Here is a 230,686-nt window from a genome sequence, read left to right as displayed (position 1 = left end):
GAGGGTGATGAGGTCGGGAGAAGTCGACACTGCCATCTCAAGAGCTTGGGCTCCATTAGCCGCCTCGCCAACTACTTCGTAGCCAGCATCGGTGAGCATGTTCTTGAGCATCGTGCGCATATAAAAAGAGTCGTCGACGATGAGGATGCGCTTATTCATGGTATTGGATGACATGAGGAAAATCTAGAATATGGTCGAGCCCCGTGGCCCAGCCCCGGTTGTACGGGCTGGGGCTTACGAAGATGCCACTTTGCCTGGCAAACGCATCACCTCACTCGGAGTGAGGAGCTTGCGCATATCCAAAACGATTATGATGCCGCCTTCGGGTAACTTGGCAATGCCTTCGAGGTACTTGTCGCGCGTGCTGGAATCCTGCACAAACTCCGGCGGCGGCTCAATCTGACTCAGCGGGAGGGTGAAAGGCCGGGGTACCTCGCGCACCATCAGCCCGAGGGTGTAATCGGCCGCTTCAACTGCCACCGTGTAAGAACGTTCGGGCAAGGGGCGCCCGGCTGGGCGGAGACGGAACCGTTCCTCTAAGTCAATAATGGCAATGATATCGCCGCGCAGGTTAGCAATTCCTTTGATGAAAGGAGGAGTTTTGGGCATGCGCGCCACTTCGGGCGTCACCGTTACCTCTTTCACCTGTTCGATACGAATGCCGTAGTCCTCGTCGCCCAACCGAAACACAATGAGTTGAACCAACTCAGCAGGTTTGGCGCGTTCGGCTTTGGGTGCAGGACTAGCTATTTCTATTTCAGCCATGTACTTGGTAATCAGTATTGCGTAGGCAGTAAATTGTAGCGGGCAATCGACAATCAGGGGAAGTCAGACTATCCGTCCCTGACTATCGATTACTCACTTTCCGGCCTACTTGGCTTTAGCTTTTGCTTTTGGTTTTGAGGCAGACTCCTTTTCTTTTACCTCCTGGCCGTTAGTCTGGCTTTTGCCATTCTTCGGCTCGGCTTTGGCTGCCAACCGGTTGACGGCAGGCCGAGGTGCTGGTGCTACGGGCGCTGGCGCCGCTTGCTCGGCCGGGCGGGAAGGACGAACGCGCCGTTCGGGCCGGGTGGCTACTGGAGCCGGAACGGCGGCGTTAGCAGCTTCTATTCGAGCGTTGCGACGCGCGATGCCATTGCGACGAGCGTTGTCGGCCGGGTCAGGAGCTGGTTCGTTGCGGTTTTGGGCACGGCGGGCGGCCATTCCCGTTTGGGGAGTAGCAGCCGAGTACGAATCGCGAGCCCGGTAAATTTCGCGGGCACTGGGTCCGCGACGCATGGGCTGAGGCTCGGGCTCCGGCTCGTAGTAAGAGCTGAGCTGGAAGGTTTCCAGGCCGGCCTGCAAGTCGTCGGCAATGTCGGTGAGGCGCTGCGAGCTAGTAGTCAGTTCTTGCATAGCCGTCGACAGTTGCTTGGCCGTGCCAGCCACTTGCTGAGTACCGGTTGCCGTTTGCTCGGCAATGGCTACCACGTCCTCCACGTACTTCACTACGTCGCCAATCGAGGTTTTCTGTACTTCGGTAGCCGTGAGAATGTCGCGTGAGGTGCGGAGCGTTTCACCGCTACTGGTGGCAATGTTCTTAAAGGCCGAGCTGGCTTCGAACGTAGCGTTCTTGCCTTTCAGTACTCGGCCTTCCATAGTCGAAATAGCGGTTGCGGCCGAGGTTGTGTCCTTGCGAACGTCCTCTACCAGCGTGGCAATTTCGTTGGCTGACTTGCGCGAGCCTTCGGCCAGCTTCCGAATTTCTTCGGCTACTACCGCGAAACCACGGCCGGCTTCCCCAGCGCGGGCTGCTTCGATGGCAGCGTTCAGAGCAAGCAGGTTAGTTTGCGAGGCAATGTCGGTAATCACGCCCAGCGATTTGCTGATTTCACCCGACCGGGTGCTTAGCACTTCGATGGTGCGTGACGTCTGCATAGCGGCGCTGGAAATCTCTTCCATGTTTTTCACCACTTCTGCCACCGTTTTCAGACCGAGCTGCGAGGTTTGCTCACCCAGGATAGCCGCTTTGTTCACCACGTCGGCCTTGTTGGCCGTTTCCTTGGTGGCCTGCATAATCTCCTCGATGAGTTTGAAGGCCTGGTCGGTTTTCAAAGCTTGGTTCTGAGCGCCTTCTGCCATTTGCTGCATGGCCAAGGCCACATCGACAGTTACACGGCTCATCTCCTGACCTTTGCCGGCCATTTCCTCCGAAGAAGTCCCCACTACCTGCGACGAATCGTTGATTTCGCCAAGCAGCTCGTTCAGGTTTTCAACGGCGAGGTTAAGGGCGCTGGACATGGCCAGGATGTCACCCGTAGTGGGCACTTCCACGCGCTGGGTCAGGTCGCCTTCCGAGATGGCCCGTACCACGCGGCTCACTTCCAGTACTGGCGAGGCAATGGATTCGAGCAGGGCATTGAGCGTGTCCACCAATTCTTTCCAGGAGCCCGACACGCCACCTACCGTGGCCCGCTCGGTGAGCTTACCTTCCACACCGGCCACTTTCGCCACGCGGCTAACTTCGACGGCGAGGCGGTTAAGGTCGTCCACCATCCGGTTGATGGTGTCGGCCAGCTCGGCTACTTCGCCTTTGGCTTGCAGCGTGAGCTTTTGGGTCAAGTCACCTTTCGATACCGCAGTTACAACTTTCACCAGGCCCCGCACCTGGGTGGTGAGGTTGGCGGCCATGGTATTTACGTTGTCGGTGAGGTCTTTCCAGACGCCAGCCACGTTCGGTACGCTGGCCTGGCCACCGAGTTTACCTTCGGTACCCACTTCCTGGGCCACGCGGGTTACCTCGCCAGCGAACAGGTTCAGCGAGTCCACCATCTGGTTCAGGTTTTCCTTCAGCTGGAGGAACTCCCCTTTTACATCTACCGTGATTTTTTGCGACAAGTCACCTTTGGCTACGGCCGTGGCTACGTTGGCAATGTCTCGCACCTGACTGGTCAGGTTGAGCGCCATGGTATTCACGTTGTCGGTGAGGTCTTTCCAGGTGCCGCGCACGTTGGGCACGCTGGCTTGGCCGCCTAGCTTACCTTCCGTACCCACTTCGCGGGCCACGCGGGTTACTTCGCCGGCAAAGATGTTCAGTGAGTCCACCATTTCGTTGAGGTTTTCCTTCAACTGCAGTAGCTCACCCCGCACGTTCACCGTGATTTTCTGGCTCAAGTCGCCCTTCGCAACCGCGGTTGCCACGTTGGCAATGTCGCGCATTTGCGAGGTCAAGTTCGAGGCCATCGTGTTTACGTTGTCCGTGAGGTCCTTCCAGGTACCGCTTACCTTCGGTACGTTGGCCTGTCCGCCCAGAATACCTTCGGTGCCCACTTCGCGCGCCACACGAGTTACCTCGCCGGCGAAGATGTTCAGTGAGTCCACCATCTGGTTCAAGTTGTCCTTGAGGTCCAGCAGCTCGCCTTTTACGTCAACTGTAATCTTCTGCGAAAGGTCACCTTTCGATACGGCCGTGGCTACGTTGGCAATGTCTCGTACCTGCGAGGTCAGGTTGCTGGCCATCGTGTTTACGTTGTCCGTCAGCTCCTTCCAGGTACCGCCAACGCGGGGCACTACGGCTTGGCCGCCTAGTTTACCCTCGGTGCCCACTTCGCGGGCCACGCGGGTTACTTCGTCACCGAAGATGTTCAGCGAGTCCACCATCTGGTTGAGGATGTTCTTCAGTTCCAGGATTTCGCCCTTCACATTCACCGTCATCTTCTGGCTCAAGTCACCGCGGGCTACGGCCGTTGCCACGTTGGCAATGTCTCGTACCTGCGAGGTAAGAGCCGCGGCCATGTCGTTTACGTTATCGGTAAGGGCTTTCCACACACCCGCCACGTTCGGCACCGAGGCTTGGCCACCGAGTTTACCCTCCGTGCCTACCTCTTGGGCCACACGGGTTACCTCACCAGCGAACAGGTTCAGCGACGCCACCATCTGGTTCAGGTTCTGCTTCAGTTGCAGGAATTCACCCTTTACATCCACGGTAACCGTCTGCGTCAAGTCGCCTTTAGCTACGGCCGTGGCCACATTAGCAATGTCCCGCACCTGAGAAGTCAGGTTACTTGCCATGTAATTTACGTTGTCGGTCAGGTCCTTCCACACACCAGCTACGTTGGGTACGACGGCTTGGCCGCCGAGGCGGCCTTCGGTGCCTACTTCCTGCGCCACGCGGGTTACTTCGCCGGCAAACAGGTTCAGCGAGTCCACCATTTGGTTTAGGTTCTGCTTCAGCTGGAGCAGCTCGCCTTTTACATCTACTGTCACCTTCTGGCTGAGGTCACCTTTCGCTACCGCGGTGGCCACGTTGGCAATGTCACGAACCTGAGAGGTCAAGTTCGAGGCCATGTTATTTACGTTGTCGGTCAGGTCCTTCCATACGCCAGCGACGTTGGGCACCAGAGCTTGACCACCCAGCTTACCCTCGGTGCCCACTTCCTGGGCCACGCGGGTTACCTCGCCGGCAAACAGGTTCAGCGAGTCCACCATCTGGTTGAGGTTCTGCTTCAGCTGCAGGAATTCCCCTTTTACATCAACAGTAACCTTTTGCGTCAAGTCACCTTTAGCTACCGCGGTTGCCACGTTGGCAATGTCTCGTACCTGAGAAGTCAGATTCGAGGCCATGTTGTTTACGTTGTCCGTCAGGTCCTTCCAGATGCCGCCTACATTAGGTACGCTGGCTTGGCCACCGAGCTTGCCTTCGGTGCCCACTTCCTGCGCCACGCGGGTTACCTCGCCGGCGAAGATGTTTAGGTTATCAATCGTTTTGTTGATGGTTTCGGCCATCAGCTTGAAGTCGCCCGAAACCGGAATCTGGAAGCTTTCGTCCAAGTTGCCGCGGCTGATGTTCTTCAATACCTTGCCTACTTCCAATACCGGAACGGCAATGCTGTCTACCAGGCCGTTGATATTATTTATCATGTCGCGCCAGAAACCGGCGGCGCCGTCGGCCGAGGCCCGCGCCTTTAGGTTTCCTTCTACCCCGGCCACTTTCGAGATGCGCGATACCTCGCCGCCTACCCCGCCTATCATTTCCACCATGGAATTGTAGGCTTCGGCGATTTCAGCAAAAATGTCGTCGTTTTGCTTGGTCAGGCGCACGGAAACGTCCCCTTTTTTAAAGGCGTCCAACGCGTAGAGCACGCGGTTAAGCTGGTCGTTCACGTAGCCCGGGTCCTGGGTGTCGATAGAACCCCGCGAGCCGCCTCTTTTGCGGGTCAGGTCGTTGTTGGTACGCACCACGTCAAGAGCCGAAACTGCCCCGGAATCCGGCATTTCATTCGTGACATCATCCATTGTAGCCACCGCGGGGGCCCGACGAGGCTTAGATTGCGGAGTCTTGGGAGAAGCCATATAATTAATATATCAAGCGGGGGGAAGGAGGACAAAATTGGAAAGGCGAAGTACGGGTAATATCCCGGAATAAGCAAAGATACAACTCCGCCTAAGGCAATGAACTCTGACCTAATGTTGGCCTGTTAAAGAAGCACGAAGACGGCGGGATAATTGCTAGGTGCGTTGGTGCTGGGAATATTCCGGCATCTTTGCGGCCAATTTTAACATTTCTCCACGGCTGGCCGTTTTAATTCCCACTGCCCTCCCATTCGTCTGCCGTTTCCTCTCACCCGCTCACATGGTCAAGAATTTAGTTATCGTCGAGTCGCCGGCCAAGGCCAAAACCATTGAAGGCTACCTCGGCCAGGATTTCGTGGTGCGCTCCAGTTATGGGCACGTTCGCGACCTGCCTAAGGACAATAATGCCATTGACATTGCCAATGGATTTAAGCCTACTTACGTGGTGTCGGCCGACAAGCGCGAGCTAATTGCACAGCTGAAAAAACTTTCGAAGGAGGCCGAAATGGTTTGGTTGGCAAGTGACGATGACCGCGAAGGCGAGGCCATTAGCTGGCACCTGGCCGAAACCCTGAACCTGCCCGATGCCAAGACCAAGCGCATTGTGTTCCGCGAAATCACCAAAAGTGCAATTCTTGGTGCCATTGCCAACCCCCGCATCGTTGACCAGAACCTAGTTAATGCGCAGCAGGCCCGCCGCGTTCTCGACCGCCTCGTGGGCTTTGAGCTGAGCCCCGTGCTGTGGAAGAAAGTGAAGCCCGGCCTTTCGGCTGGGCGGGTGCAGTCGGTGGCTGTGCGCTTGGTAGTAGAGCGCGAACGTGAAGTAGCTAGTCACTTATCGGCCAGCGCCTACCGCGTAGTAGCGCGCTTCGATGCGGGCCGCGGAGCGGTGCTCGAAGCGGAGCTACCCACCCGGTTTAAAGTGCGGGACGAAGCAGAAGCTTTTCTGCAGCGCTGCGTGGGGGCAGCTTATCAAATTGAGAGCCTCGACAAGAAGCCAGGCAAGCGCAGCCCCGCGGCTCCGTTCACCACTTCTACGCTGCAACAGGAAGCTTCGCGCAAACTGGGCTTCTCCGTAGCGCAGACCATGAGCGTGGCGCAGAAACTGTACGAAGCTGGTAAAATCAGCTACATGCGGACGGACTCCGTGAACCTGTCGCAGGAAGCAATGGCGGGCGCTCAGGCGGCCATCACGGCCGCTTACGGGGCCGATTACCATCATACCCGCACCTTCAAAACCAAGTCGGCTTCGGCCCAGGAAGCGCACGAAGCCATTCGCCCTACTGATTTTAGCGCGGTGAAAGCTGGCGCTGATGCATCGGAGCAGCGGCTGTACGACCTTATCCGTAAGCGCGCTATGGCCTCGCAAATGGCGGAGGCCGTGATTGAGCGCACCACGGCGGTTATTGGCATCAGCACGCAGCCCGGCACCACGTTCACAGCTACGGGCGAGGTTATTACCTTCGAAGGCTTCCTGAAAGTGTATGCCGAGAGCAAGGACGACGAGGACGAAGACGATGCCAAAGACGGCGAGTCGAGCTTCTCGCGGGGCTTGCCTCCGCTGAGCGTGGGCCAAGTGCTGCCGTTGCAGCGACTGAGTGCGACCGAGCGGTTTTCGTCGCCCCCGGCGCGCTATACGGAAGCTTCGCTGGTTAAGAAACTAGAGGAGATGGGCATTGGCCGTCCTTCCACCTACGCCCCTACCATCAGCACGGTGCAGAAGCGCGGCTATGTAGAAAAAGACACCCGTGAGGGCAAGGAACGCAAGTTTCACGTGCTCACGCTTGACGGAGAAGCGGTTAACACCGAAGTGAAAACCGAGAACTATGGCGCCGAAAAAGCCAAGCTATTTCCCACTGATACGGCCATGGTGGTGAACGACTTTTTGGTGGAGCACTTCCCCGTGATTGTGGACTATCAGTTCACGGCCAAGGTAGAAGACGAGTTCGACCAGATTGCCAATGGCCGCGAAGATTGGACCCAAATGCTGACCGGCTTCTATGGCAAGTTCCACGCTACCATTGAGGCTGGCCAGGACATTGAGCGCAGCACTCTGGGCAGCACCCGCGAAATTGGCGTGCACCCCGAAACGGGCGAGAAAATCACGGCCCGGCTGGGTCGCTACGGCCCCTACGTGGCGCTGGGTGACACTGAAGGCGAAACCAAACCCGCTTACGCCAACCTGCGCAAAGGCCAGTTTATTGAAAGCATCACGCTGGAAGAGGCCCTGGACCTTTTCAAATTACCCCGCGTAGTGGGCGAGTTTGAGGGCAAGGACATGACCGCCAACCTCGGCCGCTTTGGTCCTTATGTTCGCCACGACAGCAAGTTTTTCTCCCTTACCAAGGAGCAAGACCCGCATACCATTACGGCCGAAGAAGCGGTGACATTGATTGAGCTGAAGCGCAAAACCGATGCCGAGCGCCTCATCAAGTCGTTCCCCGAAAACCCGGACATTCAGGTGCTGAATGGCCGTTTCGGGCCTTACATCGTGGCGGGCAAAAAGAACGTAAAAATTCCCAAGGGCGAAGAGCCTACCGAACTGACCCTGGAGCGCTGCCAGGAGCTGGCCGATGCCACGCCCGACAAGCCCGCCAAAGGTGGCCGCTTCGGCAAAAAGGCTGCCCCGGCTGCCAAGGAGGAAAAAGCCGACACCCCCGCCAAGAAAAAGCCTACTGCCAAAAAAGCTCCGGCCAAGAAAAAACCAGCAGCTAAAACCGCCGCCAAGCCGGCTGCTAAAAAGACGGCAGCCAAAGCAAAATAAACCGCTCCTGGCGCCGTTCTTTGCGCTCCGGTTTTATCATCAAAAACCCGCCTTGGTGCGGGTTTTTGTTTGCGCCCTTGCCAGCGATGCGTACCTCTCTCCTCTTGATGACGCTGGCGCTGTGGGCCGGCGGACCATGCCTACCGGCTATTGCTCAGGTTCGGCCAGCTGGTCTGGTTTATCCTTGGCTGGCGCAACCGGGCAGTGCCGCTGCTACGGTAGCAGCTCGGTTTCCGGCTCCGGCAGGCTGCCAGCGGGTGGCAGTAGCGGCGGGCTCCTGGGGCGAGTGGCTGCGCTACCTGCCTTTGAGCCCGGCGGGTACGCCGGCCCGCACCTTTTCGGGAGGCCTCAAAAACCGACAGGACGTGGTGGCCGCGGTGGTGAAGATTGATGTGGGCACCCAGGACCTGCAACAGTGCGCCGATGCCGTTATCCGCTTGCGGGCCGAATATGGCTTCAGCCGCAACCTGAATAAAATTCACTTTCACCTGACCACGGGCTACGATTTCTGGTTTTCCGACTTTGTGGCGGGGCGCACCTTTCGTGTGGTGAACGAAGAAGTGCTGCCTGCGAGCCGGCCAGCCGAAGCGCCTACCCACGGGGCCTTGGCGCGCTACCTGGTGCCCACATTTGGGTATGCGGGCACCCTGTCATTGAGCCGTGAGCTGCGGCCGGTGCCCCTGGCGCATGTGCAGCCGGGCGATGTGCTCATTCATGGCGGGCGGCCCGGCCACGCGGTGCTGGTAGTAGATGTGGCCGAGCACACCGTTACGCGCCAGAAATTTCTGCTGCTGGCCCAAAGCTATATGCCGGCCCAAAGCATTCATGTATTACGCAATGTAGAAGAGCCGCGCTTGGGTGCTTGGTTTGCGCTGCCCGGCCCCGATGAAGACGAGTTTAGTACCCCGGAATGGGTGTTTGGCCGCCAGGAACTGGGCCATTTCGAGTAGCGACTGTAGGTGCTTAGGCGGGCGTAATTGCCACGATGCCTGCAGCCGTCAGTTCGGCGAAATCCTGAATGATGCGGTCGGCTTGGTGGAGGTTTTGTCCTGCTGAATGCATACTAGCGTAACCAATGCAGTATATGCCCGCTGCCTTAGCTGCCGCTACGCCATTGCCCGAGTCTTCGATGACAATGCACTGCGCCAGCGGCGTTTCGGACAGCTCTGCGGCGTGTAGGAAGATGGCTGGGTCGGGTTTAGAGCGTTCGAAATCTTCGCCGCTCACCACGTGGGAGAAATAAGGCGTGAGTTCAAACCGCTGAAACACCCTGGCAATGGTGCCTTTGGAAGCTGAGGAAGCCAGGACCAGTTGCACGTCGTGTGCCTGAAGGTCGTCGAGTAGGTTTCGGACGCCGGGCAGCAGGTCCAGACCGGCGTCTTCATCGAATGACTTGTTGAACAAGGCCCGCTTCCGGGCAAGCAGGTCTTCCACGTCTTGCTGAAGGTGGTACTGCTGCTTCAGGGTTTGAAACACGTTCCGGGTAGACTTGCCTAGAAAGGTGTTGTACTCTTCCGGAGTGACAAGAATGCCTAGTTCTTCAAACAGGGTAAAAAAAGCAGCGCGGTGCGTAGGCTCGGTGTCGATGATGACGCCATCCATGTCAAAAATTACAGTGCGTATCATTGAGGCAACGGTATAAAATCAGAGCTGACAAAGGTAGGCGGCCAGCCTGCTTGGCAATTCCACGACCCACTCCTGCCTTGGATAGGAACCATTGTGGCAGAAGTTTAATTTTTAGCTTGGTTTACAGTGCATTTAGTCCATCTCGTGTCGCCGAGCATAGCTGTCATAACTGAGGATTATTGCTCTCCAATCACTATGCACGATACCACTAATCGCCCCTGAAACAGCCCACACAATTTTACAACTATTGCAGTTCTTCCCAAACAAAGCAGCGATGAATTAGTATAGTGTCAAAATTAAGTGTTATTATTATAAAAATTGGGCTTTTCCTTGCGTAATGCTCCCACCCAAATCCTGAAGCGTATGCCTGCTAAAACGTTGAAAGATATTGCCGCCAAATTGGCCAATTTGGACATCGCCATTTTAACTACACACACTAGTAAAGGGCAGTTGAGCAGTCTTCCAATTAGCAACAACGGGGAAACGGAATACGATGGCAACTCTTATTATTTCACCCACGAGGGCTCGCGGGCGGTGCAGGACATTCTGGAAAATCCACGCGTACACCTGAACTTTGAAGGACCGCGGCGGCTGTACATTTCCATTGTTGGCACCGCGCATCTCATCCGCCAAAAGGCGACTATGCGAAAGCATTGGGTACGCGACCTGGAGGCGTGGTTTAAGGATGGTATCGATACGCCGGGGGTAGTGCTGGTGCGCGTACAGGCGAACCGCATCAAGTACTGGGAAGGCGAGGAAAGAGGGGAACTACGGCTGCAGTACGCGGAGAACTCGGCTGCTTACAACAATTCCAATAGGGCCATTGATTGAACCATTGGATAGGGCATATTCACAGGCTGGCCTACGTTGATTGAGAAGAGCGAAGCCTGATGCGGTGATATACTCGCCTGCGACTGCGCTCGTTAATTGCGCTCTGAGGCTCATTCATGACAAGGCAGCGATTGGCATACATTGGCCTGCCGTGGCACGGGCACTGCGGGCTTCTACCTTTGGAGAGATTAGGAGCCTGCCCAAGCACAAATCGTATAACTTTCATCTCAGTTTTCGTGAAACACCTTGTCGTTCTCACCGGTGCCGGCGTTTCGGCCGAGTCGGGCATCCGCACGTTCCGCGACTCCAATGGCCTGTGGGAGAACCACCGCGTGGAGGACGTTGCCTCGCCCGAAGGCTTTGCCCGCAATCCTGCCCTGGTGCTTGAATTTTACAACCAACGCCGTCGGCAAGCTCGCGAAGTGGAGCCCAACGCTGCCCACCTGGCCCTGGCGGGCTTCGAGGAAGCACCCGGCTGGCGCGTCACCATCATCACCCAAAACGTGGACGACCTCCACGAACGGGCCGGGTCGAGTGAGGTCATACACCTCCACGGCATGCTGAACAAAATGCGCTCGGTGAAGAGCGAGACGGTGGTATATGACTGCCCCGGCGACATTAACGTGGGCGACCTGGCTCCCGATGGCGGGCAGCTGCGCCCCCACATTGTGTGGTTTGGCGAGATGGTCCCGCTGATTGAAGACGCCGCGGCCGTTACGGCCACCGCCGACGTGCTGCTTGTGGTCGGCACTTCGCTGCAAGTTTACCCAGCGGCCGGTTTGTTGCACTATGCGCCGGTGGGCTGTCCGGTCTACGTCATCGACCCGCACCAGCCGCCGGCGGGCCGCCGCAGTGTCCGCTACGTGGCCGAGCCCGCCAGCACAGGAGTGCCTAAGGTGTTGCGTGAGCTAACCTGAGGAGATAGTGCCCGGAGGCAGGCCCGCCAGCCGCGCCTGTTGCTCCCATTTAAATTTCTCTCAACTCTTTTTCACAGTTTATGGCTTCCGCATTTGGCCACGCGGCCCTTGGAGCCACGTTGGGCACATTACTGCTTCCAAACCGGTTGCACAGGCGCTACTGGCTGGCTGTGGCCTGCTGTGCCGCACTGCCCGACATTGATGCGCTGGGCTACAAGCTGGGGGTACCCTACGCCAGCCTATGGGGCCATCGGGGCATTACCCATTCGCTGCTGGCCGCCGCGGTGGTTGCGGCAATTGGCCTGGCTATTCGGCTACTTTCGCAGCCCAACCAGCGCCCGCCAGCTGGCCGGCTGGCCCTGCTCCTATTCCTGGCCACGGCCTCGCACGGCCTGCTCGACGCCATGACCACGGGTGGGCTGGGCGTGGCCTTTTTCAGTCCGTGGGACCAGGAACGGTATTTTTTTGGCTTGCGGCCCATTCAGGTATCGCCCATCGGCATCAAAGCTTTTTTTAGTGGCCGCGGGCTCCGGGTGATTGCCAGCGAATGTTTGTGGATTGGCGTGCCCTGCTTGCTGGCTCTGGCCCTGCGGCAGCTAGCGTACCCGAAGGCCGCCCGCGTTCGGCCTTCTGCGTAGGCCTGGCCCTACTTTTTAGCTGAACTGCCGTAAGAGAGTCTATACACAGACTTTATGCATCGAATTTTAACCCTCCTACTGGCAACCTCGCTGTTGCTGGGCGGCAGCTCGCACGGGCAAACCATTTCTCCAGCCCATACCGTTTTTCTCCTGGGCAACACCGCTCAAAACAACCTACCCGCTGCACGACTCAAGCTGCTCCGCCAAACCCTGGAGCAGCAAACGGGCCCTTTTACCGTGGTTCACCTCGGCGACATTGTGAGCAACACCGGCCTCGCGGCTAAGGGCGATACTGCGTTGGCTCAGGCCGACCGCAGCCGCGCCGATGCCCTGATTGCGCTGGTGCAGGGACTGCCTCAGGGAAAAATCTACTTCCTGCCCGGCGATAAGGACTGGGCCAACTCCGGCCGCGACGGCCTGAAAGCCGTGCGTCGCCTCGAGAAATACATTGAAAAGCAGCTTCCCGGTCAGAATGCTTTCTTGCCCAGCAATGGCTGCCCCGGCCCGGAAGTGGTAGACGTAGCCCCGCTGGTGCGGCTGGTTGCCCTGAATACGCCTTGGTTCACCCACCCCTTCAACCGCCCCGAAGCGCCTGATACGGACTGCAAAACCTTGACAAAAGAAGAGTTTCGCGAGCAATTGCAGGACCTGCTCGACGACACCAAAGACAAGAACGTGCTCTTGGTAGGACACCACCCCGTGCTGAGCAACGGCGTGTACGGCGGCGCGCAGCCCCTTTCGCGACACCTGAGCCCGCCCGTGTTTGGCAGCATCTACGCGGCGTATCGCCAGAACGTGGGCAGCCCGCGCGACCTTGCCAACCCGCGCTACCAAGAGCTACGCCAAGAGATGCTGAACACCCTGCAAAGCAACCCCGGCGTAGTGTATGCGGCTGCTCACGACTACAGCCTACAGCTTACACCCTTTCAGGGCAACTACCACTTGGTGAGCGGCAGCTTTGCCGAAAGCCAGCACGTGGGCCCCAAGGGCGACTCACAGTATAGCGAGAGCAAAGAGGGCTATTCCACCCTCGAATATTTCGCCGATGGCACCGTAAAAACCCATTTCTACACCTTCGGTGAAAGCACTGCCCCCGTTAAGGAAAGCTACAGCGCTACGCTGTTCCGCTCGGCTTGTAGCGCGGCACCCGCCAGTGATGCACAGGGGCAGAAGGGCCAAGCGCCCATCAACCCCTTCCTGCCAGACTGCCCCGGCGTGGCCAAAACCGCTGCCGAAGCCAAGCCCGATGCCCCGTTTCAGGCAACCACCGTAGTTGCAGCCGGCCCCCAATACGGCGGCACTATTGGCAAGCGGTTCTTCCTTGGCACCAACTACCGCACCTCCTGGCTGCAGCCCGTGACGGTGCCCACGCTAGACCTGGCCACTGAAAAAGGCGGCCTGCGTCCCTTCGGTAAAGGCGGCGGACGCCAAACAACCTCGCTCAAGCTCATTGCCGCCGATAGTTCGGAATACGTATTCCGGTCGGTAGACAAGGACGTTACCAAGATTCTACCCCCAGAGCTTCGCAACTCGGTGGCCGGCAACGTGCTGCGCGACATCACGGCCACGGCCCACCCGTACTCGGCCCTCGTTATCGGCTCGCTGCTTGACCAGACTGACATTCTGCACGCCCGGCCCCGCCTATTCCGGCTGCCCGACAACCAGCAGCTTGGGCCCTACCGTGAGGAGTACGCCGGGCTGCTCGGTACCATGGAAGACCGGCCGAAAGACCCCAAGCCCAACCTCGCCGGCTTTGGCGATGCCGACGATGTAGCGCGCAGCTTCAAGCTTTTCAGCAAGCTCTACAAAGACAATGACAACCGGGTCGATGCGCCCGCCCTGGCCCGTGCCCGCGCCTTTGACATGTTGGTGGCTGACTTTGGCAAGCACGAAGACAACTGGAAATGGGCCGGCTACAAGCAGCCCGGTGGTGGCACCCTCTACCGCCCCATTCCCCGCGACCGCGACCAGGCCTTTACCCTCTGGAATGGCCTGCTCACCTACATCGCAAACCGCGAATGGGCCGTGCCCAGCATCGAAGACTTCCAGTCCGATTTCAACGACATGCGAAGCCTAAATTGGCCTGCCCGCCACCTCGACCGGCTCTTGCTTCAGGGGCTCACCCGCGAGCAATGGCAAGAGGCTGGCCAATACCTGCAGGCCCGCCTGACGCCAGCCGTAATTGACGATGCTACCCGTACACTGCCAACTGAAATTCAAGGTATATCTGGCAAAGACCTCAACCGCAAGTTGAAGTCCCGCATTCAAACCTTACCTAAGGCTTTGGACAAATATTACCTGTTGCTGGCGAAGCGAGTAGACGTGGTAGGCAGCAACAAAGGCGAAGTTTTCATGGTGAACCGGCTCCCCAACGGCGAGGTGCGCGTGCAGATGTTCGACAAGACCAAAGAGGGCGACGCCCCAAATGGACCCGCGCTGTTTGACCGAACTTTCAAGCCTAAGGAAACCAAAGAAATTGTTCTCTATGGCCTGGATGGCAAAGACGTGTTCACCGTAACCGGTGATGGCGGCAGCAAGAGCATTCTGGTGCGCGTTGTAGGCGGCGCAGGCAAAGACCGCATTGCCGATGACTCCCGAGCCAGCGGCCTGCGAACCCTCACCAAGGTTTACGACGTGCCGGATACCGACCTGCAGCTGGGCCCCGAATCGGATAACCGCACCAGCAACAGGTTTGGCGTGAATGCCTACGACCGCGAAGAATTTGAGTACAACTCTTACCGGCCCACCATTGGGCTCGGGTATAACCGCAACGACGGCTTCACGGCCAGTGCGGGCGCCACGTTCCAAACCCAGGGCTTTCGGAAACCCGGATTTAAAAACCAGTATTCCTTCCTGGGCGAAGTAAGTACGGAAGGGCAGCGCCAGCTCACGCTCAGCAGCCGCCACCGCTACGCCATTGGCAAGGTCGATGCCGGCGGAGCGGTCAGTTACGGCAACTTCTTCCCCTTTTACAACTTCTTCGGGCTGGGCAACGATACGCCCTTCAGCGAGGAGCAGCGCCAAAATAACTTTTACCGCGCTCGCTACCGCGGCGTCTACCTGAACGGCTTTCTCGAAAGAGTCTTCCTGCAGCGCAGCGTGCTGCGCGTGGGCCCCACCTTCGAGTACTACGTCACAGATTTTGCTCCCGACAGCTACATAGGAGTCCTCAATCAAACGCCCGGCACCGACCAGATTCGCCCCAACACCAGCACCCAGCGCCTGCTGGGACTGAACGCCGTTTTTGACCTCGACCTGCGCGACCGACAGTCCTTTGCCCGTCGGGGCGTGCGCCTGCGGGCTCAGCACGATACGTACCGCCAACTCTCTGGCTCGGAAAGCACGTTTGGCCTCACCCAGGGGTTTGCTGAGTACTACGGCACGGTTCGGCTGGGCATCCCCGTCACGCTGGTAGTGAAGGGAGGTGGCGCCAAAAACTACGGCCCCGATAGCGAAATCCCGTTCTATAAGTTCACTTCTTTGGGTCTGCGCGAAGGCCTACGCGGCTATTACCGCAACCGCTTCAGCGGCGATGCCAGCCTGTACTACAATACCGAACTGCGTTTGGCGCTCGGTCAAGTCAGGAACGGCTTCCTGCCCTTTTACTACGGCGTCTTCGGCTTTTACGACCAAGGCCGGGTATACTACCAGGGCAGTTCGCCCGGGGGGTGGAATTCGGGCTATGGTGCCGGCTTCTACATTGCGCCGGTAGTCGAGACACTGGCTTTGTCGCTTTCCTATCAGAAATCAGTGGAAAGTACCCTCATTCAATTTGGGGTCGGGTTCCGCATCGACAAGTAGGCAGCAGGTAGAAAGCTGGCCTGCATACCAAGACCATCAGTTTCTCGCCTTAACCAAAGCCTCAAGCTTACTACCCTGCCTGCTGCAAAAGTTGCCTCAAGCCAAGTGCTAGCGGCGCCCCGCTCCGCCCAACAGCGCTGGCGTAAAAGTCGTACTAGCACCAAGTTCGCCACACGTCCTTCCCGGAAATGGCGTGTTTCAGAATACCCCCGTTGCACCTCGCGCTAAGCAAGGTGCTACCTCAGAATTGTTGCCTGCAGCTATTGCACTGTAATTTCGTGCCTATGAACTATCCGCTTCGCAAACTCGCCGCCATTGATATTGGGTCTAACGCTGTTCGGTGCCAGATATCGGCGGTTCTCTATTACGAAGGCCGTTACCGACTTAAGCGCGTAGAGTACGTCCGTTTTCCCATGCGCCTGGGCGAAGACGTGTTTGCCTCCGGCGAGATTTCTCCGGCCAAGGAAGAGAAATTTGTCAAGTTCCTGCACTCTCTGAAGCTGCTCATGGAGGTGCACGAGGTCTGTCATTACCTCATTTGTGCCACTTCGGCCATGCGCTCGGCCGCTAACGGTGTCGCCATCGCGGCCCGGGTGCAAGCCGAGCTAGGCATGGAAATCAAAGTGATTGACGGCCAGGATGAGGCCTTCTACATCAACCGCGTCATCGAGCACCTGCTTGAAGACAACAAGCACTACCTGCACATCGACGTAGGCGGCGGCAGCACTGAGTTCAACATCTACCACGACCGCCGTAAAGTAGCCGCGCAGTCGTTTGAAATTGGCTCCATCCGCCGCATGCAGCAGGAAGAGAGCGGCAACGCCAACACCGATGCCCAGACCGAACTCTGGACCCGCATGGAGGCCTGGGTGCGCGAGCATGCGCGCAAGCACCACGTCACCCGCGCCATCGGTACGGGCGGCAACATCAACAAAATCTACAGCCTCTCGCCCGCTGCGCCCAATAAGCCGATTACCAAGCGCAGCATCGATAGCATTCTCAAGCGCCTCTCGGGCCTGAGCATGGAGGAGCGGGTGAACGTAGCCATGCTCAACCCCGACCGGGCCGACGTCATCGTGCCCGCTGGTCACATCTACCTATCGGCCATGGAGTGGGCCGGCGTCAATAACATGTTGGTGCCCGACATCGGCCTGAAAGATGGCATGCTGCAATCTCTGTTTGAAGACTTTTTCGACGAGCTAAACTCAAACCCAGCGGCTGGCCACCCTGCGCACTTACCCGTGCCCGACATGCAAAACCAGCCGGCGGAAATGGAATAACTCTAACCTTGGCCTTCGCCACCTTTTAAGTCATTGCTCCGGTCGGGCTGCTTTAGGCGGTCCGACCGGAGCAATGCTAGAACAGTACCGATTCCAACGACAACCGGTCGGACCGCCTAGAGCAGTCCGACCGGTTGTCGTTAGTGCGGTCGCCAAGGACCACCTTTAAAGTGCCGCTAAGGTTACACCCGAGCCGCATCGGCGCTCACGCTCTCCTCGTCGATATGGCCTACCGGCGTGGCATCGTCCTCGCAGGCCTCTTCTGGCTCCCCTTCGCCAAAGGCATCGTCGGCCGCCAGTTCGCTGGCCTGACGGGCAGCCGTGGCCGCAATTTCATCGGCTACTCCCAGCGCAGCTGCCACGTCAATGCGGCGCTGTGCCTGCACATCAAGCAGGGCCAGCAAGCCCTCGGGCGAGGCCGTAGCCAGCTGCGCTTCGTCGCGTTTAAAGAAGGCCTTGTGCACGTTTACCACGGGTTCGCCCGGAGCAGGGTGCTGGCGAATATAGGCGCCATCTTCCCGCATTACATAGCTGTTTTGATTGTCCATCATATTCATCATCAGAATATTGATAGCCTCACGCTTAAGCTGCGGATTAACAATTAAAAACAGTGCTTCGATGCGACGGTCGAAGGAACGCACCATGATATCGGCCGAGCCGGCGTATACTCGAGCCTCGCCGCCGTGGTGGAAATAGAACAGCCGCGTGTGTTCCAAATACTCGCCCACGATGCTGCGAACTTCAATGTTTTCGCTCAGCCCAGGACGCCCAGGCCGCAAGCAGCAGATGCCCCGCACAATAAATCGGATGGGCACGCCAGCTTTGGCCGCCTTGTAAAACTCATCGATAATTTCCTTGTCCTCGAGCGAATTCATCTTCATTACGATGCCGCTCGGCTGGCCTTTTTTGGCATGCTTCACTTCCTCTCGGATGAGGTGAATGAGCTGCTGGCGCATGTCTTTGGGTGCCGTGATGAGGTACTCGTAGTCGTCGGGCTGCGAGTGCCCGGTTATTACGTTGAAGAATTCCGACACGTCGTGCCCGTACACATCGTTCGTGGTAAGCAAGCTCACATCGGTGTACAAGCGCGAGGTCTGCTCGTTGTAGTTGCCCGAGCCGATGTGTACGTAGCGCGTCACCTTCTCCCCTTCCTTGCGGATAATCATTAGCAGCTTGGTGTGCGTCTTGTACTTGCTCACCCCGTAAATCACGAAGCAGCCAGCCTTCTCCAGACGCGCGCCTTCGCGGATGTTCTTCTCCTCATCAAACCTTGCCTTCACTTCAAATAGCACTGAAACGTGCTTGCCGTTCTCAGCCGCCTTGAGCAGCGCCGCCGACACGCGGGAATCATCGGCCAGGCGGTAGATGGTTTGCTTGATGCCCAGCACGTGCGGGTCCACGGCGGCCTGCTCCAGCAGGCGGACCATGGGCTCGATGCTGTTGTAGGGGTGATGCAGCAGCACATCGTGGTGCTTCAGGTACTCAAACATGTTTTCCTCGGCCCCTTCCGGCAAGCTCAGGGGCGCCACCGGCGAGGGCAGTTTGGGCGTCTTGCCGCGGAAAGCCGGGTGCTTCACAATCTGCCACAGCCCTTTGAGGTCAATCAGCGAATTGATGACAAAGACGTTGCCATTGTCGATGTTCCACCGCTCGCGGAGCACGTTCATCAGCACTGGCGAGGCGTTGGGCTCCACTTCCACACGCACCACACGGCCGCGCTTGCGGGTTTTCAAGCCTACCTGAATTTCCTTAATAAAGTCGTTATCGATGTCATCAGACTCTTCCAGCGTGAAGTCGCCGTTGCGGGTGATGCGGAAGAGGTTGGCCGCCACAATCTCCACGTTGCGAAAAAGCCGCGGCAGAAACTCCCGCACTACTTCCTCAATCGGCACGAAGATGACTTTGTCCTTGCGCGTAAGTTCAAAAAACCGGGTCAGGTTTTGCGGAATCTGCACGAAGGTGAGCCGCTCCTGCCCTTTCTCAGCTTCCCCGTCCAAACCCACGTTCATGCCGTTACCTATCCGGGTGACCACTCCGAAGATGAGCATCTGATTCATCATCAGCGGAAAACCGTGGTAGGCGTCGTACACCATGGGCGTAAGCAGCGGAAACACGGTGTTCTTGAAGTAGCCATCGGCCTTCTTCACTTCCAGCTCCGTGAGGTCCGACATCTTCAGGATGTTGAAGCCGTTTTTCTCAAAATTGGGCTTGAGCTCATTGAGATAAGTCAAGCTCTGGTCGTTTACGAAGCGGTGCGCGAAGTCCAGCAGCTTGCGCCGAAAGGGCAGCTCCCGCAGGCCCGAGTAGTCAATCCGCTCCTTGCCATAGTCCAGGTAGTTGTACAGCGACCCCACGCGAATCATGAAGAATTCGTCGAGGTTAGAGCTGGTGATGGCCAAGAACTTGAGCTTATCAAACAAGGCCCGGCTGGGGTCCTGCACCTGGTCGAGCACGCGGTAGTTAAAACGCAGCCAACTCAGGTCACGGCTGATGTACTTGCTTTTGCGGATAAGGTCGGCAGACTTGAAGAGCTTCATATTGGATAGGAAAGACAGGGCAAAATACGGCCAAAGCACCCTGTTTAGGCTTTTTTACGTGGAAATAATGGCCATGGCTTCAATTTCAATCAGCAACCGCGGGGCAATCAGGGCCTTAACTTCAGTTGTAGTAGGTGTCGAGCTAATACTTCCGAAAGCCCTTCCGAAGGCCCGCCCGATGGCCTCTCATTTAAAAATATTTAGTCACAAAATTTGAATGCGTACTACTTCCTTTTAGTACGTCCCGGTCAGGCTTAAGGCCACCACAATCTTTCATCATCCTCATGAATGCAGCGCTCAACATGCTTATCGGCACTTTGCCCGAATACACAGGAAAAAGAAAAGGCCCGCTTTGCAGCGGGCCTTTCTTGTTGAAGCTGGCTAAACGTCCAGCTTGGCGTATTTCGCATTTCGTTCGATAAAATCGCGGCGGGGAGCTACTTCGTCGCCCATCAGCATGGAGAACAGGTGGTCGGCTTCGGCGGCCGACTCTACCGTTACCTGCTTCAAGGTGCGGGTCATGGGCTGCATGGTGGTGGTCCAGAGCTGCTCGGCGTTCATCTCGCCCAGTCCTTTGTAGCGCTGCACGTTCACCGTTTCGGGCTTGCCGCGGCCGAGGTCTTCCTGCGCTTGCATGCGCTCGTCTTCGGTCCAGCAGTAGCGCTCTTCCTTGCCGCGCTTCACGAGGTAGAGCGGCGGTAGGGCGATGTAGATAAAGCCCCGGTCGACCAGCTCGCGCATGTAGCGGAAGAAGAAGGTCAGAATCAGGGTCCGGATGTGCGAGCCGTCGATGTCGGCGTCGGTCATGATGATGACCTTATGGTAGCGAAGCTTGCTGAAGTTCAGCGGACCCGATTCGGTGCCATCGTCCTCCGTGGTGAACGCCAGGGATTTCCGCTCGTTGAAGCTCACGCCCAACGCGGTAATCATGTTCTTGATTTCCTCGTTCTCCAGAATGCGGTGCTCCTGGGCTTTCTCCACGTTCAGGATTTTACCGCGCAGCGGCAGAATGGCTTGGAACGCCCGGTTGCGGCCTTGCTTGGCGGTGCCACCGGCCGAGTCACCTTCGACCAGGTAGAGCTCGCAGATTTCGGGGTCCGATTCCGAGCAATCGGCCAGCTTGCCTGGCAGGCTGTTGCTCGACAGCACGCCCTTGCGCTGCACCATGTCCTTCGCCTTGCGAGCAGCGATGCGGGCCTTGGCGGCCAGAATCACCTTCTCCATGATGCGGTTGGCCTGGTTCGGGTTCTCGTCCAGGTACTGGGTCAGGATTTCGCCTACCACCGAGTTCACAGCGCCGCTCACTTCCGAGTTGCCGAGCTTGGTTTTGGTCTGGCCCTCGAATTGGGGCTCCATCACCTTCACCGAGATAACGGCCGTAAGGCCCTCGCGGAAGTCGTCGCCGGTAATATCAACCTTGGCTTTTTCGAACAGCTTGTTCTTATCGCCGTAGGTTTTCAGCACCCGCGTCACCGCCGAGCGGAAACCCGCTACGTGCGTGCCGCCCTCAATGGTGTTGATGTTGTTGACGTAAGAGTAGACGTTTTCCTGGTACGAGGTATTGTACTGCAGGGCCACCTCTACCGGCGTGCCACCTTTCTCGCTTTCCACATAAATCGGCTCCGACAGCAGCGAGGGGCGCTGCTCGCCGTCGAGGTACTGCACGAAGTCACGCAGGCCGCCCGTCGAGTAAAACTCTTCGGAACGGAACTCGCCGCCTTCCAGCTTTTCGCGACGGTCGGTGAGGGTGATGCGGATGCCTTTGTTCAGGTAGGACAAGTCGCGCAGACGCCCGGCCACTGTGTCGTAGCGGTATTCGGTTTCGGTGAAGATGCTGGCATCGGGTAAGAACTGCACTTCCGTGCCGTGCTCGTCGGTGTCGCCCACTTGCTTCACGTCGTACTGCGGGAAGCCGATTTTGTATTCCTGCTCGTACATGTGGCCATTGCGGCGCACGGTCACTTTCAGGTCGGTGCTGAGCGCATTCACGCAGCTCACGCCCACGCCGTGCAGGCCACCGGATACTTTGTAGGAACCCTTGTCGAATTTACCACCGGCGTGCAGCACGGTGAGCACCACTTCCAGGGCCGACTTGCCTTCTTTGGCATGCCAGTCCACGGGGATGCCGCGGCCGTTGTCTCGGACGGTGATAGAGTTATTCTCGTTGATGGTAACGTTAATCAGGTCGCAGTGCCCGGCGAGGGCTTCGTCAATCGAGTTGTCAACCACTTCCCACACCAAGTGGTGCAGGCCTTTCATGCCGGTATCGCCGATGTACATGCTGGGCCGCTTGCGCACGGCCTCCAATCCTTCTAGTACTTGAATGCTGTCGGCGGAATAGTCCGACTGCGCCATCTTTTCTTTCGTTTCGCTCATGTGGGCGGGATTAAATCAGGTCGTAAAACAGCCCTTCGGGTTGCTAGGTACTGAACAATCAAAAGTACTTATTTAATCCCATTTTTGAGAATTTCTGCGGTTTTTATCCTTGCATTTTTTTATTCTCTGCGTTCTTACTGACGCCCTGAAAGTCCTGATTTCGACAAACAAAACCGCGCATAAAAAAAGACCTCTGGATAAGGCTCTAACAAGTCAATAGCGCTCAATGCTTGTGAATGTATTTGGTGGCCGAAGGCATCTAGCGTGGGGTATTGGGCCTAGCCGTTGACTTCCGCATCGAGTGCCTCTTTCAACGCGCCCAAATGGTTGGGGCAGGGTAAGATTGCCCGAGCCGGAGTTAATAAACCTTGCTAAACCGCCACATTTTCAATGTTCAGTCCTTCGGGTTGATATTCCTTTGAGCACAGTCCAAAAACAAAAAAAGACCCTTCCCGGACGGGGAAGGGTCTTAATAGAATGGCCCCGTTTGGGCCCGCACCCCCTGACCCCGCCAGATGAATACAGCCATTAAAAGACCCTCTATGACACCGTGAGCAAGCTTTTATAAAAACGCCTCTCGGCATTCATCTAGGCAGTGTCCCTATTAATCGGGTAGTTTGTCCCCCGGCTGTCCCCTGAACGGGGGACAGCGTGTAGTTTTAGGGCGGCAACTTTCCCCCTACTCCATGGCTTCTGTCTCGTTCCTGCTGAAGGAACCCAACGCCGTCAAGGCGACTCCCATTTTTGCCTTTCTCAGTTTCGACGGACAACGCGCCAAGATTTACACTGGCCTGAGCATCCTGCCCAAGCAGTGGCTCAAAGCCGACCAACGCGCCCAGGTGCGGGGTTATCCAGAGAACGGTTCTCTCAACGACACCCTAGAACTGGCCGAAAAGCAATTACTCGCTTGCTACGGTGACCACCGGGCCCAAGGCTTACTGCCCACAACGGAAGCTCTGCGGGAGGCCATCGTGCCCGTGCCTGCCGAAGCACAAGTAGCCACCGCTGCAATAAGCTTCTGGCAGCACATGGAGGAATGGCTCAGCCTCAAGCGGGCTTCTGGCCTGCTCGGCACAGCCAAAACCTACGCCACCGCCGCTCGTCACTTGCGCGATTTTGCTAGGGTCAATAAATACGCCGTCGATTTTGATACCATCACCCCGGCTTTCGGCGACAGATTTACAGCCTACCTAATGGGACCCGCGAACCTAACGGACAATACAATTAGCAAGGTCCTTTCGCGGATTAAGGTGTTCATGAAGTGGGCGGCTGCCCGTGGGCTGCACACCAACGTGTATTATCTAAAATTGAACTGGGCTCGCCGCGAGCCCGACGTGATGACCCTTACGGCCGACGAGCTCGCGCACCTAGCGGCGTTACCATTGCCGGCCGGCAGTTACCTCGACAACGCTCGCGGGCTATTTCTGCTCAGCTGCTACACGGGCCTGCGCTACTCAGACCTGGTGAGCATCCGTCCGGAGCACGTACGAGGCACGATGCTGCGACTCGTAATGCATAAAACGAAGGACGTGGTAGCGGTGCCGTTACGACCCGAGGCGGCCGCCCTCGTGGCCCAAATGGCAACTGGTGAGTTGCGACCGGTGGCTAACCAAGTACTTAACCGATTTTTAAAAGAGCTTGGACAACGTGCCGAATTGGCAACTCCCGTGGAGGTCGTGCGTTACCGCGGCGGCAAACGCGAGAGCGAGACGCTTCCGAAGTGGCAGCGCCTGACGTGCCACACCGGCCGGCGCACCTTTGCCACGCTGGCCTTAGAGCAGGGCCTACGACCTGAGCTGGTGATGAAAATAACCGGGCACAAGAGCTGGGCTAGCTTTAAGCGCTACGTCAACATCACAGCCGATGTGGTGAGCCGGGAGTTTCATCGGGTGTACGGCGGTGCCTGAGCATGTGACTAGTGCAGCATGCGCCGTGGACAGCACGACAAGGGGTTTTGCAAGCAGTACGCGCACACGCGAAGCCCCAACTGTCTTCAGCCTGGCGAACCATTGATTTGGCTACACGCAACACAATGCAACACCCCAATGCGGGCGCACAAGTCCCAGCCTCAGAATACGCCCGCGCTACCCGCTTCCTCCCCCTTGCCGAATTTTGCGAGCAGTACGCGTGCACGCGACCTCATTCGTTGTCGCCCTGACGAATCATTCGCTGGGTATCTACCTAACACCATACTACCCCTTGCGTGCGTGCGCCATGCCCTAACGCTGCTCCATGTGGCAGCCGCCTGTTAACAATTGATGACATGTTTGGGCCTTCCTCGCTATTCGTCCATCAGCCATCGGCGCACGTCGCTACGCACAAGAACAATGAAAAAAGAAAAACCCTGACCAAGAGGCCAGGGCTTTTCGGATTACTTACTCTTTACTTGGAAGGAGTCGCAAAGTGGGAAAGAAGGGTATAGAGTCCGCCTGCAATGGTTACAAACAGTCCAACCGGTATTGTGACGGTTGGTGCGAAAATGAATAGCGCGAGGGTAAACAACACGCATAGGCACAGTAGCTTTTTCTGGCTGAGTTGGGGGTTAAAAAAGTTAAACATAGTACAACCCACGGCAAGACTTTTTTGCCTTGCTCGAGGGTAGGGTTATTTATAAAAAACTCACCCTCCCCATCGCTGGCACTAGAGAACATGGGTACACTCACCAACCCCTTGCTACTGCTTTATACGCCATGCACGCTTATAAGCAAGACACGAAGCACGGGAATAAGATATGCTTCGGCCGTGGCTCGAGTAGCGAAGCAGCGTTTCGGGGCGATTGCGCTCCGCAATCAACGTGGTCCGGGACTTGATGCCAGTCAGCCTAAGGGCGGTGCTAGTGTTTACTTCGTCATCTAAAGAATCAAGTAAGTCGGCAACTAGGAGCCGCAGGTAAGCCACTTCCTCGACGAGTTTCTGGTGTTCGGTTGGCGTGACAAATTCAATAATAGCGGGCATAGCAAGTTGTCTACAGGTTATCGCCGAACCACTCGCGCACGGCAGCTTCGCTCACAATGTATTTACGGCCTACCCGCTGGTGGCGCAGCCCGCCACGGCGGGGGCTTAAGGCCAGCAACCCACGGATTTTTGTTCTACCGCAGCCCATGCGCATTGTTAAGCGGTCGTCGTAGCCGCGGCCCGGGGTAGGTCTGGTGCCCAAATGGTATGTGCGGATGCCGACCTCGGCAGTGGCACGCGCGGCCCCAATGGCGGCGGCAACGTCGGCAAGCACCCGCGCTTCAGATGGGTTGCTTAGTGTGACAGCCAGCACCTGGCCACTGACGAGAGTGAGCGTAATCGGGACGTTATCCATGGCCAGGGAAATTGGTGTAGCTTATATAAGTGAAAGTTTTATCAAACACGAAAGAGCCCCGACCGCAGCCCCGGTGTATTGCGGCAGTGGGCAGTAGTCCACGGCGGCTCGACTCGTGATGGCAGCACTATGTTTGGGGTAATTGTTCTTTCTCCACCTGGCTATCATCGAAAATAGGCAGTGGGGAAGAGAGCATGTTCCACACTCAAAGGCATCTACCTACCCCAACTATGACTCATGCTGAATTCCAGACCAGATGGCAAGGTGCTGGCGGAGCGGAGCGAGCCAACTATGGTTTGTTCCTAACGGAATTGTGCGACCTGCTTGAAGTACCGCGGCCTGAGGCGACAACGGACAAACCCACACAGGATGCCTACGTTTTTGAGCGCGCTGTGACCTTCAACAACGGACCTAGCAGCAAGGCCAGCACTGGCCGCATCGACCTCTACAAAAGAGGGTGCTTTGTATTGGAAACGAAGCAAGGGGTAGGTAGTTTTGAAGATTTTTCTCTTACCGATGATTTAAAACGCGGGAACGCGGGAACGCGGGAACGCGGGAACGCGGGAACGCGGGAGAACTGACTCTGAACGTGAGCGAAAAGAGTTAGGCCTACCCGTTGAGAAAACACGCCGCGGGCATGCTGTGCGGGGCTCCGCGAAGTGGCGCCAGGTGATGGAGGCAGCCCGCCAGCAGGCGTTGGGTTACGTACGGGCGCTGCCGGCCAGCGAGCCCCGCCCACCCTTCATCGTGGTCGTCGACGTGGGCTACTGCCTTGACCTGTACAGCAACTTTGCCGGCGTCGGCGATAACTATGTCCCTTTCCCGGACTCGCAGACCTTCCGGCTGCAGCTCAGCGAATTGGCCGAAGAGCCCGTGCAGCAGCGGCTGCGCCTGTTGTTCACCGCTCCTCAGCAACTGGACCCGAGCCGCCGGGCCGCTCAGGTCACGCGGCAACTGGCCGGGCAACTGGCCATCCTCTCCACCCAGCTCGAAGCGGCCGGCCACAGCTCGGAGGTCGTTGCGCATTTTCTCATGCGCTGCCTCTTCACCATGTTTGCCGAGGACGCGGCCCTGATTCCCAAAGACTCATTTTCCGGACTGCTTACTGCCTACGCCGCCACCGAGGAGCTACGCCAGTTGCTGCCCGACGCATTGGAAAGCCTCTGGCACACGATGGACACCGGCGGATTTGCCCCCGACCTGCGCGCTCGCCTGCGGCGCTTCAACGGGCAGCTCTTCCACGAGGCGCGCGCCCTGCTCCTATCTGAGCCGCAGCTCACGCTGCTGCAGGAAGCCGCTAAAGCCGACTGGACGCAGGTAGAGCCCGCCATCTTTGGTACGCTGCTCGAACGGGCGCTGGACCCGGGCGAGCGCCACCGCCTCGGGGCGCACTACACGCCGCGCCGCTACGTTGAGCGCCTGGTGGTGCCGACTGTGCTCGACCCGCTGCGCCAGGAATGGGCAGCCGCTCAGGCAGCCAGCGCCCGACGACTCGACGACGACAACCCGAAGGAAGCCCGGGCGGAGCTCGTCCGGTTTCTACGCCGGCTCACGTCGGTCCGCATCCTGGACCCGGCCTGCGGCACCGGGAATTTCCTGTACGTCACGCTCGAGCACCTCAAACGGCTCGAAGGGGAAGTGCTTGCGGCCATCAACGGCTTCGGGCAGACCGGCCTGCTCGACCTGGGGGAAGGCACCACCGTGAGCCCGCGCCAGCTGCTGGGCCTGGAGCTCAACCCCCGGGCAGCCGCAATTGCTGATGTGGTACTGCGCATCGGCTACCTGCAGTGGCACCTGCGTACCCATGGCCTGACGCAACTGGCCGAGCCCCTGCTTGACAGCCACCGAAACATCCGGCAGCAGGACGCCGTGCTCCAGCACGGTACACCGGTACCGCGGCTCGATGCGCAGGGGCGCCCGGTCACGCGCTGGGACGGCCTCTCCACCAGACCCCACCCGGCCACCGGCAAGCCTATCCCCGACGAAACCGCCCAGGTGCCCGTCGTCGACTACCCCGACGCCCAGCCGGCCGAGTGGCCCGCCGCGGACTTCATCGTGGGCAACCCGCCGTTTCTTGGCGACAAGGCCATGCGTGGGGCCCTGGGGGATGGGTATGTCGAGGCTTTACGCCAGGCCTATCGCGGTCGGGTGCCCGAGTCGGCCGACCTGGTGATGTACTGGTGGGACAATGCGGCCCGTGCGGTGCAGACGGGGCTGGCCGACCGCTTCGGCTTCATCACCACCAACTCCATTACTCAGACATTCAACCGCCGGGTCATTCAGGAGCACCTGGCAGCTGGTCCGCAGTCGTTGTCGGTGACCTTTGCTATCCCCGACCACCCGTGGGTAGAGGCCGGCAACGGAGCAGCGGTGCGGGTTGCGCTCACGGTGGCAGTTGCTGGCGCAGGCCAGCCCGGAGTACTGGCCGAAGTGGTGCACGAACTCACGGTACCGGGCGAAGACGCGCCGGCGGTCGAACTACGGGAAGTGCAGGGCATAATCAATGCGGACCTGACAGTGGGCGCGGATGTGGCCGCGGCACAAGCACTCCGGGCGAATTCTGGCATATCGAGCAACGGCATGATGCTGGCTGGGTCAGGCTTCATCGTCACGGCCACAGAAGCGGCGCAGCTTGGACTGGGCACCGTCGCGGGCCTGGAGCAGCGCATCCGCCCCTATCGCAACGGGAAGGACCTGACGTCCCGGCCCCGGGGAGTGTACCTGTTGGATATGTTCGGGCTGACGGAAGTGCAACTGCTGGCTGATTACCCCGAGCTTTATCAGTGGCTGCTGGAACGCGTGAAGCCCGAACGCGACCACAATAACCGCAAGCGCCTCAAAGAGGTCTGGTGGCAATTTGGAGAAACCCGAAAAGGACTCAGGGCAGCCGTACACGGACTTCCTCGCTACATCGCCACGCCGGAAACAGCCAAGCACCGAGTATTTCAGTTCCTGGAGAGTGAGGTAGCGCCCGACCACATGCTCGTTGCCATTGCCACCGCGGATGCTTATCACCTGGGCGTGCTTTCGAGCCGGCTGCATACCTGGTGGGCAGCCTCAGCGGGCGGGCGAATGGGCGTGGGCAATGACTTACGGTACAATAGCAGCCGTTGCTTTCAGGCATTTCCTTTCCCCACAGCCACGCCCAGCCAGCAAGACCAGATACGTGAGTTGGCCGAGCAGCTGGATGCCCATCGAAAACGACAGCAGGCCCAGCACACATCTCTCACGCTGACGGACCTCTACAACGTCGTCGAAAAGCTACGAGCAGGGACGGCACTCTCTCCTAAAGAGCAACTGACCAATCAGCAGGGCCTGGCCTCGGTGCTGCTCAGTCTACATCAACGGTTGGATGCGGTGGTAGTGCAGGCTTATGGGTGGGCCGCTGACCTATCGGAAGCCGAACTATTGGGGAAGCTGGTGCAACTCAATCAGGTCAGGGCAGCAGAGGAGGCGGCCGGTGTGGTACAGCATCTGCGACCTGCTTATCAGGCCCCCAAACAACTGGAGCAACAAGCCGGATTGGGGCTGACAGCGACACTGGCAAATGGTGCTGCGACGGGAACAGCTCAGGCTTGGCCAGCGGAGTTGGCGGAGCAGATGCGAGCTATTCGGATGGTAGTGCAGCAATCAGAAAAGCCCCTCACCACTGGTCAGGTAGCTGCTTATTTTATTCGTACCCGCCCGGAAAAAGTACGCCCACTGCTGGATACCCTGACTGCTTTGGCGTTGGTCCGGCCTACTCTGGAGGGGACTTATGCTGGGTAAGACAGCTCTTTTGCTTGTTGCTGACGAAGTACAGACTTAACCCCAGGGAAACTATTTCGGGCCAGTAAGCGGGGAATGTTGCAACAATGACGATTAGGCACTTAGCTTACGGTTGACCTAGGGTTTTTCACCGAACAGCCAAGTTGGATGTGTAACCCATTACGCATCGCCCGGGCCTGGAAACTACCCTGGTTTTCATAATCAGACCCGATGTGTAACCCATTACGCATCCGACCTTCTACCCCTTCCTGTCATGCCGTACGCCATTCTTCTCGTCAGCAAGCTCAAAACTCCGGGCATGGCCACCAGCGCCACCCAGCACAACTACCGGCTGGAGGAGACGCCCAACGCGGACCCAGCCCAGACCTGGCGCAATATGGAGTACGTGAACTTCGAACGCCGCCCCTACCTGCAGCTGGCCAACGAGCGCCTGGCGGAACTCAACCTAGTGCCGCGGCGACGGGACGCGGTGCGCCTAGTGGAGCTGGTGCTAACGGCCAGCGCCGACGGCTTCCCCCGCGGCGCCGACGGGCGGACGGCCGACCTGATAAACGCGCCCTGGGTAAAGGACAATCTCAAGTTTGTGCAGCAGCAGTTTGGGGCGAAGAACGTAATCGGCTTCATGCTGCACCAGGACGAAATCACCCCGCACCTGCACGTGCTCGTGGTGCCCCTCACCCCGGACGGCCGGCTCAGCTGCCGGGACGTGTTCAGCCCGGCCCGCCTGCACCAGCTGCAAACCGACTACGGCCTAGCGATGGCGCCCCACGGGCTGGAGCGGGGCATCAAGTACAGCACGGCCAATCACGAAGACGTGCGCCGCTACCACGGGGCCCAGCTGATGAGCAAGGAGCAGCTGATGGAATTAGCTCGCCCCTTGGCCATCGCGCCGTATCGGCTGCCGGTCCCGCACGAGCGCACGAGCACCGAGCAGTACCGCCAAGAATCACAAGCCGCGTTCAACTCTCAATTCGCCCGGCTGCAGGAACAAGCTAATAAGAAGATTGAGGAGCTGGCCACCGTGGCTACGGCCAACGCCCACGAGCGGGAGCGGGCCCGGGTGCTGGAGAAGCGCTTGGCCAGCAGCCAGAGCTTGGTGGTGGAAATCCGCGCGGAACTGACGACTCAAACGGGCGCCCTCACCACACAGGTGCAGCAGGTGCAAAAGGAGCTGGCTACTCGTACCACTGAGCTGGCAGAGCAGAAAGCCCGGGCTGACAAGACGAATCTCAATCATCTAAGCGCAGTCATGAAGCACCTGCAGCGAGAACCGTTATCGGAGAAGCTAACGGCCTGGGGGCAAGAGATGCGCCAAAAGCACCAGCGCGATATTGAGGGCGCGCTGGTCAAGCAGTTGCTTAAGCCACTCCAGCAGGTAATGGACATGGCCCCCATGTTCCTCAAAAACAGCTACGTGCTGGAAGTCCTCAGCCCCACCAGCTTCACCTTGACGCACGAGAAAAACGGGATGCGCTTCAGCAGTGCCGAGCTACGTCCCAATGGCCGGGACTTTGTGGAGCAGTTTCGGGAGGCAGTAGAGAAAAGACGAGGGCGTGACCAGGCGGGGCTGGGTCTGCCTGATGGTGGAATTGAGATGTAACCCAGCATTACGAAAAAGCCCGTCGACGTCCCAGCAACATCCTTCTACTACTTCAATGCCTCAGGTGACTGATAATAAACAGCCTAACTACGAGTTGATAATTAGCATGTACTATTTGGTCGGGTAGCCCACCATATCCCTTAGCGAAAGCCTCGCCCTTCGCTTCTGAGGAGCGGGGTTTTTATTCCTCTGGCGGTAAATGAATGGCTTGCCCGAGCTTGAACATAAGACACTGACGACGGTCTATCATTTCTTTTAGCCAATTCAGCTCTAATGTTAGTTCTTCGCCTGTCGCATCAGCTTTAAGGGTAAGCCCACTTGCGTCATTAGAAATGACTCGGCGCACCATAATTGGAAAATCATTTATAATGAAAAGATAGACGCCAGTTGCGCTTCTCAATTCAGAATTTTCAAGACTAGAGCCATTCACAACGTACCGGGACCGATGCGGGTAACGGGGGGCCATGCTATTGCCTTTGACCTCAAATGCCCAAGCAAAGTGGTAATCGACATTTTCTAGGGTCAAGACAGGCACTTCATTGTACGTCATAAAGCGAGGCAAATTTACTTCCGTGAGTTCGGTCCACCCTGCCATTATTGGGTAGGCCGCAATAGGATACAAGGGTATTGTCTGAAAGGTGTCGTCTAACTTATCTGGGCTAGGCGCTTCAAGCCACAATGGCTTCAGGTCGCATTCTAAAATAACGATTAGTCTATTTAGAGTTTCCTCTGACGGCTTACTAAGCCCCTTTTCGAATTGGGATATGGCTCCTCCGGATACACCAACTTTCATCCCAAGTTGATTTTGAGTCAATTTCAGGAGTTTGCGCACCTTTAAGATTTCTGCGCCCAGAGCATTTTTAGTCATATGAAAAAAATATTATGCATTGGCAACCAATAACATACAGTGTTGCCACTTCAAATTATAGTATATCTACTAAAAATTGAAGTGGCAACACTGTATATTTGCTTCCGCAGTGACAATACTACGCAACTGAAAGCAATAACACTACGATGAACGCAAAAACTAGCATAACCTCATTGCTCCCTTATGGTAGCGTGGGGGCCATTGCAAAGAAGGTCGGCCTCTCCACTTCTTGCGTTAGTCGGGCGCTTAAACGTGGGGCCCCCGGACACAAAGCCGTTCAGGAAGCTATTCGGATGGCTGAAGCATCAGGCGGCTTGGCTACCTCGCAAAAGCTGGCCAGCATCTCAGCCGCTTAGCAGCCCCATACCATGCAAGCCATCATCACCCAGGGCGTGGAGTATCAGCAGCTGCTCGAGGACATGCGCGCCCTCATTCGCTTCGAGCTGGCTAAGGCCCAGCCCGTCGGAACGACCTCACTGGCTGCCGACGAGTTGCTGACCGTGCCCCAAGCCGCCGCCCTGCTGGATGTGTGCGTGGCTACCGTGCACGAATGGAAAAGGCGCGGGGTGATGAAATACACCAAGATCGGCGGTCGCGCCTACCTCAAGCGCGCCGATGTGCTAAGCGCGGGCACTCAGCAGCAGCGCACCTCCAAGCCGGCTAGGCCAAAGGGCAAACCGCCAGCTTAATACATACTTCATTTTGTGGAATTTATCTCATGCCGCCCAGCCCGGCCCGGCCCCCTATTGCCTTTTCTTACCCTTTCACTCTCCACACAGCCCATTTACTACGACGACTTCGAGCACTACGCGGCTGCCTAGTGCCTCTACTCTAATTCAAGTCAGGGGCAGATGTTTCGGCCGTCTGCTTCAGCATCCAAATGCCTTACTAAATGAGTATCCTTGTTTACTCCTCCGCCAAAGGCAATCCCGTTACCGACTCACGGCGCGTGGCCCAGGCCTTTGGCAAAACGCACAAGGCGGTGCTCCGTGCCTTGAGTAATCTCTATTGCGACGCTGAATTTTCACGGCTCAATTTTGCGCCGATTACTTACCTCGACCAGCGCAAGCGGCAGCAACGGGCCGTCGTGATGACCCGCTCAGGTTTCACGTTTTTGGCCATGGGCTTTACGGGCCATAAAGCTGCCGAGTTCAAGCAGGGGTACATCGCTCAATTCGAACGGATGGAGGCCCAGTTGCAGGCCCCGCAACGGGAGGCTACGCCTCTGACTGATTTCACCCGGCCCGATGTGCAGGTGCAACGCGTGAAGGCTACTGCCTCGCGACTGCTACGGCTCAACAACGACCCCAACGACATCATGAACCACCATCGGGGCGTGATGAAATACTTAACAGCCCGCACTCCTAGCCAGTACGTGCGCGATGCAGTGGCTCGCGGGCTACGCGTACGAGCGCTGTCGGGCCGGCAGGTGCTGCGCCGTTTGGAGCCGGCGAAGGCTGCTGCCGCTGCCTTCATGGATGAGCAAGTAGAACGCGGCCGCACGCTGGAGCAATTGGCTGCCGCCGGGATTCCGCAAGCCCTACCCGCTGCTTTTGCTGCCATGCTGCGCGCGGGTATTACCCCGGCCGAACTCCCACCCGCTTAGCCTAGATGCCAGCTCCTCTTCCTGATTATTCGTTTGTCCCCGCCAGCAAATCGGAGGGTCTGACCATTCCCGGTGCGGTGCTGGCTTTGCCCGTGTCGCCGGCTGCCAAGTTCGTGCTTGCCGAATTGCTCGCTTTGCACAGTCGCCAGCCCACGCCCGGCCCACTCGCCGTGGGCAATGACTACCTCGCCCGGCGCCTTCAGCTGACCCTGCGCACCGTGGGCCTGGCCTTGCGCGAACTGTTTACGGCTGGTCACCTCGCTCATGCCTCCCACCCCACCGACCGCCGCTTCCGGCTGCTCACAGCCCGCCCACCGATTTCCGTACGCTAATGTCCGCCCCCTCACTCAACGGCTACGCCCTCACCAACCAGTTCCGAAAACTGCGCCTACGCTGGGACTTTACCCCGTTGGAGGCTTACTTATTTTTCGAGCTGGTGGCCATGTGCAATGACGAGGGCTGGCCCGCCGAATTCAGCGCCAAAAACTCTGTGCTTACCAGTGCGTTGGGCTGCTCAGAAAAAGCGATTATCAAATGCCGCTTGACTCTCAAAAAGGCGGGGCTTATCGATTACACCGAAGGACAGAACCGCCGCCCTACTGCCTACCGCTTCTGCCTTGCCAAAGGCTTACCTGAGGTAAGTGTTCCAAATACGAAACACTTACCAGAAGGCTTACCTCAGGTAAGTGTTCAGGCTGAAGAACACAGCAAACACTTACCGGAAGGCTTACCAGAAGGCTTACCTGAGGTAAGCCCCTATATAGAACAAACTAAAACTAAAACAAACACTGCGCGTCGCGCGGTGAGTGCTGAAAATTCAGCCTCAAAGAATGACGTTGAAAACGACGTGCCGTTCGAACCGTTTTGGGATGCCTTCGCCAAGAAAGTTGACACGGTGAAATCAAGAAAAGCGTGGGACAAGCTCACGCCGGCGCAGCGCCTGGAAGCTTTCGCCAAAGTACCGGCCTACGTGGCGGCCACGCCTGAGCGGCGCTACCGAAAGAATCCGCTCACTTGGCTCAATGGCGAGTGCTGGCGTGATGAAGGGAACGCTACCACCCCAACATGCGCGCCCGGCTTCTCGGCTGCGCCAGCTCCTGCTCCGTGTCCTGTGGCTGCTGATTCCGTGCTCGACCCCGGTGCTATGGCCGCCAAGGAAGCCGCGGCCCAGGCCGCGCTTCAGCAGCGCATTGCCAACCGCCAACAACGCCAAGCCGCTACCGCATGAAACCCGATACCACTGCCCTGCTGGCCGCCGTGGAGCCCATTGCGGCCTATGTAAACCGCACTCCGTCGCCCAATAAGCACGCTGACCGCTGCGCTGCCCTAGTGGATGCCGTGGCCGATTACGTGGAGGATGTGGAGCAAGCCGAAGAAGCCCGCGCGGCCCAGCCGGATTGGGAGGCGCTGGCCTATCGCATGATTCAGTACGTCCAACCCACTCCTTTCACGCCCCTCATGCAGCGCAACTGGGCCTTCCTCACCGGCCCCTGCGCCGAGGCACGGGCCGCCTTGCCACTTGCTCAGCGCATGGCTCTCGCATCAATCACCTCCCATCACCTCGGCCGGCCGGCCTACCTATGAGCTCAGCCCCACGCTTCCCCCGCAGCCAGCGCCCGCCGGCCGACGCCACCACCAAAGCTACCGGCACCCCCGGGCAGCTGCCCCGCATCGATAACCCACTCGATGCCCTGTTCCCCGTCACGGACGCCATGTGGGCCAGCATGAAACACGAGTACACCAACGGCCGCGAGAAAGGCCAGACCACCCACGTCCCGTTCATCGACAAGCACTTCACCTGGATGCCGGGCTACACCAACGTGATTACCGGCTGGCCTGGGCACGGCAAAACCGAGCTCTATTACCAGCTGCTGCTCTACCGGGCCGTGTTCGCCGGCAAGAAAACGGCCATTTACTCGCCCGAGAACGGCCGACCCCAGGACATTTACGACGGCTTGATTCACTCGCTGACCGGCCGTAACCCCGACCGCGACTGGGCCCGGAAGCTCTCGCTGAAAGACTACGCGCTGGCCAAGGACTTCATTCGCGAGCACTTTGTGGTGGTGAGCCCGCCGCGGGGCATGGGCAAAACCCCGGGCCACATCCTGGCCTACTTCGAGGCCGCTATTGCCCACTTCGGTGTCGACCATTCCCTCTTCGACCCGTGGAATAAGGCGGACCATTCGGCCCAGGTCGGCATGGGCGGCATCGAAGCCTATCTGATTGGCGTGCTGGACATGTGCACCTCGTGGGCCGCCGACACGCGGCAACACTTGGTTATCACGGCCCACCCGAAACGTTTGGAGGGCATGGCTTTTGGTAACTCCCGGGCTGTGCCGGATGGAGCAGCCATCAGCGGCGGGCAGACGTGGGAAAACATGGCCCTCGTGATTGGAGCGGTGCACCGGCCCAATAAGCACATCGAAGGTGACACGTCGGTGGAGCTCTACTGGCACAAAGTCAAAAGCCACAAGCTCGTTGGCCATCCCGGCTCGGTGGGCACGATTGCTCCTGGCGAATCAATGCCCGCTGTGCTTGTCACCTTCGATTGGAAAACCAACCGCTACTACTTCAACGGCTGGACACCCTTCAACGACCCACTGGCTTATGAAGTGTGGGGAGGAACATTCGAAGAGGACCGCCCGGCCCAACGGCTGCTCAGCGAGCCAGTGGCCGATAGTACGCCGGCACCGGCCCCCACCTGGCGCAGCGGCAGCCAACTACCCCAAGGCGAAGAATCCCCGCATCAGCTCGCGGCAGAGTTCACCGGACGGGGCCGCATTGTCACAGTTGCTCGATGAGCACCGACCACTTATATAACCGATATTCTGATGCCCAATTTGACCAAACTTGACATCCAAATGCGTGTGCGCGGGCCACCTCAACCGCGCGGGCTCAAAAACAGCCCGCACGCCTGCTAGCGGCAGCTTTTTGAGCCTGCTCCACACCTGTTTTTTGGGCGGACCCTGTTGACAATAGTTGACATGTTTTGGGGCTTTTCACTCCTGCGTCTCGCTTCGATTTAGCGACTTCGCTGCCAGGGACTCTATAGCCCGCCAACTCACTCTTTGCGCCCCTGCTTTTCCTTATGCCCCGCCCCTATCAGTTTCACACCACTGCCACCCTGCGCTACCTGCAGGTCCACTGGCCACGGCAACCTCTGACCGAAATCGCAGCCACGCTAGGTATTCCGGTGCGCAAGTTGTCCGGCCTCGCCCATCGCCATGGCCTACGCAAGCGCGAACTGGTGCGGGCCATACAGCCCCCTGGTTGACCTAGCCATCCGGCCTCGTCAGCTTGACAAAACTTGACACTTCAACGCGAGCGCACGAAGTGTCCCTCTTAACAATACTTAACATCAGACTGACGGTTTGCCCTGGCCTCTGTGCCGCCAAAATCGCCCCTGGTCTCACTCATTCTCACTTTATATGAAGAACATTACCCTTACCGACAGCGACGGCGTTGTCATAACCGGTCGCTTGCCTCGCAGCTGGTCTGAAGTGGGCTTAGCCCACTATGCTGCCCTTGCAGTCGCCACCAATTGGCCCGACCGCTGCCGCGCCCTCGCGGCCCTGTGCGAGTTACCCGCGCAACCATTTTTAGATGATGTGAGCTTATGCTTGCCTATCCTGCGTGGTGCACCCTTTTTGTTGGATGGGCCACTGCCGATGCCCGGCACCCCGCCCAACTCCTTCCGCCACCTGGGCATTACCTACGTGCCTGCCCCCGCCAACTTGGAGCAGATTCGCGCCGGTCAGCTAGAGGGGCTAACCGCTTTTCTACGCGAGTACGAAGGCAATGCTCTGGCCGCGGCCCCGCACCTGCTGGCCGTGCTCTACAAGCCCGAAGGCAGCGAGCTAACCTCGGCTGTGGTGGAAGCCTCGGCTGCCGCCTTTACCTCGCTGCCCATGGCCATTGGCTATGCCCTGCTGCTGGATTTTTGGCAGCGTTCCGCGTCTTGGGCTCTACCTATCCAGAGGTACTTGGCCGTTCGTCCCGTGGTCGAACAGACGCTGAACGCACTGGAAACGCTCTCGCGGCCTTCGGCTTCACCGGGGCGCTCCTGGAATATAGTGCGGTGGCTTATTGCAATCTGGACACGGCACGTGAAAAAAGCGCTGAAGACGTCCTAACCACCCTGTGTTTTCACCGCGTCGCCGCTGCCGAACAGGAGCGCCGCACTAAGCAATAACTCCCGTGGCCAATACCCAGAAGACATACACGATTTCCATTTTGATGGACGATGCCCGCAACCAACTCGCGGACGCAACGAAAAAATTAAAGGAGCTAGACGCCCAGCTCGAGGGGCTCGGCCAAGACAGTGACGCCGGTAAGAAAATCGTCGCGCAAATGGCCGCTGCTGCCAAGCAGGTGCAATCCCTAACAGCCGAAATCGACGGCCTATCCGAATCGCTGGATGACATCAAGCCTGGCACTGTACCCGCGCTGCGGGCCGAAGTCGAGGCGCTGGAGAAAGCCTTTAACCTCACCGTTATCGGCACCAAAGAGTACGATGCGGCCCTGCTGGCGCTTGGTCGGCGCAAAGGCGACCTCAAATCGTTAGAAGATTCGTTGGATGCACTAGCACCCAAGGAGCGTGCAGCCGCCTTTGTGGACATGGCCAACGGCCTAGCCGGCGTAGTGGGCGTCAGCGTGGCCGCAGGCGAGGCCCTCGGCTTATCGGCTAACTCCGCAGCAGAGTACGAGAAAAAGATGCAAACCGTGGTGGCCGTGACTTCGGCCTTTGAGGCCATTAGCAAGGCCGTCAATTCCGAATCACGGGCCAACATCAAAAACCTGTTGGCCACTGCTAGGGCCTACCTAACTGGTGGCGAGGCGGCCACCAGCAGCGGCAAAGCGGCGCGCCTGGCCATCGCGGGCACTGGCATTGGCTTGCTCATCATTGCCCTTGCCTTTGTGGTTACGAACTGGGAAAAGCTAACCAAGACCGTCGTGGGCAGCGAGGCCGGTTTTGCTCGGGTGAAAGCCACGGCCAGCGGCTTATTTGACGGGTTGATTGCATCAGTCAAAGCGGGCGCGGAAGCCCTTACCAAGTTTGTGACCGGGGACTTTAGCGGCGCAGCAGCCACCATGCGCGGGGCCGGCAAGAAAATTGGCGACGCTTACAATGCCGGCTTTCAGGAGTCTATGTTCGAAGGGTATAAGGTACAGCTCGCTTTACAGGTAGAGCACAACGCCCGGTTGATTGAGATTGCCAAAGCCAAGGGCAAAGACACGTTTGCGGCCGAAGAAAAGCAGCTCAAAGACCGTTATGTATTACTGGACCGCAACAACAAAGACGAGTTGAAGCAGTCGGAAGACGTGCTCAAAGAGTTGGTTTTGTTGCGGGTTAATCACCGAAAGAAACTGTATGACGCAGAAGTGGCGGCCACTCAGGCCCGCTTAGATGGCGTGGCCGCCATTGAGGCCGCCAAAGGGGAAGATGCGTTTCGAGAATTGCTAAAGGCCAAGAAAAACCAATTAAAGGTTTTGCAGGCAGCCGCCCAGCCTGACCAAGCGGCTATTATTGCCAAGCAAGATGAGATTAGCGCCCTAACCATTCAGTACGAGCAACAGGTAGCCGAAAAGCGCCGGGCCGCCTTGGTGCTAGCGCAGCAGGAAGAGGTGGCCCTGCTGGAAAAGCAAGGCAAAGACTCGCTGGATTTGCGCCTCAAATTTGCGGAACAGCTATTGGCCGGGGACAGGGACGGCACCGAAAAGCAGCGAGCCCAACGCGAGGCCGATTACCAGGCCCTGTTGCTGCTGCAAATCGAGTACAACAACCGCGAACAAGCCATTCGGGACGCCAACCGCGCCCAGCAGCAGGGCTTGGACGAGGCCGATGCCGACATTAAGAACCGCTTCATGGCAGCGGCCGGGGAAAAGGCCATCGACCTCTACACCGAAGGGTTAGGCAAGGGAGCGAAGAAAGGCGCTGATTTGGGCCGGTCCATTCTAATCGGGCTGTTCGGGGTGAAACCCGAAGACGTGGAAGCGGTCAAAGCCTCGCTCAATGCCGCCTTTGCTGACATTGCCCAGAGCGTCAGCGGCGCGGTCAGTGCCATGCTTACCGAGGGCCTGAACGCGGCGGATGCCAAAATTCAGGAAGCCCAGACGCGGCTCGGTGAATTAGACTCCCAGCTCAGTGCGGTTACCAGCAAGCGACAGGCCGACGAACAGGCATTGGCGGAAAGTTCGGGCGCAAAAAGAGACTTTTTGCTGGGCAAGCTGGAAAAAGAACGGGCCGAAGAACAGCGCCTGACCAGCGAAAAAGCCAAGGCCGCCAAACAAGAGCAGGCCGCCGCTAAAGAGAAAGCTCGTTTGCAGAAAGAGCAAAACCAACTCTCGGCCGCCAGCACCGCCGTCGAAGCGCTACTGTTGGGCATCAAGGCCGCACAAACGTTGGTAGACATTGCCAGCAAGGGCAAGTTCGGCATTGACAACATTGCCCTTGCAGTAGCCGCCGCAGCCACGCTGGGCACCGGTATCTTTGCCATGAAGAGCGCCGCAGCCACGTTTCAGGATGGTACCGGCGCCCTAGGTAGCAACGGCGTTTTGCGCGGCCCTAGCCACCAAGGCGGGGGCATTGCCTTGTTCAGCCGCTACGGCCACTTCTACGGCGAAGCCGAAGGCGGTGAAGCCATCACGCCCACCGACGCCACGCTGCGCAATGCCGGGGCGCTGGAGTTGATTCGCACGGCCGGCCGCACCCGCACGCTCACGCCCAACGATTTTGCGGCGTCGTTCCAAAACCTGCCGTATCATGTTATTCCGCCCCCAGCCGGATACTACCCAGGCCACTACGCCAGTGGCGGCACTTTGCCCTCGGTGGGCGGGCTGGCTAGCGGGGGCGGTGCGTCAGCAGTTAGCGTAGACGCTTTGCGGGCCGATGTGCAGCAGACCAATGCGTTGCTTCAGCAGATGCTAAGACATACGGCTAGCACGGCTGATTCAAATAAGGCCATTGCCGAAAAGCCGCCCATAGTACCAGACCATGAAACAGCGCTTCGCTATCGCTATTTAGCTAGCGAGGTTGACGATGCCCAAGCAATGGCAGAACTCTAATTCCATCCCTTGACCGCAGTAACAAGCCGCTTTCGCAATGTTGCGAGGGCGGCTTGTTCGCTTTTAGCAGCAGAACTCAGGAATGGTTCTAATGGGGTAGCCTCGTAGTCGCCCTGGCTTAGCTCAAAGGAATCAAGTCGAATTCTTGCGCCTGCTTTGATGCTGGTAATAGCTGCATGATACACAAGGAACCGCGCCGAATCGCCTGTACCAACCCGCAGAACAGCGACTTTGGGCAGCCCTGCGTAGGTTAACAGGCCGTTAGTTTTATTGGTGGCTGCATCCGCGTCTACGCTAGCGACTGATGCCGTCGTCAGCTTAGCCAGATACCAGCGCCGCACCAGCGCTTGCCGCTGCGCTTCGGTTTTGACGGCAGCGGGCCACGGCAGTACGCCAGAAAATTCCACCTTGTTGGTTTTGGGATTGCGCGGCCAGTCCTGGGCATTGGCAGTGAGCGAATGTAAGCAGAGACAGAGCGCGAGTAGAATTTTCATGCTACCAAACTACGCTACAGGCTGCTACCGGACACAATTCCGGAAAAGAGGCCGTTTTTTCTCCGGAAATTTAGGATAAGTGTTAATACGGATATCTGGTATCAACTAGGAAAAGGCCCCCTTACCTTTGGCCCACTCGCGTTAGGTATGTCCCCCAGCCCAACGGCTACTCCGTAAAAAGAGAAGCCCGGCTGCGCTAACAGACCGGGCTTCGAGAAGTGTGGGGGTATTGTGCACCCTTTACTTCTTGACGGATGAAAAAGGACAGCGCGAAAACGGCTTTTGAAGTAAAATTCAAAGTCCGAATGCCTCCCGAGCTAGTGAAGTGGCTCGTGGGGTTTCTTGTGAGTGGTAGCGCCCTGTCGGCAGCCGCTCATTGGATTAAGTAAGGCAAGGGGCTGCGCCGTGAGGCTCGGCCCCTTGTTTGGTTTTTGTGCCTCTACAAGCACCAAAACTTGTACAAACATACGGGTTTGTTGTAGACCTGTGTGGTGAAATTGACGCTAGGACGGCGACTCTTGTACGCAAGTAATTGAATTTTAGGTCATTACTTTTTGTGTCAACATTGTAGACATTGTCAACATTGTGGAAATAGTCACCATAGTCATCACAGTTGAAAATAACGTTATTATTAGTGGTCCGCCCTTGCCAGGCCTTACCCATGGCGAACGCTGCCTGACATGGTGGAGGCGTTGCCGCCCACCGGGCCGCAGGAAATATTGCCTGACATCGAGCTGACCGAGCCAGCCACGTGTCCGGCAACTTCCACCCCACCCGAAGTCGTTTGAATAGTGCCACAGTTGCCAGCAACGTTAACGGTGTGGCAGGTATCGGCTTCAAGAGCGCCTAGGTTGCCGTTCACCGTAATGGTGATATGCTTGCCGTCGGGCGTCACCTCTTGGCCGTCAATAAACACCCGGCCGTTGGTGATGACAATCTGTTGCCCGGTGTGCACGCTGCCGTTGATGTTAATGCTGTTCATGAGGGTAGAAAAAGATAGATGAACTGGCAAGCTAACAAAGCCCTACCGATTGCTCCGAGCAAACAGGAGCCTATGTCGACTGCGGTTAAGGTATGGGTTGTACGGCTGCGCAAGTGGCTTACCGTAGGTAGCCTATTTTTTCTAAAAGCAGGAAGGCTTGGTGTAGCAGGGTAAAGAAATTTAAGTGCAGATTCACACTTTGGACATTAGCGAAACCTGTCCCGTGTAGCTCTTGCAGCATGGCGTAGTACATGCTGTTATTATGACCAACCTTAATTAGATTATAGGACCAGGATTGTTCTCTTTCATCAGGGTTTCTATAGACGTGCTTTGATGTGGGGTTTTCTCCAAAGCGGTGCTGACTCCAGCCCACTATGGGTAACACCATGCCAACTAACCAGTCTTCGTGCTGCCTAGCGAATCGTATGTACTCGGGACTGCGCTCGTATTTTATCAACCGGCGCAGTGCTTTATCCATGGGCTCGCTTCCTCCTAGGATTTTGAACAAAATGCGGAGCGCAATAGCCGCGGGCAGCTGATAGTCCATGACTTGCCGCTCTACAGAACCCGCAAACCCTAGCTCTTTGTCTAGCTGGCTCGGGGATTTATAGGACGTAACAATCCGGCGCACCATGAGTGCCTCGGCATACACCAACTCGGTCAACACTACCTCAAGAAAACTGCGGCCGTTGTCGCGGTCGCCTTGCAAGATGTACTGTTGATAATACCAAGCACTTTCCTCCTTGTACTGAATTGCTTGCACAAGTTCGACTACTGCCTTTCTTACTTCTTCTGTATTAGTAAAAAAATAGACATCCTTGCTGTAAAACTTGTCGATGTAGCCCGAAAAGTCTGTGTCCGCTCCGTAGCGGGTTAGGAAAATGTTTTTGATGTTTTTAATGTCGCACACGAACACCACCTTGTCGAAGCCAAACTTGTTGCGGTTGGTTTTGTGGTAGTCTAGGTGCGCGCTAAAAATGTTAAACAACCGAAAAATGTGTTCTGGGTCGATGCGGTCCAGGTCATCGATAATCAGCACCTTGGCTTTGGCCTGCTTGTCGGCGGCGAGGCGGGTCAAACTTTCTTCTAAAAACGCCGTGACGTGGTCGGCCTCCAAGGAAAAGATGTTGCCAACGCTTTCAGCAAATTTCTCGATATCGCTGTCGGCGCCGGGAACGGTCCGTTCTGTTTCGACTGCTCGCGCCGCCGTAAACCACGCGTGCAACGCGGCCACCACGGCAGGGATGTCTTCGGCTGATTTGTTGAGGAGCGGCAGCACCTTCATAAGCCCTTCGGCGATGCTTTGCACCTTACCTGGGAGCGCCAAGCCATAAGCCACGTCCCACTTTATTAACACCGAGTCGGTATCGAGCTTAAGGCCGTGATGCAGCAGCAACTCAAACAAGATGTCATACTTGATGAGCTTGAAAATATCTTCGTTGGCTGAAACTGAGTAGTTCACCGGAGCCAGCTTCACGGCTAGGTAATCCCTGTTAGCCGAAGCAAAAAACTTATCTAGGAAGTAGGTTTTCCCAATGCCAAAAGCCCCGGAGAAAATGATGCGGTCGTTGTTTTCTTCCTCAAAGTGCTGCCGAAAAAGTTGACTCTGACGTTCGATAGAAATCTGGATAGACATTTGGCAAGGTACAAGTACACGGCCACCAAGCTACAAAAAGCCCAGAGGGATAAGAGAGAAATGATTGCCCCGCGCAAATGGTGGCCTATGTCGGCTACGCCGCACATGGAAACAGCTTTCAGGGATTAGCTTTAGCTACTTTGATTTCGCGCCATGCTTCCGCTACCCCATAGCCATCATTCGGACCGCCCTGCTCGGGCGATTTGGGTTGAAGATTTTCGAGGTGTATCAGCACCCATAATGCGCCAATAATGCCTTGCGTCCAATTCCAGAAAAAAAGTATCCATCCGATTGCAAACAGGGCGCCGCAAAGGGGTCCGGCAAGGTTCATGCAGAAGCGAGCCCGTGGCGTAGCGCGCTTCAACCGGTACTCATTCACCGGGGCAAAAGAAACGAGCGATGATATGCCAATATAGAACGCCACCCCGAATAATGAAAAGGTGGGCTGGGCGGGCTGGCTTCTGGCCGGCGATAACGCAATAAAGACCTTGTGCATGGGTAACCCAAACAGGCGACCTGTAACCAAGTGCCCCATTTCATGCACCAGATTATTGGCGTAGTAGGAAAGGAAAACCAGCAAGCCGTTCCATAAAATGCTGCGCATGGATTAAGAAATTCCCAAGCGCCGGGCTTCGTCAAGAATAAGCATCCGAACTAAGGAGGCCGTAGCTACGCCCCGCTCTTTCGCTACGCGGTCAAAAAGCTCTTTTTGCTCCTTGGATTCGCACTCAACACTAAGTATCGGCTTGCGGGCGGCGCGACGAGCGGCCCTATCTTCTTCGGTGGCTGGTGTTTTCATAGGGTAAAGGTAATGGATTGTTCGTATTTATTCACAAGGTTTTTCCAATTAATTTGTTTGGAAAATAAACTGTAAATACCTTGTGTTTTCCAAAATAGCTATTACCTTTACATCAGTCAAACGGACTACCAGTAATGACAAAGAGGCCAGCCGCGTCAACGACTAGCCTCTCGACAAAAGCCGCGTCAACGGCCCGTCTAGCTGGGATTTTTTCAAACCCCATTTCACACCTCAAATGTACACCCCCAACTCGGCTGCGTCAATAGCCCAATCCGAAGCCACCCGCCTGGCTGAACTCAAGTTCATGGTACTCGACACCGTGAACTACTCTCCCTACACTACGGCCGAAGAGCAGGCCAAAACCGCCGTTAGCGTCGCCAACTGCCAAAGCCCCGAGGTGCTGGTGAAGTGGTACTGCAACCTGCTGACCTTGCTCTCAGGGCGTGAGCTAGCCCCGGTGGCATGGGCCACGGGCACGCAGAAAGAGGAAATCATTCGACTATGCAACCACATGTTGATAAGCCGCCCGGTGAAAACGCGGGTGCTGCTGAACATCAACAAATACACGGTTTCGGAAGCGAAACAACTTATTGCCGAACTCACCTCGCAAACCCAGCCCACGCCCCCCGCCGCCCGCTCGGGGGCGGCGGTTACGGCCTACGGCCGCTGCCCGCGCACGAATCGCTTGCACCCCGCCATTGCCGGGGAACTGGCTGCCCTGTCCATTTTCAACAATTAGTAGGAAGGCATTTCATGAACTACGCACAGAAAGCAGTACGCAAGGCGCTCAAGGGGCTGAAAAAAGCCACCAAATGCCGCAAGGCCGCCGATAAGGCGCTCGACACGGGCATTGTGTCGGTAGCGGTCACCAGTGCCACCGGCAAGGTCTTTACGGTGCCCTTGTTCGGCTCGGAAATGGCGAGGATTATGCAGGAGCTGAACGATGATATTTGCTCGGCCGCCTTTGCCCGGCAACTGGAAGCCGAACGAAATCTGGCCTACTGGACAGAGGAAGCCGCTTTGCTTGACAAGCAAGCCGAAGCCACCGCCGCTAACGAGGGAGAGGGCCGCACGGTATGAAAACGCGGGTATCGATTCTGTTTCTATTCCGAAAAAAGAGCCGCCTCACCGAGCCGGAAAAATTGCCCACTACGCCCGGCACGGTGTATTGCCGCTTAACCGTGCGGGGCGCGACGGCGGTCTTTACGACCGGCATTGCCACTACCTACGGGGACTGGGACGCCGGGGCAGGGCGGCTGCGCGGCCGGTCGGAAGCCGCCAAAACCGCCAACGAGCAACTGGTGAAGCTCCGCGACCGCCTAACGGACTTGGCCGCCGATTTCGACCGCCAAGGCAAGCCGGTAACGGCCAAGCGGCTGCTGAGCCGCTACCAGACCAACGGGTGCGGCCTGAGCCTGCTGGGCTTGTTTGAGCAGTTTTTAGCCGAACAAACCCGCTTGGTCGGGCTGGAAATTAGCCCGGCTACGCTGGTGCAGCACCAAAGCCGCCGCAGCAACCTGCGTGCCTTTCTAGCCGCACAGGGCCTGACCGACCTGCGGCCGGAAGAGTTCACCCACAACATGGCCGACCGGCTGCTGCACTGGCTGATGGGCCACAAGGGCCACGCCCGCAACACGGCGCTCAAGAACCTGCAGAACGTGAGTCAGGTGCTGACCTGGGGCGTCCGGCGGGACTTGTTGGAGCAGAACCCGATGGAGCTGTACCGCTACAAACTGGCTGCCCCCAAACCGCTGCTTTACTTGACCGAACTAGAGCTAGAGGTCTTGACCGATAACGGCATGCCGGTGGCGTGTTTGGAGCGGGTGCGCGACTGCTTTGTGTTTCAGTGCTGGACCGGGCTGGCCTACGCCGATTTGGCGGCGCTGAACGTGGCTCGTGATACCGAAGCGGGCGCCCACGGGCGGCAAGTGCTGCGGGTAATTCGCCAAAAAAGCACCCTGCAAAAAGGCTACGAATGCGTGATTCCGCTTTTGCCGGAGGCCGAACGGCTGCTGCACAAGTACCAGGGCCGCTTGCCGGTGCCCAGCAACCAAGTGTACAACCGCTACTTAAAGCAGGTGGGCGAACTCTGCGGCATTGCCCCCGAGAAAATGACGAGCCACGTCGGGCGCAAAACGGCCGGGGTGCTGATGCTCAACCGGGGCATTCGCATGGAAGTGGTGAGCAAGTTTTTGGGGCACAGCTCGGTGACCATGACCGAAAAGGTGTACGCCAAGATTCTGGATACCACGCTCGTTAATGAGTTCGACCGGGTGTTTGGCCCGGCTACGCCGCGCCCCGCTCCTGCCCCGCTACGGGCCTTGCCCGAAGCACCGGCCACGTGGGCCGAATGGGACGTGCCCGCCCCGGCGCCTTCGGCCCGCCCGGCTGAGGTGCGCCGCCCAGCGCGCCGGTTCGTGCCGGCCTTGACTACTAGCCAACTTGTCAAAGCCGTTCCTTAAGTTGGGGTGTCAGCTGCGCCATCTCATCTCTGAGCGAGTTGAGGATTGAGCCGAGTGCCTCAACCTGTAGCAATGATTCGCTGCAGGTCGAGGTGCAACAGGCCAGTACATCTTACAGAGGAGACGACACTAGTTTCTGCAATAGTTCTGGTGAAGGCGTGAGGGTTGCGGATGTGTTCATTATCCGGTGCCGAGTTTTGATGTAGATTTTTAACAGATTGCTGCTATGCGGCGAGCCAACAGCAATCTGTTGTTAAGCTATTAACTCTGGAATGGCGGCCTTAATATCATAAGGCTAACGAGAGTTACAGCTTGGAATGAGAAAATGAGATTTTGTGTATTTCGTGCACATACGCCTTCTTACACTCAAACTTCTCTGGATTAAAAATAGCAACATTATAACCGCTTGGGTTAAGAGAGCTTCTATACTCCACACCGTCATAACCCAACGACTTAATGAACTCAGATAAGTACTGAGTAGGCAAATAGTCCAACTCGTTGTCACTCCGCCTCACAGGCTTGGAAAGTTCTTTTTCTAAAATTTGAAGAAAAGGCAAATGCAGTAAGAAGTCCTTTAACCTTTCTGCTTCCGCTAATTGCAAAGGGTCATAAATCTGAGGCTCTCTTAGATTGATTACTCTGATTTCCTGATTGGCAGTGAATTCCCCAATACTTACATAATCAAAGAGAGCTGCTCTTGTCTCATACAAGGTAGTGGCAATGCCCTCGGCAAGATATAGATAGGATATACCAGCGGGGTTTGCCCGTCCTGGTCTTGCTGATGCAGAAGGAGGATTCCCCATTTCCTCTTTTACGTACCCATTGCTTTCAGATATTCGGCCCCTATAAAATATTTTGCCTGCCGGGTAGTGTTTTACATGGTTGCCAAGTAATCGCTCAATTGCCTTTAGATTTACTTGACTGGACAGGTGAAACCTATTTTGATTTTTGATTTCGTTAACAAAGTTTTCCCACTCTGTTGCGAGTTTATGGTAATCTTCATAAGCCGAAAAATCGCAAAGGTGCTCAAACAACACCACCTCTGAGAAAACCACACGGTAATCGGCAAGCTCTTCCTCAAAAATAGCTTCAAGCAACTTTTGCACTTTGATTGGGTCCTCGGTATTAAACAATAAAGGACCAAAATCAATCAGCAGTCTTTCACTTAGGGGCCCAATTGACCCGCCCAATCCATCCAAACTGTACCCTGCCGACGCAGCTGCTTCAGCGGGCACATACAGGTCCACCAAGCTTCTAAACTGCGGTATTATTTCTCGAGGGTCACACAAATAAACGTTTTGGCTCAAACAGAAATCACACGACCCCAACCCTGTAGAGAAAGCGTGAATAATGGGCTTTATGTATAAGCTCGAAAAACAATCACCACAACACCGCATAATTTATAACAACCTCAACAGTAATTGCAGGTGATTTTGTATTGATAGCTTCTTGATTATACCTAGACCAGGGAAGTGCTCATTTAAGTGCAACTGTTTAAATTCTTCAACTGCTGCAGTTGAATGATGATTATCGTAAAGCCAAGTAATCAATTTATGCAGCGCCTCTTTGAATTTTCCAGCAGTGTCGGTGTTGTCTTCGGTCGAATCACAGACGAAATGCCTCACTTTTATCACTTCCTCAGGCCCGAGGTAAGTTAAGTGTATGGCAACCGCATAGGGTAGAAAACCAGCATCCGAATAAACCGAACCAAGGGTTAAATAGTCAGAGAAGCCATTAAATCCCTCATCTGAAAAGAATTTGTATTCATCCGAGAAAATCTCGTCTTCTACTTTACTGTATTCAGAATTTCTGGCTTTGGATTTGAAATAATCATCTAAGGAAATCTTCGTGCTATCCGAAAAGTTGCGATGATATCTTCTGCTCGTGGCCCCGTAATTGATTAGATTAAATTTAACATTCCTGACATTTTTTAGTCTGTCCTTTACGTCCTTAAATTCAAGATTATGAATCAGCGTAATTCCGCCAAAAGGAAAGTCTACAACTTGCATTATGTATGCAAGGCGTTGCCAGGAAGCTTCAGAATCGATTAGAAACGCTAACTGGAAGTTCTCATATCCATATATTGACGACTTTATAGCGTTAAGAATGACATGATAATCCTTTTGTAGCTCCCCTACCGCTGGATTTAAAATGATGCTAAAGTTGATATTAGCGTTAGCTAAATCTGCCATGCACCGCTCCAAAGAAGCGGATACTTTTTTTACTGGCTCGATGATGGGCGAAATTTTGTCCGATTTTCGCGCCATAAGGTTAATGGACTCGCGCAAGGCCAGCAACTCAAATTGTTTGCCGCGTAGGTAGGGTAGATACATGCTATAGAGTCTGACTTAGCAAATTAAACAGTACGCGATACTGGCTGGGCTTTAAGTCCATTGAATGACAAAGAAATCTAAGCTCTTCAGGGGTGTTGGAGCTAAGGAGCAAATCAGGCTCGCTTACTTTTCGTTTTTTTAGTTCTTTAAAAACAAGGCGTTGAAACTCGGTCGTCTCGATGTCTTTCAAAAGCTCAAGACAGGCAGCGAAACGTCCGGTATTTGGGACTTGAGGAACAGTGCCAAAGGCCTCCTCAATGATAGATTCATACTCTTTCTTTCGCAGTAACTTAAACAATACCGTGTGGTCAAAACCGGATTTATCAGTCTCTGCTTCCTTGTGAATTCCCAATTCCAGTTCTTTGGTTAATTCTATAATTCCAAATGAAGTGTCTTTGTATCGATTTTTAATTGAATCTATATGCTTGTAACTAACAACGATATACACTTTTTCTACTACTTTTCTGTAGTCTTCCAGCTGTGCTTCCAGACGTAAAAGCGTGTCTAACTCTGTTTTCAATTCGAAAAGCTTGACCTCGCCATTAATTAAAATAAGGTCGGCAATAGACTTACCTATCTTAAATTCATTCAGCAGTGTGGTCGTATGTAAGCGATAGTGCTTTAGAATTAATTTATTTAAAATCGAATTCTTATATACGTACTCGTTGCAGTAGCTCGTGCTCATTGTGTTGTACAGAGCTGACATTAGGAAGCCGAAGCTAATAGCGTCTTCAGAGTCAGTTAAAACACCTTTATGTTTGCTAACCCTAGCCTTGATGGAGCACAAGCTTCCCTCACTTAGAATTCCTCTGAGTGTTGCGTTGCTGTAAAGCGCTGAGAGGCTTCGTAGGCCCTGCTTTTCTGGGATGCTGCCCATTTTACCTATCGTGTGTACTTGCTGCTGTGCACCTAGGCTAATCCTTTTGAGACGTAAACCAGACACCCATGGCTGAACCCGTCGAAACTACGCATGTTTTCGGCAAATAAGCCCTAGCTAAATTGTGCAATTAGTGTGAACAGAGTGCGTATAAGAGTTTTAACGGCGTACGGGAAAATGCTAGGCATAGGCATAGACCAAGAATAGATTAGGATTTAGGCATCTCAAATCATAGTCGACGCCCCTCGTCTAGCGAGAACAAGCGCAGCATTGCAAGACGGTTGACCAAGATTCAAAGCGTGTTTACAAGCCTCTTTCGATGGGCATACCTTGTCAAAAGTTAGCCCTCAACCAACACCATTACTCCTAATGGGTTGTCTTCGTCTATTATTATCGGAATATTCCTTCCGGCTCCAAAACCAGCACTTTGCAGCGTCATGGGCTTTGTGTTACGTTCGGTTAAAAAAGCTTCAATGCTTGCTAAAATTTCACTACCTATCAATAGCGCCCTGGGTTGTTGATGATTGTAGCGCAAAGCCTCACATTTATTGATTAGTTCTTCATACTGACGTTCGCCAGGTTGGGCGCCCGAAAATCGGTTCAAGTGGTCGGTTAGGATGCTCATATATAAAGTGAAAGGCGACGAATGAATTACTTGGCCCGTGGGGCTGGGTCTATTTGCTCTAAGATGGAAACGGGTCCCTGCATGAGTATTTCCCAAAAAGGATTAGGGCCGGCCTCACCGCGCCAGTACCGCTCCGATAGCACAAAAGCACTGGGGATTCCCGCCCCTAAAGACAGGGAATTCATATCAGCACGGAAGTATTGCTCACAGGAAACCAAGCATATGATGCCTTGTCCATTACAACGCTCTGCCCGAAATCGCTGCGCATCTTCCAGCGTTTCACAACCAAAGAATGCGGCAAAGCGGGACCGGCGCTCAGGAAATTGAGCAAGCCGCGTTAGTTCGAAGACCAGTTCCACAAGGGGGATGTGACTAGTGTAGTTTTCTCCCCATTGGTCATTTATACTGTAAAATCGATTAAAGAGGTATTGCCTGCCGTGATTCGACAAGCCCTCCGGGTAGCGCTGGGCAAGCACGGCAGCAGCATCTTCTCTGGTATGCCAATTGGCCGGTAGGTAAATCGGTTCTGTACCTTCGGGAAGCGCAAGGGTCAGCGACAGATCTTCACCGGGCGGGTGTCGAAAAACACGGTAGAAGAAGGGCATAAAAAATTCAATCCGTCGGTAAGAGGTAGCAAGCGATTTGAGGAGTACCTAAACTACGCGCTTCGTCATTCATGAGGCTTCGCGCTACCTTCAGAAAACGCTCTCGCAACGGCATCTTGGGCGATGCTATGGTTTATCCGCTCAATTATCCGCTTGCGACTCCGCTCCCAATCGTCGTTCACCGAATGACTTGCTAGGCCGAACAAGGATTCTATCTTTCTAGCTAGCTCATTTACTTGTAATTCATCATTAATTATCATTCCTTGCGTGTTAGGCAACACACCCTTTATATCTCCGAACCCAAAGGGAGGCACTACAATCGGCACATGTTCCTTCGACAGGACCCAGGCAGCTCCCAGTTCGGCTAAGCATACGTGGCTGGCATAGAAGTTTGAAGTGAACACAAACAGGACTAGGACCTCGTTGCTTATTTGGTCCTTAATCTCCGAAAGAAAGTTTGCGCCTAGGGGAATGCCATAGCCAGGAACAGACGTGCAAAAAATCTGATTTTTCTGTAATCCAATCAGTTTAAGCAAGTCGATTAGCTCCTCCACATACTTTACGTCTTTGGAGGCATGGCTAATAAAGACTCTTTTTATTTTGGTATTCACGGGAGCGACCTGGAGAGTTGCCTCTGTATTCGTTTTGCTGTCAACCTCGCTCTTCTTTAGCTCTGGCCGTTCCTGTTTAAATTCACCGGGCTTGCCTTCTTGAATCATTGCGTAGGATTGTGCAAACTGGTCAAGCGCTTTGCTTTCCACCTGTAATGCTTCAAGACGTAGCAGAACAGATGTATAATCAACTTTTGTTGGCGTCCATTCCGCAAACCTGGTCAGTATTGGCAGTATTAAGTGGTGAAATGTATCTGGCCGTTTGGTGTACCACACACTCATCGCATACATAAGCCCTTCCTCATGGTCTTCTATCTCAACACCGAACCCTAGTGCTATAAACTTCTTTTTACTGTACACCTCCTTCATGCAGACTTTCCACAGGTCATCCAGCCCTTCTTCAAGCGCGTGAAGCTCAAAATCTTTTGTATGAAGGTATTCACCAATATGAAGCCTTTTCAAGCTAGCAAAAAGCGGCTTTAACGCGGCTTCTATGGGTATCGACATTGGGAGTAGATAAATTAGGGAGTAAGGTTAAGGGGATTTTTGGTGCTACAATAGCAATCCATGCAGCTTAGTTAATTGAGAGAATTAATTCATTGTCCCCTAGACCGTCCCCCCAGAAGCAAAAAAGAGCCTTGACATTATGCCAAGGCTCTTTTTTGTGGCCCCGTTTGGATTCGAACCAAAGACCGACTACTTAGAAGGTAGTTGCTCTATCCAGCTGAGCTACGGGGTCGAAACGGGGTAAACAAATGTCGGGGTGGCAGGATTCGAACCTACGACCTCCTGCTCCCAAAGCAGGCGCGATACCGGGCTACGCTACACCCCGAAAAAAATAATGTTGAGCTTAGAGTGCTACCTACTGGGTGGAGCCCCAGCGGGAAGCTTTCGCAACCCAACATTATAGTGGAGAGGGGGGGATTCGAACCCCCGGTAACCTTTAGAGCTACGGCAGTTTAGCAAACTACTGGTTTCAGCCACTCACCCACCTCTCCAGGTCGGTTCCGCTTCCGTCCGAAGCGGGTGCAAATATACGGGCGGAACTCAAAAACCCACCCTTTGGCCAAAAAAATTATCTTTGAGACTTCGAATTCGAAGAAACCAACGGCCGGGCGAGTTCTTTGTGTTTTGCTATTTACTTGTTCCTCTATTGTTAACCTGGGCATATCCTAATTTCGTCGCCGTCGGGCTGGTCGTACTAATTGGCCTGTTGCTGCTGGCGAGCCATTGGCGGCGCGTGGTACGCCTGGGCCGGGCCCTGGGCAGCCGCCCCCGGCACCGGGGCTGGAAGCTGGTGCTGCGGGTGCTGGCAGGCGCGCTGCTACTGGTGGCCGCGCTGGGGCCGGCGCTGGGCGTAAGCCAGCAGCCCGTGCGAACGGCTGGCAAAGATTTGTGGCTGCTGGTGGACGTGTCGCGCTCTATGGATGCAACCGACGTAGCCCCCAGCCGCTTGCTGCGCGCGCAGGCCGAACTGCAGCAACTTGTAGCCCAGTTCCCGGCCGACCGGCTGGGGCTGGTAGTGTTTGGGGCTGAAGCGGTGGTGCAATGCCCCCTTACGTATGACCAGGAAGCAGTGCAGGTCTTTCTCAGCACGCTGCGTACCAACTTGCTGCCGAGTGGCCCCACTACCCTGCGTGCTCCGCTGGAGCTGGTGCTAAGCCGCCTGGCGCCTGCCCCTCCCCCTCCGGCTCCAAATGCAGTGGCAGCCGGACCAGTACCACGCGCCACAGCCCTGGTGGTGGTGAGCGACGGCGAGGACTTTGGCGAGAACCTAGACCCAGTACTACAAGGGCTGGCGCGTTTGGGCGCACGGGTCTACACTGTAGGGGTAGGCACAGCCGAAGGTGCAGCCATTCCCAAAAAAGGGGGTGGGTTTGTAAAAGATGCCCAAGGGCAAGTGGTGCAAAGCCAGCTGCAGGAAGCCCTATTGCTCCAGCTTTCGGCCCAAACCGGTGGGCAATACGTAGAGCTGAACAACCAGCAAAACGGGGTTGGGCGGCTGTTGCAGTCGCTGCAAACCATGCAAGGCGCGGCCGAACAGGTGCGTACCGTGGCCGTGGCCGACAACCGCTACCGCTACCCCCTGGCCGCAGCGCTACTGTTGTTGGCCCTCGATATTGCGCTCACCGTTACTATCATTCGGCCATGAAGTACCTCGTGCTTTTTTTACTGGCCGCAGGGGCGCCTTCGTGGCAGCTACTGACTTGGGTGCACGACCGTAATTCGGCCGTGGCAACCGGTACCGCTGCCTATCAACAGGGCGATGCCCCCCGTGCTGCTGCGGCTTTTGAGGCGGCCCTGCTGGCCAAGGCGCGCGCTGACGCCGACCCACGCCTAGTATTGAATTTGGCGCATGCCCAAACCCGGGCCGGGCAGCTTGCCCCCGCCCAGACTGCCTACGGCCGGCTGCTGACTGAAAGCCCTGCACCGCTGAGCAGCGTAGCGCATCAGCAATTGGCCGTGCTAGCGGCTCAGCAGGGCGAAATAGCGGAGGCCCTTACGCTGCTACGGCGGGCCTTGCTGCTTGACCCCAAAAACAGCGGAGCCCGCTACGATTATGAAGTATTGAGCGATTACTTGGCTCGCAAACCCAACAGCCCCAAGATTCCGGCCCCGGCCCCTCCCCCTGCATCTCAGCCCAACGCCACTAAACCGGCTTCACCTGAAAAAAACGGAAGCGAGCCGAACCAACCTGCTGAAAAACCCGGCTCCAACCGCCAGGGCGAAATCAACGACCCCAAACCGGCACCGCCTTCGCCCACCACGCCGCCCGAACGCCGACCCGATGCGGGTGGCCAACCCGACAACCAGCAGGCCGATGGGGCACCCGGCACGGCAGCGCGGAGTGGCCGGGCGCCGGGCACTGGCACGCCACAGCCCATAGCCAGCGGCGATGCCCCGGGCAGTCAGCGAGGCCTTGACCGCAGCAGCGCGGCGGCTGGGGCGGCTGGTAATGGCCGCAACAACCGCGCCGGCACCGACGCCGCTACCGGAGACGATGCCAGCCTCCAAACCCAGCGTGAGCGGCTGGAAGCCATGAACCTTACCCCGGCCCAGGCTCGCCAGCTACTGGAAACCTTACGGGCCCAGGAGCAGCAATACCTGCAGCAGCTGACGCGGCCCGCGGCTCAAAAGCCCGACCCCAGCAAACCCACTTGGTAGCTTGGCTTTGGTAATAAGCGAGTTGCGGAGTCAACTAAACTTTCCGAACGACTGTTAGGCAGAGAACCGTTTCGGGGGTTGTAAATCCGTACTTTTGCGGCCTGGTTCAACCTCCCACTCAACACCATTACCATACCTCGTATGCAAACCAAAGAAGTTGTCATCATATCTGCCGTCCGCACGCCGATTGGCTCGTTTGGCGGGGCGTTGTCGTCACTGTCGGCCACGGAGCTTGGCGCCATTGCCTTAAAAGGAGCCCTCGAAAGAGGCGGCGTAGACCCCTCGGAAGTAGAGCAGGTGATTATGGGCAACGTTATTTCGGCCAACCTGGGTCAGGCTCCGGCCCGCCAGGCCGCCAAGAAAGCCGGCCTCCCCGACACCGTGGAGTGCACCACCGTGAACAAAGTATGTGCTTCGGGCACCAAGGCCATCATGTTTGCTGCCCAAGCCATCATGCTAGGGCAATCGGACGTGGTACTGGCCGGTGGCATGGAAAGCATGAGCAACGTGCCTTACTACCTCGACAAAGCCCGTTTCGGCGCGAAATACGGCCACGGTCAAATGATTGACGGCCTGGTGCGCGACGGCCTCTGGGACCCGTACCACGACTACGCCATGGGCAACGCCGCCGAGAACACGGCCAAAGAAATGGGCTTCACTCGCGAGCAGCAGGACGCTTTCGCCATCGAGAGCTACACCCGCAGTGCCGCAGCCGCCAAGGCTGGCAAGAAGAAGGACGAAATTATCCCCGTAACCATCGAAAGCCGCGGCAAAATCACAGTGATTGAGGACGACGAGGAGTACCTCAAAGTTGACTTCACGAAGGTGCCCGGCCTGAAGCCGGCCTTCATCAAGGAAGGCGGCACCGTGACGGCAGCCAATGCCTCTACCCTGAACGATGGTGCAGCCGCTATTCTGCTGATGAGCCGCGAGAAGGCTGATGCCCTGGGCCTCACTCCTATTGGCCGCATTCTAGGCTTCGCCGATGCCGAGCAGGCGCCGGAGTGGTTCACCACTTCGCCCGCCCTGGCCATCCCGAAGGCGTTGAAAAACGCTGGCAAGACGGCCGCTGACGTAGACTTCTACGAAATCAACGAAGCTTTTTCGGTAGTAAGCCTGGCTAACAACCAGCTGCTGAACCTGGAAGGCTCGAAGGTGAACCTGTACGGCGGTGCCGTGAGCCTGGGCCACCCGCTGGGCGCTTCCGGTGCGCGCATTGTGACCACACTGATGAACGTGCTGAAAAACGAAGGCGGCAAAATCGGCGTGAGCGGCATTTGCAACGGCGGCGGCGGTGCCAGCGCCATTGTAGTAGAGCGGCTGTAAGCGGACTTCTGGACGCCCATTAGCTAGAGAAGCCCCATCGGTAAACGGTGGGGCTTTTTTTGGCTTGATTTTTCATACTACCCTCCCATCGCACGGAAAACCCATTTTCTGCGTTCTTGCGCCTATGAAATACCTAGTGCCTTTTTTTCTGTTGATGCTTGCGCTGCCTTCGCACGGCCAAAAGCTGCGCCGGTTTGTGACGTTTTACGATTCTACTAAAGTGAACAAGCGCGAGGTGTACACCGCGCTGGTGGCGGCCGACACAGTGCCGCAGGGTACCTACCGCCGGTTCTATCGCTCGGGCAAGCTGGAGCAGCAGACTAGTTTCCGGCAGGGCAAGCGCGACTCGGCCTACGTGGAGTTTCACCCGACCGGCAACCGGCGGCTGGAAACCACTTACCGCGACGGCATCCGTCAGGGACCCTTCAAAACGTATTACGACAACGGCAAGGTGGCCCAGGAAGGGATGTTCGAAGACGACGAGCCCAACGGCGAACTGACGTTTTACCACCCCAGCGGGGAAGTGAAGCTGCGCACCACCCTAGCCAAAGGCCAGCCCAACGGCGCGCTCAAAGCCCTGTACCCCGACGGCAAGACCCAGGCCGAAGTCAACTACGTGGACGGGCAGCCCAACGGCGCGGTGAAGTTTTACTACCCCAATGGCGTGGTGCAAAGCGAAGGCAGCTTCACGCGCGGGCTGCTGTCGGGACCGTACAAAACGTACTATCCCAACAGCCAGATAGAAGTGGAAGTGCTGGCCGATAAGAACGGCCGCGGGCGCTACCGCAGCTACTACCAAAGCGGCAAGCTGCAAACCGAAAGCACCTACGTGCCCGCTCCGCTGGTGCAGCGCCCAGTGAAAAACACCCTCGGCGACGACCTGACCAAGCGCGTGGCCCCAATCACGGGCACCAACAACCTCGACGGCCCTGCCACCAGCTACTACGAAAGCGGCCAGATTAAAACCAAGATGACCTATCGCAACGGGGTGCCCACCGGCCACGCCCTCGAATACTTTGAGAACGGTAACCTGCACGAGGACATCGAATACAGCAACAGCGGCCGCGACCGCAAAATCACGCGCTACTTCGACGCCACCGGGCAGTTGGCCCAGGCCGAAGAAACCTATAAAAATAACCGGCCCGCCGGCACGTGGAAGGAGTTTTACCCCGATGGCAAAACCCCGCGCAAAACTGAAGTGTACGGCCCCAGCGGGCGCTTACTTGGCGACCGGATTACGTACTATGAAAATGGCCAGGTGCACAGCCGACAGCCTTACCTAAATGGATTTTCTTCGGGTGTCGCGCAGGAATATTATCCTTCGGGCAAGCTGCAGAAGGAGACTACTTACGTGCGCAACGTGCTCCTGGGCCCCTTCCGTGAGTTTCGGGAAGATGGCACCGCGGCCGTGAGCGGCCAGTACCGCAACGGTAAGCAAAGCGGCGTCTGGACTTACTTCAGAGAAGATGGCACAACCGAGGCGCGGTCTGTGACTTATCGCAACGGCTTGGCCGTGGATGGCGCCAGCGAGAAACCCAAAGCAAAGCCCCGTCCGCCCCTCAAGCGGAAGTAGCAACCGGCTCACGTGCGCTGGCCGCATGTCCAATGGCACAGAGAAAAAAGCCCCAGCCTAACCGCTGGGGCTTTTTCTATTTGTGACTAAAAAACTTGTCGGCTCAGGCAACCGGTATAATTATCGGCGCATCTGAATAACCGAGCACCAAGGCCGGAATCGATGCGACTAGGCTGCCTGGACAAATTCCAGAAAATTTTTCATCAGCTCTACTCACTCATAATCAATTGTTTAAAGAATTAATCGTTCAGATAGGTGAAAATATTTTGAAACAGTACCTTGTTTTACAAAGTACCTGCTTTACTTTTGTTCTGTACTTCACCCAGTAGCTGAGCTTAGCGTGTACCAGAGATGGCCCGCTACCCAGCTACAAAAAACTTCACTCACCGGAGTTAGGGCGATGGCAAGCTTACCTCCCCAGCGGAACCGCGGCCGCTGGACTGCCTAAGCCAACCCTCGCCCGCCCCACACCTTACCTCTGCACCATGAAAGTCTCATTCACCTCCTTCACACTCAACCGCTTTGGTCGCGCCCTGCGTGGATGGGCCATTGCCACAGTGCTTCTACCCTTGGGTGCCGCTGCCCAAACCGCCGGCCCCGGCATCGTGCGGGGCAGCCTGGTCGAAGAAAGCACCGGCCAGCCCGTTCCTTTCTCCGATGTTCTGCTGCTCCGCGCCGCCGATTCAAGCTTTGTGGCCGTGGCTCAAACCACCGAGCAGGGCACTTTTAAAGCGGTTTCCCTCCCGGTGGGCACCTACTTGATGCGGGTACAGGACTTGAACTACAAGCCCTTGCGCCGCCGCTTCACCCTCACGGAGGCCGCGCCTTCGGTAGAATTGATGGGGCTGAAGATGACCGCCGCCTCGGCCACCAAGCTTAGCGAAGTGGTGGTGACGGGCGAGAAAGCCACGGTGGTAGAAGAGCTCGGCAAGCGGGTCATCAACGTGGAAAAAGACCTGGGCAGCGTGGGCGGCACCGCGGCCAATGTGCTGCAAAATGTGCCCTCGGTGAGCGTGGACGTGAACGGCGCCGTGAGCATGCGCGGCTCGTCGAACATCACCATCCTGATTGATGGCAAGCCCGCTGGCGTAGGCAATGGCGGGGCGGGCGGCCCCCGGCTCGACCAGATTCCGGCTTCGCGCATTGCCCAAGTGGAGGTAATCACCAACCCCTCGGCCAAGTACGACGCTTCGGGCGGCGGCGGAGTTATCAACCTCATCACTAAGAAAGAAACCAAAAACGGCACCAACGGCACCGCGGCCTTCAACATTGGCACCCGCGACAAGTACAGCGGCAACCTCAACCTAAGCCGCAAGCAAGGCAAAGCCACCTGGACGGCGGGCTACAATGGCCGCGACGTGACCTATTGGAGCAACAGCCGCTCGGCCCAAACCGCGCTGATAGGCGAAGGCTCGGCCCGCGAAACCGTGCGCACCACCCAGGCCGGCACCGGCAACGAGGTGCACCGCAACCACTCGCTGCGAGTGGGCGTGGCGCTGGACCTGCCCAAGGAGCAGAGCCTCAGCTTTAACGTATCGCCCGGTACGGAGCAGAACCTGGAAGGCGAAAGCCAAATTCTAACCCAGCAGACGGGCAATGGCGCGGTGCAGCGGGCCCGGGGCCGCCAGGACCTCGACGTGAAAGTGAATATCCTGAACTACGACGGCAACTACCGCCGCACGTTTGCCGAGCACAAAGGCCGCGAGCTGACCGCCAACTTTGGCGGGGTGGTGATTGATGCCAATGTGCCGGTGGTGCAGCGGCAGTTTGCCGAGGCCGGCTCGCCGCAGGTAGCCCAGCCCGGCACCCGCCAGCAGCTTAATCTACTGGGCAACATCCAGTTTGGTCAGGTTGACTACACGCACCCCTTCGCGGGCAAAGGCCGCATGGAAATGGGCGTGAAAGTGGAGCGCCAGGACAACCGCGGCTCCAACAGGTTTGGGTACACCACCAGCGAAACCCGCCCCGATGATTTCCAGAGCGACCCCAATCGCTCCCTCGACTACACGTTTGAGCAAGTGGTACCCGCTGCCTACGTGACCGTGCAACGCCCCCTCAATGAAAAGTGGAGTGCCCAAGCCGGCCTCCGCACCGAATATACCATCGTGAACGGCACCATTCAGGGCGGCGCGGGCATAGAGCAGCGCGGCAGCCTGAACCAAGACTACCTGAACTTCTTCCCCTCGGCCACGCTGAACCGCGAGTTTGGCAAGGAGCCCGGCCAGAACCGCCTGCAGCTGAGCTACGCCCGGCGCCTAAACCGGCCCAACTTTATGCAGCAGCTGCCCCTGGCCATCTACCAGGACCCGCGCAGCTACCGCCTCGGCAATGCCCGCCTCCGGGCCGAGTTCAGCCATAACATGGAGCTGGGCCACCAGCTGAACCTGGGCCAGGGCACTCTGACCAGCACGGTGTTTGCCCGCATCACCACCGACGCCATCCAGCGCATCCGCAACGTTGACACCCTGGCTACCCGTTTGGCGGGCCCCAACGCCGGCCTGGTTACGGCCGAGACCTACGAAAACCTGGGCCGCACCACCAACCTAGGCGTCGAGTTCAGCCTCAACCAGCCCCTGGCCAAGTGGTGGCGCATGAATGCCAGCACCTCGCTATACCGGGCCGAGATTGCCAACAACAGCTTCGGCAACAACCGCCAGGCCCTGGTCGGCAACGTGCGCCTCACCAACAACTTCACCATCCGCCCCACGCTGGATGTGCAGGTGAGCGGCAATCTCCGCTCGGCCCAGCTCACGGTGCAAGGCCGGCAGCTAGCCCAGGGGCAGATGGACGTGGCCCTGCGCCAGCGCTTGTTCTCCGACCGCGCCGCCCTTACTCTGCGCGTATCCGACCTCCTCAATACCCAGCGCTACCGCGGCGAAGTGGAGACCGACGTGCTCCGCAGCTCCCGCTACAACAAAGACGAAACCCGTGTGGGCTGGATGGGCTTCACCTGGTACATCGGCGCCAGCAAGGCCAAGCCCGGCCGCATCGAAGCTGCTCCCCAGGGCGGCGGCGGGTTCGGCGGCTAAGCTAGCTCACTCCTGAAATAAAACTACACCGCGCTTTTCTCATCTCCTTTCTGCAAAAACATCCTTCCTTTCTTTTTTCTGCAAGAAGCCCCGCTGCCTACTCTAAGGCAGCGGGGCTTATCCTTTTATGAGTCAATTACCGGTTGATAATCAAAGTTTTACCTATATAAATTCGCCTAATTGCTCAAGTACACCTGTATGGCTTGGTTTAAGCTGAAGCCAAGAAGTGCTAGTTATATTGTATAATATTAATTTTTTAAATAAAAATTTCTTTAATTTATAGCTCTGATTATCTGCGTGAAGTTTAAATCATTATTGAGCATCCGTGGCGCAGACCACTCCAAAACGAATTTATCACTCACTGTTTTCATAACGCTTTTGAATGAATAAACTCTCCTCATTAACCGCCGTGCTGCTGCTGGCGGCTGGGGCCGTGGCCGCTCAAACGCCCACTCCCAGTAAAGTAAAAATCAAAACCAAAAAAGGCCGGCAGATTGAAGCTGCAGCAGTTCCGGACGTAGCCACCGATTGGTCGGTGCCCTACGCCGCCACCATCACAGCCGAGGGGTTGAAGAAAGACCTCGACATCCTGGCTTCGGATGAGTATGAGGGCCGCGAAACTGGCAAGAAAGGTCAAAAGATGGCTGCCGATTACTTGGCCAAAGCCTTTACAGAATATGGCCTGACCGGGCCAGTGCCCAGCTCTGACAATGCTTACCTGCAGCATTTCGACATGAACCGGAGTTTGCTGGATGCGGGGGCTTCCACGGTCAAAGTGGGCGGCAAAACCTACCAGGCCAACAAAGATTTTTACCCCATCCTCGTCGACGGCACCTTTGCTGCGCCCACTGCGGTGAAGCCCGTTTTCATTGGCTACGGCATCAAGGATGACAAGTACTCGGACTTTACCAGCGCTGCTGACTACAAAGGGAAGGACGTGGTGCTGCTGCTGGGCGAGCCGCTGGATGCCAAAGGAAAATCGTTGCTCGGCGCCGATGGCAAGCCCAGCCGCTACGCCAGTCTGGAGATAGGAGCCCTGACAGCGCGCACAGCCAGCATTGTCCCAATGGGGGCTCGTTCGGTGACCATGATATTGCCCACGGCCGAGGCGTTTGCCAAAGTGCCGACCGGCTTCGCACCCGTCCTTAGCGGAGAACAACTGACTTTTGTGGGCAAGAAAAAACGGCCGGGTCTCAACTTTGTGCTGGCCTCGCCGGAATATGGCGCCAAGCTGCTGGGCACCACTCCGGCCGGGCTTGAGCAGTACCGGAAAGCCGTGGCGAAAGCCGGCAAAGCCATCCCTTCCACTTTCAAGCCCGCCGCGGCTACCGTGCAACTGGTGATGAAAGACGAAGTATTCACCACCGAAAATGTGCTGGGCTACCTCGAAGGCACCGACAAAAAGGACGAGGTGCTGGTGGTATCGGCCCATTATGACCACTTGGGCGTGAAAAACGGTGTGGCGTTCAACGGCGCCGACGACGATGGCTCGGGCACGGTGAGCGTGCTGGCCATGGCCCGTGCTTTCAGCCAGGCCAAGAAAGATGGCCACGGCCCGCGCCGCAGCATTCTGTTTCTGGCCAATACCGGCGAGGAAGAGGGCTTGCTGGGCTCGCAGTACTACACTGAAAACCCCATTTTCCCGATTGCCAACACGGTCACCAACCTCAATATTGATATGGTAGGCCGGGTGGATTCACTGCACATGGGCAAGGGCGACTACGTGTACGTGGTGGGCGACGACCGGCTCTCGCAGGAGCTGCACACCCTGAGCGAAGCCACCAACCAGCAGTACAACCCTATTGCGCTGGACTATAAATACAACGACCCCAAAGACCCCGAGCGCATCTACTACCGCTCCGACCACTACAACTTCGCCCGGCGCAACGTGCCCATCATCTTCTACACGAGCGGCCAACACCCCGAGTACCACAAAGAGACGGACGATGTCGAGAAAATTGATTTTCCGGCCATGGTACGCCGCGACCAGCTTATTTTCCACACGGCCTGGGCCCTGGCCAACCGCGACACCCGGGTGGCCCTGAAACCCGAGCTCCAGGCCACTGGCTACACGCCCGCCGCCGCCGACCTGGACCGCTACGTAGGCAACTACTCCAGCCCACAAAACCGACTTAAAATTGCCTTAACCAAAGAGGGCACGACCCTCAAGAGCCAGGGCAGCGGCCAAGACGCCTTCCCGCTTGAGGCGGTAAGCAAAGACGTATTTAGGCACGTCCAGTACGATATCAGCATGGAGTTTGACCCAGCCAAGCCTGTTTTTACGATGAAGCAGCGCGGCACCACCTTCACGTTTACGAAGGAATAAGTGCCGGCCCTCCGACTGGCGGTGCCAGTTGAACAAGGCCAAGGCAATTGAAAAAGGCCAGGCAGCAGTAGGCTGCCTGGCCTTTTTTCGGTACTGCTCCCGACTCACTTGCATAGAATGCATTCCCGCAATTGAACCACGCAAGGTTCCTGTCGAATGCAAAACTACCTTTGCGCCGTCATGCAAAAACCTAGTATTCCCAAGGGCACCCGCGACTTCGGGCCGGCCCAGGTGGCGCGCCGCCAGCACATTTTCAACGTTATCCGCCGCACGTTTGAGTCGTTTGGCTACGCCCCGCTTGAAACGCCGACGCTCGAGAACCTGTCGGTGCTCACTGGCAAGTACGGCGACGAGGGCGACCAGCTGCTGTTTAAAGTCCTTAACTCCGGCGACTTCGCCAAGGACGTTACTGCCGCCGACCTCGAAGTAGGCAGCAAGGCGCTGCTGCCCAAAGTAGCCGAAAAAGGCCTGCGCTACGACCTCACCGTGCCTTTTGCCCGCTATGTGGCCATGAACCGTGGCACGCTCACCTTCCCCTTCAAGCGCTACCAGATGCAGCCCGTGTGGCGCGCCGACCGCCCCCAACGCGGTCGCTACCGCGAGTTTTACCAGTGTGACGCCGACGTGGTGGGCACCGACTCGCTGCTCTGCGAAGCCGAAATTGTGCTCATGATGGCGCAGGTGCTCAACGGCCTGGGGCTCGACGACTTCACCATCAAAATCAACCACCGCGGGGTGCTGCGCAACATCTACCAGGCGCTGGGCGGCGAAGGCCGCGAGTCGGACCTGTTCGTGGCCATCGACAAGCTAGACAAGATTGGGCGCGAGGGCGTGACCAACGAGCTGCTGGGCCGAGGTTTTTCCCAACCCACCATCGAAACCTTGTTTGAGCTGCTGACCGTGGACGGCGACTACGAGGAGAAGCTGGTGCGCCTGCTGGCGGGTTTCGTCACGGCCGGGGTGGAACCCGATGGCCCCCGCCCCAGTGGTGCCGAGGATGCCATCGAGCCCCTGACCTCTTACCGCGGCCTCACCGAGCTGGCCATGGTGCGCGACCTGCTCACGGCTTCTGGCTTCAAGCAGTTCGACCGCCTGGAGTTCGACCCCACGCTGGCGCGGGGTCTCTCCTATTATACAGGCTGCATTTTCGAAGTAAAAATCAACAACGTGCTGATGGGCAGCGTGAGCGGCGGCGGCCGCTACGACAACCTCACCGGCAGCTTCGGCCTGCCGGGCGTGTCGGGCGTGGGCTTTTCCTTCGGCGTCGACCGGCTGTACGACTGCCTCGAAACGCTCGACCTCTTCACCGGCACGGCCGAGACTCCCACCCGCTGCCTGCTCACGCATTTCGACTTGGCCAGCGGCCGGGCGGCGCTGCCGCTGCTGGCGCAGCTGCGGGCCGCGGGCATCCCCAGCGAACTGTACCCGGATGCCAGCAAGCTGCAAAAGCAGTTTAAGTACGCCGATGCCAAGGGCATTCCGCTGGTTATTGTGCTGGGGCCGGAAGAGCTGGCCGCGGGCGTGGCCAAAATCAAAATTATGAAAACCGGCGAGGAAAAGGTGCTGCCGCTAACCGAAGTGGTAACGGCGCTGACCCTGGAATAGCTTCGGCGCATTTCAACTTGACAAGCCAAAGCCCCACGGGTAGCCAACGCAACGTTGGCCGCCCGTGGGGCTTTTGAGAACAAGGTGCGGTACACGCACCCGTGGCTAATACTTCAGCTTCTGAATGGTACCCTCGGCGGTGCTGAGCACGTAATAGAAATTGGGGTTGATGCGCTCGATGTCGGTGATTTCGTTGAGGCCGCCCAAGACTGTAGTTCCCGCTGCATTGGCGACACGCCCGGTGGAAGGCTGCCAGCCCACTACCGGCGGGCTGAATACAAACCGGGCATATTCCGTCACCAGCAGGTCGTCGCCTTTGGCGGGGGCCAGGTTGGTGAGCGCCGTGAAGCCGCTGCGGTAGTCGCTCACGACGCCACTCGTGCTAATCTGCAGGACTTTAGCCAGACCAGTAACAAATGGGAAACCCGTGAGGGTGCTCACTAGGAATTTGCTGCCGTCGTAGATGATGCCCGTCGGTACTGCTTGAATGGTAGGCGTGGCATTGGGAATGCGAGCGAACACGCTCAGCGCCTTGGTGGCCAGGTTCACGCTAATGATGGCGTTTGCACCGGCATCGGCGATGTAGAGCCGGCCATCGGGACCAAATGTCAGGTCGTAGAGGTTGGAGTCGAGAGGGTTAGAAAGATTTTGCGAAAGCACAAAGGGCTTGATGGCGATGAAATTGAGCGAGCTGGCTGGTACCGGGGCATCTTTGGCTTTGTAGGAGGAGACATCTATTATGTACAGCCGGCCGTTCAGGCCATCGAGCACGTAAAGCATACCGTCTTGGTACAGTACATGGCCCAGGCCGCCGAGCTCATTATTGGGCAAAACCTGGGAGCCAAAACCGGTGAAGGCCGTTTGTACCCTTCCGTTAGGAGTCACTACCACCACCGAGCCGTCGTTTTTGCCGGTGCCGCTTTGGCTTACCCAAATTTGGTTTTTCTGGTCGATGCTCATGCCGATGGGCTTCGAGAGCTCGCTGGTTAAGATGCCATCCTTACTCGATTGGGAGGCCTCCGCCGACAGGCTGGGTGCGATTTGCTCAGCGTCCTTGTTGTTGGTGCAACTCACTGCCAGGAAGAGCGAAAGAGCTAGTGCGAAAGAAGTGTGGGCTTTTTGCATGATTAAAGTGTTTGGTGATTAGGAAAAAATGAGTGCGGCGATGAAGGCTGTCAAACCAAGTGTGCTTTCTTAAATTTATTAAATAGATTACATATTTCCTATTAATGTTGATAATTTATGAATATAAGATTTCACCTTAGGCACCTTAAGCAGAGCCATTAACTCCTTTGGGTGCAAGACACTACGAATCGTTCGGGGTGGTTTTCAGCACCAGATGCTTTGCTGAGTACAGATTGAGCACATCGTGCCCAACGCGGCAACGCTTTGCACGGCCTCGTGCTATTACTTAAGTGTTGACGAATGAGAAGCGGCGACCGCAAATGCGTCTATTTTTGCAGTCACCCCACCCATCTTCTCAATGCCCACCCACTCCATTTCGCCCACTCAGCCCCTCACCCTGGCTGAGTTGGCCACCCTGCTGGCCGATGGCCGGCCCATTGCCCTGAGCGACGAAGCCAAAGCTCGTATTGGCGACTGCCACGACTATTTGCACCAGCGCCTGGCCCACGACAACTCGCCGATTTATGGCATCAACACCGGGTTTGGCTCGCTCTATAATGTGAGCATAGCCCCCGAGGCCCGCGCCCAACTGCAAGTAAACCTGATGATGTCGCACGCCTGCGGCACCGGCGCCGAGGTGCCAGGCAACCTGGTGCGCCTCATGCTGCTCCTGAAAGTGCAGAGCCTGAGCTACGGCCACAGCGGCGTGCAGGTAGCCACCGCCCAGCGCCTGCTCGATATGTACAACCGCGAAATGCTGCCCGTGGTGTACGAGCAAGGCTCCCTGGGTGCCAGCGGCGACCTTGCGCCCCTGGCGCATCTCTGCCTGCCGCTTTTGGCGCTGGGTGAGGTGAACTACCAAGGCTACCGCCTTAGCGCGGCCGATGCCATGAGCCTGTTTAGCTGGGCGCCACTTGCCCTGCAAGCCAAGGAAGGGCTGGCCCTGCTAAACGGCACCCAGTTTATGCTGGCCTACGCCGTGGATGGTGTGCTGCGGGCCCAGCGCCTGGCAGCCGCTGCTGATGTAATCGGGGCCTTGTCGACGGAAGCCTTTGGCGCCGGCACCGACCCGTTTCATGAAAACCTGCACCGCATCCGACCGCACGCCGGGCAGGTGCTGGTAGCCCGGCGGCTGCGCGAGCTGCTGGCCGGCTCGGAGCTGCAAACCCAGCCCCGCCTGGCCGTGCAGGACCCGTATTCGTTCCGCTGCCAGCCCCAGGTGCACGGCGCCAGCCGCGATGCCCTGGCCTACGTGGCCCAAGTAGTGGAAACCGAGTGCAACTCCGTGACCGACAACCCCAATATCTTCCCCGACGACGACCAGATTCTTAGCGGCGGCAATTTCCACGGCCAGCCGCTGGCCCTGGCTCTCGACCACTTAGCCGTGGCCGTGGCCGAGCTGGGCAGCATTTCGGAACGCCGCACCTACCAGCTGATTTCGGGCCAGCGCGGCCTACCCACTTACCTGGTGGCCGAGCCAGGCCTGAACTCCGGACTCATGATTCCGCAGTACACCGCGGCTGGCATCGTGAGCCAGAACAAGCAGCTGTGCACGCCCGCTTCCGTCGACAGCATTGTGAGCAGCAACGGCCAGGAAGACCACGTGAGCATGGGCGCCAACGCCGCTACCAAGGCCCGCCGCGTTATCGAAAACGTGGAGCAGGTGCTGGCCATCGAGCTGGTTACGGCCGTGCAGGCCTTAGCCTTCCGCCGGCCCGCCCGCTCCTCTGAAGCCCTGGAGCGCGTGGTGACTGCCTTCCGCGAAGAAGTGAAATTTGTGGGCCAGGACCGGGTGCTCTACCCCGACCTGCACCGGGCGGCGGCCTTCGTCCGTAAGTTTGACTGGCAATAAGAATGGTGTAGCCGCAGAGCTTGCTCGTAGCTTCTGGCCGCCCTGTTGTTGCCAAAGTGGTACAGTATGGCCGGGGTTATGTTCGCGGCCAAGGGCCAAAAGCCCGCAGGCATCAAAACACTGACCCAGATTTTACGCTTTTTTGGACGCGATAGCGCCCTTGTCAGCGTTAGGAGTGCTGCTTATGAAGTTGATTAACTGCTGCTTTTCATTACTGGTGCTAGCCCTGTGGCTAGGCCTCGGCACCGCACAGGCCCAAACTACGTGCGCTGACCCCAATCCACCGGCCTGCACGTTTACGGCCATCGACGTGGCTACTGGCCAACCGGTTGAAGCATTTTGCGTGGGTCGCCGCGTGCGCTTTGAGCAGTGTGCGGGCCGCAACATTCCCAACTCACTCCTTTTCTACGGGGTGCTTCCGGGCACTGGCACCACGTTCCTGCCCTCGTGCAGTCCCCCCAACCCATTCAACTACGAGTACACACCTACAGCTGCAGATGTGGGCATGGTCACGGTGTCAGAGCTGGCGAATGCGCAAGGGACCGGGGGCCCACCTTCCACGTATTACGTTCGCACTTTTCGAGTATTTAACCCTGCCCCTCCAGCTTTCTCAGTAGCCCCCTGCCCCAGTGCCTCCGCGCTGGTTACCGTTACGGATGCGGCTTACGACAGCTACACCGTGCAAGTAGGCGGTGGCCCGGTTCAAAGCATCGTTCGCAACCAGCCTACGGTAGTGAATGTGCCCGCTGGCGCCACGGCCGTCACAGTGACGGGGCGCTATGCAGCCACCAGTGTGTGCAATGGTTCGGCCACGCAACCCATTGCCCCGCTTGCGCCGGCTCAGGTGCCGGCCCTCACCCGCCTCACGCTGCAAGCGCCCCTGCCCGGCGGTGCCGCCACCCTGGACATTGGCCAGCTGCCCGCTGGCTACAACTACACCCTGCAGCGGGCCGATGCCAACCTGCCGGGCGGCTACCGCACCGTGGCCAGCATTCCCGCTGGCAGCACCAGCTTCAGCCTTCCCGCCGCGGTGGCGGGCTGCTACCGGCTGCGCCGCACCGACCCTTGCCGCCGCGACTCCGCCTTTTCGCCGCTCGCCTGCACCCTGAGTTTGACGGGCGCTTCTGCCCAAAACCGCAACCAGCTTTTGCTGAACGATGCCGCCGGTGGCAGCACATACAGCGTAACCCGCAACGGAGTGCCACTAGCGGGCTTCACCACCATTAATGGCGGCCTGGAAGACGCCAACGTGGAATGCGGCACCACCTACACCTACCGCGTAACCGCCTCCCAGCCCGGAGGAGCCGTGTCGGTTTCCAATCCGGTTTCCATTACCACGCAATCGGCCCTGCCACCCGCGCAGCCACGGTTGATTGCCAGCTTTAATCTACGCAACGCGGTGGAGCTGACCCCGCTGCTGGCCAATGGCCCAACCCTGACTACGGGCAGCACCCTGCGCTACCGCCGCACGGCCAGCGGTGGCAATGCCGAAGATTTTCGGACGGCAACCAGCACCCGACCGCAGCGTGATTCCATCAGCATTGCCGAGCTTCTGGCGCAGCGCCCCTGCTACTCGGTGCGCCTGGCCGACGTGTGCGGCAACGTTTCGCCTGAGAGTTCGGCAGCCTGCCCAGCCCTGCTCACGGCCAGCGCCGCCGATCCCAGCGGCGCCACCGCGGCCCTCGCCTGGACGCCCTTCACCGGCCCCGACCCCAGCTCCCCGGCCACCTACGTGCTCCAGCGGCTCGGCCCCGATGGCTCGGTGCTGAGCACCGTTTCCGTGAGTGGCAGCAGCTACACCGACGCCACCCCGCCCACCGATTTTCAAACCCTTCGCTACCGCCTCCAGATTAGTGGCGCCGGCCTGCCCGCGGGCGTTTTCAGCTACTCCAACTTGGCCACCGTGACGCGGCAGCTCTTTGTAAACATTCCCACGGCCTTCACGCCCAACGGCGACGGGCTGAACGACGTACTGGAGGTGAAGGGCCGCTACCTGCAGAAATACACCTTTGTAGTAGTGGACCGCAATGGACAGGAAGTATTTCGGGGCACGGAACGCAGTACTAGTTGGGACGGCACCATCAAAGGGCGCCCCCCCGTGCTTGGGGCCTACGTGTGGCGGTTTCAGCAAGCCAGCGAAGACGGCAAGCCGTTTATCGCTACGGGCGCAGTTACAATCTTAAAATAAATGAGCAGCACCGCTGGAACTACGAGGAGTTTGGCGAAACACAAGTGTCTTTGACCTCCGGCCTTATGCAAGGTTGAACGGCGTGAACCGATGCGGGCGCAGCTCAGGATTCCAAGAAAAGAAGCCTGAAAACACCTTCCGTCTAATCAAGTCTAGCTTCATTTCTCATTTATCAGCCGGTTTAAGCACTTTCCGCCCGTTCTCTTGTTCATAGCACACTGACTACCTATAAATAACAACCGACACCTGACTATTATGGCATTCGACCTAACCGGTATGATGGGCAAAGTGAAAGAGCTGCAAGACAAAATGCAGCAAGCCCAGCAAGAAATTCAGCACATTACCGCTACTGGCGAAGCGGGCGGCGGCCTGGTGCGCGCCACGGCCAACGGCCACCGCAAAATCCTCAAGCTTGAAATCGACGAAACCTTGCTCACGCCCCAAGACCGCGACATGCTGGCCGACCTGGTAGTGGCCGCCGTGAATAAGGCCCTGGACGAAGCCGCCGAGCTGGCCCGCCAGGAACTGCAGCGCAAAACCAGTGGCCTGATGCCCAACGTGCCGGGCCTCGACCTGAGTGGTTTTGGAGCCTAGCGCTAGCAAAGTCGGTGCTTGCGCCGACGTCGCCATTGTCATTCTGAACTGGAACGGGGCCAATTTCCTGCGCCGTTTTCTGCCCGGCGTGCTCACCCACGCCGATGGCGCCCGCGTAATTGTGGCCGACAACGCTTCCACTGATGACTCGGTTGAGCTGATGGCCCGCGACTTTCCCTTAGTAGAGCTGCTGCTGCTCGACCGCAACCTGGGGTTTTGCGAGGGCTACAACCAAGCGCTGGCGCAGATAGATAGTGCCTTTTACGTCCTGCTCAATTCCGATGTAGAGGTGACCCTGGGCTGGCTGCGCCCCTTACGCGGCTTGCTGGAAGCCAGCCCCCGCATCGCGGCCGTGCAGCCCAAAATCCTCGCCCACGCCGACCCCACCTACTTCGAGTATGCTGGCGCGGGCGGCGGCTACCTCGACCGGCTGGCCTACCCCTTCTGCCGCGGGCGTCTCTTCGACACGCTGGAAAAAGACCAGGGCCAATACGATGACTCCCGCCCCGTGGCCTGGGCCAGCGGCGCCTGCCTGCTCGTGCGCCGTTCGGCCTGGCAGGCTTTGGGTGGTTTGGAGCCAGCATTTTTTGCGCACATGGAGGAAATCGACCTCTGCTGGCGCTTCTGGAACGCCGGCCACGAGGTGTGGTACCACGGCGGCAGTGCAGTCAACCACGTGGGCGGAGGTACTTTGCCGAAAACCAGCCCCCGCAAAACCTACCTCAATTTCCGCAACGGCTTGGCCCTGCTTTACAAAAACGCCGCCCCCAGCGAATTATTCAGCGCCATGCTGCAGCGTCTGCTGCTCGACGGCGTGGCCGGGCTGAAGTTTCTGGCAGCCGGGCAGTTTCGTAATTTCCTGGCGGTTATTCGGGCCCACTTTAGCTTTTATGGCAAGCTGAGCTACTGGCGCAAGCAGCGCCAGGCGGCCAAGCCCCGCTTGCGGGTTAGCGAGCGGCCGGGCGTATACAATGGCAGTGTGGTGTGGGCTTATTTTGCCAAGGGCAAGCGCAAGTTTAGCGAGTTGCGCTTGCTGAGAACAGTTATGCCTTAAGCGATAGGCGAATGATACCGAGTATTCTTTTGTCGCTTAGCGCGTGCAGATAGTGAGGCAACAGCACCAGTTGATAATTGATATGGCTCCAGTCGCTGAGCAAGACCAAGCACAGAGGCGCTCCCACCAAGAAAGGCAACAGTACAAACGCAACCAGTGCTTTTAGACCAAACCTCGAAATAAAATTCAGGTAAGAAGCCAGCTCCAGGTGCGCCGGGAAGGTGCCCATTATTCGGTCGAATGCTGCCGGTACGCGCTGGATGTAGAGGTAGCGGAAGGCAAGCATCACCACGGTGTGGATGACCAAGGCCGCCGCTGCAGTAACGACAGGATTGTTCATGGCAAGGTTGGGCTAATGGTGAAGCAAGCTGTCTACAAATCCCACACAGTGCTGCGCTGCTGGCGCATAGCCCGGCGCACGTTCATCCAAAAGGCCCCGGCGAAGTAGAGCACCACAGGCGAGCCGAACGTAAAAAAGGAGGCGTACACGAACGAAAGGCGCACGCTGCGTGTGCTAAACCCCCACTTCTGCGCCAGGGCCGAGCACAAACCAAAAGACTGCGTTTCCAGGTAGTCGGTGAAGCGTTTCATGGGCGGTAGCGGCTAGGAAAAACAGATTGTCTGGGCTAAGATAAGGCTTTGAGTAAGCTACGGCAAGCGTGGCAACGTAATTTTGCTGCCCCAAGTCCGACTAATTCAGGGACTTTTACGTTTGTAGGGATGGTTTTCGTTTTCCTGCGTTACGCTTTTTGATGATTAATTTTTTGCGGCCACTGGCCAACGGGCTCCTCGTAGCCACCTTGTCTCTGACGGCTTGTACCCTGCCGCGCGTCTTGAAACAGGCCGAAACCGGGCGCACCGTAGTGGCCCGGCCCACTCCACTCATGGCCTCGGGCGAGTCGGTCCCGTTTGAAGTTACCGCCAAAGTCCCCGCCAAACACCTGCGCAAGGGGGTAGCTTACGAGGTGCTCCTAAGCTACCGTTATGAGCACGGCCTGCGCGAAGACACCGTCGGACGGCTCACCTTCGTGCTGGGCAACTACGTGTATGACGATGAGAAAAAAGGCTTCCTGGTAGCCACCCAAAAGTTTAGCCTGCCCAACACCCCCGGGCGCAACCCCGGCGAGCTGCTGGCCCACCCCCAAGTGCGCGAATTGAAAAAGAACGGCCGCGTCCTCCGCGGCCCCGCCGACGTGTACGTGGCCCGCGGCATTGCTGACCCGGGCCGTCTCGTCACCCGCGAAGACACCGTGTTGAACCTGCTGCCCGAGCGCGCCAACAACAACATGAGCGGCACCCGCGTGCTGCCCTTTTACTTTGATGAAGGTCAATGGTTTATTCGGGGGTATTTGGGCACCAATGTATCCGCCCTTGAAGACCTGATTGATGCCAACCAGCAAACCAAGCAGGTGCTCATCGTGGCCGGCCACTCACCGGACTCCGTCGATGCCCACAACCGGGCCCTGGCCAGCAAGCGGGTGCGCATGCTGCTCTACTACTACAAGCAGCGCGTCAAAAACTTCTCGTACCTAAACAAGGTCCAGAACATTCGTTTTGATACACTGGCGTACACACGTCGCTGGGACACCTTCTTGAGCAAAGTCACCTCGTCGGCGCTCAAGGCCGAGCAAATTGACTCGATTGTGTCCATTATCAACGATTCCAAAGGCACGTTTGAGCAAAAAGAAAAGGCCTTGCACGGGCTGTCGTCATACGACTACATCGAGCAGTACATCTACCCCGTGCTGCGTTTCGGCACCGTGGCCGTGACCTATACCGCTCCCAAGCGCTACGATTCGGAAGTTTACCTGCTGTCGAAAAAGATAGTTGACAAGCAAATTGAAACCGATGCCCTCACGGCTGAGGAACTGCGCTACTCGGCCACCCTCACGCCGCTGCTGGCCGAAAAGCAGCGCATCTACGAAGTAGCCGCGGCCAACACCAACAGCTGGGAAGCCTTCCACAACCTGGGAGTGGTGCTGCTGCAGCGCGCCGAAAAGGAACCAACCGATAAGATTCGCAAGGCCTACTACCACCGCGCGGCCGTCAACTTCACCCTGGCCGCTCACCGCAACCCCACTGCCGAATTCTTCTACCACGCGGGCACTGCTTACCACCGCGCCGGCGACCGCCTCGAAGCGCTGCAGAACTACGACTACGCCATCAAGCTGGGTGGGCCCCGCCCCCTGCTGCGCAAGGTTTTCTCGGACCGTGCCGCTTTGGAAATTGAAATTGGCCAGCCCGATGAGGCCCTGCGCAGCCTGGAATACGCCGGCCCCTCCTACCAAAACGCCCTAAACAAAGGCCTGATTTTGATAGGCCGCGAAGGCTACGAATCGGCGCTGGCGCAGTATCAGCTGGCCCAAACGCTGCGCCCCACGGCGGCCGCGCCCCTCTACGGCATGGCGGTGGTGGCAGCTCGCCAGAAAGACGAAGCCACAGCCGGGGCTCTCCTCAAGCAGGCCGTAGCCCTCGACCGCAGCTACGCGCAGCGCGCCGTGGAAGACCTCGAATTTCAAGATTATGCCCAAGGCAAGGTATTTCGGGAGGCTTTGCGGTAATCGTTGCCCATCCGCCCGGCTCATCGTAGCTTTGCCCAACGGCTTAAAACCGCTGTTTACCTAAAGAATATCATGCGTCAAATTCAATTTCGTGAGGCCTTGCGCGAGGCCCTGTCCGAGGAAATGCGCCGCGACCCGCGGGTGTTCCTGATGGGCGAAGAGGTGGCCGAATACAACGGCGCCTACAAAGTGAGCCAAGGCATGCTCGACGAATTCGGTCCGGAGCGAGTGATTGACACCCCTATTGCTGAGCTCGGCTTCGCTGGCATCGGCGTGGGGGCGGCGGCCAACGGGCTGATTCCAATCATCGAATTCATGACCTTCAACTTCTCGTTGGTGGCCATCGACCAGGTGATTAACTCAGCGGCCAAAATCTACTCCATGTCGGGCGGTCAGTATTCCTGCCCCATTGTGTTCCGCGGCCCTACCGGCAACGCCGGCATGCTTTCGAGCCAGCACTCGCAGAACTTTGAAAACTGGTACGCCAACTGCCCTGGCCTGAAAGTAGTGGTTCCCAGCAACCCCTACGACGCCAAAGGCCTGTTGAAATCCGCCATCCGCGACCCCGACCCCGTAATTTTCATGGAGTCCGAGCTTATGTACGGCGACAAAGGCGAAGTGCCCGAAGAAGAATACCTGCTCGAAATCGGCAAGGCCAACGTGGTGCGCCAAGGCAAGCACGTGACCCTGGTGAGCTTCGGCAAAATGATGAAAATTGCCTACACTGCCGCCGATGAGCTGGCCAAGGAAGGCATCGAAGCCGAAGTAATTGACCTGCGCTCGGTGCGCCCCATCGATTATGACACGCTGGTGGAATCGGTGAAGAAAACCAACCGCATGGTGGTTATCGAAGAAGCCTGGCCCCTGGCCAGCATCTCAAGCGAGCTTGCCTACATCGTGCAGCGCCGCGCCTTCGATTTCCTCGATGCGCCCGTTATCCGCATCACCTGCGCCGACGTACCCCTGCCCTACGCCCCCACGCTCATCGAAGCCTCGCTGCCCAACGTGGCCCGCGTGGTGAAAGCTGTAAAGGAAGTGACCTACGCGAAAGCTTAAGCTTTCTTTTCGTTGAAAGCAAAGCCCCATCAGCAACTGCTGATGGGGCTTTGCTTTTTTAAATGAGTGTTGCTTGTTACACGTGAATGTTCCCAGATTTTTGGGTAGGCAGACTTTGGATAAATGCCTAATTGACCGATTTAATTAGGTAAGGGGTCACCCTTCCACCACAGGTAAGTTTGTTATCTGTGTTAATGAAAAAAGCTTTCGGGGCCCGTTTTCCAAGCAACCCTGAGTGTACGCCGACATCATAAAACAGGCCGATACAAACACGATATAAAGCGCTGCCCAGCTTACACGCCGGATACTTGAAGAGGCATGCCAGGCTCGGATGGGATGAGCACCGAAAGCTACGGCCGCGCACAGAAGCATGTGTAAGGGAACAAAAAACCGACATTCAACAGCAACTGGCAACGCAGCTAGGCATGGCATGATAAGCGCAGCTAGTGCTAAGTAAACCCTTGCATGTGGTCGAACGCGCTTCGCGCTGGCGATAAGCATACCAACACCGCCTAACCAAACGCTATAGTTGAGCCAGGCCAAGGGCCAACTAGGAATGTACACCTCCTTTATGTACGGAGTGGGGTATTGCAAATCCATGCCATTAAATAGGTGGCGCAGCCAAACCCCCAGAATGGCGACTGGCTGATTTGCTGCCAGTTCAAGGTAGCTTAAGGTATTTTTAAGCTGCAACCCTCCTGTTGAACGCAAAAGGGAATTTCCAATTGGGTCCACGAAGTTCATATCAACAGTTGGATAGTCTGCACCAATATTCGTTTCGTACTTCTGGTACTGAAGTCCCCAACTCAACTGCTTCAAATACAACCCTTCCCCATTAGGTGAGCTACGGGCCAACACGAAAGGTGTGCTTGAGTTGAAATGGGTTTGATTAATGTAAGATTGAGGCGCGAGAACTAGGACCAGGCCGGCTAGTAGTGCTACCCACTGAAACCATCTTTTGGGGTTGTCAGTCAGCGAATGCTTACTCGACTGGGGTGGACAAGCCATAAAACTCAACACTGCCGCAAAAGGGAGGGCAGCAACAAATACGGGCCTCATGTTCATCGCTGCGCCTAAAGCAATTCCAGCCAGCAACGAGGCAAGAATGCCTTTTTGATTTAGCAAGACCCACAGTGCTAAGCATAAAGCAAACAGAGCTGGAAAGTCACTTAAGGAGAAATTAAAATAGTCTCGCCAAAACGCGAACCCCAATGCTCCAAACAACAGACGCCGGACTAGTGGCACCACTGGCCCTTTTGGCCCATTAATTGCCTGTGCCAGAGCCGGTGCCAAAGCGCCAAAAAACAAAGCAGCAATTAAAACCCCCAAAGGCCGCATCAACTCAATGGGGGAAAGACCAATATGAGGCCCAGCAATTGCAAATGGGGCAAGCAATAGAGGAAAAAGATACCCACGCATGCTGTTTGAAAACGACGTAAACTCAAATGCTCCCGTTTTGCCGTATTGTCTCCCTAACTCCCAATAAGTATTGGCATCATAATGCAGAGCGGTATATCCTGATTGGGGTAAGTAGCAAGCATATAATGCCGCTAAGAGAATAACTGCTACCCGTGCAGGGTTTGCTTGTGCTAAAAGCCAAGCGCTTGCTACTACTGGCTTGATAAAGGAAGGGATAACTCCCATAACACATTTTGAATCAAGTGGCCATAATGTTGCCCTACCTTTTCAACAAAGCTACTTCGCCTTTCTACTCCCACCCGCATGAACCACCGCCTCCACCTCAAATACGAACAGCTCGAACGTGCCACAGAACGCCTCTTGGCCTCGGCTGAAGCCCTTGGGCCGGACAGTGCCAAGGCGCCCGCCCCGGGGCATTGGTCGGCAGCACAAGTAGTTCATCACTTGTTGTTTATTGAAGGCAACATCATTCAGTACATTCAGAAAAAGCTGCAAGCGGAGGAGATGTTGCCCAAAGTCGGACTCCTTACCCGCTTGCGGGCGCGCTTTGTTCGGCTGTTGCTGCGCCTGCCCGGCCTCAAGTACAAGGCCCCGCGCGGCGTGGCCACCCTCACCGATACCGGGGAAGTAGGCACTTTGCCCGAGCTACGCCAAACCTGGGAAGCGTCGCGCCGCCAGCTTGAGCGCCTGCTCAACGAATTTCCGGGCCGGCAACTCAACCGCGCCATCTTCCCTCACCCGCGCTCGGGGCGGATTACCATTTGCCAGGTAATGGACTTTTTACTCGACCACCTGCTTCATCATCAGCAACAAATGGGCCGCATTACCAAGGCGTTGCGGGGCACGGCGCCCGTGCTGGTGAAAAGCTGAGTTAGCGGGCAGCGGGCTCGTAAGCGGGCATGTTGCTGAACTCGGCGGCCAGTTCGGCAGGTGGGGTGGTCAGCTTGCGGCGGTCGAGGTCAATCCAGGCGCCATCGACCGTGACGGTAGCCGCCACCCGGCCATCGGCTTTGTAGATGGTATGCACTATGGTCCACCGCGAGCCATCGGCGCTGGCCGAAGCCAGACGCCCATCGACACGAATCTCCTCGCCGATGCCTATCTCCTTTAGGTACTTGGTTTCTTCGCGAAATAGAATGGGCCCCAGGCGAAGCTCGGCGAAACGGGCCACACCAAAGCCCCAACGGGCCAGCATTACCACGCGGTGGTCGGCAGCGTAGTCGGCATAAGCCGAGTGCCGCATGTGGCCGTTGGGGTCCATGTCGGCCCAGCGAGTACGGTAGGTTACAGAGTCAACCATTGTGTGCTTATCTCTTTAATCAAGTAAGAACGGGCAGGATGAGCGTCAGCTTTTTTGCTGCGCTGCGATGCTCGTTCAGTGTTTGTAAACTATGAGGCGATGGGCGTGAGGCGAACCAGGTACTGCTCGTCGTCGTCTTCGCCCAGAAAATCGGCGGTGTAGCCGGCGGCTTCGGCGGCGTCGTTCAGGAGGGCCGCATCAACGAATAGCCAGGGGAACGAGGCGCCGGTGTTGCCGTTGTAGCTCAGCGAATACTCTACCTCGCCGTAGTAAGGGCCGTTGAGGTTGAGCATCAGCGCGCCGTCCTCATCCTCGTAGAGGTAGCGGACGTCGGAAGACGTGGCCAGAATCTGGCCCCCTGGGGCCAGGAGCGTGCGAGCATGCACGAGGAACTTGTCGAGTCCGGCGAGGGAGCCAGTCAGGCCCAGGCCATTCATGAGGAGCACAATGGTGTCGTAAGGCCGCTCATTGGCGGGCAGCGGGGCAAACAAATCGTGCCGGGCCACGGTGCGTACGCCGCGCTCAGTCATGACCTGCACGGCACCTGCCGATACGTCCACGGCTTTTACATCGAAGCCCCGGCTTTGCAGCTCCAGGCTGTGGCAGCCGGCACCAGCCCCAAGGTCGAGCACCCGGCCCCGGCATTCGTCGAGGGCCAGCCGCTCAAGTTCGGGCATTTGCAGCAGGGTGCGAAAGAAGTAGGCGGCCGGCAAGGGCTCGTCGTCGGCCACGTTGCAATGCACAGTGAGGGCGGCTTCGGCTTGACCGTGGTGGTAGGCCAGCAAGGCCTGGCCCAGAATGTCAGGGGCAGTGGTGGTGGTCATGAATAAAGGAAATCAAAATGGGCCGGCTCGTTGGGAAGGTGAGCCTGTGTTCTCACCCCCTAAACTGTTTCGGCCCCGAAAAGTACCCAAAACTTCGTGGCGAGGCTCCGGGTTAGTACGGCAGGGCCAGAATTCATTTCCTTTATGCTACCGGATAAATTGCGCAAAGGCCAGCTACCCACCAAAATCTGCGTCACTTGCGGCCGTCCCTTTGAGTACCGCAAAAAATGGCGCGCCAACTGGGATGAGGTGAAATACTGCGGCGAGCGTTGCCAGCGCAACCGTCCGGCCGCAGGCTTACCCACGCACCAGCCATAAGGAGACCCGCCGAAACGCGCTTACTTTTCGCCGCAGGTATCTTTTCCTAAGCAGAACCCGTTCTGGAAGCAGAAGGGCAGTTCCCCCCTTCTATATTACGCCCGCACCCCTCCATCATCATGGCTTCAAATCTCGACTACCTGGACCCCGCCCTCCTTCCGCTGCAAGACAAAGTGAATGCTTATTTGGAGTCGGAAAAGGCATTGCAGCGGGCCATTGCGGCGCTCAAAAGCGCGCCCTTGCACCAGCAAGAAAAGGACGCAGCCGCAGCCGAATTTGTGCAGCGCCCACCCACCGGCAGTTACGACCAAGAAGCCGACGAGCTTCAGCAAAAGATTGAAAACCTGCACACTGAGCAAAGCCAGCTTGAGCAGGAAATTATTGCCATGCTGCCTACCCGCGACGAATGGCTCAAAGTGAACCTCGGCTACGGCCCCAGCCGGGTGGGGGCCTGGCATGTGCCAGCTGCTCAAGGCCAATCTGAGCGCTATGAGCTGCGAATAGTGCATTAAGGTGCGGGCTGGTGGCTGATAACGAGTTACAGCCTTTGCTTGATGGGTAGCCAATAGCCGTACGTAAGTCCCCCTTTGCAGTGAAGCTTTTTGAAAAGCCGACCATAGGTCATGCTAAGCGCGCTTGAAGCATCTCGCGTGGAGCAGTAATCTTAAAGGTCTGTCATGCTGAGCCTGCGAAGCATCTTATCACGCCTCAACGATTCGTTCTGCAGAGATAAGATGCTTCCTTCGTCAGTATGACAGACGTAAGGCGGACGAAGCGAGCGAGATGCTTCGGCTGCGCTCTGCATGACTGTTCAGGCATTTCCCAACTTGCTAAGCAGCTTCAGCGCTTACAAGAACTTGTGCCTTCTGTTTGGTGCAACCTGCGTTAAGAAGAGCAGCCGCTTTTTAGTGTCCGGAATCCCAGTCGTACCCCTGCTCAGCCCAATAGTCTTTAGGTCGGGTATCGGCGAAGGCAATGGTGCCGATGCGCTTGAGATGCTTGGTGCCGTACTTGAGCGGTGTGACGAGGCGTAGCGGCGCACCATGGGCGGCGGTGAGGGGCTGGCCGTTCATTTCGTAGCAGAGCAGCGTTTGCGGGTGCAGGGCGCTGGGCATATCCAGGCCCACGTAGTAGGCATCGTCGGGGGTACTCATGCCGACGTAGGCGGCGAGTTCGACAGTGGTACCTGGGCGCGAGGCCAGCGGGTGGCGCGCCAGAAAATCAGACAGGCGCGCTCCTGACCAGTTCACCACTGTGCTCCACCCTTCGATGCACTTAAGCTCAGTGGTCATCACCACTTTGGGCAAGGCCTTGATATCGGCCAGCGTAAATTCCTGAGTGGCGCCGGTGCCAAAGTCTTGCACCCGCAAACGCCAAGCTTCGGGGTCAAGCTCTTGCTTCATGCCTATTTTTCCATTGACCCGGGGGGTGCGGGCGCGACTCCGGGCAAACTCGGGCGCCAGTCGGGTTTCCTTGAAATAAGCGCCTGACAGGCGACCATTGGCGTCGAGTACCTTGCGGAGCGGCTGGGCAATGCCGGAATCTTTGGGCTGGGAAATCAGCCAGTTCCAGCCGCCCAAGCCCGCCAGCCCTGCCAGCCCCAAGCCAATGAAGGACCTCCGGGAGCGGCGCCGGGCTTCGGCCAGCACCTCTCCCTCGCTTTGAAGCGGTTCACGCGGGGAGTCGGGCGCAGTTGGGTTGGATGATTCGTGGTTCGTGGCCATGCAGAAATTACTTAGTGGAAATAGCGGCATCGGCCGCTGGCAGCGACGCTGACTCGGTTGCCGCTTTTCCGGAAACAGGGTTTACTTCCCGCATTTCAAAACCGGCCACCATGGACCGAAAATTGTTCCACCCGGCCCGCACCACCTGCGCCACGTGAACAATGAAGAATAAAACGTAGCCAATGGTGAGCACAAAATGGATGACGCGGGCGGCCTCGTAGCCACCGTGCAGGGCCACCAGCCAGCTAAACTGCACAGGTTTGTAGATGGCTAGGCCTGACAGCAGCGAGCCCGCACCCATGAGCACCACGCTGGTGTAAGCAATCTGTTGGGCGCCGTTGTATTTGCGTGCGGGGAGCGCGCCTTTGCGCAAGCCCAGGTCGTGTAGCACCACCTGCACTGCTTCCCGGAAGGAGTGGCGGTTGGGCAGCAGGTAGCGCCACTCACCTGAAAAAAGGGTGTAGAGCACGTAGAGCAGGCCATTGAGGAAAAACACCCACATCAACACAAAGTGCCAAGCCATGCCTTGCGCCAGTTTGTGGTTGACGTGGAAGGCCTGATAAAACGACTTCGGGAAAAATTTAAAAAGGGTGGTGTCGCCCCAACCCAGGCGGTACACGTCATTGGCCCAATAAATCCAAATTCCGCTCCAAATCATCAGGCTAAGGACCGGGAAGTTAACCCAGTGAAACCAGCGAATGGCCAGCGGATGCTTTTCAATGATTTGCTTCATAAACAGCAGGGCAGCGGATAGTCGGGGCAAGGTAGCCCGCACTCGCGCAGGCAAACCCAAACCGGGGTATTGCTTAACCGCATTGGGAATGCAACAGTTGCCGAACCCCTGCCGACACAAAAAAAGAGGCAACCCAAAGGGATGCCTCTTTCCATACCAAAACACCTTAAAAAACTATTCTTTCACGACTAGAGCAACAACAATTGCTCCAAAAGATTCCATGAGACTGAATAATTTTCGGCGTGTTCGGCTAAGGTTGAATTCATTGAATGAGACCAGGAAATGCGTCGAACTGCTCCCTCATGAAGTCCAAATGCAAGCCCGCTTGAAAAACGGCAGTGAGGAGATAATAAATCGAGTCGAATACAAAAAGGCCCAGGCATTGCTGCCTGGGCCTTTTACTGGGTGAACGAAGCGACGGCTTGGTTCTGATTTGCGCCTAGCGCATCATGCCGCCGGGGCCGCCTTTCATGCCACCCATCATTTTTTGCATCTGGGCCATGCCGCCTTTGGTCTGGCTCATCTTGTTCATGGTGCGCATCATTTTGCGCATGTCGTCGAACTGCTTCATCAGGGCGTTTACCTGCTGAATGTCGGTGCCGGAGCCTTTGGCCAAGCGGCGCTTGCGTGAGCTGTTGAGGATGTCGGGGTTGGCCCGCTCCTGCTTGGTCATGCTCTTGATGATGGCCTCGACGGGCTTGAAGGCATCGTCGTCAATTTCGACGTCCTTCATGGCCTTGCTCATGCCCGGAATCATGCCCATCAAGTCCTTGATGTTGCCCATCTTCTTGATTTGCTCCAGCTGCGAGAGGAAGTCATCGAAGTTGAACTGATTCTTCCGGATTTTAGCGTTGATACGCTTGGCTTCGTCCTCGTCGAACTGCATTTGCGCCCGCTCTACCAGCGAAATAACGTCGCCCATGCCCAGAATACGCTGGGCCATGCGGTCGGGGTAGAACAGGTCCAGCGCGTCCATCTTCTCGCCCGTCGAGATGAACTTGATGGGCTTTTCCACCACGGCCCGGATGCTGAGGGCAGCACCACCGCGCGAGTCACCGTCGAGCTTGGTGAGCACCACACCGTCGAAATTCAGGCGCTGGTTGAAGGTTTTGGCGGTGTTCACGGCGTCCTGGCCGGTCATGGAGTCCACCACAAACAGCGTCTCGCTGGGGTTGATGGCCAACTTCACGGCCTCAATCTCGCGCATCATCTGCTCGTCGACGGCCAGGCGGCCGGCGGTGTCGATGATGACTACTTTTTTGTTGTTCTTCTTGGCGTACTCAATGGCGTTGCGCGAGATGTCAACGGGGTTTTTGTTCTCGACTTCCGCGTACACTTCCACGCCGATTTGCTCGCCCAGCACCTTGAGCTGGTCGATGGCCGCCGGACGGTACACGTCGCAGGCCACCAGCAGCACGGTGCGGTTCTGCTTCTTAACGTAGCTGGCTAGCTTGCCGGCAAAGGTGGTTTTGCCCGAGCCCTGCAGACCCGAGAGCAGTATCACCGCGGGGTCGCCTTTGATGACGATGTCCTTCTTTTCGCCGCCCATCAGCTCGGTCAACTCGTCATAGACGATTTTGACCATCAACTGGCCCGGCGACACGGCCGTGAGCACATCGCGGCCCATGGCGGCATCCTTAATCTTGTCGGTTACTTCCTTGGCAACCTTGTAGTTAACGTCGGCATCGACCAGCGCGCGGCGGATTTCCTTGATGGTGGCCGCGACGTTGATTTCGGAGATGCTGCCCTGGCCTTTGAGGGTTTTAATGGCCCGGTCGAGCTTAGTGGAGAGACTATCGAACATGTATCACGGATTTAAATAGATTGAGCGGATTCCACGGATTAGGCAGCAGTTGAGTTGCGTCAAATCAGGTGGTTCCGGAACCCCAAAAGTAACCATAAAAGGGCGAAAACCGGCAAACTATGTACCTTCGCGCCCTGCTAGTTGTCTCCTGCTCACGTGCCCCCTACTCGCCCACTGCGCCTGCTCGTTATCACTTACTATTGGCCACCGTCGGGCGGGGCTGGGGTGCAGCGGTGCCTCAAGTTTGTAAAGCACTTGGGCAACTTCGGCGTAGAGCCAACCGTGATAACCGTGGACCCCGCCCAGGCCACCTACCCGGTGCGCGACCAAAGCCTGGAAGCCGAAGTACCCGCCGGCGTTCGCGTGATTCGCACCGCCACCTCCGAGCCCTTCGAGTCTTATAAGAAGCTAACGGGCCGGGCTGTCCCCTACGGCGGGTTTGCCAACGAAGGCAAGCCTGGCACCATGCAGAAGGCCATGCGCTTCGTGCGCGGCAACTTGTTTATCCCGGACCCCCGCCGCGGCTGGAACCGCCACGCTTTGGCTGCCGTGGAAAAGCTGCTGGCCGCAGGCGAACAGTTTGATGCCGTACTCACGTCGTCGCCGCCGCATTCCACCCAGCTAATCGGCTTGGCCCTGAAGAAGCGCCACGGCCTGCGCTGGCTCGCCGACATGCGCGACCCCTGGACGGACATTTACTACTATAAGGACCTGCACCATACCCCAATGGCCGCCTGGCTCGATGCGCGCTACGAACGGCGGGTACTAACCCAGGCCGATGCCGTGCTGGTGACCTCGCCCGAAACCAAGCGCTTGTTTCTGGCGAAGCTGCCAGACTTGCCTTCGGCGAAATTCCATGTGCTGCCTAATGGCTACGACGAGTCGGACTTCCAGCTTCCCTCCCAGCCCCCCACCGACTGTCTGCGCATCACGCACACCGGCACCATCACGGAACTCTACCACATCAACCGCTTGCTGGAAGCTTTGGCTGCCTGTGCCGCTCGCCACCCCGATGTGCCCCTGCGCCTGCGCTTCGTGGGCCAGGTCTCGGCCGAACTGCGCAATCAGATTGAGCGCGCTGGCCTGCTGCCGGCAACCGAATTCTTAGATTTTGTGCCGCACGATGAGTCGGTTGAGCACCTGTTGCAGGCGACTGCACTGCTGATGGCCATTCCTGATGTGCCCCGCAACTTCGGCATCCTGCCAGGCAAAGTGTTTGAATATTTAGCCGCTAACAAGCCCATACTGTGCGTCGGTCCCACCGGCTCGGATGCCGACAACCTGCTGCAGGAATGCGCGGCTGGCCATGCGCTGCCTTACGAAGACTACGCGCTGATGCTGGAGACGCTGGAAGGCATGTTTGTACAGTGGCGAGAAGATTCCAACCTCGACCTGCCAGCAATCAGCCACAAACGCTATGCCCGCCGAGCCTTAACGGGCAAACTCGCTGACATTATAAAGCCTTAATAAGAGGTTGTTTAAGTTAATTTTGATGGCTCTGATGGCGCGGGGTTGTGCCCCGCACCGCTTACTGGCGGGCCTCTAGCCCGCGCAAGTTGGGGGGGTGTCAGGCGGTCTTATTCAACGACCGCAGGCCAGAGGCCTGGTAATAGTCCGTCACGGGGCACCGCCCCGCGCCATCGTAATTAACTTAAACAGCCTTTAAGAAACTCTGGGTCAAAGCCAACTTATAGTGCGCTTCGCTTGCTTAAGAAGGACAACAGGTCGCTAGCAAGCTCCGTGCTGAAGGCCTCGCTCGCTGCTCGTTGCAGGTGGTTGCCATCGGTAGTAGCGTAGGGCCGGGCGCTATAGTCGAAGTAAGGAACGGCGTGGTTTGCGGCGGTCTTTCGCATGAGTTGGTCGAAACCCGGTTGATATGTTTGCTCGAGTTGCAACAGCCCCGGCCCTACCGGCAGGCGCACCAGGCAAACCTGGCCGTGCTGCTTCAGCAGCTCTATGGTTTGGACAAGCGCCTGCATTCGCCCCGCTGAAAAATGCTGGCGGGAGGCAAGCAGGCGGTAATCCTGCAGCTTGCGGGCGGTGCGGGCTCGCACCTGCGCGCTGTCGATGCCGATGTTTACTTCCAGCCAGCCGTCGGGGTGCAGGCGCTCGGTGGCGGTGGCGTAGTCGAGCAGCAGGCGGTAGAGCGGCTTGGTTTGGTAGCGCGTGAGGTAGGGCAGATTGGGATTCTGGCTGACCTGGTCGAGCTGGCCGATGAATGAATTATCCTCGGGAAAACTGCCTTCCGGACCGGTGAGCGACAAAGACCAGGGGTCGACAGCCACGATGAAAAGCCCGTTTTTGACTTCAGGCCGCAGCTTGCGCTTAATGCTGCGCAAGTAGGCCGGGCCATAAGGCGAGTGTGTTAGGGTGAAAGAATAATTGAGCAGCGGCCCATCGAACCGCCCAACCAGCGCCTTCTCCAATATATCCGGCCGAATTCCTTGCGCTGCCCGCGAGGTTCCCACTATCAGCGACCCAGCCGCGGGACTGGTAAAGCGCCCGTAAAACGCATCTACATGCCCGCCCAGCACCACCGGACCCAAGGCCACCAAGCCCAGCACCGCCGCGCCGGCCAGCAGGCCCAGGCGCAATACCAACCGAAACACCGCTGCTCCCCGGGAACGCATCAAAATTGAAAATAGATGAAGCTGGTGCTATTGAAAATGCCCAGATACAGAATCAGCAGCGCCAGGCCCACATAGCCCGACCACCGGAGGGCCGCCGGCCGCGTGGCCAGCCAGCTTTGCGGACTGGGCTGCCGGCCCAGCACATATTCTATGAGCAGCATGAAGCCCGTTGCAAAAGTCGCCATGAGGAGCTCGGGGCGGTAGTGCTGGGAAAACTCCAGCAACAGCGTCGATACCCGACGGCCCGTCAGATTACCCCAGCCACTGAAAAGGTGCTGGCTAATGTACACGGCATCGCCCAGAGTGTTGGCCCGGAAAAATATCCAGGCATAAGCCACGAGCACAAAGGTGATAAGCACGCCCGTGGCGTGGCGCAATCCCGGGTGGGCAGTCAGCCCCGTGCGTTGGGCCAAGCTCTCGCTCCAGGGCCGCGCCCATGTACTAATTACCAAGTAGAAGCCGTGCAGGGCACCCCAGACCACAAACGTCCAGTTGGCGCCGTGCCACAGGCCGCTGATGAGGAACACGGCCAGCAGGTTGGCATAGGCCCGGGCGGCCCCTACACGGCTGCCCCCCAACGGGATATACACATAATCACGAAACCAGCTCGACAACGAAATGTGCCAGCGCCGCCAGAACTCGGGCACCGAGGCCGACAGATACGGCTGCCGGAAGTTGAGGTTGAAATCGAAGCCCAGCACCCGGGCAGCGCCCCGCGCCATGTCGGTGTAGCCCGAAAAATCGCCGTAAATCTGAAACGTAAAGGCCAGGGTGGCCAGCACCAGCAAGGGGCCATCGGGGTGTTCCCGGGGGTTGTTGAAGATGGGGTTCACGAACAGGGCCAGGCGGTCAGCCACCACCACTTTCTTAAACAGTCCCCAGGCCATGAGGCGCAGGCCGCTCACAATGCGTGCATAATCAAACTCGTGCGTGCGCCAGAACTGCGGCAGCATGTGCCCGCCGCGCTCGATGGGCCCGGCCACCAGTTGCGGGAAAAATGCCACGAATAAGGCAAACCGTCCAAGGTTGCGCTCGGCTTCCAGTTTCCCCTGGTAGACATCAATGATATAGCCCACCGACTGAAACGTGTAGAACGACACCCCTACCGGCAGCAGCAGCTCCAAAGTGGGGCCGGCAAACTGGGACAGAGCCAACGCGCTGGCCAGTTGCCCGGCGGCATCGCGAAAGAAGTTGAAGTACTTGAAAATAAACAGCGTGCCCAGGTTGCTAATCAGGCTGAGGTACAGGTAGGGCTTGCGGGCCTGCTTGGTAGGCAACTGGCTCATGCGGTAGCCGCTGTAGTAATCGACGAGCGTGGTGCCGAGCAGCAGCAGCGCGTAGGCCGCCCGCCAGCTCATGTAGAAGTAGTAGCTGGCCAGCAGCAGCAGGGGCCCACGCCAGCGCGGCGGTAGGCTGTAATACAGCCCAACGACTACTGGAAAAAAGACCAGAAAATGAAGAGAATTAAATAGCATTCGCAACACGGAAGCAGCTCCGGTGGCCAAAGGTCGGGAATAGTAGCGGCACGCAGGCTAGGCTGCGCGGAGCAGCAAGCAATATTGCAGGGCAGCCGGCCCCACCCAGCCGAAGCAGCACATCACTGCCCTAAGCCTGCCTGAACTACTTTTGTGGTCCTATTTCGGCTTCCCTTTTTTCATGGCTCTCGACCTCAACCACAAATCCATCCTTGTCACGGGCGGCACCGGCTCGTTCGGCAAGCAGTTCGTTCGCACCGTTTTTGCCAAGTTTCCGCAGGTGAAACGCCTTGTGGTGTTTTCGCGCGACGAGCTAAAGCAGTACGAAATGAGCCAGGAGTTTAGCCCGGCCAAGTACCCGGCCATCCGCTATTTCATTGGCGATGTGCGCGATGGCGAACGCCTGCACCGCGCCTGCGAAGGTATCGACATTGTGATTCACGCGGCCGCTCTCAAGCAGGTGCCCGCCGCCGAGTACAACCCCATGGAGTGCATCAAGACCAACATCTTTGGTGCCGAAAACGTCATCAACGCGGCCCTCGACTGCGGTGTGAAGGAAGTGGTGGCCCTGAGCACCGACAAAGCCGCGGCCCCCATCAACCTCTACGGCGCCACCAAGCTGTGCTCGGATAAGCTTTTTGTGGCCGCTAACAACATGAAGGGCGCGCGCGACCTGCGCTTTTCGGTGGTGCGCTACGGCAACGTAATCGGCTCGCGCGGTTCGGTGGTGCCGTTTTTCCTGCAGCAACGCAGCACGGGCATCCTGCCCATCACCCACCCCGAGATGACGCGCTTCAACATCTCGTTGGAGGAAGGTGTGGATTTGGTGCTGTACGCGCTGGAAAACTCCTGGGGCGGCGAAATTTTCGTGCCCAAAATTCCGAGCTACAAAATTACAGAAGTGGCCCGTGCTATCGGGCCCGAGTGCGAGCAGCGCATTGTGGGCATCCGCCCTGGCGAGAAGCTGCACGAAGCCATGATTACCGAAACCGACGCCCTGAGCACCGTCGAGTTGGACCGCTACTACGTCATTCTGCCCTCAATGCCCACCTGGGACGTGGACAAGTTTATCGAAAATTTCAATGGCAAGCGGGTGCCGCTGGGTTTCCAGTACGACTCGGCCAACAACGAGGAGTGGCTCGACGCCGAGCAGATTCGGGAGGAAATTCGGCTGCATGTGGATGCGGACTTTGCGGTTTAGCCGCTAGCGTTTCACTTCCAGCCAGCCCTTGATTTTCTGACCGGAAGCAGTTTTGGTGAGCAAGTAATAATAGACACCTGCGGGCTGACCGCCAGCCTTCCAGTCATTGGCATATGCATCGGCCTCGTAGATGCCCTGCCCCCAGCGGTTATACACCTGCAGGCGCCACTGTGGTGCCTGCAGGCCCCGCAGCACGAAGACCTCGTTCAGGCCGTCGGCGTTTGGGGTAATGATATTGGGCAGGTCCGGACAATCCTTGGTTCGGATTTTAATGGTTGCAGTCGCGGAGCAGCCCAATGGGTTGGTGACGGTTACTTGATAGAGGCCGCTACCCGCTGCTGTAAATGAGTTATTAGTACTGCCGTCCTGCCACCGGTAGGTACTCCCCATGGGCTGCTCGCTCGCACTAAGCAGACGGGTGCTGCTTTCGCAAAGGATGGTGTCGCCCAGCAGGACAACTTGGGGCACCGGTAACACACGCACCGATTGGGTGGTGGTGAATTGTTGTCCGTCGGTGGCGGTTACGCGCAGCGTGACGGTGTAAGTACCGCTTTGGTCGTAGCGGTGAGCCGGAGCTTGCCCGGCGGCGGTGTTCAGGGGCCCGGAGGCAGCATCGCCAAAATTCCAACTGTAAGCTGCTGCGGTTAAAAACGGGCTTAACGAAGACACAAAGTTGACTGTTTCGCCTGCGCAGATAGTGCCAGCGGCAATACTGCCGGCTCCCGTAACCACAACCGGCGGCAAATTAAGGTCGTTGGTAGTTCGTGGCAGGAAATGGGAAGCCTCACGCATGCTGCCCAGGAAAATGGCCGAATCCTGGTATTGCGACGCCAGGCCACGCGCATTGGGTGTATTGATGCGCCCAAGGTAATTCTGGCCGTTGGCCGCATATATTTTGCCATCGGGCCCCAGTTGCAGATTCGATGTGCTGATAGCGGCGTTTTGCAACCGGCCGCAAACCATTCGCGACGCGCCAATGGCCGCTGGTGAGCCCGCCAACAAATCGTACTGCCAAATTTCGCGGCTCTGAATAGTGTCGAGGTACAGCTTCGAGCCGTCGGGGGAAAACGCCAAGCCCGCTACCCCCAAAAATGAGAATTGGGCTCTTTGGGTCTTCGGAACGAAATTTTCGACAATCAATGTGGGATTGGAGACCCTGCCCGTTTGCGGGTCGAAATCAGTCAGCTCGGTAACCAAATACTTGGTCAGGAACACCTGCTGATTGATAATGCTGCGCGAATGCTCAACTTCGCTCAGTACCAGCTTCCTGCCATTCGGCGCGGCCCGTATCGAAGCCGCCGAAACGCCCGACACCCCGCCGTGCACCCGTTCCCGTGGCACCAGACTCAGAACGGGAATTGTATCGAGTCCCGCGGGCCCTAGCAGGTAGCTGAGGTACCGCCTTTGGGAATTTTGGAGCACCAGCCATTGGTCGCGTCCGTTGGCGTGGCGCACCAACGCAAAGTCGCTGTTGCTGTACGCTTGCAACTGTCCCGAAGGGAGATTTGGAATGCCGGGCAGCCTCACGCTGATGCTTTTTTCAACCACGCGCCCCAGGCCGGCATTGGCGCTCATGTCCACTACCGAGTAGCTGAAAGCGGGGTAAAAAAGGCCTCCGCGAACATTTATGGAGTGGAACAGATAATACCGACTCGCATGGCCGGGCTGCCGGACGGACAGCATTCCATTCACATTGGTGAAATTGCGGCCCGCAATGCTGTCCCCGTTAGGCAGCGCTGCTCCCTGCCGATTTAAGACACTGTAGTTGTCGGAGGCAAAAACAAAACGCCCGGCGCTATCCGACATGGACACCGAACCAGGGCCCAATATTCCACTATCGGTCAGGGGGCTTACTCCCCCATTAAATGTTATGCCGGCGCGGTTGCCGAAGTACCAATTGTAATACTCCCGTTGGGCCCAGCAAGGCCCCGCAAATAGGCAAAGACCAACCAGAACAAAAGCATAACGCAACAAGGCAGAAGGCATAAAGAAGAGGGTAAATTAACTATGTTAATGGAAGTATGCTGCAAGAAACGTACGCATCAGCCATTACAATACATCGGCATTAGCATCGGCAAGGTTTATCTTCGCGAACCGATGCAAAAACCCACCTTTTATCCCACCCGCCCCCTGCCCTACGGCCGCCAGCACATCACCGACGCCGATGTAGCGGCCGTGACCGCCGCACTGCAAAGCGACTACCTCACCCAGGGGCCCACGGTGGACGAGTTCGAGAAGCAGTTTGCTGCTTATGTAGGTGCCACCTATGCCGTGGCCGTGAGCAACGGCACGGCGGCCCTGCACCTGTGTACGCTGGCGCTGGACGTGCAGCCCGGCCAGCGCGTCATTACCACGCCGCTCACCTTTGCGGCTTCGGCCAACTGCGTTCGCTACTGCGGCGGCGAGGTGCATTTTGCCGATATTAACCCAACCACGGGCCTGATTGATTTGCTGAAGGTGCGCCAGTTGCTGGAAGCACATCCCAAAGGCCATTTTACCGGCCTGATTCCGGTGGATTTTGCCGGGCTGGCCGTTGACCTAGAAGCAGCCCGCCAGCTGGCCGATGAGTTTGGCCTTTGGATAATTGAGGATTCGTGCCACGCCCCGGGTGGCTTTTTCCTCGACTCCAAGGGCCAGGAGCAGCGTTGCGGCAACGGCAACTTCGCCGACCTGGCCATATTCAGCTTTCACCCCGTGAAGCACATTGCCACCGGTGAGGGCGGCATGATTACGACCAACGACGAGCAGCTGTTCCACCACCTGCTGCGCCTGCGCACCCACGGCATCACGCGCGACCCCGCCGACCTGCAGCGCGAGCCCGACGGCGGCTGGTACATGGAAATGCAGGAACTGGGCTACAACTACCGGATGCCCGACCTCAACTGTGCCCTTGGCCTGAGTCAGCTCACCCGCGCCGATGCAGGCCTGGCTCGCCGCCGCGAACTAGCTGCCCAATACGATGCGGCTTTCGCTCAGGTGCCGGGCGTTGGGGTGCTGGCCCCCGGCCGCCCCGGCCATGCTTACCACCTCTACGTTATCGAAATAGCCGACCGCAAAGGGCTCTACGACTTTCTGAAAACCCGGCAGATTTTTACGCAGGTGCACTACATTCCGGTACACCGCATGCCGTACTACGAAGGCCTGGGCTGGCGAGCTGGCGACTTCCCATTGGTCGAAAAATATTACGCTCACTGCCTCAGTATTCCGCTGTTCCCCACCCTCACCGATGAGGAGCAGGACTACGTAGTGGCGTGCATTACGGAGTTTGTAAGTGCGTCGCATGCCATCTGATTTTGCCCGGCCGAGCGCGGCCGACTTCATTGGCCGCCTGGCTCTGGGCACGGCGCAGTTCGGCCTTGCTTACGGCATCAACAACACGGCTGGCCGGCCCGATGAAGTGACGGTAGCGGCCATTTTGCAGCACGCGCATGCGGCGGGCATCAACCTGCTGGATACAGCCGCAGCCTATGGCGACAGTGAAAGCCGACTAGGCTCCTGGCTAGGCGCGCCTGGCCGCGAGCCGGCTGCGTTTCAGGTGGTAACTAAGCTTATGGCGGGCCCGGCCGTCCAGGTCCGGCAGCAGCTGCAGGAATCCCAGGAGCGTTTTGGCCAGACTCACCTATACGGCGTGCTTTTTCATCAGTTTGCAGCGTTTCGTCAGCACCCGGATGCCTGGCTGGCTCTGCAGGAGGCACGCGCGGCGGGCACGGTGCAGCGCATCGGCTTGTCGCTTTACCATCCGGAGGAAGCCGAATGGCTACTGGCCGAGTTGCCCGATGTGGACTTGGTGCAAGTGCCCTTCAATGTTCTCGACCAACGCTTCAGGCCACTGCTGCCTGAGCTGCAACGGCGCGGCGTGGAAGTGCATGTGCGCTCAGCTTTCCTGCAAGGTTTGCTGCTGCGCGAACCGGCCACGCTGCCCCCGTTTTTTGCCACGCTCACTGATAAAATAACCCGGCTGCACGCGATGGCTGCCGAAGCGGGCGTGCCGACGGCGAGCTTGCTCCTGCTGTTTGCCGCATTTGCGCCCGGAGTGAGCCGGGTGGTAATTGGGGTCGACACGCCCGCCAATCTGCGCGATAACCTGGCCGCCGCCTCGCATGTGGGGCAGGCCGAAGCGCTGCGTTCGGAGTTACTATTGCTGGCCGAAAAGACCACCGACTACATTCTTCCTTACACATGGCCGCCCCGCTCCTAGCCCCCTACTCCAGCTTATTCGACCTAAGCAATCGGTTGATTTTGGTTACGGGCGGCTACGGGCACCTGGGCAGGGCCATTGTTAGCGGCTTGCTGAGCCACGGAGCCACCGTGGTGGTGCTGGGGCGCAACAAAAGTCAATTCAAAGAAACTTTCGCGGCGCTTTTGGCTACAGCACCCGTGCATTTTCAGCTGTGTGATGTATCCTCTACGCCGTCGGTGCGCGAGGCGCTGGCCACCTGCCGGCAGCAATACGGCTTGCCGCAGGTGCTCATCAACAACGCCGTGTACAGCGAAGGCCAGCAACCCGATGCCCTGACCGACGAGCAATTCGCCCGTGGCCTCGACGGCTCGACGGGCAGCGTCTATCGCTGCCTGCGCGAAGTGCTGCCCTACCTCCGCGAAAACGGCGGCGGCAAAATCATCAATGTGGCCTCCATGTACGGGATGGTGGCACCCGACTTTGCGGCCTACGACCAGCACCCACAGTTTCTGAACCCGCCGCACTACGGCGCGGCCAAGGCGGCCGTTATTCAGCTCACCAAATACTTTGCTTCCTACTTGGGGCCCGAAAATATTCAGGTCAACTGCGTGTCGCCGGGCGCTTTCCCGAGCGAGCGGGTGCAGAAGGAAGGCGGATTCGTAGCCGAGCTGGAACGCCGCAGCCCACTGGGCCGCATCGGCCGGCCCGAAGACTTGGCTGGAGCCTTTGTGTACCTGAGCGCTGCCGCGTCCGATTTCGTCACGGGTCACAACCTGGTGGTGGACGGTGGCTGGACCATCCGCTAAGCACCATGGCACACACCCTGCCCGCCCGTGTTGTCGTCATCATCCAGGCCCGGATGAGCTCTTCCCGGCTGCCGGGCAAAGTCCTGCTTCCCCTGCCTTTGTCGGGTACTACAACGGTCCTGGGGCACGTGGTGGGCCGTGCCCGGCTTTTGGCTCCCGGCCAACGCGTCATCGTTGCCACCTCCACCCTGCCCGCCGACGCCCCACTAGCAGCAGCTGCTCAGGCCCTAGGTGCCGAGGTGTTTCGCGGCGATGAGCAGGACGTACTAGGCCGTTTCGCTGGTGCTTTGGCAGCCCACGAGGCGGAGATAGTAGTGCGGATTACGGCCGATAACCCGGCCATTGACCCAGCATTTCTGCGGGCCGCGGTTGCTCATCACTTGGCTACTGAGGCCGATTACACCCTGACCACGGGTCTGCCACTGGGCACCAATGTAGAAGTGATGGCGGCCACTGCTCTGCGCCGGGCCCACGACGAAGCCACGCGCCCCGAAGAGCGCGAGCACGTGACGCCATACCTGCGCCGCCACCCAGAGCTTTTTCGGCTCGAAACCCTGCCATTGGCTGTTTCGCCGGCAGTGGCTGCCCTGCGCCTCACAGTGGACTACGCCAGCGACTATGCTTTCCTGCACCTGCTGTATTCGCATTTGCCGGCCGATTTCTCTCTTACCGACCCCGCTGGCTTACCGGCGCTGCTAGCCCGATATCCGTGGCTGGCCAGCATCAACAACCAAAACACCCAGGTGCAGCCCTGAGCCGTATTTTTGCAGCCCGACCAGCCCTGACTCCGCCCTATGTCCTCCCCGATTAACGTCCTCAGCGGCGCGCCTGTTCAAGAGCAAACGCGCCGCGAAAACTTAGCCCAAACCCTGCGTGAGTCGCCTATTCCCAACACCGAGCTGCCCAACAACCTGGGCCTGTACCTGAACCGGCAGACGCTTTCGCGCCTGCTGTTTTTCACCGAGCTCTATCAGCAAATCATTCCGGTGCACGGCGTGGCCATGGAGTTTGGGGTGCGCTGGGGCCAAAACCTGGCGTTGATGCACGCCCTGCGAGGCATCTACGAGCCTTACAACTACAATCGCAAAATCATTGGCTTCGACACCTTTGGCGGCTTCCCATCTGTTGACGAGAAAGATGGCGACCGGGTGAAAGCCGGTGATTACGGTGTAACGCCTGATTACCAGGAATACCTCACCCAGATTCTGGCGCTGCACGAAGCCGACAGCCCCATCCCGCACAAGCGCAAGTTCGAACTCATAGCCGGCGACGCCTCCGAAACCGTGCCCCGCTACCTGAAGGACCACCCCGAAACAGTGATTGCCTTCGCCTACTTCGACTTTGACATTTACGCCCCCACCAAGGCCTGCCTCGAAGCCATTCGCCCGCGCCTGACCAAGGGCGCCATCGTCGCGTTTGATGAGCTGAACTGCCCGGAATTCCCTGGCGAGACGCTGGCATTTGATGAGGTGTTTGGGGTAGCTAACTACGCCCTGCGCCGCAGCCCGCTGAATCCGCTGATTTCTTATCTGGTGGTTTGATTTGCAAACGTCAGTTGTTCGCTAGTTATAAGCCTGTTTTAAAGCGCGCCGTCTGTCATGCTGAGCTTGCGAAGCATCTTATCAAGTCTGAACACATCGATGTTGTGTGAAAAGATGCTTCGCAAGCTCAGCATGACAGACGGCGCGATAGAGCTATGGGCCTACGCCGCCCCACGGTTCGCGGCGCTCTGCACAACGTTCCATTGACTTTCCTTGTCTGTTGAAAACCTATCGCCCCCTTCCGCAAGCTGCTTTCACGTGGGAGAACTACACGCTAGTTCCCATTCGCTACGAAGACCGGGAGCCCATTCGGGCCTGGCGCAACGCGCAGCTCGAAGTACTACGCCAGCCCGAACCGCTCACGGCCGAGCAACAGGACGCATACTTCCAGCGGGTGGTACTGCCTTTGTTCGACCAGGAACGACCGACGCAGCTACTCTTCTCGCTGCTGCACCACAACGAGCTAGTGGCCTACGGCGGCCTCGTTTACATTTCCTGGCTCGATGCCCGGGCCGAGGTTTCTTTTCTGGTCGACCCAGTCCGGGCGGCGAAACAAGCTGTTTACCGGGAAGATTTCCTGGCTCACCTGCGGCTGCTGGGCCAGGCCGCCTTTGGGCACCTGGGTTTCAACCGCTTGTTTACTGAAACTTACGACATCCGCCCAGCCCATGTCGCCATTTTGGAAGAAGCGGGTTTTAGGCCAGAAGGGCGCTTGCGCCAGCACGTGCGCCTGGCTCCGGGTACCTTTGCCGACTCACTGATGCACGGCCAGCTGGCCGCCGACTATGCCACAGCCTTTGGTTCTGCCTTTTAAACGAGTTTTCATCAGCGGCGGCGCTGGCGTCATTGGCCAGGAAATGGTGCGCCGCCTGGCCAGCATGCCCGATGATATTCAGGTACTGGTGGGCGACATCAAGCCCCGGCCCGCCGACTTTCCGGCCCGCTTCCAGTATCGGCAGGGCGACCTGAACTACCTGACCGCACAGGAAATCGGCGCGTTTGCGCCCGATGTGTTCATTCACCTCGCCGCCACCTTCGAGCGCTCGACCGAAACCTACGGGTTTTGGGAAGAGAACTTCCAGCACAACGTGCGCCTCAGCCACCACCTCATGACGGTGCAGAAGGACCTGCCATCGTTGCGCCGCGTGGTGTTTGCCTCCAGCTACCTCATCTACGACCCGGAGCTGTACAACTTTGCCGATGTGCCGGCCCAGCCCCGCAGCCTGCGCGAAGACGACCCCATCTTGCCCCGCAACCTGACGGGCATGGCCAAGCTGGCCCACGAAATCGAACTGCGCTTTCTGCAAACCTTTCGGGCCGAGCAATTCAGCACCGCCATCCCGCGCATTTACCGCGGCTACGGGCGCAATGGGCGCGACATTACTTCGCGCTGGGTGCGCATGCTGCTGGCCGGCGAAGAAATCACGGTGTATGGCGCCGAGTCTTACTTCGATTACCTCTACGCCGCCGATACGGCCGAGGGCCTACTGCGCCTGGCGGCAGCCGAAACCGTTACGGGCATCATCAATTTGGGCACTGGCCAGGCCCGCCGCGTGTCTGAAGTGGTGGAAGTGCTGCGGCAAAATTTTCCCGACCTACGGGCTCAATACGTAGACTCCAACATTCCGTTTGAGGCTTCGCAGGCCGATATGACGCTATGGAAGAGCCAAATCGACTGGCTTCCGCCCACCACGTTGGAAGCGGCAATTCCCGAAATCATTACCTACGAGCGAGCCCGCACGGCAGCGCCACCGGCCAAAGCGCCCGGCCACGTGCTCATCAGCAGCGTAGCGGCCAAGGTGCCGCTGGTGCAGGCAGTGCGCGCAGCAGCAAAGCGCCTGCACCCCGAGATTAAAGTCATTGGCGGCGACATGAACAACAACTGCCTGGCCCAGCATTTCACGGACTCCTTCTGGCTGATGCCGCCTACCGCCGACGAGCATTTGCCGGACATCCTTCATTACTGCCGCGAGCAAGGCATTAGCCACATTATCCCGACCCGCGACGGCGAGTTGGCTTTCTGGAGCCGGCACCGTGCTGCGCTCGCCGACGCGGGCATAAGTGTTTTGGTGAGTTCCCCCGACGCAGTGCAGTGCTGCCTTGACAAACTCGAATTCTCCGCTTTTGGCCAGCAAACGGGCCTCCCCGTTATCCCCACAGCGCTGAACCTGGATGCTCAATACCTTTTTGGCGGCCAGGAAGCAACGGCCGAAACCAGCTTTGTGGTGAAGGAGCGGCACGGCGCGGGCTCCCTGAGCCTGGGCCTCAACTTGCCCGAAGCAGCCGCCCTGGCGCACGCCAAAACGTTGGAAGAGCCCATTTTTCAGCCCTTCATCAAAGGCCGGGAGATAAGCGTGGACGCGTACGTAGACCGGCAAGGCACCGTCCGCGGGCTGGTGCCACGCACCCGCGACGTCATCACGCGCGGCGAGTCGCAGGTCACCACCACGCTTGATGACCCTGCGCTGGTGGCTCGGCTCATGCCCATTATCGCCCGGTTTGGGCTTTACGGGCCCTTGGTGCTGCAAGCCCTGCTCACCGACGATGGGGGGTTGCACATCATCGAGTGCAACTGCCGTTTTGGGGGTGCTAGCACCCTAGGAATTGCGGCCGGCGTCGACTCATTTTTCTGGTTTCTGCAGGAAGCTGCCGGTGCTGATTTAACTCAGTTTCCCTTTCAGGCAGCAAGCGGACCGCTCCGCCAGGTGCGGGCCGCAGTGGACACCGTATTTACCGTCAACAACGAGCACGACGCCTCTTAGCATCGGAAAGTACCTCTCCTGCTGCACTGATATTTACCCTGCATGCCCGTTCTCGTTTTCGACCTCGACGACACACTTTACCCTGAGCTAAGCTATGTGCACAGCGGGTTTCAAGCGGTGGCGGCATTTCTGAGTCCTTTGCTGGAAATGCCCGCCGACACCCTCGCGTCGGGCATGATTGCCGAGGAAGCGCTTCAGGGCCGCGGCCAAGTCTTCGACAACATATTGCGGCAGCACAACTGCTGGAGCAAACGCCTGGTGGCTGCCTGCCTGCGCGCGTACCGGCAGCACCAGCCCACGCTGTCCCTTTACCCAGATTCCGAACGCTGCCTGGCCCGTTTTGCCAGTTGGCCGCTCTACCTTGTTACCGACGGGCACAAGGAAGTGCAGGCTCGCAAAGTTGCTGCACTGCATTTCCCTGCCTCAGTGCGGCACGCCTACCTCACCAACCGCTACGGCCGCCACCGAGCCAAGCCTGACCCGCACGTGTTTGGGCTTATTTGCCGACGCGAGGGTGTGGAGTCCCGTGAAGTAATTTATGTGGGCGACAACCCGCGCAAAGACTTTGTGGGCATCAAGCCGCTGGGGTTTAAAACCGTCCGCATTCTACGCGGCAATTATGCGCAACTGGAAGCCGACGCGGCGCACGAGGCCCACTGCCGCATTCATTCACTTGATGAATTAACAGAGGAGTTGTTGGCTGGGTTACTGCGCCATGCGCCTAGCCCGAATAGTTAAGAAGCTTACTTGGTAGACGCTGACTACTTGGCCATTGTGAAGACAGCATCAAGAATCAACTTGGTGGGCTTATTGGGTGTCCAGTGTAGAAACAATTCACCGGTTTCGTGAAGTCGAGGTTTCTCTCAACCTTTCCGCTAAGCGGTAGTCAGCAGAACTGCGGGCTTACTTTGTCTCATTCGTCGGGATGGCAGGAACCCGAGTTGCTAGCAGCCCGCGCTGCTACTTTGGCACCGTGTTTTCCATGACCTGCTGCAAGTTAAAGTCCTGAAAATCGTAGCTGAAGTTCCGCAGGTTTGAAATAAGATTCAGCTTGAGGCGGGTGGCTTGGCCTTGCGCGTGAAGGCCGCATACACATCGGGATAAGGGCAAAAAGGTGCGGTCCCGCCAGCGCACCACGCGGGTGTCGCCGCAGAAGGGCCGCAACAGGCCCGTGAGGCGGGGCGAGTGGGTGGCTTTGAACAATGCTGTTGGCCTTCTGCGGAGATGCTCACGTCGCCGAACCAAGCATCGCGGTAGCGGCCAAAGTAGGCGCGCTAATAACACCAAACCCGGCCACCATTTAAGAGCGTACCGGATGCAAGGTCGAGGGAGTCGCTTCGCCGAGGGTTTCGATTAAGGCTGGAGGGCTGGAATCAAGCCCCACGGGCGTCTTTTTGCGCACCAGGTGCTTGCTCAGCCCGGTAAGGGGCCGCTCCAGGAATTTCCACGAGCACCAGGCTAGGGCAAAGAGGAGCACCAAGCTTTCGGCCAACAGCAAGGGGTTGCTGTACGCTATGGATTGGTAGAACGGCAGGTGGCGATGGAGCCGCTCAAACCACGGCCATGCCGTGGACAGCACCGTGGTGTGGTAGAGGTAGAGGCCGTAGCTGATTTGGCCTATCAAGAGCAGGGGCTTGTATGTGAAAACGGCGTTCACTACGCCGCCCGGTTGGTCTCCCCGCGCCACGAAGTAGCCAATGAGCCACACCACTACCAAGGCCGTCAGGGTGCGCTGTTGCAAAATAAACGGCCACTCCCACAAACTTAAACCCAGCATCAGGAGCCCGCTGACCAGCGCCAGTCCGCCGAGGACCCGGTAGACCAAGGCGAAGTGCTGAGGTTTTTCAACGACCACCCAGGCTAGCAACGCGCCCAGGCCCAGCGCGTCCAGGCACGCGTGGGGCAGCACGTGGCTGAGCCCGATGGGGGGCAGGGGCAGCACGTACTGGCTGTAGAGCCCCACCCCGACGCAGAGCGTTATGGCGTACGGCACCCACTTTTTGGGCAGCAGGAGCACGACCACCGGCCAGAAAAGGTAAAACTGTTGCTCGACCGCTAAGGTCCACAGGGGCGGTAGTGGGCCCCAAGCCTGCTGCGCAGCGATAACCCAGTTGGACGTGAAAGTCAGGTAAGGAACGTAGCTGAACGTCGAATTTCCAGTCAACACCCGGTCGGCGGCCAGCACCAGAAAATAGGCTGGGTAAAGGCGCAGGGCCCGTTTAAGGAAGAAGTTTTTGAATACGCCGGCTGTTGTAATCCGCTGTTGAGCTACAGCCCGGCGGTCCTTGAGCAGCAGGGCCGTGATGAGAAAGCCGCTGAGGGTAAAGAAGACGTCGGGCCCGGACACGCGCTCCGAGAACTTAAACAACAAATGGTCGTGGGGCAGGGTGTGGTTGCACAACACGAACAGGATGGCCACTCCCCGCAGCGCGTCGAGTTGGACAATGTACCTCATAGGCCGGGGAACAAGCGCGGATTAATGCCCCGAAATTACCCCAGACGATGAACTTCAGCAACGATATTTTACTCTTTTCAGGAGTATTACTTCAAAAATCATCACTACTGTGCGAAATAAACCTCGCTTCAATGAATAAAACTAAACAACTCAATACCTGACAGCAGCCCCTGCCATCAAGTATTATGTTTTAAAACAGGTTTACCCTTCAAAGTATAGAAAACGGGTTTACTAGATGAGTTTCGTAAACTCGAAATGCTAACCCGGACTGCTGCCCTACATTGGCCTCTTTGGAAATAACACCCCAAAGGGCACCTGCCACAAGCAGGCCCTCAGGAATAGGGCTTGACTGCGTAAGTACCTACCTTTGCCGCCTGACTTGATTAGTCCTAAAATGACCGAAATATCAATTGGCGGCCGCCTCGTGGGGCCCGCGCACAAGCCGTTTATCATTGCCGAAATGTCGGGCAACCACAACCAAAGCTTGGAGCGGGCTCTGGCCCTGGTGGATGCCGCTGCGGCCGCTGGCGTCGATGCCCTTAAGCTGCAGACTTACACGGCCGATACCATCACCATGGACACCGGCTTCGCTATCGATGAAGAAGGCCAGTCGCTGTGGGAAGGCAAAAATCTGTACAAGCTCTACGAAGAAGCCCACACGCCCTGGGCGTGGCACGCCGAGCTATTTGCCCGCGCCCGCCAGCACGGCATGCTGGCCTTCAGCTCGCCCTTTGACGAAACAGCGGTCGATTTTTTGGAGCAGCTGGACGTGCCTGCTTATAAAATTGCTTCCTTCGAAAACGCCCACTGGCCGCTGCTGCGCAAAGTAGCTGCCACCGGCAAGCCCGTGATTGTGAGCACCGGCGCCGCCACCCTGGCCGAAATCGACGATGCCGTGCGCGTGCTGCGCGAGGCCGGCTGCCGCGAGCTGGTGCTGCTCAAGTGCACCAGCACCTACCCGGCCTCGCCAGCCAACACCAACCTGCGCACCATTCCGGTGCTGGCCGAAACTTTCGGCTGTCCCATTGGCCTGAGCGACCACACCATGGGCGTAGGCGCCAGCGTGGCGGCCGTGGCCCTCGGCGCCTGCGTTATCGAAAAGCACTTCACCCTGAGCCGGGCCGAAGGCGGCGTGGATTCGGCGTTTTCGCTGGAGCCCGACGAACTCAAAAGCCTGGTTGAAGAAACTGAGCGCGCCCACCAGGCGCTGGGCACCGTGCAGCTCTGTATTCAGACCGGCGAGGAAAAAAGCCGGCTCTACAAGCGCAGCATCTACGTGGCCAAACCCATTGCAGCGGGCGAGGAGCTTACTGCCGACAACCTGAAAATCATTCGCCCCGGCGACGGCCTCTGGCCCCGGAATTGGGACGTGGTGCTGGGCCGCAAGGCCACTCGCGACCTGAAACCCGGTACTCCCCTGACGTGGGAAGCGGTATGAGGGTATGAGGGTGATACTTTAGCTAGAATTTCAGTTTTCAAGAGCATGTCAACAAGTTCCAGAGTTACTGCTTCGGTGAAAACTCCTACCCTCACACCCTCTTACCCCCATACCCTAAAACTCATCCCCCGGCTGCGTGACATTTTGCAGTTGCGCTTCACAGACATGTTTGCGTCAGTGCCGGCAGCGGCCATGGCCAGCATCTCGCCGGCCAACCCGCTCAAGCGTTTGGCGCGGGTGCTGGGCTACGCGGGCCTGCGGCTGGTGGGCAACATCTTTCAACCCATTCGCAACCCCGAGACACTGCAGGACGCAGTGTGGCTCTACGTGGTGAGTGCCAACAACTACAATGCACTAGAATTCATCAAGCAAGCGCGCCCCGACGCGGTGCTGGTGGCCGGCCAGGGCAAGAACATCGGCCGCTACGGGTCCGTGGTAAATCGCCTTTCGCTGCGGCGCAAGCTGCTTTACTACTGGCAGTTTCCCTACGTTTTTTTGGGGCTGCTGCGCACTGATGAACGCAAAGCCTGGCGCTTCTTCGACTTTATTTTTTACGCCATCGGCTACTACGAAGTGTACCGTCGGGCCCTGCGCCACTACCGGCCGCGAGCTGTCATATTTTCCAACGACCACAACGACGATTCTCGCTCCCTGCTGCTGGCCTGCCGCGCCGAGGGCGTGCCCACGGCCTACATTCAGCACGCCAGCGTGAGCGTGCATTTCCCACCGCTGGGCTTCGACCTTAGCCTATTGGAAGGCCAGGATGCTTTGGACAAATACGGGCAGTGCGGCCCCGTGCACGGCCGCGTCGAGCTGGTGGGCATGCCCAAAGCCGATGCTTTCCTGAAGGAGAAAAATCTGCGCCCCCGGGTAACCCGCGTGGGCTTGGCCTGTAATGTGCACGACCCTTTGCCGGCCATTGCCGAAGCTCTGGCGTTCCTGATGCAGGAGCTCCCTGAGCTTGTCTTTACCCTGCGCCCCCACCCCAGCGACCCGCGAGATTTCAACTCCCTCCGCTGCACTTTGCCCCAGCTGCAATGGTCGGATGCCCGGCAGGAAAATGTGTTTGCTTTCCTGCAAGGCCACGACGCCCTGATTGCCGCCGATACCTCCACGCACTTGGAAGCTACGCTGCTGAATCTGGTTAGTATCTATTATCAGTTCAGCGCCAACCCGTTAATCCATGATTATTATGGGTACGTGGCCCATGAGTTGGTCGACCATGCGCAAAGCTTGCCCGAGCTGCGCGATTTCCTGCAGCAGTACCAGCGCGAAAAACCGCTGACGCACTTTCAGCGGGCGGCTTATTACAACGCTACCATTGGCACCGAATACGAAAGCCAAAGCCAGGCGCTGGCTATCAAAATAATTACTGATTGGCTGGGCTAAGGGCGGTTACAAGGTGACGGTCTCTCCTAGCCTCCGCTGCCATCACGTAGAAACATTTTCCCTCACAACGGCATCATCGGTAGCTCACCGGGCCAGGACATAACTTCGTGGCCATGCCTCTTTCACTTCCCAGCGCTGTTACGCCGCTGCCCGCTCCTGCTGTTGGAACCGTGTCGCCAGCAGCTCGGCTGGCGTATGTAATGAAGCATTTTCGGCTGGCCTATTTGGAAGTACCCGACGTGCGCATTGGCGATTCGGCCATAGAACCGGGAATAGTAATTAAGGACGGTGCGGCCGACTTTTTCATCCAAACACTCGCCTACCCGCCGGCGCCTACCCTGCGCGACTGGCTCGGAACACAGGTGCCCTTCTTCTTTGACGCCAGCCCTGGTGCCCCGCTGCTGGAACTTCGGCCAGACCGCGCCATCATCAACTCCGACATTATCTCAGCGGCTTTTTATCTGCTCAGTGGCTGGCAGGAATACTACGTTAATGCCCGCGACCAGCACGGACGCTTTCCTTACGCTGCCAGTGTGCAAAAGCAGTACGGATTCGTGACCCTGCCCGTGGTCAACTATTATTTCGATGTGCTGAAAACCGCCATCGAGCACGTTACGGGGCAGCGTATCCGGCCCCGGGCATGGGTAGCAGGTGCTCCCTTCGCCACTTTCATCAGCCACGACATCGACAACCTGCGCAGTGCCTGGAAAGGCCCCGCCAAAGCAGCACTGCAGCGAGGCCACCTGCTGGATTTTGGAAAACTTTTGGGCCGGCACCTGACCCAGCCCGATGCTTGGGATAACCTCGAAGCTGTAGCAGCTGCTACCGCCGCCTACGGGGCCCGTTCAACATTCTTCGTGCTCCCGGAGCACCGCCCCGGAGCTGATGGCACGCCCAATGCAGACTACGTTTTATCGCCGTCATTGAAGAACAGGTTTTCGGCTCTGCAAGCACAGGGCTGCGAACTAGGCTTACACGGCAGCATTGGCACCGCTACCGATGCGGAGCGCCTCAATCAGGAAGTCGGCAAAGTGCTCGATGGCCCCAGCGGACTGCGCTTTCATTACCTGCGCTGGGAGCCCCGGCTTACCCCGGCCCTGGTCGATGCCATCGGCTTTGAATACGATTCAACCTTGGGGTTTGCCGAGCATTTTGGCTTTCGGCATTCCTACTGCTTGCCCTTTTTCCCCTTCAACTTTGTAACTGAGGCAGCCCACCACTTCCTGGAAATCCCCCTGAACGTGATGGATGCGACCCTGCACCACCCCAGCTACTTAAACCTGCGCCCCGAGGAAGTACTGCCGGCTCTGCGGCCCATGCTAGCCGAGATAGAACAGTTTGGCGGCGTAGCCACTGTGCTTTGGCACAACGAAAATTTTGACCCCGCCAATACTAAAAACGGCCCTCAGCAGTTCGCCGAGCTGATGAGTTATTTGCAGCAGCGTGGGACGGCATTCCTCACCGGTGCCGAAATTTGCCAGGCTTTCCGCCGCTAGGGTTGGCCTTTTCCACTTCTTTACGATTTCACCACCTCATCTAATTGGGCATAGTTCAGCGCCAGGGCATCCGCAACACCCTGATTTCCTACGTCGGCCTGGCCATAGGCTTTGTCAATACCATTCTCATCTTACCCCGGCTGCTCACGCCAGGGCAAATCGGCCTGACGGGATTGCTGGTATCGTTTGCCACAATTGGCGCGCAGGTGAGCGCCTTTGGTTTTGGCAGCGCAGGGCTGCGCTACTTCCCGTACTTCCGCAACCAGGGGCGCAACCACGGCGGTTTTTTGCCGCTGCTGCTGGGGCTGCCGCTCCTGGGCTTTGTGCTGGTGGCAATAATAATGAGCCTGGGCAAACCCTTGGTACTGCGCTGGTACTCGGCCGAGGATGCGATGCTGCTTTCGCAACATTACCGCGTAGCTATTGCACTGGCCGGAGCCATCATGCTGGGGGCCTTGCAGGACGCCTACCTCAAGTCGCTGTTTCACACCTCGTTCGCGTCGTTTTGCCAGGAGATTTTGTTGCGACTGCTGATTGTGGGCGCCGCGGTAGCCTATAGCACGCACTACATCAGCTTTGAGGGTTTTGTGCTGGCGTACGCGGGGGCCTACGCGGTGGTGGCGGTGCTGCTGGCTTGCTACCTGGCAGTAATTGGCGAGTTGCATCTGCGGCCTACCCGGGCCGCGCTCCGCATCAAGCCCCTGGGCGAAATGCTGGCTTTTGGCGGATTTGCGCTAATGAGCAACATTTCGGGCACCGTGCTGCTCAACATCGACAGCATTATGGTGGGGGCTAAAATCAGCTTTGCCGCTGCGGGCATCTACCTTATTGCCACCAACATCAGCACGGCCCTCACCCTACCCTTTCGGGCCCTGAACAAAACCGCCTTTGCGCTCATCGCCGAGTATTGGAAGGAAAGCGACATGGGTAAAATGGGACTTTTTTATCAGCGCGTCACTCGTGTTAATACACTGCTGGGCTGCTACCTCGCGCTGGGCATTGGCCTGAACCTTGACTTCATTTTTGGCCTTATTCACCGCCCTGAGTATGCCGCTGGCAGCACGGCGGTGTTGCTGCTACTTGCCGCCCGGCTCTTCGATGGCATCACGGGCGTTAATGCCACCATTGTCGTAACCTCGCCGCGCTACCGGCTCGACTTGCTGTTTAATAGCTCGCTGGCCATAGCCGTGGTGGCTCTAAATTGGCTATTGATTCCACGCCTCGGGCTGAACGGGGCGGCTCTTTCGTATGGCATTGCCCTGGTCAGCATCAATGTGGCCCGCACTTGGTTTGTATGGCAACGATTTGGCCTGCAGCCGTTTGATGGCCGCATCGCTCGCATCTTGGCAGTAGCCGCAGGGGCCGGATTAGTAGCCTGGGCACTGCCCGAAACCGGCAATATCTGGCTTACGCTGCTGCTTCGCGGCGGTGTGCTCACCGTGCTCTACACTGCCGGCGTGCTGCTCACCCACGCGGCCCCCGAAGCCGAGGCTCTCCTGGCAAATTTGAGAAACCGGCTGGCGCGGTAGAACGCACCTATTAAACCTCACCCCCCGGCCCCCTCTCCAAAAAAGAGGGAGAGCCTGACGATTCAGCTCCGCCCTATCGTGGCTCCCCTCTTTTTTGGAGAGGGGCCGGGGGTAGGGTTACTTTAGCAGCAGCTGCTGCCCGATGCTTCGCCCGAAGCTTTGGCAGTGGCCGGTGCGGGGCCGCAGTCAAACAAGCCAAAATGCTTGCTCTTATCTCCTACCACCTGAAAATAAGGCGCATAGCGGGTTTCGCTTAACATAGCAGCGGTGTTGCCGCACACCAGCATAGGCCGGCCGGTTTCAAAGGTGTGATGGTCGTCGAGCACAAACTGCGTGGGCTGGCCGGGCACCGTGCCCAGGTAGGTAGCTACCTGCCCGTGGTCTTCGCAGCGGTCTTCGAGGTCGAGCTTGAAGGCGCGTACCGTGAAGGAATAGAACCCGATGTTACCGACTTTGGCCTCAATCTCGGGGTTATTGATGGTGAGTCGGCGGCTGGAAAACAGGCGGTAGTCGTGCACGCCCAAGCTCAGCAGCAGGCGGCGGAAGTCTTCGGAGTACATGGCCCCGCTCAGGCACTCGCCGTAGAGAACGGGGTCCTGGCGCAGGGTTTCGGGCACGCGGCGGTCGGCAAATACGTCGGCGATGAAAAGCTCGCCGCCGGGCTTCAGCACCCGGAAAATCTCGCGGTAGGTAGCTTCTTTGTCAGTGCTCAGGTTAAGCACGCAGTTGCTCACCACAATGTCGACGCTGTTGTCAGGAAGGCCGGCCGCTTGCAAATCCTCGATGTAGCCGTGGCGAAACTCCACGTTGGGCTGGCTGTAGCCGAATTTTTCGGTGTGGAAATCGACGTTGCGGCGCGCGACATCGAGTTGCTCCTCCGTCATGTCAACCCCAATCACGTGGCCGCTTTCGCCCACAAGTTTGGAGAGCAAATAAGCGTCGCGGCCCGAGCCGCTGCCCAAGTCCAGCACGGTGCAGCCTTCAATAGCTTCGGGGATACAGACGCCGCAGCCGTAGTATTTGTCCAGTACCTCGGGGGCCAGCTGCGCCAGAATGCGGCGGTGCGCCAGCGGAATATCGTCGGTGCAGCAGGCGTTGGTGAGCAGGTCCTGGCTGGTTTGGAGCTGGGAGCCGTAATAGTCCTGTACCTGGGCGTGGGTTTCGGTGGTGGGCATAAGCGAGGGAAATAGAAGCCGAAAGTAACAGGGCTTACCAGCCGATGTTTGGTCCCTCGCTATGCGCCCACCAGCACCACATGCGGCTCGCGCTTTTCAGGCGTGGGGCCATCCTGGTGCATTTCGCGGTAAAAAAGCCAAGATGAGCAGGAAGATGAGCAGCGCAAGCACAGTGGCGGGTACCAGCCCGCCAATAATTATACCAGCCAAAGGTTTCTGGGTTTAGGAGCCGGTGCCCGTATTGAATGCCGCTGTAACCAAGCCGGTCCTAACCGTGAGGGCCGCACCAACTCCCCTATTTTACCACGAGGCGGCGGCTTAAGGGCCCGGCGGCTGTTGGAATCTGCACGATGTAGATGCCGGGCGCTAGCCCAGCCAGCTCGATTTCAAATCCTTCACTGCTTGGAGTGCATCTGCTGGCCGGCAACATCTGGCCCAATGCGTTCATAACTTTTATTCCACCAGTAGCTGCGCTGCGCAAGGCCGGGGGTAGCAGCAAGGTAGCCCGGTCGTGGGCCGGGTTCGGATACAGGCTCACAAGCTCCGACAAGGCCGCTGGAGCCGTTGCCAGCACCACGCCTTGCCTAGTGAAGTTCACCGCATAGCGGCTTACGAGCGTGTTGGCGGCTAGCACAATGGTCGTGACTGGCGCGGCTGCTAAATCCGTGTATCGTCCCGTTGCCGTGTCGTGCAGGTAGGCGTGATAACCGGCAGGTAGGTCGGCTAGGGTTTCGGTCCGCAGCTGGTACGTGCCCGCGGCCGCCGCCCGGAGGCGTAGGGGCACCACGACATCGGCTCCCGTTAGTGCGGGCAAGCCATTGATGCCATAAGTAGAACCAGCGCCTGAAGAAGTCAGGCTCAGCAGCTGGCCACCGCTGGGCAAGGCGGTAGCATCGTAAGCAGCATCGGGGCCCGCAGTGGCTCCGGCCTGAAAATAGATGGCCGTTTCGTGGGCCTGGCTGCCGCTGGCATCGCGCAGGGCCAGGGTAAGCCGGGGGCGGGTGTCGGGCTGGGCCCGTTGCACGGTAGGCGCCATGGGTGAAGTCAGCAGTTGGTCGAGGCTAAAGCCAATGCTGCCCGGGTTGTCGGGCTCACGGGCACGCACGAAAAAGCCCTGACCTACCGGCACAATGGGTCCGCCACCATTGATGCTAATGCCGGGGTTGCCATCGGTGCCCGGCAGGTAGCTGGCGTACGTACCCGTGTACTGCCCGCTGCTCGTGAAAACGTACAAGGCTGGATTCACTCCCACGAAATTGGTGGTATCTGCAGCCAGCACGTCCCAATCGAGCGGAGCCGCGTAGGGATTGCCCAAAAATTGCCAGCCGGAGCTTTCCGTACTGTCACGGTCGAAGCTGTGAATTATAAGTGGGCCGTTCTGCGCCACTCCGGTAAAACTAAGGGTATTGTTGCCCAGCATATTTACCGTCAGGCCCCGGCCTGGCCGCGCAAAGTTGGTCAGTGCGAATGGTGAGCGCCAGCCATTGTCGAACCCGGGAGCTGCCCACGGCACCCGGCCTACAGATTCCTGAGCGTAGGTGAACACCGTAGGAAAAGGCGTTACGCTGGGCCCAATCGTATTGTAGTTAATGTTAACGACCGGGGTAAACGTGCTGGTAGCCATCCGGCCGATAGTAGCCAGACTGCCCGTTACCGGCGGGGTCAGGTGGCGGTAGCCCAGGCCGGGATTGCGGCTGCCATCCACGTACACCTGCACCGTGACGTTGCCAGTATAGCGCCCGAGGGTGCGCACCCGGCCCGGACCAGGAACCACGGGGGTCAGGATGGCCTGCTGGCCCAGCGTAGAGCGCAGGGTAAGCTGGGCATTGGTTTGAATCAGCCCGTAATTCTCTATTTGGCTCAAAATCTGCACCGGGCAGTTCAGGGCAAGCGTTTCACGCGAGTCGCTCAACCGCAGAATGCCCACCGCCACAGCGCTGGCCCCGGTAATAATGTGCCGGCCCAGCGGTGGGTACACCGTGGAGTCGCGGTCGAACACAAGCCCACCCCGCCCGGCAAAACTCAGGGTCGCGGCACCGGCCCGTAAGCTGCCCAGCAGGTGGAGCTCGGCTCCGTTGCCCACTGTCAGCGCCGTGCCGGCATCGAGCAGCAAGCCGGCATTCAGCGCCGAGCTGTGGTCGAGCACCGTTAGCCGCCCCCCGGGCACAGTGGCGGTGCCGGCCGCCAGCACAAGGGCCGTGGCGGGCGCCGCCGCCGGTGCCGGCTGCACCACGGGTTGCAGGCTCACCCGGAGGCTGCCCCCGGCCGCTATGGTCAGGCGGGCTTGGGGCGCAAGCGTGAGCTGCTCCACGGCTGCCTTCCCACTCAGAGTGGGCGCAAACGGCGTACCGGCCGGCACGATTACCGTGGCGGTGGCCATGGGAACCACGCCGCTGCTCCAGTTGCCAGGAGTATTCCAGTTGGTGCTGAGGGTGCCCAGCCAGGTTCCGCCAGAGGCGGGCGGCGTGGGCGGGGAGAAAGTAGCAGTAGTGCCCTGGCTCAGGTTGTAGTAGGAACCCGAAGGGGTGGTCAGCAGCTTCACAGCCCGCACCATGTAGCAGGACATTCCGTTGAGCGGGGCCGGGTCGGTGAAGGTGGTAGTACCGGAGGCTACGGCCTGGGCCGAAATCCGAAAAAACGGGCCGGCGGGGGTGCGCGCCCGGTACACGTAGTACCCTTCGCTGGCATCGGCGCTGCCGGTCCAGCTCAGCATGGCCGCACCGCTGGCCGCACTGGCGGTAAGGTTACCGGCCGGGGCCAGCGGGTGCAGCCGCAGGGTAGGGTCGCCCATCAGGGCAGTGTGGATGCCGTTTTGCCCAAAGCCACTGGCAAAGTCGTTGGTGGGCTGGCTCCGGCGGGTGCAGTAGCCCAGGGTTTCGCCCAGGCCCATAAAGTGAAAAGCCCAGTCTGGGCGGCCGGCCCAGCAGCTGGCCAGGGTATAGCCCTCGGCGGCTAGCGCGGCCCGCATAAAATTATCGGGGTTGTCCCAATCACCGAAATAGCTGCCAAACAGCATATTGAACACGCTCTGCACGGGCCCGCTGGCGAAGTCTGCCGTGCTACCCACTCCTCCCATGCTGGTGTAGCCCGACGGCCCACACGCATACGACCACAGGTAACTGTCCGTGCGCGTACTGCTGAAATAATGCGCAGCCACCACGTCATTGGGGCCAATGCCAAACATCGGCGCAAAGTTGCGCCAGCCGTTGTTGGCGAAATCCTCCCCTGTCGAAAGGCCGAATTGGTCGTCCACCAACCCCCGCTGGGCCACGTTCCACTGTTTGTGCCGGAACTGGTGGTCTTTCCGCAGGTAGCGCCGCAGCAGTTCCCGCTCGGGCAGGGCGAAAGCCGGCAGACGGCTCAGGTCTACCCGGCCCACCATCAGCTGAGGCGCGCGGGGCAGGATAGAATGGTCAAATTTGCCATCGCCGGGCACGTTGCGGTTTTCGGGCCGGCTGGCACTGACCGTATTTACATGCGCATCGGTCCAGGTGCTGGTCATGTCGCCGTAGTACACGTCCGCCGGCCAGGCCCCGTAGTGGTCGGAGTGGGCATCGGGGTTGAGGGCCCCGGAATAGGGCACCGCTACGTGGCCCAGTATGAATACGGCTTGCACCTGCAGCGGGTCGGCCTGGTAGTCGGCCTGAATCAGGGCTCTTACCTGCGGCGGGGTGAGCGTAGGAGCCACATCGTGACGCACTACCAGCCAGCCATCGCCCACCAGGTCGGCCTGCAGCTGTTCCAAATCCGGCGCCAGGTAGGCGGCATGGGTATTGTCGACCAGCAGCACCAGGGTGCCCCGGCGCTCCTGGGCCGCCACGTTAATGCCGGCTAACATGAAACCTTCGGCACTGCCATGGCTACTGTATTTGCTCACGCGGTACTCGTAAGCTCCACCCACCAGCGCGGTAGTATCGGTGTATTCCTGTAGAGTGCCGCCGACGTTCGTCAAGCTGGCCAGTGCTACGGAACTACTGTTAAAAAAGGATGCGCCTTTGTTCCAACGGCGTACGTCGTAACTGCTAGCCAAAGGGTCAGGCTTCCATTTTAGCTTAATAAAGGCTGGGGCCGTCTGTACCTCCGCCATCAGTTCCATTCGGGCAGATGCTGGAATACCCTGTGCCCCGGCGTCCTGCTTTGGAACCAACGCCAGCGCAATAATAGCCCACGATAAGAATTGCCAAGCTCGTGCTCTACGCTCCTGCGCAGACCATTTAAATTGAAACAGTCTGCTCACGAAAGAAGTCTATTAACTGGTAGAAGTAGATATAGAGCCTAAAAGTACGGTTCGTATTTATGAATTTAAATTTTTGCATGAAGGAATTTGCAAAGAGGCGCTGCAGCAAGTCAGCGCCTCTTTGTTTGTTATCCTGAGTATGACCTAATTCATAACTCCATTAGCTGCTAAGCAAAGAATTACGCGCCCACCAGCACCGGCTGTTGCTCTTGCATTTCGGGCGTGGGGCCGTCCTGATGCATTTCGCGGTAGAAGAAGGCAAAAATGAGCGGGAAGATGAGCAGCGTGAGCACCGTGGCCGACACCAGCCCGCCAATCACCACAATGGCCAGCGGCTTCTGGGTTTCGGAGCCGATGCCCGTGCTGAGCGCGGCCGGAAACAAGCCTATCATGGCCATGAGGGCCGTCATCACCACGGGGCGCACGCGGGAGGCCACGCCTTCGCTCAGTGCTTGATTCAGTGGCAGTTTTCGGCGCAGGTTCTGCTTAAATACCGTGATGAGAATTACCCCGTTCTGAATACAAATGCCGAACAATGCAATGAAGCCGATACCCGCCGAGATGCTGAAGTTGACGCCCGTGAGGTGGAGCGCTACAATACCACCAATGAGGGCGAAGGGCACGTTGATAAGCACCAAGCCCGCGTCTTTGCCGTTGCCGAAAGTCATAAACAGCAGCATGAAGATGATGACCAGCGCCACCGGCACCATCTGGGTGAGGCGCTTGGTGGCCCGCACCTGGTTCTCAAATTCGCCGGCCCAGGTAATACTGTAGCCCTTGGGCAAGTGAATCTGCTTCTCGACTTTCTCCTGGGCTTCGGCGATGGTGGAACCCATGTCGCGGTCGCGGATAGAGAACTTCACGGCGATGAAGCGCAGGCCGCCATCGTGGTACACCGAGGCCGGGCCGTTCATGGTGCGGATGTCGGCTATTTCCTTCAGAGCAACTTTGGTACCGCGGAGGGTGGGCACGCGCAGCTCCCCTATTTCGTCTTCGCTGCTGCGGTAAGCTTTGGGGTAGCGAATGCGAATGTCAAACTTGCGGTCGCCTTCGAAGAGCTGGCTGGCAGCCTTGCCGCCAATGGCCATTTCCACCACGGCCTGGGCGTCGGCGGCGGCCACGCCGTAGGTGGCCATGCGGTTCTGGTCGAGCATCACGCTCATTTCGGGCTGGCCCAGGTTGCGCAGAATGCCCAGGTCTTTCACGCCGCGCACGGTGTTCAGGATGGCAGCCACCGAGTCGGCCTTGGCGTTAATCTGCTTGAGGTCGTTGCCGAAAATCTTCACGGCCAGCGAGGCGTTGATGCCCGCCACGGCCTCGGCCACGTTGTCGATGATGGGCTGCGAGTAGTTATAAATCACGCCCGGGTACTGACGCAGTTTGGCGTCCATTTCGTCAATCAGCTGCTCTTTCGTGATTTTGCGCTTCCATTCTTCCTGCGGCTTCAGGTTTACCTGGCACTGCACGTAGAACATGCCCGAGGGGTCGGTGCCGTCATTCGAGCGGCCGGTCTGGCTCAACACGCCATTTACTTCCGGGAAGGAGCCGAGGATGCGCCGGAACTCGCCCACCTGCTTGGTAGTGGCCGTGAGCGACGACGACATGGGCAGTTTGGCTTCCACCCACAGGGCGCCCTCGTTCAGCTCGGGCAGAAACTCGCTGCCCAGGAAGGTGTACGAATACAGCGTGACGCCCAACACGGTGAAGGCCGTAATCAAACTCAGCTTGCGATTGGCCAGCGTGAAGGCAAAGCCCTTTACCACAATGTTATCGAAGAAGTTGACAATGGGGTTGTTCTTTTCCCGCACGTTCTTGTTCAGCAAGATGCTGGCCAGCACCGGCACCAGCGTGAGCGTGAGCAGCAGAGCACCCACCAGCGCAAAGCCCAGCGTGTAGGCCAGCGGCGAGAACATCTTGCCCTCCACCTTCTCGAACGCGAAAATGGGCAGCAGGCAGGTCAGAATAATGAGCTTGGAAAAGAACACGGCCTTGCCCAATTCGCCGCCGGTTTTCTTGATGAGGCTCATCTTGGCCAGCTTGTTGAAGGCCGGCATGCCCACCTTGTGCGCCTTGTGGTCAAGCACCACGAAGATGCCTTCCACCATCACCACGGCTCCGTCGATGATGATGCCGAAATCGATGGCGCCCATGCTCAATAGGTTGGCGCTCATGCCTTTCATCCGCAGGCAGATGAAAGCAAACAGCAATGCCAGCGGCACCACCAAGCCCACAATGAGCGTGGTGCGCCAGTCGGCCATGAACAGGAACACAATCAGCGTGACGAGCACAATGCCCTCGATGAGGTTGTGAATCACGGTGGTGGTGCACTTGTCCATCAGCACGTCGCGGTCGTAGAACGTCACCAGTTTTACGCCGGCGGGCAACACCTTGGTGTTCAGCTCCGCAATCTTGGCTTTCACGCGGCCCAGCACCTCGGCCGGGTTTTCGCCCTTGCGCATAATCACGATGCCTTCCACCACGTCGTCCTGCTCGTTGAGGCCGGCCTGGCCCACGCGGGGCAGGTAGCCCTCGGCCACCTGGGCCACGTGGCGCACCAGAATGGGCGTGCCGTTCACGTGGTCGACGATGACGTTGCCGATTTCCGTGGGGTTGTTCAGCAGGCCGATACCGCGCACCACGTAGGCTTGGCCGTTTTTCTCAATCACGTCGCCGCCCACGTTCACGTTGCTTTTGCGCACGGCCTCAAACACTTCCAGCGGCGTCAGGCCGTATTTCTCGAGTTGGGCGGGCTCCACCGTAATTTCATACACCTTCTTGGTGCCGCCAAAGGCGGCGATATCGGCTACGCCTTCCACGCTTTTCAAGGCGCGCTCCACCACCCAGTCTTGCAGGGCCAGCAGCTCGTTGGTGTTACGGCCGGCGCCTTGCACGGTGTAACGGAAAATCTCGCCGGTGGGGCCGTAAGGCGGTTGCACGTGGTTTTCGCAGTCGGGCGGCAGGGCCACGCCGGCCAGCAAGTTGTTTACCTGCTGCCGGGCGAAGAAGTCCTCCACGTCGTCGTCGAAGTTGATTTTCAGCACCGACAAGCCGAACATGCTGATAGAGCGCATATTGCTCTTCTTCTGCACCGAGTTCATGGCCACCTCAATGGGCGTGCTCACAAACCGCTCCACCTCCTCGGCCGAGCGGCCCGGCCACTGGCTCACGATGATAATCTGGGTGTTAGTAACGTCCGGAAACGCCTCAATCGGCGTGTGCAAGTAGCTGTACACGCCGCCCACCACCAGCAGCGCCGTCATGAAAAAGACGATAAAGCGGTTCTTGAGCGAAAAGGCAACAATGCCGGTAATAAGCTTATTCATTATTCATTTAACAATTAGCATTTATCAATTAACAACTCATAATCAACCTCTATCATTTGATTTTCACTAGCCAAGAGCGCAGCAGTTCGCGACTGGCCCAACCTTTGAGACTGCTTGAAAATGTTAAATGATAAATGTTAATTGTTAAATGAATTAGTCATTCAACTCGTCGTAAATCAGCAATTGCTCTTTGGCAATAACTACCTCGCCTGGTTTCAGCCCCTCGTTCACGTAGCTATAGTCGCCCACGGTTTTGAGGATGGTGACGGGGCGCGTTTCCACGTGCTGCCGGTCTTTGTACACCAGCACGAAGTTGCGGTCCTTGTCGAATATCACGGACTTGGCCGGCACGGTCAGCATCTGGTTGGCCTCGGTGTTTTCGATGCGCACCTGGGCGTACATTTCGGGCTTGAGCAGGTAGCCGGGGTTTTCCAGGCGCACGCGCACTTTCATCACCTTGCTGCTGGGGTCCAGCACGTTGAACACCTTGTCGACTTTGCCGCGGAAGTGCTTGTCGGGGTAGGCCAGCGTGGTCACTTCGGCGTCGTAGCCCACTTTCACCTTGGCAATGTCAGTCTCAAACACGTTAGCCATCACCCACACCTGGTCGAGGTTGGCGATGGTGAAAAAGTGGTCCACGTTGGAGTCGGTGTACTGCATGCTCTCGGTCACGTTCTTCTCCGTGATGAAGCCGGAAATCGGCGCCTTGATGGCGTATCGGCCGTCCGCCGTCACGCCGTAGATGCCGAGCTGCTTGCGGCTCTTGTTAGCGTTGCCGGCGGCCCGGCGCGCTTCTTCCCGGGCCAGCACCACGTCGCGCTCCGATGCCAGGCCCGCAGCAAACTGGTCTTCGGCCACGGCCAGGTTCTTTTGGGCGATGGCCAAGTCGGTGCCCGCCGAGCTGCTCTGGTTCTGCACGTCGGCAATCTCGCCGCTGCGCACAATGGCCAGCAGCTGGCCCTTGGTCACGTGGTCGCCCAGCTCCACTTTCAGGTTCTCCACCACGCCGCCCACCAGCGGAAACACCTTGGCCGTTTGGTCGCCGTTGCTCACCACCTGCCCCGAAAACATCAGCTCGCTCCGCACGGGCCGCAGGCGCACCGTATCGAGCTCCATTTGCTTCACCATCGTGTCGGAGAGCTTGAAGGCCGGCTTTTGCTCTTCGGCAATTTCAGTCTTTTGGCAGCTGACCAAAACCACTGCGGCCAGCAGGCCCAGGGAGAGATTTTTCATGTTATTAAGAAGTAATCTAGCGGTTGCTAGCCGCTGGCTTTTGATAAAAATTGAAAGGCCCCGACATGGACCCACCCTAGCCTGCCAACAACTGCAGGCAGTCGCCAAATGCTATTCGGCCTTGAATACCGGCTTGCCCACCACAAAATTGAGTTGCTCGAATGCACGCACACGGTTGGCCCGCAGCGCGTTGAGTTGCACTAGCGTATTTTTATAAGACTCGAAAAAGTCCAGGTATTCCACCACGGTTAGCAAGCGCTTGGCGTAGCTCTGCTCAATGCCCGCCATCAGACGCTCGAAAGGAGCGGTGTCGCGGTTGGTGCTCTGAAACAGCTGGTCGTTGCGAGCCGCCAGCTGATAGGCTTGGCGTACTTCGCTTTGCACTTGCAGCTGCTGATGGTCAACGAGCAGTTTGCTGCCCGCAACCTGGCCTTTAGCAGCCTGAATGTTGCCTTGGTTGCGATTGAAGACTGGCAACGCCACGCCCAGCGTAAGCGCATGGTAGTTATTGATATAAGAGCCTGCCCGGTCGTAAGAGTACCCCACGGCCACGTCCGGCGTCACCAGCTTTTGCTGCAAGCGCAGGTTCAGGTTTTGCTGTTCCAGCGAAGCACGGCGTGCGTTCAAGTCGGTACGCAGCACTTGAGCGGTGTCTACGAGCTGCTGCTCGGCAAAACCATTCAGCGACAAGTCGCGGACGCGGGCCAGGCTCACCACCGGCGCATATTGCACGCCCGAAGGGTCGCGCAGCAGCACGTGCAGGTCGGTTTGCTCGGCGGCCATTTCCGCCAGAATGGCCTGCTGCTCACTTTGCAGCGTAAACAGAAACGCCCGTAGCCGAATCACTTCTTTCAGGGCAATGTTGCCTTTCTCAAACTGTGTTTGATACAAGCCCACCGTCCGGGTCAGCGACTTGATTTCGGCATCGTAGACCTTCAGGGTTTGCTGTTTAAAAAACAGGTCGTAGTAGGAGGTGCGCAGCTGGTAGCGCAAGTTGCGCAGCAGGTCCTGCAAGTTGTATTGCTCTACCACGGCCCCCTGCTCAGCTACTTTGCCCGCTGCCTTGCGCCGGCCGGCCAGCGACACCAGTTGTTGAACGCTAAATATCATCTCGCTGCCCGGCGTGCCCTCCGGCACTTCGGGCCGCAGCACCTTGCGGCGCAACACATCCTGCTCTACATAAACGGTGGGGTTGTCGAGCAGGCGCGCCTGCACAGCCTGTGCCTGGGCCAGGCTCACGTTGTACTGGTGCGCCAGCAGCGACAAATTGTTTTCCAGAAACCGCTGCTCGGCTTCGGGCAGGGTGAGGCGTACGGTGTCAGGCACTACGCCCCCCGCTTGGGCTCGGGCAACAGAAAGCGAGGCGGCCAGCAGGCCAAAACTCAACAGTAAACGAAGCATGAATAGAGGAAAGCAGCTTGTAATTCTACAAACCTCCCCCCCGCGCATTAGGCTGGTATTAGAATGGCATTAGAAACGGATTAGAACGCCCGAATTCGCTGTTAAAAACATATTTTTTGTACTTAACGATGGCTTATTGTCGAAACGTAATTTCGGCCACCGTGCCCACGCCTGCTTTGGAACGCAATTCCAAAAGCCCTCCGTGCAGTTCCACAATGCGGCGTGCCAGCGGCAGCCCCACCCCGTGGCCCACAACGCTGCGGGCGCTATGGGAACGGAAAAAGGGCTGGAACACGTGAGGCAAGTCTTGCTCGGCAATGCCCTGGCCTTCGTCTTCTACCACTACCTGCCAGCTGCCGGGCTGGAAGCGAAGGCGCAGCTGCACGCACTGCCCCTGTGCAGAGTACTTCAACGCGTTGTCTACCAAGTTGCCAATGGCCCGCGTCAGGAGCGCCCGGTGGCCGCGAATTTCCAGTTGGGCGGGGTCGTCGGGCAAGTTGCCCAAGTCTATCTGCACGCGGGTGCGGAGGTCGGGGGCCACGCCCTCGCGCACGTCCAACAGCAGCTCATCCAGGCGAATGTCTTCGTTCAGGGCCGTGCCCCCATCGGCCTGGGCCATTTCCAGCAAGCTGTTGATGAGCGCCTTGAGCTGCTGCAGCTCGCCCAGCACCGAGGCTACACCTTCGCGATAATCTTCCGGGCTGCGCTCGCGGGCCAGCAGCACCTGCAACTCGCCAATGCTTGCCGTAAGGGGCGTGCGTAGCTCATGCGAGGCGTTGCTCACAAAGGTGCGCTGCCCGTCAAATCTCGTTTCGAGCCGCTCCAGCAGCCGGTTGAAGGTGCGGGCCAGGCGGGTCAGGTCGTCTTGAGTGCTGGCGCGCAGTTTGCCTTCGTCCACGCGCACGTGCAGGTCATTGGCCGTGATGCGGTCCACTTGGTCGTTGATGGCCGCAATGGGCGCCAGGGCCCGCCCGGCAAACACCCGCCCAACAAAGTACATGGCAACCAGGCTAAGCACAAAAATCCCCGCCATCACAGAGCCCACGTACCGTAGCCGCTTGTGAGCGGCCACGTTTTCGGCGGCGGCCACTATCACATAATTGCCTTGGTTGTCCTGATAAAACAGGCCCACCGCCTGCCGTGGGCCCAAGGTAAACTCCAGCTCCTTGTTGGCAACTATGCTGGCCAGGATGTGGTCGGGCAACTGCACCCGCTCGTCTTCGGCCACAAAGCGCACGTTGCCGGCGGCGTCGTACACCTGCAGAATTTCATTGCTCAGCGACTGCAGGTATTTCTTTTCGAAACTGCGGAAAGCTCCGGCCTGCAGCTCATCCTTTTCAAGGAAAATGTAGCCCGTGACCAAGGCCCGCTCGCGCAGGCGCTGTCCAAACTCGCGGTGGGCATAGTCTATTTGCAGCAAAAAAACCACCAAGAGCGCCCCAAACAGCAACACGGCCACCATGGCCATAAAGAGTAGCGTGATTCGATTGCGAAGCGTCATTACCAGCAAGTAACTACAGTTGTGGATGGGTTGCCGCGAGAATAGTCAATTCAGGCGAGGCATGGTCCTGGCTAGCCCGGCGCAGCATCTTGCCCACGCCGCACATTTTTTCGGGGTTTACGCAGCCGTACTTCCGGCGCGTCCTCTCTGCTCGCGGCCGCGGCCTACTCTTCCCGCATCACGTAGCCCATGCCTACCACCGTATGAATGAGTTTTTTGCCGAAGCCTTTGTCCACTTTGTTTCGCAGGTAGTTCACGTACACGTCAATGACGTTAGAGCCCGTATCGAACGATTCTTCCCAGGTGTGTTCGGCTATCTCACTCCGGCTGAGCACCCGGCCCTGGTGGCGCATAAGCAGCTCGAGTAAGTTGAACTCGCGGGCGGTGAGGCGCACGGGCTGGCCGGCGCGGGTCACCGTTTTGGAGGCCATGTTGAGGGTAAGGTCTGCCAGAGTCAGCTGGCTGCCTTTGTCGCCGCCGCGGCTGCGGCGCCGCGTAAGGGCCCGCACCCGGGCGAGCAGTTCTACAAAGTCAAAAGGTTTTACCAAGTAGTCGTCGGCCCCGCCATCGAAACCCACTAGCTTATCCTGGGTGGTGCCCAAGGCAGTGAGCATCAAAATGGGCAGGTCCTGGTCTTGGGCCCGCACGGCTTTGAGTACGTCCAGCCCGCTCTGACCGGGCAGTATCACGTCCAGAATCAGCAGGTCACAGTCGGTGCTCAAAGCCAGCCGCTGCCCAAAATGACCATCGTAGGCGACCTCAACTACGAAGCCTTCCTCCTCCAGTCCGCGTCGGATAAAAGCCGATACCTTGGGCTCGTCTTCCACCAACAGAATTTTCGTTGCCATGCCTGCAAAGGAAGGACACCCAACTCGGAGAAGCTAACCCCCGTCTTGTTCAGGCAGGCCGGGTCAGCGGCACTTGTCACAATGGTTCTATTGGCATGGATGCACAAATTCAACCATCTCCACCCGGTGCCCCGCCCCTTTCTTTACTGCCAACTTAGTTCTTCCGGGAATAGCGGGCCAGTGCCCTCGATGGCGCGGGGTAAGTACCAATCCATCGTGGTTGCTTGGTCAGCTTGCGTGACCACAGGGGCAACTCTGCCAGTGTTCTCAGCGGCCTCGCCGGTCTTCAGGACCAAGCAACACGAAACCAGAAATACACATACTGCAAACGCTGCCAGCGCAGTGAAACCCCGCGGGCTAGCCACACCACTGAAACCACCGTTTATAGGCTCAGCTTTGCGCAGTTCGCTTGGCCATAGTATGCCCGTGAGCCCATGCAGGGCGGCTGGCAGCATGCCCCACACGCGGCTTTGCATTGCAGCCAGCCACACAGCAGCGGCACGGGCATCCAAGTTGCGGTGGGCTACGTGCTGGCCCATTAGTGCCGGGAGCACTGCGCCTACCAACCGGACAAGGACGCCGGCCGATTCGGGCTTCACGCCGGCGTACTGCCCCACAGTGGTGATAACCGCGCCGCTGGAAGCTCCAAATAACATATCGACCAAAGCCTCGCCCTGCAGAAGGGCGCTTCCCGCTGCCGTGCCACCACCAACGACTCCCAGTATGCCCGTCACGCTTCCATAGGTTCCCCTGGCCTGCCCTGCTACGCACTGGCCCAAGTCAAATACCTCCTGGGCCCCTCCCGACTTTGCCTTCTCAATCAGGCCCGCCAGCACCAGCGGCACCAGACCGCCCAGTGCTTCGCCGATGGCACTTTTCCTTTCCCCCAAGCGGGCGGCAACATGGCCCATCAACTCCTGGGAAAACGCATCCTGAAGAGTAGCAAAGAAATTTATCATGGTAGAGATGAAAAGCGAGGCGAGGCCAGCGCCCCCACCCAGTAATTGACATCTTCAAAATAACAACAATATTAAATTTTATGAATATCAATCACGATAAAGAGATGCTTATTGTCGCCTAACATGGGCCGGGGCCAGATGAACGAATGCTCCTTATAGCAGCAGCATTCGGCTTTCTGGCCTCATCCAGTTTCAATCGGCATCGAATCAATCCCCAATTAACCGCAGCATGGCCTGGACTCGCGCAGGCGCTTGGCCAGTGCAGCGCACCGTAGCACCTCCTAACCCGGCTCAGAGTTCGCGCTACGCTAATCATCCTCATAATCCAGGCCCAGGCAATGGTTGAGCGCTTGCAGGAGTTCGCTGGCAGCGTGCTGCTGCCCCGCTTGGCGGGCCACTTTCAGGCCGGTGCGGTAAACTTTTTCGGCCTCGTCCTTCTTATTAAATTGCTCGAGCAGCTTGCCGGCGTGGTAGTATGTACCCACGTAGTCAGGGTGTTCGGCCAATAATTTTTGGTAAAATTCCCAGGCACGCTCGGGCTCGTTGGCCCGGTATTCCGTGGCCAGGGCATATATAGTGAAGGCGTCGGTCGGGTCGTCTTCGTAGAAAGCCAATAACTGCTGCAAACGGGTGGGCGGCGTGTTCATGTGGGCGAGAGTTTTGTTTACCTTTGGGGCAAAATTGCGGTTTTTCCAGCGCATTTCACCCACAGTCTTTCGCTGCCGGAAACCGTTTTGGCCCCATAGGTTGTTATGCATGCAGCCTTTTTTCCTGTATTTCGCTCACCCTAACCCCGTTTAGATGAAGTTTCTGGTTTGTATTTCCAACGTGCCCGACACGACCACCAAAATTACCTTTACGCCCGATAACAAGGAGTTCAACAAGGCAGGGGTGCAGTTCGTGATTAACCCTTGGGACGAATATGCCCTCACCCGTGCCATTGAGCTGAAAGAAGCCGCCGGCGGCACCGTGACCGTGCTCAACGTGGGCGAAGCCGACACCGAGCCCAACATCCGCAAAGCCTTGGCTATTGGGGCCGACGACGCCATTCGCGTGAACGCAGCTCCGAAAGATGCGTTTTTTGTGGCTGAGCAAATCGCCGCCGTGGCCAAAGAAGGCGCTTACGACGTGATTTTGATGGGCAAGGAAAGCATCGACTACAACGGTTTTCAGGTGCACGGCATGGTGGGCGAAATGCTGAGCATTCCCACGGTGGCGCCAGCCATGAAGCTCGACCTGAGCGGCAACACTGCCACGCTGGAGCGCGAAATTGAAGGCGGCAAGGAGATTGTGACCGTGAACACGCCGTTTGTGGCCTCCTGCCAGCAGCCCATGTGCGAGCCCCGCATTCCCAACATGCGCGGCATCATGACGGCCCGCACCAAGCCCCTGAAAGTAATTGAGCCCGTTGGCGAAGCGCCCCGCACCGAGGTTACTGAGTTTATGCTGCCGCCCAAAAAGCAGGGCGTAAAACTCATTCCGGCCGAAACTGCCGGCGACCTGATTAAGCTGCTGCGCAACGAAGCCAAAGTAATTTAATCGTCTGTCATGCTGACGAAGGAAGCATCTTATCACGGCTTCGTCTGTTAGCTCTTTATATACCAAGTAGCGCGAGCGTGATAAGGTCCTTCGACCTCGCTTCATGCGCGACATGCTCAGGATAACAAAACATATAAAATCATGTCAGTACTAGTAGTAGTTGAATGCGCCGACGGCGAAGTAAAAAAGTCTTCGCTTGAAGTGGCCTCTTACGGGGCCGAGGTAGCTGCCATGTTGGGCACTACCGCCACGGCCATTGCCGTGGGCGAAGCCACCGAGGCCAACCTGGCTACGCTAGGCGAGCAGGGCATCACGAAGGTGCTCTACGATGCCGAGCCCCGCTTGAAAGACTTTGTAAATAATGCCTACACCAAGCTCATCGCCACGGCGGCCGAGCAGGAGCAGGCCAAAGTCATTGTGCTGGCCAATTCCAACATTGGCGCGGCCGTGGGCTCGCGCCTGTCGGTGCGGCTGAAGGCCAGCTTGGCTACCAACGTGGTGGAGTTGCCCAAAGTGAACGGTGACCAGTTTGTGGTGCGGCGCGGTGCTTTCTCGGGCAAGGCGTTTTCGGACGTGGTGCTGAGCGGCGACCGCAAAATCATTGCCGTGAAGAAAAACTCGACCGAAGCCAAGCACGAAGCCGGTAAATCGGCTGAGGTGACGAGCTTCTCGGCCCAACTGGCCGACGCTGACTTTGCCGATGCTCCTACGCAGGTAGTGATGCAGGAGCAGACCGGTGGCGTGCTGCTGCCCGAAGCCGAGCTCGTGGTATCTGGTGGCCGTGGCATGAAAGGCCCGGAGAACTGGAGCCTGATTGAGGACCTGGCCAAAGCCTTGGGCGCGGCCACTGCTTGCTCCAAGCCGGTGTCGGACGTCGACTGGCGCCCTCACCACGAGCACGTAGGCCAAACCGGCATCACGGTCTCGCCGAACTTGTACATTGCCTGCGGCATTTCGGGCGCCATCCAGCACTTGGCCGGCGTGAACAGCAGCAAGGTGATTGTGGTCATCAACAAAGACCCGGAAGCTCCTTTCTTTAAGGCAGCCGATTATGGCATCGTGGGCGACGTATTCGACGTGCTGCCCAAACTGACGGCCGCGGTAAAAGAACTGGGCTAAGTTTTTTTGGTTATTTGGGGACTTAGGCGCTTGTTTTCCGTAAGGAAACAGGATGCCTGAGTCCCCAAACCTTTTTAAGGTGGCCGGGCTGAACGCATTTCGGCGGTAGATGGCCGGACTTTTCTTTATTTGCACGTCCATCTACCACATTGTCGCTTTCGGCACGCCGCACCTACATTCCAAGTCCCAAGACACCCACTTCCCCAGTCCCTTGAAAAAAATCCAGCTTGAAATCCTGGGCCTTTCGTCCAGCCAGTCGCAGTCTGGCTCCTTTGCGCTGATTTTGGGCGAAAAGGGTGGCAACCGCCGCCTGCCCATCATCATCGGCATGTTCGAGGCGCAAAGCATCGCCATTCAAATCGAGAAAATCAGCCCCAACCGTCCGCTTACCCACGACCTGTTCAAATCATTTGCCGAGCACGTGCACGTGGTGATTCTGGAGGTGGTGATTTCTGATTTGAAGGAAGGCGTGTTTTACTCGCGCATTGTGTGCTCCGACGGCGCCACGACGTTCGACATCGACGCCCGGCCCTCCGATGCCATTGCCATTGGCCTGCGCTTTGGCGTCCCCATTTTCACCGTTGAAAGCGTGCTCAGCGAAGCCGGCATCATTCTCTCCGACCTCGACGAAGCCGAGGGTGATGCGGATGATGACGAGGACGAAGAAGACGACGAGGATACCGACACCGATTCGCCGCGCGCCAGCCGGGCCCAGCCCGAGCCCCGCGACCCCAGCGGCCAGGTGTCGTTGGACGAGCTGACCAAAATGCTGGCCCAGGCTCTCGAGAAAGAAGACTACGAGAAAGCCGCTAAAATCCGCGACGAATTGAACAAGCGCAACGGCTAAGCGCAGCTTTAGCTAGATTTCGCAGCTTCAACAGCCTGCTGCTGGCAGCAAGCTCATGCGGAATAGAAACGAGGAAGCGCCCTGGTCAAATTGGCCGGGGCGCTTTTATTTGTGCCCATGAACCCAACCAACGAACTGCTCAGCTATCCCATTGGCCACGCCCAACTGCCCGACGGCCCCCTCGCCCCTGCCGAACGCACGGCGCTAATACAGCAAATTGCTGAGCTGCCAACGCAAGTGACAGCGACAGCCAAGGCCGTAGGCGGCGAAGGCCTGGAGCGCCCTTACCGGCCGGGTGGCTGGAGCGGCCGGCAAGTGATTCACCACCTCGCCGACTCGCACATGAACTGCTACTTCCGCTTCCGGCTGGCCCTGACCGAAGCCAACCCCACCGTGCGCCCCTACGAGGAGCAAGCTTGGGCCGAGCTGCCCGATGTAGCCGCTACCCCCATCACCGTTTCCCTGACGCTGCTCGAAGCCCTGCATACGCGCTGGGTCACGCTGCTGCACCACCTCAGCGAGGAGCAGTGGCAGCGCACGTTCTACCACCCTGGCACTAAGCGGGACTTCACGCTGGACCAGGCACTGGCCATGTATGCCTGGCACGGCAACCACCACTTGGCGCACCTGAAACTGCTGCTGCCACAAGAAACGGCGTAGCGCAGCAGCCTCCTGCTTTACAAAGGTTTCCACAAGCCAAACGGCCCCGCTCCTATCAGAAGCGGGGCCGTTTGGCTTGTGAGGAAATGGCACAACATGCTGCGCGATGAACAGCCCGCGGAGTCGGCGGGGACAAATACGTGGTTAGATTCCGCCGCCGTTGGTGGCGCCCTCCGTGATGGCAGCTAGGCCGCCCTCCGATTCGTCGTCCACTTTCTTGGCGGCGCGCACCAGGCTGCTGCTGAAAATGAATTCCTTAAGTTCGGGGACTTCGGCGTTAAGAATTTCTTCCTTGGTGCCGTCCCACAGCTTGTGGCCTTTGTGCAGGAAAATGATGTGCTCGCCAATCTCGACCACGGAGTTCATGTCGTGGGTTACGATGACGGTGGTGATGCCGTACTCGTGGGTGATTTCGCGAATCAGTTCGTCAATCTTGATGCTAGTGGCGGGGTCGAGGCCAGAGTTGGGCTCGTCGCAGAAGAGGTAGGTACAATGCGGGGCGATAGCGCGGGCAATGCCGACGCGCTTTTTCATACCGCCTGAGATTTCGGCGGGCATTTTGTCGCCGGCGTTTTCCAGACCTACGCGCTTCAGACAAAACTCGACCCGCTCGCGCCGCTCGGCGGGCGTCATTTCGGGCGTCAGCATCTGCAGCGGGAATTCCACGTTCTGGGCCACGGTCATGGAGTCGAACAAGGCCGAGCCCTGAAACAGCATCCCGATTTTGCGACGGATTTCCTGGCGAATGTCAACCTTGCTGTTGGTGTACACCGTGCCATCGAAGGTGATGGAGCCGATATCGGGCTTCATCAAGCCCACAATGCACTGCAGGAGTACGCTTTTGCCCGTGCCCGAGCCGCCCAGCAGCAGGTTGCACTTGCCGGTTTCGAATACGCACGAGATGCCCTTCAGCACCGGGGTGCCATCGAAGGATTTTTCGATATTGGATACTTCAATCATTTTTACTTAGCTGTTGGCTAATAGCGGGTAGCTGTTAGCTTTTTAAACCATATGAATAACCGGCTAACCGCCTTTAGCTATTAGCCACCAGCTATGACCTACAGAAGCAAGGCTGCCAGGGCGAAGTCTGCAATCAGAATGGCAATAATGGAATTAGTAACGGCGCCTGTGCTGGCCGCTCCCACTTCTAGGGCGCCACCCGTGGTATTGTAGCCTTTGAAGGCCGATATGCCTGATACGAGAAAGGCAAATACCACGGCTTTGATGAGCGCAAAAAGAATGTTGTAGGGGATGAAATCGGTGCGAATGCCTTCGATGTAGTCCTGGGCCGTCATGACGCCGGTGAGGGTGCCGGCCAGGTAGCCACCCACAATCGAAAGGGTCATGGCCAGTATCACGAGCATGGGAAACATTACCAATGCGGCAATAATGCGCGGCAGCACTAAGTAGGACGTGGAGTTGATGCCCATGACCTCCAGCGCCGAAACCTGCTCGGTGATGCGCATGGTGCCCAGGCCGCCGGCAATGCTGCTGCCCACCTTGCCCGCCAGCACAATGCTGGTAATGGTGGGGGCTAGCTCCAGAATGGTCATTTCGCGCACCATGTAGCCGATGGTGGACTGCGGAATGAGCGGGTTGGTGAGGTTATAGGCAATCTGCACGCAGGTTACCGCCCCGATAAAGGCCGATACGATGGATACAATAACGATGGAGTCGACGCCAATGAGAATGGCCTCGTCGATGGTACGGGTCCAGAGCACACTAAAGCGCTCTGTTCGCGTGACCATGCCGCGCAGAAAAAGGACGAACGTGCCGAGTGTTTTAAGCATGGGGTATTTGTTGGAAATATAACCGAAGTTTGGGCTGTCGTGTTGCTACCGATGAGTAAACGTTTAACTCGGCACCTTACGTAAAATCCCGCAGAAATAGTGCAAAACAGCGAAAAATTAATTGTCGTTACCGGCGGCAGCAAAGGTATCGGGCGCGCCGTAGTGTTGTGCTTTTTGCGAGCAGGCTATCCTGTAGCCACTTGCGCCCGCTCGGCGGCCGATTTGGCCACTCTTGCAACCGAGGCGACGGCCGAAGTTCCCGGTGCCGTTCTCCACACGCTACCCGCCGACCTCAGCGTGACCGAAGACTGCGCCCGCTTCGCCGCCTTTGTGCTGGCGCTGGGCCTGCCCGTGGAAGTGCTCGTGAACAACGCCGGCGCCTTCATCCCTGGCCGCTTGCAGGACGAGCCCGCCGATGGCTCGCAGCTGCGCCAGATGCTGGCCGTGAACCTGCTCAGCGCCTACGACGTGACCTTGCCCCTGCTGCCGGGCTTTATTGCTCAGGGCCGGGGCCATATTTTCACCATCTGCTCTACGGCCAGCATCACGGCCTACCCCAACGGCGGCTCCTACGGCATTGCCAAACATGCGCTGCTGGGCTTCACCAAAAACCTACGCGAAGAGCTAAAGCCCAGCGGCGTTCGCGTGACAGCCGTGTTGCCCGGCCCCACGCTCACGGCGAGTTGGGCAGGCGTCGACTTGCCCGCCGAGCGTTTTGTGCAGGCCGACGACGTTGCGGAGGCCGTGTTCTCCGCCTATTCCATGTCGCCCCACGCCGTAGTCGAGGAGCTATTGATTCGGCCGCAGCTCGGCGACTTAGGTTGAGCGCTCGAACCTCGAAGGGCTTGTAAAACACCTGACTTAGCCGGTGCCTTCGATGCGTTAACTATTATCAGACTCCAGCTACGCTTCGCGATAAGCCAGAGCAGCGCGCTTACTGGGGCACTACCCTTCCTTTGCCCGTTACGACAATATCAATATAAGAAGGTGACCCACTGTAGTATAGACTGCCTTCACCCTTCAGGCGGCCACCTAAGTTGCCGGAAGAACGCACGTAGGCACTGCCGTAGCTTTCGCGGGTTAAGTCAAAGTAGCAGCGCTCGGTGGCTAACCCTTGCGCAAACAACTGGCCAGCTCCGGCCAAAAACAAACCCAGCTGGGTGGCCTCTCCCCGTACGGTAACATCTCCTACATCATCTTGGTCGATGAATAATTGCCGCGCCTTTACGTTGAGGTCGAAGTTGCCGCGTCCATTGAGGTCGAAGTAAACGGTATCTAACGCAAACTGTCCGACGGTGCTTACATTACCATAGCCCAGAATCAAGATTTTTCTGAAGCGAGGCAGGTGCAGGGTGACCTCCCGCGGCGTGTTGTAGCTGCGCAGCCAGTTGCAGGTGCTGGAATTCGAAATTTCCAGCGTGTAGCCCTGACGGTTGAACCCAATGTCGCCAATTAGGTTCTTGCCCGCCCGCACTTCGGCATAAGTTAACGAGTCCTGCACCAGGCGCAAGTCCACGTTGTCGAACATGACGATATGTGTAAGGCCAGGGGCCACCTCCCGCCGCTCAGTGATGATGCTTCCGGTGCTTTTCAGGCAGGTGGAGTCGGGGCCGCAGGTACTCAGGCCTGTTGCGAGCACCAAGCCCGCGACCATGCGACTTAGGCCGAGCAGCCCCCCAAACCATCCGGCGCCGTTAACTTGCGGCGGCAAATTCGTATAGCCCATTTGCATCCTTAATTTTTCCAAAGATAAATGGACCTTACCGGCAAACTCGCCATCGTTACTGGCGCAAGCAAAGGAATAGGGCGCGCCACCGTGGAAGCCTTGCTGGCCCGGGGCGCCGCCGTGGCGGGCTGGGGCCGCACCGCTCCCGAGGGTTTGGTGCACGACCGGTTTCAGTTTTTTGAGTGCGACGTGCGCGATGAACACGCGGTGGCCGAGGCTCTTACCAACACCCTACGCGAGCTAGGGCCCGAAGTGCACGTGCTGGTAAATAACGCGGGCCTGGGCATTGCCGGGTCAGTTGACGGTTTCCAAACCGATGACTGGAAGCTCATGTTCGACACCAACGTGCACGGCACTTTCTACTGCTCGCGCGCGGTGCTGCCGCAGATGAAAAAGCAGCAGCTGGGACACATCGTCAACATTGCCAGCATTGCGGGCACTACCGGCATTGAAAACATGGCCGGGTACTGCGCCAGCAAGTTTGCGGTGCGCGGCTTTTCGCAATCGTTGTTTAAAGAAGTCCGCAACGATGGCATCAAGGTAACGTCCGTTAGCCCGGGCTCTACGCAAACCAACTTCTTCGACGACATACCCGGCACCGCGGCCAACGACTCCATGATGAGCCCTGCCGATATTGCCGGCTTTATAATTTACACGCTGGAAACGCCGTTCAACTTCCACGTGGTGGAAGTGGAGATGCGGCCGCTGCAACCGAAAAAATAGTTGTTAGTTGCTCGTTGTCCGTTGTTCGGCCTTCTCCTGTGCGGAGTCCTTGCCTAGCCGAACACTGACAGCTGACAACTAAAAACTGACAACTAATACATGGTAGAAATAGAAAACCTGACCAAGACCTACGGCACCCAAAATGCCGTGGACAACATCAGCTTCACGGCTGGCAAGGGCGAGATCGTGGGTTTCCTGGGGCCGAATGGCGCGGGCAAAAGCACCACGATGAAGATTGCCACCGGCTACCTCCCTCCCACGGCCGGCACGGTGCGCGTAGCCGGCTACGATGTGCTCACCGACAGCCTGGCTGTGCGCCGCCACGTGGGCTACCTGCCCGAGCACAACCCGCTTTACCTCGACATGTACGTGCACGAGTACCTTGAATTCATTGGCTCGGTGCACGGGCTGCGGGGCGCTGGCCTGCGCACCCGCGTGGGCGAGCTGGTGCGCCGGGTGGGCCTGGCCCGCGAGCAGAACAAGCAGATTGGAGCGCTCAGCAAGGGCTACCGCCAGCGTGTGGGCCTGGCCCAGGCCCTCATTCACGACCCGGACGTGCTGATTCTGGATGAGCCAACCACCGGTCTCGACCCCAACCAGATACTGGAAATCCGCCAGCTGATTCGAGAAGTGGGCGAAGACAAAACCGTCATTTTCAGCACACACATTCTGCCCGAAGTCACGGCTTTGTGCTCGCGGGTGCTCATCATCAGCCGGGGCAAGCTGGTGGCCGACAGCCCCGTGGCCGAGCTAGCGGCCCGCGCGGCAGGCGAAACCGTAGTCCGCGCGGAATTTGAAGGGACCGTAGATGTAGCAAAGCTGGCCAAGCTAGCGGGCGTGCGGCACGTGGAGGCCGCTGGTGCCGGCGTGGTGCTGCTGCGCACCGCTCCGGGCACCGACCCACGCGCGGCCGTGTCGCGGCTGGCCGCGCAGGAAGGCTGGATATTACTGGGGCTGCGGCAGGAGCAGCAGTCGCTGGAAGAGGTATTTGGCGAACTGACGAAATAAATAGTTAAAACACCTGTCATCCTGAGCCCAGCGAAGGACCTTATCACCCTAGAACCGCTTGCAGTAACCAACCGGCGCCAACGTGATAGGGTCCTTCGCTGGGCTCAGGATGACAAACGAGAACCAATGCTCACTATCCTTCAAAAAGAATTCAACGCCTTTCTTAACTCTCCCGTCGCCTACGTGGTGCTGGGGGTGTTTTTGATTGCAACGGGACTGTTCGTTTGGGTTTTCCCAGACAGCAGCGTGCTCGACTACGGCTACGCCGACCTGCAAACGCTGTTCAACCTCGCGCCTTGGATATTTCTGTTCCTGATTCCGGCCATTACCATGCGCACATTTGCGGAGGAGAAAAAGGCCGGCACCATCGAGCTGCTGCTGACCCGGCCGCTCACCGACGGACAGATTATCGGCGGCAAGTACCTGGCCTGCTTTCTGCTGGCGCTGCTGGCCCTTATTCCCACGCTGCTCTACTACTACTCGGTATCCAAACTGGGCAGCCCGGAAGGCAATATTGATTCGGCCGCCACGGTGGGCTCGTACGTGGGGCTGGCGCTGCTGGCGGCGGTGTTTGCAGCCATTGGCATCCTGGCTTCGGCGCTTACCCGCGACCAGATTATCGCCTTTCTGGTGGCCGTGGTGGGGTGCTTCCTGGTGTATTCGGGGTTCGATTCGCTGGCCTCGGTGCTGGAAGGCAGCGCGGCCTATTACGTGAGCCAACTGGGCATTGCCGCACATTACCGCGACCTGAGCAAGGGGCTCATTGACTCGCGCGACTTGATTTATTTCTTCAGCGTGGTGGCGGTAGCGCTGCAAGCCACCCGCCTGGTACTACGGAGCCGCAATTGGTAATGGAAAATACGTTGACTGATTCGCCGGTGATGGCCCCTGCTCCGCCTACGCGCAAGCGGCAGGATTTGCTGCGGTTTGCTGCGGTGCTGGGTGGGCTCCTGCTCTTTAATTACGTAGCCCAACGTTTTTTCTTTCGCCTCGATTTGACCGAGGAAAAGCGCTACACCATGTCGCCGGCCACCAAAACGCTGCTGCGCGACCTCAAGTCGCCGGTTACTGTTACGGTGTACCTCACGGGTGATTTTCCGCCGGCCTTCCGGCGCCTCGAACAGGGCGTGCGTGAAACCCTAAACGAGTTTCAGGTGTACGGCGGCGCCAACCTTAACTACATTTTCATCGACCCCAGCGCGGGCAGCACCGAAGCCGCTCGCAACCAGTTCTATACCTCTCTCTTCAAGAAAGGCCTGAAGCCCACCAACCTGGGCGCTACCGAAAATGGCAAGCGCGTGGAGAAAATCATTTTTCCCTACGCAGTAGTAAGCGTGGGCGGCCAGGAAAAGAACGTGCTGCTGCTGCGCGGCAACCAAGCCGCTCCGGCCGATGTGCGCCTCAACCAAAGCATTGAAGGCCTGGAGTACGAGCTGGCCAGCACCATCCGGGCGCTGGTGCCTGCGCTGCGCAAGCGCATAGGCGTGGTGGAAGGCCACGGCGAGCTAACCAATGCCCAGGCCGGCGACATGCTCGGCACCTGGCAGCAACAGTACGACGTGTTCCGCGTGACCTTGAGCAAGGTGAAAGACCTCAGCTCACTCGACGCCGTGGTGGTGGCGCAGCCCAAAACGCCTTATTCGGAAGACGAAAAATTCAAGCTCGACCAGTTCATCACCCAGGGCGGGCGGGCCCTCTTCTTCGTGGATGCCCTGCGCGTCGACCTCGACAGCGTGAGCCGCAACGGCGTGGCACTGGCCACGCCCTACAATCTAAACCTCGACGACCTGTTTTTCAGGTACGGCTTGCGCCTCAACCAGAATCTACTGCTGGACCTGAACAGCGGCCAAATTCCGCTCGTGACTGGTATGGATGGCAACAAGCCCAAAATCGAGCCCATGCCCTGGCAGCTTTATCCGCTCATCAACCGGTTCAGCCCCCACCCTATCACCCGCAACCTCGACGCGGTGTACCTGAAGTTTACCGGCAACATGGATACGGTGAAGGCCACGGGCATTCGTAAAACGGCCCTGCTCACCACCTCGCGCTACACCCGCGTACTGCCCGCCCCCATTCCGATTAACTTCAACGACGCCCGCCTGGAGCCGAACCCGAAGCTCTACCAGAGCAGCTTCCAGCCTGTGGGTTACTTGCTCGAAGGGCAGTTTACGTCGCTGTTTGCCAACCGGGCGCGGCCCGGCACGCTGCAGTTTCAGCCCGAAAAATCGCCCAACGCCAAGCCCAGCAAAATTCTGGTAATGGCCGATGGCGACTTCATCCGCTCGGAAATTGACCCGAAAACCGGCAACCCCTTCCGCCTGGGCTTCGACCGCCTAGCCAATACCGAGTTCGCCAACCGCGAGCTGGTGCTGAACGCGACGGACTACTTACTCGATGAAACCGGCCTGATTTCCGTGCGCGGGAAGCAAATCACCCTCCGCCCGCTCGACAAAGTGAAACTGGCCGAGCAGCGCCGCGGCTGGCAACTACTGAACCTGGGGGCGCCCCTGGCGCTGCTGGGTCTATTCGGAGCCGTGCGAGCGTGGCGGCGCAAGCGGCGCTACGCGGCATTTACCAGCTAAAGCAAGCAGGCCCTACGCAGATTAACCACCGCATACCCCGGTGGCATTCACCTTTGCCCGGACTTGGTCCATCGAAGGTTTTAGCGCGGTTTTGGCGTTCCGTCCTGTTAAGCACAGCGCAACTTCGCGAATGGTGTGGCTACCTCATGCTCAAGCACTAGTCTCAATACTCAAAGTACCACTTCCACTTCCTGCATCAGGTGCACCCGATTTCCATCGGTCCGGAAGTAATTAGCCTCGGTGTAGAAGCTGTTGGCGTCCAGGAATACGCCGCTGACCTTTTTGCCATCGACCAACAGGTCTGCTTGAATGTACTCTCCTTGGGTGGGCAGCAGGTAGCCGGGGCTGTTGACGTCATCGTACTGTACGCTCAGATAGACCCGGGTGCCCCGGGCCACGGGGCCCATGGTCGCGGTTGTGCACGTCATCTTTTTGCTCCAAAGCACGCTGCCACCAGTCCCTGCCCGCATGGGGGTACTGCGCACACAGGCCGAGGCTGCCATCCCCGCCAGGGTAGCATTGTTGGTGAGGCTAACGGTTACAACCCCGGAAGACGGCGCAGGGTCCTCGGTAGTGCTGCAGCCAGTGAGGGCCAGAAAGATGGCGAAAAACAGAAGCTTGGTTTTCATGACGTAATGCATTAAAAGGTAAAGAAGTAGTCTCATCTTGTTCGGCTGGCGGGGGTAGGGCCATGCGCCCCGGCGCGCTTATGGTACACGCCCATGGTTCGGTCCGGTGGCAGCCCGAAGGCGGCTTCGCCGTTTGTTTCGGCTGTTAGCGGTGCCCTTTCGTGGCCTATTGCGGCGGGCGTGCACCCCACGGTAGCAGGGGGCGTGCTGCTGAGTGTGGGCGCGCCGATGGCCGGGCTAGGCTGAAAGTCCGGCGGCTGCATCCGGCGTATTCATCGGAAGTGCTGAGCGCGACGGCAGTGCGGCCGCATACCAGAAGCAAAAAATGCAGGAGCTAGTCTCATAGGAAAAAAGAAGAAAAAGGGCAACGCCTGCGCCCCAAACTGCTGCCTGGAGCAGGCCCTGAGTATTGAGCTTGGCGAGAGCAAAAGTCCTGGTCCTCAGTAGGGCCCGCAACAAAAAGCCCTCCCCTGTTTGGGGGAGGGTGCGGGGGCGGGAGTGGCACGCCCCGTTCTTACCTTGTGCTTATGAACTCACTCAACCTGGCCATTGTCGAAGACGACCCCGAAGTGCGCTGGCTGCTCAGCGACTACCTGCACCGGCAGCCCGGCCTGAACGTGGTGATGGTGTGTGAGTCGGCCGAGCACTTTCTGGCCGAGCTGCCCGACGCCCTCCCCCCCCACGTGGTGCTCCTCGACCTGGGCTTGCCCGGCCTGAGCGGGCTCGAGGCGCTGCCCCTTATCAAGCAGCGCCTGCCCAAGGCCGATGTCATCGTGCAGACCGTGTTTGAAGACCCCGACCGCATCTACCTGGCCCTGAGCCGGGGGGCGAGCGGCTACTTGCTCAAAAGCACCCCTCTGGCCCAGATGCAGCAAGCCATCAGCGACGTGGCCCGCGGCGGCTCCAGCCTGAGCCCGTCGGTGGCGCGGCGGGTGCTGTCCCACTTCAAGCCGGGCACTAGCCACCACCCTGCTGGCCTTTCCTCGCGCGAGCAGCAGGTATTTGAAGGCTTGATTGACGGACTGGCCGACAAAGAAATTGCCCAGCGCCTGGGCCTGGGCCTCGAAACCGTGCACACCCACGTTAAGAACGTGTACCATAAGCTGCGCGTCAGCGGGCGCATTGAGCTGCTGAGCCGGGCGGCGCGCGGGCAGCTTTAGCGGTTGGTGCCAGGGCGTGTTCCTGACACCGTCGGAAGGCACGCCTGATGATTTCGCTCAGTTCATCGTCAGCCGCACGCAATAGCCCGGGCGGCCATCGGCACGAAAGCCAGTGCGCAGGTCGGCCCCTAGTACCTGGGCACGGTGGGCCATGCTGCGCAGGCCCATGCCGTTGGGGTGGGCCGCAACGCTGGCGGGGTGCTGGCCGTTATCGGCTACTTCCAGCACCAACCGGCCTTGACGCTGATTCAGATGCACGCTTATTTCGGTGGCGCCCTGGGCGTGGCGGGCAGTGTTGGTCACTGCTTCTTTGAAGATAAGAAACAGGTTCTGGCGTGCGCTGGACGACAAAACAACGGTGCCGGGCAGCCCGGCATGGCCAAAGGTGGCCACCAGGCCTGCAGCGGAGGCGGTCTGGTCGAGGTGCTCGCGCATGCGGTCCAGCAGCGCGGCCACGGAGTCAGCTTCCGAGTCGATGCCCCACACCACGTCGCGCATGGTTTGCACGGCTGCGCGGCTGTTGTGGAGCAGGCGGTCGAGGGCCCCGCGGGCATCAAAGTGGCCTGAGCCAAGGTCGGGCGCCGGGCGGTAGTGTTCGCGCAGCACCTCCGCCAGCATGGTTACCCGGGTCAGCAGGGCGCCTACCTCGTCGTGCAGGTTGGCCGCCAGCTCGGCCCGGCGGTGCGCCTCCTGTAGCACCCGGCGCAGCCGCAGCCAGTATGCGCCGTAGCCCAGGGCTACCAGCGCCACGGCCAGCAAGGCCCATAGCCACGGCCACTGCCACCACCGGGCTTCTACATGCAGCGGAATACGGAGGTGATTGGTGGCTTGCTGACCAACCCCGGTTTCGGCCCGGATTTCTACTTCGTAATTGCCGGGGGCCAGGCCGCGCAGTACCAGCCGCCGCGGGGTATGCAGCCAGGCCGTGGGCCGCGCTTCGCCTGTGCGATGCAGGCGGTAGGCGTAGCGGGCCAGGGCCGGGGCAAAAAAATCGGTGAGCGCCATGCGCAGCTCTATAAAGGCCAGCGGGCCAGCAGGCAGCACCAAGCGTTGGCTCGGCGAGGCAGCGAGGTGCTGAATGGCTTCGAACGCCCCCGCTGGCGTGCTAAGCGCCGTGAGCAGCAGCCGCGGCGGGCGGGACGGAGCCAACGCGGCGGCACGCTCGGGCTGCACGCGGTACAGGCCGCCCACTCCGCCAAACCACAGCGCCCCATCGGCGTCGGCGAACGCCGACCGGCGGTTGAGCTCGGGGTCCTGCAAGCCTTCGGCTTCGGCAAAAACCGAGAGCCGGCCGCTGTTCGGGACGTAGCGCACCAAGCCGGCATAGGTGCCCGCCCACACATCGCCCGCCCGGTCCAGCAGCAGCGTTGCCACGCTGTGGCTTGGCAGGCCGGCGCCCACGCCGAGCTGACGAACCACGCCCGCGTCCCTATCGATAAGCAGCAGGCCTTGGTCGCGGGTGCCCACCCAGGTGCGGCCGGGCCCCGCCGCGGCCACGCAGGTGAGGGCGTCGGTGGGGAGCCCGCGCCCGGCCGGGGCGTCGACCCCGTAGGCCCGCATCTGGTCAGGGTGGTCGGGTGGCAGCCAAAACAGGCCGCCGGTGGTGGCTATCCATAGCGCCCGGTGGGTGGGGTCTTCGGCCAAGCCGGTAATGTCCAGCTTGTGCAGGGGCCAGCGGGCGCGCTCGTCGGCGTAGCGTCGCAGGGAGTCAAAGGTCGGGCTGATGGAGTACAGGCCCGTTTGGCCACCCGCCCATAGCCGGCCGGCCCGGTCCCGCAGCAAGGCATAGGCTCGGGCCGGCCCCGGAGTGGCGCGGCGCGGTGCGCGGGTGGTTGCGGGAATAAGCCCGGTCACGCGGCCGCTGGTTAGGTCCAGGCGCATCACGCCCCAGAGCTCGTCGGCCAGGACGGCCCAGTGGCCCGCCGGGTCGAGGATGATGCTGCTGAAAACACCGTTATGAGCCCTCGCCTGCCCCGGTTGCTGCATCAGAAACGGCCGGAGCGGCGCCGTTGGCGAGTCCGCCGCTTGCGTGAGGGTTCCTTGGTAGGTCGACACGAGCAGCCGGCCATCGGGGAGCCGGGCAATTAGGCGGGCGCTGCCCGTGGCGGCGCCTCCCTCTCGCTCCAGAACCTCAACCACCCGGCGCACCTGCCGTTGCTTGTAGCACCCGCGCCAGCTGCGCGAAAATCGCCACCACACCCCGTAGGGGTCGCGTTCGAGTGCGTAGCTGCGCGTTTCGGCCTGGCCCGCTTCGGTCCTAACCGGGGTTTCCGACAAGCGTGGGCGGTTGCCGCGCACGCCGGACACATGCACCCAGCGCCCCTCCGCCACCACGTCGAGGGTGCTGTCCGTCACATAGGGGCAGTAGGTCAGCTCGGGCAGCAGCCGGGGCCAGCGGCAAATGGCAAGCGGGCGGTAGGCGGAGTCGAGCACGTACAGGCCCTGCCGACTAAAAAAACGTTGGGGATGCGTGCCTGGCACGGGCAGCAACTGCGCCGGGGCCGGCACCTTCCGACGCACCGCGCCGTCGGGGCCGAGGTGGTAGAGCACGTTGCGGTCGGTGGTTAGCCAGACGCCGTGCCCCCCGGTTTCGGCCGTGAAGTAGAACTCGGCCGCGTCTACTCGGCTCACCGGAAAAAGCGGCCGCTGTGGGCGGCTAGCGGCCAGCACCGCAATGGTGCCCGACCCGTAGCCTACCCACAGTCGGTCGGTGCGCGGGTCGTATAGCAATGTGTTCACCTTGGGGCGCAGGTCGGGGCGCAGGGGCAGCGGCACGGCCAGCAGCCGGCCGCTGGCGGGGTCGAAGCACAGAAGCCCGGACTCGGCTCCTATCCAAAGGCAGCCCCGGCGGTCGAACGCCAAGGCCGCCACCAACTCCACACGCAGCCGCGGACCCTGGCGCACCAGGGTTTTCAAGGGCACAATATCGTTGCCATCGTAGCGGTACACGCCCTCATCGGTGGCCACCCACCGCAGGCCCGCGGCATCCGTTACCATCTGCTGAATCAGCAGCGGGCTCAGCAAGGGGTCGCGCTGCCAGTCGGGGCCAGAGTCGGCCCGAGCGGGCAGCCCTACGGCCAGCAACAGGCTTAGCATCCCGCTTAGGACCCAAAAACAGGTGAGCTTGGTTGGTAGCACTGATAGCATGGCTTCGTAAGTCGCAAGCAAATAGCCTCCTGCACCTTAGCCATCATATGTGATTAATTTCTAAATATATGTAATTTTATCGTCTCAACCAATTCAATAGATGCCATTGCTCACTTGAGCATTCACGCATTAAGATGTCAATTGGGGTCAGCCATTCTCCAGAATGCGCCGCTTCACCCCAAGTCTGCCAATGATGATGAAAGGGCCGCTTATCTTTTCTCGGATAAGCGCTTGTACTTGGGGCAGCCTGTCTGTTGTTAGCAAGCCTAGCTCCTGCCTTTCGCTTGTCGTACGCTCCAAATAATGTGGGCGGCACTAAGCGGTCTGATGGCGCGTTCACTCCAAAGGAAGGTAGCAGTGCCTGATTGGTCCCAAGACCAGCTTTTCGAGTCGCGCCGACAACCAAATAGAGTGTAGAGTAATTGAACCAAGCCACGGCCGGGCGGTTTCGCCGGACTGGTTCGGCGAATGCATGCAGCAGGTCAAATTCCCCCTTCCAAACCCCAACCCCGCCGCGTATCTTTGCCCTCCCTCACCCAAAGCCTAGGCCTGCACCATGAAATTCATCGTCTCATCTTCCGCGCTGCTCAAGCAGCTGCAAAGCATCAATGGCGTGGTTACGAACAACCCCGTGGTGCCCATTCTAGAGAACTTTCTCTTTGAGATTGAGGCCGGTAAGCTCACCATCACGGCTTCGGACCTGGAGACGAGCATGATTACGGAGCTGCCCGTGGAGGCCCGCGACACTGGCCGCATTGCTGCGCCCGCCCGCATCCTGCTCGACACGCTGAAGAACCTGCCCGACCAGCCCGTGACCTTCACGCTGGATGAGGAAACTTATACCATCGAAATCAGCTCGGCCAACGGCCGCTACAAGCTGGCTGGCGAAAACGCCGCCGACTTCCCCCGCGTGCCGGTGGTGAAGGGCTCGGCGCCGGTTGAAATGCCGTCGTCGTCGCTGGCGCGGGCCATTAACAAAACCATCTTCGCGGTGAGCACCGATGAGCTGCGCCCCGCCATGACCGGCATCCTGGTGCAGCTGGCCGACTCACAAGTAACCTTCGTGGCCACCGACGGCCATCGCCTGCTGCGCTACCGCCGCCAGGACGTGGGCGCCGGCCAAACCGCCAACCTCATCATCCCGCGCAAGGCATTCAACCTCCTGAAAGGCACGCTGCCTTCCGAGGCTACGCCGGTGAAGATGGAGTTCAACCAGAGCAACGCCTTCTTCTCGTTCAACCAGATGCGTCTCGTGTGCCGCCTGATTGACGAGCGGTACCCGGACTACGAAAACGTGATTCCGGTGAGCAACCCCAACAAACTCATCATCAACCGCGCCGAGCTGCTGAACTCCGTGCGCCGCATCAGCATCTACTCCAACAAGACCACTCACCAGGTGCGCCTGCGCCTGGCCGGCTCCGAGCTGGTGGTATCGGCCGAAGACTTGGACTTCAGCAACGAAGCCAAGGAAACCCTCACTTGCCAGTACGACGGCGAAGACATGGAAATTGGCTTCAACGCCCGCTTCCTGCTTGAAATGCTCTCCAACATCGACTCGGAGGAAATCACGCTGGAGCTGAGCACCCCCAACCGCGCCGGCTTGCTCATGCCCACCTCGGCCGACGAGAACGAGAACATCCTGATGCTGGTGATGCCAGTGATGTTGAACAACTACGTTTAGTCAATCAATTGTCTTTTTTGAACGTCATGTCGAGCGCAGCCGAGACATCTCGCTTCCGGTAGCATTCCTCTTTCACGATTGGATTACTGCTGCACGCGAGATGTCTCGGCTGCGCTCGACATGACGTTCTTCTTTATCGTTTCGATACACACAAGATGAAAAAATCAGAAATCCGCTTTAGCATTGCCCTCGACGAAAACAAGGTTCCCGAGGCCATTAGCTGGTCGGCCACCGATGCGGGGCCGGACATCCACTTCGCCAAGGCCATTAACATTGCCCTGTGGGACCGTGAGCAGGTAGGCACCATGAAGATTGACCTCTGGACCAAAGACATGCCGGTAGATGAGATGAAGCGCTTTTGCGTGGACAACATCGGTTCAATGGCCGAGAATATCGTGACTGCTACCGACGACAAGGAAATGGCCGCCAAGATGCGAGCCCTTTGCAAAGAGCTGTCGGATTACCTGGATAAGCAGGAGCAAACCCGGTAATTACCTGCTATTGAATAAGAACGAAAAGCCCCGCCAGACTGTGTCTGGCGGGGCTTTGATTTAAACTTATAGCCTGAGGCCTGCGCTGTCTTCCTTAGCGGGCGTTGCGGCCCAGGTTGCCGGCCGGCCGGTTGACGGGCGCGGTTTTAGCGGGGGCTATAACGGCATCGTTGGCGCGGGCCGGGGCCGGATTTTGCACGGATTCGGTGAGCATGATGCTAGCCGATTGCGAAGCGAAATCCTTGTCAAGCTTGTAGTAGTTGCTGCGGGCGCTGTAGTAGCTGCTGTACTGGTCGTTGCTGAGAACGGCCTGCAACTCCTGGTCGCGCTCTTTGCACACGCCGTTGCACTCCTCATCGATGAGCTTCGGGTTGCCGGCGTTCTTGCGCTCGATGGCAGCCATCTTGGCTACTTTATCAGCGTTGATGGCGCGGAGCTTAGCGGCCTGGTATCCGTTGAGGCGCAGGTCGCGCACCATCTGATTGCTCAGGCGGTCGGCTCGGGCCTGCACGGGGTTGAGGCGGGGGCTGGACTGGGTTTTGTCACGGGGCTCTACGGTCGAGGCCCGCGGGGCTTGCTGAGCGGAGGCGGCCCCGGCCAACAAAGCAAAGATTAAGGCTGCAAATGCGGTTTTCATAGTCGTCGTCGTAGGGGGTTGTGTAACACACTTACGCAAGGACCGAGCCAGTCGGAAGTGGCTCAGTTGCTTTCTAAAACGAAGAAAACCGCCTGCTGGTTCGGAATAATGCAGAGCATATAGCTGCGTGCCAATATGCTACCATTTATTTTTCCACATCATCGACTCGACTGGTTTGTCGGTTCGGTCGTTGTATTTAGCGCTCTGTTTGTGGTTGTACAACGTGGCAACGTCGCCCTGCACGGCAAAGTATATAAGCTGGCCAATGGGCATGTTACGGTACACCCGCACCGGCATAGACACGCTGATTTCCAGCGTCCAATGATTGCAGAAGCCTACATCGCCCTTGCCAGCGGTGGCGTGAATGTCGATGCCCAAACGGCCCACGCTGCTCTTGCCTTCGAGGAAGGGCACGGTGGCGTGGGTCTCGGTATATTCCTGGGTCACGCCGAGGTACAGGGTGCCGGGCTGCAGCACAAAGCCCTCGGTTTCGTGGATTTCGAAAGTGTCGATTTCGTTGTGCTTGCGCGCATCCAGCACGCCGTCGCGGTAGGTGGCGAGGTACGGGCCGAGGTGGACGTCGTAGGAATTGGTGCCCAGACAGCTGCGGTCGTAAGGCTCGATGATGATGGTGCCTTTTTCGATTTCCGCGAGAATTTGCTGGTCGGTCAGAATCATTAGAACTTGGTGGGGCTGAAAGTTAAAAGGCCGCTCTGTCCTGGAGAACGGTTTTGTGGGGTGGAGCTATTAGGAGTTGGGCCGTGGCGTTAGCGGATAGTCGGCTTGATTTTAACTCTGAACAACTTCGCCAAAGCCAAGTCAGGAGTTAGTCGTCGTCGCGTCGGGAAGGGCCGGTGGGCTCGTAGTCGTCTTCCTCGTCTTCTTCGTACCGGTCTTCGTGCAAGCCCTGCGAGCGGGTGGGCCGCAGGCGGCTCATCATGCTGCGGGGCTCGGGTTCGGGCTCCGGGTCGGCAGCAAGGTTGTTGATGCGGCGGTTCATGGTTGGGAGCACACTGCTGATGAGGTAAAGCAGCATGATGGTGCTTGTCAGGCTCAGCAGCAGCGTCACGTAGTCGACCCAGTCGTGCTGCGGGGCTACGCCCGCAGCGGAGGTGGCGGCCTGGCTGGTGAGCGGCCGGTCGTCGTCGGCAGCGGCTCCGGAGCCCTCGTCGTGGGTGGTGAGGGGCGCGGCCATGGGGGCCTCGGGCTGAGCGTCGACGTCGGCCGGGGGCACGGCGGCTACTTCCTCGGGGGCGCCGGAGGCATTGAACTGGGCCGTGGCCTGCTGAATCAGGCGCTGCTCGGCCCGGATGAGGGCCACCCGCTCGTCGCGCGGCAGGTTGTGAATGAAGAACTCAAAGTTCTTGTCGAGCAAAACTGAGTTGAGCTGTTTCTCAAACTCGGCCAGGGTGTTAGGACCGTTGCCATAACGGTTTTTGTAGCGCTCGGCCACGCCATTGTAGTTCATAAACAGCTGCCTCAGGGCGGTATTGGTGCCGAAGCCATCGAAGTTGCGGCGGGCTGCGGCGGTGCGCAGGGTGATGGGAAACTTACCGCGGGTGAACGACTTGTCGTACACCGTTTCCATGGTGCGGAAGTTCAATTCGTCGATGGTTCTATCGAATAGCCGCTTGTTGGCTTGCGCAGGTGTTTCGGCGTGGGCCAGCTGCCCCAACAGTAGCAGCAGAACAAGGAAAAACTGTTTTACCATGAAGCAAAGGTAAAGCGCGAGGTGCCGCGCGGTTAAAAAAGGTTTCGCTAAGGTCGGGTTTAATCAACCCTTAGCGAAACCTTTTTTAACCGCGCGGCACCCCGCACGATATTCCCGCGGCGCTTTAGGCTAGCCGTGTGCCTCTATCAACGATTCGCGGCAGGCCGTCAGGTACATTTCCACCAGGTCGTCGGTGATGGCCGTGGATATGAATAGGGCTTCGAATTGTGAAGGGGCCAGGTAGATGCCGCGGTTGAGCATGGCGTGGAAGTAGCGGCCGAAAGCAGCGGTATCGCACTGCTTGGCGTCCTCCAGGTTATTCACCGGCTGGCTGGTGAAGAACAAGCTGAACATGGAGCCTACCCGGTTGACGGTGTAGTTCAGGCCGAGCTCGGCCGCAATCTGGCGGGTGCCATCGGCGAGGCGGGCGGTGCTGGCGTCGAGGTCGCGGTACAGCTCGGGGTGCTCGTGCAGGTAGCGCAGCTGGGCCATGCCAGCGGCAGTGGCCATGGGGTTGCCCGAGAGCGTGCCGGCCTGGTACACCTTGCCGACGGGAGCCACGCAGTTCATGATGTCTTCGCGACCACCGTAGGCGCCCACCGGCAGGCCGCCGCCGATGATTTTGCCCAGCGTAGTAAGGTCGGGCTTGATGCCATAGAGCTCTTGGGCGCCGCCCTGCGCGAGGCGGAAGCCGGTCATTACCTCATCGAAAATGAAGACGATGCCGTGCTCGGTGCACAAGGCACGGAGGGCTTGCAGGAAGCCTTCGGCGGGCGCTACCAAGCCCATGTTGCCGACCACAGGCTCCAGGATGAGGGCAGCCACTTCGCCGGGATTAGCAGCGATGAGGGCCTCTACGGCGGGCACGTCGTTGTAGGGAGCGGTGAGGGTGTCCTGGGCAACGCCGCGGGTTACACCAGCCGAGTCGGGCTCGCCGGCGGTGAGGGCGCCGCTACCGGCAGCTATCAGGAAGGCGTCGCCGTGGCCGTGGTAGCAGCCTTCGAACTTGATGATTTTGGAGCGGCCGGTGTATCCCCGGGCCGCCCGAATGGCCGACATGCAGGCCTCGGTGCCGGAATTTACCAAGCGTACTTTTTCGATGCTGGGCACCATCTTCCGAATCAGCTCGGCCATGTCGACCTCGCGCCGGGTAGGCGTGCCGAAGCTGAGCGAGTTGGTGAGAGCCTGCGAAACGGCATCAAGCACCATTTGCGGTGCGTGCCCCAGAATCATTGGTCCCCAGGAGTTTATAAAATCAACGTAACGGTTGCCGTCAACGTCTGTGAGCCAGGCACCCTGGGCACTTTGCATAAAGACTGGCGAGCCACCCACTGAACGGAAAGCGCGCACGGGCGAATTGACTCCGCCCGGAATCAGCGTTTTGGCGCGTTCGAAAAGGGCGGAGGAAGTCGTGAGATTAAGCATGTAAGAATTTGATGGGAATTTATAGTAGAGAATGGCGGCGGCAGAGGACTCCCCTACCGACGGACGCGCCGCCCAGCCTGAACCGGGCGCCAGGTTAGCGCAGCAGCTGCAGCTCGAGGTTGGTGAGCTTGACAATGGGCACCACTTGGTTGTCGTGGGCGCCTCCCTGGTAGCTCTGGCCCTCAAACACAGCGCCCGCCACCGGGGGCGCGGTCACCAAACTGGGCTGGAAAGCCGGCCCATACTGAAACAAGGCCGACCCAAAGTATAACAACATTTCGAAGCCTTGGTTGGCATAAACCGACGGCGGCAGGCGCTGACGCTGCAGGTACAGCTGCCGGAAGCGGCGGAAGCCCGGGCGCTGCTCGTCGTAGTACTTGGGATGCACGAAGAAGACACTCGGAATGTTGAGCTGGCTGATTTCCAGCCGCGGGTTGTCGAGCCAGGAACCCGGGCACAGCAAACCCGGACGAGTGGCCGCGGGCTGCTGCTGTAACAAGCGTAAGGTGACAGGCCCCGTTCGACGGTTCTCCGAGGCCACCATCAAGTGGCCGGTATTGAGCAGGTCGAGGCCGGCAAATGCGGCATTGAGGCTCTCTTCCGCCTCTCCATTGAAGCGACGGACAGCGGCAATCTTGCCTCCCTGCGCTTCGAAGGTGGTGCGGTAGGCGGTGGCAAAGTCGGTATCGTCCTTGCCTTCTTCGTGCAGCAACACGCCGGGCCGGGCGGTACCAAAGGTGCTGATGGCGAACTGCGCAGCTACCCGCCCCTGGGTGGCCGCGCTGGGGCCATATAAATAATGCCAGGGGTTGTCCATCACCAAGTCGCCGTCTTCTGACAAAGGGTTGACGCACACAATCTGGTGCTCGCGGGCATAGCGGGCCAGCAGGCGGGCCCCCGACTTATACACGGGGCCAATAAGCAAATCCATACCCGCAAGCTCGGGCTGGGCCAGCACCTGCTTCAGGGTCAGGGTATCGGCACCGGTGTCATAGGCAAAAAGCTGGATGCTGCGGCCCGCGCGCTGCAAGCTGTCCTGGGCCAGGCGCAGGCCGGCGTAGAGGTCGGTTACAAACTGATTTTTGCGTTGGGTTTGCCAGCTGGGGTCGCTGAGCTCGAACGGGAGCAGCACGCCCACGTTGTAGCTGCTTTTTTTAGAAGCGCGGGGCGCCGGCGTGTAGCGGGCGCGGTCCAGGTTAAATTTGGCAATTAGCTCGTCGAGCTGGGGGCGGTCGGCTTCGGTGTAGGCACCGCCGGCCACGAGGCGGTCGGCGTAGGCGCGGGCCAGGGTGGCATCGGTGGGGTAGCGACGCAGCAGGCGCTGCCAGGTGCTACGGTCTGTGACGCGCGCCAGGTAGGCGGCTTTCATCAGCTCGCGCTCCGGCGTGAGGCGGGTGTCGGGCAGCTGGGCCAGGGTTTTGAGGGCCGTGTCGTAATCTCCTTGCTCGAACGAAACCTGGCCCTGTAGAAATAAGGCATCGGGCAGGTTGGGGTACGTGGGATACTCAGTCCGCAGCAGGTTGAGTAGCTGTTCGGCCTCAGACCAGTCTTTTAGGCGGGTGGCGGCCACTGCGGCTAAGTAGGCGGCATCGGCGGCTCGGGTAAACTTGGCGCGGGGCTGGGCCAGCGGCTCCAGGTCTTTGAGAGCGGCGGCGTAGTTGCCCTGGTCGAGCTGGGTTTTGGCAGCGCGGTAACGGGCGTCCTGCGCGGCCGGGGAAGGCGGGGTAGTGGCAGTGGCCGCCACTGGCGGTTTGGGCTTGCCCGGAACCTGAGCCCCAACGGGACCAACCAGCGCTAGAAACGCCGCAAAGCCGGCCAACAAATAGGAAACATGATTCATGCAGGAGGCAAATAGGGAAAACCTTGTACGGCGGTGCCGGTGCAAATGTACGGGGCACCCGGGCCAGCTGGGCAGCAAAAAGACGACAGCTATTTTTTATGATAGTAAAGCTCTCATATTGGAAAGCAAGCAATACATTTGCACCTGATAAACAATCAACCCTTCTCAAATTTCACCCCAAGGCCCTGCTCGCATGGAAACGATGCTCTCCCCTGCCCCCCAACAACCTGCCCTGGCAGCCCCCGCCCCCATCACGGTGGCCATGGGCGACGGCATCGGTCCGGAAATTATGACCCAAACCCTGCGCATCCTCAGCGCGGCCGGAGCCGCACTGGCCCCGGAGTTTATTGAAGTAGGCGAGCAGCAGTACCACGCCGGGCACAGCTCGGGCATTGCGCCCGAGGCCTGGGACTCGCTCCGCCACACGGGCGTGTTGCTGAAAGCGCCCATTACCACCCCACTGGGCGGAGGCTACAAAAGCCTGAACGTGACCTTGCGCAAAACCCTGGGCCTGTATGCCAACGTGCGCCCCAACCGTTCGCTGCACCCGGCCGTGGCCACCCGCTTCCCGAACCTGGACGTGGTTATCATCCGCGAAAACGAAGAAGACCTGTACGCGGGCATCGAGCACCAGCAAACCCCTGACGTGGTGCAGTGCCTCAAGCTGGTGTCGCGGCCCGGTTGCGAAAAAATTGCGCGCTACGCGTTTGAGTACTGTCGGCAGCACGGCCGCCGCAAGGTGACGTGCATGACCAAAGACAACATCATGAAGCTGACTGACGGGCTGTTTCATCGGGTGTTCACGGAAATCGGGCGCGAGTACCCCGACATCGAACAGGAGCACCAGATTATCGACATCGGCACGGCGCGCCTGGCCGACACGCCCGAGCGCTACGACGTGGTGCTGACCCTGAACCTGTACGGCGACATTATTTCCGACGTAGTGGCTCAGATTGCGGGTTCGGTGGGGCTGGCCGGCTCAGCCAACATCGGGGCGGGCGGGTCGTTGTTTGAAGCCATTCACGGCTCGGCCCCCGACATTGCCGGGCAGGACGTGGCCAACCCCTCGGGCCTGCTGCAGGCTTCCATTCTGATGCTGCGGCACCTGGGCCAAGGCAAAGTGGCCGACGTGGTAGAAAACGCCTGGCTCCGCACCCTCGAAGACGGTCTGCACACGGCCGACATCTACCGCGCCGGCAACAGCCGCGAGCGGGTGGGCACCACCGCTTTTGCCGATGCCGTAATTGCCCGGTTGGGCCTGCAGCCGGCGCACCTGGGCACCAGCCGCCCGGCTGCGCCGGCCCACGCCTCGCGCCCGCAGCCGGCCGTTGCTCTGCTGCCCCGCGTGCGGCCCCAGCAGGAGCTGGTGGGGTGCGACATTTTCCTGCTGGCCGACGGCGCCGTGCCCAACGAGCTGGGCCCCAGGCTCCAAGCCCTGGCCCAACCCGAGATGAAGCTGAAAATCATCACCAACCGCGGGGTGAAAGTGTACCCCGAAGGCCACGCCGAAACGTTCTGCACCGACCATTGGCGCTGCCGCTTTGTAGCCGCCACCTCCACGGCCGGAGCCGAGCCCCTCTACGTGCCCGTAACCTACCCGCAGGTGCTGGAGCTGCTGGGCCGCCTGACCGCTGCCGGCCACACCGTCATCAAGACGGAAAACCTCTACTTGTTCGACGGACAGCGGGGTTTCTCGCTGGGTCAGGGGGAGTAGAGATTAAATCGTCATTAAACTGATAACACCAGCAATTTTTTAGTGTTAGGGCAGCTATGGCCAGCCCGGCTCTCCAAGGCACAGACCACCGCCCTTATGGATTTAATCTCATTTTAAGGTCGTAACGCTGTTCTTTGTGGTTCTTTTGGCTGGTTACCTAGATTAGCTCCAACGTGCCCTTTCGCCTTTTCGCAAAGTCCTTAATGCATTTGCCCGCTTCATGACGCCAACCATTCGCCCTAGTCTAAACGACAACCTCTACCTGCGCGACCCGCAGGGCACAGAGCTGGGCCGCCGCATTGTAGCTGAGGGAATCAGACTCATCGACGACATCGGTTTCGAGCACTTTACATTCAAGAAGCTCGCCGCCGTGATTGCCTCGACCGAGGCCAGCATCTACCGGTATTTTGAAAACAAGCACCGGCTCCTGCTCTACCTCGTGTCGTGGCACTGGACCTGGCTGCGTTTTCAGATTCGCTTTCATACCCACAACGTGGCCAACGCCTCGGAGCGCCTGCGCCTGGCCCTGGGCGTGCTGTGCCACGCCCACCTCGACGACCAGGGCACGGCCGGCCTCGACGAAGCGGCCCTCTACCGCATTGTGGTGGCCGAGGCCAGCAAGGCCTACCTAACCAAGGAAGTGGATGCCGACAACCGCGTGGGCTTGTTTCGGGAATACAAGCAGTTGGCCGGCGACCTGGTGGTGATGGTGCAGGAGATTAACCCCTCCTACCCCTTCCCCCATGCCTTGGTGAGCACGCTGCTCGAAACCTCCCGCAAGCAGCTGTTTTTCGCGCAGCACCTCCCCTCGCTGTCCGACGCCCGCGAGCCGGCCGAAGGTCAAATCCTCCGCTTCATCGAGCACCTGGCTTTTGCGGCGCTGGCTTAGCCGGGCCCCAGCCCGACACACTCTCCTTCTTCTATTCGCCATCACCTTTTTCCTTCATGGCTACTACCTCTGATAATCACGCCTCCCACCTCACGCCCGTCCGGCGGCTGCTCCGGCTGCTGGGCGCTGAGCGGCGCGACATTACCTACCTCTACGTGTACGCCGCGCTGGCTGGCGTCATCAACCTGTCGTTGCCATTGGGGGTGCAGTCGGTGATTGGCTTCGTAACCAGCGGCGCGCTCAGCACCTCCCTCATCGTCCTGATTGGCTTTATTGTGGTGGGCACGCTGCTGGTGGGCGGCCTGCAGATTATGCAGCTTTACCTGGTCGAATTTATTCAGCAGCGGCTGTTTGCGCGGGTTTCCCTGGAGCTGGCCTTGCGCCTGCCCCGGGTGCGCACCGAGGCCATGGACGGCACTTACCTGCCCGAGCAGGTGAACCGGATGCTCGACCTGCCAACCCTGCAAAAAGGACTGGTGATTCTGCTGGTCGATTTTTCGGCGGCCGGCCTGCAGATTTTGCTGGGCCTGATTTTGCTGTCCTTCTACCACCCCATCTTCATTGCCTTTGGCCTGGTATTGATTTTCATCCTGGTCATTCTGCTGCGCGTAACCGGCCCCAATGGCCTGGACACCAGCCTTACGGAGTCGAAGTACAAGTACAAGGTGGTGGCCTGGCTTGAGGACGTGGCCCGCTCGCAGGGCACGTTTCGGCTGGCGCCGCGCCGGGGCTTGGTGCACAACCGCACCGACGACCTGGTGACTGGCTACCTCACGGCCCGCAAGGCCCACTTCCAAGTGCTGCTGACCCAGTACTTCGGGTTCGTGGCCTTTAAAGTGCTGGTAACGGCTTCGCTGCTGATTGTGGGCGCTGTGCTGCTCATCAACAAGCAGATTAACATTGGCCAGTTTGTGGCTGCCGAAATCGTAATTATTCTGGTGCTGAACGCCGTGGAAAAGCTGCTGGTGAAGCTGGACGTGGTGTACGACGCCCTCACCTCGGTCGACAAAATCGGTCACCTGCTCGATTTGCCGCTGAACCCCGAATCAGAAGTACAAGACCGAGTTGATACTTCCGCCAGCAACGAGCCCAAAAAGGCGGCCTCCGTGGAGCTGCGCCAGCTGAACTACCACTACCCCAACGGCGGGCGAGCCGCCGTGCAGGGCCTCAATCTGCGCCTGGAGCCCGGCCAGCACCTGGGCCTGGCAGGCCCCGACGGCTCGGGCAAAACCAGCCTGCTGCGCCTGCTGGCCGCCCAGCTCGACGGCTACACCGGCGTGATTGCCTACAACGGCACGGCCCTGCGCGACATTGCGCCCGAGCGCCTGGCCCGCCTGATTGCCGACACCCTGCCCGGCCAGGAGCTGTTCAGCGGCTCGGTGCTCGAAAACCTCACGCTGGGGCAAGATTACCTGCACGTTGAGGAGGTGGCACCGGCCCTGGCCATGGTCAACCTACGCGACGAACTCTACGCCCTGCCGCAAGGCCTGGCGACGGAAGTCGGCCCGGCCTCGCCCCTGCCCGACAGCACCCGCCAGAAACTGGTGCTGGCCCGCGCCTTGCTCTACAAACCGCAGCTGCTGCTACTCGATGGCCTGCTGCCCGCCGTGTCGCCGGCCGAGCGCTACCAAATACTCGACCGCATTCTGGACCCCGTGCACAACTGGACGGTTATTGTGGCCACCGGCGACGAGGCCGTGCTCAAGCGCCTGCCCCACACCCTGCGCCTGGAGAGCGGCCGCGTCATCTCCAACTCGGTGTAAGGGAATCGGGATGGTGCTGACGGTTGGATGAGAGATTCTCGCAACCGCCAAGCACCCTCCAGCCTTGCAAATTCTGCCCGAAGCACCTGCTTCTCCACAGTCAAAAATTAACTCTTCCGCATGCCTTTCGTCGAAAACCTTCACACTGACACCCACCCGCAGAGCCGGCGCTTTCGCTCCCTGCGGATGGTGCAAACGCCCAAGGCCGGGCGCACGTTGGCGCGCTGGGGCGCCACGCTCGGGTTGCTGGTGTTTGTGGCGGGCTTCGTGCCCTGGACGCAGAACATCCGCTCGCAGGGCCGCCTCACCACCCTGCGCCCGCAAGACCGGCCCCAAACCGTGCCCAGCACCATTGGCGGCCGCATTCAGCAATGGTACGTGCGCGAGGGCCAGCTGGTGAAAAAGGGTGATACGCTGGTGCAAATCGCCGAAATCAAGGAGAAATACTTCGACCCCGAACTGCTGGAGCGCACCCGCGAGCAGCTCGAAGCCAAGATTGCCTCGCTGCGCGAAAACGCCGCCAAAACCGTGGCCCTGGGCGGGCAGCAAACTGCCCTGCGCCAGGGCCTGCAGTTCAGCCTGAGCAAGGCCCGCAACAAGGTGTCGCAGGCCCGCCTGAAGGTGCAATCCGACTCGGCCCAGGTGCTGGCCCAGCGGGCTGACTTTGCCATTGCCACCCGCCAGCAGGAAGCCCAGGAAAACCTGTACCGCCAGGGTCTGAAGTCGCTCACCGAGCTGGAAGCGCGCCGCCTGAAATTCCAGGAAAGCCAGGCCAAGGTGCAGGACGTGCAAAACAAGCTCAGCATCTCGCGCCAGGAGCTGACCAACGCCATCATCGAGCTGCAGTCGCTGCAGGCCGAGTACACCGATAAAATCTCCAAAAGCGAATCGGACCGCCGCTCGGCTACGTCCTACCAGTTTGACACCGAAGGCCAGATTGCCAAAATGCGCAACGAGCTGGCCAACCTCAGCATTCGGGCCGGCTACTACTTCATTCAGGCCCCGCAGGACGGCTACGTGGTGCGCGCCCTGAAAGAAGGCCAAGGCGAGATTGTGAAGGAAGGTGAGGACATCGTGACCATGATGCCCTCGACGCCCCAGCTGGCGGCCGAGCTCTACGTCAAGCCCATGGACATTCCCTTGCTGCGCGTGGGCCGGCAGGTGCGGCTGCAGTTCGATGGCTGGCCGGCGCTGGTGTTCACGGGCTGGCCCGGCACCAGCTTCGGCACCTTTGGCGGCACGGTGGCCGTCATCGACAACATCGACTCGCAAGGGCAGTACCGCATTCTGGTAATCCCCGACAGCACCCAGGAAGCCTGGCCGAAGCCCCTGCGCGTGGGCTCGGGCGTGTACGGCTGGGCCCTGCTCGACGACGTGCCCATTTGGTACGAGCTGTGGCGGCAACTCAACGGCTTCCCGCCCGACTTTGTGGGCGAGCCCGAGCCCGAAAAGAAAGCCGGCGGCAAAGAAAAGAAAGCCGACAAAGGCGGCAGCAGCGAAGAGTAGAATAATGGTTACGGCGCGGTAGAAAGGAGTGAAAAACAGTGCAAGGCCTTGCCTGTTTCCTCTTGCCTTCCGTGTAAAACACCCTCCAATAATACAGAAGTAAACCACCCGTGAGTAAGCTGAATCAGGTCCTCAAAAGCGTGCTTCGACCCATCGCCCTTGTGCTGGCGCTGGCCGGGCCCTTGTGCGCGCAAACCAGCCCAGCAGCGGGAGACTCGGCCGTATTTGGCCTCAACGATTTTTACCGCTTCGTAACCGAGCGCCACCCCGTGGCCCGGCAGGCGGGCCTCTTGCCCGAGCGGGCACAGCAGGAAGTGCGCCAGGCCCGGGGCGCCTTCGACCCCCGGGCAGAAAGCAAGTTCTACGGCAAAGAATTTGACGGCAAGTCGTATTTCTACGACTGGGACAATGCCCTCCGCGTACCCATCTGGCTGGGCGGCATCGACCTGCGGGCCGGCTACGAGCGCGGCGTGGGCACCTACGTCAACCCCCAGGAATTTACCTCGCCGGCGGGCCTGAGCTACGTGGGCATTTCCGTGCCGCTGGGCCAGGGCTTTCTGATAGACGAGCGGCGTGCCGCCCTGCGCATTGCCCAGGCCATGGTAGGCCTGGCCGAAGCTGAGCGTCGGGCCGCTCTCAACAAACTCATTCTGACCGCTACCAAAGACTATTGGGAGTGGAGCCTGAGCTACCAGCGCTACCAGTTGCTGCGCAACAACCGCGACCTGGGCCGGGTACGTTTTGAGGCAACCCGCGAGCGGGTGCGCCAAGGCGACCTCGCGGCCATCGACTCGGTAGAAGCCCTCACCGAGCTCCAGAACCGCGAAACGCAGCTGGCGCAGGCCCTAGGTCAGTGGCAAAACGCCACCCTCATGGTTTCCAACTACCTGTGGGACCAGAACAGCCAGCCCCGTGAGCTGCCCGCCACGGCCCGGCCGCAGCTGCTGCCCCCGCCCCTCACCTGGCGCGACTACCCCCGCGACTCCCTGCAGCAGAACCTGGGCCAGGCCCAGGAGTTTCATCCCGACCTGCTGAAAACCCGTGCCAAGCTCGAGGGCCTGGGCATTGAGCGCCGGCTGGTGCGCAACAAGCTGTTACCTAAGCTCTCGCTCGATGCCAACCTGCTGCACGGCGGCCAGCCCTTCTCCCTCGAAAGCCGCTCGCCCTCGACCTACGCTGGAGGCTACCTCGCCAACAACTACAAGGTAGGCTTCAGCTTTGCGCAGCCCTTGTTTCTGCGCCAGGAGCGCGGCAAGCTGCAAGTCAATGCCCTGAAAATCCGGGAGGCCGAGCTAGGCCTTGAACAAGATGCCCGCTTCGTGCAAACCGCCGTCCAGATGAACGCCAACGAGTGGCAGGCCCTGGTGCAGCAGCTGCGCATGCAGGCGCAGGCCGTGGAAAACTACCAACGCCTGCGCGACGGCGAGCAAATCCGCTTCGAAAACGGCGAAAGCACCGTGTTCCTCCTCAACTCCCGCGAAGCCTCGCTGGTAAATTCCCGCCTCAAGCTAGCCGAGTTGCAAGCCAAATACGGCCAGGTGCAGGCCGGCCGCGTGTTCAGCCTGGGTGGGTTACTGTAGAGGACGCGCACGCTTTCGCATTCCCGTTATCTTAGCGCCATGCCCATCTCCTCCGAAGCCCTGCGCCGCCGCCTGCCGCTGTATTTTGTGCTGGCGCTTTCGCTGGGCCTGAGTTTCGTGCTGATTGGGGGCCGGGTGCTGCTTACGGGGCGGCTGCAATTCATCTTCCTGCTCTGGAATCTGTTTCTGGCGGCAATTCCTTTTTGCCTGAGCGCGGCACTGACCCTGGCGGCCACGCCGCCGCGCGCCTTTTTGCTGCTGCTGGTGGGTGCGGCCTGGCTGTTGTTTTTTCCCAATGCCCCCTACCTCGTCACCGACCTGTTTCACCTTGAGCCCCGGCAGGGCGTGCCGTATTGGTACGACTTGGCTCTGATACTGAGCTGCTCCTGGAACGGGCTGATGCTGGCCTACGCGTCTTTGCTCGACATGCACGCGCTGGTGCAGCGGCGGCTGGGCTTGTGGATGGGCTGGGTGTTTGTGACGGCCGCGCTGCTGCTCAGCAGCTTTGGCATCTACCTGGGCCGCTACCTGCGCTTCAACTCCTGGGACGTGCTGGCCAACCCGCTCACGCTGTTCTACGACATCCTCAACCGGCTGGTGAACCCGCTCAACCACCCGCGCACCTGGGGCGTGACCATGGTATTTGGCGTGTTTCTGCTGATTGGGTACGGCACGGTGCGGCTGCTGGGGCGCACGCACGAGGAAGAAACCCGCTGAGCGCTCCAAGTGCGCTATGACTCGGCCCGAAAGGGATAGCTGTATTCCACATAGCCGTCTGGCAACGCTGCTACCTCCCGAAAATCAAGGCTTTCCAGAAGACGTACGGCCGGATGGTTGAGTCTTGTTGTTATGGCCACAACCGCTTTCAATTTCATTTCATCCCTGCCGAAGTCAACTGCCAGTTTGAGGGCTTTTGCCATGTATCCATGGCCACGGAATTGCTCCAGTAGCACGCAGCCCAATTCGCCCCTCCCCTTCTCAAACCCGCGGTAGTAGCCGCACGTGCCAACGAGCTGATGGGTGAGGGTGTCCTCAATTCCCCAATGAATGGTGTTTCCGGCGCGGTAGTCTTCACTGATTCTCGCCAGCATGGTAGCTGCTTGGTCAAGGGTAGTGGCCTGCTGGGCATCGTAAAATGAAATGGCAATGAGTTGCGAAACCTCGTGCGGCGCGATTGAGCGCAGGAGCACGGTGTCGTCAGAGAGCATCGGGTGAATTTCAAAAGGGGGTCGTTTCATAGTTTGCGGCGGTGGGATTGGAACTACCTCTCTGGGGCCGCACCAAGGTAGGCCAAACCAGCAAGCAGATTCGGTAAGACCAGTTGGTTCGTAGTCGCGCCGTAGCTTCGCGGCATGGGCGCGGGCTCTACTACCGGCTCACTAGTTTCAGCATGAACACACGTACTCTCCTGGGCCTGCTGGCCCTGCTGCCGGGCCTGGCCCTGGCCCAGCCCACCAAAAAGGCCAAATCGGCGCGCCCGGCCAAAACGAGCCGCCCCGCCCGCCCGCCGCGCCCATCTTCCGCTCCTTATTTTCAACAGGAAGTCAATTATTCCATCGACGTCACGCTTGATGACAAAGCCCATGAGCTCACGGGGCGCGAGGAGCTGACCTACGTCAACAACTCCCCGGCGGCGCTTTCCTTCATCTGGTTTCACCTCTGGCCCAACGCCTACAAGGACAACACCACCGCCTTCGCTAAGCAGCAGCTACGCAACGGCGACCGCAAGTTTCAGTTTGCCAAAGCCGCCGACCGGGGCTTTATCGACGGCCTCGACTTCAAGGTAAACGGCCAGGCAGCCAAGCTCGAATTCGACCCACTGAATCCGGATATCGCCAAGCTTGTGCTGCCACAAAAGCTGGCGCCGGGGGCCACCGCCACCATTAGTACGCCGTTTCGGGTGAAGCTACCCGCCTCGTTTTCGCGGCTTGGGCACGTGGGGCAGAGCTATCAGATTACGCAGTGGTACCCCAAGCCGGCAGTATATGACCGACGCGGCTGGCACCCCATGCCCTACCTCAACCAGGGCGAGTTTTACTCCGAGTTTGGCTCTTTCGACGTGAGCATCACGCTGCCCACCAACTACACCGTGGGAGCCACCGGCGAGCTGCAAAATCCCGACGAGCGCGCCCGCATGGACGGTTTAGCCGCTGCCGCGGCGCTCAAAACCACCGCCAAAGACTTCGGCAACGACCTAGCGTTTCCGGCTTCCGACGCCACCACCAAAACCCTGCGCTACAAGCAGGACCGGATACACGACTTCGCCTGGTTTGCCGACAAGCGCTATAACGTGCTCAAAAGCGGCGTAACCCTGCCCTCAGGCCGCACGGTAACCTCCTGGGTGCTGTTCACCAACACCGACGCCGAGAAGTGGATTAAAGGCTTGCAGGACGTTAACGACGCCCTCACCTACTACTCGCAGTGGGTAGGTGAATACCCTTATTCCTCGGCCACCGCCGTCGATGGCGCCCTGAGTGCCGGCTCAGGCATGGAGTACCCCATGGTGACCGTGACTCAGCCTGCGGCCATCATTCACGAGGTGGGCCACAACTGGTTTTACGGCATTCTGGGAAGCAACGAGCGTGATTTCCCCTGGATGGACGAAGGCCTGAACAGCTACCTGCAGCTGCGGGTAGAGGGCCGCGACAACCCCCAGGCCGGCATGCTGCAGGACATCTACAAAAGCCCGGCTGCGGCCAAGGCCCTGGGCGTGGAAAACCTGCCCGGCAATGCCCTCAACCAAGTGCCCTACCAGGTAATGGCCAGCCGCGGGCTCGACCAGCCGGTGCAGGGCCCAACATCGGCCGAGTACGGCCAGGTGAACTACGGCGTGATAGTGTATTTCAAAACTGCCGCGCTGTTCAAATACCTGGCGGGCTACCTGGGCCAGGAGAAGTTCGACGACGCCATGCGGGCCTACTACACCAAGTGGCAGTTCAAGCACCCTTACCCGGAGGATATAGAAACCACATTTGAGGAAAGCACAGGGCAGAAACTCGACTGGTTTTTTCAGGATATGCTCACCAATACCCGCGAATACAACGCCGACATTTTCGCCATTCAGCAGATTGGTGACCAAGTAAAAGTGCTGGTGCGCACCGATTCGCCCGTGCTCTGGGCCGTGCCCGTGTCGACGGTTGATGCCCAGGGCAAAGTGCTGCAAACCCTGTGGTCTCTGCCCATGGGCAACCCAGAAGACGACGCCGAAAGCCAGCTCAATTTCCGCCTTGAAAATGTGGCCGCCGTGGTGGTCGATGCCGAGTACCTGACGCCCCAGCTCAATCGCCGCGACGACCGGCTGGCGCTCGGGGGCGGCAACTTCCGCCGCTGGGAGCCGGTGCGGCTGCAGCCCGTGGCCAGCGTGGAGCGCTGGGACCGGTCGGCCATCAGCTGGCTGCCTGTCATCGGAGCCAACACTTTCGATAAATTCATGCTCGGCGCGGCCTTCTACAACAGTCCGCTCACTACCAAAAAGGTGCAGTACCTGGCCATGCCCATGTACAGCTTCAACCGCAACGAGCTGAACGGCATTGCTTCCTTCAAGCTCAACGTGCTGCCCACCCGCTACACGCGCCAGGTGGTGACGGGCCTGCTGCTGCAGCGCTTTGAGCGCTACCTGAAAGTGGAGCCCAGCGTGACGGTGGTTTTCCCGCACTCGGCCTACGACCAGCCCCAGCACGAGGCAAAATTCGCCCTTACCTCCGTCGACGACCAGGACGAGGGCCTGACCAACGTGCTCACCGCCGAGTACGGGGTGCGCGGCGGCAACGCCCTCCACAACTGGACGGCTCACGTCGAGGCCAACAACTTCGACAAGCAGCCCAGCGGCGAGTTGAAGAACAGCTCGGCCCTGCTGCTCCGCGCCCACGCTACTTACGAACGGTTTTACGCCCCCAAAAAGCGAGTGAACGTGCGCCTGTTCGGCGGACGTTTCCTAACTCAATCCAGCAACAATCTATTTGTGCTCGGCCTCAGCGGCAGCCCCGACTACCGCCGCCAAACGGCTTTCCTCGACCGCCAGCAGATTTCTCGCTCCCTCACGGCCCAGGTGCACCAGACCGACAACCGCGACGGCGCCTTCAAAGCCTTCGTGCCGGCCTTCAGCACCGAATGGCTCAGCACCCTCAACCTGCAGGCCGATTTGCCCATCACGGGCCTCGCCGTATTCGCCGATTTCGGCGCCACCGCCGAACGCCAGCCAGCTAATGGCACGTCCTCGCAGCGCCTTTTTTACGATGCGGGCGTAGTGGTGCCGGTCATCCGCAACTTCTTCGAGCTCTACCTCCCCGTGGCCGGCTCGCAGTACAACAACGGCTTCCCCGATAGCCGCAAGGACTTCACGGACCGCATCCGTTTCGTCTTCAACCTTAACCAAGCCAACCCCTTCCGGTTGCTGGATAAAAAGCTAGCCGAGTAGGAACAAGTGGGCGAGGCGGCGCAGCAATTTGCCCTCACCCACTTGCTTCTTCGCGCCTCCACCCGTTCAACTGCCTTCCCCGTGGAAAAGTCCATGCACTGGCCGCGCCTGCTTTCGCAACGCCGCTTTCCCAACCAGCTTCTGCCCCCGCCCAGTGCGACGCCCGTTCGCGGGGCCTTCGTGCAGGACTACGACCGGGTGGTGTTCAGCTCCGCCTTCCGGCGCCTGCAGCGTAAAACGCAGGTGATGCCGCTGCCCGAAACCGACTTCGTGCACACCCGCCTCACCCACTCGCTGGAAACCGCCGTGGTGGGCCGCTCCCTGGGCCGCCTCGCCGCCCGCCACCTGCTGGAAGACGATGCCGCTCTGGCCCACCTCCTCCCCAACCTCGACCAGGACTGCGGCGACATTGTGGCCGCCGCCTGCCTCGCCCACGACATCGGCAACCCTCCCTTCGGCCACTCCGGCGAGGACGCCATCAGCAGCTACTTTGCCAGCGCGGCCGCCGCGCCCTACCTGGAGAAGCTTACCCCCGCCCAGGTTGCCGACCTGCAGCACTTCGAAGGCAACGCGGCGGGGTTCCGCATCCTCACGCACACCTACGCGGCCCACAGCACCGGCACCGCTGGCCTGGGCCTCACCTACGCCACCCTGGGTGCCTTCACCAAATACCCCAAGCCCAGCATTGTACCAAATGAGGCCAAGCTTGGCGGTGCCTCCGAGAAAAAGTACGGCCACTTTCAAACCGAAAGCCCACGCTTCCAGCACCTGGCAGCCGAGCTAGGTTTGCTACCCAAAGGCGACCCCGCCTTGGGCTTTACCCACCGCCACCCGCTAGCCTTTTTGGTAGAAGCCGCCGACGACCTCTGCTACCGCATCATCGACTTCGAAGACGGCCTGAAACTCGGCTTAATTGAGCCACAGGCCGGGTTGGGTCTGCTCAAGAAGATGCTCAACGACCCGGCCAGCCGCGTGGGCAGCGTGCAGTGGCACGACTGGCGCGAAGAGCTTGGCTACATCCGCGCCCGGCTCATTGGCAAGCTGGTGGCCGAAACCGCCACGCTCTTTGCGCAGCATGCCCCCGCCATCCTGAGCGGTGAATACGATTCACCCCTAATCAAGGAGCTTTCCTGCTGGGCCGACTTGCAGGAAGTGCAGCGCCTCAGTATCGAGAAGCTCTACCGCAGCCGCCCCGTGCTGGAAATTGAAGCCGCTGGCTTCGAAGTGCTGGGCGGGTTACTAGATGCCTTCCTCTGCGCCATTTTCGACCAAAGCCAGGGCCACCGCAGCCGCAAATTGCTGCTCCTGCTCCCCGAGCAATTCCGCGCCGAAGGGCACCAGGCTGGCGTATCAGCTTATGAGAAAATCTTGCTTCTCACCGATTTTGTGGCAGGCATGACCGACCAGAATGCGCTGAGCTTGTACAAGACTATTAAGGGGATTGAGTTGCCGAAAGGGTTTTAGTGCGTATTAAATTCGCTGTTCTGAAGAACCTCACCCCCTGACCCCCTCTCCAAAAAAGAGGGGGCACCGGCTCTGCATTCAACGAACTCGTCAGGTTCCCCCTCTTTTTTGGAGAGGGGGTCCGGGGGTGAGGTTCCGTCGGGCTTGCACTCACGCCAGCAGTTCCCCCTCGTGCAGCGCCACCATGTTCGCCATCAGCGACTCCAGCAGCTTGCGGCCTTTCCACACCGATTTCATCTTGCTGCGAATCTGCTCGGCCGTTTGCACGAATTGCTGTTCTTCGGCAGTCTCGTGGTTTTCAAACTCCATCAATTTCTCCACCATCTCCACTGTGAATTCAGGATGAAACTGTAAGCCAATGATGCCGTCGCCCCAGACAAAACCTTGCGTGGCGCAACCCGCCGACATGCCCACCCGCATGGCGCCCGGCGGCAACGTAAAAGTATCGAGGTGCCAGTGCAGCACCGCCGCTTTCTCCGGCCACCCAAGCAACAGCGGGTGCTCCAGCGACTTGCTGGAAAAGCGCACCGTCCAAAAGCCAATCTCCGGCTCATGGTTCGGCCGCACTTCGGCGCCCAGCGCCAGCGCCACTAGCTGCGCGCCCAGGCAAATCGCCAACGTGATTTTCCCGGCCCGCAGCACCTCCTTTATGAAGGCTTTTTCGGGCACTAGCCAAGGGCAGCCTTCCTCGTCGTGCACACTCATAGCCCCGCCCAGAATCACCAAACCATCGAACTCTTTAAGCTCAGGAAAAACCGGTCTAGGCTCGAAAAGACGGGTAAACGTTAGGGAGTGCCCATGCGCAGCCAGCCAATCGGCGATGTGACCCGGCCCTTCATCGGGCATGTGCTGCAGGCAGTGAAAACGCATATACTACAGGCTAAAAAGAAGTGCCGTGAATAACCTATAAAAAGAACGTCATGCTGAGCTTGTCGAAGCATCTCTACCTCAATAGTAACCCAATTAATAGGATTAGTATAGAGGTAGAGATGCTTCGACAAGCTCAGCATGACGTTCTCCTATGTTGAAATAAACTAGGATGTTACTCCCACTCAATCGTAGCCGGCGGCTTGCTCGAAATATCATACACCACGCGGTTGATACCCCGCACTTGGTTGATGATTTTATTCGAAACCTCGGCCAGGAACTCATAGGGCAAGTGAGCCCAGTCGGCGGTCATGCCATCCACGCTGGTTACGGCGCGTAGGGCTACCACCCGCTCGTATGTGCGCTCGTCGCCCATCACGCCCACGCTTTGCACGGGCAGCAGCATGGCGCCGGCCTGCCATACTTGGGCATAAAGGCCGTGCTCTTTCAACAGGTTGATGAACACGCCGTCGGCGCGCTGCAGCAAGTCTACTTTCTCGGGGGTGATGTCGCCAAGGATGCGGATGCCGAGGCCGGGGCCGGGGAAAGGATGACGGTTCAAAATCTCACCCGGGAGGCCCAGGGCGGCACCAACTTCGCGCACTTCGTCTTTGAAGAGCATACGCAGTGGCTCCACTACTTTGAGCTTCATCATCTCTGGCAGGCCGCCCACATTATGGTGGCTCTTAATAGTAACCGACGAGCCATGCACCGACACCGACTCAATCACATCGGGGTAAATGGTGCCCTGGGCCAGCCACGCGGCACCTTCCACTTTGTGCGCCTCGCGGTCGAACACTTCAATAAACGTGCGGCCGATGGCCTTGCGCTTGGCTTCGGGGTCGCTAAGGCCTTTAAGGGCGGCGTAAAACTCGGGCGCGGCATTCACACCGGTCACGTTCAGGCCCAGGCCTTCGTAGGCCTTGAGCACGGTGGCAAACTCGTCCTGCCGCAGCAGGCCATTATCCACGAAGATGCCGTGCAGACGCGGGCCAATGGCGCGGTGCAGCAGCAGGGCCGCCACGCTGGAGTCGACGCCGCCGGAAAGGCCGAGAATCACCTGGTCATCAGGTCCGATGGTGTTTTGCAGGGCCAGGACGGCCGAATCCACGAAGTGGTCGGGCGTCCAGCTTTGGGCGCACTGGCAGATGTTGACCACGAAATTGGCCAGCAGAAGCTTGCCCTCGGTGGAGTGGGTTACCTCGGGGTGAAACTGGATGCCGTAGGTGTCCTGGCTTTCGATTTTGAAGGCGGCCACCGCTACTTCGGGCGTGCTGGCAATGATGTTGTAGCCCGCGGGCAGGGTCAGAATGGTGTCGCCGTGCGACATCCAGACCTGCGAGCCCGCGTGCATGCCGTGTAGCAGCGGCGACTCCGCGTTTAGCTCGGCCAGGCGGGCGCGGCCGTATTCGCGGATGGTGGCGGGGGTCACTTCTCCCCCGCCCTGGTAGGCCAGCAGCTGTGCGCCGTAGCACACGCCCAGCACGGGCACGTGGCCCAGCAGGTGACTCAGGTCGGGGTTGGGCGCGCCTTCTTCGCGCACCGAGCAGGGCGAACCGGAAAGAATAACGCCCCGAATATCCTCAGTCAAAACGAGGTTCGGGGCGTGGGTATAGGGGTGAATTTCGCAAAACACGTGCAGCTCACGGATGCGCCGGGCTATCAATTGCGTGTATTGCGAGCCGAAATCCAGAATGATAAGTCGTTCCATGCCGCAAAGGTAAGCGGGATAGCAGAACGGTTAGCGCCTCTTTTTATATAAAGAAAGGGACCTTTCAGCGCCAGCTAAATTCGGAGAGCTCTCCCTATCCGAACCGGTGGCTCGAACACCTCCTCCTTAAAAAAAGGTGTGGGGTTTGCCGTTCTGCATGTTTTCTGAGTACCTTTGCAACGGCAAGTCAGAACGACCAGCTCCTGCTGAACTCCCCCAGGACCGGAAGGTAGCAAGGGTAAGTGGTTGTAGCGGTGCGATTTTGGCTTGCTTTTTTTTGCCCTTTCCTGTCGGCCCCAGCGCTGCTCATTTCCGCATTTTGGCGGCACGTTGAGTAGCTTTGGGGCCGATTCTTTTTTATTAGCTGTTGGCTAATGGCTCCTGGCTGTTAGCTTCTGTTTCGGAGGCTTTGTTGATATAAGGCTAACAGCTAATAGCTAACAGCTAATAGCTAAACCATGAAGTTCTTCATTGACACTGCCAACCTCAACGACATCCGCGAAGCCGTAGAGCTAGGCGTACTCGACGGCGTAACCACCAACCCCTCGCTGATGGCCAAAGAAGGTATCCGGGGCGTCGACAACGTGATGGCGCACTACCGCCAAATCTGCGAGATGGTCGATGGCGACGTGTCGGCCGAAGTTATTGCCACCGATTACGAAGGCATCATTCGCGAGGGCGACGAGTTGGCCGAGCTGCACCCCAACATTGTGGTGAAAGTGCCGATGATTAAGGACGGCATCAAGGCCATCAAGTACTTCGCGGACAAAGGCATCAAGACCAACTGCACCCTGATTTTCACGGCCGGCCAAGCACTGCTGGCGGCCAAAGCAGGCGCCACCTACGTGTCGCCTTTTGTAGGTCGCCTCGACGATATCGGGCACGACGGCTTGCAACTGATTGAGCAAATCGTACAGATTTTCAGCAACTACGGCTACCCCACCGAAGTGCTGGCGGCCTCCGTGCGCCACGTGCCGCACCTGATTCAGTGCGCCGAGATTGGGGCCGATGTCGTGACGTGCCCGCTCAACGTCATCACCGGCCTGCTCAACCACCCGCTTACGGACAAGGGCCTGGCCACGTTCCTGGCCGACCACAAGAAGGTCAATGCTTAATGCTGACGCTTAATTATGAGTTATGAAGTAGGAGTCAGAGCTACTTAACGGTGCCCTTAAATGTGCACAGCCCCAACTCATAACTCCTAATTCATAACTCATAATTCAAGACCATGTACATCATCAAAGTAAAGGGCAAGGCCAAAATCCCGGATTACATTCAGCTGCGGGACGAGGCCTTCGTGCTCATTGCCTACTTCCGGGCCGACCGCCCGCTCAAGGATTTGCACCGCTACGGGCTCGAAGGCAAAGAAACCGAGCTGGCTGCCGTGATTGCGGGTCTGGAATTTGGCAAGCTGCGGCCTCTGGCCATCTAACCCCGAGAACCCCGTGATTGAAAACGTTATCGAGTTACACGACGCCACCATCATGCAGGAGCAGCAGGCGGTGCTGCAAGGTGTGACGTTTACGCTGGAGAAAAGTGCTTTTGCCTACCTGGTGGGCCGCACGGGCTCCGGGAAGTCATCGCTGCTAAAAACCTTGTATGCCGACCTGCCCCTGCAAAGCGGCACTGGCTCGGTGGCGGGCTTTCCGCTGTCGCGCCTCTCGGCCAGCAAAGTGCCGTATCTGCGCCGCCGCCTGGGCATTGTGTTTCAGGACTTTCAGCTCCTCTCCGACCGCTCGGTGGCCGAAAACCTGATGTTTGTGCTGAACGCGACCGGCTGGAAGGGCAAGGCCAAGAAGCAGCAGCGCATCAGCGACGTGCTTACTCAGGTGGGCCTCAACGGCACCGCTAACCGCATGCCGCACCGGCTTTCGGGCGGCGAGCAGCAGCGGGTGGTCATTGCCCGCGCCATGCTCAACGAGCCCGTGCTTTTGCTGGCTGACGAACCCACCGGCAACCTCGACCCCGACGTGTCGGACAGCATCATGCAGCTGTTTGGGGAAATCAACAACTCAGGCACCGCCATTCTCATGGCCACGCACAACTTCCAGCTGATTGAAAAGTACCCGCACCGCGTGCTCACCTGTAAGGATGGTGAGCTGCTGGATTCGACCAAGCAGCGTTAGATTCCAACGGATTTTGGCCGGGTATTTTGCTGATTTGCTCACGCTTAACGGTCACTTTCTATGACGCCTGGGCTTTCGGTACTCATTCCGGTTTTCAATTGGGACGTCAACGAGTTGGTTGATGCACTGCTTGCGCAGCGGGCCGATTGGCCGGGCCCGATAGAAATCATTTTGTTTGATGACGGCTCGCGCGAGGAAACGCGGGCAGCCAACCGGCCGCTGGCTTGCCGGCCCGGGGTTCGCTACCACGAGCTGCCGCACAATGTGGGCCGCGCGGCCATCCGCAACCAGCTCGTCGCGGCTTCCGAACGCCAGGAATGGCTATTGCTGCTCGACAACGACAGCCTCCTGCCGGATGCTCATTTTTTGGCGCGTTACGCCGCGGCTCGCCATCTTGCTCCCCTGCTCATTGGGGGCACGTGCTATACCCAAGCGCCGCCCGCCCACCCGGCCTCCTATTTTCGGTGGTACTATGGCCGAAACCGGGAAGCCCGGCCGGCCACGGTGCGCCAGCAGGCCCCGCACGCGCAGCTTGCCATCAACAACGCGCTGATGCACGCGGCAATCCTGACGCAGTTTCCCTTTGATGAAGAACTGAAGGGCTACGGCCACGAAGACACCAAGCTGGGGTTGGAGCTGGCCCGCGCCCAGGTGCCCATTGTGCACCTCGACAACCCGGTGCTGCACATGGGCCTGGAACCGGCCGATATTTTCCTTGATAAGAGCCGGCAGGCCGTTCGCAACCTGGCCTATCTGTACCGAACCACTGGCTTGGGCACCGACACGCAGCTGCTGCAAACGGCCCTCCGCCTGCAGCGTTTCGGGCTGGCACCGGCCACGCGTTCGACCCTTCGGGTACTGTCGCCCTCTTTGCGTAGCAGCTTGCTTTCGGACCGGCCCAGCCTCCGCAAATTCGATTTGCTGAAACTGTACTGGATTTTGGGGGAGCTGTAGGCTTGGCAACCAGGCGGCTGGCTTTGGTGCGCAGGCTGAATGCAGCCTATTGAAATGTACTTAACGAAAAGATGACATTCAATTCAAGGCAGGAGACGGTTCTTTGCAGGACTATTAAGTGCCTGCTTGCCTAACAGGCTCCTCAATTAGGCCAGGCAGCTCCTGGATGGCAGCAGCTACCCTGTGGCGGGCAGCACTCTATCTTTGAAGCCTGCTTTGCTTCCCCTCTGTGTCCATTTTGCCTGCCCCTCCTGCTCCCATTCACTTCCTGGACCTCCGCGCCGAGCACACCCTTATTCAGGAGGAACTGGACGCAGCCGTGCGCGCCACATTGGCCGAAGCCGCTTTTATCCAAGGGCCCGCCGTGGGCCAGTTTGCGGAAGAATTGGGCTCGTACCTGGGCGGTACCCACGTCGTTCCCTGCGCCAATGGCACCGATGCCCTGACGCTGGCGCTGATGAGCCTGCAGCTGCCCCCCGGGGCCGAGGTCATTCTGCCGGCTTTCACCTACGTGGCCACGCTTGAGGCCGCTGCCCTACTGGGCCTGCGCCCCGTGCTGGTAGATGTGCGGCCCGATACCTTCAATATCGAGGTGGCAGCAGTTGAGGCCGCCATTACCCCGCGCACGGGCGCCATTATTGCGGTGCATTTGTTTGGGCAATGTGCTGACCTGGAAGCCTTGCTCGCCGTGGCTGCCCAACACAGCGTGGCCCTTATTGAAGACAATGCCCAGGCCATCGGGGCTACATTCCAATTCAGCAGCGGGGAAACGGCTTTTGCTGGCACTGTGGGTGAAATAGGCACCACGTCATTTTTTCCCTCCAAAAACCTGGGTGCCATGGGCGACGGCGGCGCTCTCTTCACCCGCGACCCTGCTCGGGCCACCCTGCTCCGCCAGCTTGCCAACCACGGCCAAAGCCAGAAATACCACCACCAGCACATCGGGCTCAACTCCCGCCTCGATACCCTACAGGCGGCCTTGCTGCGCGTTAAGCTCCAACACTTGCCCGCTGCCACGGCCGCCCGCCAAGCCGTGGCCGCTCGCTACGATGCGGCCCTGGCCAGCATTCCCAACCTCTTTATTCCGGGGCGTGATGCCAGGAGCAGCCACGTGTTTCACCAGTACACCGTCACCCTCACCGAAGCGGACCAGCGCGACGAGCTGCGGCACTTTTTGCAGCGCTGCGGGGTGCCTACCATGGTGTACTACTACCTGCCGGTGCACGCGCAGCCGGCCTATGCCTACCTGGGCTATCAGGCCGGGCAGTTTCCGGTAGCCGAGCAACTAGGCGGCGGGGTGCTGTCGCTCCCAATTCATCCGTTGCTGACGGTGGCACAGCAGGATTACATTATTGAATGCCTCTGCACTTACTTTGGGCGCTAATTCTTACTTGTGAGCAATTCTTTCCCCGAAGTACGATTTGCAATTTGCGGAGTGGGCCACATCGGCCGCCGTCACGCCGCGCTAATTGCTCGTCATGCCGGTGCGGCCCTGGTGGCGCTCATTGATGTGCGCGCCGAGCTACAAGGGGAATTGGCCGTCGAATTTCCTGGTGTTCCATTTTTTACTAAACTCGAGGAATTCCTGGACCAAGGCCCCGTGGCCGATGTCCTGACCGTGGCTACGCCCAACGGTTGCCATGCCCCACAAGCGGTGGCTGGCCTGCGCCACGGCCTGCACGTGGTAGTTGAAAAACCCCTTGCAATAACCATTGCAGACGCCAAAACCATTGTGCAAACGGCCCAGCAAACGGGCCAATTGGTGTTTGGGGTGATGCAAAATCGGTATTCGCCCCCGGCCGCTTGGCTCAAGCAAATTGTAGAGGAAGGCCTACTTGGCCAGGTCTACTTGGTGCAGCTCAACTGCTTCTGGAACCGCGACGCCCGCTATTACCGCCCCGGCAACTGGAAAGGCACCCAGGCCCTGGATGGCGGCACGCTCTTCACGCAGTTCAGCCACTTCGTCGATTTGCTATACTGGGCGTTTGGCGACATCACCAATATTTCGGCTCGCTTCCGTGATTTTAACCACGCCGGTCTCACCGAATTTGAGGACAGCGGCCTCATAACTTTTGACCTGATACGCGGCGGCAGCGGCACCCTCAGCTACAGCACCGCCGTGTGGGACCGCAACCTCGAAAGCAGCCTGACGGTGGTGGCCGAGCGCGGCAGCCTGCGCATAGCAGGCCAATACATGGACAAGGTGGAGTACTGCCACCTCGAAGGCTACACCTTGCCCGACCTTCCTGCCACCAACGCGGCCAATAATTACGGCACTTTCCAAGGCTCGGCCGCCAACCACGTGCAGGTCATCGAGAACGTGGTGGATACCGTGCAGCAGCGGAGCTCAATTACTACTAATGCGTTGGAGGGCCTGAAGGTGGTGGAGATAATTGAGCGGATTTACGCGCTGCGGTAAATAGTCCCAGAAGCGGCTTTTCACGTAACTTAGACACGTGTTACATCCTGCTGTCCGCTCTTTTGTACCTGCAATACAGGCATTATGCCGCCAGCACGGCGTCCAACAGCTATATCTGTTTGGCTCGGCTGTGACAAGGAATTTTGATGCAATACGTAGCGACATAGATGCATTGGTAACACTACTTCCCATGCCGCCGCTAACCCAAGGTGAAAATTTACTCAGCCTTTGGGCGGAGCTGGAAACGCTCTTGAAACGCCGGGTAGATTTGCTGACGCCGGAGTCACTGCAGAATCCATTTCTAAAAGCCGAAATCGAGCGCACAAAACAATTACTTTATGACGCCACAGGGACAGAAATACCTGTTTGATATTCGGCGGGCCATTGAGTTAATTGACCAGTTTGTGCTTGATACACCGACTTTCCCCGCTTACCAAGCCGACCTCAAAACCAGAAGTGCCGTGGAGCGCCAGTTAGCCATTATTGGCGAAGCTGTGAACCACTTGCGCCGTGTAGAGCCTTCCGCCAAACTGCCCAACACGAAGCAAATGGTGGATTTCCGCAACCGGCTCATCCACTCTTATGACAACGTAAACGAGGCCATCGTTTGGGCAATTATCCACAATCACCTGCCGGCGTTGAAAGCCGATGTAATTCAGAAACTGACAGAAAGTAGTGGAGGTAATTGAGCGGAATCACCCTCTACATAAGTAGGCCAATTGACACGTTTGGATTCCTAAAGTGAAGTGGTGTGGATGACGATTCCTCAGGGATTTGGCTTCCTCTTTCGTGCGCAACGCTACCAACACGGTCGACTGCATACTGGTGTCGGTATTAAATGTCTTGTCGTTTGCTTACATAGCTCTCCTAAGAATTTCTCTTTGCTTGGAAAAAAATCGGTTCTTATACGCTACTTCTTCTCATCCACAAAATTCTTGAAAGCGTAGGCGATACCGATGTTGAGCCCCTGCGAATACTGCACGCCGGCATCCTGGTCGAAGTCGTAAAGGGCAATGCCGTTGACGGCTACGTTCACGTACTTACCAACTTTGGCGGTCAGGCCGAGGTCGAGGCGGTGGTCAATTTCTTTGGTGTTGAAGTTGCTGTAGTTGGCAAACAGAACGTAGCGGGCTTTTAGGCTGACGGTGGGGCTGAGGGTTTTATCGTACTCGGCCAGGACCTGAGCAGCCAGTATTTCCCAGCGGCTGGTGCGGCCGGGGTTCACGCCGTAGGGCGTGTCGCCGAGCACTTCCACGAATCGCTCGGCGCGGTTCACCACCGTCAGGCGTGGGGCGAAGGGCGCCAGGCGAATCCGAAACGTGGGGTTGGGGTGGTACTCAAAGCCGTAGGCCGCGGTGATGAAGGCAGGCGCGAAGAAGCTGGAAACCTGCTGGGCGCGTTCGTTGCCGGCGGCATCCTTGTCGTACTTGAAGCCGCCGGCAAACTGCGTGAGCAGGTTTAGCGATAGGAACATGTTCCAATCGGAGCTGATGTCGCGGCCGTACTTCGTGTCGAGGTACAGGCGGTCTTGGCCCTTGCGGTAGCCCAGGCCCTTGGTTTCGGAGAAGGCAAACAGGAAGTCCGATTCGTTGTCGAAGCTATGCACGCCGAGCTTACGGTTGGCCTTCAGGTTGGCCAGGGCGTTGAGACCGATGGTATTGACGCCCCCGCCGCGCCAGTTGCTGCTGAGCAACGACTCGTTGACTCCCAGGCCGGTCTTGCCCGATTTGCGCCAGAGCGGCGGCGGGGGCGGCGCGGTTACCTGGGCGCTGTCGGCGGGAACGGTTTGGGCCTGGGCAGAAACCGCCAGCAGGCCAGTAGTTAACATCAATAGTAAGGGTAAGCGCATCGTATGGGGCACAGTTGAGCTCGCAAAGAAAATCAGAAAGGGAATAGCTGAACCCTGAATCTGGCCCGGAGGCGCAAGACTATCAGCACCAGAAAATACCCTGCTTCAAACCAAAGTTCTATTTAAAGTAAAATGCATTATATATTTTGTAAATTGGTGTTCCAATCCTTGCGCTTTGCCCCTAGCTAGCGCCATGTGCGAAACCAAACCTTGCTGAACTAACACCTTGAGGCCATGGGCTTATACCAACTCATTTATCAGAGCCAGTCGCTTATTCCGTTCGAAACGCCGGAGCTCGACGCTCTGCTAAGGCAATCCCGCGCTTATAACCTGGAGCACGACGTTACCGGCCTATTGCTGTACACCCCAGACGGGCGTTTTTTGCAAGTGCTGGAAGGCGAGGAGCAAGAAATACGCAACCTTTACTACAACCGCATTTCCGTCGACCCCCGCCACTACAATTGCCGGGTGTTCAGCGACGGTTCCAGCCTTTACCGCAGCTTTGCCACCTGGACCATGGGCTTTCGCGTTGCCACGGCCCTGGACCTGCGCAAGCTGCTCAGCTACGTGCCACCCGACACGCCCGGGCTGCTGGTGCCGCGCCCCCACACCCGCCCCGAGCTGCTGGAGCTGCTGCATGAGTTTGTAGCCAACTCCGAGACGCAGCCCTGGCTGGAGCACCCCTTGTAGGCAACTGGTGTTGGAGAGTGTAAAACTGTTTTTTGGGCAGCAAAAGCCCCGGTTAAACCAGTTTTCCTGCCCCGCTCCGCTCCCCTTCTGGTATCTTTACCTCAATGCCTGCCCCGTCTGCTTCCGCTCCGATTTCTGTTTCCGATTCGCCCATCACGGCTCCTATTTCCTTCCTGGCCGCCACCGCCCGCGAGCTGCTGGACCGCTACGGTTCCGGCCCGCTCGATGAGCTGTCTGATATAATAGTAGTAGTGCCCACCCGGCGCGCGGTGGTGTATCTTAAGAATGAGCTGGCCCTGGCCCTGCCCATGGGCGCCCCGCTGTGGGCCCCGCGCGTGGCCGCCATGGAAGACTACATGGTGGAGCTGGCGGGTGTGCAGGTGGAGGAGCCCATTGCCCTGCAGCTGCTGCTGTTCGACATCCTTAAAAACATCGACACCAGCCTCGACTTCGACCGATTTGTGGGCTGGGCGGGGCTGCTGCTGAGTGACTTTTCCAACCTCGACCAAAACCTGGCGCCCACCCGCAAGGTGTTTGAGTACCTGAGCCAGGCCAAGGCCCTGGAGCGCTGGGACCTCGAGGCCCTGCCCGAAAAAAGCAAGGCCGCCGCGCACTCGTTCAGCTTCTGGGACCAGCTCGAAAAAGTATACCGCGAGCTGAAGCGCCGCATGCTGGCCAACCACCTCGCCTACCCCGGCTTGGCCTACCGCATGGCCGTGGAGAAAATGGAAAAGCGCATCCAGGACCCCGCCGAGCCCGAAGTGGCGCGCCACGTGTTTGTGGGCCTAGGCAACTTGTCGAAGTCCGAGGAAAAGCTCATCCGCCTGCTCATTGGGGTTGGGCGGGCCGAAGTGCGCTTCGATGGCGACCCGTTTTACCTGGAAGAGGCCTCGCCCAACCGGGCCGGCCAGCACCTGCGGCGCTATTTTAAAAGCTGGAACCTGCCGCGCGAGAACATGGGCGGCGGCGTGGAATGGCTGCGCGGCCAGCCCCACCACGTGCGCTACCTGGGCGTGGCCAACCCCAGCATGCAGGGCAAGCTGGCCGGCCAGCTCCTGGCCGAAGCCCGCCGCCGGTACCCCGATTCGTCGGTGGCCGTGGTGCTGCCCGACGAGACCCTGCTGCTGCCCGTACTGCACGGCCTGCCGCCCGACGAGGTGCCCGACTACAACGTGACCATGGGCCTGAGCTTCCAGGCCACGCCCCTGTTCAACCTGGTCGATTTGCTGTTTGAGGTGCACCTAACCGGCATCCGGGAAGGCAGCGCCGAAACCGGCTACGGCGTGCCCCGCTACCATCACCTGGCCGTGACCAAACTGCTGGGCCACCCCTTCCTGCGGCGCTACCAGCAGTGGCTCGACCGCCAGCCCGACCAGCCCCAGTACCACGGCGTGCTCGACCACGTGTGCCGCGAAATTGTGCGCCTCAACGCCGTGCTGCTGCCCGCCAGCGAACTGCTGAAACTGGGCTCGCACCACCCCATTATCGAGGCCCTATTCAAGACCTGGAACAACTGCGACGACATCATTGCCGCCTGCCACACGCTGATTGACTTGCTGAAGCAGGTATATTCCGACAAGCAATCCGGCATCGAGGCCGAGTACCTGTACCTGTTCTATACGCTGATTAAGCAGCTCGACTCGGCATTCGACTGCCGCGAGCAGCGCCTGTCGGTGCGCTCATTCCGGCGCTTTCTGTATGAGCAGATGGGCCGTACCCGCCTGCCCTTCAGCGGCGAGCCCCTGGCCGATGTGCAGGTGATGGGCCTGCTGGAAACCCGGGCCCTGGACTTCGACCACGTCATTATCCTGAGCTGCAACGAAGGCGTGCTGCCAGCACCTAAGAAGCAGCAGTCACTGTTTCCTTACGACGTGCTGCAGGAGTTCAAGCTGCCTACCTACGCCGATGCCGAAGCCATCACGGCTTACAACTTCTGGCGCCTGCTGCAGCGTGCCCAACGCGTCGACCTGGTGCACGTGCTGCCCGGCGCCGAGGGCATCAAAAGCGGGGAGCGCAGCCGTTTCCTGCTGCAGCTGCAGAACGACTTGTTGCCCCAAAACCCGCAGCTGACACTGGAGGACCTGACCGTAACCGTAGCCGGCCCCGATACTGAAGTTCGGGTTGACCCTTACGAAGGCGACCTCATTCTAGAGAAAGATGAGGAAATGCTCTCGGCTCTGCGCGGGGTGCTAGAACGCAACATCTCGCCTTCCCGCCTCAACGATTTCCTGGCGTGCTCCCTGCGTTTTTATTTCTCCAAAGTGGCCCGCTTCCATGAAAACGAGGCCGTGGAAGAAACCCTGGAAGCCGGCAGTTTCGGCACCATGGTGCACGCGGCTTTGGAGAACCTGATGATGCCTTTCGAGCAGCAGGCCCGGCCCATTACGGCCGCCGACATTCCGGAGCTTCTAAATCAAGTGCCCGAGGAAGTGCGCAAGGCCCTGCGCCAAGAAGAAACCGATAAGCACGCCCGCCCCGACGAAGGCCTAAACCACGTGTACGGCCAAGTGGCGGTGCGCCTCATCACCCGCTACCTCGAAGGGCTGGAAAAGAGCGAAGGCCTGCCACTGCGCCTCTTCAGCCTGGAGAAAGACCTGGCCGCCACGGTGTTTGTCGACGTGCCCGGCTCGGGCAAGCTGGCTGTGCGCCTCTTCGGCAAAGCCGACCGGGTGGACCAGCTGCCCGACGGCCGCCTGCGCGTGGTAGACTACAAAACTGGCCTCGTCGAAGCCAACGACCTCAACCTGAGCAACCGCGGCAAGCTCACGCCCGCTGAAGCCACCGAGCGCCTGCTTTGGGAGACCACGTCCAGCGCCGACAAAGTGCGCCAACTCTGGCTCTACCGCCTCATGCTGGCCAGCACCGAAAAGCGCGAAACAGAAAACACCGCCATCGTGTCGATGCGCAACCTGGACAAAGGCTTGCTTTCGGCTGACTTAAGCTTTCTGACCCCAAACGGAGAAGACTTTATCCGGGTTTCCGAGGAATTGGTGAGTAAAATTGTACTGCGAATTTTGGACCCCACGGAGCCCATTCGCAAAACCGACGATTTGAAAAAGTGCGAGCACTGCCCCTATCAAGGCATCTGCGCCCGCTAAACCTTACTCCCTCTGTCATCCTGAGCTTGCGAAGGACCTTATCAAGCCCGGACGAACTGCAGCAATCAAATCAAATACAGTGCGCACTGAACACAGGAACTGAACGCAGATTTGGAGTTAGCATGGCACTACGCGGCGTGGCGCGCGTAGGGTCATCCCGAACTTGGTGCAGAGGGAAGTGGAACAGCAGATGCGCGTCGCGTATGAGTCCGGAGCGAGATACTATCATGAGAAATAACGGCGGCAAACCAGAGGTAATGAAGTTCCTATTCACGTTTTTGCTCGGCTGCTCCCTCCTGCCCGTCTTCGCCCAGCAACCGCAGTTTACCCTTCGTCGGATAACGCTTCCCAAGGAGGTAGCGTCGGCTGACAACCAATTCTCCGGGCTCTTCATCAGCACGGGCACGTTGTTTCTCATGTCGGAAAGCCGGCTGCAAGACCACGCCGAAGGAAAGCTGTACGCCGTGTCACTCACCGATGTGGACCGGCAGCTTACGGACTCAACGTATGCCCTGCCGTTCCAGAAACTGTCCTTGTTGAATTTGGCGGTGCTCCAAGCCAAAATCAATGCGGCGGGGCAGCGCTACGAAGGGCTCGAAGCGCTGCTCATCGACGGCGAGGTGGTGTACCTCACCGTGGAAACCGACACCCCCTCCCCCAACGGCTACTTACTCAAAGGCGCCTTGCGCGGGGACGCGGTGGTCCTCGACACCGCCTTCTGCGTACCGCTCCCCAAGCCCGTTGCCGCCGATGGTTCTCATATCTACAATGCTGGCTTCGAAGCCCTGGCTAAATCGGGCAAGCGCTTGTTTGCCTTCTTTGAATACAACTCCTTCCCGGGCAACAATTACGCCTACGAGTTCAACAAGCGGCAGCGGACATCCTTCCGCACGCCCCGTAAGCGGCAGGTGGCGCAACTCCCCTTCCGCCTCACCGATGTCACCGCCGGAAAGAAAAACCACTTCACCGCCATCAACTATTTCTTTCAGGGCGGGGGCGACGACGCGGTATATCGGACACCTGCCGGCGACCTTGACAATGCCAAGCTAATTCAGCAGAACGGAACGTATCGAAGCTACTCTCGCCTGCTGGACCTTGAGTGGAAGGGAAAGAAATTCACGTGGCGCCCCCTGTGGGAGTTTCCGGAACAGTACTGGGGCTACAACTGGGAAGGCATTGCGGCGTACCGAGGCGGCTACTTTTTAGTTAACGACAAGTACACGCCCCAACGCCCCTACGTGACCACCTTGATATACCTGCAGCGGGTGCCTTAACTGAAAATAAATTATTGATGCGCGACTCCACCATTATGCCTTTCAAAGGACGGTTGCGTTGAAGCGCCAGCCTAGCTTCAATTGTACCTTTGCCGTCTCGCTTTTTTTACTATCCTCTATATGTCGACGTCTAATCCCACCCCTAACAAAGATGAATTCATGCAAGCCGCCATCGACGAAGCCCGCCTGGGCCGGTCGCAAGGGGGCATTCCCATCGGCTCGGTGCTCATCCGCGACGGCAAGATTGTGGGCCGCGGGCACAACAAGCGCGTGCAGGAAGATTCTGCCATTAAGCACGGCGAAATGGACTGCTTAACGAATGCCGGCCGCCAGCGCACTTACCGCGACACCGTAATCTACACCACCCTGATGCCCTGCTACATGTGCGCCGGCACCATCGTGCAATTCAAAATCCCGAAGGTGATGGTGGGCGAGTCGCGCACGTTTGGCGAGTCGCGCGCTTTCCTCGAAAGCCACGGCGTGGAAGTGGTCGACCTCGACCTGCAGGAGTGCGTGGATATGATGAATGAGTTCATAGAGGCCGAGCCCACGCTCTGGAACGAAGACATCATGGAATTATAACCCAGGTTCGGGCGGGCGGGATGGATTCGGCGTGAATTTTGGTGGGTTCACCGAGCTTTTGCCTGAGCCAGCATCCGCCCGCCCGATTTTTGCGTTGCTGATTAATGCGTTAACCTGCCGTTGTTGCCCATGCCTCATCACGCCGTCCACCGATTGTTGCGCCCGCTGCTGGTTTGGCGGGCCCGCCACGTCAGCGAGCGGATGTACATGCTCTTCCTGAGCATTTTGGTGGGCATCGGAGCGGGTTTGGCGGCGGTATTGCTCAAGACAGCTATCCGGGCGCAGGTCAACCTTCTGCAAGGGGCTATTTCGGAACCGCAGCGGGTATTTGCCTTGTCGGTTTATCCCATCATCGGCATCACGCTCACGGTGCTGGTTACGAAATATTTGCTGGGCGGGCAGCTGGGCCGGGGCATAGGGCCGATTATCTACAGCACCGCCCGGGAGAACAGCATCGTGCCCCGCTCCAAGCTGTATTCTCAGATGATTACGGCCTTCCTCACGGTCAGCTTCGGTGGCTCGGCCGGTACCGAGGCCCCGATTTCCGTAACTGGGGCCGCCTTGGGCTCCAACATCGGCCGGGTGCTGCACGTGGACCGGCGGCGGCGGCGCCTGCTCACGGGCTGCGGCGCGGCGGCGGGCGTGGCGGCCATCTTTAACTCGCCCATTGCCGGCGTGCTGTTCGCCGTTGAGACCATATTGTTGGAGTTGCCGGCGCAGTATTTCATTCCGCTGCTGATTTCCTCGGCCACCGCCACGGTAATTTCCAAAGCGCTGTACGTCGGGCAGCCCTTCGTGCTCATCACCACCAGCTGGCCCGTCGATGCCGTGCCATTCTACGTGCTGCTAGGCTTGTTCACAGCGGTTTTTTCGGTGTACATGATTCGAACCTACCACTGGTTCGAACGCTTTTTTGACCGGTGGCCGGGCCTCGACTGGCGCAAAGTGCTGCTGGGCGGCACCACGCTCGGCATCCTTATCTTCTTCTTCCCGACTCTTTATGGCGAGGGCTATAATACCGTGGAATTGCTGCTGAGCGGCCACGCTGAGCGCCTCACCGATGGCAGTATCTTCTCGGTTTATCAGGATGATAACCCCTGGCTGCTGCTGGTACTGGTTCTCTTCAGCTTACTACTTAAAGTGGTGGCTACCAGCATCACGGTGGGCAGCGGCGGCAATGGTGGCATGTTTGGCTCGTCGCTATTTGCGGGGGCGCTGGCCGGCTTTTTCTTTGCCCGGCTCATCAACCTGAGCGGCCTGACTTATATCCCCGAGGTGCACTTTGTGGTACTAGGCATGGCCGGCACGCTGGCGGGCGTCATCCACGCTCCTCTCACCGCCATCTTCCTGATTGCCGAAATCACGGGTGGTTACGCCCTGTTCGTACCCCTGATGTTGGTGAGCAGCTCATCTTACCTTATTACCAAATACTTCGAGCCTTACTCAGTTTACACCCGTAAGCTCACTGCCCGCGGCGTGGACGTATACGCAAACCGTGACCGCGGCTTGCTGGCCCAGTTGGACCCGCGCAAGCTCCTCGAAACCGACTTTATTCCCGTGAGGCCCAGCACCACGCTCGGCGAACTGGTCGAAATCTTCCGCCATTCTTCGCGCAACCTCTTTCCGGTGGTGGCCGCCGGTGGCCGCCTGCTTGGGGTAGTCAGCCTTGATACAGTGCGTGATGCCCTTTTTGACGATGCCCACTACACCACCACCAAGGTAAGCGAGCTGATGAAGCCCGCCCCGGCCGTGGTGGGCCCCAATGATGACCTGGAACATACCCTTTCTCAACTTGACCGGCAAGGGGCCTGGGCCCTGCCGGTGTGCGAGGAAGATGGCCGCTACCTAGGCTTCATTTTGAAGTCGGCCATTCTGGCCCGCTACCGGAGGCAGCTTATTCTGGAGAGCGAGGCGTAGGATAAGATAGTAGCGCTGGAAAATTAGAACGCTGTAGAGACGCGACACTTGGCTACGCCGACCTTCGGTTCGCGTCTCGGCGTTGAACGGTACCTGAACGATTCCCTAACGGCGCAGACGCCGAGACGCCAAGTGTCGCGTCTCTACAACGGATGCCGGCTCAAACCTCAATCATATCTGGCCTGCGATGCGCCAACTGCAGGCCTATCATCATCAGGATTCCGGTGAAGAGAATCACCACGAACAGTATGTTTTCGCTGACCTCGCCAATCAACAGCCGCTCGGGGATACTGTAGAACAACAGCACCGATATCAACCCTTTGGGGGCGATGAACAACTCGGGAATGAGGTCGGTACGGGCCACATATTTTAGGTAAACAAACCGAATGAGGGTGAGCACCCCCACAATGAGCGCCCCTTGAAAGAGCAGGGTCCAGCTCACAAGGTTCGACAGGGTGATGGAGAACCCAAAGAGCAGGAAAAAGAACGTGCGAATGAGAAAAGCCGACTCCGCTGTAATGCTCTTGAGCTGCTGCAGCTCGGCGGCCAGAATCTCGGGGCGCAGCAGCCGCTGCATGCGCGGGCCGTGGGCCAGCAAATCGGCGTTGTTTACCACCAAGCCAAACACCAGCACCAGCACCAACGACGACAGGTGCAGCTTCTTGGCCAGGCTGTAGATGAGCACTAGGAAGGCAAACAAGAGAAAGAACTTCACGTGGGCCCGCAGCCGGCCCAGCAAGAACACCAGTAGCGCAGTGCTCAGCACCGCTACCATAAGCACCGCCACCACATCGCGCCCGAAGGTGACCACCGACCAGCCTTGGGCAAAGTTGTCCTGCAGCGCGAAGTTGAAAAGCATGATGCCGATGATGTCGGAGAAGGTGCTTTCGTAGATGATGAACTCCTGTTTTTCGCCGCCCAGGCCGGCCACGCTCGGAATGGCTACGGCGCTGCTTACCACGGCCAGCGGCACGGCATTTACGAGGCCGCTTTGCCAGCCCACACCGAGGTACACGTGCAGCAGCCAAGTGATGGCCCCGGCTTGCACCACCATGATGAGGCTTGCTGCTAAAAACGAGCGACGCACCAGTGGCCACTTTTCGGGCGTTAAGCGCAAGTCGAGTGAGCCTTCTAAAACAATGAATATCAACCCAACGATGCCGAACAGTTGAAGCGCCAGTGCAGGCACGGCAATGGGCATGTTGAAGTAGATGCTGGCCTGGCTAAGGGCGATGCCCGCCAGTAGCAGCAGTAGTACCGACGGCACTTTGGTAGCCCGCGCCGTGAGGTCGAACAGGTAGGAAAGCAGCACGGCCAGGCTCAGGCCGATGAGGATAGAATAGGGTCCCATGGACCAAAGCTAACCGGCAAATAGCCTTTGGCGAACCTTGGCGACGGCCGTGGCCGTACCTTGGAGCCCTCGTTTCTTATGGTTGTGGCCGACGCATTTTTCGATAATTCTTCCTTTGTGGCCGTGGTGGGCGGCGGCCCCGCCGGCCTGCTGGCCGCCCAGCGCCTGGCCGAAGCGGGGCGCAAGGTGCATGTGTTCGAGGCCCAGGCCACGGTGGGGCGCAAGTTTCTGGTGGCCGGGCACGGGGGCTTCAACCTGAGCAATGCCGAGGAGCTGGCCCGCTTCGCCAGCCGCTACGGTGCCGAAGCCGGGCGCTTCGCCGACTTGCTTAGCCACTTCTCGCCGGCCGAGCTGCGGGCTTGGGCCGCCGATTTGGGCATCGCCACTTTTGTGGGCACCAGCGGGCGCATCTTCCCCGAAGCCGCGCACAAACCCGCCGACTTGCTGCGCGCCTGGCTAACCCGGCTGCGCGAGCTGGGCGTGGAGCTGCACACCCGACACCGCTGGCTGGGGTTCGCAGGCCCAACTGGAATTAGGCTTGTGGATGAAACAGATGGACCGGAAGCCCACCGTGAGTTTGTGCTGGAGCCCGCAGCCACGGTGCTGGCCCTGGGCGGCGCCAGCTGGGCCAAGACTGGCTCCAACGGCGCCTGGGTGCCAATACTGCAGGAGCTCGGTGTGCCGGTGACGGCTTTCGCACCCGCCAACTGTGGCGCGGAAGTGGCTTGGTCGCCGTTCTTCCAGGCAAAAATTGGCCGGGCTCCCCTAAAAAACATTGGCCTGCGTGTAAACGATGGCCCCGCCGTGCGCGGCGAGATTATGCTGACAGAGTATGGCTTGGAGGGCACGCCCGTATATGCTCTCACGCCGCAGCTGCGGGCCGCGCTGGCCAGCGGCAGCCCCGCAGTTTTGCATCTCAATCTGAAACCCGACCTGCCGGCCCCGGCGCTTTTGGCCAAGCTGCAGCAGCGTCGCCCGGGAGCCTCGCTGCCCGATTTTTTGCGCAAGTCATTGAACTTGGCGCCCCAAGTACCCACCCTGCTGCGGGAAGTTCAGCCCAACGTGGCCGCGCTGGACTCTGCGGCCTTGGCGGCGCTGCTCGCGGCCGTGCCCATTGTCGCAACCGGCCTGCGCCCCCTCGACGAAGCCATTTCCACGGCGGGCGGCATTGCCTTCGCGGCGCTGGATGAACACCTCATGCTGCGGCAGCGGCCGGGCACTTTTGTGGCTGGCGAGATGCTGGACTGGGAAGCCCCCACGGGCGGCTATTTACTGCAAGGCTGTTTTAGCACTGGCGCGTGGGCGGCAAAAGGAGTGCTGGCGTGGCAGGCGGCGCGATAGCCTTTGCGGGCAACAGCCAAGAGCTGCGCAGCAACGGACACTGGCCTTTATGGCATTGCAAGGCTGGCCGGGTAGCGCTTGCGCTACTTCTCGGCCCGGACGCGCGCCGCGGCTTCTTCGGCTTCGCGCAGAATCTGCCGGGCCTCGCCAAGCAAGCGGCGGCCGGGGTGGAGCTCGTCGCGGGCGATGAGGGCGAAGAGCAAGAAAAACGAAACCAGCGGCAGCATCCACCCCAAGGCAAACCACAGCCAGAACGACCGGCCACGGCTATGCGCGCAGTAGCCGGTGATAATCGGGATGAAGGAGATGGCCACCACCATCACAAAAAGCATGTCGACGAAGAGCATAGGCTTGCGAGGTTAGCGGCGGTGAGGGCTAGGCGGCTACGCCGGGTTTGGATATCCCGAAGTTACAACTTTGTGGGGAGTAGAAGAAGTCATTCGTAATGATTTTTGTTTCGCGGTGCTACTATGCCGGGCTTTTTTCCGTAGTTCGGGACAAAGTTGGGCCTGCAACAGGGTCCGGCCGCCCTTGTACTTGCCCATGTGGGAACACCAAAGCCTTTTTCGCGTCTCTGCTCAGCTGTTTGCTGAAGGCATTTTTAATTTGCTCGACCGCAACCTGCGGCCCGAAGTTTTCCTAATCGGCTTTGCATCTTCCAAAGAACCCGACGAGCCGGGCGCCGTGGTGGTCGAGCCCACCACCACGCGCTACAGCCCCTCCGATTTTCAGGAGGTCAAGAACATAGCCGCTACGCTGGAGACTGATACAGGCCCGCAAGGCAGCGTGTACCACCTGCACCCCAACGACCACGACCGCATTGCCAAGCACCACTGGTATGAGCTGGTGTGCCGGGCCACCGAGTCGACGCTGCATTCGCTCTCAGCGTCGCGCCGGGAAAACCGCCGCTCGTTTTGCGCCGTGCCCGTGAGCCTGCAGGGGTTTCTGGTTACTGTCGTGCTTCAGCTCTCGGCCGACTGCTACGACGGGTATTACACCCTGCCAAAGGCAACCAGTGGCCGCCCCACCAACCTGCCCCACGCGGCCGTGATGGAGTTTTTGCACGACTGCAACCGCGCCCTGCGCGAGGCGGACACGGCCGATAACGACCAGCCCGTGCTCGACCGGGACTACAACGAACTGCTGCGCTCGGCGGGCCGCCGCCTGATGCTGCGCGTGGCCCCGGCCGGCACCCACGGCCTCTACGATGCCTGCAACGGCGTGGCCGCCCTGCGACACGAGGGCGACGAAGGCGTCGGCACCATGCTGGTGAGCCGGCGCCTGCACCCGGCTATTGTGCCGGTGCTGACCCTGGAAACCCCCGTGCCCATGCGCGACCACCGCTCCATCCGTAAGCTACTGGAGTTGAGCGAGGGACACACGGCCCTGATTTCGGATGCCTCGCACGTGTTCGGCCTGGGCCAGCTCGTGCCCGAGTCCGATAGCCAATACGAACCTCTGGTCACGGTGCATTTCACCAACCACTACAGCTGGGAAATGAGCCACGCCGGCAACATACTGATGCGCGTGGTGAGCAATACGCCCCGCCTGCCCCAGGGCCAGGTAGCGGCCGACAACTTTGCCCGCACCGCCCGCATCGTCTTCCCCAGCCTCAACACCGATAGTATCGACTACCTCTGGGACTTGGCCCAGAAAGCCAGCAACCAGCCTAACGGCACTATTCTGGTTATCAGCACCGGAGCAGCTAAAGAGGCCCAGCGCCTCACCCGCCAATGCTTCCGGGTGGTGCCCCGCATTATGACGCCCTCGGTGCTGCGCCTGGTCACCAACATCGACGGCGCCGTGCTCATCGAGCCCAGCGGCATGTGCCACGCCATTGGCGCTATCCTGGACGGCCTGGCCACGGAGAAAGGCGATTCGTCGCGCGGGTCGCGCTATAATTCCGCCTTGCGCTACGTGAACAGCAGCAAGTACCCCGTGCTGGCAGTAGTGGTCAGCGAAGACGGCTGGATTGACCTGTTACCCTCCTAACGACAACTCCCCTCCTTGGATAAGGAGGGGATGTTTCAGCCTTTGGCTGAAACTGGGGTGGTTGGATTCGTTGAACGACCCAGACGTGAATCGTTCAACGAATCCAACCACCCCAGCGTCCACTTTGTGGCCGCGTCCCCTCCTTTTCCAAGGAGGGGAATTTTTGTTCTACAGATTATCCATTTACTGAAGCCATCATGGCTTCGGGGTAGCGCGGGCCAGCGGCGGCGGTGCCTTTGGGGGCAATTTCGTCTAGCTGGGCGAGCTCGGCTGCCGACAGGCTTACTTCGAGCGCACCCAGGTTTTCTTCCAAATACTTCACGCGTTTGGTGCCGGGAATGGGCACTACGTCTTCGCCTTGCGCCAGCACCCAGGCCAAGGCCAGTTGACTGGCGGTGCAGTGTTTTTGCTGCGCGAGGTCGTTGATGCGAGCTACCAGGTCGAGGTTCTTTTGGAAGTTTTCGCCTTGGAAGCGGGGGGTGTGACGGCGGTAGTCGTCAGCTTCCAGGTCTTCGAATTTCTGAATCTGGCCGGTCAGGAAGCCGCGGCCCAGCGGCGAATACGGCACGAAGCCAACGCCAAGCTCCCGAATGGTGGGCATAATTTCATCCTCCGGTTCGCGGCTCCAGAGCGAGTATTCGGTTTGTAGGGCGGTAATGGGGTGCACAGCCATGGCGCGGCGTACGGTACCCGGCGCGGCTTCGCTCAGGCCCAGGAAGCGGACTTTGCCGGCAGCAACCAAATCGGCCATGGCCCCGACCGTCTCTTCGATGGGCGTGTTGGGGTCGACGCGGTGCTGGTAGTAAAGGTCGATGTGGTCGGTGCCGAGGCGCTTGAGGCTGGCTTCGCAGGCGGCTTTCACGTACTCGGGGCGGCCGTTGATGCCGCGCTTGGTGGGGTCGTTGGGGTCGCGCTCGATGCCGAACTTGGTGGCCAGCACTATGCCTTCGCGGCGGCCTTTGAAGGCTTTGCCGAGCAGCTCTTCGTTTTTAAAGGGGCCGTACATGTCGGCCGTGTCGAAGAACGTCACGCCCAGGTCCAGGGCGCGGTGCAGGGTGCGGGTGCTTTCGGCGTCGTCTTGGCCGCCGTAGAAGTCGGACATGCCCATGCAGCCCAGGCCGAGTGCGGAAACAGTGAGGCCGGAGCGGCCCAGTTGGCGGGTTTTCATTAGCAAAACAGTAGGGAGTGTGGAAAGAAAAGTGTTCGCCTTCAACCGAAGTAAGGGAAATTAGTTGGCCGGTGGCCCCGCCATTGCCACCGCGCCAGTGCACGAAGCATTGCTCGCGCGGCATTCTTTTTAGCATCAACAAAGGCCAACTTTATGGACTTAAACCGGCATGATTGCCAACAAAATATGAGCGAATAGCGCTACCCCTCTTTTTGGCAACATCCCCTTAAAACCCAGACCACATATTAATGCTAGTTTTGCACAAGCATTCACTTTTTTCCATTCGCATGTTCAAAAAAGTACTATTATTTGGGCTGGCCAGCGGGCTGTCGCTCGCCACTTTAAGCGCGCGGGCCCAGGCAACCCTTGCCACCAGCCCGTACACCGAAACGTTTGATAACTTGGCTTCGGGCTTGCCCGCCGGCTTCGGGGTTTACCTTGGCGCCACGGCCAGCAGCCTGGGCACCGCCCCAACGTCTGCGCAGCTCATTCTGACACAAGACGCCAACACGGCTTGGACCAACACCACGGGCGGCTTCAAGAACTACGCCTCGGCCACCGGCGCGCCCACTGACCAGGCGACGGCCCCCAACCGTGCCCTTGGCGTAAGGCAAACAGGCAACATCGGTGACCCCGGCGCAGCGTTTGTGTTTCAGGCGGCCAACACCACCGGAAAAACTGATTTTGTGCTAAGCTTCAAGCTGCAGTCTCTTGATGCAGCATCGCCCCGCACCACAACTTGGCGGGTAGACTACGCTCTGGGTGCCGCGCCCACGGCCTTCACCTCGGTAGGCACGGGCGGCAGCACTGGCAACAGCACGCTGTCGAACAACACCATAACGGTCAATTTCGGCTCCGCGCTGGACAATCAGACTGGCCCGGTCTATATCCGCATCGTGACGCTGACTGGCAGCATTGGGGCGAGCAACCGTCCTTCTTCGGCCATCGACGACTTCTCGCTGACCTGGAGTGCGCCCACATCCACCACGCCCGCGCTTACGGTGGCACCCACGGCCCTGAGCTTTGGTGGCCAGAACATTAACACGACCTCGGCGGCCCGGCAATACTCGCTCACCGGCGCCAACCTGACCGGCGCCACGACCCTGACGGCCACAGGACCCTTCACGGTGTCGAAGGACAACACCACGTTTGGCACCACGCTGAGCTACACGCCCGCCGACCTGACCGCCGCCCAAACGGTGTACGTGAAGTTTGCCCCCACTGCCACGGGTGCCGCTACGGGTAGCATCACTCACGCCAGCACCGGCGCCACCACGCGCACCGTGGCCCTGACCGGCACGGGCACCGACCCCAACCAGACCGTTTTCGACTTTGCTACCTGCACCACGGCCCTGTCGAATGGCTGGAGCCAAGTCAGCGTGACGGGCCCGCAGGTATGGGGCTGCACCACTTTCGGCCGCGACCCTAACAACCCCACGGCCACCACGGCTACGCCCAACGGCGTGCAGATAAACGGCTTTGCCTCGGGCAACATCGAAAACGAGGACTGGTTTATTTCGCCAGGCTTCGACCTGACCACCTACAACTTTCCCCTGTTCTCGTTCTGGAGCCGCACCGCCTTCAACGGCCCGGCCCTGAAGCTGCGCGTTTCGACCAACTACAGCGGGACGGGCGCTCCCAGCGCCGCCACCTGGACCGAGCTGAACGTGCCATTTCCGACCGCGGGCTCCGACGTCTGGACGCAGACGGCTAACATTAACCTGGCCGCGTTCAAGGCAGCCAGGGTACACGTGGCCTTCGTGTACACCTCCACCACCTCGGCCGCAGCCCGCTGGACGCTGGACGACATTGTGCTGACCCAATCGGCCACGGCGCCCGCCCCAACGCTCTTTACCAGCGCCAACCGCCTCGCCTTTGGCTACCAGGCCGTGGGCACCAGCGCCGACCGGACGCTGACGGTGTCGGCCAATGACCTGACCAACGACGTGACCCTGACTTCGTCGAACGCCAACTTCACGCTCTCGAAAGACGGCACCGCCTTCACTCCCACCCTCACCCTGACTCGGGCCGAAGTGAACGGCACGAACAAGGCCGTAACGGTTCGCTTCCTGCCCACCACCGCTGCCACCAACGTGAGCGGTGCCCTGGCCATAAGCACAACCGGCGCAACTTCCGCCAGCGTGGCCCTGACCGGCGACACCTACGACCCGGCCAAAACCCTGGAAGTGGTGACTTGGAACGTGGAATGGTTTGGCTCGGCCGACCCCAACCTGGGGCCGCGGGACAAAGAGTTGCAGCGGACCAACGTCGCGTCGGTCATGAACCTGCTGCGGGCCGACGTGTACGCCCTGCAAGAAGTAGTGGATACCCTGCGCCTAAGGAACCTGGCGGCCCAAATCTCGACCACCCTAGGCGTGCCGTACGGCTACAAGACGTCGGAATTTGGCTCCTACAGCGACGACAAAAACGACCCGGACTACGCCAGCGCCCAAAAGCTGAGCTTCATCTACCGCACCGACGTGCTCACCAACCCATCGTTCACGGGCCTGCTGCGCTGCACTGAGGCCCAGAACTGCCCCGCTTATAACCCCTGGGCTTCGGGCCGCTTCCCCTACCTGATGAGCGCCAACGTGACGCTCGACGGCATCACCAAGCGCGTGAATTTCGTGGTGATTCATGCCAAGGCCAACGCCACGGCTACCTCGGCCAACGACCACGCCCGCCGCAAAGCCGGCGCCGACCTGCTCAAGAACCTGCTCGACACCAGCTACGCCAACGACAACACCCTGATTGTGGGCGACTACAACGACGTGCTGGAGGGCACCATTGCCACAGGCGTAACCCCCGCCGTAAGCTCCTACAACTCCTTCATGCAGGATGTTAACTACGTGCCCCTGACCCTGCCGCTGGCCCAAGCCGGCTTGCAGTCGACAGCCGGCTTCAAAACGGTGATTGACAACGTGATTGCCAACCGGAACATGGCGCAGTACTACATCAACGGAACGGCCGCCATCCGGACAGACGTCGCTGCCACGATTCCGAGCTACAGCAGCACCACGTCGGACCACTACCCGGTGTTCACGCGCTTCTCTTTCACCAGCGCCCCGCTGCGCAACAAAGCCGCGCACACCACAACGCTGGGCCTCTACCCCAACCCCGTGACCAACAGCGTGCGTTTGGAAGTGCCCGAAACCGGCGCCAACCTCAGCTTGCAGGTATATACCACCACCGGCCGCCTCGTGTACCAGGGCACGGGCTCGGTTGAGCAGCTCAACCAGCAGCTCAACCAGCGCGTGGGCAACCTAACCGCGGGCTTGTACATGGTGCGCGTCATCGGCGCCAAGCAAACCTATGCCAACCGCTTCCAGAAGCAGTAATTACTAAAGCGCCCTGAGCAGCTAACGGCTGGCAGGGACGATGCAAGGCCCCGTCCGGTTTTCCGGGCGGGGCTTTTGCTTGGCAGGGCACCTCACAACCCTCCTCCGCCATACCTTTGCGCCGTGAAATTTCCCCTAAAAACCGCATTGCGGCCCTTGCTCGTGGCTTTGGCCCCGGCCTTGGCTGCCTGCCCTTCCCCGGCTCCGCCCCAGCAGCTTGCGCCTGACAAAGCCGCCGAAAAAGCCGTGATGGCTCGCCACGACTCGCTGATGGCGAAGATGGACCAGCTCTACTCCCTGAAGGGCAAGATTACGGCGGCGCGCTCGCCCGCAGCCGGGCCCTACCTGCGCGGCCTGGCCGCTGCCGACGAGGCCATGATGGACTGGATGCACCAGTACCGGGCCCCCGACACCACGGCGAACCGGGCAACCCGCCTGGCTTATTTCCAACAGCAGCACGAGGTGCTGGCGGGTGTTAGTCGTCAGTTTAAGGCAACGATTGACTCGGCTACGTTGTTTATCAGTCAACTGCCGGGCACCGCCCCCGCAGCGCCCGCTACTTCCAAATAAGCCATGTTTAAACGTCTTTTTCTGCTGCCCTTGCTAGCGGCTTCTTTCTTCACGGCCTGCACTGGCCCTGGCGCCGAAACGGCGCGGCTGCCCATTCTGGGCGAGCGCGACGTGCGGCCCCGCGCCGATGGCGGCCCCGCCGACACGGTGTTTGCCAAAGTGCCGGCGTTTAAACTCACCAATCAAAACGGAGAGGTTATTACCAACCAAACATTCGCCGGCCGGGCCTACGTGGCCGACTTTTTCTTCTCGACCTGCCCGGGCATCTGCCCCAAAATGCAGGGCGAGCTGCTGAAGGTCTACAACCAATTTGCGAAAGACCAGCGGGTAACGTTTCTCTCGCATACGATTGACCCGGCCCACGACACCATTCCGGTGCTAATGGACTATGCCCAGCGCCTGGGCGTAACGGATGCCAGCCGCTGGCAGTTTGCTACCACCGGCGGCCATGGCGAGCCCTCGGCCAAAGACACCGTGTTTCAGTTGGCCCGCGCCTACTTCACCGCGGCCGAACCCGACAAGGACTCCCCCGGCGGATTTGCCCACAACGGCACGTTTGCGCTGGTAGACGACCAAGGCCACATCCGCGGCCTCTACGACAGTCTCAACGCCAAAGAAGTGGAGCGCCTGCTGGCCGAGCTGCCCATTTTGCTAGCCGAAATTGATTCCCGGAAGCAGGCCGTAGCGCGTAAATAATGCGGGCCTGGCTTCGCCTTTTACTTGGTGGCGCGGCGCTGGCCGTCACGTTGCCCGGGTGTTTCAGCAGCAACAAAAACCAGGGCGAGCGGCTGTACGTGCAGCACTGCTCCGGCTGCCACGGCGAGCAGGGTCAGGGCCTGGCGCGCCTCATCCCCCCCCTGGCCGGCGCCGACTACCTGGCCAAGCACCGCGCTGAATTGCCCTGCCTGCTGCGCAATGGCCAGAACGAACCCATTGTGGTGAATGGTATTGGCTACAACCACATCATGCCTGGAAACAAGGCGCTTAGTCCGGCTCAGCTCACCAATCTGTTGAACTACATAGAAAGCCACTGGGGCAACCAATCGGTGCCGCGCACCATTCGCGAGGTACAGCAGCAGTTGGAGGCCTGTAAGTAACTAGAGGCATCTGATGCACTTGGCTGGTTGGCCAAAGCGCCCGCCCACAGGTAGTACCTGTGCCACTGCTCCTCCCTTAGCACGATGCACTATTTCATTATCAAATGAATAGCTGATGCAAGCGTTTTTGCCTACTCCAACCCGGTTTCTGCCGTAGATTGCAGTCCTAATCCACCCGCCATTTTATTCAATTATGGGTCTGCTCGACTTCCTGAAAAACAAACCTGCCGACAACAAGCCGGCTACTCCCGCTCCTGCTACTCCCGGCGCGCCAACCCCAGCGGCCGAAAAGCCAGCTGGTGGCCCTCGCTACCAGGGCGCTAAGTTTACGGCACCTCCAGCTCCGGTTGCTGAGCCGACCTACAGCATTCCCGAGCCACCGCCCTTCCCCTTCGAGCCCGAAAACGTGCTTGAGCAGCTGCTGCTACTGGCGGCCACCGACGAAAACGCTCGGCCCGCTTTCTATCAGGCCTTGTTGCAGGAGGAAATCCTGATGATTTTGGCTCCTATGGAGGGCATTGGCGAAGGCGAAGTGACCTTGAACGAAGGCCAGGAAATTCAGCTGCAGATTTTGTCGGATGGCAAGCTGCCCATCTTCTCGTCGGTACCGCGCCTAACGGATGGCGGCATCGACAATGGCCCCGTGAGCTACGTGCGCCTGCCGGGCCACGCGTTTTTCAACATGGTGCAAGGCCAGGACTGCGTGCTTAACCCGTTCTCGCCTGCCGGCAAGCTCCTGCCAAAGGACGAACTGGCGGCGCTGCTTGCCGGCCAGCTCACGGGCCCGCTATCGCCTGCGGGCGGCGATGCCCAGGTGCTGCTGAGTCAGCCCGCCGACTACCCCACGGAAGTAGCCGATGCCATCAAAGGTTGGGCGGCCACGCAGCCCCACATCCAAGCGGCTTACCTAGCTCAGATGCAGTTGGCCGATAACCCCGAGGTGCCGCGCCTGCTGCTGGCCTTCGAGAGCAACAACCCCGACCCCAGCTTCATGCAGGAGCTGGGCCCGGTGCTGCAAGGCCAGACGAATGCGTATCAGTTCGTGGACTTGATGCTGTTGGATGTAGCCTCGGATGAGGGCGTAAACCCCTATTTCCGCACGGTTGAGCCTTTTTATTCCAAAGGCTAACCCTTTTCGTTTTCCGCTTAACTAGAACGTCATGCTGAACTCGCCAAAGCATCTGGCGCGTGGTAGTAATTCAGTCGAATGAGTTTACTGCTGCACGCCAGATGCTTCGGCAAGCTCCGCATGACGTTCTTTTTGTAACACAGTTCCCGCTGTCTCGCCTACCTTTCTTTCATGAAACTCGCAACGCTCCTGTTCCTGGCGCCCTTTGCTGCGCTGGCCCAAACCAAGCCCGCCACGCTGCTCCCACCCGCCGACCCCAGAATTCAAAAGCTAGTTGAGGCGATATCGGCCAAAAACCTGGAGGCTGATATCCGCAAGCTCGTCTCCTTTGGCACGCGCCACACCCTCAGCGAAACCGACAACCCCACCCGGGGCATTGGCGCTTCTCGTAACTGGGTGTTTGGCGAGTTTCAGAAATACAGCAAAGCTGGGGGTGGCCGTATGACCGTGGAGATGGACACCTTCACGGTGAAGCCCGACGGCCGCCGCATCAACAAGCCCGTGCTGATGGCCAACGTTCTGGCTACCCTGCCCGGCACCGACCCCAACGACACCCGCGTCATCCTCGTGAGTGGCCACATCGACTCGCGAGTGAGCGACGTGATGAACGCCACTGCCGATGCCCCCGGCGCCAACGACGACGGCTCGGGCACCGTGCTGGTGATGGAGTTGGCCCGCGTGCTGGCCGGCGAGAAATTTCCCTGCACCCTCAAGTTTGTGGCCGTGCAGGGCGAAGAGCAGGGCCTCTACGGCTCGGGCCATTTGGCCGCCCGGGCAAAAAAGGAGGGCTGGAACCTGATTGCCATGCTCAACAACGACATTGTGGGCAACTCACACGGCTTCGACCCGGTCATCAACGACGACAAGCGCTTGCGCGTGTTCAGCGAGGGCGTGCCGGCCAACGAGACGCTCGAGCAGGCCCGCGTTCGCCGGCAGCTGAGCAACGAGAACGACGGCATCAGCCGCCAGCTGGCCCGCTACACGCAGCGCGTGGGCAAGCAGTACGGCAAGGGCCACGAGGTGGTGCTGGAGTACCGCCCCGACCGCTTCCTGCGCGGCGGCGACCACACGCCTTTCAACCAGCAGGGCTTTGCGGCCGTCCGCTTCACCGAGATGAACGAGGACTATACCAAACAGCACCAGGACCTGCGCACCGAGAAAGGCCGTGCCTACGGCGACGTAATCGAAGGCGTAGACTTTGCTTACCTGCGCCGCAACGCCGGCATAAACCTGGCCACCATGGCCAGCCTGGCCATGGCCCCTGCGGCTCCCGACAAGGTAGAAGTGCTTACGGCCGACCTCACCAACCGCACCCAACTGCGCTGGCAGGCCCCAACCACCGGCGCCAAGCCGGCCAGCTACGTGGTGCTGGTACGCGAAACCAGCGCCCCACAGTGGCAGCAGCGCTTCCCCATGTCTGGCACCACCGCCGACCTGCCTATCAGCAAGGACAACTTCATTTTCGGCGTGGCCTCGATTGATGCGGCTGGGCACGAAAGCGTGCCGGTGCTGCCGGTAGTAGGACGGTAGGCCGAAGCTTTTGTTTCGTAGCGGGCGCGTGCAACGATTATCCCAAGATGTCGGTCAGATTAAAAACCCAAGCTGAAACCCCATCCATGCGCCTGACTATTTCCACCACTTTTTTGTCTTTGCTGCTGCTTGTCACTGCTTGCACAAAATCAGACCAGCCTGTGCCCACCCCAAGTGATACTTACAAAGGCACCTCCACCCTAAGTGGCACTTACAAAGGAACCTTTCAAAGAAATAATGCCTCAAGTTCGGGACAAATTTCACAGGTCAGCCTAACCTTTGCTGATGCCAAGTGGACCGGAACCAGCCAGATTCAAAAGTACCCTGCCCTTTGCAGCGGAACATACGAGGTAAGCAGCAGTAACGAAATAACCTTCGTCAATGCCTGCATTTGGACGGCAGAATTCGATTGGACCCTTATACTATCTGGGAAATACACCTTAGTAATGAAGGACGACGAGTTGGAATTATCAAAAACAACAGGTTCTTCCCAAGACATCTACAGGCTAAGAAGAGAATAGCATAAAGCAAAAGAGCCTGCTCAAAATCAGGCTCTTTTGCTTTATAATGTTGGCCGATGCGGTCCCCCGCCTTTTAGAAAAGGGGCACGTTTTCGCGTTTTTACCTCTTCCCACCAGCCGCGGCCAGCACCTCCTGATTCAGGCGGATGTATTCGGCTTTGGCCACTTCATTCTTGTCGTCTTTCAGCAGCTCCAGCGACTTGTTGGCGGCGGCGATGGCGTCTTTGTTGTTGCCCTGCTTCTGCAGCAGCTTGCCTTTCCAGTAGTAGCCATTGTAGCGGGTGGGGTTGGCGACGATGTACTCGTCGAGCCAGCCGAGGGCGGGCGTCAGGTCTTTGCCGGCGTTGAAGTAGTACTGAACGGCGGCCATGTAGGGCTTCTTCTCGCCCTTCATGGCTTCCTGAATCTGGGCCATCACAATGCGGTCGGGGTCGGCGGTGATGGGCAGGGCCACCTGGGTGCGGTCCCAGCTGATGACGAGGTCAGCGGACGCAGGCTTGATATTCTCGACCGTGAGCGACATGGTTTCCTGGGGAGCAGCCAGCTTGGTGGGCTTGGCTTTCACACGCAGCACGTCGAGGTCGGGCTTGTAGGCGTAGGTGCCCCATTGCGCGGTGTCGCGATTCAGAATGAAGGTCCACTCCTTGGCATCGGGGATGGCGAGCAGGGCGTAGGCGCCAGCGGGCACTACCTGGCCGCCAATTTTCACTTCTTCGCCAAAGCGCACCTTGGTGACGGTGTTCGCACCCGTGCGCCATACTGTGCCATTGGGCACCAGCTTACCGAAAGCCGTGCGCCCCCGCAGCGATGGTCGCGAGTACGTGAGGTCGATGTAGGAGGTGGAGAAATCCTGCCGAATGTGGGTGGCCGGGCTCAGCGGCGGGATGGTGAGTTTGGTTTGGGCCTGGGCGGCCGAACTCAGCAGGAGGCCCACCGTGAGCAAAGGGAAAATGTGTTTCATAAATGCAAAAATGCTGCGCGGACGGCGGAATGGTGAGCGGGTTAGTGAATTGATTTTGTGAACAACTAAAGCCGCAAGTCGTTCAGTTAGGTAGCAACTCTGTAGCATAAGCCTTTCTCGGTATGAAAATTCTTCTCACCGGCGCCACGGGCTACATCGGCCAACGCCTGCTGCCCCTGCTGGCGGCCGCTGGGCACGAGGTGGTGTGCCTCGTGCGCGACCCGCGCCGCTTCTCCCTGCCCGACACCTTACCCGAGGCCCTGCACGAGCGAGTGCAGGTGGCCCGCGGCGACCTGCTCCGGCCCGCCACCCTGGCCCACCTGCCCACCGACCTCGACGCCGCCTACTACCTCGTGCACTCCATGAGCGGGCACAGCGAGAATTTCTTCAACCTGGAGCAGCAGTCGGCTCACAACTTCGTGCAGTACCTGAACACGACCTCGGCCCAACAGATAATCTACCTCTCCGGCATCGCCAACGACCGGGGCCTGAGCGTGCATTTGCGCTCCCGGCGGGCCGTGGAATCGGTGCTTGGCAAAGCCACTACGGCTCAGCTTACGGTACTGCGCGCCAGCATCATTATCGGCTCGGGGTCGGCTTCGTTTGAGATTATTCGGGACTTGGTAGAGAAGCTGCCGGTGATGGTCACGCCCAAGTGGTTGAATTCACGTTGCCAGCCCATTGGCATCCGTGACATCATGTTTTACTTGACGTCCGTTTTGGACAAGCCGGAATGCTTCGGAAAGGCTTTCGACGTGGGCGGCCCCGACGTGCTGACCTACCGCGAAATGCTGCTGGGGCTGGCCGCTGAGCGTGGCTACAAGCGTTGGATAGTGACGGTGCCGGTGCTCACGCCGCGGCTGTCGTCGTGGTGGCTATACCTGGTCACGAGCACCACTTTTTCCCTGGCTCAAAGCTTGGTGGAGAGCTTGAAAAACGACACCGTGTGCGACCCGGCCAAGAGCATTGAGGCCGTCATCCCGCACGAGTGCATGAGCTACCGGGCCGCTCTGGCGCTGGCCTTCCAGCGCATCGAGCAGAACGAAGTGGTGAGCAGCTGGAGCGATGCGCTGAGCTCCGGCACCATGCGCCAGAACTACATGGACGCCATTCAGATTCCGAAGAACGGCATGTTCTTCGACCGGCAGCTCCTACCCTTCCGGCGGCCCGTGCCCGAGGTGCTGGACAACATCTGGCGCATCGGCGGCGACCGGGGCTGGTACAAAACCGACTGGCTCTGGCGCCTGCGCGGGCTCATGGACAAAGCCGTGGGCGGCGTGGGCCTGCGCCGGGGCCGCCGCTCGCCCTCCCACCTGCGGGCCGGCGACCCGCTCGATTTCTGGCGGGTGCTGGTGGCCGACAAAGCCAGCCAGCGCCTGCTACTCTATGCCGAAATGAAGCTGCCCGGCGAGGCGTGGCTGCAGTTCCGCATCATAGACCAAGCAGATGGCAGCCACGCCGTGGAGCAGCTGGCCGCATACCGCCCGCGCGGCCTGGCCGGGCGCCTCTACTGGTACGCCGTGCTACCGTTTCACGGCATCATCTTTAAGGGCATGGTGAAGAACCTGGTGCAGTACGGCGACCGAGCTCACGCCGCGTGAGTTAGTGCCGCGGTTACGGCTAGTTATTCGGCACTTCCAGCAGGTGCTGCATCCGCTTCAGCGCTTTCTCATCAATGGGCTTCGAGAAGAAGCCCCTGACATGCTTGTAGTGAGTGGTTTTCTCAATATCGTCGGGCCGGATGGAGGAGGTTACCACGAACACGCACACGTCTTTGGCTATGGCCAAGCTGTCGAAGGCATCGAGGAAATCCCAGCCGTCCATCAGGGGCATGTTCAGGTCCAGCAGAATAACATCGGGCAGGGCACCCCCCGTTTCGTTTGCTTCCTTCAGGCTATCGAAGGCCCGCTGGCCGTTCACGTACGATTGCACCTCACTGCAAAACTGCTCTTTCCTTATCATCAGCTCAGCCAGGTAAGCTGCCACTGGGTCATCCTCAACTATATAAGTCAACATCGACATTGGTGCTAAAAAACACTTTAAACGTGGAGCCAACGTCCGTCTGACTTTCTATTTCTATCCGGCCCTGCATCGCCTCTACTTGGTTTTTGCTGATGAACAGCCCCATCCCGCGAGCGTCGTCGTTGTTGTGAAAGGTCTTGTACATCCCGAAGACCTTATTGCGGTTTCTGTTCAGGTCGATGCCAAGGCCGTTGTCTTGCACGGCTAGTACGATAAAGCCCGGCTCCTGGTACGTATAAAGTCGGATAAAGGCCGGGCGCTCCGTCGCCCGGTATTTGACCGCGTTGCTTAGCAGGTTCAGTAGAATACTGTCGAGATACGCCGGCACCACGGGCACCAGCAAGTCGGCCGGCACGTCTACTTCTACCCGAATCTGATGCTGGCGAATCTGAACGTTGAGGGCGTCCAACGTTTTAATTATCTCCTCTTTCAACAGCCGGGGCTCCTTGGCAATGGCGCCCTGGGTGTTGATGGTCACGATGTCGTTTAGGTTCGCAATGGTTTCGGCCAGCTTCGCGGTGCTGGTGTTCAGCATTTGTAGGAAAATCGCTTTCTGGTCCGCGTTGCCGTTGCCATCCAGCAGTTTGGCCAACGACGTGAGGTTGGCCGAATGCGAGCGAATGTTGTGGGAAATGATGTAGGCAAAGTTTTGCAGGCGCAGGTTTTGCTGCTTGGTCACCTCCAGCAAGTGCTGCGACTTTTGCAGATTCTCGGTTAGCAGCGTCACATCGTAGCCCACACACAGAATTTCGGTCACTTGGCCCTGCTCGTCAACCAGGCCTTTGAATTCCCAATGGTTGGACTTAACCGGACCGTTATTGTACGGCTTGCGTAGAATAACCTGATGCGGCACTTCGGGCTCAACAAAGCATTGGGCCACCACGTCGAGGCACTTGGGCCGGTCCTCCTCAATGATGCTATTGAGCGATGAAGTACCGATTATTTGGGCATCGTACCCAAAACGCTCGTAGAATAAGTCGTTGACGTACGTGTAGTTGCCCGCCGCATCGGTCTTGATAATGTAGACCGATTGGTTGCTGAGAATGGTGCTGTAGTGGTTGGCTATTTCGACGGCGTAGGCTTCCTTCTCCACCTCCCGGGTGATGTTGAGCAGCGCCCCCACCAGCCGCGTAGCAGTACCGGCTTCGTTCCGCAAAAGCAGGGCCCGGCAGTCCATCCACACCTCGCTGCCATCGAGCCGATGAAAACGCAGCACCTGAGAAAAGGTGTGGCAGGCAGCGTCAGCGGCTTTGGCTGCCACTACTTGCTGCATTGTGGCAAAGTCAGCGGGAAGCAAAGCGGCTTGCCAGGCGTTCGGCTCGGGGGGCAGGTGTTGGGCATCGTGGCCCAACGTGAGCCATAGTTTGGAGTTGACCCACCCATTTTCGGGCGCTTGCAGGTCCCAATACCACAAGCCGTCGAGTACGGTGCCGTGCAAAAAATTGAATAGCGTGGCGTCTGCCACCGCCAAATCGAGCAGCTCGGCCTGTAGATAATCCGGTGTCCTCACAAATTTGGTCCTCGCTGATTATAAGGTCGTCAATGTGGAAGAAAAAGAGTGGCTGCGACCAGTATACCTACAAGCAGCAAACACCATCTTTGTTTCCAGCTTGCCTCTTAGTGCTTGATTACAAGCAAATCAGGCACCTAGGATATAGCCAACAGGCTGCCTTTTTGAAGGTTTGTCAGCGAGCCAAAAAGCCGTCACACCAAGTTGCTATCCTTCGTGTGACGGCGCACTTGCAAGCCCGACGGCCAGCCCATCGACCACCAAGCACAGGCCCTGCTCCTGCTTCCTACCCAAACACGGGCACCACCCGGCCTTCCTCTACCTTCAGGGCCGCGTCGTACTTCTTGCCGGTTTTGGCCGAGATGAAGCCTTTGATGACACTGGTTTCGCCGCGGCGCAGCAGCTGCTTGAGCTGCGTTTCGGTGAGGGCCTTGCCGCCCCATTCAAATGCCACCCGGAACTGGCAGTCTTCGCGGAACCGCGAACAGCCAAACGCCGCCTTGCCCTTGAGCATGGTGCCGAGCTTGCACACCGGGCACGGAATCTGCCCCGATTCGGGGCTGGCGCCGGGCTTGGCATCGGCCACCAGTTGCAGCGTGGGCTGGAAAGCGGTGTCGAGGCCGATGGCGGCGTCGAACTTCTGGCCCTCGGCCCCCACAAAGCCCTTCATGACAGGCGTGCGGCCCTTCGCGAGCAAGGCCTTCACCTGCGGGTCGCTCAGCCTCTTGCCGTGCACCTCAGCGGGCAGGCGGAAGGTGCAGCCCTCGCGGAAGCGGGCGCAGCCAAAGGCCGTTTTGCCGCGCAGCACGTGGCCGGTTTTGCACATGGGACAATAGCCGAGGCCCGCGGCCGACGGGGTAGTGGTATTGCCGGGCGTCATGCCCGCGGGGGCTTTCGAGCCGGCCACCTTGGCGCCGGGAGCAGCCTTAGCTGCGGCCACTACTTGCTCGGCACTGCCGGAGGTCACGGCGCGGCCCGAGGCGTCGGTTTTCACCTCCTGCACCATCTCGCGCACCAAGCCAGTGAGTTCGGCCAGGAACTGCTCCGAGGACAGCTCGCCCTTCTCAATCTGGCGCAGCTTGCGTTCCCACTGGCCCGTGAGCTCCGCCGATTTCAAGGTTGGGTTGCGGATTAGGCCAATCAACTCCACGCCAGTAGGCGTTGGCAGCAAGCGTTTTTTCTCGCGCCGGATGTAGTTGCGCTTGAACAGCGTTTCGATGATGGCGGCGCGGGTGCTGGGGCGCCCAATGCCGTTTTCCTTCATAGCCTGGCGCAGCTCTTCGTCGTCGATATTGCGGCCGGCGGTTTCCATGCCACGGAGCAGGCTGGCCTCGGTATAGTCCTTGGGCGGCTGGGTGACCTTGCTGTCGAGGCGCGGGTTGTGGGGGCCGCTTTCGCCTTTCACGAAGCTGGGCAGCACGGTGCTCACCACGTCTTCCTGCTCCTCGCCGCCGGGCTTCTGGTTGGGCGCGGGGGCCGGGGTAGGCGCCTGCTGCTCCTCGGGGTTGCCATACACCACGCGCCAGCCGGGGCTGAGAATCTGGCGGCCGCGCACCCGGAAAGGGCGCTCGGCGGCTTCGGCCAGCACGGTGGTATTGCTCACCTCGCAGTCAGGGTAGAACGCAGCAATGAAGCGGCGCGCAATGATGTCGTAAACGCTGCTGTCCATGCCGCCGCTGGGGCCGGCCGCGCCCGTCGGGATGATGGCGTGGTGGTCGGTCACCTTGGCGTTGTTGAACACCTTGGGCGTCTTCGGAATCTTGGTGGCCAGCAGCGGCGCGGTCAGGCTGTCGTAGCCAATGCCGCGCAGAATGCCAGGAATTTTAGCATACTGGTCGTCGGGCAGGAAAGTGGTGTCGACACGCGGGTAGCTCACCGCCTTCCTCTCATACAGGCCCTGCACAATCTTGAGGGTGTCCTCGGCCGAGAGGCCCAGCTGGTTATTGCACTGAACCTGTAAAGATGTCAGGTCGAACAAACGCGGGGGCGACTCCCGACCCTTTTTGATTTCCACATTGGTGATAACCAACGGAGCAGGCCGTACTGCCTCAAGCGCTTCTTGAGCCTCCTGCTCGGTCACGAAGTAGCCCAGCGCCCGGAGTCGGGTCTTCTCGTCGGGCGCGTCTTCGGCTTCCTTGGCCTGCTTGGGCGGGGCAATGTGGCTGAACATGGTGCCCCGGTATTCGGTCCGCAGCACCCAGTAGGGCTCGGGCTTGAAGTTCTGAATCTCGTGCCAGCGGTCGACCAGCAGGGCCAGCGTGGGGGTTTGCACCCGCCCTATGCTTAACAGCTGCTTGTCCTGGTAAGTGGTGTATTTAAGAGTGAACAGGCGGGTCGCGTTCAGGCCCAGGAGCCAGTCGCCCACGGCCCGGCTCTTGCCGGCCTGGTACAGCTTATCGAACTCCTTGCCCTCGCGCAGGTTGGCAAACCCCTGGCGAATGGCCTCCTCGGTAAGGGAGGAAATCCAGAGGCGCTTCACAGGCTTGCGGCACTTGGCCTCCATCAGCACCCAGCGCTGAATCACCTCCCCTTCCTGCCCGGCGTCGCCGCAGTTGATGACTTCCTCGGCCTCATCCACCAGCTTCTTAATGGTGTGGAATTGCTTCACCACGCCTTCGTCGCGGCGCATGAGCTTGATGCCGAACGTGTCCGGAATCATGGGCAGGTTGTGCAGGCTCCAGCGCTTCCATTCGGGCTGGTAATCGTCGGGCTCCTTTAGCTGGCAGAAGTGGCCGAAGGTCCAGGTGACCTGGTAGCCGTTGCCCTCAAAGTAGCCGTCCATGCGGCGGGTGGCGCCCAGCACGTTGGCAATCTCACGGGCCACACTGGGCTTTTCGGCAATACAAACCTTCACTGATTTTCGCTGATTAATCGGGAGCCGCTCATTGATTGAGCAGCATCGTAATCAACAAAGATAGCCGAGGAAAAGGTCGCTTTTAGGGCCTTGGGCAAGTACCTAACCCTCCGCGGCATGCAGCGCCCTCCTAGTCCCTGAAGCTCTGGGCTCCTAAGCAGCCTTTGTAGCTAGGGCGTCCAGGGAGCAGATGAAGTACGTGGCCTCTTATAGGGTGGGCCGGCGGCGTGACACTCCTTCACGGTTGCCTCTGCCCCTCCCCTACTCAGACCAGGCAGTCTGGATAGCTAGATTTAGCACGTGCTTTTATGTTGATTTAGCTTAATACGCCTTCAAGCAGCAATCAACCTTTGCATTACCGACATGCGACATCAAAGCCCGCCGCGCTCCCAGGCATTGAGCTCGGCTTGCAGGTTGCGGCGGGCGGCGGCATCCAGCTCCTGGCGCATGGCCGGCGTGTGGTAAAGCACGGGGGCGGCCAGCATCTTCGCCAGTATTTTCCGGCGGCCGGGGCGGTACAATAGGTCAGGCACGAGGCGATACTCCCGGCGCACTTGGCGGGCATAGGTCCAGTAGTCGGCTTCTGATGCCCCAAGCACGCTCAGGTCGGCGTCGAGAAAGGAGAGCAGGTCAACGTCGTCGAGCGGTTGGGGCTGAGTATGGTCCTGGGTGCGCTCGATGAGAAAAGCCACACGCTGCTGCCGGGCGGGCTCCAGCGTGGAGGCCTGCAAAAAGGCCAGCGCCTGGGCTGCGCTACGGGCTTCGTTGTCGGACTTGAGCGGGTTGTACACGGCGTCGTGAAACCACACGGCCAGCTGCACTACCCCGGCATCTTGCAGCGGCGCCCGCTCTAGTCGGTTCAGCAAGTTTTCGATGTGCTGCAAGGTGTGGTAGTGGCGCCCGGATGCCTGGTAAGCCGTGGCCAGCTCCTGGAACGTGGTCTCCCGCAAAGCAGCATCGGCTACGAGCGGGGCAGTGAGGTGGTGCCAGCGGGCAGCAAGCGTATACATAGAGTGGAGGACCTTGAAGTGCCGGTAATAGCCGGCTGGGAATTCTGGCCGAAAATTACAGCCAGTTGGCGTAGCCAACTCCTGCGAAGCCATACCGCAGAGACTACAGGGCGCCAATTATGGCTGCGAACAGGAGTTTTCTGGTCTGTACTTACGATGAAAGAAAGCTTCACATCGAAAAAATAACATAAAAAATACGGGCATAAACCAAGACTATGAGCCTTGCAATCTGAGTCAGGAAGCCGCTTCGTTTAAACTTAGCCATAGCTCTCAATAATAGCCTGTATGAAAGCAAGTAGGACTCAAGCTCGCACACGATTTTCGCAGGTGCTAATTCCCAAGGCAAGTCATAATAAGCACTGCTGTAGCGCTATGGGTGCCCGCCTGCTTCATTAACCCCAGCGAACATGCACCGTAGTAGTTGGCATGTCTCCAAACGACCCCGACTTCCTTCCCTCCTCTGCGCCCGCTGCTTCCGCAACGCCGGAGTTCCTGCCTCGCACGATTCCCATAATCGAGGAAGTGCCCCACGTTCAGAAGGAAGTGGTGGAAACCGGCCAGGTAGTGGTGCGCAAAACTGTGCACCAGGAGACCCAGGCCGTGAACGTGCCTACCCGGCACGACCAGGTTTCGGTAGAGCACGTGCCCGTGAACCGCTACGTGGATGTGCCTCCCCCCGTGCGGCACGAAGGCGACACCATGATTATCCCAGTGTTTCGGGAAGAAGTGGTCGTGACAACCCGCATTTTGCTGGTGGAGGAAGTGCACGTGCGCAAGCAGGTGGTAACGACCAACACTGTGCACCAAGTAGAGCTGCGCCGCGAGGCCATTAGTGCCGAACGTGTTGCTGCCTCCCCTCCGGGCCCTACCAACACGCCCGCCTCCTAGAATTACCTTTCTTTTTCTTTCCTTCCTTTCCACATTTCCCTATTCCTTTCATCATGGCCCAAACCGTAGTAGGCTTGTTTAATAGTGCTTCAGAAGCGCAGCAAGCCGTCCAAAACCTAATGTCCGCTGGCTTTGTAGGCAGCAATGTTGACGTAGCAGCGCAAGACGCCCAAAATGCCCAGCGCTTGGCTGGCGGTGCTGGCTCGAGCACCAACAACCGCGATGCCTCCGATTATCGCAACACCAGCGGAACCGCCGTAGAAGGCGCTGCTGATGCTGCCGGACGCGCGACCGACGATGCCCAGGACGGCATCAGCCGGTTCTTCAGCAACCTGTTTGGCGGCGACGACGACGATAACCGCTACACCCGCTCTGCCTACACCAACCTCACCCGAAGCGGCCGCTCCGTAGTGACCGTGCACGCCAGCACCGCCGACGAGGCCGAGCGTGCCCGTGACATCCTCGACGACAACGGCGCCATCGACGTGCAAGAGCAGGCTTCTAGCCAAGGCTACGGCATGAGCGGTGCCCAAGGCTATACCGCTGACACCAACACCAACTCGGCCACTGCCCAAACCGGCAACACCCAGGCCCTCCCCATCATCGAGGAGAACCTGAGCGTGGGCAAGCGTGTGGAGCAAACCGGTGGTGCCCGCATCCGCAGCCGCATCATTGAGCGGCCGGTAGAAGAGCACATCCGTCTGCGCGAAGAGCATGTGAACATTGAGCGCCGCGACGTGAACCGTCCTGCCACGGAAGCCGATTTCGCCGCCTTCAAAGAAGGTGAAATCAGTGTAACCGAGCAGGCCGAGCGCGCTGTAGTGGGCAAAGAAGCCCGCGTAGTAGGCGAAGTCAACATCGGCAAAGAAGTGACCGAGCGTGACGAAACCGTAACCGGCACCGTGCGCAAAACCGACGTGGAAGTAGAGCGCCTGCAAGGCGGCCAAACCCGCACCGGCGACGCCGACATAAACCTACGCGGCGGCACCAACCGCAACGACGCTGACCTCGACGACAACGGCCTAACCGGCCGCTAGGCGAAGCGCTAAAAACTAAAAGAGGCGGCTGAATATTCAGCCGCCTCTTTTTTTGTGGGCTATACTTGGCACCTTGGCGGGCCGCCGATATAACAACGTCCGTTTAGCCCTAGCCCAATTTTAGGCCGAAAATGCGGGTTCGAGTTCTTCGGGGCTTGTGGTGCGCTGCACGCGCCACAGTAGGGCCCCGCCTACCAGCACGCTAAGCAGCAACGCTCCTGCATACTGCCACGTCGAATCAAAAAAGCCCGTCACCGCTGACTTCTCGTTCCAAGCAGGAGGCCCCAGCAACATCAGCAGAAACACCGTCAAATTATTCAGTGCATGCAGGGCCATGCATAGCCACAGCGAACGGGTGCGGTAGTATAGCCACCCCAGCAGCAGGCCCGCCAAGGCGGCCCTTACGCCTTGAGCAAAGTCGAGGTGAAACACTCCAAAAATCAACGCGGACCAAACAATGGCCGACTTCGGTCGCATATTTTTTAACAACCCTGCCAGCACAACTCCACGCCACAACAGTTCTTCGAATACTGGCGCCGCTACAACAATCGAAAGTGCCAATGCAATTGGCGTTTTCATCTGCTCTTCGAAGCTGCTGGATATCCAGCTAGGCAGAGGCAGGAAGGCCAAAGGCGAGCGCACTAGCATCATAGCCAGGACTAGTACCGGCAGGGCCGCGTACAGCCACGCTTGCTCCTGACCCTGGAGGCGTAACGGCTGCCACCGGTTACCGGCCATCCAGCGCAGAAACATCAGTAGTAAGGGGCAGCTCGTCAGTGAGATAAAAGGACCAACATATACTTCCGGCATCCCAATGACTGTAGTTAGCAGCCAGGAAATCGGTATTATAATCACACAGGATGAGAGCAGGAACCAACCCAATATGCCCCAGCTTTCGGCTAGGGTTGGGTAGGCGGGCTCTGGTGTTGGCAACTCTTCGTTGGCGACCGCAGGGGCAATGGCTTCCATGGAAATAGCGAAACGGCGGGTAGATGGGCACCAAATGTACTTTCCTCGTTTCGCAAATAGCTACTGCAGTTGAGCAAGCGGACGCTATATAGGATTATGTTACCTTCTGGGCATCATTGGCTTCCTGCGCCAAGCGCAGTTTACTGTGCTTTTTGCCATAGCCAAAGTAAATGGCCATGCCAATAGCCAGCCACACTATCAGGCGCAGCCAGGTGTCAAGCGGCAGCGAAAACATCATCACCAGGCACACCAGAATGCCCAGAATCGGCACCAGCGGCACCCACGGTGTGCGGAAGCTGCGTGGGGCGTCGGGGTCGGTGCGACGCAAAATGAGCACGCCCAGGCACACCATCACGAAGGCCAGCAGGGTACCGATGCTCGTCATTTCGCCCACCACGGCGATGGGCACGAAGCCCGCAAACAGAGCAATGAAGCTCCCCAGCAGCGCAATGGACTGAAAAGGCGTGTTGCGGCGCGGGTGCAGACGCGAAAACACCGGCGGCAGCAGGCCGTCTTTCGACATGGCGAAGAACACCCGCGACTGCCCCAGCAAATCGACCAGAATAACCGACGTGTAGCCAATAAGAATGGCCACCAACACCGCCGACGTCAGCCAGGCGTAGGGCGTTTTTTCGATGGCGATGGCCACCGGCGCGGCGCTGTCTTTGAACTCGGTGTAGTTGGCCAAGCCGGTGAGCACGTGCCCAAACAACACGAACAGCACCGTGCAAATCAGCAGCGAGCCCATGATGCCGATGGGCATGTTGCGCTGCGGGTTCTTGGTTTCTTGGGCCATGGTGGCCACGATGTCGAAGCCAATGAACACGAAGAAGATAACGCCGGCGCCCCGCAGAATGCCACTCAGACCAAACTCGCCGAATGTGCCCGTATTGGTAGGAATGTAGGGTTGGTAGTTGACGGGGTTGATGTACTGCCAGCCCAGCCCGATGAACACCAGCACCACCGACACTTTCAGGAACACCACTAGCGCATTGAACCAAGCCGAGCCCTTGGTGCCGCGCATCACAATGGCCGTCATGGTGAGCACGATGACCATGGCCGGCACGTTCACGAAGCCCGTGACGGTGCTGCCGTCGGCTAGCTTGGCGGTTTCGAAAGGCGACATCACCAATTGCGCGGGTAGGTTGATGTCAAACTTGCTCAGAAACTTAATCAAATACTGTGACCAGCTGATGGCCACGGCCGCCGCGCCCACGGAGTACTCCAGCACCAGGTCCCAGCCGATAATCCAGGCGAATAGCTCGCCCATGGTGGCGTAAGAATAGGTATAAGCTGAACCTGAAACGGGCACCAGTGAGGCAAACTCGGCGTAGCACAAGGCCGAGAATGCGCAGCCCACGGCCGCCACAATGAACGAAAGGGTAATGGCCGGCCCGGTATGATTAGCCGCCGCAATGCCCGTGAGCGAGAACAGGCCCGCCCCGATAATTACGCCAATGCCAATGGCGATAAGGCTTACTCCGTTGAGACTTCTTTTCAGGGCGCCAGCCCCGGTTTCGGCTGCTTCCATTTGAAGCAGCGCCAGTGATTTTTTAAGCATATAGAAAATTAGAATACGCGGTGACCGTTGGGCACTCACGTATTCTGACACAAATGAAATCGAGCCGACTTTCGGCCTGAGAAAAACACCCCACCCCCGTCCCTACCGGGTACGGGGTGGGGTCTGCGCTACGCCAGCACCTGAATGACAGCTTCTGAGAACCGCTCCATCTCCTCCAGTTGCGGGCTGGCCTGCAGCAGGAAGAAATCCACGCCCACTTCTTCAAAAGCGCCAATGCGGTCCTGCAACTGCGCCGGCGTGCCGGTGAGACCGGTACGCAGGCCACGGTTCGAGACCGAGTAGTCGTGTAGCGAGACCTGTTGCTCGAGCTGCGTGCCGGCCAGCCACTGCTGGTAGTTGTCGTAGCCAGCGGCCGAAGCCTTTACATTAGTGATGCGGTCAAGCTCTTTTTTCACGTCCTGCTCGTTGTCGCGCACGATGGTGTAGCCAGCCACGCCAAACTTCATGGGCGGCAAGCCTTTCTGCTCGCGGCGGCGGCGCATGTCGGCGATGCGAGCTCCTATTTGCTCCGGCGAGTCGCCGTGCATTACGTAGCCGTCGCACTGGGTTGAGATGAGGTCTTTGGCAGCTTCCGACTCGCCGCCGGCGTACAGGAACGGCGCCTTCGCGGGCTTGGGCTGGAGGATGTTATCGGCCACTTGGTAGTACTTGCCCTCGTAGCTAAAGTGGTCCTGATTCCACACATTGGTTACCACGTCGAGCCACTCGCGGGTGCGGGCGTACCGGTCGTCGTGCTGCTCAAAGTGCAGGCCGTACTTGGTGGCCTCGTCGCGCCACCACGACGATACCACGTTCAGCGATAAGCGGCCCGGGGCAATCAGGTCGATGTTGGCGGCCTGCTTGGCCAGCAGCGCGGGGTTGTGGAAGGTGGGGCGCACGGCCACCATTATTTCTAGCTGCTCCGTAACGGCAGCCAAGGCAGCAGCGGTGCTCCACGCTTCCAGTGACGGTGCCTCGGTGCCCTTGATATCGTTCAAGTAAAGCTCGGCGATGAGCGTGAGGTCGTAGCCAAGAGCTTCGCTGCGCTGCGCCAGCTGCTTCACGTAGCTCCAGTCGGTAGGCATCTGCTCGTCTTCGACGTTGCGCAGCCAGCCCCCAAAAATGGGCATCCAATATCCAAATTTCATGGTTTGTGTTTTTTTTTAAGAGAGGAGTAGGCGGGCTGGGGGGTGCCTTTTCCGTCTGTCATCCTGAGCTTGCGAAGGACCTTATCACGTTCGCACTATTTGTGATTACTGCAAACTGTTCAGTGGTGATAAGGTCCTTCGCAAGCTCAGGATGACAGACGGCCTTGCCTGACGATATTCTAAGCAGTAGCCAATTCTGCTGGTACCGCTGCCTTCGAGCCGGCTGGCAGCTGCGCTTCGAGGTAGTCGACGAAGCGAGCGTATGGGTCGAAACCAACCACGTTCACGGCATCGGCCACGAAGTTTGACAGGGCGTTGATGTCGTAGAACAGCACGTCGCCCGTGCGGTCGTCGATGAGGTACTCGATGCCGCCGACGTCAATTTTGGCTGCGGCCACGATGCGCTCCACAGCGGCAATCACCTCGGCTGGCGGCGTGAAGGCTTCCACCTGTATGCCTTTCTTGGGTGCTTCGGTCAGGCAGAATTCAGCTGACTGCTCCTCGGGAATCTGGCAGATTTCGGCGGGGCACAGGTTGAAGCTTTCGCCGGTGGTAAACACCTTCATGGCGTAGAGAAACTTGCCGTCCAGCGTTTCGACGCGGTGAATGTTGCCGCCGCGGGGCGTCACATATTCCTGTACCAAGGCGGTCTGGTCGATGCCGAGGTCAATCTGGTTATTGTCCACCGCAGCCTGCAGGCCCTCGGGTGTATCGAAGCGGATGATGCCCGCGCCGCTGCCTCCGATGTTCACCTTCACCACAATGGGGAAGCGCAGCTCCTTGGCCGCGTCCACGGCCCGCGAGGCGTGGTTAATCACGAACGACTTCGGGTATTTCAGCCCCAGCGACTCAAACAGGGAAAGCTGGCGGGCCTTGTTGGTTTCGATGGCCGTGGCCGCCGAGCCGTTGATGATGCGCGTGCCGATGCGCTCGAGGTGCGTGGCATAGCCCGCGGTGTGGAAGATGCCCTGCCCGTGCCCACGCAGGTAAGCCGATGAGCTCATGCGGTTCACTACCAGGCTATAAGGGCTTTCCTTTTCCGCGGGGTTGAATAGGTGGTGGGCGGCGTCAATCTTCTCGTAAGGCAGCCCGCGGCGGTCGAGCTCCGCAAACAGGGGCTTAAACCATTCGGGGTGCTCGAAATAGATGCCAATGGGCTTTTGAGTCAGCGACATAATCAGAAACTTGGGTTGGTATTAAGTAAGACGGTGGTGTGAGACGGCCAAGCAGTGGGCTTCCCATTGCGGCCAAGAATCCAGAAATTGAAGGAGCCCGAATGGGCAGGTAGTCGGCGGCGCTGGCCTCTCCTGAGTCTTTCTAAATCAGCTTTTTGCTTGACCTCCCCGGGGAGACGGACGCATGCAAACCAATGCTGTTCAGCACACTGCCTAGCGCACGCCGAAGCGCAACAGCCAGCAACAACCCAGAAAAAGAGGATGCAGACGCCCGCAGGCAACTGCAAAAACGCAGGCATACCGAGGCACCAAGCCTCAGCTACCGCCTACCTACCCGCGAAAAATCATTCGGGACAGGCTAAGCCAGACAACAACAGCAACAACAGCCCATGCCCGCCCAACGCATGACAGCGGGGGTGGCAGTAAAATCGGCAATGTGATTGGGGAGGTTGTTGGCAGCGTCCACGGCAACTTGTTTTTATATGGTCAGGAATTGGCACCTTGCCCGCGGTTGCGGATGGTTGCCGACGCTTCATCGAGCCTGTCTCTCAGCGCCTCTGTATAAAAACAATCCTTTGGGAGAAAGAATTGATACGGCAAAGATACAGCGAAGCCCCCGATTTGTTTCAAACCGGGGGCTTCGCTTTGTTTTTTGCTGTTAATACCGACTGTAGCGCGGTCGTACCCGGAGGGACTTTGTGGTCCGCGTCTCCGCGCCATTCGCGAATCGTTGATGCGGCGCGGGGACGCGGACTACAGAGTCCGCGCTACTTGCTAAGCGCCACGCGCACGCCGCCCATCAGCCAGCGGCCGGGCATCTGGGCGCCCAGCAAGTCCGAGTATTTTGCGTTGAACAGGTTCTGGGCCTGGCCCACCAACCATAGCCGCTCGGGCAGCAAGGTTACATCGAGGCGGCTGTTGATAACTACATACGAGGGCGTGAGCACGGCATCGTTGATGGTAAGGCTGGGCGTGGTTTGCTGGGCGGCGCGCTGCTTGTAGACGCCACCCACGCTGGCAGTGAAGCGGCGGTGCACCAGGCTCACGTTGCCGCTTACGAGCTGCTTGGCCACATTGCTCAGGTACTGCGATACTATGTCCCCGTCCACGTCGAGGTGGGTGAAGGTGTAGCCCACGCTGCCATCCAGGCGCAGGCCGGTGCTTAGCTGGGCGCGGCTGCTGGCTTCCAGCTCCAAGCCCTGGGTAGTGACGGCAAACAGGTTTTGGGCGAAGCGGTAGGTGGCGGCGGGGTTCAGGTTGGTGAAGCCCGTGCCGGCCTGCACCGCGCTGCCGGGCGTGGCCACGTAGTCAATCAGGTTGCGGCCGTAGCGGTTGAAATAGGTAGCGCGCAAGGTGAGGGCCGAGCCCAGCACGTAGTCCAGCCCCCCTTCGTAGCTCCAGGTGCGCTCGGCATCGAGGGCGGGGTTGCCCACATTGAAGCCGCCGGGCACGGTGCCGGGCCGGATGGCCGAGTTGTACTGCTCGGTGAAGTTGGCGGCCCGGATAGCCCGGCCAACGGCGGCGCGCGCCGTCAGGCGCTCGCCCAGCTGCTGACTGGCCGTGAGTTGGGGCAGCACCTCGGTGCCGTAGGCCTGGTCGTGGTCGAGGCGCAGGGCGGCGGTCAGGTTCAGGGTGGCGGTGGGGCGCAGGCCGGCCACGGCAAACACCCCCTGGTGCCACACGGCGTGGTCGCCGCGGTCGTTGCTGCGCACGCGGCGGCGGTCGGCTTGGCCACCGAGGGTCAGCTGCACCTTCTCGGAGAAGCGCAGCTGGTGCTGGCCCTGCACATTGAAGTAGCGCATGAGGTGGTCGCTGGCGGGCGAGGTCGGCGTGTACAGGTAGTAGTCGGTGCTGATGGTGTTTACCACCTGCAGCTCGGTGCGGGCGCGGGCGTTCCAGTCGTAGCGCAACTGCCCCTGGTACCAGTCGCGGGCGGTGATTTCGCGGGCACGGTCGCCGGCGTTGGTCGTGTAGAAGTTCTGGGCGTTGTAGTCGCGCCGGTCGAAGCTGGCGCGGGCGGCAGCGCTGAGCTTGCTGCTGACCTCATAAGCGGCCGAGAGCGAGTAAGTATTCAGCTTGAAATCGTTGCGCAGGCCGCCGGGCAGGTTCAGCAGCTGGCCGGTGGCCGAGTTGTTGAGGATGCCGCCCGCCAGGCGCAGGCCATTGTCCTGGCCGTAGAAGCCGGCGTTGGTGGACTTCAGGCCGTATTCGCCGGCCATAAAGGTGCCGCCTAGCTCCACGCCATCGGGCCGGTGGGTGGCGGCAAAGGTTTTGGTGACAATGTTAACGAAGCCGCCCACAGCATCGGGCCCGTAGAGGGCCGCCCCGGGGCCGCGCACCACTTCAATCTGCTCAATCTCGGCGGGCGTGATGGGCAGGTAGCCCGCAAAGTGGCCCGTGAGCGGGTCGTTCAGCCGCATGCCATCCAGCAGAATCAGCACTTGGTTGAAGGTAGAGCCGCGCAGGGTGATGTCGGCCTGGGTACCGAAGTTGCCCCGGCTCTGCATCTCGATGGCGGGCAGCAGGCGTAGCAAGTCATCGAGCGAGGCCACCGGGTATTGGCTCAGGGTGCGGCCGGGCACCACCGTTACGTAGCGGCCGGTTTGGCCGGCTACCTGGTCGAGGCGGGTGCCGTATACGGTTACTTCGCGCAGGCTGCGACTGCTGTCGGCCGGCGTCTGGGCCAGGGCGTTGAAGGAAATTGAAAAGGCGACCAGAGGAGTCGCTAGGCGTAAAAAAGACATCATGGTGGGGTTGATGAGGCCACAAACTTACGGGGGAGATGGAGCACTTAGTGTTGAGGTGCAGCCCGGCTTAGCCTGTAGCCCACCCCGCCCCAGCTTGATGTGCGGCAGTCGGTACCTTCGCCCCTACTTCCCGATTCCTTATTCAATCCTTTCGCGCCAGCTCGTTGTGCTAATTACCGATAGCCAAATGCCAGCTTCTGAAACCGCTACTCATTCTGGCGGGCGCCCCTACTATCCCGCGCTTACCGGCTTACGCGCTATTGCGGCCTACCTTATTTTCTTTCTCCACTTCCGGCCTGCTTTGGACGCCGAATGGGTTCAAGCCATTTTCTCGCACTTTTACGTGGGGGTGAGTATGTTTTTCGTGCTCAGCGGATTTGTAATTGCAACCCGCTACCAGGGCAACGTGCGACTCTCGCGCAGCTGGTGGTGGGCCTATTTCTGGCGGCGGGTGGCCCGTATCTACCCCGCTTATCTACTGCTGAATGGAATGGTGCTGGCGCAGCTCTACTGGCCTATACCGGCAGGCAAAGGCCTCAATACCGTAATGCTGGTGTTTCTAAGTCAGAGCTTGCTGCGAGGCTTTTCCAGCACGCTGAAGTACGTTGGGCTTCCACAAGGATGGTCGCTCACGGTGGAAGAGTGTTTCTACTTTTCAGCACCGTTGCTGCTGGCCTGGCAGCGCTGGGGACGACGCGGGCTAGTGGGCTTTACGGCTTCAGTTTTGGGTATTGGGTTGCTGCTAACCTACTGGTGCATTGGGCGCCCCGCCCTGCACGGCTTTTTCGGTTCCTACTACCATTTGTTCAACTACACGTTTTTCGGACGGGTGTTTGAATTCGTGATTGGGGTGGGCTTGGCCCGTTGGTGGGTGGCCCGGGCAGCTACTACCGCGGCAGGCCAATGGCCATGGCGCACCCTGGCAGGCTTGATGTTAATGAGCCTTACAGTTGGGATACTGGCGTGGCTGCAGCCACCCATGAACTTCTACGACGGCCTCCTGCAACCTGGGGCCATTGCCCTCAACAACCTGATTTTCCCCGCTGGCGTGGCGCTACTACTGGCTGGGCTGCTTGCCGAAATCAGTTGGCTACGAACCATCTTGGCCTCGCGCCTGATGCAGTTTTTGGGGCGCAGCTCCTATTTTTTCTACCTTGTTCATATTAGTACCCTGTCTCTTTGGTGGGCCAAAGCCTTTGGCCCGGCAACGAATAGCGGCTGGCGCTTTCTGGCCACTGTGGCAATCGCCGCCGTGGGCTATCAGTTTATAGAAGAACCGCTGCGTCGGTGGGTCCTGGACCATACTTCCTCGAATAAGGCACCAGCCAATAAAGCCATTAGGAATGCTCAAACAATAAGTTAAGCACGCACAGCTCAGATTAGAACAGCGTCGAAATAACCCAAGCCTGCGCCTCGTTTCCTTACTTTCGTAGCCACGATGGGCAACGCTCCCTGTTCGGCCTTGTCCTTCACACATCCCACCATCACCACCCCGTTTTCATGAAGCACCTTTTTGCGTTGGGCCTGCTGGGCCTAGTGGCCACCACGCCGGTCCTGGCACAGGCTCCCGCCTCCCCTGCCCCCCGGGCAGAATCGCCTTACCGCGCCTCGGCCACCAAAATCAATAACCTGGTGCACACCAAGCTCGATGTGCGCTTTGACTACGCCAAGCGCTACCTCTACGGCAAAACCTGGATTACGCTCAAGCCCCACGCCTACCCCACCGATACCCTACGGCTCGACGCCAAAGGCATGGACATCAAAGCTGTGGCGCTGATGAATGGCGACAAGCAGCAGCCCCTGAAGTACACCTACACCGACGGTGCTAACCTGCGTATTAACCTGGGCAAGACCTTTAAGCCCGGGGAGGAATATATCATTTATATCGACTATGTCTCCAAGCCTGACGAGCTGAAGGTGCAGGGCAGCGCCGCCATCACTGACGCCAAGGGCCTGTACTTCGTGAACCCCGACAGCGCCGTGGCCGGCAAGCCCGTGCAAATCTGGACGCAAGGCGAGACCGAAGGCTCCTCGGCCTGGTTCCCCACCATTGACCGGCCCAACCAGAAAACCACCCAGGAAATCAGCATGACCGTGCCCGCCAAGTACGTCACGCTCAGCAACGGCGCCCTGGTGAGCCAGACGCCCGCCGGCCCGGGCCTGCGCACCGATACCTGGAAGATGGACCTGCCCCACGCGCCTTACCTGTTTATGATGGCCGTAGGCGACTTCAAAATCTACAAAGACACGCCCTGGCGCGGCAAAGAGGTGAGTTACTACCTCGAGCCCAAGTACGCTCCCTACGCCAAGCAGATTTTTGGCAACACCAACGACATGCTGGAGTTCTACTCCAACCGCCTGGGCGTGGAGTATCCCTGGAATAAGTACGCCCAGATTGTGGCCCGCGACTACGTGAGCGGCGCCATGGAAAACACCACCGCCACCCTGCACGGCGAGCAGGTGCAGATGACGGACCGCGAGCTGCTGGACCGCGAGTTCAGCAGCGAATCTGTGATTGCCCACGAGCTGTTTCACCAGTGGTTTGGCGACTACGTCACGGCTGAGTCGTGGTCGAACATCACCGTGAACGAGTCGATGGCCGACTTCTCCGAAGGCCTCTACGCCGAGCACAAGTACGGCCGCGATGCCGCCGATGCCCACTACTACCGCTACCTGCGCCGCTACCTGGCCAGCCCGCGCGACGCCACCAAGCCGCTGGTGCGCTTCCACTACGAGCAGCAGGAAGAAGTATTCGACCTGGTGAGCTACCAAAAGGGCGGCGCCATCGTGGACATGCTGCGCACCTACCTGGGCGATGACGTGTTCTTCGCCGGCTTGCAAAAGTATTTGAAGGACAACGCCTTCGGCAACGGCGAGGCGCACCAGATGCGCTTGGCTTTCGAAGCTGTGTCGGGCCAGGACCTGAACTGGTTCTACAACCAGTGGTACTTCGCCCCGGGCCACCCGGTGGTCAGCATTGACTACGCCTGGGATGCCACCAAGAAAGTGCAGTCCGTGACCGTGAAGCAAACCCAGGCGGGCCAGCCCTTCCGCCTGCCCTTTGCCATCGACTACTACGTGGGCAATAAGGTGCAGCGCCAGCAAGTAGAAATGACGGAAGCCACCCAAACCTTCACCATGCCCCTCTCGGCCAAGCCCGACCTGGTGAACGTGGACGCCAACAAGAAGACTCTCTGGCTGAAAACCGACAACAAGCCCGTGGCTGACTTCGCGGCCCAATACAAGCGGGCTCCCCTGTTTGTAGACCGTATAGAGGCCCTGGCGGCCGCGGCCAAAGAGCAAACCACCAATGCCGCCGCCCGCGGTGTGCTGCTGGCAGCCCTCAACGACAAGTTTTACAGCGTGCGGGCTGCCGCCGCCGAGAGCCTGAAGCTCGACGACAAAGCCGTGGCCAAAGCTGCTGCCCCGGTACTACGCAAGCGGGCCGCCAGCGAAAAAGAGTCCGCCGTGCAAGCGTCCCTGCTGGCGGCCCTCGCCAAGCTGAAGGACAAGAAAGACACGAAGCTTTTCAGCCAGCAGCTCAACAGCCAGTCGTATAAAGTGCAGGGCGCTGCCCTGAGCGCCCTGGCCACGGTGGAGCCCGCCCAGGCCCTGGCCCGCGCCAAAACCTACGAGAACGACAGCCACGGCGCCCTCACTCAGGCCGTGACGCAAGTGTACGCCACCAGCGGCACGGCGGAGCAATGGCCTTACATCCGCGACAAGTTCGACGCGGCCCGCCCCCAGGGCCAGTTCAACATGATGGAGCCCATGGCCGCCATGCTCGGCCGCATCAACGACGCAACTGCCGTGGCCGAAGGCGTAGAGCGCTTGAAAACCCTCGGCGTGAAGTATAAGAGCTACGGTGCCGACAAGCCGGTTATTGGCCTGCTGCAAGGCGTGGCAAAAGCCAAAGAAAGCGGTGCCAACGCTGCCGAAACCAAGCAAGCGGTAGATAAAGCCGTGAGCGAGATCGAAGCAGCCAAGTAGCAACTGGTGAATTAAATGAGAAAGGCCGGACGACTATTGCAGTCGTCCGGCCTTTCTCATTTAACGCTTACAGCCTACGTCAGCAGCAATGGTATTTCTCCCAAGTTATGTGCGGAAGGCCGGCCTTTGCGGCGCTTGACGTAGCCTGGACTTATCTGGATTTGCTCACGTTCTCAGCAGTTTCATTTGCCGGGTCGTGCTTGGGGCCTTCGTAAGTACTGGAGTCTTCTTTGGCAGTGGGAGGCTCGGGCGTATCCGTTTCCTCATCAGAGGCCTCCTCCTCCTGGTGGACTTTGGTGCCGTAGATATGCTTCATCTCCCGCATTACGTTTTCACTGTCCACGTGTAGGTCTTTGAGCACGCCGTCGGCAATGTCGTAAACCAAGCCGTGGAGGCGGGGCGGGTTTTCAGCGCGCATGGCGTTCTGAATGATGTTGGTTTTGGCCAGGTTGCGCACCTGCTCCATCACGTTCAGCTCAACCAGACGGCGCAGGCGCTGCTTTTCGTCGTCAATGTCCGACAGTTCGTCTTCGTGCAGACGCACCACGTCGCGGATGTTTACCAGCCAGTTATCAATCAGGCCGTACTGCTTGTTGGCAGCGGCGGCAGCAACACCGCCACAGCCGTAGTGGCCCACCACCAAAATATCCTTCACGCCCAGTACTTCAACGGCGTATTGGAGCACCGATAGCAGGTTCATATCCGAGTGCACCACCAGGTTGGCAATGTTGCGGGTCACGAACATCTCGCCGGGGCCGGTGCCGGTGATGCCCGAGGCGGGCACTCGCGAATCGGAGCAGCCAATGAACAAGTACCGCGGTGTCTGACCATCGGCCAGGCTTTGGAAGAACTTGGGGTCGTCGGCGTTTTTGGAAGCCACCCACTGGCGGTTGTTTTCGAGAATCGACTGAATACCGGACATGCTTGGGAATTTAGGTAATGGATACTAGGTAATTATGCGTGGGCTAAGCGGCCGGGAAAGCCGCTTAGCCCGAAAAAAATCTTCTTTACAACTTAGTGTACGGCCAAGTCAACTTGGCGGATACCGCGCATTTCCAAATCGATTCCCCGGGCCGGGGCCGCCTGCCGGAACGCTTCGAGCGCTTCCAGCACGTCGTTGTCGATGACGTGCGAACGGGTACCGTCCAGGATTACCCGACTGCCTTCGGGTAATTGTTCGAGGGTAGTTACGATGCTGGCCTTGTTGAGAAAGGAAACGTGCTCGGGCAAGCGCAGGTGCAGCAGGTCGGGGTCTACTTTGTCGTCTGCAGGGTCTTGTCTCAGGTAAGAACCGGCTTTAGAATTATCGCGCAGGATGAAGAAGAAGCCCAACACCAGGCCAATGGTAACGCCCTTGAGCAAGTCCGTAAACAACACCGCTACAATGGTGATGATGAAGGGAATAAACTGCTCGCGGCCCAGCTGCCACTGCTTGCGGTACAGCGCCGGTTTGGTGAGCTTGTAGCCCACTAGCAGCAGCACCGCCGCCAGGGCCGACAATGGAATCAGGTTCAGAACCGAACCCAAAAACAGCAGGCTTACTAACAGCAACAAGCCGTGGATGAAAGACGACATCCGGGTTTGGCCGCCGGCGCTGATGTTGGCCGAGGAACGCACAATAACGGCAGTCACGGGCAGGCCCCCCAGCAAGCCGCTGACCAGGTTGCCGCCGCCCTGGGCCATGAGCTCACGGTTGGTGGGTGTGTGGCGCTTGTGGGGGTCGAGGTTGTCGACGGCCTCCACGCTCAGCAGCGTTTCGAGCGAAGCCACGAGGGCAATAGTCAGCGCAACCCCGTAAGTAGCCGGCCTTCTTAAGGCGCTAAAGTCCGGGAATGCGATTTCGCCAATGAGCTGTTGCAGCGACGACACCACCGGCAACGTGACCAAGTGCTCGGGCCGAACCTGCAGGCCCGGAACAACGACCTTAAATAGCTGATTGATAGCCACCGCCGCCAGCACCGCTACCAGTGCTCCCGGCACCAAGCGGGCCCACGGCTGACGCCGTATCGCCGGACGGTCCCACAGCAGCATCAGGCCCAATGCTACAAAGCCCACAATCACCGAGCCCAAGCTCAAGCCTTTTAGGGCCGCCATGATGGCTGAGAACGAATTGTAGCCGTCAATCTGGGAAAAGTTCATATCCTCGAAGTAGTCCGTATCGGCCCCGAGGAAGTGAGGAATCTGCTTTAAAATCAGGATAATGCCAATAGCAGCCAACATGCCCCTGATAACTGCCGCCGGGAAATACAAGGCAATGATGCCGCCGCGGCCCAGCCCCATAATTATCTGAAAGACACCCGCAATGGCCGTGGCCGTGAGCACGGCCGGCCAAGACCCCAGCGTGGATATGGCCGACAACACGATGGTAGTAAGACCCGCCGCTGGCCCGGTCACGCTCACGGCCGAGCCGCTGAGCCAGCTCACCAGCACGCCGCCCACAATGCCGGCCACCACCCCCGCCAACAGGGGAGCACCCGACGCGAGCGAAATACCCAAACACAGGGGCAGGGCCACCAAAAAGACCACAAGTCCCGCCGGCGCATCCTGGCCAATAGACCCGAAAAGCGAGGGTTTGGACAGTGGGGCTTCGGGCTTGGCTCCGGAAGCAATGGGAGTACCCGTGCTCGCTGGAGAGGAAACAATCTCTGGCATAAATCTTATGGCTTTGTAAACCAACTGCCTGACCTCGGGCGAGCGTGCACGAGTGAAATTGGTGAGCAAGAGTACGTGCCGCTTATTAAGAACCAGTTAAAGGAGAATTAAAAGGGAATTAAAATAAGCGGCAAAAATCTACCCTGTTGCTACACAGCGGGCTTGCTTGGCCATTCCAGCCAAACCTGGGTGCCGCTGCCTACTTCACTTTCCAGGCGCACCAGGCCACCGTGCAGCGCCATGATGCGGGCCGTCAGCGGCAGGCCAATGCCATGGCCCGGCACGGCCCGCGCCGAGGCCGCCCGAAAAAACGGCACAAACACCTGCTGCAGGTCGCTGGAACTCAGGCCTGGCCCCCGGTCGGCTACTAGCAGCACCAGACGCGAGTCCTTCCGGGTTAGAGTGGCCGTGACAGCGCAGTCGCTGCCGGCCGAAAATTTGCAGGCATTGTCGAGCACGTTGAGCATGGCCGATAAGAGCAGCGCCTCATTCCCGTACACCTCATAGGAACCATCGTCGTCGGTTTCGCCAAAATCGAGGTCGACGCGGCAGGTGGGGTGGCGCCGCAGCAATTGCTCGTGGGCCAGCAGCAGCAGCTCGTCTATCTGCACACAGGCCATGGGCACTTGGGACGGGTCGTCGGAAGCCCGGGCAATTTGCAGCAGGCCATTGGTGAGCTCATTGAGCTGTCGCGCCGAATCGAGGGTGCTTTGCAGCACGCGCCGGTACTCGGTGGGCGGGCGTTCAGCCTGCAGTAGCGCCACTTCCAGCTCGCCAATGAGCGCGGCCAGGGGCGTACGCAGCTCGTGGGAAGCGTCGCGCACAAAGGTGCGCTGGCCAGCAAAAGCCGACTCCAGGCGTTCGAGCAGGCGGTTGAACCGCTGGGCGAGGCGGCCAATCTCATCGTTGGCGCCGGCGGCCTGCGTCAGGCGCTGGCTGAGGTCGGTGGCCGTGATGCCGTCTACCTCCCGCACCATGCGCCGCAGGGGCCTCAGGGCTCGTCCCGCAAAAACCCAGCTGCCAATGCCCGCCACCACCAGGGCCGCCAGCAAGCCGCCGGCTAGCAGCCGCCGCAGCTGCTCGAGCTGCTGGCGGCTATCTTCATCGACCGACGAGGCCACCACCACCAGCGGCCCCAAGTTCTCGTCGCGGTAGAGCAGGCCCACGGTTTCGTGGTAGTTGGTTTGGGACTCAAGCACAGCGCGGCCAGAAAGGCGCACCCGGGCCAGCCAGGCAGCGGGCACCGGCTTGGTAGGCCCCTGCCCCTCCTGAAACACCAAGCGGTCGGCCGAGTCGTACACGCGGCCTTCCTCCGCGGGCAGGGTGCGGTAGAGCTGGCGCAAATACCGCCGGTAAGACTTTTCTTCGGTCGAGTCTTGGCGAGCATCCTGGCCATCGGCATAAGCATGCCCCACCACCAAGGTCCGCTTGAAGAGGCTTTGCGTGAAAAGCTCCCGCCTCGATTGCTTGGTGGCAAAGTAGATGGCCAGCGAGAAGAACAGCAGCGTCAGGGCCAGAATGGCCCCAAACTGAATGGCAAGTCGGAGGCGTATGGACATTGGCTGCTACTCTGCTGCTTGTTTAAAATGCTGGCTTACCAACGATGAAGTGCACAGTGCTGCACTGGTTCTTTAACTCTGACCGCTACTTCTCATCGCTTATCTTCAAGCAAGCCCACCGCCTCAATCAACTTTCATTACATAGCCCATGCCCACCAGCGTATGAATCAGCTTGGGCTCAAACCCCTTGTCAACCTTCTTGCGCAGGAAGTTGATGTACACGTCAATCACGTTTGAGCCGGAGTCGTAGCTCATGTCCCACACATCTTCCAGCAGGTTGGCACGCGACACTACCCGGCCTTGGTTGCGCAGCAGGTATTCGAGCAGCGAGAACTCGCGCGCTGTGAGCTGCACCACCCGCCCCGCCCGTTCTACGCGCTTGGCCGAGGGGTCGAGGGTGAGGTCGGCCAGGTGCAGCACGGCCTTGGGGCCGGGTGCTTCGGTTCGGCGCCGCACCAGGGCCCGGAGGCGGGCCAGCAGCTCTTCGAAAGCAAAGGGCTTCACGAGGTAGTCGTCGGCGCCGGCATCGAGGCCGCGAATCTTGTCATCGGTTTCGCCCAGGGCCGTCAGCATCAGGATGGGCACGCCGGCGTCGTGGGCCCGCACCTGCCGGCACACTTCCAGGCCGCTGAGGCCGGGCAGCATCTGGTCCAGAATCAGGCAGTCGTACTGTGTCGATTGGGCGCGGCGCAGCCCCAGCAAGCCATCGGCCGCCAGGTCCACGGTGTAGTCTTGTTCCGTGAGTCCCTGGTGCAGGAATGCCGCGACCGAGGGCTCGTCTTCAACTAAAAGGATTTTCATGGCGCAGGAAGGTAGGGCCAGTGGGCCGAAAATGAAACCGGCCCACTTCGGCAGCAAACCCTGCGAAGCGGGCCGGAATGAGCCCAAAGTTGGAGAAAAACGCGCTGACTCTTATCGGGCAGCGACTTCGTCCGACGAGATAATAGACTGAACTTCAGTTGGCGCAGCGCTGGTCACGACGTCATTTTCAGACAATCCTGCCCCGAGAGGAGCAGCTTGCATTCGAACACCAACGGCGAGCAAAATTATCAAAACCAATGCTACGTAGTAGCGGAAATTTCTTTGTACAGATAGTATCATGTATTGCAACGAAACGATGCGAAGCCCACCGAGGCATGGCCCCAGGCTTGCTTTTTTGGTACCCAAAGCTACGGCTGCCCGAGCGCCGCTGAAAGCGAACTAGGATAAATCTCACCTTTTTCTGGACGAACCATCCCATTCGCTCGGCTAATGAAGGCCGCATAATCTGCTGATATAAGGCCCACACTAGAGGTTCAGAGTATAATTTAATTTATATGTAACTGTTTTTTACAAGAAAATAAATACAGTGCTACACTCCATAAATAACAACACAGTCCCGCTTAGGGCACGTATGGGAGTAGAGCTTCCGGGTAGCAAACGCTCGCGGGCAGTGCCGCTGCATCGGCTTCCTTTCATTTCTTCCCCGCCTTTCGCTACTTCTATGAGCCAACTTGCCCAACCCACCTTGGGGCGCGCCCCCGTGGCCCTGGCGCCTACTCAGCCCCTCACCCTGCGCATCAACGGGGAGAACCGCACCCTTAATGTGGCGCCCTGGACCACCCTGCTCGATGCCCTGCGCGAGTACCTGGACCTGACCGGCACCAAAAAAGGCTGCGACCACGGGCAATGCGGCGCCTGCACCGTCCTGGTCAACGGCAAGCGCATCAACTCCTGCCTGAGCCTGGCCGTGATGCAGGAAAGCGAGGACATCACCACCATCGAGGGCATCGGCACGGCCGAGGAGCTGCACCCGTTGCAGCAGGCCTTCATCGACCACGATGCGTTTCAGTGCGGCTACTGCACGCCGGGCCAGATTTGCTCGGCCGTGGCCCTTTTGAAAGAAGGCCGGGGCAAAACCGAGGCCGAAGTACGGGACCTTATGAGCGGCAACCTGTGCCGCTGCGGTGCCTACACCAACATTCTGAGCGCCGTGATGGAGGTGGTCAACGCCCAAAAAGCTTAATGCCATGAACAGCTTCACCTACTCCCCTCCCACGGCCGTGGACGCCGCCGTGCGCGAAAGAATCAACCGGCCCGACTCGGCCTACATCGGCGGCGGCACCAACCTGATTGACCTGATGAAGGAAAACGTGGCCCACCCCACGCACCTCATCGGCCTCAAAAAGCTACCCCTGGCCGAAATTGAAAACCTGCCCGATGGCGGCCTGCGCCTGGGCGCCATGGCCACCAACGCCGACACCGCCTGGCACCCGGAGGTTGAGAAGCGCTACCCCCTGCTCAACCAGGCCATTTTGGCCGGCGCCACGCCGCAGCTGCGCAACATGGCCACCAACGGCGGCAACCTGATGCAGCGCACCCGCTGCTACTATTTCTACGACCTGGCCACGCCCTGCAACAAGCGCGAGCCCGGCACTGGCTGCTCGGCCATAGGCGGCTACAACCGCATTCACGCCATTCTGGGCGCCAGCGAGCAGTGCATTGCCACCCACCCCAGCGACATGTGCGTGGCCCTGGCCGCCCTAGAAGCCGTGGTGCGCGTGAGCAGCCCGCAGGGCGAGCGCAGCATTTCGTTTGCGAACTTCCACCGCCTGCCCGGCGACCGGCCCGAGCTTGACAACACCCTGCGCCCCGGCGAGCTGATAACCGCGCTGGACTTGCCCAAAAAGGGGTTCGCGAAAAACTTTACTTACCTGAAGCTGCGCGACCGCAGCAGCTACGCTTTTGCAGTGGTATCGGTAGCGGCGGCGCTGGAACTCGACGGTGACATCATTACGGATGCCCGCCTGGCCTTGGGCGGCGTGGCCCACAAGCCCTGGCGCAAAGCCGAAGCCGAGCAGTTGCTCATCGGGAAGCCCGCCACGCTGGTCACGTTCCGGCAGGCCGCGGCCGAGCTGCTGGCCGGCGCCGAAGGCCATGCCCACAATGCTTTCAAAATAGAATTGGCCAAGCGCGCCATCGTTCGGGCCCTAAAGCAGGCCACCGAAATGGACTACGTGCTCGACACCAACGCCTTCCAAAACTCCAACCCATGAGCCAGACCATAGCCAACCCGCCCGTTGTGCGCCTGGGCACCGATTACATCGGCAAACCCACCAGTCGCGTCGATGGCACGGCCAAAGTAACCGGCGCGGCCAAGTACGCGGCCGAGTACAACGTCCCCAACCTGCTCTATGGAGTGGTGGTGTGCAGCCACATTACCAAAGGCCGAATCACGAAAATTCATGCCGCCGACGTGCTTGCGGTGCCCGGCGTGGTGCAGGTGTTTTCGCACGAGAACGTGCCCTCCCTGGCCTGGTTCGACCACAACTACAAAGACGACGTAGCCCCGGGCGGCTCGCCGTTTCGCCCGCTGCACGAGCCCGAAATTCGCTTCAACATGCAGCCCGTGGCGCTGGTGGTAGCTGATACCTTCGAACTGGCCCGCTACGCCGCCTCCATTCTGGAGATTGAATACGAAGTGGAACCACACGAAACGGACCTCGAAAAGAAGCGCGACGACGGTTACGAGCCAGGCCGCGGCAAGTCGGGCTGGATGCCGCCGCCCCCGCCCCGCGGCAACCCCAACCAGGCTTACCGCAAGGCGCCCCACCAGCATGAGGCCGAATACATTCACCTGGCCCAGCACCACAACCCCATGGAGATGTTCGCTACCACGGTGGAGTGGCTCGGCGACGGTCAGAAGCTGAACATCTTCGACAAAACCCAGGGGGCCTATAATGTGCAGCAGTACATCACCAAGATTTTTGGGCTGTCTAAAGAAGAGGCCCGGGTAATCACGAAGTACACCGGCGGCGGGTTTGGCTCGGGGCTGCGGCCGCAGTACCAGGCCTTTATGGCCGTGCTGGCCGCGCTCGAACTCAAGCAGTCGGTGCGGGTGTCACTCACGCGCCAGCAAATGTTCAGCTTCGGCCACCGGCCCCACACGCTGCAATACGTGAAGCTAGCCGCCGACGACAACGGCACGCTGCAGGCCTTGCACCACTCAGCGCTGGCCGAAACCTCGCAGTTTGAAGACTTCACCGAAAACGTGGTGAACTGGTCGGGCATGCTCTACCAGTGCGAGAACGTGAAGCTAAAGTATCAGTTGGCCAAGGCCGACGTGTTTTCGCCGCTCGATATGCGTGCGCCGGGCGCGGCCACGGGCTCGTACGCCCTGGAGGTTGCCATGGACGAACTGGCCTACAAAGCCGGCATCGACCCGCTGCAGTTCCGCCTCCTGAACTACGCCGACCGCGACCAGAACGCCGATAAGCCCTTCTCCAGCAAAAAGCTGCGCGAGTGCTACCACCAGGGCGCCGCCAAGTTTGGCTGGGACAAGCGCAACCCCAAGCCCCGCTCCATGCGCAAGAATGGCAAGCTCGTCGGCTACGGCATGGCTACCGGCGTGTGGGACGCCACCCAGAAAAAAGCAGCTGCCAAAGCTTGCTTCACCGCCGACGGCCGCCTCACGGTAAGCAGCGCCAGCAACGACATTGGCACGGGCACCTACACCATCATGACCCAGATTGCGGCCCAAACCCTGGGCTTGCCCCTGGAGGCCGTCACCTTCGTGCTTGGTGATACTAACCTACCCGAAGCCCCCGTGCAAGGCGGCTCCTGGACCGCCGCCTCGGTGGGCTCGGCCGTGGAAGCGGTATGCCAGGACCTGGGCAAAAGCCTGCTGAAGCTGGCCCAGAAAATGGACGACTCGCCCCTAAAAGGCGTGGACTTCGAAGATGTACAGTTCGTGAACGGCCTGATTCGGCGCAACGATGACATTCAGCAGTCGGTGGTAATTCGCGACGTGCTCCAGGCCAACGGCGAAAAGGAGCTCACCGCCGAGTCGGGGGCTGCGCCCGACATGATGAAGCAAATGGGCTACTCCATGCACGCACACAACGCCGTATTTGTGGAAGTACAGGTTGATGAAGAACTGGGCACGCTGCACGTAACCCGCGTGGTGAACGCCGTGGCTGCCGGCCGCATTCTCAACCCCAAAACCGCCCGCAGCCAGGTGCTCGGCTCCATTGTGTGGGGCATCGGCATGGCCCTGATGGAGGAAACGATAATGGACCACGGCTTTGGCCGCTTCATGAACCACAACCTAGCCGAATACCATATTCCCGTGATGGCCGACATCCACGACTTACAAGTGGTATTCGTGGAAGAGGAAGACGAAATTGTGAACCCGCTGGGCGTAAAAGGCATTGGTGAAGTTGGCCTGTTGGGCGTGGCCGCGGCTATTAGCAACGCCGCCTTCCACGCCACCGGCAAACGAGTGCGCGACTTGCCGGTTTTGATTAATAAATTGATGTAGTTACTTCGGGTTGGTGGCTGTTGTGTCAAGCGCGGGGGAACCTCACCCCCTGACCCCCTCTCCAAAAAAGAGGGGGCACCGGTTCGTGAAGACGATGCCGTTGAAAGCATGTCCGGTGCCCCCTCTTTTTTGGAGAGGGGGTCAGGGGGTGAGGTTCCCCGAGCGAGATACTTCGCTTTGCATGTTAACTCAGCCTACCCCCAACCCGTCCCTCCTCCTACCCCAAAAATGACCGAACTACAACGCCTGCTCCTCGCCTACGACCAGCACCGTGCCGACGCCCGGCCCTGTGCCCTGGCCACGGTAGTCGAGGTACTAGGCTCGGCTTACCGGCGCCCGGGCGCCCGCATGCTCGTCACCGACGATGGCCAACTCACCGGCGCCATCAGCGGGGGCTGCCTGGAGGGCGATGCCCGCCAGCGCGCTCGCCAGGCCATATTCCGGGGCCAGCCGGCGCTGGTTACCTACGACACCCGCGACGAAGACGACCCGCGTCACGGCCTCGGCCCCGGCTGCCAGGGCGTAGTGCGCATCCTGCTCGAACCCCTCGACTACGCCGCGCCCAACAACCCCATGGAGCTGCTGCGCAGCTTCGCTCAACACCCCGAGCCGGCCGTGCTGGCCACGGTGTTTGAAACCGACAGCGCCACCGGCCTGCGCGCTGGAGTAGGCCAGCGCCTGTTGCTGACTGCCAACGGCGACGTGCGCGGCCTGCCCGCGCTGGCCACTCCCTTGGCCGAAGCGGCTCATGCCGCGCTGGCCGGTTGTACCTCGCAGGTGCTGGACATTGAAACCGATGCCGGCCCCGTCCGGGCCCTGCTGGAGCTGCTCACGCCTCCCCTGCGCGTCATCATTTACGGCGCCGGCAACGACGCCCAGCCGCTGGTGCGCCTGGCCGCCTCACTAGGTTGGCACATCACCGTGGTCGATGGGCGGCCCAACCTCGCCACCGCTGCCCGCTTCCCCGAAGCAGCCGAGGTGCGCGTAGTGCCCGTGGCGGCCATCGCGCAAGAGAGGCCCGGCGATGCATACGCCGTGCTCCTCAGCCACAACTATGCCTACGATTTGGCCGCGCTGACCCTACACATTCCCAGCCCCACGCCCTACATCGGCCTACTGGGCCCGCATGCGAAAGCCACGCGCCTGCTGGCCGAGCTGAATTTGAATGAGCACGAAACTGAGGAGCTGCGAGCTACCCGGCTGCACAGCCCCATCGGCCTGGATTTAGGCAGCGAAACGCCCGAGGAAATCGCGCTGGCCATTGTGGCCGAGATTCAGGCCAAACGGCACCAGCGCAACGGACGCCCCCTGCGGGAGCGAGCCGATGCGGTGCATGCCCCGGTGCTCGCCCTGCACGACAGCTTTTAGTAGAGGCGCAACATATTGCGCCTCGTAGTTGAACGATGACCTGCAAGATAAAGCGTGTGGTGCGGCCGGCGAGACGCAAAATATTGCGCCTCTACCCTACTTTATTCACCCTTATTTCCGGGTAGCCAGCACCTCCCGTATCGGCGTCCAGCGTATGTCCGGGTAGCGGGCATTGTCGAGCGGCTGCAGTTTGGGCAGGCCCGTGAACATATTGTGCATGTACTGCATGCCCTGCCAGGGCGGAAACACGTCGTCGCTGGGCGGCATCAGGGCCTTAGTAGCCTTTATCATGGCGCCCAGCACCCACACCCCTCCTACCCGCAACAGGCCAAACTGCTGCCCCGTGGCCTCGCTGGCGGCTTTTTGCACGCCGCGAATGGTGGCGACTTCGCCCGCCACGCGCAGGTAGCGCGGTGTGGTGGGGTCGAGGGCCGCAGCAGCCGTAAACTCGGCGGTGTTGTCGGTGGTGGTGAAGTCCATGGGCTGGTCGGCGTCGCCGTAGTACATCACCCGCTTAAGGCTAAAGAGCACCACCGGGGCCTGGCCCGTCAGCAAATCCGTGAACATGCCGTTTAGCACCGAAGTCGCGGTAATTGGCGCTTGGTCGAGCCGCTGGTTGAACTCGCGGCGCAGGTCGAGGTTGCGGTTGCTGCCGTTGGCCAGCTTGGTGTAGTCGATGGAGTAATCCGATGGAATGAAGCGTGGCACACCAGCCACCACGGCCGCATCGAGGAGCCGCTTCTGCGTGTCGAAAATAACGTCGCGCAAGCCCGACAGGGCCGACACCACGCAGACCGCGCCAGCACAAACTTGAGTTAGCTCAATAACGCTGTTGAAATCGACTTCCACCACGGAGGCACCTAACTCGCGCAGAGCTTGCACCTCGGGCTTCGTGTTGCCCTTCCGAACTAGGGCCCGCACCACCGCGCCGCGCGCCAGTAGGTATTTGGCAATCAACCGGCCCAGGTCGCCAGTGGACCCGGCCAGCACAATGATAGGTTTTTCTGCAGCCGTAGTTCCCGGCTGGTTGGTTCTAAGTTCTGCCAAAATCGAAGTTTTAGGACGTTAAAGTAGCGCACCTGCTGAAACAGATGGAAAGAGATAATTCTTTCGACCACCTAATTCAGCAAGTGCGCTACTTCACAATCTATTTTCAAGGGTTTGAGCTAGCCGCGCACGGCCACACCATTCCGCAAGAAACAATTATATCTTTTGAAACTCGGGATGTTGCGCCTGCTTCTCCTGAATCTGGCGCGACTCATCATCCCAACCCAAGGACTGAAGCGCGGGCAAATAGCCTTCGTGGGCACTACGCTCATCGGCCACGCGGCTCAGCATGATGCCGTAAATAACCTTAGAGGTAATATCGGCCACCGTGTACAAGGTTTGGCGCAGCACCATGCCCCATTCGGTGGGCATGAACCAAGGCACTAGGTACGCAATGGGATACAGGGTCCAGGAGAAAATCAGCAGCCAGAAAATCTTGCGCATCAGGCTACCCGTGGTGCCGGGCAAGGTGTGCGCCGACCGGAAGATGGTGTTGCCCACCAAGTAGCAGATATACACCATGAACACCGAGCTGATGCCGCCCCAAATGAGCAGCTTGGAAATGCTGGTGGTTTCGTAGTACTGCCCAATGTAGCCGGTATAAATCATGGCCAGCCCGCCCAGGGTGAACCCCAACCAAATTCGTTTAAACTTAGCCCCGGTAATGCCCAGCACCACCAGTAGCTGCGTGAGTAGCACTGGCACATCGATGGACCAGTTTACGTAGCGGTAGCCATTGGAAAATGTGCTGTCGCCGCGCTGCCACATGTTGCCATCCCACTTAAAAGAACTGGTCCAGTTAATTTGCTGATTCAGCAGAATCAGCGCCGCGGATATCATTACCACAATCGACAAAACTGAAGAAAGCTGGTAGCGCGGCGCCGAATTTTTGCGGGTTAACAAGAAGTAAAGTAAGCCGCCAAGCTGCGCTCCTACGCCCAATGTGAGCACGTGCGTGATAAGGTCGAACTGAGCCGAAGTATAAATAAAATGGTTCTCCATGTTCTCCATAAGCAACGTGTTATTAAAGGGTTGGAAGGAATTAATGGCGTTTCGCATTTCATTTTCTTTCACAATTCAGAAAACGAAAAAGCTCTACCTTATCAATTAATTACCACCTCAATAGGAAAAGGTTCGATAAAATATCCTACTAATTAGCAATTAGCCGTAAGCCTTAGAAGATTGCATAGTACAATATAAATTAATGAGTACTTATAATAAAGGCTCATAAATCCCCCGTTATCTCCTGGCTTTTCCAGGCCTTTATAAGCTATTTCATATAAAATCAAAATTCTGACTATCAGACAATACTGATTGACTACTGTTAGCTTCTATAAATTCATGCAATTACTATAAACGCAAACCGGGCTGCCCACTTGAAAGTGAGCAACCCGATTATTAATTGCCATTCTATTATGGCCAATATTAAAATGATTTAATTTACCCGGCGACGGCTGGGAAGCTGTCCTCGCGAGCCACCGTTGTACTGGGGCCGGGAGATATTGCCGCCGTCGTTGCGGTACACCCGCTGCGAACGATAGGGCTGGCGATAGTAGCCACGCGGCACTATCACCGCTGGGCGAGGCCGGTAATAATAAGGTCGGACCCCACCATAATATGGCGAATAATAAGGATGGACCGGCGGGTAGTAACCATACCCCGTGCCGACGCCAACACCTACTCCGCCGCCAGCGCAGCCGCTAAGTAAAAGGGCGCAAAAGCCCAAAGTGAACAACCAGGATTTCGTTTTCATAACCGAATACGCCGGAGCGTAGCATTAACTAGTGGACATTGCTCTTACAACAAATCGTAGACCTAAATCATTACCAAACCAGGCATATAGCCTGCTGGCACTTCTGTTTTACGACGTGGCAAAGAGTAGGTTATCCACTGGTCATCGGCCATGAAGCCGGGCACTACACACCCGCCGGCACCTCGGTTTCGCCGTTCAGCACCCGGGCTTTGCCGGGCAAGGTCTTGTGGCGCTCCTTGCCCAGGGCCGCCGTGGGCTCGGGCACCCAGTGGTGGCGCCCCCCGGCTTTTTCGTCGTTGAATTCCACTGGTACGTCGCCGGCTTCGGTGCGCTCCCGCCAAGTGAGGTGCTGGGTACCGTCGTCGGTGCGGTCCATAGTAATGCAGTCTTCCACGGGGCACACCAGTGAACAGAGGTTGCAGCCCACACAATTCTCCTCAATGATTTCGGGCACCCGCGTGCCGGCATTGAGCCGAATGGCCTGGTGGGCGCCGTCTTCGCAAGCGGTGTAGCAGAGCTGGCAGCCGATGCACTTCTCCTCGTGGATGTTGGCCGTCACCTTATACTTCATGTTAAGTTGCTCCCAGGGCAGCACGTTGGGCAAGGCCTTGCCCACGAAGTCATAAATCGTGTTGAAGCCCTTATCCACCATGTACTGCTCCAATCCGGACGTCATTTCGCGGATGATGCCGAATCCGAAGTGCATGGCTGCCGTGCACACCTGCACGCTGCTGGCCCCCAGCAGAATATGCTCGACAGCATCGCGCCAGTTCTCAATGCCGCCGATGCCCGAGATGGGCAGGCGCACGTCGGGGTGCTGGGCGCAGTTCTTTACCATGTTCAGGGCAATGGGCTTCACGGCCGGGCCGCAGTAGCCGCCGTTGGTGCCCTTGCCATCCACAATGGGGTAAGGCGCGAACTGGTCGATGTCGACCCCCACAATGCTCTGAATGGTGTTGATGAGCGAAATAGCATCGGCCCCACCGCGACGGGCAGCCATGGCGGGCTCCGTGATATCGGAAATATTCGGCGTCAGCTTCACGATGACGGGCTTCTGGGCCACCTCCATCACCCACTCCACTATCATCTGCAGAATCTTGGGCTCCTGCCCTACCGCCGAGCCCATGCCGCGCTCGCACATGCCATGCGGGCAGCCAAAATTCAGCTCGAAGCCATCGGCGCCGGCGTCCTGGCTCTGGCGCACGATGTCGTGCCACTCTTGCCGGCTCTGCACCATGAGCGAGGCAATAACGGCGTGGTTGGGAAAGCGCTTCTTCACTTCCTCAATCTCGCGCAGGTTGTCGGCCAGCGGGCGGTCAGATATCAGCTCAATGTTATTGAAGCCGACCAACCGCTTGTCGCGATAATTCACCCCACCGTACCGGCTCGACACATTCACAACGGGCACGCCTAGCGTCTTCCACACCGCGCCACCCCAGCCGGCGTCAAACGCCTTCATAACCTGGTACCCCGAGTTAGTAGGCGGCGCCGAAGCCAGCCAAAACGGATTCGGCGATTTGATGCCGGCGAAATTGATGGAGAGGTCAGGCATTGTTTTTTCGGTTCTGTCATCCTGAGCACAGCGAAGGACCTTATTACGGTCGCCGCATTTCCCGGACGATTGATTGATTGCACATTGTTCGACTGTCCTTAGGTCCTTCGCAAGCTCAGGATGACAGCGAAAAAAATAGATTACTTGCTCAGGTAAGCATGAATACCCCGCGCCGTAAGCTTAGCTTCGGCGGCGGCATTAACCACCTCAGCGCCCCCGTTCCAGGCGTCGCCCGAAGCGAAGTACTTGGGGTTAGAAGTTTGCCCGGTGTGGGCATCGGCCACAATGCGGCCTTTACCATCCAATTTCAACCCAGAAATTAAGCTCAGGAATTCCGTTTGTTTTGCCTGACCAGTGGCCTTAATGACCATATCGCAGGGCTCAACGAACTCCGAGCCGGCTATTTCCTGCACTTTGCCATCGGTGGTTTCCGTGCGCACGAAGCGCACGCCAGCGACGTAGCCATTGCCCACGATTTCCACCGGCGCCACATTGAACAAGCCCTTCACTCCTACTCCCTTGGCCAGGTCGTATTCGAATTCGTAAGCGCCCATTTCGTCCTTGCCCCGGCGGTAAGCCAGCACAACTTGTTCGGCACCCAACCGAGCCGATTCCGACGCAGCATCCATGGCGGTATTGCCGCCACCCAGCACAATCACCTTGCGGCCCACCGCCACTTCGTGGTGATGCTGACGCAGCTCGGCAATGAATTCTACAGCGCCGGTACAATTAATCTTGTCTTCGCCTGGCAAGCCCAATTCATTGGTGCGACCCAAGCCAATTCCGAGAAAAATAGCGTCGTATTTATTTTCTAATTCCGCTAATTTTCCGCGCGAATTAATTGGAGAATTAAAATGCGTATTGTAACCGAATTGCGCCTGCAAATAAGCCATTTCGGCCAGCGCTTCTTCATTCGTAATTTTATAAGGCGCAACACCGTAAACGGTCAACCCAGAGGGTTGTGATTTGGCCTCGAACACATCCACTGCATAGCCCAGAGCCCGCAGTTCGCAGGCGGCCGAAATACCAGCCGGACCTGCTCCAATCACCGCCACGCTTTTGCCATTGTCCGCTCTCGGACCAAACAGCTTTTTACCGCTTTCAATAACTTTGGTTGTGGCATAGCTCTGCAGCCGGCCAATTTCTATCGGCTTCACATCCTGCAAATTGTACACGCAGGCACCCTCGCACAGCACTTCCGTGGGGCACACCTTACCACAGGCATTACCGAAATAATTGGCCTCGTAAATAGTACGCGCCGCTCCCGTTTCGTTACCCGAATTAATCTGCCGAATAAACTGCGGAATATCAATACCCGACGGGCACGCCTTAATACAAGGTGCATCAAAGCAAAACAGGCAGCGCGAGCTTTCATACAGCGCCTCCGTCCGGTTCATGTGCGGCTTGAGCTGCGCGAAATTTAGCTGGAATTCCTGCTCAGATGTAGGTGTGGAAAATTCGGCCATGTGGTCGGATGATTAAAGCAATTAGAACGTCATGCAGAGCGCAGCGAATCATCTCGCGTGAGACAGTAGCTCCCTTATTTTGATTACTTGCGCATGCGAGATGCTTCGCTGCGCTCTGCATGACGGCGGTCTTGGTTGGGCTAAGCAAACAATGCTAGCCTACAGCTCAACCAGCTTCTCGTAGGTCTCCGGACGGCGGTCACGGAAAAACTGCCAAGTCGAACGCACCTCGTCAATCATATCGAGGTCGAACTCCGAAACCAGCAGCTCATCGTTGTCTTCGCTGGCTTGGGCGAAGATTTGACCACGCGGGTCCACGAAGTACGACGTGCCATAGAATTTGCCCAGGTTCCAGGGTTTCTCGGTACCCACGCGGTTGATGCAGCCCATGAAATAGCCGTTGGCTGCCGCGTGCGCGGGCTGCTCCAGCTTCCAGAGGTACTGCGAGAGGCCGGCCACGGTAGCCGAAGGATTGTACACGATTTCTGCGCCATTGAGGCCCAGGATGCGCGCGCCGTCGGGGAAGTGGCGGTCGTAGCAGATGTATACGCCTACTTTGGCGTACTTGGTCTGGAACACGGGGTAGCCCAGGTTGCCGGGCTTGAAGAAGAACTTCTCCCAGAAGCCGGACGTGTGGGGAATATGGTTTTTGCGGTACTTGCCCAGGTAGGTTCCGTCGGCGTCAATCACGGCGGCTGTGTTGTAAAGGAAGCCGGCGGCTTCGCGCTCGTACACGGGCACTATCATTACCATGTTGTATTTCTTGGCATACTCCGCCATGCGCTCAGTGGTCGGGCCGGGCACCGATTCAGCCGAGGCGTACCAGTCTTTGTCCTGGCCGGGACAGAAATACGGTGTGTTAAAGATTTCCTGCAAGCACAGAATCTGCACGCCCTGGCGGCCGGCTTCTTCAATCAGCGGAATGTGCTTCTGCACCATGGCTTCCTTGATTTCGGCAATGGAGCCTTCGCCTTCGGTCATCGGCAAGCTCATTTGGATGAGGCCGGATTTGATAATTCTGGACATGCGCTTGGGGTGGAGTTAGAGTTTGTCACTGCGAGGAGGCACGACGAAGCAATCCGTCCTGGTCTCAGCGCTAAGCTTTAAGATGTGCTGAATTCAACTTTTTCAGCGAGGAAAAGGGCTTGTTACATTAGTAGGCTGGTCGCTGAGACCAGGACGGATTGCTTCGTCGTGCCTCCTCGCAATGACACGACTAAAAGTTAGTTTTTCCTCGCTTGATGAATTGCCCGTAGCCTTTTGCTACTTTGGTTTCGCCGGCATCGACGGCCACTTGGCCGCGGAGCAGCACCGTGTCAATCTTGCCGGTCACCTCCCACCCTTCGTAAGCCGAGTAGTCGACGTTCATGTGGTGGGTATCGGCGGATATGCGGTGCTTCTTTTCGGGGTCAAATATCACCAAATCTGCGTCGGCGCCAATGCTGATGGTGCCTTTACGGGGGAACATGCCGAAGATTTTGGCGGCATTAGTAGAGGTAACTTCGACGAACTTATTGAGGGTAATCTTCCCAGTATTAACACCTTCCGAAAAAAGTAATTCCATGCGATGCTCAATGGCGGGGTGCCCGTTCGGAATCTTCGAAAAATCGTCCTTGCCCATCGATTTCTGCTCCCACATAAAGGGGCAA

The 230,686-nt window shown here is 58.9% G+C and carries 185 protein-coding genes, 3 tRNA genes, 1 other RNA gene and 1 riboswitch (2 of these 190 only partly in view); of the genes, 106 read left to right on the top strand and 83 right to left on the bottom strand.

Annotation, left to right across the window (positions count from 1 at the left end; genetic code table 11):
• The 3 genes from BMZ66_RS01925 to BMZ66_RS01915 all read right to left on the bottom strand — a co-directional run.
• A protein-coding gene (locus BMZ66_RS01925; protein WP_234794943.1) for a response regulator crosses the window boundary here: on the bottom strand, positions 1 to 174 show its beginning. It extends 228 nt beyond the left edge of the window; 174 of the gene's 402 nt are visible here — the first part of the coding sequence; it begins with the start codon at positions 172 to 174; its stop codon lies beyond the left edge, outside the window.
• 60 nt (positions 175 to 234) lie between these two features.
• Complete coding sequence (locus tag BMZ66_RS01920; protein ID WP_092668406.1) at positions 235 to 765, bottom strand: chemotaxis protein CheW; 531 nt, start codon at positions 763 to 765, stop codon at positions 235 to 237.
• A 105-nt stretch (positions 766 to 870) separates the two neighbouring features.
• Entirely contained in the window at positions 871 to 5,331 is a 4,461-nt protein-coding gene (locus tag BMZ66_RS01915) for a methyl-accepting chemotaxis protein (RefSeq protein WP_234794942.1), read from the bottom strand.
• 280 nt (positions 5,332 to 5,611) lie between these two features.
• On the opposite strand from BMZ66_RS01915, the gene topA reads away from it, so the two are divergent.
• Complete coding sequence (gene topA / locus BMZ66_RS01910; RefSeq protein ID WP_092668404.1) at positions 5,612 to 8,095, top strand: type I DNA topoisomerase; 2,484 nt, start codon at positions 5,612 to 5,614, stop codon at positions 8,093 to 8,095.
• A gap of 86 nt (positions 8,096 to 8,181) precedes the next feature.
• On the top strand, positions 8,182 to 9,045 hold the full coding sequence (locus BMZ66_RS01905; RefSeq protein WP_092668402.1) for a DUF4846 domain-containing protein: 864 nt from the start codon (positions 8,182 to 8,184) through the stop codon (positions 9,043 to 9,045).
• Between the two features lie 13 nt (positions 9,046 to 9,058).
• Here BMZ66_RS01905 and BMZ66_RS01900 read toward each other — a convergent pair whose 3' ends face one another.
• On the bottom strand, positions 9,059 to 9,721 hold the full coding sequence (locus tag BMZ66_RS01900) for an HAD family hydrolase (protein WP_092668400.1): 663 nt from the start codon (positions 9,719 to 9,721) through the stop codon (positions 9,059 to 9,061).
• 363 nt (positions 9,722 to 10,084) lie between these two features.
• Between BMZ66_RS01900 and BMZ66_RS01895 the strand changes: the two genes are divergently transcribed.
• The 5 genes from BMZ66_RS01895 to BMZ66_RS01875 all read left to right on the top strand — a co-directional run bounded on the left by BMZ66_RS01895 (position 10,085) and on the right by BMZ66_RS01875 (position 17,188).
• The gene (locus tag BMZ66_RS01895; protein ID WP_092670194.1) at positions 10,085 to 10,552 is read left to right on the top strand and encodes a pyridoxamine 5'-phosphate oxidase family protein; all 468 of its coding nucleotides are present in this window, start codon (positions 10,085 to 10,087) and stop codon (positions 10,550 to 10,552) included.
• 236 nt (positions 10,553 to 10,788) lie between these two features.
• Positions 10,789 to 11,469, top strand: a complete 681-nt coding sequence (locus BMZ66_RS01890; protein ID WP_092668399.1) for an SIR2 family NAD-dependent protein deacylase — start codon at positions 10,789 to 10,791, stop codon at positions 11,467 to 11,469.
• Between the two features lie 80 nt (positions 11,470 to 11,549).
• Positions 11,550 to 12,107: a metal-dependent hydrolase gene (locus BMZ66_RS01885; protein WP_092668397.1), complete on the top strand. Its 558-nt coding sequence runs from the start codon at positions 11,550 to 11,552 to the stop codon at positions 12,105 to 12,107.
• 54 nt (positions 12,108 to 12,161) lie between these two features.
• Positions 12,162 to 15,908 (top strand): ShlB/FhaC/HecB family protein, encoded by a 3,747-nt coding sequence (locus BMZ66_RS01880; RefSeq protein ID WP_143080009.1) that lies wholly within the window; start codon positions 12,162 to 12,164, stop codon positions 15,906 to 15,908.
• 284 nt (positions 15,909 to 16,192) lie between these two features.
• The gene (locus tag BMZ66_RS01875; protein WP_092668393.1) at positions 16,193 to 17,188 is read left to right on the top strand and encodes a Ppx/GppA phosphatase family protein; all 996 of its coding nucleotides are present in this window, start codon (positions 16,193 to 16,195) and stop codon (positions 17,186 to 17,188) included.
• Positions 17,189 to 17,370: 182 nt separating this feature from the next.
• On the opposite strand, the gene ppk1 is transcribed toward BMZ66_RS01875, so the two are convergent.
• Both ppk1 and gyrB read right to left on the bottom strand, forming a co-directional pair.
• Complete coding sequence (gene ppk1, locus BMZ66_RS01870; protein ID WP_234794941.1) at positions 17,371 to 19,725, bottom strand: polyphosphate kinase 1; 2,355 nt, start codon at positions 19,723 to 19,725, stop codon at positions 17,371 to 17,373.
• A gap of 381 nt (positions 19,726 to 20,106) precedes the next feature.
• Positions 20,107 to 22,101 (bottom strand): DNA topoisomerase (ATP-hydrolyzing) subunit B, encoded by a 1,995-nt coding sequence (gene gyrB, locus BMZ66_RS01860; protein ID WP_092668389.1) that lies wholly within the window; start codon positions 22,099 to 22,101, stop codon positions 20,107 to 20,109.
• Positions 22,102 to 22,787: 686 nt separating this feature from the next.
• Between gyrB and BMZ66_RS01855 the strand changes: the two genes are divergently transcribed.
• On the top strand, positions 22,788 to 24,008 hold the full coding sequence (locus BMZ66_RS01855) for a site-specific integrase (RefSeq protein WP_092668387.1): 1,221 nt from the start codon (positions 22,788 to 22,790) through the stop codon (positions 24,006 to 24,008).
• Positions 24,009 to 25,066: 1,058 nt separating this feature from the next.
• On the opposite strand, the gene BMZ66_RS01845 is transcribed toward BMZ66_RS01855, so the two are convergent.
• Positions 25,067 to 25,411, bottom strand: coding sequence for a MerR family transcriptional regulator (locus BMZ66_RS01845; protein WP_092668383.1), 345 nt, complete (start codon positions 25,409 to 25,411; stop codon positions 25,067 to 25,069).
• Between the two features lie 230 nt (positions 25,412 to 25,641).
• Between BMZ66_RS01845 and BMZ66_RS25445 the strand changes: the two genes are divergently transcribed.
• From BMZ66_RS25445 to mobV, 3 genes are all read left to right on the top strand, one after another.
• Positions 25,642 to 25,992 (top strand): type IIL restriction-modification enzyme MmeI, encoded by a 351-nt coding sequence (locus tag BMZ66_RS25445; protein ID WP_177204555.1) that lies wholly within the window; start codon positions 25,642 to 25,644, stop codon positions 25,990 to 25,992.
• Positions 25,993 to 26,053: 61 nt separating this feature from the next.
• A complete protein-coding gene (locus BMZ66_RS25440) occupies positions 26,054 to 29,179 on the top strand; it encodes a class I SAM-dependent DNA methyltransferase (protein WP_177204554.1) in 3,126 nt (1,041 codons plus the stop codon).
• Between the two features lie 253 nt (positions 29,180 to 29,432).
• The gene (gene mobV, locus BMZ66_RS01835; protein ID WP_092668381.1) at positions 29,433 to 30,779 is read left to right on the top strand and encodes a MobV family relaxase; all 1,347 of its coding nucleotides are present in this window, start codon (positions 29,433 to 29,435) and stop codon (positions 30,777 to 30,779) included.
• A 181-nt stretch (positions 30,780 to 30,960) separates the two neighbouring features.
• Here the strand turns inward: mobV and BMZ66_RS01830 are convergent, their stop codons facing one another.
• Positions 30,961 to 31,647 carry an XRE family transcriptional regulator gene (locus BMZ66_RS01830; protein ID WP_092668379.1) on the bottom strand — a complete coding sequence of 229 codons (687 nt, stop codon included), beginning with the start codon at positions 31,645 to 31,647 and terminating at the stop codon, positions 30,961 to 30,963.
• A gap of 368 nt (positions 31,648 to 32,015) precedes the next feature.
• Between BMZ66_RS01830 and BMZ66_RS01825 the strand changes: the two genes are divergently transcribed.
• The 9 genes from BMZ66_RS01825 to BMZ66_RS01785 all read left to right on the top strand — a co-directional run bounded on the left by BMZ66_RS01825 (position 32,016) and on the right by BMZ66_RS01785 (position 40,318).
• Positions 32,016 to 32,336 (top strand): helix-turn-helix domain-containing protein, encoded by a 321-nt coding sequence (locus BMZ66_RS01825; protein WP_092668377.1) that lies wholly within the window; start codon positions 32,016 to 32,018, stop codon positions 32,334 to 32,336.
• 203 nt (positions 32,337 to 32,539) lie between these two features.
• Positions 32,540 to 33,253, top strand: coding sequence for a Rha family transcriptional regulator (locus BMZ66_RS01820; protein WP_092668375.1), 714 nt, complete (start codon positions 32,540 to 32,542; stop codon positions 33,251 to 33,253).
• Positions 33,254 to 33,258: 5 nt separating this feature from the next.
• Positions 33,259 to 33,585: a hypothetical protein gene (locus tag BMZ66_RS01815; RefSeq protein WP_092668373.1), complete on the top strand. Its 327-nt coding sequence runs from the start codon at positions 33,259 to 33,261 to the stop codon at positions 33,583 to 33,585.
• The gene (locus BMZ66_RS01810; RefSeq protein ID WP_092668370.1) at positions 33,585 to 34,481 is read left to right on the top strand and encodes an LvrA C-terminal domain-related protein; all 897 of its coding nucleotides are present in this window, start codon (positions 33,585 to 33,587) and stop codon (positions 34,479 to 34,481) included. The genes BMZ66_RS01815 and BMZ66_RS01810 overlap by 1 nt, the downstream gene beginning before the upstream one ends.
• Positions 34,478 to 34,837, top strand: coding sequence for a hypothetical protein (locus BMZ66_RS01805; RefSeq protein ID WP_092668368.1), 360 nt, complete (start codon positions 34,478 to 34,480; stop codon positions 34,835 to 34,837). Before BMZ66_RS01810 ends, BMZ66_RS01805 begins: the two co-directional genes overlap by 4 nt.
• Positions 34,834 to 36,054: a hypothetical protein gene (locus tag BMZ66_RS01800; protein WP_092668366.1), complete on the top strand. Its 1,221-nt coding sequence runs from the start codon at positions 34,834 to 34,836 to the stop codon at positions 36,052 to 36,054. Before BMZ66_RS01805 ends, BMZ66_RS01800 begins: the two co-directional genes overlap by 4 nt.
• Positions 36,055 to 36,341: 287 nt before the next feature.
• The gene (locus BMZ66_RS01795) at positions 36,342 to 36,527 is read left to right on the top strand and encodes a hypothetical protein (RefSeq protein WP_092668364.1); all 186 of its coding nucleotides are present in this window, start codon (positions 36,342 to 36,344) and stop codon (positions 36,525 to 36,527) included.
• Between the two features lie 154 nt (positions 36,528 to 36,681).
• On the top strand, positions 36,682 to 37,386 hold the full coding sequence (locus BMZ66_RS01790) for a hypothetical protein (protein WP_143080008.1): 705 nt from the start codon (positions 36,682 to 36,684) through the stop codon (positions 37,384 to 37,386).
• 64 nt (positions 37,387 to 37,450) lie between these two features.
• Positions 37,451 to 40,318, top strand: a complete 2,868-nt coding sequence (locus tag BMZ66_RS01785; protein WP_143080007.1) for a coiled-coil domain-containing protein — start codon at positions 37,451 to 37,453, stop codon at positions 40,316 to 40,318.
• Here the strand turns inward: BMZ66_RS01785 and BMZ66_RS01780 are convergent.
• The 5 genes from BMZ66_RS01780 to BMZ66_RS01760 all read right to left on the bottom strand — a co-directional run bounded on the left by BMZ66_RS01780 (position 40,315) and on the right by BMZ66_RS01760 (position 44,229).
• On the bottom strand, positions 40,315 to 40,812 hold the full coding sequence (locus BMZ66_RS01780; RefSeq protein ID WP_092668358.1) for a hypothetical protein: 498 nt from the start codon (positions 40,810 to 40,812) through the stop codon (positions 40,315 to 40,317). The two genes, BMZ66_RS01785 and BMZ66_RS01780, sit on opposite strands and share 4 nt — an antisense overlap.
• Positions 40,813 to 41,467: 655 nt before the next feature.
• Positions 41,468 to 41,794 (bottom strand): hypothetical protein, encoded by a 327-nt coding sequence (locus tag BMZ66_RS01775; RefSeq protein ID WP_092668356.1) that lies wholly within the window; start codon positions 41,792 to 41,794, stop codon positions 41,468 to 41,470.
• Positions 41,795 to 41,912: 118 nt separating this feature from the next.
• The gene (locus BMZ66_RS01770; protein WP_092668354.1) at positions 41,913 to 43,430 is read right to left on the bottom strand and encodes a P-loop NTPase fold protein; all 1,518 of its coding nucleotides are present in this window, start codon (positions 43,428 to 43,430) and stop codon (positions 41,913 to 41,915) included.
• A gap of 118 nt (positions 43,431 to 43,548) precedes the next feature.
• Entirely contained in the window at positions 43,549 to 44,034 is a 486-nt protein-coding gene (locus BMZ66_RS01765; RefSeq protein WP_092668352.1) for a site-2 protease family protein, read from the bottom strand.
• A 3-nt stretch (positions 44,035 to 44,037) separates the two neighbouring features.
• Complete coding sequence (locus tag BMZ66_RS01760; protein WP_092668350.1) at positions 44,038 to 44,229, bottom strand: hypothetical protein; 192 nt, start codon at positions 44,227 to 44,229, stop codon at positions 44,038 to 44,040.
• A 235-nt stretch (positions 44,230 to 44,464) separates the two neighbouring features.
• Here BMZ66_RS01760 and BMZ66_RS01755 point away from each other — a divergent pair, with 235 nt between their 5' ends.
• The 3 genes from BMZ66_RS01755 to BMZ66_RS01745 are packed head-to-tail and all read left to right on the top strand — an operon-like array spanning position 44,465 to position 46,691.
• On the top strand, positions 44,465 to 44,968 hold the full coding sequence (locus BMZ66_RS01755; RefSeq protein ID WP_092668348.1) for a hypothetical protein: 504 nt from the start codon (positions 44,465 to 44,467) through the stop codon (positions 44,966 to 44,968).
• Positions 44,969 to 44,982: 14 nt separating this feature from the next.
• Complete coding sequence (locus BMZ66_RS01750; RefSeq protein ID WP_092668346.1) at positions 44,983 to 45,309, top strand: hypothetical protein; 327 nt, start codon at positions 44,983 to 44,985, stop codon at positions 45,307 to 45,309.
• A complete protein-coding gene (locus BMZ66_RS01745; protein ID WP_092668344.1) occupies positions 45,306 to 46,691 on the top strand; it encodes a site-specific integrase in 1,386 nt (461 codons plus the stop codon). Before BMZ66_RS01750 ends, BMZ66_RS01745 begins: the two co-directional genes overlap by 4 nt.
• A 305-nt stretch (positions 46,692 to 46,996) precedes the next feature.
• Here the strand turns inward: BMZ66_RS01745 and BMZ66_RS01740 are convergent, their stop codons facing one another.
• The 9 genes from BMZ66_RS01740 to BMZ66_RS01700 all read right to left on the bottom strand — a co-directional run bounded on the left by BMZ66_RS01740 (position 46,997) and on the right by BMZ66_RS01700 (position 52,740).
• Positions 46,997 to 47,926, bottom strand: coding sequence for an RES family NAD+ phosphorylase (locus tag BMZ66_RS01740; protein WP_177204553.1), 930 nt, complete (start codon positions 47,924 to 47,926; stop codon positions 46,997 to 46,999).
• Positions 47,927 to 48,091: 165 nt separating this feature from the next.
• A complete protein-coding gene (locus BMZ66_RS01735) occupies positions 48,092 to 49,024 on the bottom strand; it encodes a sce7725 family protein (RefSeq protein ID WP_092668340.1) in 933 nt (310 codons plus the stop codon).
• Position 49,025: 1 nt separating this feature from the next.
• Entirely contained in the window at positions 49,026 to 49,901 is an 876-nt protein-coding gene (locus BMZ66_RS01730) for a sce7726 family protein (protein ID WP_177204552.1), read from the bottom strand.
• 340 nt (positions 49,902 to 50,241) lie between these two features.
• On the bottom strand, positions 50,242 to 50,526 hold the full coding sequence (locus tag BMZ66_RS01725) for a hypothetical protein (protein WP_092668336.1): 285 nt from the start codon (positions 50,524 to 50,526) through the stop codon (positions 50,242 to 50,244).
• A gap of 26 nt (positions 50,527 to 50,552) precedes the next feature.
• Entirely contained in the window at positions 50,553 to 51,131 is a 579-nt protein-coding gene (locus BMZ66_RS01720; RefSeq protein WP_092668334.1) for a DUF2441 domain-containing protein, read from the bottom strand.
• 65 nt (positions 51,132 to 51,196) lie between these two features.
• On the bottom strand, positions 51,197 to 52,249 hold the full coding sequence (locus BMZ66_RS01715; protein ID WP_092668332.1) for a toll/interleukin-1 receptor domain-containing protein: 1,053 nt from the start codon (positions 52,247 to 52,249) through the stop codon (positions 51,197 to 51,199).
• A gap of 158 nt (positions 52,250 to 52,407) precedes the next feature.
• A tRNA-Arg gene (locus BMZ66_RS01710) sits at positions 52,408 to 52,481 on the bottom strand.
• A 19-nt stretch (positions 52,482 to 52,500) separates the two neighbouring features.
• A tRNA-Pro gene (locus BMZ66_RS01705) sits at positions 52,501 to 52,574 on the bottom strand.
• Positions 52,575 to 52,652: 78 nt separating this feature from the next.
• A tRNA-Ser gene (locus BMZ66_RS01700) sits at positions 52,653 to 52,740 on the bottom strand.
• A gap of 155 nt (positions 52,741 to 52,895) precedes the next feature.
• Here BMZ66_RS01700 and BMZ66_RS01695 point away from each other — a divergent pair.
• From BMZ66_RS01695 to hisS, 7 genes are all read left to right on the top strand, one after another.
• The gene (locus tag BMZ66_RS01695) at positions 52,896 to 53,894 is read left to right on the top strand and encodes a VWA domain-containing protein (RefSeq protein ID WP_092668330.1); all 999 of its coding nucleotides are present in this window, start codon (positions 52,896 to 52,898) and stop codon (positions 53,892 to 53,894) included.
• A complete protein-coding gene (locus BMZ66_RS01690; RefSeq protein WP_092668328.1) occupies positions 53,891 to 54,907 on the top strand; it encodes a tetratricopeptide repeat protein in 1,017 nt (338 codons plus the stop codon). Before BMZ66_RS01695 ends, BMZ66_RS01690 begins: the two co-directional genes overlap by 4 nt.
• 141 nt (positions 54,908 to 55,048) lie before the next feature.
• Complete coding sequence (locus BMZ66_RS01685) at positions 55,049 to 56,233, top strand: acetyl-CoA C-acyltransferase (RefSeq protein WP_092668325.1); 1,185 nt, start codon at positions 55,049 to 55,051, stop codon at positions 56,231 to 56,233.
• Between the two features lie 124 nt (positions 56,234 to 56,357).
• Positions 56,358 to 57,806, top strand: a complete 1,449-nt coding sequence (locus tag BMZ66_RS01680; protein ID WP_092668323.1) for a toxin-antitoxin system YwqK family antitoxin — start codon at positions 56,358 to 56,360, stop codon at positions 57,804 to 57,806.
• A gap of 485 nt (positions 57,807 to 58,291) precedes the next feature.
• A complete protein-coding gene (locus tag BMZ66_RS01675) occupies positions 58,292 to 60,835 on the top strand; it encodes a TonB-dependent receptor domain-containing protein (RefSeq protein ID WP_092668321.1) in 2,544 nt (847 codons plus the stop codon).
• 382 nt (positions 60,836 to 61,217) lie between these two features.
• Positions 61,218 to 63,161 carry a M28 family peptidase gene (locus BMZ66_RS01670; RefSeq protein ID WP_092668319.1) on the top strand — a complete coding sequence of 648 codons (1,944 nt, stop codon included), beginning with the start codon at positions 61,218 to 61,220 and terminating at the stop codon, positions 63,159 to 63,161.
• A 180-nt stretch (positions 63,162 to 63,341) separates the two neighbouring features.
• Positions 63,342 to 64,766, top strand: a complete 1,425-nt coding sequence (gene hisS / locus BMZ66_RS01665) for a histidine--tRNA ligase (RefSeq protein WP_092670192.1) — start codon at positions 63,342 to 63,344, stop codon at positions 64,764 to 64,766.
• A 105-nt stretch (positions 64,767 to 64,871) separates the two neighbouring features.
• Here the strand turns inward: hisS and BMZ66_RS01660 are convergent, their stop codons facing one another.
• Positions 64,872 to 65,891 (bottom strand): ScyD/ScyE family protein, encoded by a 1,020-nt coding sequence (locus BMZ66_RS01660; RefSeq protein WP_092668317.1) that lies wholly within the window; start codon positions 65,889 to 65,891, stop codon positions 64,872 to 64,874.
• Between the two features lie 358 nt (positions 65,892 to 66,249).
• On the opposite strand from BMZ66_RS01660, the gene hutH reads away from it, so the two are divergent.
• The 4 genes from hutH to BMZ66_RS01640 all read left to right on the top strand — a co-directional run bounded on the left by hutH (position 66,250) and on the right by BMZ66_RS01640 (position 71,579).
• The gene (gene hutH / locus BMZ66_RS01655; protein ID WP_092668315.1) at positions 66,250 to 67,743 is read left to right on the top strand and encodes a histidine ammonia-lyase; all 1,494 of its coding nucleotides are present in this window, start codon (positions 66,250 to 66,252) and stop codon (positions 67,741 to 67,743) included.
• 184 nt (positions 67,744 to 67,927) lie between these two features.
• Positions 67,928 to 69,931 carry a T9SS type B sorting domain-containing protein gene (locus BMZ66_RS01650; RefSeq protein WP_092668313.1) on the top strand — a complete coding sequence of 668 codons (2,004 nt, stop codon included), beginning with the start codon at positions 67,928 to 67,930 and terminating at the stop codon, positions 69,929 to 69,931.
• Between the two features lie 255 nt (positions 69,932 to 70,186).
• Positions 70,187 to 70,525, top strand: coding sequence for a YbaB/EbfC family nucleoid-associated protein (locus BMZ66_RS01645; protein ID WP_092668311.1), 339 nt, complete (start codon positions 70,187 to 70,189; stop codon positions 70,523 to 70,525).
• Positions 70,515 to 71,579: a glycosyltransferase family 2 protein gene (locus BMZ66_RS01640; RefSeq protein WP_234794940.1), complete on the top strand. Its 1,065-nt coding sequence runs from the start codon at positions 70,515 to 70,517 to the stop codon at positions 71,577 to 71,579. Before BMZ66_RS01645 ends, BMZ66_RS01640 begins: the two co-directional genes overlap by 11 nt.
• Here the strand turns inward: BMZ66_RS01640 and BMZ66_RS01635 are convergent.
• Both BMZ66_RS01635 and BMZ66_RS01630 read right to left on the bottom strand, forming a co-directional pair.
• Positions 71,569 to 71,919 carry a hypothetical protein gene (locus BMZ66_RS01635; RefSeq protein WP_092668309.1) on the bottom strand — a complete coding sequence of 117 codons (351 nt, stop codon included), beginning with the start codon at positions 71,917 to 71,919 and terminating at the stop codon, positions 71,569 to 71,571. The genes BMZ66_RS01640 and BMZ66_RS01635 overlap by 11 nt on opposite strands.
• 32 nt (positions 71,920 to 71,951) lie before the next feature.
• Entirely contained in the window at positions 71,952 to 72,170 is a 219-nt protein-coding gene (locus BMZ66_RS01630) for a PspC domain-containing protein (RefSeq protein WP_092668307.1), read from the bottom strand.
• A 161-nt stretch (positions 72,171 to 72,331) separates the two neighbouring features.
• On the opposite strand from BMZ66_RS01630, the gene BMZ66_RS01625 reads away from it, so the two are divergent.
• Both BMZ66_RS01625 and BMZ66_RS01620 read left to right on the top strand, forming a co-directional pair.
• Entirely contained in the window at positions 72,332 to 74,140 is a 1,809-nt protein-coding gene (locus BMZ66_RS01625; protein ID WP_092668305.1) for a tetratricopeptide repeat protein, read from the top strand.
• A 72-nt stretch (positions 74,141 to 74,212) separates the two neighbouring features.
• Complete coding sequence (locus tag BMZ66_RS01620) at positions 74,213 to 75,196, top strand: pyruvate dehydrogenase complex E1 component subunit beta (protein WP_092668303.1); 984 nt, start codon at positions 74,213 to 74,215, stop codon at positions 75,194 to 75,196.
• Between the two features lie 156 nt (positions 75,197 to 75,352).
• Here BMZ66_RS01620 and BMZ66_RS01615 read toward each other — a convergent pair whose 3' ends face one another.
• A complete protein-coding gene (locus BMZ66_RS01615; RefSeq protein ID WP_143080005.1) occupies positions 75,353 to 76,840 on the bottom strand; it encodes a hypothetical protein in 1,488 nt (495 codons plus the stop codon).
• 78 nt (positions 76,841 to 76,918) lie between these two features.
• Here BMZ66_RS01615 and BMZ66_RS01610 point away from each other — a divergent pair, with 78 nt between their 5' ends.
• On the top strand, positions 76,919 to 77,485 hold the full coding sequence (locus BMZ66_RS01610) for a DinB family protein (protein ID WP_092668299.1): 567 nt from the start codon (positions 76,919 to 76,921) through the stop codon (positions 77,483 to 77,485).
• Between the two features lies 1 nt (position 77,486).
• On the opposite strand, the gene BMZ66_RS01605 is transcribed toward BMZ66_RS01610, so the two are convergent.
• The gene (locus BMZ66_RS01605) at positions 77,487 to 77,915 is read right to left on the bottom strand and encodes a thioesterase family protein (RefSeq protein ID WP_092668297.1); all 429 of its coding nucleotides are present in this window, start codon (positions 77,913 to 77,915) and stop codon (positions 77,487 to 77,489) included.
• Positions 77,916 to 78,004: 89 nt separating this feature from the next.
• Positions 78,005 to 78,739 (bottom strand): class I SAM-dependent methyltransferase, encoded by a 735-nt coding sequence (locus tag BMZ66_RS01600; protein ID WP_092668295.1) that lies wholly within the window; start codon positions 78,737 to 78,739, stop codon positions 78,005 to 78,007.
• 144 nt (positions 78,740 to 78,883) lie between these two features.
• On the opposite strand from BMZ66_RS01600, the gene BMZ66_RS01595 reads away from it, so the two are divergent.
• Entirely contained in the window at positions 78,884 to 79,057 is a 174-nt protein-coding gene (locus BMZ66_RS01595; RefSeq protein ID WP_092668293.1) for a DUF2256 domain-containing protein, read from the top strand.
• 119 nt (positions 79,058 to 79,176) lie between these two features.
• Positions 79,177 to 79,569: a hypothetical protein gene (locus BMZ66_RS01590; protein ID WP_092668291.1), complete on the top strand. Its 393-nt coding sequence runs from the start codon at positions 79,177 to 79,179 to the stop codon at positions 79,567 to 79,569.
• 393 nt (positions 79,570 to 79,962) lie between these two features.
• On the opposite strand, the gene BMZ66_RS01585 is transcribed toward BMZ66_RS01590, so the two are convergent.
• From BMZ66_RS01585 to ffh, 3 genes are all read right to left on the bottom strand, one after another.
• Entirely contained in the window at positions 79,963 to 80,781 is an 819-nt protein-coding gene (locus tag BMZ66_RS01585; RefSeq protein ID WP_092668289.1) for a molybdopterin-dependent oxidoreductase, read from the bottom strand.
• Between the two features lie 7 nt (positions 80,782 to 80,788).
• Entirely contained in the window at positions 80,789 to 81,514 is a 726-nt protein-coding gene (locus tag BMZ66_RS01580; protein WP_092668287.1) for a cytochrome b/b6 domain-containing protein, read from the bottom strand.
• Positions 81,515 to 81,953: 439 nt separating this feature from the next.
• Complete coding sequence (gene ffh / locus BMZ66_RS01575; RefSeq protein ID WP_092668285.1) at positions 81,954 to 83,318, bottom strand: signal recognition particle protein; 1,365 nt, start codon at positions 83,316 to 83,318, stop codon at positions 81,954 to 81,956.
• A gap of 156 nt (positions 83,319 to 83,474) precedes the next feature.
• Between ffh and BMZ66_RS01570 the strand changes: the two genes are divergently transcribed.
• Positions 83,475 to 84,785, top strand: a complete 1,311-nt coding sequence (locus BMZ66_RS01570; RefSeq protein WP_234794939.1) for a glycosyltransferase family 4 protein — start codon at positions 83,475 to 83,477, stop codon at positions 84,783 to 84,785.
• Between the two features lie 221 nt (positions 84,786 to 85,006).
• On the opposite strand, the gene BMZ66_RS01565 is transcribed toward BMZ66_RS01570, so the two are convergent.
• Complete coding sequence (locus tag BMZ66_RS01565; RefSeq protein ID WP_092668281.1) at positions 85,007 to 85,948, bottom strand: hypothetical protein; 942 nt, start codon at positions 85,946 to 85,948, stop codon at positions 85,007 to 85,009.
• Positions 85,948 to 87,423 (bottom strand): MBOAT family O-acyltransferase, encoded by a 1,476-nt coding sequence (locus tag BMZ66_RS01560; protein WP_092668278.1) that lies wholly within the window; start codon positions 87,421 to 87,423, stop codon positions 85,948 to 85,950. The genes BMZ66_RS01565 and BMZ66_RS01560 overlap by 1 nt, the downstream gene beginning before the upstream one ends.
• A 181-nt stretch (positions 87,424 to 87,604) precedes the next feature.
• Here BMZ66_RS01560 and pseB point away from each other — a divergent pair, with 181 nt between their 5' ends.
• A complete protein-coding gene (gene pseB / locus BMZ66_RS01555) occupies positions 87,605 to 88,624 on the top strand; it encodes a UDP-N-acetylglucosamine 4,6-dehydratase (inverting) (RefSeq protein ID WP_092668276.1) in 1,020 nt (339 codons plus the stop codon).
• Between the two features lie 3 nt (positions 88,625 to 88,627).
• Here pseB and BMZ66_RS01550 read toward each other — a convergent pair whose 3' ends face one another.
• Positions 88,628 to 90,610: a T9SS type B sorting domain-containing protein gene (locus tag BMZ66_RS01550; RefSeq protein ID WP_092668274.1), complete on the bottom strand. Its 1,983-nt coding sequence runs from the start codon at positions 90,608 to 90,610 to the stop codon at positions 88,628 to 88,630.
• A 111-nt stretch (positions 90,611 to 90,721) separates the two neighbouring features.
• Between BMZ66_RS01550 and pseC the strand changes: the two genes are divergently transcribed.
• The 8 genes from pseC to BMZ66_RS01510 all read left to right on the top strand — a co-directional run bounded on the left by pseC (position 90,722) and on the right by BMZ66_RS01510 (position 98,651).
• A complete protein-coding gene (gene pseC / locus BMZ66_RS01545; RefSeq protein ID WP_092668272.1) occupies positions 90,722 to 91,915 on the top strand; it encodes a UDP-4-amino-4,6-dideoxy-N-acetyl-beta-L-altrosamine transaminase in 1,194 nt (397 codons plus the stop codon).
• Positions 91,905 to 92,822 (top strand): aldo/keto reductase, encoded by a 918-nt coding sequence (locus BMZ66_RS01540; RefSeq protein ID WP_092668270.1) that lies wholly within the window; start codon positions 91,905 to 91,907, stop codon positions 92,820 to 92,822. The genes pseC and BMZ66_RS01540 overlap by 11 nt, the downstream gene beginning before the upstream one ends.
• On the top strand, positions 92,804 to 93,610 hold the full coding sequence (locus tag BMZ66_RS01535; RefSeq protein ID WP_214606938.1) for an SDR family oxidoreductase: 807 nt from the start codon (positions 92,804 to 92,806) through the stop codon (positions 93,608 to 93,610). Before BMZ66_RS01540 ends, BMZ66_RS01535 begins: the two co-directional genes overlap by 19 nt.
• A 5-nt stretch (positions 93,611 to 93,615) precedes the next feature.
• On the top strand, positions 93,616 to 94,365 hold the full coding sequence (locus BMZ66_RS01530) for a cytidylyltransferase domain-containing protein (RefSeq protein ID WP_092668268.1): 750 nt from the start codon (positions 93,616 to 93,618) through the stop codon (positions 94,363 to 94,365).
• 39 nt (positions 94,366 to 94,404) lie between these two features.
• Positions 94,405 to 95,151: a class I SAM-dependent methyltransferase gene (locus tag BMZ66_RS01525; protein WP_092668266.1), complete on the top strand. Its 747-nt coding sequence runs from the start codon at positions 94,405 to 94,407 to the stop codon at positions 95,149 to 95,151.
• A 220-nt stretch (positions 95,152 to 95,371) separates the two neighbouring features.
• Positions 95,372 to 95,965 carry a GNAT family N-acetyltransferase gene (locus tag BMZ66_RS01520; RefSeq protein ID WP_177204551.1) on the top strand — a complete coding sequence of 198 codons (594 nt, stop codon included), beginning with the start codon at positions 95,372 to 95,374 and terminating at the stop codon, positions 95,963 to 95,965.
• Positions 95,949 to 97,913: an NAD-dependent epimerase/dehydratase family protein gene (locus tag BMZ66_RS01515; RefSeq protein WP_214606937.1), complete on the top strand. Its 1,965-nt coding sequence runs from the start codon at positions 95,949 to 95,951 to the stop codon at positions 97,911 to 97,913. Before BMZ66_RS01520 ends, BMZ66_RS01515 begins: the two co-directional genes overlap by 17 nt.
• A gap of 42 nt (positions 97,914 to 97,955) precedes the next feature.
• The gene (locus BMZ66_RS01510) at positions 97,956 to 98,651 is read left to right on the top strand and encodes an HAD family hydrolase (protein WP_092668260.1); all 696 of its coding nucleotides are present in this window, start codon (positions 97,956 to 97,958) and stop codon (positions 98,649 to 98,651) included.
• Between the two features lie 222 nt (positions 98,652 to 98,873).
• Here BMZ66_RS01510 and BMZ66_RS01505 read toward each other — a convergent pair whose 3' ends face one another.
• Together BMZ66_RS01505 and BMZ66_RS01500 are read right to left on the bottom strand one after the other, a co-directional pair.
• Positions 98,874 to 99,116, bottom strand: a complete 243-nt coding sequence (locus BMZ66_RS01505) for a hypothetical protein (RefSeq protein WP_092668257.1) — start codon at positions 99,114 to 99,116, stop codon at positions 98,874 to 98,876.
• A gap of 97 nt (positions 99,117 to 99,213) precedes the next feature.
• Positions 99,214 to 100,368: an acyltransferase family protein gene (locus BMZ66_RS01500; protein WP_092668255.1), complete on the bottom strand. Its 1,155-nt coding sequence runs from the start codon at positions 100,366 to 100,368 to the stop codon at positions 99,214 to 99,216.
• 394 nt (positions 100,369 to 100,762) lie between these two features.
• Between BMZ66_RS01500 and pseI the strand changes: the two genes are divergently transcribed.
• The 4 genes from pseI to BMZ66_RS01480 all read left to right on the top strand — a co-directional run bounded on the left by pseI (position 100,763) and on the right by BMZ66_RS01480 (position 106,220).
• Complete coding sequence (pseI, locus tag BMZ66_RS01495) at positions 100,763 to 101,806, top strand: pseudaminic acid synthase (RefSeq protein ID WP_092668253.1); 1,044 nt, start codon at positions 100,763 to 100,765, stop codon at positions 101,804 to 101,806.
• A 75-nt stretch (positions 101,807 to 101,881) separates the two neighbouring features.
• Positions 101,882 to 103,195, top strand: a complete 1,314-nt coding sequence (locus tag BMZ66_RS01490) for a glycosyltransferase family protein (RefSeq protein WP_234794938.1) — start codon at positions 101,882 to 101,884, stop codon at positions 103,193 to 103,195.
• Between the two features lie 113 nt (positions 103,196 to 103,308).
• Positions 103,309 to 104,691: a DUF7033 domain-containing protein gene (locus BMZ66_RS01485; protein WP_143080004.1), complete on the top strand. Its 1,383-nt coding sequence runs from the start codon at positions 103,309 to 103,311 to the stop codon at positions 104,689 to 104,691.
• A gap of 44 nt (positions 104,692 to 104,735) precedes the next feature.
• Complete coding sequence (locus BMZ66_RS01480) at positions 104,736 to 106,220, top strand: lipopolysaccharide biosynthesis protein (protein WP_092668249.1); 1,485 nt, start codon at positions 104,736 to 104,738, stop codon at positions 106,218 to 106,220.
• Positions 106,221 to 106,342: 122 nt separating this feature from the next.
• Here the strand turns inward: BMZ66_RS01480 and BMZ66_RS01475 are convergent, their stop codons facing one another.
• The 9 genes from BMZ66_RS01475 to BMZ66_RS01435 all read right to left on the bottom strand — a co-directional run bounded on the left by BMZ66_RS01475 (position 106,343) and on the right by BMZ66_RS01435 (position 121,544).
• Positions 106,343 to 107,395 carry a methyltransferase domain-containing protein gene (locus BMZ66_RS01475; protein WP_092668247.1) on the bottom strand — a complete coding sequence of 351 codons (1,053 nt, stop codon included), beginning with the start codon at positions 107,393 to 107,395 and terminating at the stop codon, positions 106,343 to 106,345.
• A gap of 295 nt (positions 107,396 to 107,690) precedes the next feature.
• Complete coding sequence (locus BMZ66_RS01470; protein WP_177204550.1) at positions 107,691 to 111,347, bottom strand: DUF8693 domain-containing protein; 3,657 nt, start codon at positions 111,345 to 111,347, stop codon at positions 107,691 to 107,693.
• Positions 111,348 to 111,811: 464 nt separating this feature from the next.
• Entirely contained in the window at positions 111,812 to 114,955 is a 3,144-nt protein-coding gene (locus BMZ66_RS01465; protein WP_092668243.1) for an efflux RND transporter permease subunit, read from the bottom strand.
• 153 nt (positions 114,956 to 115,108) lie between these two features.
• Positions 115,109 to 116,188 carry an efflux RND transporter periplasmic adaptor subunit gene (locus tag BMZ66_RS01460; protein WP_092668241.1) on the bottom strand — a complete coding sequence of 360 codons (1,080 nt, stop codon included), beginning with the start codon at positions 116,186 to 116,188 and terminating at the stop codon, positions 115,109 to 115,111.
• Between the two features lie 111 nt (positions 116,189 to 116,299).
• A complete protein-coding gene (locus BMZ66_RS01455; protein WP_177204549.1) occupies positions 116,300 to 117,589 on the bottom strand; it encodes a TolC family protein in 1,290 nt (429 codons plus the stop codon).
• Between the two features lie 133 nt (positions 117,590 to 117,722).
• Positions 117,723 to 119,090, bottom strand: coding sequence for a sensor histidine kinase (locus BMZ66_RS01450; protein WP_092668237.1), 1,368 nt, complete (start codon positions 119,088 to 119,090; stop codon positions 117,723 to 117,725).
• A 164-nt stretch (positions 119,091 to 119,254) separates the two neighbouring features.
• Positions 119,255 to 119,938, bottom strand: a complete 684-nt coding sequence (locus BMZ66_RS01445) for a response regulator transcription factor (RefSeq protein ID WP_092668235.1) — start codon at positions 119,936 to 119,938, stop codon at positions 119,255 to 119,257.
• 143 nt (positions 119,939 to 120,081) lie between these two features.
• A complete protein-coding gene (locus tag BMZ66_RS01440) occupies positions 120,082 to 120,897 on the bottom strand; it encodes a DUF937 domain-containing protein (RefSeq protein ID WP_092668229.1) in 816 nt (271 codons plus the stop codon).
• A gap of 308 nt (positions 120,898 to 121,205) precedes the next feature.
• On the bottom strand, positions 121,206 to 121,544 hold the full coding sequence (locus tag BMZ66_RS01435; protein WP_092670184.1) for a tetratricopeptide repeat protein: 339 nt from the start codon (positions 121,542 to 121,544) through the stop codon (positions 121,206 to 121,208).
• Between the two features lie 154 nt (positions 121,545 to 121,698).
• Between BMZ66_RS01435 and BMZ66_RS01430 the strand changes: the two genes are divergently transcribed.
• From BMZ66_RS01430 to BMZ66_RS01415, 4 genes are all read left to right on the top strand, one after another.
• Positions 121,699 to 122,436 carry an electron transfer flavoprotein subunit beta/FixA family protein gene (locus tag BMZ66_RS01430; RefSeq protein WP_092668227.1) on the top strand — a complete coding sequence of 246 codons (738 nt, stop codon included), beginning with the start codon at positions 121,699 to 121,701 and terminating at the stop codon, positions 122,434 to 122,436.
• A 141-nt stretch (positions 122,437 to 122,577) separates the two neighbouring features.
• Complete coding sequence (locus BMZ66_RS01425; protein WP_092668225.1) at positions 122,578 to 123,555, top strand: electron transfer flavoprotein subunit alpha/FixB family protein; 978 nt, start codon at positions 122,578 to 122,580, stop codon at positions 123,553 to 123,555.
• A gap of 211 nt (positions 123,556 to 123,766) precedes the next feature.
• Complete coding sequence (locus BMZ66_RS01420) at positions 123,767 to 124,402, top strand: bifunctional nuclease family protein (RefSeq protein ID WP_092670182.1); 636 nt, start codon at positions 123,767 to 123,769, stop codon at positions 124,400 to 124,402.
• Positions 124,403 to 124,519: 117 nt separating this feature from the next.
• Positions 124,520 to 125,062, top strand: a complete 543-nt coding sequence (locus BMZ66_RS01415; protein ID WP_092668223.1) for a YfiT family bacillithiol transferase — start codon at positions 124,520 to 124,522, stop codon at positions 125,060 to 125,062.
• Between the two features lie 144 nt (positions 125,063 to 125,206).
• On the opposite strand, the gene BMZ66_RS01410 is transcribed toward BMZ66_RS01415, so the two are convergent.
• Positions 125,207 to 126,022 (bottom strand): ABC transporter ATP-binding protein, encoded by an 816-nt coding sequence (locus tag BMZ66_RS01410; RefSeq protein WP_092668221.1) that lies wholly within the window; start codon positions 126,020 to 126,022, stop codon positions 125,207 to 125,209.
• A 98-nt stretch (positions 126,023 to 126,120) separates the two neighbouring features.
• Complete coding sequence (locus BMZ66_RS01405; RefSeq protein ID WP_092668219.1) at positions 126,121 to 126,852, bottom strand: MlaE family ABC transporter permease; 732 nt, start codon at positions 126,850 to 126,852, stop codon at positions 126,121 to 126,123.
• A gap of 99 nt (positions 126,853 to 126,951) precedes the next feature.
• On the opposite strand from BMZ66_RS01405, the gene BMZ66_RS01400 reads away from it, so the two are divergent.
• Positions 126,952 to 127,677: an SDR family oxidoreductase gene (locus tag BMZ66_RS01400; protein ID WP_092668217.1), complete on the top strand. Its 726-nt coding sequence runs from the start codon at positions 126,952 to 126,954 to the stop codon at positions 127,675 to 127,677.
• A 109-nt stretch (positions 127,678 to 127,786) separates the two neighbouring features.
• Here the strand turns inward: BMZ66_RS01400 and BMZ66_RS01395 are convergent, their stop codons facing one another.
• Positions 127,787 to 128,578: a GIN domain-containing protein gene (locus BMZ66_RS01395; protein WP_177204548.1), complete on the bottom strand. Its 792-nt coding sequence runs from the start codon at positions 128,576 to 128,578 to the stop codon at positions 127,787 to 127,789.
• A gap of 27 nt (positions 128,579 to 128,605) precedes the next feature.
• Between BMZ66_RS01395 and BMZ66_RS01390 the strand changes: the two genes are divergently transcribed.
• From BMZ66_RS01390 to gldG, 4 genes are all read left to right on the top strand, one after another.
• Positions 128,606 to 129,301 (top strand): SDR family oxidoreductase, encoded by a 696-nt coding sequence (locus BMZ66_RS01390; RefSeq protein ID WP_092668213.1) that lies wholly within the window; start codon positions 128,606 to 128,608, stop codon positions 129,299 to 129,301.
• Positions 129,302 to 129,400: 99 nt separating this feature from the next.
• Positions 129,401 to 130,309 carry a gliding motility-associated ABC transporter ATP-binding subunit GldA gene (gene gldA / locus BMZ66_RS01385; RefSeq protein ID WP_092668211.1) on the top strand — a complete coding sequence of 303 codons (909 nt, stop codon included), beginning with the start codon at positions 129,401 to 129,403 and terminating at the stop codon, positions 130,307 to 130,309.
• Between the two features lie 126 nt (positions 130,310 to 130,435).
• Positions 130,436 to 131,161, top strand: a complete 726-nt coding sequence (gene gldF, locus BMZ66_RS01380; protein ID WP_092668210.1) for a gliding motility-associated ABC transporter permease subunit GldF — start codon at positions 130,436 to 130,438, stop codon at positions 131,159 to 131,161.
• Positions 131,161 to 132,891, top strand: coding sequence for a gliding motility-associated ABC transporter substrate-binding protein GldG (gene gldG, locus BMZ66_RS01375; protein WP_234794937.1), 1,731 nt, complete (start codon positions 131,161 to 131,163; stop codon positions 132,889 to 132,891). The genes gldF and gldG overlap by 1 nt, the downstream gene beginning before the upstream one ends.
• Positions 132,892 to 133,061: 170 nt before the next feature.
• Here the strand turns inward: gldG and BMZ66_RS01370 are convergent, their stop codons facing one another.
• Positions 133,062 to 133,520: a hypothetical protein gene (locus BMZ66_RS01370; RefSeq protein ID WP_092668208.1), complete on the bottom strand. Its 459-nt coding sequence runs from the start codon at positions 133,518 to 133,520 to the stop codon at positions 133,062 to 133,064.
• 93 nt (positions 133,521 to 133,613) lie between these two features.
• Here BMZ66_RS01370 and BMZ66_RS25435 point away from each other — a divergent pair, with 93 nt between their 5' ends.
• Together BMZ66_RS25435 and BMZ66_RS01365 are read left to right on the top strand one after the other, a co-directional pair.
• Positions 133,614 to 133,766 carry a hypothetical protein gene (locus tag BMZ66_RS25435; protein ID WP_177204547.1) on the top strand — a complete coding sequence of 51 codons (153 nt, stop codon included), beginning with the start codon at positions 133,614 to 133,616 and terminating at the stop codon, positions 133,764 to 133,766.
• Positions 133,767 to 134,047: 281 nt separating this feature from the next.
• Positions 134,048 to 134,680: a response regulator transcription factor gene (locus BMZ66_RS01365; protein WP_092668206.1), complete on the top strand. Its 633-nt coding sequence runs from the start codon at positions 134,048 to 134,050 to the stop codon at positions 134,678 to 134,680.
• A 57-nt stretch (positions 134,681 to 134,737) separates the two neighbouring features.
• Here BMZ66_RS01365 and BMZ66_RS01360 read toward each other — a convergent pair whose 3' ends face one another.
• Complete coding sequence (locus BMZ66_RS01360; RefSeq protein ID WP_177204546.1) at positions 134,738 to 137,776, bottom strand: sensor histidine kinase; 3,039 nt, start codon at positions 137,774 to 137,776, stop codon at positions 134,738 to 134,740.
• Positions 137,777 to 138,383: 607 nt separating this feature from the next.
• Here BMZ66_RS01360 and dnaN point away from each other — a divergent pair.
• A complete protein-coding gene (gene dnaN, locus BMZ66_RS01355; protein ID WP_092668204.1) occupies positions 138,384 to 139,508 on the top strand; it encodes a DNA polymerase III subunit beta in 1,125 nt (374 codons plus the stop codon).
• Positions 139,509 to 139,663: 155 nt separating this feature from the next.
• Positions 139,664 to 139,999: a gliding motility protein GldC gene (gldC, locus tag BMZ66_RS01350; protein WP_092668203.1), complete on the top strand. Its 336-nt coding sequence runs from the start codon at positions 139,664 to 139,666 to the stop codon at positions 139,997 to 139,999.
• A gap of 94 nt (positions 140,000 to 140,093) precedes the next feature.
• Here gldC and BMZ66_RS01345 read toward each other — a convergent pair whose 3' ends face one another.
• The 5 genes from BMZ66_RS01345 to BMZ66_RS01325 form a co-directional block, all read right to left on the bottom strand.
• The gene (locus BMZ66_RS01345; protein WP_092668202.1) at positions 140,094 to 140,636 is read right to left on the bottom strand and encodes a DUF4890 domain-containing protein; all 543 of its coding nucleotides are present in this window, start codon (positions 140,634 to 140,636) and stop codon (positions 140,094 to 140,096) included.
• Positions 140,637 to 140,774: 138 nt separating this feature from the next.
• Positions 140,775 to 141,314 carry a dCTP deaminase gene (gene dcd, locus BMZ66_RS01340; RefSeq protein WP_092668201.1) on the bottom strand — a complete coding sequence of 180 codons (540 nt, stop codon included), beginning with the start codon at positions 141,312 to 141,314 and terminating at the stop codon, positions 140,775 to 140,777.
• A 148-nt stretch (positions 141,315 to 141,462) separates the two neighbouring features.
• Entirely contained in the window at positions 141,463 to 142,347 is an 885-nt protein-coding gene (locus BMZ66_RS01335; protein WP_092668200.1) for a hypothetical protein, read from the bottom strand.
• Between the two features lie 129 nt (positions 142,348 to 142,476).
• Positions 142,477 to 143,772, bottom strand: a complete 1,296-nt coding sequence (hemL, locus tag BMZ66_RS01330) for a glutamate-1-semialdehyde 2,1-aminomutase (protein WP_092668199.1) — start codon at positions 143,770 to 143,772, stop codon at positions 142,477 to 142,479.
• Between the two features lie 94 nt (positions 143,773 to 143,866).
• On the bottom strand, positions 143,867 to 145,612 hold the full coding sequence (locus BMZ66_RS01325) for an ABC transporter substrate-binding protein (protein WP_092668198.1): 1,746 nt from the start codon (positions 145,610 to 145,612) through the stop codon (positions 143,867 to 143,869).
• Between the two features lie 193 nt (positions 145,613 to 145,805).
• On the opposite strand from BMZ66_RS01325, the gene BMZ66_RS01320 reads away from it, so the two are divergent.
• The 6 genes from BMZ66_RS01320 (at position 145,806) to BMZ66_RS01295 (ending at position 153,781) form a co-directional block, all read left to right on the top strand.
• On the top strand, positions 145,806 to 147,326 hold the full coding sequence (locus tag BMZ66_RS01320) for an NADP-dependent isocitrate dehydrogenase (RefSeq protein WP_234794936.1): 1,521 nt from the start codon (positions 145,806 to 145,808) through the stop codon (positions 147,324 to 147,326).
• Between the two features lie 220 nt (positions 147,327 to 147,546).
• Positions 147,547 to 148,215 carry a TetR/AcrR family transcriptional regulator gene (locus BMZ66_RS01315; protein WP_092668197.1) on the top strand — a complete coding sequence of 223 codons (669 nt, stop codon included), beginning with the start codon at positions 147,547 to 147,549 and terminating at the stop codon, positions 148,213 to 148,215.
• A gap of 56 nt (positions 148,216 to 148,271) precedes the next feature.
• A complete protein-coding gene (locus tag BMZ66_RS01310) occupies positions 148,272 to 149,978 on the top strand; it encodes a peptidase domain-containing ABC transporter (RefSeq protein ID WP_092668196.1) in 1,707 nt (568 codons plus the stop codon).
• Between the two features lie 120 nt (positions 149,979 to 150,098).
• On the top strand, positions 150,099 to 151,484 hold the full coding sequence (locus BMZ66_RS01305) for an HlyD family secretion protein (RefSeq protein ID WP_092668195.1): 1,386 nt from the start codon (positions 150,099 to 150,101) through the stop codon (positions 151,482 to 151,484).
• Positions 151,485 to 151,624: 140 nt separating this feature from the next.
• A complete protein-coding gene (locus tag BMZ66_RS01300) occupies positions 151,625 to 153,064 on the top strand; it encodes a TolC family protein (protein WP_177204545.1) in 1,440 nt (479 codons plus the stop codon).
• 39 nt (positions 153,065 to 153,103) lie between these two features.
• Complete coding sequence (locus BMZ66_RS01295) at positions 153,104 to 153,781, top strand: DUF1361 domain-containing protein (RefSeq protein ID WP_092668193.1); 678 nt, start codon at positions 153,104 to 153,106, stop codon at positions 153,779 to 153,781.
• A gap of 14 nt (positions 153,782 to 153,795) precedes the next feature.
• Here BMZ66_RS01295 and BMZ66_RS01290 read toward each other — a convergent pair whose 3' ends face one another.
• Positions 153,796 to 154,302, bottom strand: coding sequence for a GNAT family N-acetyltransferase (locus BMZ66_RS01290; RefSeq protein WP_092668192.1), 507 nt, complete (start codon positions 154,300 to 154,302; stop codon positions 153,796 to 153,798).
• 152 nt (positions 154,303 to 154,454) lie between these two features.
• Here BMZ66_RS01290 and BMZ66_RS01285 point away from each other — a divergent pair, with 152 nt between their 5' ends.
• Positions 154,455 to 157,481 (top strand): M1 family metallopeptidase, encoded by a 3,027-nt coding sequence (locus BMZ66_RS01285; RefSeq protein ID WP_092668191.1) that lies wholly within the window; start codon positions 154,455 to 154,457, stop codon positions 157,479 to 157,481.
• Between the two features lie 81 nt (positions 157,482 to 157,562).
• The gene (gene dgt, locus BMZ66_RS01280) at positions 157,563 to 158,945 is read left to right on the top strand and encodes a dGTP triphosphohydrolase (protein WP_234794935.1); all 1,383 of its coding nucleotides are present in this window, start codon (positions 157,563 to 157,565) and stop codon (positions 158,943 to 158,945) included.
• A 150-nt stretch (positions 158,946 to 159,095) separates the two neighbouring features.
• On the opposite strand, the gene BMZ66_RS01275 is transcribed toward dgt, so the two are convergent.
• Positions 159,096 to 159,815: a type 1 glutamine amidotransferase gene (locus BMZ66_RS01275; RefSeq protein ID WP_092668190.1), complete on the bottom strand. Its 720-nt coding sequence runs from the start codon at positions 159,813 to 159,815 to the stop codon at positions 159,096 to 159,098.
• Between the two features lie 172 nt (positions 159,816 to 159,987).
• Positions 159,988 to 161,523, bottom strand: coding sequence for a glutamine-hydrolyzing GMP synthase (guaA, locus tag BMZ66_RS01270; protein ID WP_092668189.1), 1,536 nt, complete (start codon positions 161,521 to 161,523; stop codon positions 159,988 to 159,990).
• 179 nt (positions 161,524 to 161,702) lie between these two features.
• On the opposite strand from guaA, the gene ffs reads away from it, so the two are divergent.
• The 9 genes from ffs to BMZ66_RS01225 all read left to right on the top strand — a co-directional run bounded on the left by ffs (position 161,703) and on the right by BMZ66_RS01225 (position 167,711).
• Positions 161,703 to 161,800, top strand: an RNA gene (ffs, locus tag BMZ66_RS01265) — signal recognition particle sRNA small type.
• A 181-nt stretch (positions 161,801 to 161,981) separates the two neighbouring features.
• Positions 161,982 to 162,638 carry a fructose-6-phosphate aldolase gene (gene fsa, locus BMZ66_RS01260; RefSeq protein WP_092668188.1) on the top strand — a complete coding sequence of 219 codons (657 nt, stop codon included), beginning with the start codon at positions 161,982 to 161,984 and terminating at the stop codon, positions 162,636 to 162,638.
• A 113-nt stretch (positions 162,639 to 162,751) separates the two neighbouring features.
• A complete protein-coding gene (locus tag BMZ66_RS01255; RefSeq protein ID WP_092668187.1) occupies positions 162,752 to 162,955 on the top strand; it encodes a fructose-6-phosphate aldolase in 204 nt (67 codons plus the stop codon).
• A 52-nt stretch (positions 162,956 to 163,007) separates the two neighbouring features.
• Positions 163,008 to 163,649, top strand: coding sequence for a cell division ATP-binding protein FtsE (locus BMZ66_RS01250; protein ID WP_092670174.1), 642 nt, complete (start codon positions 163,008 to 163,010; stop codon positions 163,647 to 163,649).
• Between the two features lie 60 nt (positions 163,650 to 163,709).
• Positions 163,710 to 164,603, top strand: coding sequence for a glycosyltransferase family 2 protein (locus BMZ66_RS01245; protein WP_092668186.1), 894 nt, complete (start codon positions 163,710 to 163,712; stop codon positions 164,601 to 164,603).
• Between the two features lie 229 nt (positions 164,604 to 164,832).
• Complete coding sequence (locus tag BMZ66_RS01240; RefSeq protein WP_092668185.1) at positions 164,833 to 165,987, top strand: DegT/DnrJ/EryC1/StrS family aminotransferase; 1,155 nt, start codon at positions 164,833 to 164,835, stop codon at positions 165,985 to 165,987.
• 9 nt (positions 165,988 to 165,996) lie between these two features.
• On the top strand, positions 165,997 to 167,022 hold the full coding sequence (locus BMZ66_RS01235; RefSeq protein WP_092668184.1) for a Gfo/Idh/MocA family protein: 1,026 nt from the start codon (positions 165,997 to 165,999) through the stop codon (positions 167,020 to 167,022).
• Positions 167,023 to 167,059: 37 nt separating this feature from the next.
• Positions 167,060 to 167,392 carry a nucleotidyltransferase family protein gene (locus tag BMZ66_RS01230; protein WP_092668183.1) on the top strand — a complete coding sequence of 111 codons (333 nt, stop codon included), beginning with the start codon at positions 167,060 to 167,062 and terminating at the stop codon, positions 167,390 to 167,392.
• Positions 167,361 to 167,711, top strand: a complete 351-nt coding sequence (locus BMZ66_RS01225) for a HepT-like ribonuclease domain-containing protein (RefSeq protein ID WP_092668182.1) — start codon at positions 167,361 to 167,363, stop codon at positions 167,709 to 167,711. Before BMZ66_RS01230 ends, BMZ66_RS01225 begins: the two co-directional genes overlap by 32 nt.
• A 221-nt stretch (positions 167,712 to 167,932) precedes the next feature.
• Here the strand turns inward: BMZ66_RS01225 and BMZ66_RS01220 are convergent, their stop codons facing one another.
• Positions 167,933 to 168,850 (bottom strand): DUF3078 domain-containing protein, encoded by a 918-nt coding sequence (locus BMZ66_RS01220; RefSeq protein ID WP_234794934.1) that lies wholly within the window; start codon positions 168,848 to 168,850, stop codon positions 167,933 to 167,935.
• Between the two features lie 255 nt (positions 168,851 to 169,105).
• Here BMZ66_RS01220 and BMZ66_RS01215 point away from each other — a divergent pair, with 255 nt between their 5' ends.
• The 5 genes from BMZ66_RS01215 to BMZ66_RS01195 all read left to right on the top strand — a co-directional run bounded on the left by BMZ66_RS01215 (position 169,106) and on the right by BMZ66_RS01195 (position 176,432).
• A complete protein-coding gene (locus BMZ66_RS01215) occupies positions 169,106 to 169,561 on the top strand; it encodes a BLUF domain-containing protein (protein ID WP_092668180.1) in 456 nt (151 codons plus the stop codon).
• 104 nt (positions 169,562 to 169,665) lie between these two features.
• The gene (locus BMZ66_RS01210; protein ID WP_092668179.1) at positions 169,666 to 172,659 is read left to right on the top strand and encodes a PD-(D/E)XK nuclease family protein; all 2,994 of its coding nucleotides are present in this window, start codon (positions 169,666 to 169,668) and stop codon (positions 172,657 to 172,659) included.
• Between the two features lie 257 nt (positions 172,660 to 172,916).
• Positions 172,917 to 173,933, top strand: a complete 1,017-nt coding sequence (locus BMZ66_RS01205; protein WP_092668178.1) for a hypothetical protein — start codon at positions 172,917 to 172,919, stop codon at positions 173,931 to 173,933.
• 120 nt (positions 173,934 to 174,053) lie between these two features.
• Positions 174,054 to 174,515 carry a nucleoside deaminase gene (locus tag BMZ66_RS01200; protein WP_092668177.1) on the top strand — a complete coding sequence of 154 codons (462 nt, stop codon included), beginning with the start codon at positions 174,054 to 174,056 and terminating at the stop codon, positions 174,513 to 174,515.
• A 129-nt stretch (positions 174,516 to 174,644) separates the two neighbouring features.
• Positions 174,645 to 176,432 (top strand): chloride channel protein, encoded by a 1,788-nt coding sequence (locus BMZ66_RS01195; protein ID WP_092668176.1) that lies wholly within the window; start codon positions 174,645 to 174,647, stop codon positions 176,430 to 176,432.
• 160 nt (positions 176,433 to 176,592) lie between these two features.
• On the opposite strand, the gene BMZ66_RS01190 is transcribed toward BMZ66_RS01195, so the two are convergent.
• The gene (locus BMZ66_RS01190) at positions 176,593 to 177,783 is read right to left on the bottom strand and encodes a cation:proton antiporter domain-containing protein (RefSeq protein ID WP_092668175.1); all 1,191 of its coding nucleotides are present in this window, start codon (positions 177,781 to 177,783) and stop codon (positions 176,593 to 176,595) included.
• A gap of 84 nt (positions 177,784 to 177,867) precedes the next feature.
• Here BMZ66_RS01190 and BMZ66_RS01185 point away from each other — a divergent pair, with 84 nt between their 5' ends.
• A complete protein-coding gene (locus tag BMZ66_RS01185; RefSeq protein WP_214606936.1) occupies positions 177,868 to 179,124 on the top strand; it encodes a BaiN/RdsA family NAD(P)/FAD-dependent oxidoreductase in 1,257 nt (418 codons plus the stop codon).
• Between the two features lie 83 nt (positions 179,125 to 179,207).
• Here the strand turns inward: BMZ66_RS01185 and BMZ66_RS01180 are convergent, their stop codons facing one another.
• On the bottom strand, positions 179,208 to 179,471 hold the full coding sequence (locus BMZ66_RS01180) for a hypothetical protein (RefSeq protein ID WP_092668173.1): 264 nt from the start codon (positions 179,469 to 179,471) through the stop codon (positions 179,208 to 179,210).
• A 196-nt stretch (positions 179,472 to 179,667) separates the two neighbouring features.
• Between BMZ66_RS01180 and BMZ66_RS01175 the strand changes: the two genes are divergently transcribed.
• Positions 179,668 to 181,116, top strand: coding sequence for a diadenylate cyclase (locus BMZ66_RS01175; protein ID WP_092668172.1), 1,449 nt, complete (start codon positions 179,668 to 179,670; stop codon positions 181,114 to 181,116).
• Positions 181,117 to 181,291: 175 nt separating this feature from the next.
• On the opposite strand, the gene BMZ66_RS01170 is transcribed toward BMZ66_RS01175, so the two are convergent.
• On the bottom strand, positions 181,292 to 182,284 hold the full coding sequence (locus BMZ66_RS01170) for an aldo/keto reductase (RefSeq protein WP_092668171.1): 993 nt from the start codon (positions 182,282 to 182,284) through the stop codon (positions 181,292 to 181,294).
• A gap of 287 nt (positions 182,285 to 182,571) precedes the next feature.
• Between BMZ66_RS01170 and BMZ66_RS01165 the strand changes: the two genes are divergently transcribed.
• From BMZ66_RS01165 to BMZ66_RS24990, 7 genes are all read left to right on the top strand, one after another.
• A complete protein-coding gene (locus BMZ66_RS01165) occupies positions 182,572 to 185,622 on the top strand; it encodes a T9SS-dependent choice-of-anchor J family protein (RefSeq protein WP_177204544.1) in 3,051 nt (1,016 codons plus the stop codon).
• A gap of 123 nt (positions 185,623 to 185,745) precedes the next feature.
• A complete protein-coding gene (locus tag BMZ66_RS01160) occupies positions 185,746 to 186,192 on the top strand; it encodes a hypothetical protein (RefSeq protein ID WP_092668169.1) in 447 nt (148 codons plus the stop codon).
• A gap of 3 nt (positions 186,193 to 186,195) precedes the next feature.
• The gene (locus tag BMZ66_RS01155; protein WP_092668168.1) at positions 186,196 to 186,888 is read left to right on the top strand and encodes an SCO family protein; all 693 of its coding nucleotides are present in this window, start codon (positions 186,196 to 186,198) and stop codon (positions 186,886 to 186,888) included.
• Entirely contained in the window at positions 186,888 to 187,289 is a 402-nt protein-coding gene (locus BMZ66_RS01150; RefSeq protein ID WP_092668167.1) for a c-type cytochrome, read from the top strand. Before BMZ66_RS01155 ends, BMZ66_RS01150 begins: the two co-directional genes overlap by 1 nt.
• A 193-nt stretch (positions 187,290 to 187,482) precedes the next feature.
• The gene (locus tag BMZ66_RS01145) at positions 187,483 to 188,418 is read left to right on the top strand and encodes an enhanced serine sensitivity protein SseB C-terminal domain-containing protein (RefSeq protein WP_092668166.1); all 936 of its coding nucleotides are present in this window, start codon (positions 187,483 to 187,485) and stop codon (positions 188,416 to 188,418) included.
• 171 nt (positions 188,419 to 188,589) lie between these two features.
• Positions 188,590 to 189,948, top strand: coding sequence for a M28 family peptidase (locus tag BMZ66_RS01140; protein ID WP_092668165.1), 1,359 nt, complete (start codon positions 188,590 to 188,592; stop codon positions 189,946 to 189,948).
• Between the two features lie 86 nt (positions 189,949 to 190,034).
• The gene (locus BMZ66_RS24990; protein WP_143080002.1) at positions 190,035 to 190,469 is read left to right on the top strand and encodes a hypothetical protein; all 435 of its coding nucleotides are present in this window, start codon (positions 190,035 to 190,037) and stop codon (positions 190,467 to 190,469) included.
• Positions 190,470 to 190,569: 100 nt separating this feature from the next.
• On the opposite strand, the gene BMZ66_RS01135 is transcribed toward BMZ66_RS24990, so the two are convergent.
• Positions 190,570 to 191,430: a DUF2911 domain-containing protein gene (locus BMZ66_RS01135; RefSeq protein WP_177204543.1), complete on the bottom strand. Its 861-nt coding sequence runs from the start codon at positions 191,428 to 191,430 to the stop codon at positions 190,570 to 190,572.
• Between the two features lie 122 nt (positions 191,431 to 191,552).
• On the opposite strand from BMZ66_RS01135, the gene BMZ66_RS01130 reads away from it, so the two are divergent.
• The gene (locus BMZ66_RS01130; protein ID WP_092668163.1) at positions 191,553 to 193,031 is read left to right on the top strand and encodes an SDR family oxidoreductase; all 1,479 of its coding nucleotides are present in this window, start codon (positions 191,553 to 191,555) and stop codon (positions 193,029 to 193,031) included.
• Positions 193,032 to 193,050: 19 nt separating this feature from the next.
• Here the strand turns inward: BMZ66_RS01130 and BMZ66_RS01125 are convergent, their stop codons facing one another.
• The 4 genes from BMZ66_RS01125 to BMZ66_RS01110 all read right to left on the bottom strand — a co-directional run bounded on the left by BMZ66_RS01125 (position 193,051) and on the right by BMZ66_RS01110 (position 198,826).
• Positions 193,051 to 193,446, bottom strand: a complete 396-nt coding sequence (locus BMZ66_RS01125; protein ID WP_177204542.1) for a response regulator — start codon at positions 193,444 to 193,446, stop codon at positions 193,051 to 193,053.
• Positions 193,427 to 194,962 (bottom strand): sensor histidine kinase, encoded by a 1,536-nt coding sequence (locus tag BMZ66_RS01120; protein WP_092668161.1) that lies wholly within the window; start codon positions 194,960 to 194,962, stop codon positions 193,427 to 193,429. The genes BMZ66_RS01125 and BMZ66_RS01120 overlap by 20 nt, the downstream gene beginning before the upstream one ends.
• Positions 194,963 to 195,248: 286 nt before the next feature.
• Positions 195,249 to 197,816, bottom strand: a complete 2,568-nt coding sequence (locus BMZ66_RS01115) for a type IA DNA topoisomerase (protein WP_092668160.1) — start codon at positions 197,814 to 197,816, stop codon at positions 195,249 to 195,251.
• Positions 197,817 to 198,187: 371 nt separating this feature from the next.
• Positions 198,188 to 198,826, bottom strand: a complete 639-nt coding sequence (locus BMZ66_RS01110; RefSeq protein ID WP_092668159.1) for an HD domain-containing protein — start codon at positions 198,824 to 198,826, stop codon at positions 198,188 to 198,190.
• 426 nt (positions 198,827 to 199,252) lie between these two features.
• Between BMZ66_RS01110 and BMZ66_RS01105 the strand changes: the two genes are divergently transcribed.
• Together BMZ66_RS01105 and BMZ66_RS01100 are read left to right on the top strand one after the other, a co-directional pair.
• Positions 199,253 to 199,714, top strand: coding sequence for a YsnF/AvaK domain-containing protein (locus BMZ66_RS01105; RefSeq protein ID WP_092668158.1), 462 nt, complete (start codon positions 199,253 to 199,255; stop codon positions 199,712 to 199,714).
• Between the two features lie 53 nt (positions 199,715 to 199,767).
• A complete protein-coding gene (locus BMZ66_RS01100) occupies positions 199,768 to 200,751 on the top strand; it encodes a YsnF/AvaK domain-containing protein (protein WP_092668157.1) in 984 nt (327 codons plus the stop codon).
• A 120-nt stretch (positions 200,752 to 200,871) separates the two neighbouring features.
• On the opposite strand, the gene BMZ66_RS01095 is transcribed toward BMZ66_RS01100, so the two are convergent.
• The 5 genes from BMZ66_RS01095 to BMZ66_RS01075 all read right to left on the bottom strand — a co-directional run bounded on the left by BMZ66_RS01095 (position 200,872) and on the right by BMZ66_RS01075 (position 208,351).
• Positions 200,872 to 201,720, bottom strand: a complete 849-nt coding sequence (locus BMZ66_RS01095) for a CPBP family intramembrane glutamic endopeptidase (RefSeq protein WP_092668156.1) — start codon at positions 201,718 to 201,720, stop codon at positions 200,872 to 200,874.
• 94 nt (positions 201,721 to 201,814) lie between these two features.
• Positions 201,815 to 203,281: an amino acid permease gene (locus BMZ66_RS01090; RefSeq protein ID WP_092668155.1), complete on the bottom strand. Its 1,467-nt coding sequence runs from the start codon at positions 203,279 to 203,281 to the stop codon at positions 201,815 to 201,817.
• A 128-nt stretch (positions 203,282 to 203,409) separates the two neighbouring features.
• The gene (locus BMZ66_RS01085) at positions 203,410 to 204,429 is read right to left on the bottom strand and encodes an LLM class flavin-dependent oxidoreductase (RefSeq protein WP_092668154.1); all 1,020 of its coding nucleotides are present in this window, start codon (positions 204,427 to 204,429) and stop codon (positions 203,410 to 203,412) included.
• A gap of 179 nt (positions 204,430 to 204,608) precedes the next feature.
• Positions 204,609 to 205,604, bottom strand: a complete 996-nt coding sequence (locus BMZ66_RS01080; protein WP_092668153.1) for an ATP-grasp domain-containing protein — start codon at positions 205,602 to 205,604, stop codon at positions 204,609 to 204,611.
• Positions 205,605 to 206,079: 475 nt separating this feature from the next.
• Positions 206,080 to 206,172: riboswitch (SAM riboswitch) on the bottom strand.
• A 199-nt stretch (positions 206,173 to 206,371) separates the two neighbouring features.
• The gene (locus BMZ66_RS01075) at positions 206,372 to 208,351 is read right to left on the bottom strand and encodes a TonB-dependent receptor plug domain-containing protein (RefSeq protein WP_092668152.1); all 1,980 of its coding nucleotides are present in this window, start codon (positions 208,349 to 208,351) and stop codon (positions 206,372 to 206,374) included.
• Positions 208,352 to 208,538: 187 nt separating this feature from the next.
• On the opposite strand from BMZ66_RS01075, the gene BMZ66_RS01070 reads away from it, so the two are divergent.
• Both BMZ66_RS01070 and BMZ66_RS01065 read left to right on the top strand, forming a co-directional pair.
• Positions 208,539 to 209,714: an acyltransferase family protein gene (locus BMZ66_RS01070; RefSeq protein ID WP_177204541.1), complete on the top strand. Its 1,176-nt coding sequence runs from the start codon at positions 208,539 to 208,541 to the stop codon at positions 209,712 to 209,714.
• A gap of 137 nt (positions 209,715 to 209,851) precedes the next feature.
• Positions 209,852 to 212,341, top strand: a complete 2,490-nt coding sequence (locus tag BMZ66_RS01065; RefSeq protein ID WP_092668150.1) for a M1 family metallopeptidase — start codon at positions 209,852 to 209,854, stop codon at positions 212,339 to 212,341.
• Positions 212,342 to 212,492: 151 nt separating this feature from the next.
• Here BMZ66_RS01065 and BMZ66_RS01060 read toward each other — a convergent pair whose 3' ends face one another.
• The 4 genes from BMZ66_RS01060 to BMZ66_RS01045 form a co-directional block, all read right to left on the bottom strand.
• On the bottom strand, positions 212,493 to 213,263 hold the full coding sequence (locus BMZ66_RS01060) for a carbonic anhydrase (protein WP_177204540.1): 771 nt from the start codon (positions 213,261 to 213,263) through the stop codon (positions 212,493 to 212,495).
• A gap of 92 nt (positions 213,264 to 213,355) precedes the next feature.
• The gene (locus BMZ66_RS01055) at positions 213,356 to 214,993 is read right to left on the bottom strand and encodes a SulP family inorganic anion transporter (protein ID WP_092668149.1); all 1,638 of its coding nucleotides are present in this window, start codon (positions 214,991 to 214,993) and stop codon (positions 213,356 to 213,358) included.
• A gap of 149 nt (positions 214,994 to 215,142) precedes the next feature.
• On the bottom strand, positions 215,143 to 216,552 hold the full coding sequence (locus BMZ66_RS01050; RefSeq protein WP_092668148.1) for a HAMP domain-containing sensor histidine kinase: 1,410 nt from the start codon (positions 216,550 to 216,552) through the stop codon (positions 215,143 to 215,145).
• Positions 216,553 to 216,675: 123 nt separating this feature from the next.
• Positions 216,676 to 217,353, bottom strand: coding sequence for a response regulator transcription factor (locus tag BMZ66_RS01045; protein WP_092670171.1), 678 nt, complete (start codon positions 217,351 to 217,353; stop codon positions 216,676 to 216,678).
• Between the two features lie 682 nt (positions 217,354 to 218,035).
• Here BMZ66_RS01045 and BMZ66_RS01040 point away from each other — a divergent pair.
• The 4 genes from BMZ66_RS01040 (at position 218,036) to BMZ66_RS01025 (ending at position 223,219) form a co-directional block, all read left to right on the top strand.
• The gene (locus BMZ66_RS01040) at positions 218,036 to 218,557 is read left to right on the top strand and encodes a (2Fe-2S)-binding protein (protein ID WP_092668147.1); all 522 of its coding nucleotides are present in this window, start codon (positions 218,036 to 218,038) and stop codon (positions 218,555 to 218,557) included.
• Between the two features lie 4 nt (positions 218,558 to 218,561).
• Positions 218,562 to 219,587, top strand: coding sequence for an FAD binding domain-containing protein (locus BMZ66_RS01035; RefSeq protein WP_092668146.1), 1,026 nt, complete (start codon positions 218,562 to 218,564; stop codon positions 219,585 to 219,587).
• A complete protein-coding gene (locus tag BMZ66_RS01030; protein WP_092668145.1) occupies positions 219,584 to 221,851 on the top strand; it encodes a xanthine dehydrogenase family protein molybdopterin-binding subunit in 2,268 nt (755 codons plus the stop codon). The genes BMZ66_RS01035 and BMZ66_RS01030 overlap by 4 nt, the downstream gene beginning before the upstream one ends.
• A 228-nt stretch (positions 221,852 to 222,079) precedes the next feature.
• The gene (locus BMZ66_RS01025) at positions 222,080 to 223,219 is read left to right on the top strand and encodes an XdhC family protein (RefSeq protein ID WP_177204539.1); all 1,140 of its coding nucleotides are present in this window, start codon (positions 222,080 to 222,082) and stop codon (positions 223,217 to 223,219) included.
• Positions 223,220 to 223,330: 111 nt separating this feature from the next.
• Here the strand turns inward: BMZ66_RS01025 and BMZ66_RS01020 are convergent, their stop codons facing one another.
• The 7 genes from BMZ66_RS01020 to hydA form a co-directional block, all read right to left on the bottom strand.
• Positions 223,331 to 224,266 (bottom strand): NmrA family NAD(P)-binding protein, encoded by a 936-nt coding sequence (locus BMZ66_RS01020; protein ID WP_234794933.1) that lies wholly within the window; start codon positions 224,264 to 224,266, stop codon positions 223,331 to 223,333.
• Between the two features lie 156 nt (positions 224,267 to 224,422).
• A complete protein-coding gene (locus tag BMZ66_RS01015; protein ID WP_177204538.1) occupies positions 224,423 to 225,268 on the bottom strand; it encodes a bacteriorhodopsin in 846 nt (281 codons plus the stop codon).
• A gap of 433 nt (positions 225,269 to 225,701) precedes the next feature.
• The gene (locus BMZ66_RS01010) at positions 225,702 to 226,019 is read right to left on the bottom strand and encodes a hypothetical protein (RefSeq protein WP_092668142.1); all 318 of its coding nucleotides are present in this window, start codon (positions 226,017 to 226,019) and stop codon (positions 225,702 to 225,704) included.
• 163 nt (positions 226,020 to 226,182) lie between these two features.
• Entirely contained in the window at positions 226,183 to 227,571 is a 1,389-nt protein-coding gene (gene preA, locus BMZ66_RS01005) for an NAD-dependent dihydropyrimidine dehydrogenase subunit PreA (protein WP_092668141.1), read from the bottom strand.
• 140 nt (positions 227,572 to 227,711) lie between these two features.
• A complete protein-coding gene (locus BMZ66_RS01000) occupies positions 227,712 to 229,037 on the bottom strand; it encodes an FAD-dependent oxidoreductase (RefSeq protein WP_092668140.1) in 1,326 nt (441 codons plus the stop codon).
• 159 nt (positions 229,038 to 229,196) lie between these two features.
• A complete protein-coding gene (locus tag BMZ66_RS00995) occupies positions 229,197 to 230,063 on the bottom strand; it encodes a nitrilase-related carbon-nitrogen hydrolase (protein WP_177204537.1) in 867 nt (288 codons plus the stop codon).
• A 190-nt stretch (positions 230,064 to 230,253) separates the two neighbouring features.
• Positions 230,254 to 230,686, bottom strand: partial view of a dihydropyrimidinase gene (gene hydA / locus BMZ66_RS00990; protein ID WP_092668139.1) — the 3' end only. Its footprint extends 956 nt past the window's final position; 433 of the gene's 1,389 nt are visible here — the last part of the coding sequence; its start codon lies off the right edge, out of view; its stop codon occupies positions 230,254 to 230,256.

The organism is Hymenobacter arizonensis, assembly GCF_900115775.1.
Lineage (GTDB): Bacteria > Bacteroidota > Bacteroidia > Cytophagales > Hymenobacteraceae > Hymenobacter > Hymenobacter arizonensis.
The sequence above is the reverse complement of the archived record's forward strand: the minus strand, read 5'-3'. Positions and strand labels throughout refer to the sequence as shown.

Bases quoted from the DNA above. Each gene is read 5' to 3' on its own strand.
- BMZ66_RS01920 (WP_092668406.1), bottom strand. From the start codon at position 765: ATGGCTGAAATAGAAATAGCTAGTCCTGCACCCAAAGCCGAACGCGCC.
- BMZ66_RS01915 (WP_234794942.1), bottom strand. From the start codon at position 5,331: ATGGCTTCTCCCAAGACTCCGCAATCTAAGCCTCGTCGGGCCCCCGCG.
- topA (WP_092668404.1), top strand. From the start codon at position 5,612: ATGGTCAAGAATTTAGTTATCGTCGAGTCGCCGGCCAAGGCCAAAACC.
- BMZ66_RS01905 (WP_092668402.1), top strand. From the start codon at position 8,182: ATGCGTACCTCTCTCCTCTTGATGACGCTGGCGCTGTGGGCCGGCGGA.
- BMZ66_RS01900 (WP_092668400.1), bottom strand. From the start codon at position 9,721: ATGATACGCACTGTAATTTTTGACATGGATGGCGTCATCATCGACACC.
- BMZ66_RS01895 (WP_092670194.1), top strand. From the start codon at position 10,085: ATGCCTGCTAAAACGTTGAAAGATATTGCCGCCAAATTGGCCAATTTG.
- BMZ66_RS01885 (WP_092668397.1), top strand. From the start codon at position 11,550: ATGGCTTCCGCATTTGGCCACGCGGCCCTTGGAGCCACGTTGGGCACA.
- BMZ66_RS01880 (WP_143080009.1), top strand. From the start codon at position 12,162: ATGCATCGAATTTTAACCCTCCTACTGGCAACCTCGCTGTTGCTGGGC.
- BMZ66_RS01875 (WP_092668393.1), top strand. From the start codon at position 16,193: ATGAACTATCCGCTTCGCAAACTCGCCGCCATTGATATTGGGTCTAAC.
- ppk1 (WP_234794941.1), bottom strand. From the start codon at position 19,725: ATGAAGCTCTTCAAGTCTGCCGACCTTATCCGCAAAAGCAAGTACATC.
- gyrB (WP_092668389.1), bottom strand. From the start codon at position 22,101: ATGAGCGAAACGAAAGAAAAGATGGCGCAGTCGGACTATTCCGCCGAC.
- BMZ66_RS01855 (WP_092668387.1), top strand. From the start codon at position 22,788: ATGGCTTCTGTCTCGTTCCTGCTGAAGGAACCCAACGCCGTCAAGGCG.
- BMZ66_RS01845 (WP_092668383.1), bottom strand. From the start codon at position 25,411: ATGGATAACGTCCCGATTACGCTCACTCTCGTCAGTGGCCAGGTGCTG.
- BMZ66_RS25445 (WP_177204555.1), top strand. From the start codon at position 25,642: ATGACTCATGCTGAATTCCAGACCAGATGGCAAGGTGCTGGCGGAGCG.
- mobV (WP_092668381.1), top strand. From the start codon at position 29,433: ATGCCGTACGCCATTCTTCTCGTCAGCAAGCTCAAAACTCCGGGCATG.
- BMZ66_RS01830 (WP_092668379.1), bottom strand. From the start codon at position 31,647: ATGACTAAAAATGCTCTGGGCGCAGAAATCTTAAAGGTGCGCAAACTC.
- BMZ66_RS01825 (WP_092668377.1), top strand. From the start codon at position 32,016: ATGCAAGCCATCATCACCCAGGGCGTGGAGTATCAGCAGCTGCTCGAG.
- BMZ66_RS01820 (WP_092668375.1), top strand. From the start codon at position 32,540: ATGAGTATCCTTGTTTACTCCTCCGCCAAAGGCAATCCCGTTACCGAC.
- BMZ66_RS01815 (WP_092668373.1), top strand. From the start codon at position 33,259: ATGCCAGCTCCTCTTCCTGATTATTCGTTTGTCCCCGCCAGCAAATCG.
- BMZ66_RS01810 (WP_092668370.1), top strand. From the start codon at position 33,585: ATGTCCGCCCCCTCACTCAACGGCTACGCCCTCACCAACCAGTTCCGA.
- BMZ66_RS01805 (WP_092668368.1), top strand. From the start codon at position 34,478: ATGAAACCCGATACCACTGCCCTGCTGGCCGCCGTGGAGCCCATTGCG.
- BMZ66_RS01800 (WP_092668366.1), top strand. From the start codon at position 34,834: ATGAGCTCAGCCCCACGCTTCCCCCGCAGCCAGCGCCCGCCGGCCGAC.
- BMZ66_RS01795 (WP_092668364.1), top strand. From the start codon at position 36,342: ATGCCCCGCCCCTATCAGTTTCACACCACTGCCACCCTGCGCTACCTG.
- BMZ66_RS01790 (WP_143080008.1), top strand. From the start codon at position 36,682: ATGAAGAACATTACCCTTACCGACAGCGACGGCGTTGTCATAACCGGT.
- BMZ66_RS01780 (WP_092668358.1), bottom strand. From the start codon at position 40,812: ATGAAAATTCTACTCGCGCTCTGTCTCTGCTTACATTCGCTCACTGCC.
- BMZ66_RS01775 (WP_092668356.1), bottom strand. From the start codon at position 41,794: ATGAACAGCATTAACATCAACGGCAGCGTGCACACCGGGCAACAGATT.
- BMZ66_RS01770 (WP_092668354.1), bottom strand. From the start codon at position 43,430: ATGTCTATCCAGATTTCTATCGAACGTCAGAGTCAACTTTTTCGGCAG.
- BMZ66_RS01765 (WP_092668352.1), bottom strand. From the start codon at position 44,034: ATGCGCAGCATTTTATGGAACGGCTTGCTGGTTTTCCTTTCCTACTAC.
- BMZ66_RS01760 (WP_092668350.1), bottom strand. From the start codon at position 44,229: ATGAAAACACCAGCCACCGAAGAAGATAGGGCCGCTCGTCGCGCCGCC.
- BMZ66_RS01755 (WP_092668348.1), top strand. From the start codon at position 44,465: ATGTACACCCCCAACTCGGCTGCGTCAATAGCCCAATCCGAAGCCACC.
- BMZ66_RS01750 (WP_092668346.1), top strand. From the start codon at position 44,983: ATGAACTACGCACAGAAAGCAGTACGCAAGGCGCTCAAGGGGCTGAAA.
- BMZ66_RS01745 (WP_092668344.1), top strand. From the start codon at position 45,306: ATGAAAACGCGGGTATCGATTCTGTTTCTATTCCGAAAAAAGAGCCGC.
- BMZ66_RS01735 (WP_092668340.1), bottom strand. From the start codon at position 49,024: ATGTATCTACCCTACCTACGCGGCAAACAATTTGAGTTGCTGGCCTTG.
- BMZ66_RS01730 (WP_177204552.1), bottom strand. From the start codon at position 49,901: ATGGGCAGCATCCCAGAAAAGCAGGGCCTACGAAGCCTCTCAGCGCTT.
- BMZ66_RS01725 (WP_092668336.1), bottom strand. From the start codon at position 50,526: ATGAGCATCCTAACCGACCACTTGAACCGATTTTCGGGCGCCCAACCT.
- BMZ66_RS01720 (WP_092668334.1), bottom strand. From the start codon at position 51,131: ATGCCCTTCTTCTACCGTGTTTTTCGACACCCGCCCGGTGAAGATCTG.
- BMZ66_RS01715 (WP_092668332.1), bottom strand. From the start codon at position 52,249: ATGTCGATACCCATAGAAGCCGCGTTAAAGCCGCTTTTTGCTAGCTTG.
- BMZ66_RS01690 (WP_092668328.1), top strand. From the start codon at position 53,891: ATGAAGTACCTCGTGCTTTTTTTACTGGCCGCAGGGGCGCCTTCGTGG.
- BMZ66_RS01685 (WP_092668325.1), top strand. From the start codon at position 55,049: ATGCAAACCAAAGAAGTTGTCATCATATCTGCCGTCCGCACGCCGATT.
- BMZ66_RS01680 (WP_092668323.1), top strand. From the start codon at position 56,358: ATGAAATACCTAGTGCCTTTTTTTCTGTTGATGCTTGCGCTGCCTTCG.
- BMZ66_RS01675 (WP_092668321.1), top strand. From the start codon at position 58,292: ATGAAAGTCTCATTCACCTCCTTCACACTCAACCGCTTTGGTCGCGCC.
- BMZ66_RS01670 (WP_092668319.1), top strand. From the start codon at position 61,218: ATGAATAAACTCTCCTCATTAACCGCCGTGCTGCTGCTGGCGGCTGGG.
- hisS (WP_092670192.1), top strand. From the start codon at position 63,342: ATGCAAAAACCTAGTATTCCCAAGGGCACCCGCGACTTCGGGCCGGCC.
- BMZ66_RS01660 (WP_092668317.1), bottom strand. From the start codon at position 65,891: ATGCAAAAAGCCCACACTTCTTTCGCACTAGCTCTTTCGCTCTTCCTG.
- hutH (WP_092668315.1), top strand. From the start codon at position 66,250: ATGCCCACCCACTCCATTTCGCCCACTCAGCCCCTCACCCTGGCTGAG.
- BMZ66_RS01650 (WP_092668313.1), top strand. From the start codon at position 67,928: ATGAAGTTGATTAACTGCTGCTTTTCATTACTGGTGCTAGCCCTGTGG.
- BMZ66_RS01645 (WP_092668311.1), top strand. From the start codon at position 70,187: ATGGCATTCGACCTAACCGGTATGATGGGCAAAGTGAAAGAGCTGCAA.
- BMZ66_RS01635 (WP_092668309.1), bottom strand. From the start codon at position 71,919: ATGAACAATCCTGTCGTTACTGCAGCGGCGGCCTTGGTCATCCACACC.
- BMZ66_RS01630 (WP_092668307.1), bottom strand. From the start codon at position 72,170: ATGAAACGCTTCACCGACTACCTGGAAACGCAGTCTTTTGGTTTGTGC.
- BMZ66_RS01625 (WP_092668305.1), top strand. From the start codon at position 72,332: ATGATTAATTTTTTGCGGCCACTGGCCAACGGGCTCCTCGTAGCCACC.
- BMZ66_RS01620 (WP_092668303.1), top strand. From the start codon at position 74,213: ATGCGTCAAATTCAATTTCGTGAGGCCTTGCGCGAGGCCCTGTCCGAG.
- BMZ66_RS01615 (WP_143080005.1), bottom strand. From the start codon at position 76,840: ATGGGAGTTATCCCTTCCTTTATCAAGCCAGTAGTAGCAAGCGCTTGG.
- BMZ66_RS01610 (WP_092668299.1), top strand. From the start codon at position 76,919: ATGAACCACCGCCTCCACCTCAAATACGAACAGCTCGAACGTGCCACA.
- BMZ66_RS01605 (WP_092668297.1), bottom strand. From the start codon at position 77,915: ATGGTTGACTCTGTAACCTACCGTACTCGCTGGGCCGACATGGACCCC.
- BMZ66_RS01600 (WP_092668295.1), bottom strand. From the start codon at position 78,739: ATGACCACCACCACTGCCCCTGACATTCTGGGCCAGGCCTTGCTGGCC.
- BMZ66_RS01595 (WP_092668293.1), top strand. From the start codon at position 78,884: ATGCTACCGGATAAATTGCGCAAAGGCCAGCTACCCACCAAAATCTGC.
- BMZ66_RS01590 (WP_092668291.1), top strand. From the start codon at position 79,177: ATGGCTTCAAATCTCGACTACCTGGACCCCGCCCTCCTTCCGCTGCAA.
- BMZ66_RS01585 (WP_092668289.1), bottom strand. From the start codon at position 80,781: ATGGCCACGAACCACGAATCATCCAACCCAACTGCGCCCGACTCCCCG.
- BMZ66_RS01580 (WP_092668287.1), bottom strand. From the start codon at position 81,514: ATGAAGCAAATCATTGAAAAGCATCCGCTGGCCATTCGCTGGTTTCAC.
- ffh (WP_092668285.1), bottom strand. From the start codon at position 83,318: ATGTTCGATAGTCTCTCCACTAAGCTCGACCGGGCCATTAAAACCCTC.
- BMZ66_RS01565 (WP_092668281.1), bottom strand. From the start codon at position 85,948: ATGCGTTCCCGGGGAGCAGCGGTGTTTCGGTTGGTATTGCGCCTGGGC.
- BMZ66_RS01560 (WP_092668278.1), bottom strand. From the start codon at position 87,423: ATGCTATTTAATTCTCTTCATTTTCTGGTCTTTTTTCCAGTAGTCGTT.
- pseB (WP_092668276.1), top strand. From the start codon at position 87,605: ATGGCTCTCGACCTCAACCACAAATCCATCCTTGTCACGGGCGGCACC.
- BMZ66_RS01550 (WP_092668274.1), bottom strand. From the start codon at position 90,610: ATGCCTTCTGCCTTGTTGCGTTATGCTTTTGTTCTGGTTGGTCTTTGC.
- pseC (WP_092668272.1), top strand. From the start codon at position 90,722: ATGCAAAAACCCACCTTTTATCCCACCCGCCCCCTGCCCTACGGCCGC.
- BMZ66_RS01540 (WP_092668270.1), top strand. From the start codon at position 91,905: ATGCCATCTGATTTTGCCCGGCCGAGCGCGGCCGACTTCATTGGCCGC.
- BMZ66_RS01535 (WP_214606938.1), top strand. From the start codon at position 92,804: ATGGCCGCCCCGCTCCTAGCCCCCTACTCCAGCTTATTCGACCTAAGC.
- BMZ66_RS01530 (WP_092668268.1), top strand. From the start codon at position 93,616: ATGGCACACACCCTGCCCGCCCGTGTTGTCGTCATCATCCAGGCCCGG.
- BMZ66_RS01525 (WP_092668266.1), top strand. From the start codon at position 94,405: ATGTCCTCCCCGATTAACGTCCTCAGCGGCGCGCCTGTTCAAGAGCAA.
- BMZ66_RS01510 (WP_092668260.1), top strand. From the start codon at position 97,956: ATGCCCGTTCTCGTTTTCGACCTCGACGACACACTTTACCCTGAGCTA.
- BMZ66_RS01500 (WP_092668255.1), bottom strand. From the start codon at position 100,368: ATGAGGTACATTGTCCAACTCGACGCGCTGCGGGGAGTGGCCATCCTG.
- pseI (WP_092668253.1), top strand. From the start codon at position 100,763: ATGACCGAAATATCAATTGGCGGCCGCCTCGTGGGGCCCGCGCACAAG.
- BMZ66_RS01485 (WP_143080004.1), top strand. From the start codon at position 103,309: ATGCCTCTTTCACTTCCCAGCGCTGTTACGCCGCTGCCCGCTCCTGCT.
- BMZ66_RS01475 (WP_092668247.1), bottom strand. From the start codon at position 107,395: ATGCCCACCACCGAAACCCACGCCCAGGTACAGGACTATTACGGCTCC.
- BMZ66_RS01465 (WP_092668243.1), bottom strand. From the start codon at position 114,955: ATGAATAAGCTTATTACCGGCATTGTTGCCTTTTCGCTCAAGAACCGC.
- BMZ66_RS01460 (WP_092668241.1), bottom strand. From the start codon at position 116,188: ATGAAAAATCTCTCCCTGGGCCTGCTGGCCGCAGTGGTTTTGGTCAGC.
- BMZ66_RS01455 (WP_177204549.1), bottom strand. From the start codon at position 117,589: ATGCTTCGTTTACTGTTGAGTTTTGGCCTGCTGGCCGCCTCGCTTTCT.
- BMZ66_RS01450 (WP_092668237.1), bottom strand. From the start codon at position 119,090: ATGACGCTTCGCAATCGAATCACGCTACTCTTTATGGCCATGGTGGCC.
- BMZ66_RS01445 (WP_092668235.1), bottom strand. From the start codon at position 119,938: ATGGCAACGAAAATTCTGTTGGTGGAAGACGAGCCCAAGGTATCGGCT.
- BMZ66_RS01440 (WP_092668229.1), bottom strand. From the start codon at position 120,897: ATGATAAATTTCTTTGCTACTCTTCAGGATGCGTTTTCCCAGGAGTTG.
- BMZ66_RS01435 (WP_092670184.1), bottom strand. From the start codon at position 121,544: ATGAACACGCCGCCCACCCGTTTGCAGCAGTTATTGGCTTTCTACGAA.
- BMZ66_RS01430 (WP_092668227.1), top strand. From the start codon at position 121,699: ATGAAGTTTCTGGTTTGTATTTCCAACGTGCCCGACACGACCACCAAA.
- BMZ66_RS01425 (WP_092668225.1), top strand. From the start codon at position 122,578: ATGTCAGTACTAGTAGTAGTTGAATGCGCCGACGGCGAAGTAAAAAAG.
- BMZ66_RS01415 (WP_092668223.1), top strand. From the start codon at position 124,520: ATGAACCCAACCAACGAACTGCTCAGCTATCCCATTGGCCACGCCCAA.
- BMZ66_RS01410 (WP_092668221.1), bottom strand. From the start codon at position 126,022: ATGATTGAAGTATCCAATATCGAAAAATCCTTCGATGGCACCCCGGTG.
- BMZ66_RS01405 (WP_092668219.1), bottom strand. From the start codon at position 126,852: ATGCTTAAAACACTCGGCACGTTCGTCCTTTTTCTGCGCGGCATGGTC.
- BMZ66_RS01395 (WP_177204548.1), bottom strand. From the start codon at position 128,578: ATGGGCTATACGAATTTGCCGCCGCAAGTTAACGGCGCCGGATGGTTT.
- BMZ66_RS01390 (WP_092668213.1), top strand. From the start codon at position 128,606: ATGGACCTTACCGGCAAACTCGCCATCGTTACTGGCGCAAGCAAAGGA.
- gldA (WP_092668211.1), top strand. From the start codon at position 129,401: ATGGTAGAAATAGAAAACCTGACCAAGACCTACGGCACCCAAAATGCC.
- gldF (WP_092668210.1), top strand. From the start codon at position 130,436: ATGCTCACTATCCTTCAAAAAGAATTCAACGCCTTTCTTAACTCTCCC.
- gldG (WP_234794937.1), top strand. From the start codon at position 131,161: ATGGAAAATACGTTGACTGATTCGCCGGTGATGGCCCCTGCTCCGCCT.
- BMZ66_RS01370 (WP_092668208.1), bottom strand. From the start codon at position 133,520: ATGAAAACCAAGCTTCTGTTTTTCGCCATCTTTCTGGCCCTCACTGGC.
- BMZ66_RS25435 (WP_177204547.1), top strand. From the start codon at position 133,614: ATGGTTCGGTCCGGTGGCAGCCCGAAGGCGGCTTCGCCGTTTGTTTCG.
- BMZ66_RS01365 (WP_092668206.1), top strand. From the start codon at position 134,048: ATGAACTCACTCAACCTGGCCATTGTCGAAGACGACCCCGAAGTGCGC.
- BMZ66_RS01360 (WP_177204546.1), bottom strand. From the start codon at position 137,776: ATGCTAAGCCTGTTGCTGGCCGTAGGGCTGCCCGCTCGGGCCGACTCT.
- dnaN (WP_092668204.1), top strand. From the start codon at position 138,384: ATGAAATTCATCGTCTCATCTTCCGCGCTGCTCAAGCAGCTGCAAAGC.
- gldC (WP_092668203.1), top strand. From the start codon at position 139,664: ATGAAAAAATCAGAAATCCGCTTTAGCATTGCCCTCGACGAAAACAAG.
- BMZ66_RS01345 (WP_092668202.1), bottom strand. From the start codon at position 140,636: ATGAAAACCGCATTTGCAGCCTTAATCTTTGCTTTGTTGGCCGGGGCC.
- dcd (WP_092668201.1), bottom strand. From the start codon at position 141,314: ATGATTCTGACCGACCAGCAAATTCTCGCGGAAATCGAAAAAGGCACC.
- BMZ66_RS01335 (WP_092668200.1), bottom strand. From the start codon at position 142,347: ATGGTAAAACAGTTTTTCCTTGTTCTGCTGCTACTGTTGGGGCAGCTG.
- hemL (WP_092668199.1), bottom strand. From the start codon at position 143,772: ATGCTTAATCTCACGACTTCCTCCGCCCTTTTCGAACGCGCCAAAACG.
- BMZ66_RS01325 (WP_092668198.1), bottom strand. From the start codon at position 145,612: ATGAATCATGTTTCCTATTTGTTGGCCGGCTTTGCGGCGTTTCTAGCG.
- BMZ66_RS01320 (WP_234794936.1), top strand. From the start codon at position 145,806: ATGGAAACGATGCTCTCCCCTGCCCCCCAACAACCTGCCCTGGCAGCC.
- BMZ66_RS01315 (WP_092668197.1), top strand. From the start codon at position 147,547: ATGACGCCAACCATTCGCCCTAGTCTAAACGACAACCTCTACCTGCGC.
- BMZ66_RS01310 (WP_092668196.1), top strand. From the start codon at position 148,272: ATGGCTACTACCTCTGATAATCACGCCTCCCACCTCACGCCCGTCCGG.
- BMZ66_RS01305 (WP_092668195.1), top strand. From the start codon at position 150,099: ATGCCTTTCGTCGAAAACCTTCACACTGACACCCACCCGCAGAGCCGG.
- BMZ66_RS01295 (WP_092668193.1), top strand. From the start codon at position 153,104: ATGCCCATCTCCTCCGAAGCCCTGCGCCGCCGCCTGCCGCTGTATTTT.
- BMZ66_RS01290 (WP_092668192.1), bottom strand. From the start codon at position 154,302: ATGAAACGACCCCCTTTTGAAATTCACCCGATGCTCTCTGACGACACC.
- BMZ66_RS01285 (WP_092668191.1), top strand. From the start codon at position 154,455: ATGAACACACGTACTCTCCTGGGCCTGCTGGCCCTGCTGCCGGGCCTG.
- BMZ66_RS01275 (WP_092668190.1), bottom strand. From the start codon at position 159,815: ATGCGTTTTCACTGCCTGCAGCACATGCCCGATGAAGGGCCGGGTCAC.
- guaA (WP_092668189.1), bottom strand. From the start codon at position 161,523: ATGGAACGACTTATCATTCTGGATTTCGGCTCGCAATACACGCAATTG.
- fsa (WP_092668188.1), top strand. From the start codon at position 161,982: ATGAAGTTCTTCATTGACACTGCCAACCTCAACGACATCCGCGAAGCC.
- BMZ66_RS01255 (WP_092668187.1), top strand. From the start codon at position 162,752: ATGTACATCATCAAAGTAAAGGGCAAGGCCAAAATCCCGGATTACATT.
- BMZ66_RS01250 (WP_092670174.1), top strand. From the start codon at position 163,008: ATGCAGGAGCAGCAGGCGGTGCTGCAAGGTGTGACGTTTACGCTGGAG.
- BMZ66_RS01245 (WP_092668186.1), top strand. From the start codon at position 163,710: ATGACGCCTGGGCTTTCGGTACTCATTCCGGTTTTCAATTGGGACGTC.
- BMZ66_RS01225 (WP_092668182.1), top strand. From the start codon at position 167,361: ATGACGCCACAGGGACAGAAATACCTGTTTGATATTCGGCGGGCCATT.
- BMZ66_RS01220 (WP_234794934.1), bottom strand. From the start codon at position 168,850: ATGTTAACTACTGGCCTGCTGGCGGTTTCTGCCCAGGCCCAAACCGTT.
- BMZ66_RS01215 (WP_092668180.1), top strand. From the start codon at position 169,106: ATGGGCTTATACCAACTCATTTATCAGAGCCAGTCGCTTATTCCGTTC.
- BMZ66_RS01210 (WP_092668179.1), top strand. From the start codon at position 169,666: ATGCCTGCCCCGTCTGCTTCCGCTCCGATTTCTGTTTCCGATTCGCCC.
- BMZ66_RS01205 (WP_092668178.1), top strand. From the start codon at position 172,917: ATGAAGTTCCTATTCACGTTTTTGCTCGGCTGCTCCCTCCTGCCCGTC.
- BMZ66_RS01200 (WP_092668177.1), top strand. From the start codon at position 174,054: ATGTCGACGTCTAATCCCACCCCTAACAAAGATGAATTCATGCAAGCC.
- BMZ66_RS01195 (WP_092668176.1), top strand. From the start codon at position 174,645: ATGCCTCATCACGCCGTCCACCGATTGTTGCGCCCGCTGCTGGTTTGG.
- BMZ66_RS01190 (WP_092668175.1), bottom strand. From the start codon at position 177,783: ATGGGACCCTATTCTATCCTCATCGGCCTGAGCCTGGCCGTGCTGCTT.
- BMZ66_RS01180 (WP_092668173.1), bottom strand. From the start codon at position 179,471: ATGCTCTTCGTCGACATGCTTTTTGTGATGGTGGTGGCCATCTCCTTC.
- BMZ66_RS01175 (WP_092668172.1), top strand. From the start codon at position 179,668: ATGTGGGAACACCAAAGCCTTTTTCGCGTCTCTGCTCAGCTGTTTGCT.
- BMZ66_RS01170 (WP_092668171.1), bottom strand. From the start codon at position 182,284: ATGAAAACCCGCCAACTGGGCCGCTCCGGCCTCACTGTTTCCGCACTC.
- BMZ66_RS01165 (WP_177204544.1), top strand. From the start codon at position 182,572: ATGTTCAAAAAAGTACTATTATTTGGGCTGGCCAGCGGGCTGTCGCTC.
- BMZ66_RS01155 (WP_092668168.1), top strand. From the start codon at position 186,196: ATGTTTAAACGTCTTTTTCTGCTGCCCTTGCTAGCGGCTTCTTTCTTC.
- BMZ66_RS01150 (WP_092668167.1), top strand. From the start codon at position 186,888: ATGCGGGCCTGGCTTCGCCTTTTACTTGGTGGCGCGGCGCTGGCCGTC.
- BMZ66_RS01145 (WP_092668166.1), top strand. From the start codon at position 187,483: ATGGGTCTGCTCGACTTCCTGAAAAACAAACCTGCCGACAACAAGCCG.
- BMZ66_RS01140 (WP_092668165.1), top strand. From the start codon at position 188,590: ATGAAACTCGCAACGCTCCTGTTCCTGGCGCCCTTTGCTGCGCTGGCC.
- BMZ66_RS24990 (WP_143080002.1), top strand. From the start codon at position 190,035: ATGCGCCTGACTATTTCCACCACTTTTTTGTCTTTGCTGCTGCTTGTC.
- BMZ66_RS01135 (WP_177204543.1), bottom strand. From the start codon at position 191,430: ATGAAACACATTTTCCCTTTGCTCACGGTGGGCCTCCTGCTGAGTTCG.
- BMZ66_RS01130 (WP_092668163.1), top strand. From the start codon at position 191,553: ATGAAAATTCTTCTCACCGGCGCCACGGGCTACATCGGCCAACGCCTG.
- BMZ66_RS01125 (WP_177204542.1), bottom strand. From the start codon at position 193,446: ATGTTGACTTATATAGTTGAGGATGACCCAGTGGCAGCTTACCTGGCT.
- BMZ66_RS01110 (WP_092668159.1), bottom strand. From the start codon at position 198,826: ATGTATACGCTTGCTGCCCGCTGGCACCACCTCACTGCCCCGCTCGTA.
- BMZ66_RS01105 (WP_092668158.1), top strand. From the start codon at position 199,253: ATGTCTCCAAACGACCCCGACTTCCTTCCCTCCTCTGCGCCCGCTGCT.
- BMZ66_RS01100 (WP_092668157.1), top strand. From the start codon at position 199,768: ATGGCCCAAACCGTAGTAGGCTTGTTTAATAGTGCTTCAGAAGCGCAG.
- BMZ66_RS01095 (WP_092668156.1), bottom strand. From the start codon at position 201,720: ATGGAAGCCATTGCCCCTGCGGTCGCCAACGAAGAGTTGCCAACACCA.
- BMZ66_RS01090 (WP_092668155.1), bottom strand. From the start codon at position 203,281: ATGCTTAAAAAATCACTGGCGCTGCTTCAAATGGAAGCAGCCGAAACC.
- BMZ66_RS01085 (WP_092668154.1), bottom strand. From the start codon at position 204,429: ATGAAATTTGGATATTGGATGCCCATTTTTGGGGGCTGGCTGCGCAAC.
- BMZ66_RS01080 (WP_092668153.1), bottom strand. From the start codon at position 205,604: ATGTCGCTGACTCAAAAGCCCATTGGCATCTATTTCGAGCACCCCGAA.
- BMZ66_RS01075 (WP_092668152.1), bottom strand. From the start codon at position 208,351: ATGATGTCTTTTTTACGCCTAGCGACTCCTCTGGTCGCCTTTTCAATT.
- BMZ66_RS01070 (WP_177204541.1), top strand. From the start codon at position 208,539: ATGCCAGCTTCTGAAACCGCTACTCATTCTGGCGGGCGCCCCTACTAT.
- BMZ66_RS01065 (WP_092668150.1), top strand. From the start codon at position 209,852: ATGAAGCACCTTTTTGCGTTGGGCCTGCTGGGCCTAGTGGCCACCACG.
- BMZ66_RS01060 (WP_177204540.1), bottom strand. From the start codon at position 213,263: ATGTCCGGTATTCAGTCGATTCTCGAAAACAACCGCCAGTGGGTGGCT.
- BMZ66_RS01055 (WP_092668149.1), bottom strand. From the start codon at position 214,993: ATGCCAGAGATTGTTTCCTCTCCAGCGAGCACGGGTACTCCCATTGCT.
- BMZ66_RS01050 (WP_092668148.1), bottom strand. From the start codon at position 216,552: ATGTCCATACGCCTCCGACTTGCCATTCAGTTTGGGGCCATTCTGGCC.
- BMZ66_RS01045 (WP_092670171.1), bottom strand. From the start codon at position 217,353: ATGAAAATCCTTTTAGTTGAAGACGAGCCCTCGGTCGCGGCATTCCTG.
- BMZ66_RS01040 (WP_092668147.1), top strand. From the start codon at position 218,036: ATGAGCCAACTTGCCCAACCCACCTTGGGGCGCGCCCCCGTGGCCCTG.
- BMZ66_RS01035 (WP_092668146.1), top strand. From the start codon at position 218,562: ATGAACAGCTTCACCTACTCCCCTCCCACGGCCGTGGACGCCGCCGTG.
- BMZ66_RS01030 (WP_092668145.1), top strand. From the start codon at position 219,584: ATGAGCCAGACCATAGCCAACCCGCCCGTTGTGCGCCTGGGCACCGAT.
- BMZ66_RS01025 (WP_177204539.1), top strand. From the start codon at position 222,080: ATGACCGAACTACAACGCCTGCTCCTCGCCTACGACCAGCACCGTGCC.
- BMZ66_RS01015 (WP_177204538.1), bottom strand. From the start codon at position 225,268: ATGGAGAACCATTTTATTTATACTTCGGCTCAGTTCGACCTTATCACG.
- BMZ66_RS01010 (WP_092668142.1), bottom strand. From the start codon at position 226,019: ATGAAAACGAAATCCTGGTTGTTCACTTTGGGCTTTTGCGCCCTTTTA.
- preA (WP_092668141.1), bottom strand. From the start codon at position 227,571: ATGCCTGACCTCTCCATCAATTTCGCCGGCATCAAATCGCCGAATCCG.
- BMZ66_RS01000 (WP_092668140.1), bottom strand. From the start codon at position 229,037: ATGGCCGAATTTTCCACACCTACATCTGAGCAGGAATTCCAGCTAAAT.
- BMZ66_RS00995 (WP_177204537.1), bottom strand. From the start codon at position 230,063: ATGTCCAGAATTATCAAATCCGGCCTCATCCAAATGAGCTTGCCGATG.